We start from the raw sequence: 228,887 nt of genomic DNA on the forward strand, positions 1-228,887 counted from the left end.
CCCGGAGCGCATGGGGGTGCGCTCCGGGGCCGGAAGTGTTTCGGCGGGGACCGGGTGACACGGCGGCGGGGGCGTGGCGGGGCTCACCGCGCGAGGCAGCGGGGGACTCAACGCGGGAGGTACGGCGCCAGGCACCGCGGGAGACACGAAAAGGGCCCCGCGAGCTGCCGCCCGCGAAGGCCCTCCGCACCGTCGGGACGACAGGATTTGAACCTGCGACCCCTTGACCCCCAGTCAAGTGCGCTACCAAGCTGCGCCACGTCCCGGTGCGCCGTCACCCGGCGAGCCGGGTGAACGCGCAGGTTAACCCTACCTCATGCCTGGGTGTCGCCCTCTTCGCCCGCCCCCGTGTAGAACGCGGTGGTGCGGTCCGCCGCGGCGCGTGCCGCGGTCTCGTCCTCACCGCCCGCGACGCTCGCCGCGCCCCACTGCTCGCTGCTGGCCGTGATGAAGCGGCGGCCCTCCTCGGACTCCGACCACGCCATGGCCTCGGCGGGGTCGACGGGCGCCCCGGACGACAGATGCCGGGCGAGCCCCATCACCGCGAGGTCCCAGCCCACGCCGACGGCGCCGGGCCCGAACTGCGCCCACCGTTCGTCGTCGACGTGGGCGATGTGCTCCAGCTCGAAGCGTGTGCGCTCCTCGGTCTCGGCGGTCAGCCGGAGCTCGATCCAGCTGACCTCGCCGCCGTACTCCCAGGTCGCGAAGAAGCCCTTCGGCGGGTCGCAGCGCTCGATGGTGCCGGAGGCGTTGCCCTCCAGCCGGTAGTGGCCGCCCGGGCGCAGCTCGCCGGTCACCGGCAGGAACCAGCGGGGCAGCCGCTCGGGGTTGGTGCAGGCGTCCCAGACGTCGTCGAGCGGGGCAGCGTAGGACTGGCTCACGGTCACCACGCGAGCCTCGCCGGCTTTGAAGACGCGCTTGCCGACCTGCCGGCTCACGGAGTTGATCTGGTGGGTGACGTCGATCACGGGTTGCTCCTCGGTGGGTCTTCGGCGCCGCGAAGCCGGCGCTCGCGTCTGCCGCGGGCCAACTCCGTGGCCAGGGCGTCCAGATGGGGGGTCCAGAACCGGCGGAACCGGTCGAGCCAGACGTCGACGTCCCGCAGCGGTTCGGAGTTCACCGCGTACAGGCGGCGGGTGCCCTCGGGGCGCACCGTCGCGAAGCCGTTCTCCCGCAGCACCGCCAGATGCTGCGAGACCGCCGGCTGCGATATCCCGAACTCCGCCCTGATGACCTCACTGACCGCGCCGGCCGCCATCTCCCCGTCGGCCAGGAGTTCAAGGATGCGGCGCCGCACGGGGTCGCCGAGTACGTCGAAGGCGTGCACATCCGCAATGTATCAGCACACGCTTATATAAGCGAGCGCTGATACTTCGGGTGCCGGCGGGTGGGCGTGCCTAGTGCGCGCGGTACAGGGCGGTGACGTGTTCGATGACGGCCTGCGTCGCGGGGTGCGGCTCGTCGCGCCACCAGATCAGCCGCACGGCGACCGGCTCGGCGTCGCGCACCGGGCGGTAGACGACGCCGGGGCGCCGGTACTGGTTGGCGGTGGACTCCGCGGTCAGGCCGACGCACCGGCCGGTGGCGATCACGGTGAGCCAGTCGTCCACGTCGTGGGTCTCCTCGGTGACCGGGCGGGAACCGGCCGGCCACAGGTCCACCGTGGTGGTGCCGGTGCGGCGGTCGACCAGGAGGACGCGCCCGCCGAGGTCGGCGAGCCGGACCGTCCGGCGGCGGGCCAGCGGGTCGTCGGCGGCCAGGGCGCACAGCCGCCGTTCCAGGCCGACGACGGCGGAGTCCAGACGCCGGTCGTCGGGGCTCCTGCGGACCACCGCGAGGTCGCACATCCCCTCCAGCAGACCCGCCGTCGGCGAGTTGACCCGCACCAGGGACAGCTCGACGCCCGGGTGCGCGGCGCTCCACCGGCGCTGGAAGGGGAGTGTGTGCCGGCCGAGCGCCGCCCAGGCGTAGCCCATCCGCACCCGGGCGTGCCCGGAGGTGGCTTCCCGGACCAGATGGTCCGCCTCCGCGAGCACCCGCCGGGCGTGCGCCACGACCCGCAGTCCGGTGGCCGTCGGGGTCACCTGACGGGAGGTGCGTCGGAGCAGCCGGACACCCAGGGAGCGTTCGAGGGAGGCCAGGGTGCGGGACACGGCGGCCTGGGAGACGCCGAGCGCCGCGGCCGCGTCGGTGAAGGTGCCCTCGTCCACGATCGCGACGAGGCAGCGCAGTTGGCGTAGCTCCACATCCATGACTCAAGCGTATGGATGACTCGACGGTTGCATTTTGCGCAAGGGGCGGAAGCCCGCACCATCACCTGCATGCCAGCAGCCTCCGCACGCCGTGTCTCGCCCGACCGGTGCCCGCAGCCGTCCGGCCGGCGCCGGTCCGGTGTGGTCACCATGGTCGCCAGCGGCCTGTCCAACCAGACCGGTGCCGCCGTCGGCGCCCTGGCGTTCCCCGTGATCGGCCCGGTCGGTGTGGTGGCGGTCCGGCAGTACGTCGCCGCGGCGGTCCTGCTGGCCGTGGGCCGGCCGCGACTGCGGCACCTCACCTGGGCGCAGTGGTGGCCGGTGCTGCTGCTGGCCGTGGTGTTCGGGACGATGAACCTGAGCCTGTACAGCGCCGTCGACCGCATCGGTCTCGGGCTGGCGGTGACGCTGGAGTTCCTCGGCCCGCTGGGCATCGCCCTGGCCGCGGCCCGGCGCCGACTGGACGCCTGCTGCGCGGTGATCGCCGCGGCGGGCGTGGTCACGCTCATGCGTCCGCGGCCGTCCGCCGACTACGCGGGGATGGGCCTCGCCCTGCTGGCGGCCGCGTGCTGGGCGGCGTACATCCTGCTCAACCGCACCGTCGGCCGGCGCGTTGCCGGAGCGCAGGGCGCGGCGGCAGCGGCGGGCGTCTCCGCCGTGCTGTTCCTGCCCGTCGGCGTCCTGGTCGCCCTGCGGCACCCGCCGGACGCCGCGTCGATCGCCTGGGCCGTGACGGCGGGCGTCCTGTCCTCGGCGGTGCCCTACCTCGCGGACCTGCTGACCCTGCGTCATGTCCCGGCCCAGACGTTCGGACTGTTCATGAGCGTCAATCCGGTCCTCGCCGCGGTGGTCGGACTGCTCGTCCTCGGGCAGGACCTCGGGGGCTGGGAATGGGCCGGTGTCGCGGCGGTCGTCGCGGCGAACACGCTCAGCCTCGCCACACGGCGCGTGTGAGGCCGGGCGGGCGGGAGTCGGCGGACGGCCGTCAGGTGCGCGGCATCCGGCGGATCACGCCGGGGGTGTGACCGGCACCGAGGCCGACGAGTCGTTCGTGGTGATCAGCGGCTCGGCGACGATCGGGGTGGCGGGCGGTCCGACGCTGACGTGGGGGCGGGCGACACGGCGGTGCTGCGAGCCGGCGACCGTACGGCCTGGACGGTGCACGAGACGCCGCGCGGGGCGTATGCGATCAGCCTCCGACGGCGGCCGTGGTGCCGCGGATCTCCAGCGTCGGCGCGGTGAGCCGGACACCTCCCGGTCCGCCGCGTCCCTCGATCCGGTCGAGCAGAGCGCGGGCCGCGCGGCGGCCGACCTCGTGGCCGGCGTTGTCGACGGTGGTGAGCCACACGTGCCGCAGCCGGGAGATGCTCGTGTTGTCGTAGCCCACCACGGACAGGTCGCGCGGGACGCGCAGGCCGAGTTCGTCGGCCGCCGACAGGACACCGACCGAGGTGATGTCGTTGACGGCGAAGACGGCGGTCGGCCGGTCGGGGCGGCTGAGCAGCCGGACGGTGGCGCGGTAGCCGCCCTCCTCCGTCAGGTCGCCGCTCTCCACCACCGCGCCGTGCGCGAGCCCGTGCGCCCGCATGGTGGCCTCGAAGCTGTCGCGGCGCAGGTCGCCGACGGCGCCGTAGCCCGCGATGTGGGCGATGCGGCGGTGACCGAGCCCGACGAGGTGCTCGGTGGCCAGCCGGGCGCCGTCGGTGTCGTCGCCCGCGACCACGTCGACACCGGGCGGCACCGGCTCGCGGGCCCCGGCGACGACGACCGGTATCCGCTCGGCGACCGGTTCGAGCGCCGCGCGGTCCGGCAGGGTGCCGACCACGACGAGCCCGTCGGCCTGGAGGTCGAGGAAGGAGCGGGCGAGGTCCCGGCCCGTCCGGTGGTTGAGGCGGGCGTCGGCCAGGAGCATGTGCAGGCCGTTGTCGTGCAGCAGCGAGTTCAGGCCGTCCAGCAGGTCGACGAACCAGGGGTTGCGCAGATCGTTCAGGAGGACGCCGACCGTGCGGGAGCGCTGCTCGCTGAGGGTGCGGGCGGCGGCGTTCGGGCGGTAGCCCAGCTCGCGCACCGCCCGCAGCACCGCGTCCCGCTTCTCCGGGCGGACCTGCGGGGAGCCGCGCAGTACGAGTGAGACGAGCGACTTGGAGACACCGGCCCGTTCGGCCACGTCGCGGATCGTCGGCGCTCTCATGGCATGGACCGTTCCACGCACCGGTCCGCTTGTCAAAGCCCCTTGACACGTGCGGAAACGACGCGGAATGTGACGTGGGACGAAAATGGACCGGTCCAAATGGGAGATGTCATGGTGGATGCACTCGGCGTCGCCGTCGTCGGATTCGGCTGGATGGGCCGCGTCCACACCCAGGCGTACGCCCGCGTCGCGCACCACTACCCCCGGCTGCCTCTGCGTCCGCGGCTCGTGACGGTGGCCGAGGAGGTGCCGGGCCGGGCCGAGGAGGCCGCCGCGCAGTTCGGGTTCGAGTCGGCGACCCGCGACTGGCGTGAGGTGGCCGCGGACCCGCGCGTGGGAGCCGTCAGCATCACCGCCCCGAACTTCCTGCACCGGGAGATCGGCGTCGCGATGGCCGCCGCCGGCAAGCACATCTGGATCGAGAAGCCGGTGGGTCTGACGGCCGAGGACGCCCGCGCGGTGGCCGACGCGGTCGCCGGCGCCGGGGTCCGGGGCGCGGTCGGCTTCAACTACCGCAACGCGCCCGCCGTGGAGGCCGCCCGGGACCTGATCGCGAGCGGGGAGCTGGGCGATGTCACCCATGTGCGGATCCGGCTGTTCAGCGACTACGCGGCCCATCCCGAGGGTGCCCTGACCTGGCGGTACGAGCGGGAGCGCGGCGGCAGCGGGGTGCTCGGCGACCTCGCCTCGCACGGCGTGGACCTGGCCCGGTTCCTGCTCGGGGACATCACTTCGCTGACCGCCGACACGGCCGTGTTCGTACCCCGGCGGGCCCGCCCCACCGGCGCCACCGCGGGGCACTCCCGCGCCACGGGCGGCGAGCTGGGCGAGGTGGAGAACGAGGACTACGTCAGCTGTTTGCTGCGCTTCGCCTCCGGTGCCCGCGGGGTGCTGGAGGCCTGCCGCGTCTCGGTCGGCGAGCAGAACAACTACGGCTTCGAGGTGCACGGCACCAAGGGCGCCGTGTTCTGGGACTTCCGCCGGATGAACGAGCTGGGGGTCAGCCGTGGCACCACCTATCAGGACCAGCCCGTCAGCACGGTGTACGTCGGCCCCGGCGACGGCGAGTTCGCCGCGTTCCAGCCCGGCGCCGCGAACGCCATGGGCTACGACGACCTGAAGGTCGTCGAGGCCTACCGCTTCCTGCGTTCGATCGCCGAGGACACCGCGTACGGCGCCACGCTGGCGGACGCCGTGCACAGCGCGGCGGCGCTGGACGCGATGACGCGGTCCGCGCGGACCGGCAGCTGGGTCAGCGTGGACGCCGGGGCGTGACGTCCGGCGGCCGGGGTGCGCGTGCGGCCCGGCGGCCGATCGCGTACTTGGCCGGGACGAGGACCAGCCACCACCACATGGCCGCCGGCCCCAGCACCGCGGCCAGCGGGACGGTCAGGACGAACACCGCGACGGTCACGGCGTGGTCGAGGGCGTAGAGGACGGAGCCGGCCTCGGACTCGTTGTCGTCGCGCAGCCAGGGACGCCGGCGCAGGACGACGACGAGCGCGAGGTGGGCGGCGCCGAGCGAGGCGACCGCCCCGGCGTAGACGGCGACCGAGACGGGTTCGCCGCCGTAGTCGGAGATGAGGCGGGTGGGGAAGGGCACCAGGGCCGCGACGCCCAGGCCGATCAGGGCCAGCAGGACCACCTGCCCGTCGACCTGCCGGACGGTGCTGAAGATCTTGCGGTGGTCGCGCCAGTAGCCGCCCAGCACCGCCACGCTGAGCGCGTACGCCCCCAGGTCCGGGAGGAGGTCGAGCAGTTCCTCGTGAAACTGCGCCGACTCCAGTCCGCGGGGCACGGAGAGATCCAGGACGAGCAGGGTGATGGCGATGGCGAACACGCCGTCGGCGAGGGCCGTCAGCCGCTCGGGGCCGCCGTCCGGGATCGATTTCCACATGCCCACGACGGTAGGAAGCCGGAGCCCCCCGACCGGGGATCCACGCCCCCGGCGCGGCGGTGTGTCACACGCCCGTGGCCGGCGGCAGGTTGTAGGGCGTGACGACCTGGATCGCCGAGGGCAGGGTCGGCCCGGCGGGCGGCAGCGCGCCCTGGGCCCGCATCACGAGGTGGCAGGCCTCGCGCATGTCCTGGCGCAGGTCGTGGTGGAGCACGGCGGACAGCCGGTGCTCGCGCAGCAGTCGGGTGTTGTCCTGGTCCAGATCGTGCGCGACGAACACGGCGCACGCGCGGCCGAGGTCCTCGAAGGCGCGCAGGGTCGCGATGTTCCCGCCGCCGATCGAGTAGACCGCGCGGATCTCCGGGTCGCGTTCGAGGGTGGCGCGGACCAGGTCGTACTGGTTGGCGTCCAGGCCCTGGCCCTCGGCGATCTCGACGAGGGCCCGGTGGGGGTGGCGGGCCCGCATGGCGCCGCGGAAGCCCATCTCGCGCTCCTCCTCGTTGCGGAAGAAGCCGCTGCTGAGGCTGGTCAGGACATGGCCCGGGCGGTCGCCGAGCCACTGGCCCATGAGGTAGGCGGCGGTGGCGCCGGCGGCGCGGTTGTCGATGCCTACGTAGCCGAGGCGGGAGCTGGCGGGCAGGTCGGTGACGAGGGTGACGACCGGGATCCCGGCGGCGGTCAGCCGGCCCACCGCGGCGGTGATCTCGGGGACGTCCGGTGCCTTGAGGATCACTCCCTGGGAGCCGCGCCGGGCGATCCGGTCCAGGGTGGCCGTCAGTTCCCGGACCGTGCCGGTCTCACGCAGATGGAAGCGGGAGCGCAGCACGGCCGGGTGCAGGGACGGCAGCTCGGCCTCCAGGGCGGCGCGGACGGCCGTGGTGAAGCGCTCCGGGGCCTGCATCACGATGTCGATCATGAAGGTGCGGCCGACCAGCCGGACCTGGGTGCGCTGCCGGTCGAGGTCGGCGATGGCCCGCCGCACCTCCTGCGCGGTCGACTCGCGGACCCCTCCCCTGCCGTTGAGGACCCGGTCGACGGTGGCCTCGCTCAGGCCCGCCTGACGTGCGATCTCACGGATGGGGAAGGGGTGTCCCACAGAAGGCTCCTGAATGTCGGGCGGCGGTCCGCCGGGGCTCCGCCGACGGATCCGTTTGACGGGTTTTTGATGGCTGCCTGCTGGTTGTTCGAAGGGTTTGTCATGTCAAGAATGGCAGTGCCGAGCCGCCCCTGTCATCGAGGACCCGGGACGGAGGCCCCGGCGACCCCGGCGGCATCGTCCCGTGCGCCGCGGCGCACCGGCTGAAAGGACCTTCCGCAGATGGGACTTCTCGACGACAAGGTCGTCCTGGTCAACGGCGGCAGTCAGGGGGTCGGCGCGGCCGTCGCCCGGGCCGCGGTCCGCGAGGGCGCGGCGGTGGCCGTCACCGGGCGCCGCCCGGCGCCCGGCGAGGCGCTGGTGGCGGAGCTGACCGAGGCGGGCGGCAAGGCCCTGTTCCTCCGGGCGGACCTGGCCGACGCCGAGCAGGCGAAGGCCTCGGTCACCCGGACGGTGGCGGCGTACGGCCGGATCGACTGCCTGGTGAACTCGGCCGGGCTCACCTCGCGCGGCACGCTCCTGGACACCTCGCCCGAGCTGTTCGACCAGCACGTCGCGATCAACCTCAGGGCGCCGTTCTTCGCGATGCAGGCGGCGGTGGCGGATCTGCTGGCCCGCGGGGCGCCCGGGACGATCGTCAACATCATCACGTCCTCGGCGCACGGCGGGCAGCCCTTCCTCGCGCCGTACGTGGCGGCCAAGGCCGGGCTGATCGGTCTGACCCGCAACGCGGCGCACGCCCATCGCTTCGACCGGGTGCGGATCAACGGTGTGAACATCGGCTGGACCGCGACGGAGGGCGAGGACGCGACTCAGAAGGCGTTCCACGGCGCCGGCGACGACTGGCGCGAGCAGGCGGCCGCGCGACTGCCGATGGGCACGCTGGGCCGGCCGGACGAGATCGCCGACTTCGTGGTGTTCCTGCTGTCCGAGCGGTCCGGTGTGGTCACCGGTTCGGTGATCGACTGGGACCAGAACGTGCTCGGCGGTCTGGACTGACCCGGCCTCCCCTGCGCCCCCCGTGGGGCTCCCCCCTGGTGCTCGTCCCCGCAAGACCTCAAGGAGCTGCTCCCCCATGCGTATCGGAATCCTCGGCCTCGGCCGCATCGGCGCCTTCCACGCCGAGACCCTGCACGGACTCGACGCCGTCGAGTCGCTCGTGGTGACCGACCCGTTCACCGACGCCGCCAAGGCCGCCGCCGAGCGCTTCGGCGCCGAAGTCGCGGACTCGCCGGAGGCCCTGCTGGCGGCCGGTGTGGACGGCATCGTCGTCGCCGCCGCGACCGACGCCCACCCCGCCCTGATCCTGGCCGGGGTGGAGGCCGGCATCCCGGTCTTCTGCGAGAAGCCGGTCGCCGGGACGACGGCCGAGGGCGTCAAGGTGCTCAAGGCGGTCGAGGGCGGCGCCGTGCCCGTGCAGATCGGCTACAACCGGCGCTTCGACGCCGGCTTCGTCGCCGCGCGCGCCGCGGTGCTGTCCGGGGAGCTGGGCACACTGCACACGGTGCGCTCGACGACGCTGGACCCGGCGCCGCCGCCGGCCGCGTACATCGCCGCCTCCGGCGGGATCTTCCGCGACTGCTCGGTGCACGACTTCGACATCATCCGCTGGGTGACGGGCCGTGAGGTCACCGAGGTGTACGCCGTCGGGGGCAACCGCGGTGCCGACTACATCGCGGCGGCGGGCGACGCCGACACCACGGGAGCGGTGCTCACCCTGGACGACGGCACGATCGCCGTGGTCTCCAACAGCCGGCACAACGGGCGCGGGTACGACGTGCGGATGGAGCTGCACGGCTTCGAGGACTCCATCGCCGTCGGGCTGGAGGACAAGCTGCCGCTGCGGTCGGTCGAGCCGGGCGCGACGTTCCCGGCGGGTACCCCGCACGACTTCTTCATGGACCGCTTCACCGAGGCCTACCGGGCCGAACTCGCCGCGTTCACCGAGGTGGTCGCCGGCCGGCGGCCGTCGCCGTGCACGGTCGCGGACGCGCTGGAGGCCGGGTGGATCGCGGAGGCGTGCACGCTGTCCCTGCGCGAGCACCGGCCGGTGCGGATCGATGAGGTGCGCACCGCCTGAGCCCACGCCCTCAGTGGTGGAACCCCGGCTGCTCGGCCACGTGTCCGGTCTGTCCTCGCGACAGCAGGCCGACGGCGGTGCGCAGGTCGGAGGCGAGGAGGGCGATCTTGTCGTAGGAGGTGCCGTGCCGGACCAGGACCCGCTGGACGACGGTGTCCTCGCGGCCGAGCGCCAGCGGGTACGCGGGGACCTGCCAGCCCCGGCGGCGCAGCTGGTCGGAGACGTCGTACAGGGTGAAGGGTGACGCGGCGTCGTCGGTGAGGGTCCAGGTGACGGCGGGCAGCGCGGTCTGTCCGTCGTACAGGACGGTGAAGGGGCCCATGCCGGCGACCTCCCCGGCCAGCATCCGGGCGGTGCCGGCGCAGGCGCCGTGCACCTTCGTGTAGCCCTCCCGTCCGAGCCGCAACAGGTTGTAGTACTGGGCGACGACCTCGCCGCCGGGGCGGGAGAAGTTGAGGGCGAAGGTCGGCATGTCGCCACCGAGGTAGGAGACGCGGAACACCAGGTCCTCGGGGAGCAGGTCGGCGGACCGCCACACCACCCAGCCGACGCCGAGCGGGGCCATGCCGTACTTGTGCCCGGAGGCGTTGATGGAGGCGACCCGCGGCAGCCGGAAGTCCCAGACGAGCTCGGGATGGAGGAAGGGCGCGACGAATCCGCCGCTGGCCGCGTCCACGTGCACCGGGATGTCGAGGCCGGTGTCCGCCTGGATGCGGTCGAGTTCGGCGGCGATCCCGGCGACGGGTTCGTAGACGCAGGTGTAGGTCACGCCGAGGATCGCCACCACGCCGATGGTGTTCTCGTCGACGTACTCGCGCAGCTGGTGCGGGCGCAGTCCCACCGCGTCCTTCTCCAGCGGGACCTGGCGCAGCTCGACGTCGAAGTAGCGGGCGAACTTCTCCCAGCACACCTGGACCGGTCCGACGACCAGGTTGGGCCGGTCGGTGGGTTTCCCCTCGGCCCGGCGGCGTGCGCGCCAGCGCCACTTCAGGGCCAGCCCGCCCAGCATGGACGCCTCGCTGGAGCCGGTGGTGGAGCAGCCGAGGGTGGTGGCCCCGTCCGGGGAGTTCCACAGGTCGGCGAGCATGTGGACGCAGCGGGACTCGATCTCGGCGGTCTGCGGGTACTCGTCCTTGTCGATCATGTTCTTGCCGAGGCACTCGTCCATCAGCGAGTGCACCTCGGGCTCCGCCCAGGTGGTGCAGAAGGTCGCCAGGTTCTGCGAGGCGTTGCCGTCCAGGCCCAGTTCGTCGTGGATCAGGGCGCGTACCGCGCGGGCGTCGGACACCTTGTCGGGCATCCGGTACTTCGGCAGCGCCCGCGCGCTGATGGGCAGCGCGTACACGTCGTCGAAGGGCCCGGCCGTCGGGCGGTTGGTCTGGTGCAGGGCCATGGAGTCAACCCCCGGGTCGCCGGACATCGCGGAGGGAGGACCGGGGGCGACATACCCGAGCGGCACATGTGAGGGACTGCGACTCGCGTCCCGGCCTCCCTCTGTCCGCAATCTCGCACAGCGGGCGCGGCGGCGCCCGCCGAGCGCACCCGGACGACGGTGGCGCGCGGCCGTCCGGCCCGGCTCGGGCGGACCCGGGCCGGGCGGGGTCAGGGCGCGGAGAGGACGAGGCGGCGGGCGAAGTTGCGGTAGCCGAGCCGTTCGAAGGCGGCGGCCATGGGCCGGTTCGTCAGGTCGGTGTCGGCGCGGATCAGACCGGCGTCCGCCTCCTCGGCGAGCAGCCGGGTGATCTCGGCGAGGAGGTCGTCGACGTAGCCGTGCCCGCGGTGCTCGGGCAGCACGCCGAGGTAGCCGACGACGTGGGAGCCGGTGTTGCGGGAGGGCAGCGCGAAGCCGGCCGGTTCGCCGTCGGGGGTCTCGGCGACCCGCCACCAGGACCGTTCGCCCGGCATCGAGTCGCGGTAGAAGGCGACATCGGCGCGGGCCTGTCCGGCGGCGCCGAGCCGGTCGGCCTCGGCGCGGGTGGCGGCGTCGAGGGTGCCCTCCAGCACACGGCGGAAGAGGTCGGTGAAGACCTCGTCGTCGGGTTCGGGGCGGAAGGCCAGCCGGCCGGACGGCACGGGCACTCCGCTGTCGCGGGTCCACTCGTAGCGCAGCCGTTCCACGCCGGTGGTCAGACCGGTGCGCCGGGCCGCCTCCTGCCGCCAGTCGAGGTCGTCGACCGCGTCCGGCCGCTCACGCCAGTCCGGGGGCAGCAGGACGTGGTAGTCCGGCGGGGCCGTCCGCCCGGCCGCGGCGAAGGCCGCGTGCGCGGTGGTGAGCACATCGACGGCGAGCTCCGTGCGCGCCGGGGCGTCACCCGCCGGCTCGCGGACGGCGAGGGAGTTGAGCGCCCCGGGGTGGGTGTCGTCGGGGCCGCCCCACCAGACGGCCACGGCGTGCACCTGTCCGGCGTCCTCCGCGAGCCAGGTCCACTCCGGGCGGAACTCGCGCCGGGCGAGCCCCTCCCGGAACGCGTCGGCGTCGGTCCAGACGCCGACCCGGCCGGACGGCAGCAGGGCGAGAACGCGGTCGACGTCGGACTCGGTCATGGTGCGGATCGTCACAGGGCCTCCGGGCGGTGCACGACGATGTGCCGTCAGAAGTCCTACGCCGCGCCGTCGAGCCGCGTCAAACGGTTTTGACGCACCGGTACGGGCGCGCAGGGCCGGGCTTCCCGCCGCCGGACGTCACGGCGCCGCCGGGATCACCCCGGCGGCCTCCAGGCGGGAGGGGTCCGCGCCGAGGATCGCCTCCAGGGCGAGCCGCAGCGGCGGCCCCGGCTCGACGCCCAGCTCCTCCCTCATCACACGGCGGGCGTGGTGGTAGACACCGAGCGCGTCGCCCTGCCGGCCCGCGCGGTACAGGGCGGCCATCAACTGCCGGTAGAACGGCTCCCGGAGCGGGTGCTGCACGAGGAGGCCCTTGAGGTCCTCGATCACCTCGTGGTGCCGGCCCAGTGCCAGCGCGGCATCGACACCGAGTTCGGTGCAGTTGAGCCGTTTCTCCTCCTGGACGGCCGTGAACGACGCGATGGCCAGGGAGCCCGGAATGCCTTCGAGGACCGGTCCGCGCCACCGCGACAGCGCCCGGCCGAGCAGTTCGAAGGCGTGCTGGAAATCGGCGGCGGAGTACCGGTCGCGCCCCCGGTCGTAGAGCTCCTCGAATTCCTGGAAATCGGTCATGGCGCCGCTCAGGTCCAGAATGTATCCGGCTGACGTCGTCACGATCGGCGATGTTTCCCGCGGGCCGCTCAGGAATTTCCTCAACTGCGAGACGTACACACGCAGGCTGGCGAAGGCGCAGCGTGGCGGACCCTGCTCCCACAGCTCCGCCACGAGTTTCTCGCCGGGTACCGCCTCACCGACCCTGACCAGGAGCAGGGCGAGCAGTTTGGCAAGTTTGGGTGCTTCGGGTGTCAGTTGGACGCCGCCGCGGGTGACCCGCAGGCGGCCCAGCAGTTCGTAGCGCAGTGGTTGGTCGGGCTGTACAGCGGACAGGGACACGGCAACCCCCCGAATGCGTGGAACGCATTCAACTAAAAACGACTCCCCCGCCCGTCCCCAGGTTTCGGGACGCCAGTTACTCGACGGTATCCTGTTTCTCCGGAAGCCTATGGCAGGTCGTTCCCGGATGCCAGTCCCCCCTCGTTACACCGTCATTAAGGCGAGTGAAACTCGTTCCGTTCCGGGGCTGTACGCGCCGACCGGCAAGTCGCCGTTCAATTGAATATCCACCGTCCGGGGGCTGTTTTCGGACGGGCGGAACGGCCCGATCGCGGCGGACCGGGACGTTCGCGGGCCGGCGGCCGGAGCCGGGCCGTTCGCGGGCCGTCTCAGGCCGCCGCCCGCCCGCCGTGCCCGAGCGTCTCGCCGAGCCAGGCGAAGAGACGGTCGTGGAAGACCCGCATCGCACCCGAGTGGCAGTGCGCCCCGCCGCCCTCGTCCGCGGTGAAGACATGGAGCTGCTTGGGCGAGTTCAGGCCGGTGAACACCTTCTTCGCGTGTTCCAGTCCGGCGAAGAACATGTCCTCCTCGGCGTCGAGGACGAGCACCGGGCAGCGCACCCGGCCGATCACCTCGGACAGGCCGAACGCCGGAAGCGTGCGCAGCAGTCGGGCGGGCGTGCTCGCCCCGAAGGTCCACAGGGCCTGCCGCAGCAGCCAGCGGGTGAAGGTCTGCTGGGCGGCGATGCCCCACATGACGGGGTCGGCGAAGTCGTCACAGCCCTGTTCGACCCATTCGAGGACGAACGGCGGCAGCGCGACGACGTCGCCCAGTTGCCAGACCGCGTCATGGGCGACGCAGCCGGCCAGCCGGTGCTCGAACGCCGCGGCCCGCACGGCGAGCAGCCCGCCGAGGCTGGTGCCGACCAGCACCACCCGGCCGGCGTCGATCCCGGGCAGCGAGAGGGCGTGGTCCACGACCGGGGTGACGACCCGCTCCCAGTCGGGCCGGAAGACCAGCCCCTGTTCCCGCAGGACGGAGCCCTGGCCCGGCCCCTCGAAGCACAGACAGTGGTAGCCGCGGGCCAGGGCGGCCGCGGCGACGAAGAAGTAGCCCTCTTCCAGGGTGGAGTCGATACCGCCGTGGTGGACGACGAGCGGGCGCGGTTCGTCGGAGTCGTCCACCCGGTAGAGGTAGCCGGGCAGGGAGGTGCCCTCGTAGGGGATGCGTACGGGCCGCGGCGGCCGTGCCATGAGTGCGGCGGCGTCGGCGAAGGTCTCCCGGGACAGCCCCATCAACCGCAGGGCCTCGGCGTCCTGTTGGTCCTCACGCTGGAAGAACTCGGCGGTGCGGTAGTAGTTGTGGGCGCGCAGCAGCGCGGACCGGGCGTCGACGGGGCGTTGCTCCCGGCGGGCGGCGTCCCCCAGTCCGTGCGCGTGTGCGGCGAGCCGGGACCACTCCCGGCGCCACGCCTCGGTGTCGCCGTCGGGAATGCGGGAGGCGACCGCGACGACCTCGCCGAGCTGCGCGCCGCCGTAGTCGGCGTAACCGGCGGTGCGCAGGGCCTGGTAGTCGAAGGCGGGGTCGTCGAAGAGGAACTTCATGGCAGCGGCTCCTTACGGTGGCGGGCGGTGCTGCGGTGCCGGGCCGGGCCCCGGCCCGGCCCGGTTGGCGCGCGTTCCGTTGAGGAAGAAGTCGACGATCGTCTCGGCGAACGCCGCCGATTCCAATGGGCGTTGACGCAGGATCAGCCGGGCGGCCATCGGTCCGACGAGGATCTCGACCGCGTCGTCCAGGTCGAGGTCGGGGCGCAGTTCCCCGCTGTCGACGCCGTCCCGCAGCGCCCGGGTCAGCGCCTCGCGCCGCGCGGCGAGGACGGTGTCCTCGAAGCGTTCGACGAGCTGCGGGCGGCGTACCGCCTCCCCGAGCAGACCGCCGATCAGCCGGTGCAGCGGGGTGTCCTGGCCCCGGTGGCGCAGCTGGTCGACGAGGGTCACCAGCTTCTCCCGCAGGGGCAGTCCGTCCAGTGACGGCACCGGGAGGTCCAGGCTGCCCAGCGCGGCGAGCACCAGCTCCTCCTTGTTGCGCCAGCGCCGGTAGACGGTCGCCCGCGCGACACCGGCCCGCTGGGCGACCAGGTCCATGGACAGGTCGGCGAAGCTGCGCCCCTCGCCGAGCAGGGCCAGGGTGCTCTCCAGGATCGCCCGGTCGGCCGCCGGGTCACGCTGCCGGCCGCCCCGGGGAGAGCGCTCCCGGGCGGTCGCGGACGGATCGGCGTGGGGCGGCTTGCGCATCGGACCTCCGTGGGAACGGCCGCGAGCCGCGCCCGGCGCGCGGCGGCGCCGGGTGCTCCGGCCGGGAAACTGGGCGGCGAGGAGTGGTGCGGGGTGGGGTGCGCGGTGTGCGGGCGGACGGGCCGACTGCCGTACTCCTGCCGTGCGTTCGACGCTAGTCCTGACGACCAATCGAGTCAATAGTGTATCGAAACATCATTGACTCGAATGCGGTGGACCGGCGTACGGGGGGCTTGCGGGAGCCCACGGCCCCAGTGCGCGAGCGACGAGGAATCCACCGTCGACCTCGTCGCAGCGCAGCCGCCAGCCCGGCGCACCGGAACCCAACGTCCAGCCGTCGCCGTCCTGTTCGGGCCGGGGGCACAACCGGGTGAAGTCGTGAGCGAGTCCGACGCCGAGCGCCTTGGTGTAGGCCTCCTTGAGCGTCCACCGGCGCACGAGGGCCAGGTTCCGTTCCCCCGGCGGGAGTTGCCGCAGTCCGGCCAGCTCCCGGGGATGGCAGAACCTCCCCGCGAGGCCGGGCGCGAGCAGACAGCGGCTCGCGGCCTCCACGTCCACCCCGATGCGCCGGCCGGCGGCGGCCCCGGCGACCAGGACTCCCGCCGTGTGACTGAGACCGGCGTCCAGGCCGGGCGGGGCGAGCACGACGGGCCGCCCGTTGCCGTCGCGGCCCAGCCGCACCCGCTCCGGCTCGGTGCCGGCGACAGCCGCGACGACACCGCGCAGCAGCAGCCGGGAGCCCATCAGCCGGGCCCGTACGTCCGGTTCGCGGGCCGAGCGGTAGCGCGGCCAGTCCGCGCCGAGCAGTTCACACGGGGACGGGCCGTCCGCGGCGGCCCAGTCCGCGAGCCGGCCGTGGCAGACGACGTGCCGGTACCGCGCCGCGGCGGCCCGGGCCTGTGCCCACCCGGCGCCCCGCGGCGTCACCGCGACCGGAAGCCCCGCACCCGCCACAGACCCGTCCCCTCTCCGGCCGTTCGGCGACACCGCGTGCCGGCACGGATCGTGTCGCCGCGCGCACACACCGTTGTACCGGCTCGTCGGCCGCGCGTCCGCGGAACCCCGCAGCCATGACGTGCGCCCCAATTTTCGCTTTAGGTCTCCTTTTCACGGCGTCCCGAGGCTGACGCACCGGATTGGCACGCGGTGCCGCAAGCAAGGCAGGCACCGGTCGACGGACCGCGGAAAGGACAGCCCGTGCCGCATCAGCCCCAGCACCGAACGCTGACGGACGCCGTACGCTCCGGGGTGGAACAGCACCCCGATCGGGCCGCGTTCGTGTACCTGCACGAGGACGGACCGGGCCTGCGCCCGGAGAAACTGAGCTACGCGGAACTCGACCGGCGGGCCCGCGTCGTGGCCACCCGGCTCCGGCAGGCCGCGAAGGGAGACATCGGACGCCCGGTCCTGCTGCTCCACCCGCCGACCCTGGACTTCGTCACGGCCTTCCTCGGCTGCTTCTACGCCGGGCGCACCGCGATCCCGGCCCCGCTGCCCGACGAACCCGGTGAGCGGCTCGCCCGGGTCGGCACCATCCTGCGCGACGCGAACGTCGGAGCGGTCCTGACCCTCCCCGGCTACCGGCAGGCCGTCGGCGCCTGGCTGACCGCCGCGGGGGCACCGGACGTGGTCTGCCTCGCGACCGGCGCGGACACCGAGGGCGCCACGGACGCCGACCCCGACCTGTGGGTGCCGCCCGCCGTCCGCGACACCGACGTGGCCTTCCTCCAGTACAGCTCGGGCTCCACCAGCGAGCCCAAGGGCGTCATGGTCACGCACGCCAATCTCGCGGCCAACGAGGAGGCCATCCGCGCCGCCATGCGCACCCCGCCGGGCGTGGTGGCCGGCAGCTGGCTGCCGCTGTACCACGACATGGGGCTGATCGGCATGACGCTGCAACCGCTGTGGGTCGGCGGCACCAGCGTGCAGATGTCGCCGATCTCCTTCATCAAACAACCGCACCGCTGGCTGCGGATGATCCACGACTACCGCGTGGAGGGCACGGCCTCCCCCGACTTCGGCTACGAACTGTGCGTGCGGCGCGTCACCGAGGAGCAGACGGCCGGCCTCGACCTGTCCTGCCTGCGGGTCGCGCTGAACGGGGCGGAGCCGGTGCGCGCCGGGACACTGCGCGCCTTCGTGCGGCGGTTCGCCGGACAGGGGCTGCGCCCCGAGGTGCTGCTGCCCTCCTACGGACTGGCCGAGAACACCCTGCTGGTCTCCTCCGGCGACACCGAGTCGCCGCACCTCGAACTCCAGGTGGACGCGCACTCCTTGGAGCGCGACGAGCTGCGTCCCGCCCGCAGCGACCGGGCGAGCCGGACCCTGGTCAGCTGCGGCCGGCCGGCGGACACGGAGGTGCTGATCGTCGACCCGGTGAGCCTGCGGGAGCTGACGGCCGGGCGGGTCGGTGAGATCTGGCTGCGCGGGCCGTCGGTCGCCGCCGGCTACTGGAACCGTCCCGGCCCGACCGCCGAGGCATTCGCGGCCACGACCGCCGAGGGCCGCGGCGGCTGCTTCCGCACCGGCGACCTGGGCGCCCTGCTCGACGGGGAGCTCTACGTCACCGGCCGGATCAAGGAGATGCTCATCCAGCACGGGCGCAACCTCTACCCGCAGGACATCGAGCAGGCGGTGCAGGACTCGGCGGAGGCGTTCCGGCGCGGCGGCGGCGCGGTGTTCGCCGTCAGCGACCCGGCCGAGGACCGCTCCCATGTCGTCGTGGTGCAGGAGCTGCGGGCCGGGGCCGGGGCCGGGGCCGGGGCCGTCGACGGCGACCTGCCGCGCCTGGCCGCGTCCGTCCAGGCGCTGCTCAGCCGGACGTTCCAGCTGGCCGCGGTGAGCGTGGTGCTGGTGCGTCCGGGGGTGATCCGCAAGACCACCAGCGGCAAGACGCAGCGCACGCTGATGCGGCAGCTGTTCCTCGACGGCGCCCTGCCGGTGCTGCACCGGCGTCTCCAGCGACCGGTGGCCGACCTGCTGCCGGGCACAGACCCGGCCGCAGACCCGGCCGCCGCGCCGGCGCGCGACACCGTGGCACCTCGCGGCTGAGACCCAGCGGGACGCCGCCGCATCCTGCCGCCGAGACCCCCGCCCGACACCGCAGCACCGCCGAGACCCCGCCCGACACCGCGCCACCCGGCCGCCGAAACCCCCACCCGACGCCCCAGCACCCCGCCGCCGAAACCCCACCCGACACCGTGGCGCCCTGCGTCCGAGACCCCCGCCCGACGCCGCGCCACCCGGCCGCCGAAACCGCCGCCCAACGCCCCAGCACGGCACCGCCGAAACCCACCCGACAGCCGCCGGAACCTCGCCGAACGCCGTGCCACTCCGAGACCGGCACCCCCGCCCGGCACCGCAGCACCCCGAACCTGAGCCCCGCGCCCGAGCCCCCGCCCGACACCCACAGGGAGACCACCACCATGAGCATCGCGCACGACGCCCCTACCGCCGAGGTGCAGCACCCGCCGCCCGGCAGGACCCCGGACCTCGAAGGGTGGCTGACCGAGCGCGTGGCCTTCCATCTGCACAGGTCCCCGCGGGAGATCGACCCGGACACCCCGCTCGCCGACTACGGCATCGACTCGGTCGCGGCGATCAGCATCTGCGGTGAGATCGAGGAGCACTTCCGGCTCGCGGTCGCCCTCACCGTCGCGTACGACTACCCGACGGTCCACGCGATCGGCGGCCACCTCGCCGAGCTGCTCCGCCTGCGGGACGCGTCATGACGGAACGCGAACCGATCGCGGTCGTGGGCCTCGACTGCCGGTTCCCCGGCGCCCGCGACCCCCAGGAGTACTGGTCCCTGCTCATGGACGGCCGGGACGGCACCGGCCGGGTGCCCGAGGAACGCTGGGACGCCGACCGCTACCACGCCCCCGGCCCCGCCTCCCCCGTCGGAACCGCCTCCCCCGGCTCCCCCGTCGGAACCGCCTCCCCCGCCGGAACCTCCGAGCGGCGGGTGCCCGGCCGGACCAACACCCGGCGCGGCGGCTTCATCCGGGACCCGGACGCCTTCGACCCCGCCTTCTTCGGGATCGCTCCCCGGGAAGCCGCGGCGATGGACCCCCAGCAGCGGCTGCTGCTCCAGAGCTCGTGGCGGGCCGTCGAGGACGCCGCGCTCGCGCCGCAGGACCTCGCGGGCAGCGACACGGGCGTCTTCGTCGGCGTGATGGCCAACGAGTGGGCCCATCTGCAACTGGCCGACTACGACCGCATCACCGCCCGCCACGGCTCCGGCAACGGCTACTTCATGGGCGCGAACCGCGTCTCGTACCACCTCGACCTCAGAGGCCCGAGCCTGGCCGTGGACACCGCCTGCTCGTCCTCCCTGGTCGCGGTGCACCTCGCGGTGAACGCGCTGCGCTCCGGCGAGTGCGACCACGCCCTGGCGGCCGGCACCAACCTGATCATGACGCCGGTCCTCAACATCTTCTACGCCCAGGCCGGGCTGTCGGCGCCCGACGGCCGCTGCAAGCCGTTCAGCGCGCTGGCCGACGGCATCGGCCGCGCCGAGGGCGTCGCCGTGCTGGTGCTGCGCCGGCTCGGCGACGCCCTGGCGGACCGTCAGCCGGTCTACGCGGTCCTGAAGGAGACCGGCACCAACCAGGACGGGCGCAGCAACGGCATCACCGCGCCCAGCCGGTGGGCCCAGCAGCAGCTGATCTCCTCGGTGTGGGAGCGGGCCGGGGTCACCGCCGACGACATCCGCTTCGTCGAGGCCCACGGCACCGGAACCCTGCTCGGCGACTTCATCGAGGCACAGGCGCTGGGCGAACTGACCGCCGGCCGCGACGGGGGCAGCGTCGCGCTCGGCTCGGTCAAGAGCAACTTCGGGCACGCCGAGGGCGCGGCCGGGATCGCCGGGCTGATCAAGGCGGTGCTCGCGCTGCACCACCGTACGGTGCCGCCGAGCCGGTTCGCGCACGAGGAGAACCCGAAGCTGGACCTGGCCGAACGGCGTCTGACGCTCCTGAGGGCGCCGCTCAGGCTTCCGCCGGGGACGGTGCACGCCGCGGTCAGCAGCTTCGGCATGGGCGGCAGCAACGCCCACACGGTGCTGGCGTCCGCGCCCCGGACCGTGCACCGGGGCCGCCCCGGAGCGGCGGGGGTGTTCACCGTCTCGGCCCGGTCGCCGGAGCGGCTGCGAGCCAATCTGCTCGCCCAGGCCGACGCCCTGGCCCGCCGCCCCGAGCACCAGCTGGCGCAGTTGTGCTGGACCAGCAACCGCGTCAAGTCCCGGCTGTCGCACCGGGCGGCGGTGGCGGCCGGCGATCTGCCCGCGCTGGTGGCGGGGTTGCGGTCGGCCGCCGAGCAGGCGGAGGAGACCGGGCCGACGGACACCGGGCGGCGGGCGGCGCCCTCGGTGGCCTTCGCGTTCACCGGGCAGGGCAGCCAGCACCCCCGGATGGCCGACTCCTGGTACCGGTCCTGCCCCGCCTACGCACGCCACCTCGACACGGTCGACGAACTCCTCGCCCCGCACACCGGACGGTCCGTGCGCGATCTGGTGCTCGAGGGCGATCCCCGGGCGCAACGGGCCCGGTTCGCCCAGCCCGCCCTGTTCGCGGTGGAGTACGCGCTCGCGGCGACCCTCACCGAGGCCGGGATCGGACCGTCGTACGTGATCGGGCACAGCATCGGCGAGTTCGCGGCCGCCTGCGCCGCCGGAGTGCTGGACGAGGCGGACGCGGCCCGGCTGGTGGCGCGGCGCGGGGCGCTCATGGAGTCGCTGCCCCGGGTCGGCGGGATGCTCGCGGTGGAGCTGGGCGCCGCGCGGGCCGAGGCGCTGCTGGCGGGGCGGGAGCGCCTCGGCCTGGCCGCCGTCAACGGCCCCGAGGCCACGGTGATCTCCGGGGACCTGGACGAACTCGCTGAGGTCGAGGCGGAGTTACGGGCCCGGAACACCGTCGTGCGGCGGCTGACGGTGTCGCACGCCTTCCACTCCCCGCTGATGGGCCCGGTGGCCGAGCGCTTCGCCGCCGAGTGCGCCGCCTTGGCCGCCCGGCGGCCGGTCCTGCCCGTCTTCTCGACGGTCCACGGCCGGGAACTCGCGAACGGCGAGACGATGGACGCCGAGTACTGGGCCCGGCAGATCACCGCGCCGGTCCGGTTCGCGGAGGCGGCCGGAGCGCTGCTGGCCGGCGGCGTCACCCACGTCGTGGAGATCGGCCCGCGCGCCGTGCTCACACCGCTCCTCGCGCGCCTCGCGGCGGACGCCGGGCATCCGGTGGGCCTGCACGCCGCGCACCCCGGTGAACACGCCCGCGGCCACCGCGCCCAGGAGCTGTTCGGCGAGCTGTGGTGCGCCGGGCTGACCCCGCGGTGGCAGGTCCTGTACGACGAGTCGGACCTGGTGCCCCGGCGGCTGCCGCCCTACGTCTTCGACGACTTGTTCCGGTCGTGGTGCTCGGGTGCCGCACCCGGTGCCCCGGAACGGTCCGCGCCGCGCCTCCCCCCGGGCGCGGACGCCCCCGCGGTCCGGCACGGCGCCGACCGCGGGCAGGCCTGCCCGCCGGCCCCGGCCGGGGAACGGCCGGACGCCCTGGCCGAACTGACGCACCGTCTGGTGTGCCGGGTCGGCGGGCACGCCCCCGAGCGGGTGCACGCCCGCTCCCGGCTGCACGAGGACCTGGGCTTCGACTCGATCCAGGTCATGGAACTCAAGGCCCGCATCGAGCAGGCGCTGCCACGGCTCGGCACGCTCCCGGTGGAGGACCTGCTCGCCGGTCTGCGCACCGTGGGGGACCTCGTCCGGTACCTGCGGGCCCTTCCCCACACCGGCGCCCCCGTGACCGCGACCCCGGAAGGAACCCGCTCATGACCGCCCCCAGCACCTATCTCGCCTCGGTCGGCACCTGCCTGCCGGGGGATCCGGTGGACAACGCGACGCTCGCCGAGCTCGTCGGGGTGGACGAGTCCTGGGCCGATGTGTTCATCGGCAACACCAGCAGGTATCTGTCCCTCGACCTGGCCACCGGGCAGGTGCGGCACACCCTGGCCGACCTCGCGGCGACCGCCGCCGACCGGGCCCTGGTGGAGGCCGGGCTGGAGCCGTACGAGATCGACTGCGTGGTGATGGGGACCGCCACTCCCGACCAGCTGATGCCGGCCACCGTGAACCTGGTGGCGGACCGGCTCGGCATCGACAACGTGCCCACGTACCAGCTCCAGTCCGGCTGCGCCGGCGCCGTACAGGCCATGGACGTGGCGCGGACCCTGCTGCTGGCGGAGCGCTGCCGCACGGTGCTGGTGATCGGCGGCGACGTGTGCGCCAAGCATCTGGAGACCGACTTCGAGCCGGGCGCCCGCACCTCGGCGGAACTCGTCAACTACGTCCTGTTCGGCGACGGCGCCGGCGCGGCCGTGCTCAGCGGCGAGGCCGTCGGACAGGGCATCGAGATCCGCCAGGTGTTCAACCGGCTGGTGGGTCTGGGCCGCGAGCCCGGACAGGTCGTGGACTGGTTCGGGCTCGGCGACCGGCACAGCGACCGCATCGCCGTCCACGAGGACTACAAGGCGATCGAGGAGACCGTGCCCGCCCTGGCGCAGCAGATGTTCTGGGAGCTCCTGGAAGACCTCGGCTGGGGCGCGGACGAGGTGGACTTCCTGCTGCCCCCGCAGTTGTCGGGCCGGATGAGCGACCGCATCTCGGTGGGCCTGCCCGCACCGGACGCCCGCCGGATCAACGTGGTGCGCCACGTCGGCAACAACGGCAACGCCCTGCCGTTCCTGCAGCTCGCCGAGTTGCTGCGGCAGTGGCAGGGCCCCGGCCGGGCCGTCGCGATCGCCGTGGAGTCCAGCAAGTGGATCAAGTCGGGCATCGCGCTGGAGCGGTCATGACCCGCACCGGCGGAGCCCTCGGCCCGACGGCCCCGGCCGGCACCTGGCACGACCCCGGGGCGCTGCGCGCCCTGCGCACCCTGCACCGGTCCGGGAAGCTCGCCGCCGAGTACGGGGCCGTGCGCGGCCTGCTGGCCCGGATGCCGCCGGCCGATCTGCCGGCCGCCGGACAGCTGCTGTCCCGGGTCGATCCGCGGACGGTGCGGCGGCACGCACCGGACGTCGCGGTGGTGGCGGTCGCCGTCACCGGCCATTCCACGGTGGCACCGGTGGTGGCGCCGCTCACCGCCGAACTGGCCCGGCACGGGCTGCTGCTGGAGGCGAGGGTCGCGCCGTACGGGGCGTACCTCCAGGATCTGATGCGGCCCCCCGCCGAAGGGCTGCCGCAGGTCACGCTCTGCCTCCTGGACGCGCACACCGTCTTCGACGACGTCACGGTGCCGTGGCGGGTGGAGGACGTCGAGTCGGCGGCGCGCGCCCGGCTCGCCCTGCTCGGCGGCGCGGTGCGCGCCCATCAGGAGGCGGGGCGCGGACTGCTCGTCCTCAACACCGTGCCGCTGCTGCGGCGGTTCACGCACCAGCTGATCGATCTGCGTTCCCGGGCCCGGCTCGGCGCGGTGTGGCGAGAGTTCAACTGCGGCCTGCTGGCGCTCGCGGAACGGTATCCGGGCGTGGTCACCGTCGATCTCGATCCGCTGGTCGGCGAGGGCGTGCCCGCCTGCGAGCCGCGCACGGCGCAGTACGCCCGGGCCCGGCTGTCCGACGCCCTGCTGGCCGCCTGCGCCCGGGAGACCGCCCATGTCGTACGGGCGAGTCTCGGCCGCGGACGCAAGGTCCTGGTGCTGGATCTGGACGGGACCCTGTGGGGCGGGGTGCTCGGCGAGGCGGGGCCCGACGGCGTCGAGCTCGGCGCCGGACTGCGCGGCGAGGCCTTCCAGGAGTTCCAGCGCGTCGTCGCGCAGCTCGGCTCGCAGGGTGTGCTGCTCGCCGTCAGCAGCAAGAACGACGAGGCCCTGGTGCGCGAGGCGCTGCGCGGCCATCCGGCGATGCTGCTGCGGGAGGACTCCTTCGTCCGCGTGAACGCCAACTGGAAGGCCAAGCACGACAATCTGCGGGACATCGCCGACCGGCTCGGCCTCGGTCTGGACGGATTCGTCTTCGCCGACGACAGCCTCTTCGAGTGCGGGCTCGTCGCGGAGCGGCTGCCGGAGGTCGCCGTGGTCCGGGTCGACGACGAGCCGGCGCTGCACCCCTCGGCGCTGCTGGCGGACGGATGGTTCGACCTGTTCGAGCTGACCGAGGCCGATCTGGCGCGGGCGGCCCGCTATCGCACCGAGGCCCTGCGGGAGGAGTTCCGCGAGGACGTCGGCTCCTACGAGGAGTACCTCGAAGGGCTGGGCATCGAGGTGACGCTGCGGCCGCCCGGGGAGGCGGACCTCGCGCGGGTCTCCCAGCTGACGCTGCGCACGAACCAGTTCCACCTGGCCACCGAGCGCCTCGAGGTGCCGCGGGTCGCGGACTGGCTGGAGCGTCCCGGCCGGCATGTGATCGCGGTGCGGGCCCGGGACCGGTTCGGCGACCACGGCCTGGTCGGCGCGCTGTTCCTGCGGCGCGACGGCGGGCTGCTGCGCATCGACAACTTCGTGCTCAGCTGCCGGGTGTTCTCGCGTGGCATCGAGGGCGGCTGTGTGGCGGCGGTGCTGGACTTCGCCCGCTCCACCGGCGCGGACGCCGTGACGGGCCGGTACCTGCCGTCGCCGCGCAACGCCGCGTTCGCCTCCTTCTACAGCGACCACGGCTTCACCGTCCTCGACCGTGACCCGGACGCCGCGGACGGCAAGCACGGCAAGCACGCAGTTCATTTCCGGCACGACCTCGCCACGCGCGTCCCCGCGCCCGCGCATCTGCGGCTGGACGCGGCCTTCGGACCCTTCGACGCACCACGGAACGGACAGGGAGAGCAGTCATGACCACGGTCCTCGCGGACACCACGGACTTCCGCACCCTCCTGGGGGAGGAACTCGGCCTGCACATCGGCGCCGACGACCTCGACCGGCCCCTGGCCGACTTCCCCGACTGGGACTCGGTGCTGCTGCTGCGCATGGTGACCGTCGTGGAGGCCGCGACCGGCCGGCGGGTCGCGGTGGCGGACCTGCTGCAGGCCCGGACCTTCCGGCAGTTGTACGAGGCGGTGGCCGGCCGATGACGTCGACACCCCGCCAGGACACTGAGCCCCCTGTGCGCATCCACGCCCTGTTTCCCGACACCCCGCTGGACATCCTCTGCCCGCCCGCCCTCGCACGGCTCGTCACCGGCCGCGCGCCCGGGCGGGCGCCGGCCGCCGACGCCCCGCCCGCACCGGACGGGCGGCGGCGGGAGAAGGGAGCGGCCCGATGATCCCGGTGGCCGAACTGCGCAGGTTCGCCCTGCCGCACGCGTACGCCCTGGGCGTCCCCGCGGACGTACTGCACCGGGTGCTGCGCGCCGTGCACGACGACGCCGCGGACGACGCTCCCGGCGGCTGGGTCCACGCGTGGGCCTCGCTCGCGGCGGCGGCCGAGGCCCGCGGCCGCGACCTGGACGCCGTCCGGTACCACGCCCTGGCCCGCTTCCCGTACGTCGACGGGCCGCCGCGGCGGGCCGCGCAGGAGGCGTGCGTGGCGGCGTTCGACCGCTGGCGCAAGGAGGTGCCCGGCATCTCCCGGCTCGATCTGCCCTTCGACGGCTCGGGGTTCGCGTGCTGGGCGGCCGGACTGTCGCGGCGGCACCCGCTGCCGCTGATCCTGGTCGTCGGCGGCATCACCGGCACGAAGGAGCAGTGGGCGCCGGTGCTCGCGCGTGCCGAACGGCTGGACGCGGCCGTCGTGGTCACGGAACTGCCCGGCGTCGGTGAGAACGGACTCTCCTACGGAACGGACAGCACCCGCATGCTGATGTATCTCGTCGATGTGCTCGGCCGGGCCGCCGACGTCACCCGCACCTGTGTCGTGGGCCTCAGCTTCGGCGGCCATCTCGCCCTGCGGCAGGCCCTGGAGGACGACCGGGTGCGGGGGCTGGCGACCGTCGGCGCCCCGGTCCGCGACTTCTTCGCGCGGATCGCCCGGGGCACCCCGCTGCCCCGGCTGGTGAGCCTGACGCTCTCCCATGTGACGCGGACCCCGGTCGAGCGGCTGCCGGCCGAACTGGCCGGCTGGGGCGTGGACGAGGAGCGGCTGTCCCGGCTGAGCGCGCACGTGGCCTGCGCGGCCGGCCGCGGCGACGAGCTGGTGCCGTACTCCGACGCCGAGTTGCTCCGGCGGACCGTGCCGCGGTTGCGGCTGGTGGAGAACGACGTGCTCGGCGGCGCCCCGGAGCGGGCGGCCGAGACCCGTCTGTGGCTGCTCGCGCAGGCGCTGCGGACGGTGGGGACGGCGGGCGGCGTACGGCGGGCGGCGGCGGCCCGGGCCCGGGTGCTGCGGGCTCGCCACCGGCCGGCCCGGGCGTCGGCCGGGGCGCCCGCATGACCGCGGGTGCCCCGGTGTCCTGCCTCGGGCGGGCGCCTCGCGCGGATGCGCGGCTGCGGCTGTTCTGCTTCCATCACGCGGGCGGCGGGGCCTCGTTCTTCTCGTCCTGGCCCGCCCGCGTGCCGCCCGGGGTGGACGTGCTGCCGGTGCAGTTGCCCGGCCGTGAGGGCCGCTACCGGGAGCGCCGGTTCCAGGACGCCGGCGAGGCGGTCGAGGCCCTCGACCGGGACCTCGGCCCCCTGCTGGACGAGGGGCCCTGGGCGGCGTACGGGCACAGCATGGGCGCGTTGCTGGCCTGCGCGCTGGCGGCGGCCCGGCTGCGGGCCGGCGGCCGGGGTCCCGAGGCGCTGTTCCTCGGGGCGTACGCGGCTCCGCACCGTACGTCCGCGCTGCCGGCCCCGGACCGCTTCGACGACGGTGAACTCGCCCGGCTGCTGGTGGGTTTCGGCGGCCTGGACGCACGGTTCCTCGGGCGGGACGACTGGCTGCGGGCGCTGCTGCCCGTCGTCCGGGACGACCTGCGGATCTGCGCGAGCCACCACCGGGCCGGGCTGCCGGACCCGCACGACGCGCGGACCCGGCTGCCCCTCACCCTGGAGGCCTTCGCCGGCACCGACGATCCGCTCGTCGCCCCGGACGCGGTGCGGGACTGGGGGCGCTACGCGCGCGACGTCCGGCTCACCTCCCTGCCGGGCGGGCACTTCTTCCCGCGCGAGGCACCGGAGCCGTTCTTCGCCCGGTTCATCCCCGCGCTGGCCCGGCTCCTGGCAGGTCCGGGCGCAGCACGCGCGGCACCCGGCTGATCCGCCGGTCGATCTCGGCGGCGTTCTTCTCGTACAGCGCGCGCTGCTCCCGGACGCCGGGCATGGTCCACGTCGGGCGTGAGGTGCCGTCGGCGAACGAGAGGCCCGGGGTGTCGGGGCCCAGTCCGGTGAGGGTGAGCGCGAACCGCTCCAGGTAGTCGATGTCGCCGGCCTCGGTCATACGGAACGGCCGGTCGTGGCCGGGGTAGATGACATCGGACACGGCGAGCACCCGGTCGATGCTGCGGGTGGCGGCGTCCTCGTCCCAGAAGACGAGCGGGTTGCGCCGGGTCCGGGCCACGTACGCGAAGTGCAGGGCGTCGCCGGTGACGGTGGCGCGTCCCCGATCGGTGCGCACGACGACGCCGATGCTGCCGGGCGAGTGCCCGGGCAGGGCGAGCACCTCGACGCCGGGGATGATCTCCTCGCCGTCGGTGACCTCGCGGACCGGGAGCTGCTCCAGCAGCAGGCCGGTCCAGCCGGGGGTGGCCCAGTCGTCGGCGTGCGGGGTGTGGGCGTAGCGGCGCTCGTCGCGGTGGACGACGAGGGTGGCGTGCGGGAAGAGGTCGATGTTCTGGACGTGGTCCCAGTGCGCGTGGGTGAGGACGACGGTGTCGATGTCGCCGGCGGTCAGTCCGTGGGCGGCCAGCGCGTCCCGCAGGAAGGGGCGGCGGCCGACGTGGGCGGCGTCGACGAGGACGGTACGGGACCGTCCGGCGGTGTCCGGGCCGCGGACCAGGAACACCCCGCAGAAGGCGGGATGGCCCTGGTCGGTGTCGATGGCGAAGCCGGGCAGGAGGATGTCGATCGTCGGCATGGCGGTCCCTGGGTCGGAGGGGTGTCGCGGTGGTGGGTCACGGCCGGTGGCCGGCCGGGCCGTCGGCGGCCTCGCGGATCGCGTCGAGGCTCGCGGGGTCGACGAGGGCGGACAGGTCGCCGGGGTCCGCGCCGGTGGCGAGGGCGCGCACGAGCCGGCGCATGACCTTGCCGTTGCGGGTCTTCGGCAGACCGGGCACGGAAACGACGCGGCCGGGCCGGAACGCGGCCCCGAGCGCGTCGGCGACCCGGCGCCGGATGCGTTCGAGGTCCGCCGTGTCCAGGGTCCTGCCCGGCACGGGAACGGCGAACAGCCACAGGGACTCGCCCTTGACGGGGTCGGGGACGCCGACGGCGGCCGCCTCGGCGAGTGCCGGGTCGGTGAGGGCGGCGTCCTCCGCCTCCGCGGGGCCCAGGCGTTTGCCGGCGACCTTGATGACGTCGTCGAGGCGCCCGTGCACGAACCACTCCTGTCCCACCCGGGACACGAGGTCGCCGTGCGACCAGCGGCCGGGCCGCCGGCTGAAGTAGGCGTCGGCGAACCGCTTCCGGGCCCGCCACAGGCCCCGGGTCATACCGGGCCAGGAGCGCCGCACGACCAGTTCCCCGATCCGGCCCTCGGGCACCTCGGTGCCGGAGTCGTCCTCGACACGGGCGTCGATGCCCAGACACGGTCCGGCGAATCCGCGGGGCGACTGGGGCAGGGTCGGCGCGGAGGCGAGCAGGGAGCCGCCGACCTCCGTACCGCCGCAGATGTTGATGACGGGGCTGCGTCCGCCGCCGAACTCGGCGAAGTACCAGTGCCAGGCCTCCGCGGTCCACGGCTCCCCGGTGGAGCCGAGGACCCGCACCCGGGACGGCGCGGCGGGCCGCGGCGGGTCGGCGCGCAGCATCGTCCGCGACAGGCTCGGCGAACTGCCGAACACGGTGACCTCGTGCTCGTCGAGCAGCCGCCGCAGGCGGCCGGCGTCCGGATGGTCGATCGCGCCCTCGTAGGCCAGGACGCAGGCCCCGGCGAGGGCGGCGCCCACCGCGACGAGCGGGAACATGATCCAGCCGGGGTCGGTCACCCAGAACACCACGTCGTCGGGCCGGAGATCGAGGTTGAAGCGGGTCTCGCTGCCGACCTGCGCGGTGAAGCCCCCGTGGGTGTGGACCGCGCCCTTGGGGCGGCCGGTGGTGCCGGAGGTGTGCAGCAGGAGGAAGGGCGCTGCGGCGTCGAGCGAGACCGTCGCGGCGGGCTCGGCGGCGAGCACCTCGTCCCAGCCGGTCGCCGGCACCCGCTCCCCGGGACCGGCGGGCCGCTCGGGCACGACGACCAGCTGACGGACGTCGGGCGCCTCGGCGACCGCGCGGCGGGCCACCGCCGCCATGTCGTGCGGGCGTCCGTGCCGGCCGCTGGTCCGGGCGGTCACCAGGACCCGGGCGCCGGAGTCGACGAGCCGGACGGCGAGTGCCCGCGCGCCGAAGCCGGAGAACAGCGGCACGAGGATCGCCCCGATGCGGGCGCAGGCGAAGATCAGCAAGAACGCCTCGGGCCCGGGCGGCAGATGGCACGCCACCCGGTCTCCGGCGCCGACGCCGAGGCGGCGCAGTCCGCCGGCCGCCCGGGCGCTGAGCGCGGTGACCTCGTCGTAGGCGAGCACCCCGCGGGTGCCGTCCTCCCGTTCCCAGCGCAGGGCGGGCGCCCGGCCGCGGCCCTGCCGGACGTGGCGCTCCAGGCAGGAGTCGACGAGGTTGGTGCGCCCGCCGGGGAACCACCGGGTGAAGGCGATGCCGCCGGACTCGTCGCACATCCGCTCGGGGCGCAGGTGCCAGACGATGCCGATGTCCTCGACGGCCCGCTCCCAGAACCACTCGGGGTCGGCCACGGACCGGGCCTGGAGCGCGCGGTAACCGCCGTCGACGCCGTGCCGGCGGCAGAAGGCGGCGATGTTGCCGTGCTCGGTGAACTCCGCGGTCGGACGCCACGCGTACGCGTTCATGCCGCCCCGTTCTCGATCAGTGCGGCGATGCCCTGGCCGCCGCCGATGCACAGGGCGACCACCGCGTACCGGCCGCCGGTGCGGCGCAGTTCGTGGGCCGCCTTGAGGAGCAGCACGGTGCCGGTGGCGCCGATGGGGTGTCCGAGGGCGATGGCGCCGCCGTTGGGGTTGACCCGCTCGGGGTCGAGTCCGAGGGTGTCCAGGACCGCCAGTACCTGGGCCGCGAACGCCTCGTTGAGCTCGACCACGTCGATGTCGTCGAGGGTGAGGTCGTTGCGGCGCAGCAGGACGCGCACGGCGTCGGCGGGCGCGAGGCCCATGATCTCCGGTTCCAGCGCGGTGACGGCCGTGTCGCGCAGGCGGCACAGGGGCGTGGTGCCCGGGGCGAGGTCGGCGGTGCGCATCAGCAGGACGGCGGCGGCGCCGTCGTTGAGGCCGGCGGAGTTCCCGGCGGTGACCGTGCCGTCCGGCGCGAAGGCGGCGGGGAGGGCGGCGAGTTTCTCCACGGTCGTACCGGGCCGGGGGTGCTCGTCGCGTTCGACCATGCCGTCCGCGGTGGCGACGGGCACGATCTGCTCCTCGAACCGGCGGGAGGCGACGGCCGCGGCGGCGCGTCGCTGGCTCTCGGCGGCCCAACGGTCCTGCCGCTCGCGGGAGATGCCGTGGCGCCGCGCGACGAGTTCGCCGGTCACGCCCATCGGGTAGTTCCCGAACGGATCGGTGACCAGGGAGGTCGTGCCGTCGACGGAGGGCTGACCGGGGACTTCGCCGGGCGCGCGTTCGCCGTAGTCGAGCAGGGGCTGACGGGTCATCGACTCGTTGCCGCCGGCCACGACGACGTCGGCGGCACCGAGTGCGAGGCTCTGCGCGGCCGTCCACACCGCCTGGAGGCCGGAGCCGCACAGCCGGTTGACGTTGTGGGCGGTGACCCGCACCGGCAGGCCCGCGCTCAACGCGGCCCGCCGGGCGTTGAACGCCTCGGGGCCGACCTGGCCGACGCAGCCCAGCACCACCTCGTCCACGGCGCCGGGTTGCATCCCGGCGCGGACGACGGCCTCCCGGATCACCAGGGCGCCCAGCCGGTGGGTGCGAGCGGTGCTCAGGGCGCCTCGGCAGCGGCCGATCGGTGTGCGTGCGCCGTCGACGACGGCGATGTCCACGGGCATCGGGGTCACTCCTTCGCTGGGTTCGCCGGGTTCGCGCGGTCGGCCGCCGCGGATGCGGACAGCAGCAGGCGGGCGTCCCGGTCGGGTCGCACGAGCAGCGCCGCGAGCAGGGCCCCGCCGATCAGCAGGCAGGCGGCCAGGTCGAAGGCCCGGCCGTAGCCGACGCCCGGGTCCGGCGCGGCGTCGATGATCCGCCCCGTGACGTACGGGGCGAGCAGGCTGGACAGGGACGCGAGGGCGTACGACAGTCCGAGGGCGGCGCCGCGCCGGTCGGCCGGGCAGATGTCGGCGATCGCCGCGTTGGTGAGCGGTGTCTGCCCGTTGCCCGCGGAGAACGCGAGCACCAGCAGGGGCAGCAGCGCGACGGGACCGACCCGGGTGGTGAGCAGCATGCACACCCCGGCGAGCAGCGGCAGCAGGGCACCGAGGAGGCCCTGCGCGACGCGGGCGGTGCACCCCGCGCGCAGCAGCCGGTGCGCGACGACGCCCGCGGTGAGGACGAGTACGGCCATGGCGAGGGCGGGCAGGCCGACGGTCGCGCTGATCCGCGCGGCGCTGAAGCCGGCCCGTTCCTCCAGGAAGAGGGGCAGCCAGGCGAAGCCGAGGGCGAGGGTCCACAGGACGGCGAAGGTGGAGAGCGTGGCGCCCAGCCAGGTGCCGGTGGTGACGATGCGTCGCAGCGGTACGCGCACGCGTGCTGGGGGCCGGTCGGCCACGTCGGGTCCGAGCCGCACCGTGTACGGCCCGCCGCCGCCCAGCCGCAGCCACGCGGCGGCCCACAGCACTCCCGCCGCCCCGAGCAGTCCGAAGGCGGCGCGCCAGCCGAGGGTGTCGGTGACCAGGAGCACCAGCGGGGCGGCCAGGACGGTGCCGCCCGCGCCGCCGGCCACGACGACGGCCGAGGGCAGGGCGCGCCGCTTCTCGGGGTACCAGGTGAAGGCGGTGTGGTTGGCGAGCGGATAGCCCGGCCCCTCGCCCGCCCCGAGCACCACGCGGGTGGCGACGAGGGCGCCGAATCCGGCGGCCGGCAGCAGGATCGGCAGTTGCGCCGCCGCCCACACCAGGGCGAGCGCGGCGAGCAGGGGCCGGGGGCGGATGCGGTCGCCCAGGTGGCCGACGAGGCCGGCGGAGAGGCTGAACAGCAGGTAGAAGCTGCCGGCGACGGTGCCGAACTCGGTCGCGCTGAGCCCCAGTTCCTCCTTGACGGGGCCGGCGGTGAGCCCGAGGACGGCCTTGTCGGCGGCGTTGATGACGATGAACAGCGCCAGCAGGACCAGAACGGTGCGGGCCCGGGGGCCGGTTCCGTCGGAGGCGGGCGGCCCGGTGGGGGCCTGCACGGTCATGCGCGGGTCCGCCGCTCGGCGTACCGGCTGCCGCTGTCGACGACTTGCCTGGGCTTCATCCGGGCCCCCTTCGCCCCGAACCGGGCTCCGGGCCGTGTGTCCGGCGCGCAGCCACAGCGGAACGGAACAGGCCCGTTCCGTTCGCCGGGAACGTACACCCGCCCCGGACGGAACGCAACCGTTCCGTCCGGTGTTAGTCTCCGGCGGTGGACACGACCGGCCGAAACGCTCTCGATCCCCGTAGACCCACGGGCTCCGCGGTGTTGCGGGAGTCCGTGACCGAGACGATCCGGCGGGCGGTGTTCGAGGAACTGGCCGAGACCGGGTACGCCCGGATGTCGATGGAGGCCGTGACCCGCCGGGCCCGGGTCGGCAAGGCCGCGCTCTACCGCCGCTGGCCCGCCAAGGAGGCGATGGTGGTGGAGCTGGTCTCCGAGGCCGCCGCCGCCCATCTGCCGGCCGGCGCGGGCTCGGGTTCGCTGCGCGCCGACGTCGAACGGTTCGTCCGCGACACCATGGCCGATCTGCGCCATCCCCTGGTCGGCCGGATCGTTCCGGACCTGGTCGCCGAATCGGCCCGCAACCCCTCCCTGCGCGAGGCCCTCCACCGGGCGGTCCTCGCCCCGCGGCGCGCCGCGGTGGCGGAGCTGCTGCGGCAGGCGGTGGACCGCGGGGAACTGTCCGCCGACCTCGACATGGGCCTGGCCGTGGACCTGTTCGGCGCCCCGCTGTACTTCCGGATGCTCGCGGTCGGCGGCCCGACCGACGACGCCTACGTCACCCGTCTGACGCACGCGGTGCTGGCGGCGCTGGCTTCGAGCCGTTAGCCGCCGCCGCGGACGACGAACTGCCGTGTTTTGTCACGCGGATGCGTAGACGCGCCGTACGGGATGCACCTACGGTCTCCGGGCAGCCAAGCCCTGGAGTACCGGATGCGCCGTAGCTCCTCGCCCCTGTCCCTGGTCCTGCTGGGCCTCGGGGTCTTCCTGCTCGTCCTCGCGCCGATGCTCGCGTGGTACGTCAAACCACGCGCGGCGGTGAACCCGGTCGACATCGACGTGACCGCGGTCTACACCGGCACGGGCAGCTATTTCGACGTCGAAGAGACCGAGACGCTGCGCGACCGGCGGATCACGGTCACGCAGCGGGTGCGTGGCGACGTCGGCGACAGCGAGCGCAGTGGGAACGCGGTGTGGGACGTGGTCACCACGGTCGACACCGAGAAGTCCCTGCCCGCCGCCGATCCGCACGACGCGCTGGACTTCTCCACCGCCCGCTGGGTCACCGACCGCAGGAGCAACCGTCCGGCGCACTGCTGCCGGGAGCAGCCGTACCACGAGGGCGAGGCCTATCTGAAGTTCCCCTTCGACGTGCAGAAGCGCTCCTACCGCTGGTGGGACAGCCAGCTCGGCGCGACCGTCACCCTCGGCTACCGGGGCACCGAGAAGGTCCGCGGCTACCAGGGGTACGTCTTCACGGGCACCGTTCCGCCGACCAGGGTCGGCGTCCGGCAGGTGCCGGGAGCGCTGGTCGGGCGCCCGGAGGCGTCGCAGGTGTTCGCCGAGGAGTGGTACTCCAACCACGGCATCAAGCTGATCATCGACCAGGCCACCGGCCGCGTGCTGTACGCCCAGTTGGGCCCCCGCCAGACGCTGCGCGCGCCGGGCGCGAAGAAGGACGCGGTGGTGCTCCTCGACGTGCGGAAGCTGAGCCACACCGCGGCGACCCAGAAGTTCGCGGTCGGCAAGGCCGAGGAGGACAGCGCGCGGCTGCGGGCCGTCGGAACCACGGTGCCGATCACCGCGGCGGCCGCGGGCTTCGCCCTCGCGGTCGTGGGCGCCGTCCTGGTCGTGCGGGGGCGGACGCGTCCCGAGGAGGAGTGACGCGCCGGCGGCGGTGCGAACGGGCTGCTCGTCCCGCCCGCACCGTCGGCGTGCGGGCCGTCAGGCGCCGCAGGACCTCAGGAACTTCCGGGTGCGGACCGCGATCGGCAGCGGCTTGTCCGGCTCGCACGGGTACATGTCCTGCTCGACGATCGCGAACAGGTCGACGCCCAGGCCCTGGGCCGCCGCCAGCACCGGCTCCAGCGCGGGCACCCCGGTGGGGGGTTCGCACATCACGCCGCGCTGCACGGCCGGCCCGAACGGCACCTCGTTCGCGACGACGTCGGCGAGGATCGCCGGGTCGACCTGCTTGAGGTGCAGATAGCCGATGCGCTCGCCGTACGTCTCGATCAGCTTGACGCTGTCGCCGCCGCAGTAGGCGTAGTGCCCGGTGTCCAGGCAGAGGTTGACCAGCCCGGCGTCGGTGGAGTCGAGGAAGCGCTCGACATGGGTCTCGGTGTCGATGTGGGTGTCGGCGTGCGGGTGGACCACGATGTCCAGGCCGTACGTCTCCTTCACCTCGTGTCCGAGGCGTTCCATGCCCTTGGTCAGGTGGGACCACTGCTCGGTGGTGAGCTCCGGCGCCTCCAGGATCTCGGCGGTCTTGTCGTCGCGCCAGAAGGAGGGGATCACCACCAGGTGCTTCGCGCCCATCGCCTGGGTGAGGGCGGCGACCTGGCCGACGTGCTCCCAGGTGGCGTCCCAGACGGAGGGGCCGCGGTGCAGTCCCGTGAAGACCGTGCCCGCGGAGACCTTCAGGCCGCGCCGGCCGACCTCGTCGGTGAGCCGGGCCGGGTCGGTCGGCAGATATCCGTACGGGCCCAGCTCGATCCACGGGTAGCCGGCTTCGGCGACCTCGTCCAGGAAGCGTTCCCAGGGCACCTGCTGGGGGTCGTCGGGGAACCAGACGCCCCACGAGTCGGGCGCCGAGCCCACCCGGATGCGGTCGAGATGGGGGGCGGTTGCCATGATCAGGGGGTCCCTTCGGGAGGTGCGGTGGATGCCTTCACGGGCGCCTGGAGTTCGTCCGCCTCGGGAAGCTCCTCCACGTCGACGCCGCGTACCTGGGCCAGTTCGTGCTTGAGGGCGGCGAGTTCGGCGCCGCCTGCCATGTGGTTGGTGAGTTCCTCCAGGCTGATCTCGCTGCGCTCGGCGGACAGTTCGAGGGTGCCGAGGCGCAGGACGCTGAAGTGGTCGCCGACCATGTAGGCGTGGTGCGGGTTGTGGGTGATGAAGATGACGCCGAGGCCGCGGTCGCGGGCGGCGGCGATGTACTTCAGCACCACACCGGACTGCTTGACGCCGAGGGCGGCGGTGGGCTCGTCCAGGATGAGGACTCGGGCGCCGAAGTAGACGGCCCGGGCGATGGCCACGCACTGGCGCTGACCGCCGGAGAGGGTGCCGATGGGCTGTTCCAGATCGTCCAGGACGATGCCCATGTTGCGCAGTTCCTCGTCGGCGGTGCGCTTCATCCGGGGGATGTCGAGACGGCGCACGGGCCAAGGGCCCTTGGTCATCTCGGAGCCGAGGAAGAAGTTGCGCCAGACCGGCATGAGGGGGACGGTGGCGAGGTCCTGGTAGACGGTGGCGATACCGCGGTCCAGGGCCTCGCGCGGGGTGGTGAAGCGCACCGGCTCGCCGTCGACGAGGACCTCGCCCTCGGTGTGCTGGTGCAGCCCCGAGACGATCTTGATCAGGGTGGACTTGCCGGCGCCGTTGTCGCCGAGCACACAGGTGACCTTGCCGGGGTGGACGGCCAGGTCGACGCCGTGCAGGGCCCGGATGTTGCCGTACGACTTGCCGGCGCCGCGCAGTTCGACGACGGGCCGGTCCGGGCCGGGGGCGGCGTCCGCCGGGACGCTCTCGTCGGTGCCGTTGGCGGTTGTCATTGCGTCACCTCCGGGTCGCCGTGCGACTGACCCACAGATTGATGAGGACGGCCCCGAGCAGCATCACACCGAGGAAGGCCTTGAACCAGTCGGGGTTCCATCCGGCGTAGACGATGCCCTGGTTCACCATGCCGAACATGAAGGCGCCGAAGACCGGGCCGATGGCCGAGCCGTAGCCGCCGGTGAGCAGGCAGCCGCCGATCACGGCCGCGGCGATGAAGATCAGCTCCTGGCCGACGCCCTCGCCGGACTGCACGGTGTTGAAGGAGAACAACTGGTGCATGCCGACGAACCAGGCCCCGAAGCCGACCAGCATGAACAGGGTGATCTTGGTGAAGGTCACCGGGACGCCGACCGCGCGGGCGCTGTCCTGGTTGCCGCCGACCGCGAAGATCCAGTTGCCGTACTTGGTGCGCAGCAGCACCCAGGTCGCCAGCGCCGCGAACACCAGCCACCACACCACGGTGATCTTCACCTGGACGCCGCCGACGTCGAAGGACGAGGCGAAGATCGCCCTGGCCCCTTCGAAGCCGTCCATGTTGCTGATGTCGTCGGTCGCGACGTTGCCGGTGACCAGCTTGGTGATGGCGAGATTGACACCCTGGAGGATCAGGAAGGTCCCCAGGGTCACCAGGAAGCTCGGCAGTCCCGTTCTCACCAGCAGCCAGCCGTTGAACGCGCCGATGCCGAGCGACACCACGAGCGCGACGATCACGCCCATCCAGACGTTCAGGGTGAGCTGGTAGCTGAGCATGCTCGCGGTGAGCGCCGAGGTGATCACGGCGACGCCGGCCGACAGGTCGAACTCGCCGCCGATCATCAGCAGCGCGACCGGCAGAGCCATGATCCCGATGGTCGACGCCTGGTAGAGCACCGTGGCCATCGAGTTGCCCTGGCGGACCGTGGGCGCGGCGATCAGGAAGAAGACGAGCACGGCCGCGGCGCCGAGGAAGACGCCCACCTCGGGCCGGGCGAGCAGCCGCAGCGCCAGGGGGCGTTCCCGGGTGCGCCCGTCGGCCCGGGGGCCGGGCGCCGACGGCGGGGACACCGTCGGCGCAGCCTGTTGGGTCATACCCATCACCGGGTGCCCTTCGCGGCGAACCCGGCGACCGCCTCGACGTTGGCCTTGTCGACGAACGCCGGTCCGGTCAGCACCGGCTGCTCACCACCGCCGCTGTAGTTGCCGTTGTTCTTGTAGAGCCACAGGGAGTCGACGGCGAGGTAGCCCTGGAGGTAGGGCTGCTGGTCGACGGCGAACTGGATGTCGCCGCCCTGGATGGCGCTGGTCAGGTCCTTGTTGAGGTCGAAGGTGGCGACCTTGGCCTTGCTGCCCGCCTCGGACACCGACTGCACCGCGGTCAGCGCGAACGGGGCGCCGAGCGCGACGACGTAGTCGAGGGAGCTGTCCTGCCGCAGCTTGGCGGTGATCGTCGACTTCACCGAGGGCATGTCGGTGCCGTTGACGTTGAGGATCTGCGTGGTGCCGGAGAAGGTCTTCTTCACTCCGTCGCAGCGCTGTGTGAGGCCGATGTTGCCCTGTTCCTGGATCACGCAGACGGCGTTCTTCGCGCCCTCCTCGTTGAGCCGCTTGCCCAGCGCCTCGCCGGCCACGGTCTCGTCCTGCCCGAAGAACTCCAGCAGGCCGAGGTCCCGCCAGTCGCTGACCCCGGAGTTGAGGCCGACCACGGGTATGTTCGCCTGCGCCGCCTTGCCGATGACGTCCTTGAGGGCGTCCGGCTTGGCGAGGGTGACCGCGATGCCGTCGACCTTCTGGTCGATCGCGTTCTGCACCAGGTTGGCCTGGTTGCCGGCGACGGGGTCGGCGGAGTAGACGAGTTCGACGTTGTCCTTGGCCGCCGCGGCCTCGGCCCCCTTGCGCACGATGTCCCAGAAGGTGTCGCCGGGCGCCTGGTGGGTGACGAGCGCGACCGTCATACGGGGCGTGTCGGCCTTGCCCGCCGAGGCGCCGTCCGCTCCCTCCTCGGCCTTCTTGCCGCCGGAGCTGCTGGAGCAGCCGGCGAGGACCAGGGCAGCCGCCGCTGCCACGGCCAGGGCGGGGATCATTCTGCGAGAGCGGTCCATCTTTCCTGCACCTCACTGTGCGCCGGTGGAAAGCCTGTGTTTGGGACCGGATCCAATCCTTTGGCGCCGCCACTGTCAATACTTTGTTAAGACATCATTTCACAATCAGGTCAGAATGTAAGTACAAAGTGCTACGGTGAGCGGCGGGAGGGATGCCATGACCAGTACTGCCTCCGGGCTCGCCGCCATACACTTCGCGCTCGATCGCACCAGCCCCGTTCCGCTCTACCACCAGCTCGCACAGCAACTGGAGGCCGCGGTCGAACGCGGCGTCCTCGCCCCCGGCGACCGCCTCGGCAACGAGGTCGACCTGTCCGTGCGCCTCGGCCTGTCCCGCCCCACGGTCCGGCAGGCCATCCAATCACTGGTCGACAAGGGACTGCTGGTGCGCCGCCGGGGCGTCGGCACCCAGGTGGTCCACAGCCAGGTCAGGCGCCCGCTGAAACTCAGCAGCCTCCACGACGACCTGGAGGAGGCGGGCCAGCACCCCACCACGCGCGTGCTGCGGGGCGAGACGGTGCCGGCCCCGCCGGACGTCGCCGCCGCGCTCGGCGTCGGCGAGGGCAGCGAGGTCACCGTCCTGGAACGGCTGCGGTGCGCGCACGGCGTGCCGGTGGCCTTCCTCGTCAACCACCTGCCCGCCGACCTGATCCGGCTCGACACGGCCGCGCTCGAATCCACCGGCCTGTACCGGATGATGCGCTCCGCCGGCATCACCCTGCACAGCGCCCGCCAGTCCGTCGGCGCCCGCCGCGCCACCGCCGAGGAGGGGGACCTCCTCCAGGAGGCGGAGGGCGCCGCACTCCTGACGATGCGGCGCACCGCCTACGACGACACGGGCCGGGCCGTGGAGTACGGCACGCACATCTACCGCGCGTCCCGGTACGCCTTCGACTTCCAGCTCCTGGTCAGACCCTGACATCGACGGCCGGCGCCGGCCGTGCGCTTCGGGTCAGGGGGCCGCGTTCACTTGGCGAACGGCCCGTCGAGGGCAGCCCACTGCAACAGCATGATGGTCTTGGCGTCCGCGATCTCGCCCGTGCGGATCATCTCCAGGGCCCGGCGGAAGGGCAGTTCGAGGATCTCGATGTCCTCGCCCTCCTCGTCCAGTCCGCCGCCCTCGTGGGTGCGGGTCGAGGGGCCGTAGGCCGCGGCGTGGAAGCTGACGCGCTCGGTGACCGACCCCGGGCTCATGTAGACGTCGAAGACGTGCTCGACGGCGCCGATGGTGTGGCCGGTCTCCTCGACCACCTCGCGCCGCACCGCCTCCTCCGGGTGCTCGTCATCGTCGTCGAGCAGCCCGCCCGGCGTCTCGACCAGCATCCCGTCCGGATGGCCGTTGACGTACACCGGGAAGCGGAACTGGCGGGTCAGCAGCACGGTTTCGCGTTCCGCGTCGTACAGCAGCACGGTGGCCCCGTTGCCGCGGTCGTGCGTCTCGCGCTCCTGGGTGCTCCAGGTGCCGTCGGCGTGCCGGAAGTCGAAGGTCGTGGTGCGTTCGACGTACCAGTGGCTGGACAGGAGCCGGACGTCGCGGACCTTCACACGCGGGTTGCCGGTCAGGTCCCGTCCCGTGCGGTCCAGGCCGGTGCGGCCGCGGCGGTCGGGGGTGTCGATGCCTGCTGTGGTCATGCCCCGCTTCTACCATCCGGCCGTCCCCGGACAACGGAAGAGGGGCCATCGAAGATGACCCCTCGCCCTACCGTCGGGACGACAGGATTTGAACCTGCGACCCCTTGACCCCCAGTCAAGTGCGCTACCAAGCTGCGCCACGTCCCGGTGCGTGTCTTCGCGGTGAACCGCGTGACATGCGCAGAGAACTTTACCCCACACCTTCGGGTGCGCCGAAGCCGGGCCGGGGCGCGACAATCGTCGTATGGGCAGTGCATCGCGAGGACGGCCGGCCGGGGCACGGGACCGGGACGGCGAGGGCCGGGCGCGCAACGCCCGCCCGCGGGACGGGCTCGGGCGGCCGTTGCCGTACGGCGCGGACGGGGTGGCGCGGCAGCCCGAGGGGGTCGCGCGCACGCCGGGGGAGACGGTCGACGAGGCGCAGGCGCTGCTGGACGAGGGCAAGCCGTTCCACGCCCACGAGGTGTTCGAGGACGCCTGGAAGTCGGGGCCCGAGCAGGACCGCGAACTGTGGCGGGGCCTCGCCCAGCTCGCGGTGGGGCTCACCCACGCGGCCCGGGGCAACGCCACCGGCGGTGCGCGGCTGCTGCGGCGCGGTGCGGGCGCCGTCGAGGAGTGGGCGGCGCGGGCCGGGCGGCGGCAGCCGTACGAGCTGGATCTGGCGGGGCTCGTGGCCTGGGCGCGCGAACTGGCCGACGTGGTCGCGGGCGGCGGCACCGTGGTGGCGCGGGAGCGGGCGCCCCGGCTGCGCGGAGTGTGACCGCGGGCGACGGTCCGCCGACCGCGGCGCCGGTGCCGTGCGGCAGACTCGGGGCGTGCGAAAGATTCATGTCATCGGTATCGGAGCGGGCGACCCCGACCAGCTGACCCTCCAGGCGGTCCGGGCGCTGCGCGGCACGGACGTGTTCTTCCTGCTCGACAAGGGCGAGGTGAAGTCCGACCTCACGGGGCTGCGCCGGGACCTGCTGGAGGCGCACGTGCCGCGGGGGACCTACCGCGTGGTGGAGGCGCGCGACCCGGAGCGGGACCGCTCCGCGGGCGGCGCGGCGTACTCACCGGCCGTCGGCGACTGGCGCACCGCCCGCGCCGGCATCTACGAGCGGCTGATCGCCGAGGACCTGGGCGAGGACGAGACCGGCGCGTTCCTCGTGTGGGGGGACCCCGCGCTCTACGACAGCACGCTCGGCATCCTGGAGGAGGTCCTCGACCGGGGCACGGTGACCTTCGAGTACGACGTGGTGCCGGGCATCAGCAGTGTGTCGGCCCTCGTCGCGCGCCATCGCACGGGACTGAACCGGGTCGCCCGTCCGGTGCAGATCACCACCGGCCGGCGGCTCGCCGAGGGCTTTCCCGAGGGCGTGGACGACGTGGTGGTGATGCTGGACGCCGGGCAGGCCTTCCGGCAGTACGCCGACCAGGACATCGACATCTACTGGGGCGCCTACATCGGCACCCCCGACGAGATCCTCGCCCACGGGCCGATCGCCGAGACGGCGCCCCGCATCGAGCGGTTGCGGGCCGAGGCGCGCGAACGCAAGGGCTGGATCATGGACACGTACCTGCTGCGACGCCATCCGCGCCGGCCGTAGCGGCGGCGCGCCGCCGGGTCCGCGCGGCACCGGGGCGGTGACGCGGCGCCGGGTCCGCGCGGCGCCGGGGCGATGAGGCGGCGCCTTTCTTGCGCTGCTCGCCCGCGTCGCGTCGGCTGCCGGACACCGGAGCGTCACGCCGGGCGGGCACGTTTCGGCCGTCCCCACCTGCCTCGCCTTGCATCCGTCCGCCCCGCACCTCCCGGGCGCGATGCGGAAGGACGACGTACGCCGTGTCCCTGCTTCGCGCCTCCGCTCCCCCCGGGCCGCTCCCCGCCACCGTCCGCGCACCCTCCGCCGCCCGCCTGACCCGGCACGCGCTCGCCCTGCTCCCGCTGCTGGCCATCGGGGCGTGGGCCGCGGTGGACTGGCGCACCGTGCGCGACGGGGCGGCCCGTCTGGGATCCGCCGACCCGGGATGGCTGCTCGCCGCCCTCTTCTTCACCTGCCTGGGCTGGGTGGCCGCCGCGCTGGTACGGCAGGGCGCCCTGCCGGAACGCCTCCCGCCGGGGCTGCTGCTGGCCTCGCAGTTCGCCGCCGGCGCCGCCAACCACGTGCTGCCGGCCGGTCTCGGCGCGCACGCCGTGACACTGCGCTTCCTGCAGAGCCGGGGCATACCCCTGGCCCGGGGCACCACGTCGCTCGCCCTGTACTCGCTGGTCAAGCCGGTCGCCAAGAGCATCGTGCTGCTGGTGTTCCTGGTGGCCTTCCCCGGCATGCTGAACCTCGGTGAACTCGTCCCGGACGACGGCACGCTGCTCCTGGTCGCCGTGGGCGCGACGGTCGCCGTCGCCATGACCGCCGCGCTGCTCGCGATGATCCGTGCGGTGCGCACCCCGGCGCTCGGCTTCCTGCGCACCGCGCTGACCGACGCCCGGATCCTGCACACCCGGCCCAGCCGGGTGCTCGCCCTGTGGGGTGGGGCGGCCGCCACCCCGCTGCTTCAGGGAAGCGTGATCGCCACCGTGGGGTTCTCGCTGGGGCTGCCGCTGTCCTGGGCGCAGGTGGTGTTCGCGCTGCTGATCGCGAGCACCGCGGTGGGGGCCGTGCCCGCGCCCGGCGGGATCGGGCCGGTGGACGCGGCGATGGTGTTCACGATGGCCGCGTTCGGCGCCCCGGTGGGACTGGCCACGGCCACGATCATCGGCTACCGCGTGGTCACCGTGTGGATACCGCTGCTGCCGGGGGCGCTGGTGCTGTCGGCCCTGGTGCACCGCAAGGTGCTCTGATCCGTCGTCATGCCCTGAGCCGAAGTCATACCCTGAGCGGGCGTCATGCCCGGGGCCGGCATCATGCTCTGAACCGTCGTCAGCCGAGGCCCAGTACGGCGAGGGCGCCGGGTACGTCGGGCACGACGACCGCGCCCTCCGGCAGCGGGGGGCGTTCGACGATCACGACGGGCAGGGCGAGTTCGCGGGCCGCGGTGAGCTTGGCGGCGGTGGCGGCTCCCCCGCTGTCCTTGGTGACCAGCACGTCGATCCGGTGCTCGCGCAGCAGCGCCGACTCACCGGCCACGGTGAACGGGCCCCGGGCCAGCAGGACTTCGGTGTCCGGCGGCATCGGCGGGTCGGGCGGTTCCACCGAGCGGACGACGAAGTGGGGTCCGGTCAGATGGGCGAAGGCGGCGAGCCCCAGCCGGCCCGTGGTGAGCAGCACACGGCTGCCGAGCCGTGGCAGCAGTTCGGCCGCCCCGCGCAATGAGGCGACCGGGTGCCATTCGTCCCCGGGCACCGGCCGCCAGCCCGGCCGACGCAGCACCACGGCCGGGACCGCGGCCAGCGCGGCGGCCCGTGCCGCGTTCGCCGTGATCTTCTCGGCGAAGGGGTGGGTGGCGTCGACGACGGCTGTCACCCGGTGCGCGCGCAGCCACTCGGCCAGGCCCTCCGCGCCGCCGAAGCCCCCGATCCGTACCTCGCCGGCCACCGCGCCCGGCCGGCTCACCCGGCCCGCCAGCGACGTCGTGACCCGCAGACCCGGACGCACCGCCAGCTCGCCGGCCAGTTCGCGAGCCTCGGCGGTCCCACCGAGCACCAGGACGTGAGGAACCATGCGGTCGAGCGTACGGACCGGCGAACCGGGAGGGGGTGCCGGGTGTGTACGGCCGGACCGGCCGGGCCGGGCGTCTGCGGCGCCGACCTGGCTCGGCAGCCCCGGCGCCGGCAGGGCTCCGCGTCTCCGACCCCGGAACGGCGGGGCGCCAACGGCCCCGGCGGTGCGCGGCGCCCGGCGCCGACGGCCGGATCCGACGGGCCCTCGCCTCGCCGGCCCCGGCCGGGCTCGGCCTCGCCCGGCCCGCAGGCGGCGGGCCGCGCCATGCCACGGCTCCCGTCGCGGGAGGATCCGCCCGGGGTGCGGGATCCATGGCTATCGTCCTGACATGGACTCAGTGCGAGCCGTCCTCATCGACATCGACGGTGTCCTCACCGTCTCCTGGCAGCCGCTGCCGGGCACGGTCGAGGCCCTTCGCCGGATCCGGGACGCCGGGCTGCCCGTCGCCCTGGTGACCAACACGACGTCCCGTACGCGCGCCTCGATCGCCCGGACGCTCGCCGGGGCGGGCTTCCCGGTGGCCGCCGAGGACATCCTCACCGCGCCCGCCGTGACCGCCGCGCATCTGACGGCGCACCTGCCCCGCGCACGCTGCGCGCTGCTGAACCACGGTGACATCGCGGAGGACCTCGACGGCATCACCCTCGTCGGCCTCGACGCCCCGGACACGGCCTCGGACTCGGACACCGCCCCGGACACGGCCTCGGACGCCGCCGTGGACGCCGTCGTGGTCGGCGGCGCCGGACCCGAGTTCGGGTACGAGGCGATGAACGCCGCCTTCGGGCATCTGCAACGCGGGGCGCGGCTGGTGGCCATGCACCGCAACCTGTACTGGCGCACGGACCGAGGGCTGCAACTGGACTCCGGGGCGTTCCTCGCCGGGCTGGAGGCGGCGGCCGGCACCGAGGCCGAGGTCACCGGCAAGCCGTCTCCGGCCTTCTTCGAAGCGGCCCTGGGCCACCTCGGCGCCGCGGCGGGCGAGGCGGGCGAGGCGGTGATGGTGGGCGACGACATCGAGTCCGACGTCCTCGCGGCGCAGCGGACCGGGATCACCGGAGTGCTCGTCCGGACCGGCAAGTACCTGCCGCGAACCCACGAGGCCGCGAGCGGCACGCCCGACCACGTGATCGACTCCTTCGCGGACCTGCCGGCGCTGCTGGGGCTGAAACCCGTCTGACCGTTCCCGCCCGCCTCGCCGTCCCGGACCGCCGCCGGGGCCGCGGCAACTCGTGCGACGGGTTCAGCGCAGCAGCAGTTGGACGCCGCCCACCACGGTCGCCGCGATCACCAGTTGCTCGAACAGCCTCTGGTTGATCCGGTTCACGGCCCACTTGCCGATCAGCGCGCCGGGGACGACGAACACCACGAGCGCCGCGTCGAGCAGCAGCGAGCGGCTGTCGATCAGGCCGAGGCCGGCGCTGAAGGGCACCTTGGACACGTTGACGATCAGGAAGAAGAACGCCGACGTCCCCAGGAAGCCCAGCTTCCGGAAGCCCGCCGACAGCAGGTACATCGACATCACCGGCCCGCCGGCGTTGGCGACCATCGTGGTGAAGCCGCCCAGGACTCCGTACGAACGGGCCTTGATCCGGCCCGCGCGACTCGTCACCGGCTCCGGTTCCCGCCGCTCCGCGGCCGAGCGCCGGCGCCACATGGTGACGCCCGCCATCAGCAGCAGGATCGCGCCGATCGAGGTCCGTACGACCTCGTCGTCGGCCCACACCAGGAACAGCGTGCCGACCACCACCCCGGCGGCGACGGCCGGGAACAGTCGCCACAGGGTGGGCCAGTGGGCGTGCCGCCGATAGGTGAGCACCGCCAGTACGTCCCCGGCGATGAGGATCGGCAGCAGTACGCCGGTGGAGGCCCGGGCGGGCAGCACCGCCGCGAAGACGGCGAGACTGACCGTGTTCGCCCCGCTCACGGCGGTCTTGGAGAAGCCGACGAGAAGCGCCGCGAAAGCGAGCGCGACGAACTCCCAGCCGGTGATGTGCCACAACGTCATCGTGTCCATGCGGACACCGATGCTATGCGCATGCATGTGGTGGCCGTAAGGACCGTCTCGCAGAGTGGCCGTGGCACCCGCCGCGGCGGACCGGGGACGGCCCGGCGAACGCGATCCCCTGACCGGCGACGTTCGCCCGTCGGCGAACGTCGCCCCCCGCGGCCTTAGGGCCGTTCCACGAGCAGGGCGCTGCCCTGCCCGACGCCGACGCACATCGTCGCGAGCCCTCGGCTCGCGCCCGTGCGGCGCATGCGGTGCAGCAGCGTGGTGAGGATGCGCGCGCCCGAGCAGCCCAGCGGGTGGCCGAGGGCGATCGCTCCACCGCTCGGATTGACCAGGTCCGCGTCGATGCCGAGGCCGTCCACGCAGGCGAGGGCCTGCGCGGCGAACGCCTCGTTGAACTCGGCCTCCTCGATGTCGTCGACGCTCCAGCCGACCCGCGTCAGCGCCTTGCGGGTGGCGGGGACGGGCCCGATGCCCATGACGTCCGGATGGACACCGGCCGAGGCGCCGGCCACGTACCGGCCCAGCGACTCCAGTCCCAGCTCCTCCAGGACGTCCTCGGCGACCAGCAGCAGGCCGGCGGCGCCGTCGTTCATCGGCGAGGCGTTGCCCGCGGTGACGGTGCCGCCCTCTCGGAAGACCGGCCTCAGGCGGGCGAGCTTCTCGTAGGAGGTGTCCTCGCGGACGCACTCGTCGCTGTCGACGACCACACCGTCCGGCCGCTCCACGGGCAGGATCTCGTCGTCGAAGTGGCCGTTCTTGCGGGCCAGGGCGGCGCGTCGGTGGCTGCGCAGCGCGAACTCGTCCTGGCGTTCGCGTGTGATCCCGTACCGCTCGGCGACCTCCTCCGCGGTCTCGCCCATGGAGAGCAGACCGTGCAGGTCCTTCATCGCCGGGTTGACCAGCCGCCAGCCGAGCCGGGTGTCGACGGTCTCCATGCGGTGCGGCAGGGCCTCGTCGGGGCGGGGCAGCACGAACGGTGCGCGGCTCATCGACTCGGAACCGCCGGCCAGCACGACGTCGGCATCACCGGCGGCGATGGTGCGGGCGGCGGTGGTCACGGCCTCCAGACCGGAGGCGCACAGGCGGTTGACCGTGGCGCCGGGGACGGTCTCGGGGAGTCCGGCGAGCAGGGCGGCCATCCGGGCCACGTTGCGGTTGTCCTCGCCCGCCTGGTTGGCGGCGCCCCAGTAGACGTCGTCGATGCGGTCCGGGGCGAGGGCCGGGACGTCGGCGACCAGTCGGCGGATCACGTGCGCCGCGAGGTCGTCGGGCCGCACGCCGGCGAGGGCACCGCGCAGCTTGCCGATGGGGGTGCGGCGGGCGGCCGCGAAGTGGACGGGACGCACGACAGGACTCCTGACCGACTGACCGACTCACCGGCGTGGCTCGATGAGCTGCGCCGGGACGGCCGGCGCGGCAGCGTTAATTAGCGCTGCTAGTTTTGGACTATAGTCTGCCCACCGCCCCCTGGGAAGATCCCCGGGCGGCTTCACCCATGCGGCGCGGGTGTCGCCCACCGGGGCGGCAGGGGGGCCGGCCCGCCACCCCGACGAGACGTCCGGCGTCGACAACCGCCGCGCCGGTCACCGTGTTTGCACCGGTTCGCCCCGGGCACCCGCGCCGCCATGAAGTGGTTGCGGCAAGCGGCCTGCACGGGTGAGGACCCCGAACTGTTCTTCCCCGTGGGCACGACGGGACCCGCGCTCCGGGACATCGCGGCCGCCAAACGCGTCTGCGCCGGCTGCCCGGTGGTCACCGAGTGTCTGCACTACGCGCTGCGCAGCGGGCAGACGTCGGGTGTGTGGGGCGGGACCGACGAGCACGAACGCGCCGGGCTGCTCCGGGCAGCCGGGACGTCCGGGTACGACACGAGAAGGAGAAGCACGCCATGACCGTGATGAGGAACACCCTGTCCGACGACGCGCGCCGCGTTGCCTGCGACGCGCTCCAGGAGACCTGGTGGACCTCCTCGGGCTGTCGCTGACCGGGAAGCAGGCGCACCGGAACGTCCTGGGTCCGCGGTTCCGCTCGGTCCACCTCCAGCTCGACGAGGTGGTCTCGGCCGCCCGCGGCTTCGCCGACACGGTGGCGGAGCGCTCCGCGGCACCGGGCGTCCCGCCGGACGGCCGTCCCGAGACCGTCGGTACCGCGTTCTCGCTGCCCGGACCGAAGAGCGGCCGGCTGCGCGACGCCGACGTCGTCCAGCTGATGGCTGAGGCCCTGGAGGAGGCCGTCGGGCGGCTGCGCACACGCGTCGAGGCGACCGGGACGCCCGATCCCGTGACCCAGGACCTGCTCATCGGTATCACCGCCGAGCTGGAGGAGCAGCGGTGGATGTTCGACGCGGAGAACTTCCCGCGCGGCACCTGACACCGCGCCCGGCCGGCACCCGCCCGCCTACGGGGTCCCCTGTTCTCGGCCCAGCCGGCTCAGCGCGGCCGACACCAGGGTCAGGACACCGGGGACGAGCACCGAGGGATCGGGGGCGAACAGCGGGCTGTGGTTGCCCGGCACGTTGCCGAGCCGTTCCAGCAGCCCGTCGCCCGGCGCGGCCTCCCAGACGCCCGGGGGCGTGGTGGTGACGTACCAGTAGTCGTACGGCACGCCCTTCGGCGCGAGCAGGGAGAAGTCCTCGCTGCCCGTCGCCGGACCGAAGTCGAACACCGTGTCCGTACCGAACAGTTCGCGGTGCACTGCGGCGACCTCCCGGTCGAGCGCGGCGTCGTTGACGGTGTTCGGACAGCTCGACACCACCGTGACCTCGGGCGGCTCCGGGCAGCCCGCGGCCCGGCACTCTCCCGTCACCACGCGGCGGACGGCGGCGAGGACGCGCTCGCGCACCTGCGGGTCCTGCGTACGCACGTTCAGCGCCAGGTGCGCCTCGGCGGGGATCACGTTGTGCCGCGTACCGGCGTGGAACTGCCCCACCGTCAGCACCGCCGACTGGGCCGCCGCGACCTCCCGGGAGACGACCGACTGGAGCCGGGTCACGATGTACGCGCCGGTCACCACCGGGTCGACCGTCGACTCCGGGCGCGATCCATGGCCGCCGCGGCCGTGCACGACGACGTCGATGTCGTCGGAGGCGGACATCATCAGGCCGGGGGTGTGCGGGTAGAAGCCGGCCGGACCCGGCGCGGCGTGCTGGCCGAACAGCACGTCGGGCCGCGGGAAACGCTCGTGCGCCCCGTCCGCCACCATGGCCGCCGCTCCCCCGCCGGACTCCTCGGCCGGCTGCCCGACCACCACGAGCGTGCCCGACCAGGTCCCACGGCCGGCGGCGAGAGCCTCCGCGGCGCCGATCAGCCAGGTGACGTGCAGGTCGTGCCCGCAGGCGTGCATCACCCCGTCCACCACGGAGGCGTACTCGAGGCCGGTGGCCTCCCGCACGGGCAGGGCGTCCATGTCGCCGCGCAGCCAGACGACCGGCCCGTCCCCGTTGGCGAGCACACCCACCACACCGGTGCGGCCGACGCCCTCGGTCACCTCGAAGCCGCCCGCGCGCAGCCGTGCGGCGAGCCGGGCGGCCGTGCGGTGCTCCTGGAAGGCGAGCTCGGGATGGCGGTGCAGGTCCCGGTAGAGGTCCGACAGGTGGTCCGCCTTCAGCCCGGCGGTGATGTCCCGGGTCAGGCGCGCCGTGGCGGCGGGCTCGCTCATGCTGCGTCTCCTGCGTCGTCGGCACGCTCGCGGTCGGGCGCCGCGTGCGGGAGCGTGAGGGTCTCGCGGTACCCATCCTGCCCCGCGACGGCCCCGCCCCGCCCGGTCCTGCCCCATGACCGGCTCGCCCCGCCCTGCCGGTGACGGCCCCGCCCCCGCCCCGTCCGGCCCGCGCGGGGGCGCCACCGGCCCGAGGCCACGCGCCGGTTCACCCGGTGGGGTGACCGGCGCGGTGCGATGACCGGCACGACGGGCGAGGTCCCCGAAGGGACCTCTCGCACGGCGTCACCTCGGCCCGAACGGCGCCCCGCGCGGCCCGTCGGCGGCCGTCCCGGCGCACCCGGTGATCATGACCATGGGTCCACGGCCGGTACGCTGTGGCAGCTGCGGCATCCCCCCACCATCACCCGCGAACTCGCGGTGAGTTGCGGCCGGCGGCGTCGAGACGTCACACAGCATGAGGATGTAACACAGGTGCTCATAGCGGGCCGGTACCGGCTGCACGATCGGATCGGGCAAGGCGCGATGGGAGAGGTGTGGCGGGCGTACGACGAAACGCTCGGCAGACCGGTCGCCGTCAAGCTGCTGCTCCCCCAGGATTCCGACCCCACGGCCGTCTCCCGGTTCCGTCTGGAGGCGCAGACGGCCGGGCGGCTGCACCACCCTTGCGTGGTGGGCGTCCTGGACTTCGGTGACCACGAGAGCCGGCTGTTCCTGGTGATGGAGCTGGTCGACGGCGACAGCCTGGCCGGCCTGCTCGCCGGGTCCGGGCCGCAGCCCGCCGACCGGGTGGCCCGCATCGCCGCGCACGCCGCCGCCGGCCTCTTCGCCGCCCATCAGCAGGGCATCGTCCACCGCGACATCAAACCGGCCAATCTGCTCCTGGACGCGGACGGCACCCTGAAGATCGGCGACTTCGGCATCGCCCGTTTCCTGGACGATCCGGCCGCCGCGCTCACCGCCACCGGCCAGATCGTCGGCACCAGCCTCTACCTCGCGCCGGAGCGCGCGCTCGGGCAGCCCGCGGGCCCGGCGAGCGACGTCTACTCGCTGGGCTGCGTGCTCTACCAACTGCTCACCGGACGTCCGCCGTTCCAGGCCGACACCGCGATCGCCATCCTGCACCAGCACCTGGACGCCGTCCCCGTACCGCCCCGGCAGCTCGGCGCGGACGTCCCGCCCGCCTTCGAGAGCTATCTGCTCGGCCTGCTGGCCAAGCAGCCCGAGCACCGTCCGGGCGCGGACCGGGTCGCCGACTGGTTCGCCTCCGGCGCATGGCAGGGCCGCCCCGAGCCGCTGCCCCCCGCCGCGCCGACTCCGGCGCCCGCGCCCGCTCCGGTGGCGCCGCGCACCGACGCCGGGACCGGCCCGGCGACCACCTATGTGCTGCCGTCCTCGTCCCGGCGCGCACGCCGCGCCGTCCCGGCCGCGCGGCGGGGCCGGCCCGGCGCCCGCGAACTGGTCGGACACCGGCCCCGGGTGGTCGCCGCGGCCGGCGGGGTGGTGCTGTTCGTGACGGCGATGCTCATCGGCATGGCGTGGTTCTCACCCGACAACACCTCGACGGAGAAGTCCCAGCACGACCCGCCCGGCACCTCCGGCCCCGTCGCGACGCCGGGCACCGGCGAGGCGGACACGAGTCGGACGCCCGCCGTCGTCGCGGAGCCCTCGGCACCGGCCCCGTCCACCGGCGAAGAGCGGCCCGGCGACCGGCGGGATCCCCGCGGGAACGACAAGGAGCGGGGGTCGCGCGGCGACGACGACAACGAGGACGACGACGACTGAGTCCCGGACGGCCGGCGGGATCAGGCGTCGGGGGCGGTCAGCCCCAGCAGACGGGTGATCGTGCGCAGCACGCCGTCGTCGTTGTTGGACGGGGCCAGGTGCCGGGCCCGGCGTACGACCTCGGGGTGGGCGTTGGCCATGGCGAAGGACCACTCGGCGGTGTCGAGCATCTCCAGGTCGTTGAGGTAGTCGCCGAAGACCAGGGTCTGCGCGGGCGTGACGCCGAGCTCTCGCTGGAGGCGGCGGACGGCCGCGCCCTTGTTGGCGGTGCGGTTCATGACGTCGACCCAGTGCTCACCGGAGACGACGACCTGGTGCGTGCCGGAGAAGCGCTCCATGGCCGGTGCCGTGGCCCGTTCGACGGGACCGAAGTCGTGGAGGGCGACCTTCAGGACGTCGTCGCCGACGGCGGTGACGTCGTCGACGGTCCGGTGTTCGACGTAGTACCTGCGCACTTCGGCGAGGAAGGCCTCGTCGGTCCGCTCCACGTACGCGGCGCGCTTGCCGCAGACGACGGCCCCCACGTCCACGCCGCCGGCCGCGAGCCGCCGCACCTCGTCGACGATCTCGGTGACGACGGCGCGGTCCAGTGTGTCCGAGCTCAGCTCCACACCGTCGCGCACGACATAGGTGCCGTTCTCCGCTATGAACGCCATCCCCTGTGCCGCCGGGGCGAACTCGCGGGCCAGCGTGGCGTACTGGCGGCCGCTCGCGGGACTGAAGTGCACCCCGCGCTCACGCAGCCGGTCCAGGACCTCCCACAGTCCGTCCGGTGCCCGTTTGTCGTCGTCCAGCAGGGTGCCGTCCATGTCCGTGACCACGAGCCTGATGTCGACGGGGGCGGTGGCCGCGGGCCCGGACGCGGTGGGCAGGGGCGAGTGGGAGTAGGGCATGTCCTGTTTCCTGTGGCCGGCGGACGGGGAGTTCCGTCGCGGCGCGACGTGACGTTTCCGTGAACGGCTGTCCACCCTACCGGGGCGGTCGGGAGCCTCCACGGGGTCGGCCGCTCCGATTCCCGGGACGCCGTGTTCATGATCACGGCACAATGACGACGACGAAGGCGGTCCGGTCGAGGAGAGGACGAGACGTGAGCGAGGCCCCCACCCCCGCGGAGGGAACGTCACGGCTGAACACGGGTGTGGCGCACAACGCACGGGTCTGGAACTACTGGATCGGCGGCAAGGACAACTACGAGGTCGACCACCGGGTCGGCGACCATGTCGCCTCGATGTTCCCGCTGATCCGGGACATCGCCCGCGCGGACCGCGAGTTCCTGCGCCGGGCGGTGCGGTTCCTGGCCGAGGAGCGCGGGGTGCGGCAGTTCCTGGACATCGGCACCGGGCTGCCCACGGCGGACAACACCCATGAGATCGCCCAGCGGATCGCGCCCGATTCGCGGATCGTCTACGTCGACAACGACCCCATCGTGCTGATGCACGCCCGTACGCTGCTGACCGGCACGGCGCAGGGTGTCACCGACTACGTCGACGCGGACGTGCACGACCCCGACACCATCCTCGAACGCGCCGCGGGCACCCTGGACCTGACCCGTCCGGTCGCGGTCATGATGCTCGGCATCCTGAACTTCGTACTGGACACCGACAAGGCGCGGGACATCGCGCGCCGGGTGATGGCCGCGGTCCCCTCCGGCAGTTTCCTGGTCCTGACGCACCCCACCGACGACGCCGAGCTGGGCGGCGAGGGGCAGATCCCGGCCATGAAGTTCTGGAACGAGAACGCCACTCCGCCCATCACGGCCCGCCGCCGCGACGAGGTCGCCTCCTTCTTCGACGGGCTGGAGCTGATCGAGCCGGGGCTCGTCGCGTGCTCCGCCTGGCGTGCCGATCTCCACGCTCCCGTCGTGGTACCGCAGTTCGGCGCGGTGGCCGTGAAACCCTGACACCGGCCCGCATCCGGCGAAGCCCGCTCCAGGAGGACGTATGACCATCGCTGCCGACCCCGTCCCCGGCGGCCGTCCCGGCGATGTCGAGCGGGCCGCCGCGCTCAGCGGCGAACTGTCCGGCCGGGGCGTGCACGGGATCGTCCTGAGCTACGTCGACACCGCGGGCGTCACCCGGGTCAAGACCGTCCCCACCGCCGGACTGCCCACCGCGACGGCCTGGGGCGTCGGCATGTCACCGGTGTTCGACACGTTCCTGGCCGACGACTCCGTCGTCACCACCGATGTGCTCGGCTCGCCCGACGGCGATCTGCGCCTCTACCCCGATCTGAACCGGATCACCGTGCTCGCCGCGCAGCCCGGCTGGGCGTGGGCCCCGGTGGACCGCGTCACCCAGGAGGGGGAGCCGCACCCGGCCTGCTCCCGTACGTTCCTGCGCCGGATCGTCGCCGAGGCGGCCCGGCGGCACGGCGTCACCTTCCGGGCCGCCGTCGAGATCGAGTGGTCGCTGGGCACGGGATCCGCGCCCGACGGAGGGTTCGTACCGGCGGCGACGGGACCCGCGTACGGCGCCACCCGGCAGGTCGAGGCGAGCGACTGCCTGGCCGACCTGCTGGCGTCCTGTGCGGCGCAGGGCGTGGAGGTCGACCAGGTCCACCCCGAGTACGCGGCGGGGCAGTTCGAGATCTCGGTGGGCGCGCTGGATCCGGTGGCGGCGGCCGACCGCAGCGTGCTGGTGCGGCAGACCGTGCGCGCGGTGGCCGCACGGCACGGAATGCGGGCCTCCTTCGCCCCGGCCGTGTCCGCCGAGGGCGTCGGCAACGGCGGCCACCTCCACCTGTCCGCCTGGCGCTCCGGGGTGAACCTGCACGCCGGGGGTGTGCGCCGGTACGGCATGACTGCGGAGGCCGAGTCCTTCGCGGCCGGCATCCTCGCCCATCTGCCGGGCCTGACGGCCGTGACCGCGCCGAGCCCGGCGAGCTATCTGCGGCTCAAACCGTCGCAGTGGGCGGGGGTGTTCGCGGCCTGGGGCCGGGAGACCCGGGAGACCGCGGTCCGGATCGTCACCGGCACGGCCGGCCTGCACGATCGGGCGGCGAACCTGGAGGTCAAGCCGGTCGACCTGGCCGCGAACCCGTACCTGGCGCTCGGCTGCGTCATCGCCGCCGGTCTGGACGGCCTGGCGACGGCGGCGCCGCTGCCCGAGGAGATCACCGGCGACCCGGCGCGGCTGGACCCGGCGGAGGCCGCGGCCCGGGGCGTGCGCAGACTGCCGGTGTCGCTGGACGAGGCGGTCACGGAATTCGCCGGCGACGAACGGCTGCGGGAGGCGCTGGGACCGGTGCTGGCCGACGCCGTGGTCGCGGTGCGGCGCGGGGAGTGCGCGGCCGTCGCCGGTCTCGACGACGCCCAGGTGGCCGCGGCGTACCGCTGGGTGTACTGACATGGGCGGCACCGGCCCCGTCGAGGAGGCGCTCGCCGCGCTGCCGCTCGTGGACCACCACTGCCACGGCGTGGTCACCTCGGATCCGACGGTGCGGCGGTTCGAGTCGCTGCTCACCGAGGGCGAGGCGTGGCCGGGCTTCTCCGCCTTCGACAGCCCCGTCGGTGTCGCCGTCCGCCGGCACTGCGCCCCGCTGCTGGACCTGCCGCGGCACGCTCCCCCCGAGGAGTACCTGGCCCGCCGGGCCGAGCTGGGCGCGGCGGAGGTGAACCGGCGCATGCTGTCCGCGGCGGGCACGGAGGTGTTCTGCGTCGACACGGGGTACGCGCCCGACCGGCTCACCACACCGGCGGAACTGGCCCGGGCCGCCGGTGGCGGCGCCGTCGCGCACGAGGTCGTACGGCTGGAGGGCGTCGCCGAGGCGGTCGCGGCGGCGGGCGTCGAACCGGACGAGTACGCCGGGACGTTCCTCGCGGCGGCCCGGGAGGCGGTGGCGGCGCCCGGCGTCGTGGCGGTGAAGTCGGTGGCCGCGTACCGGACCGGATTCGATCTGGACCCGGCCCGTCCGTCGCCCGCCGAGGTCGCCGCGGCGGCCCGGCGGTGGCTGGCGCGGGGCGGCCGGCTGACGGATCCCGTCCTCGTACGGCATGTGCTGTGGACGGCCGTCGACCTCGGGCTCCCCCTCCAACTGCACACCGGGTTCGGGGACAACGACATCCGGCTGCACCGCGCGGACCCGGCCCGTCTGACCGACTGGCTGCATCTGACCGCGGGCACGATCCCGGTCCTGCTGCTGCACTGCTGGCCGTACCAGCGCCAGGCCGCGTATCTGGCGGCGGTGTTCGAGCAGGTGTACCTCGACGTCGGCCTCACCCTGCACCACGTCGGCCCGGGCCGGGCCGGGGCGGTCCTCGCCGAGGCGATGGAGATCACCCCGTTCCGCAAACTGCTGTACAGCTCCGACGCCTATGGTGTCGCCGAGTTCTTCCGACTGGGCGCGCTGGCCTTCCGGCAGGGTCTGGCCGCACTGCTGCGGGAGCGGGTCGACGCCGACGAACTGAGCCTGCCGGACGCCCTGCGCATCGCGCGGTGGGCCGGGCGGGACAACGCATGCCGGGTCTACCGGTTTTCCGACACGACCTGAAAGTATGATCAAGCAATGTCTGACATGACCGAGACCACGCCCGGTTGGCTGACGACCGACGACCTCGAGATGGCACGCGCCCGCATGCCGATCCTGTACGTCGAGGCGGTGCCCGTGCGCGTCGACGACAGCGGCGAAGTCACCAGCATCGGACTGCTGCTGCGCATCGGACCGGACGGAACGGTCAGCCGCACCCTGGTCTCCGGCCGCGTGCTGCACCACGAGCGCGTCCGTGACGCCCTGTTGCGCCATCTGGAGAAGGACCTCGGGCCCGTGGCGCTGCCCCGCGTCCCGGCCTCCCTCCAGCCGTTCACGGTCGCGGAGTACTTCCCGACGCACGGCGTCACTCCGTACCACGACCCGCGTCAGCACGCCGTGTCCCTGGCCTATGTGGTCCCGGTGACCGGCGACTGCCGTCCCCGGCAGGACGCGCTCGACCTGGTGTGGTTCAGCCCGGAGGAGGCGGCGTCGCCGGGTGTCCAGAGCGAGATGCCGGGCGGTCACGGCGTGCTGCTGAAGCAGGCCCTCGCCCACGTGGGTCTCGCGCTCTGACGGACCGCGGCGCGCACCGGGCGGCTGCGCCGCCCGGCACCGTCGTGCCCGGGGGCCGGCGCAGGGGCACCCACGGCCGCCTGCACGGCGGACGCTCGCACGACGGACGCCTGCACCGCCCGCGTCGGCCGCGGCCGGCTTCGGCAGACCGGGCGGTCGAGCTGTCGACGAATCGATCCGTCGACAGCTCGACTCGACCGGCCGGCCTGTCGATCGGCCCGCTCAGGCGGCCATCATGGCCGGCTCGTCCGCCGCGTCCAGCAGCTCGATGAGCGCGGCACGGGCCCGGTTTACCCGGGACCGCACCGTCCCGACCGGGCAGTCGCTCAGCTCGGCGACCTCGGCGTACGGCAGCCCGAGCATCTGGGTGAGGACGAACGCCTCCCGGCGCTCCTCGGGCAGCGCCGCCAACAGGTCCAGCAGGGCGATGCCGTCGTCGAAGCCGGGCAGGTCACGCGGCTGGGCCAGTTCCACGGCCAGCCGCCAGTCCGCCACGTCGCTCAGCCGCGGGCGGGCCGAGGCGTACCGGTAACTGTCGATCACCGCGCGGCGGGCGATGGACAGCAGCCAGGCACGGGCGGAGGAGCGGCCCTCGAACCGGTGCAGGCTGCCGAGCGCGCGCAGGAACGTGTCCTGCGCCAGGTCGTCCACGGCCTGGGGGTCGGCGCACAGATGGGCGACGTAGCGCAGCACGTCGCGGTGCAGGGCGCGCACGAAGTGCTCGACGGCGTCGGGGTCGCCGCTCCGGGCGGCCAGCGCCCAGGCGGTGATCGATTCGTCGGCGGTCCGGGTCCCGTGGTCCTCGGTTCCGGTGCGCGACGTCTCACGTCGCTTCTCGTGCGAGGCGGGCAGGGCAGGAGTGATCACCTGATGTCCTTCTCGGTCTTCCGGGAGCCCGGCACGGCGCACACGAGAGCGCGCGGCGACGCGGGTTCCGGCGAGTGGGGATACGGGCCGTACCGGACCCGGCGGGCGTCTCCGAGCCCGCGCGGGCGTACGACCACGGCCCGAGGCGCATCGGGGCTGCCTCGGGAAACCGGCTGTCGTCAGGCGACAGCGGTCCCCAGGGGCGGGCCCCGCGAGGTGATCGCGTGAACGAGAAGGAGCAGGCGCGGAACGCGCGTCGGGCCGCGTCGCCGCGGCCGAGGACGCGGACGGTGCGGTGGCGCGGGCACCACCAGCGGCAGCCGCAGCGGCGCCGCGAGCCATCCGGCCACGGCGCGCAGAATGCGGAACACGGCCCGCTCGCCGTGCGCGAGCCACAGGCCGGCCAGCAGAGCCGCCAGCAGGTGGGCGGCGAACATCCCGGACGAGGACGAGCCGTCCATGACATGGCCGGCGCTGTGGCCCAGGTCCACGGCGTCCATCGAGTGCATGGGCATCGCGCCCGCGCCCGGCGACCCCATGTGCATGCCGGACATGTGGGTGGACATGTCGTGCTGCGCCGCCCCCGTCTCCGAAGGTGCGGGGTGCTGTCCGCCGGTCATCGACTGCGCGACGGAGAACGCCGAGTGCAGTGCCGTCTGGGCGGCGACCACGACGGCCACGATCAGCGGCAGCCCGCGTTCCCGGCCCGCCAGACACCATCCGGCGGCGGCCGTCGCGACCGCGCCGCCGGCCAGCGCCCACCAGGGGACGTGGCGGCCGGACATCAGCACGTGGCCCAGGGCGGCGAGCAGCACGCACACGGCCGCGAACACCGCGGCCCGTACCGTGCGAGAACACCACCCAGCAGTCATGACCGCCTCATCCTTGCATCCGGCGTCCGTTCGTCACCCGTCGGTACGAAAATCCGCGGTGCCCGCGACTCAATCCGGTCCCTGTGACAAGGGCCATACGGATGTGCCGGAACCGGGCTCCTGTTCCGCCCGACTCCTGCGACGGGGCTGGAGACGACGGCGTCGGCGCGATGCCGGTCGGTCGCCGACGCGGTGACCTCCGCGGCGATCACCTTCACAGGATGGCCGAAACCGGACGTATGCAGCTCGCGCCGCGCGGCAGCCGTGAGCGGTGCACCCGCGCGGACGTACGGCACAGGGGTGCCGCGCGGCACGGCCGGCGGGCGGTCGCGGCCCCGCAGCCACGCCGAGGGACCGGAACAGCCCTTCTGGCATGCTCGTACCGTGTCACTCACGCCGCCCGCCCCCGCGCCGGAGCCGGTGACCGCGGATCCGCCCGGCTCGACTCACCGCCCGCTGCTCACGCAGTCCTGGCTCGACCTGGCGTTCCTGCACTGGGCCGCCGATCCCGCGGACGTCGCGCCGCTGCTGCCCGCCGGATGCGTGCCTGACACCCTGGACGGTGTGACCTACGTCGGTCTGGTGGCCTTCCGGATGCACCGGGTCGGCTGGCTGCGGCTGCCCGGTGTGCCGTACCTGGGGAGCTTCCCGGAGACCAACGTGCGGCTCTACTCGGTGGACAGCCACGGACGCCGCGGCGTGGTCTTCCGCTCGCTGGACGCCTCCCGGCTGATCCCGGTGGCGATCGGCCGGGTCGGCTTCCGGCTCCCCTACGTCTGGTCCAGGATGGCCGTCCGCCGCGACGGCACGGTCCTGACGTACTCCAGTGCCCGGCGGCTGCCCGGGCAGCGGGGCGCCGGCAGCAGGATCGCCCTGCGGGTCGGTGAACCCATCGCGCGGCCGACGGAGTTGGAGCACTTCCTGACCGCCCGCTGGGGCATGCACACCCGTGTCCTCGGCCGGCCCGTGCACGTCCCGAACACCCACCCGCGCTGGCCCCTGCACCGCGCCGAACTCCTCACCTGCGAGGAGGACCTGGTGACCGCGGCGGGACTGCCCCGGCCGGTCGGCGCACCGGTGAGCGTGCTGTACTCGCCCGGAGTGAGCGTGCGGTTCGGCCGCCCGGCCGCGCGGCGGGGGTAGACGGCCCGCGGAGCGCGCGGGCGTCCCCGGTGGCGGACCGGAACGCGCCCGGACGGCAACAGCGCCGAAGCGGTCGTCCTACCCGTCCGGCGGGGCCGGGCGGAGCTACGGTAGGGCCGCAGCATGTCACCGATCCGCGAAGTACATCCCTTTCGAGGTGTTCCGTCGTGAGCATGAGCATCCGCAACCAACTGCCCGGCACCGTCACCGCCGTCGTCCCCGGCGAGGCCATGGCGACCGTCACCGTCCGGCTCGCCGGTGGACCGGACGTCACCGCGGCGATCACTCTGGAAGCGGTGCGGGACCTCGGTCTCGCCGAGGGGTCCGCGGTGCGCGCCCTGGTCAAGTCCACGGAGGTCTCCCTGGCCACCGGCCGCGTCAACGGCCTGTCGATCCGCAACCGGCTGCCGGGCACCGTGCGGGAGATCACCACGGGCGGTGTCATGGCCTCCGTGAAGGTCGTGACGGAAGGCGGCGTGCTGACCTCCGCGGTCACCAAGGAGGCCGTCGACGACCTCGGCCTGGCGGCGGGCTCCTCCGTCACCGCGCTGATCAAGGCGACCGAGGTCGCCCTCGCGGTCGGCTGACCGGGCGCCGGCCGGCCGCCGCGGCACATGACGGGCCGTCACGCGTCGCTCCGGGCCATCGCGGGGCACGCAGCGGGGCCTGCCGGTGCCGGTCGCCGCGACGAGGCGCCCGGCGGAACCGGTCGGTCGCCGGCCGCCGCGCGCCGGGCACGCGGACCGTGGGCCGGACGCCACGCCGGTGCGGAACCCCCCGGCTCCGGGCGCCGTTGGAGAAGTGCCGCGCCCCGGCTGCCGCCGCCCGCCGCGACGGACCTGCCCGCGCGCGCCTCGGCGCCTTCGCCTCGGCCGGCGGCCCGGTGCCGGCGGCCGGTCGCGCCACGCGCGGCACCGCGACACGGCGCGCCACCGCCGGTTACCCGAAACGGCACAAGATTAGAACCATTCCTTTTCTTGAATCGTTCGTCTTCTTGAGGGTAGGTTCGGCGCCATGACCTCATCCCGGCCTCCGAGCACCGCCGCCGAGGAGCTGCGCGGTGCGGGCCTGCGGGTGACGGCCGCCCGTGTGGCCCTGCTGGAGACCGTCCGGGCCGGTGACCACCTCGACGCCGAGGCCATCGCCTCCGGGGTGCGCGATCGCGTCGGCCACGTCTCCCTCCAGGCCGTCTACGAGGCCCTCCACGCGCTCACCGCGGCGGGACTCGTCCGCCGTATCGAACCGGCCGGCAGCCCGGCCCGGTTCGAGGGACGCGTCGGGGACAACCACCACCACCTCATCTGCCGTACGTGCGGTGTCGTCGCCGATGTCGACTGCGCGCGCGGCGATGCCCCCTGTCTGTCGGCTTCCGACGACCGCGGCTTCTCGATCGACGAGGCCGAGGTCATCTACTGGGGCCTGTGCCCCGACTGTTCCACCCGCCGCAGTTCCTGAGCACCGAGATCCACCAAGTCCGGAAGGATTCCCATGGCTGAGAACCCCGACGCAATCGTCACCGACCCCAAGACGGAGGGGGCCGGAGGCTGCCCGGTCGCGCACGGGCGGGCCGCGCACCCGACGCAGGGCGGCGGCAACCGCCAGTGGTGGCCGGAGCGGCTCAACCTGAAGATCCTGGCCAAGAACCCCGCCGTGGCGAACCCGCTCGACGAGGGCTTCGACTACGCCGAGGCGTTCAAGAACCTCGACCTCGCGGCCGTCAAGGCGGACATCGCCGAGGTACTGACCACCTCCCAGGACTGGTGGCCGGCGGACTTCGGCAACTACGGCCCGCTGATGATCCGTATGGCCTGGCACAGCGCCGGCACCTACCGCATCAGCGACGGCCGCGGCGGCGCCGGCGCCGGTCAGCAGCGCTTCGCCCCGCTGAACAGCTGGCCGGACAACGGCAACCTGGACAAGGCCCGCCGTCTGCTGTGGCCGGTCAAGAAGAAGTACGGCCAGAGCATCTCCTGGGCCGACCTCATGATCCTCACCGGCAACGTCGCCCTGGAGCAGATGGGCTTCGAGACCTTCGGCTTCGCCGGCGGCCGTGCGGACGTCTGGGAGGCCGAGGAGGACGTGTACTGGGGTCCCGAGACCACCTGGCTGGACGACCGGCGCTACAGCGGCGACCGCGAGCTGGAGAACCCGCTCGGCGCCGTCCAGATGGGCCTGATCTACGTCAACCCCGAGGGCCCGAACGGCAACCCGGACCCGATCGCCGCCGCCCGCGACATCCGTGAGACGTTCCGCCGCATGGCGATGAACGACGAGGAGACCGTCGCCCTGATCGCCGGTGGCCACACCTTCGGCAAGACCCACGGCGCGGGCCCGGCCGACCGGGTCGGCGCCGACCCCGAGGCCGCCACCATGGAGGAGCAGGGCCTCGGCTGGCGCAGCACCCACGGCACCGGCAAGGGCGGCGACGCCATCACGTCCGGCCTGGAGGTCACCTGGACCACCACGCCGACCCGGTGGAGCAACAACTTCTTCGAGAACCTCTTCGGCCACGAGTGGGAGCTGAGCGAGTCCCCGGCCGGCGCCAAGCAGTGGGTGGCCAAGGACGCCGAGGCCGTCATCCCCGACGCGCACGACGCGTCGAAGAAGCACCTCCCGACGATGCTCACCACCGACCTGTCGCTGCGCCTCGACCCGATCTACGGGCCGATCTCCCGCCGGTTCTACGAGAACCCGGAGGAGTTCGCGGACGCGTTCGCCCGCGCCTGGTACAAGCTGACGCACCGTGACATGGGCCCGAAGTCGCTGTACCTCGGCCCGGAGGTGCCGCAGGAGACCCTGATCTGGCAGGACCCGCTGCCGGAGGCGCAGGGCGAGCCCGTCGACGCCGCCGACGTCGCGGCGCTCAAGACCAAGCTGCTCGCCTCGGGGCTGACCGTCTCCCAGCTGGTCTCCACCGCCTGGGCCTCGGCGTCCACGTTCCGCGGCAGCGACAAGCGCGGCGGTGCCAACGGCGCCCGTATCCGCCTCGAGCCGCAGCGCGGCTGGGAGGTCAACGACCCGGAGCAGCTCGCCCAGGTCCTGCGCGTCCTGGAAGGCATCCAGCAGGAGTTCAACACCGGCGCGAAGAAGATCTCCCTGGCCGACCTGATCGTCCTCGGCGGCGCCGCCGCGATCGAGCAGGCGGCGGCGGACGGCGGCTTCGACGTGGAGGTCCCGTTCGCGCCGGGCCGTGTCGACGCCACCGAGGAGCACACGGACGCCGAGTCGTTCGCCGCGCTGGAGCCGGCCTGGGACGGCTTCCGCAACCACGTCGGCAAGGGCACCCGCCTCCCGGCCGAGTACCTGCTGCTGGACAAGGCGAACCTGCTCACCCTGAGCGCCCCCGAGATGACCGTGCTCGTCGGCGGTCTGCGCGTCCTGGGCGCCAACGCCGGTCAGTCCGCCCACGGTGTCCTCACCGAGAAGCCGGGCACGCTGACCAACGACTTCTTCGTCAACCTGCTCGACATGGGGACGACCTGGAAGGCGACCTCCGAGGACCAGCACACCTTCGAGGGCCGCGACGCCGCCACCGGCGCGCAGAAGTGGACCGGCACCCGTGCCGACCTGGTCTTCGGCTCCAACTCCGAGCTGCGTGCGCTCGCCGAGGTCTACGCGAGCGACGACGCGAAGGAGAAGTTCGTGACGGACTTCGTCGCGGCGTGGGCCAAGGTCATGGACCTCGACCGGTTCGACCTCGTCTGACCGTTTCCCGGTAGCCGGCCGTGACGGCCGGGCGACCTCCGCGGGGGCGGGCACCGACGGTGCCCGCCCCCGCTGCGTGCATGCGCGCGCCACCGGGCGGCGGCATGAAAAAAGGGCCCTCGCAGGCTCTCGCCTGCGAAGACCCTTCGCACCGTCGGGACGACAGGATTTGAACCTGCGACCCCTTGACCCCCAGTCAAGTGCGCTACCAAGCTGCGCCACGTCCCGGTGCCGTCTGACCTGGGCTTTCCCCGGGCCGAACGTGCAGGGAAACAATACCGCACTCGGGTCGGTGGTCGCGCACCCGTTATCGCGCTGCGGACGCCGGCCGCGGACACCCCGCGGACACCGGGACGGCGGCCCACGACCTGGAGTACGGTCGAGGTCGGCCGACGGGGCACATCGCCGGGATCCGGGCCGCCGACCACCGGCGGCGCCGTGCGCGCCCGCGTCACCCCTGCTCCGCGCACACCTCGCGCGCCGGCTCCTTCCTCCTCGAGCGGGCCTTGGGCGCGTCGGCACGCACCAGACCGCGTATCGCCGGGACCGACAGCAGGGCGATCACCACGACCAGGCTCATCGCGCCGGAGACCTGGAGCACCCGGTCGGCGCCCAGTGCGGCGGCGGCCGGACCCGCGAGGGCCTGGCCGACCGGCAGCATCGCCAGGGAGCCGGCCACGTCGTAGGCGTGGATGCGGTTGAGGACGTCGGGGGGCACCTGCGTCTGGACGCTGGTGGCCCACATGACGCCCCAGAACGAGATCCCGGCCCCGGCGACGGCCGCGCCGGCCGCCATGGCCGGCAGATCGAGTCCGAGACCCACGGTCGTGGGGAACGCCGCGAAGCCGATCAGGGCGACCGACCCGGCGCGCAGCATCCGGCGCGGGCGCAGCCGCAGGGCGAGGAGGCCGCCCACCACGGTGCCGGCGCCCAGCGCGGAGTTGACCAGACCGTAGGCGCGCGGGCCGTGTTCCCGGACCACTTCCGTGGCCACCAGCGGGACGGTCGGGCCGTAGACGGCGATCATGTGGACGCACCAGACGACGATCACGCCCCAGAGCCAGGGGCGCGCCCGGAACTCGTGCCAGCCCTCGACGAGGTCGGCCTTGAAGGCGCTCGTACCGCGCCCCGGGAGGCGGCTGCCCGGCGCGAGCGGCGGAAGCCGGAGCAGCAGGAGGCAGAGCGCGCTGATCGCGTAGGTGGCGGCGTGCGCCGCGAACACACCGCCCGGGGACGCGAAGCCGACCAGGACGCCCGCGACGGCGGGGCCGGCGAGCTGGGCCGAGGACTCGGCGATGCGTATGGCGCCGTTGGCGGCCTGGATGTCGGAGGCCAGCCGGGGGATCATGCCGGCCACCCCGGGCTGGAACACGGCGCCCGCGACACCGTTCACGACGCCGATGGCGCAGATCTCCCAGAGGACCACGTGATCCGCGAGGAAGAGCACGGCGGCCAGGGACTGGGTGCCGAGCCGCACCAGGTCGGCGCCGATCATCAGCTTGCGGGTGCTGAACCGGTCGGCGAGGACCCCGCCGGGGACGACGAGGCCGGCGAAGGCCGCGGCCGTGGCCGCCATGGCGAGGCCGACCGCGCCCACGCCGTATCCGTGCAGGAGGAGTCCCGCCGCGAGCGCGACGGGGAGCATGGTGTCGCCGAGCCGGGCAAAGGCGCGGGCGACGAAGAACAGCGTGAAGTCCCGCGACCGGAGCGGCCGGTCGGGCCCGCCGCCGGGCCCACCCGTCCCGGCAACGTTGTCACGCGCCCCGTCGCCCGGCCCGCCGCCGATGTCCGCGTCGCGCTCCGTGTCCGCCCCGGCCCCCTCGTGCGGCGGCCGCGACGACTGCGGCGGCTGTGCCGAAGCCCCGCTCATCCCCTTGTGCTCCCCTCCCCGGCCCACCCCGGCCCGGACCCCGCCCGTGCCGCGCCTGCCGAAGCCCCCTCACCGGCCCGGCTGCCGCGCCGGTCGGATCATGCCATGTCCCGCCGACGGTGCCGGAGGGTTTTCACTCCCCGGGCAGCCCCAGGGCGGGGTGGGCGTCGAGCAGCCCGGTGGGGGCGGCCTGGCGCCAGGAGTCGGCGAGGATGTCCCGCAGCTCGCCCTCGTCCTCCAGCGCGGCCAGCCGTGCCCGCACCCAGGCGAACTGCGCCTCGTGGTCGGCGATCCAGAACTTGTCCGGCTCGGCCAGGACCAGTTCGTCCCGCTCCTCCTTCGGACAGCGCACGGCGATGGACGTCTCGTCCTCCGGCAGCGTGGCGAACATCTTGCCCGCGACCCGGAACGTGGGCATGCTCCAGGCGATCTTCTCCGTGGTGTCCGGCAGGGACAGGGCGATTCGGCGTACGTCTTCGGCATCCGGCATGAGAGGCACCGTAGCGGCTGCCACCGACAGTCAGGCGGCCGGAGGCGCCGCACCCAGGTGCTTGTAGTAGAGGCTGGTCGGACGCGGTGTGCCGTCGGGGCTCGCCGCGTAGTCGGGGATCACTCCGGCCCGGGTCCAGCCGGCCGATCGGTACAGGCGCTCGGCCGGGCTGCCGGTCTCGGTGTCCAGGTGCAGCAGGGCGACGCCGTCGGCCGCGGCGGCCGCTTCGGCGGCGGCCAGCAGGGCACGGCCCAGGCCTCGCCCGCGGGCGCCCCGGTGGACCATGAGCTTGACGAGCTCGGCGCGGTGGCGGCTGTTGGGTTTGTCGGGAAAGGACAGCCCGACCGTGCCGACCACGCGCCGTCCGTCGTGCGCCACCCACACGGCGAGCCGGCCCGCGGCGACGGCCGCGGCGCGCTCCGTCCACCAGGCGGCGGCAGCGGCGTCGTCCAGCGGGGCCAGGAAGCCGACCGAGGCGCCGCCGCGCACGGCGTCGGTCAGCAGGTGCGCCAGGTCGCCCGCGCGGGCGAGGACCTCGGCGTCGTCCAGCCGGGTCACCGTCACGGCCGCACCACCGTTCACCGTCACGGCCGCACCACCGCCAGCACGTACCGCACGTCGTGCCGGCCGACGCACCGGAACCGCGTCGGCCCCCACACGCGCAGCCGCAGGCAGTCGCCCGTGTCCACGTGGTGCTCGATGTCCCCCACGGTGACGGCGAGGGCTCCGTCCAGCACCCAGACGTGCTGTTCCAGGCCGGGCACGGGCGGCCGGTCGTAGGCGATGTCGGCGCCCGCGGCGAGGCGTGCCTCGACGAGTTCGCCGCGCAGTCCGTCGTGGGGCGGCGACACGGAGCGCCGTACGAATCCCGAGGCCCGGTCCTCCCACACCGGCTGGTCGGCCGCGCGCAACAGCGCCGCGGGCTCCGCCTCCACTTCGCTGAGCAGTTGGGACATGGTCCGCCCGTACACGGCGCACAGCCGGTTCAGTACGGACGCCGTGGGGCTGATCTCGGCCCGCTCGGCGCGGGACAGGGTCGAGCGGCTGACACCGCTGCGCTCCGCCAGCTCCCCCAGGGACCAGCCGCGTTCGGCCCGCAGCCCGGCCAGTCGCGCGCCCAGCCGGACGTCCATGTCGTCGGGCCCGGAACCGGCCCCGGCCACGGCCGCGTCGCCGCCGTCGACCGCTTCATGTTTCACATTCGGGATCCTATCCCGAATATGGGATTCCGTCGGCCGACGTACGCCGCCGAGGTGGACCGGAGGGGGAAGTACGGCACCGCTGAGGGCCGCGGCTCGGGCGCTACTCCGCGCCTGCGGCTTCCAGTGCCTCCAGCACCGGGCGGATCAGCGGATGTCCCTCGGCCCCGCGCCGTACCGCCGCGAAGACCCGGCGGGTCGGCGCGTCACCGTCCACGGGGCGGACGACGACTCCGGTGAGATCCATGCCGCGCAACGCCGAGCGCGGCACCAGGGCGACCCCCGCGTCGGCGGAGGCGAGCGCCACGACCGCCCGGAAGTCGTCCGAGGAGTGCTCCAGGCGCGGCTGGAACCCGGCGCTCTCGCACGCCAGCACCACCACGTCGTGACAGGGGTTGCCGGGGTACGGGCCGATCCACGGGTCCTTGGCCAGCTCCGCCAGCGGCACCTCGCCGAGGTCGGCCAGACGGTGGCTGACCGGCACCACCGCGTCGAAGGGCTCCGCGTACAGCGGGACGTGGGCGAGCCGCGGGTCGTCGGCGGGCGGGGCCCCGCGGTACTCCACGGCCACCGCGACGTCCACCTGCCGGTCCAGCACCATCGGCAGACTCGCGTCGCCCTCGGCGTCCCTGACCCGGATGCTGATGCCGGGCGCGCTGCGCGCGAGGCGGGCCACGGCGGGCGCGACGACCAGCGCGATGCCGGTCGCGAAGGAGGCGACGGTGACCGTGCCGGCCTCCCCGGAACCGTAGGCGGCCAGCTCCGCCTCGGCGCGCTCCAGTTGGGCGAGCACGGCGTTGGTGTGGCTGAGCAGGATCTCGCCGGCCGGAGTCAGGCGTACGCCCTTCGCGCTCCGTTCGACGAGCCGGTGTCCGGTCTCCTGCTCCAGCGCCGTCAACTGCTGGGAGACGGCGGAGGGCGTGAGGTACAGCGCGGCGGCAGCCGCCGTCACCGTGCGGTGGTCGGCCACCGCACGGAGGATGTGCAGCCGCCGCGCTTCGATCATGCGACCGATTCTCTCAGACGCCCCCAGCCGGCGGACGCGCCCTTCGCCCCGGTCAGGCGTCCAGCTCGGCCCGCGCGGCGATGAACGCGTCCACCGCGCGGTCGACGTCGGCGGTGGAGTGCGCGGCCGACAGCTGGACGCGGATACGGGCCTGGCCCTGCGGGACCACCGGGTAGGAGAACCCGATCACGTACACGCCGCGCTCCAGCAGCAGCTCCGCCATCCGGCTCGCCCGGGCGGCGTCGCCGATCATCACGGGCGCGATGGCGTGGTCGCCGGGGAGGACGTCGAACCCTTCCTCCGTCATACGGCGGCGGAACAGGGCGGTGTTCTCGGCGAGCCGCTCGCGCAGGTCGCCCGCCGACTCCAGCAGGTCGAGCACCTTGAGCGAGGCCGCGGCGATCACCGGCGCGAGGGTGTTCGAGAACAGGTACGGGCGGGAGCGCTGGCGCAGCAGGGCGACGATCTCGGCGCGGGCGGCGACATAACCGCCGGAGGCTCCGCCCAGCGCCTTGCCGAGGGTGCCGGTGATGATGTCCACGCGGTCCATCACGCCGTGCAGCTCGGGGGTGCCGCGTCCGCCGGGGCCGACGAAGCCGACGGCGTGCGAGTCGTCGACCATGACCATGGCGTCGTAGCGGTCGGCGAGGTCGCAGATCTCCCGCAGGGGGGCGACGTAGCCGTCCATCGAGAAGACGCCGTCCGTGACGATCAGCCGGCGCCGGGCCGACTGCGCCTCCTTCAGCTGCTGTTCCAGGTCGGCCATGTCGCGGTTCGCGTAGCGGAAGCGGCGGGCCTTGGACAGCCGGATGCCGTCGATGATCGACGCGTGGTTCAGGGCGTCGGAGATCACCGCGTCCTCCGGGCCGAGCAGCGTCTCGAACACACCGCCGTTGGCGTCGAAGCAGGAGGAGTAGAGGATCGTGTCCTCCTGGCCGAGGAAGGCGGACAGCCGGGCCTCCAGTTCCTTGTGCACCTCCTGCGTGCCGCAGATGAAGCGCACCGACGCCATCCCGTAGCCCCAGCGGTCCAGCGCCGCGTGGGCCGCCGCGATCACCTCGGGGTGGTCGGCGAGTCCGAGGTAGTTGTTGGCGCAGAAGTTGAGGACCTCGCCGGGGCGGCCGCCGGCGGAGACGTTCACGGTCGCCGACTGCGGGGTGTCGATGACCCGCTCGGGCTTGTGCAGTCCGGCCGCGCGGATCTCGTCGAGGGTGGCGCGCAGGTCGTCGCGGACAGAGTCGAACATGAGGGGGCTCCAAAGAGTGCGGTGAGCGGAGGCGGACCGGGGCGGGTCAGGAGGTCCAGTCGAGGATCACCTTGCCGCCGCGGCCGCTCGCCGCGTCGGCGAACGCCGCCTCGAAGTCGCGGTGGCCGTAGCGTCCGGTGATCACGGGGGCGAGGTCGAGGCCGCCCTCCAGGAGTACCGACATCGCGTACCAGGTCTCGAACATCTCCCGGCCGTAGATGCCCTTGATGGTGATCATCGAGGTGACGATCCGGGCCCAGTCGACGGGGAACTCCTGCGCGGGCAGGCCGAGCATGGCGATCCGTCCGCCGTGCGTCATGTTGGCGATCATGTCGCGCAGTGCGTCGCCGTGGCCGGACATCTCCAGGCCGACGTCGAAGCCCTCGCGCAGCCCGAGGATGCGCTGTCCGTCCGCGACCGTGGCGTTCGTGACGTCGAGCGCCAGGCTGACACCGATCTTGCGGGCCAGCTCCAGCCGTTCCTCGCTGACGTCGGTGATGACGACGTTGCGCGCGCCGGCGTGCCGGGCCACGGCCGCGGCCATCAGACCGATCGGCCCGGCACCGGTGATCAGCACGTCCTCGCCGACCAGCGGGAACGACAGCGCGGTGTGCACGGCGTTGCCGAACGGGTCGAAGATCGCCGCCACGTCGAGGTCGACCGGCACGCGATGCACCCACACATTGGTGGCGGGCAGCGCGACGTACTCGGCGAAGGCGCCGTCACGTCCGACACCGAGACCCACGGTGGCGCGGCACAGATGGCGCCGGCCGGCCAGGCAGTTGCGGCACTTGCCGCACACCAGGTGGCCCTCGCCGCTGACCCGGTCGCCCGACTTGATGTCGGTGACGTCCCGGCCGGTCTCGACGACCTCGCCGACGAACTCGTGCCCGAGCACGAGGGGCGTGCGGATCGCCTGCTGCGCCCAGCCGTCCCAGGCGTGGATGTGCAGGTCGGTGCCGCAGATACCGGTGCGCAGCACCTTGATGAGTACGTCGCCGGGCCCGATGGTGGGCTCGGGGACCTCCACGAGTCGAAGCCCGGGCTCCGCCTTCTCCTTGACCAGCGCCTTCAACGCTACGGCTCCTGTGCGTGAGGTCCCGTCCAGGGCACGCCGAAGCGGCCCGCGGACGGGGAGGGGGGTGGAATCGCACAGCAATCTGCCGTATCGCGGGGCGTCGGTCCATCGAGGATTTCTTAAGCGCCGCCGCAGCTTTCCTTCACGCCCTCGGCCGGCCGCTCCCCGGGCGGCTCACAGCGGGAGTCCGTCGTCCTCGCTCCGTTCGAGCCGGACGACGAGTTCGGCAGCGGTCGCCTTGATGGTCTCCAGACCGGTGCGTCCCCAGGGCCGCGGTGCGACATCGGCGACGCACACGGTGCCGAGCACCATGCCCGTGGTGTCGATGAGCGGCGCGCCGAGGTAGGAGTGGATTCCGTACTCGTCGACGACGGGATTGCCCGCGAACCGCGGATAGTCGCGCACGTCCTCCAGTGCGAGGGCCTTGCGCCGGACCACCACATGGGGGCAGTAGCCGTGGTCGCGGGGCATGGAGCGGCCGACCTCCGGCCGGGTCCCGTCCTCTTTCACGACGAGTCCGACGGCGGGGGCGTGCAGTCCGGCGAAGAACTGCCCGCTCTCGTCGGGGAAGTTGACCATCGCGTACGGCGATCCGGTGCTGGACGCCAGATGGCCCGCCAGGGCGTCGAGGGCGGGCTCGGGGCGCAGCCCGAGGCCGAGCCGCCGCAGTCGCCGGGTGCGGGCGGGTGCTTCCTTGTCGTCGGGGGTGAGCAGCAGACGACCGGCCGGGCGCGGCGGGTCGTAGCTCATGGCCGGGTTCCGTCGCTGTGGGCGTATGTCATGTGCGGCTCCGGTGCTGGGGGCGGTGGTCACATGTGGGCGCCGTGGCTCGGCGCGGGGGTGACGGGTGCGTGGGCGATGAGGTGGCGTACCAGGGTGAGCAGGGTCTGGACGCCGGAGGCGGAGATCCGGGCGTCGCAGCGCACGACGGGGATCGCGGGGTCGAGGTCGATGGCGGCACGCACCTCCTCGGGGTCGTAGCGGTGGGCGCCGTCGAACTCGTTGACGGCGACGATGAAGCCGAGGCCGCGTTCCTCGAAGAAGTCGACCGCGGCGAAGCACTCCTCCAGGCGCCTGGTGTCGGCCAGGATCACCGCGCCGAGCGCTCCCTCGCACAGTTCGTCCCACATGAACCAGAACCGCTCCTGTCCGGGCGTGCCGAACAGGTACAGCACATGCTGCGGGTCCAGGGTGATGCGGCCGAAGTCCATCGCGACGGTCGTCTCGACCTTGTTCTCGATGCCGTCGAGGTTGTCGGTCCCGGCGCTGACCGTGGTGAGCAACTCCTCCGTGCTGAGCGGGGCGATCTCGCTTACGGCTCCGACGAAGGTCGTCTTGCCGACCCCGAAGCCGCCCGCCACCAGGATCTTCAGCGCGGTGGGGAAGGGATCGGCACCGTCGTCGTAGTCGTAGTCAGAGCTGTCGTCGTAGTCCATCGAGCACTGCCTCCAGAAGGGCCCGGTCCGTGGGGTTGTGGTGGAACTCGGGGGGTTTGGTGGTGAGCGCCCCGCAGTCGACGAGATCCGACAGCAGCACCTTGGTGACCACCGCCGGGAGTCTGAGCTGGGCGGCGACCTCGGCGACCGAGACGGGGGCGCGGCACAGATCGAGGGCCTGTGCGTGCTCGGGGCCGAGGTAGCCGAACGGGGTGGCTCCGGTGGACCTCACCTGGGAGATCAGGTCGAGCGCGACGGTGGGACGGGTACGGCCGTTGCTGACCGTGAAAGGGCGCACCAGCCGTCCGGCCGCGTCGTCGAGCCAGGGCCCGTCGCCGGCCGTCGCCACGCTCAAGGCCTCATCGCCGTGGGTTCGACGGCGTGCTGTCGGGGCGCGGTCATCAGGTAGGGGCGGACACTCTTGACCAGCATGGCCATCTCGTAGCCGAGGACGGCCGCGTCGGCCTCGCGGCCGGCGAGCACGGCGAGACAGGTACCGGAGCCGGCCGTGGTGACGAACAGCAGGGTGGAGTCGAGTTCGACGACGACCTGCCGTACGTCGCCGCCGTCACCGAAGCGGACTCCGGCGCTGCGGCCGAGGGAGTACAGGCCGGAGGCCAGGGCGGCCATGTGGTCGGCGCTGTCGGCGTCGAGGCCGTGCACCGACTTCACGAGTCCGTCGCAGGACAGGAGCACCGCGCTGGTGGTGTGCGGCACCCGCTGCACGAGTCCGCTCATCAGCCAGTCGAGATCGGATACATGGCCGGTGGGGGCATCGGTCGCCATGGTGGATCGACTCCTTGGGATACGAAGGTCTGCGAGCGCGCTCGGGGTCGCGCCGGGGGTGGTTGCGGTGGGGGTGGCGACGGGGGCGGCGGCTGCGGTGGTCATCCGGCCGGTGTGCTCCCGTCGTGCCGGGCGTGGTGATCGGTTCGGGTCGCGGTGACACCGTGGTCCGGGGAGTGCGCGGGCCGCTGCTCGGTGGTGTGGGCCGCCGTCCCGTGCGGGGACAGGTCCACGTGCGCCGAGTCCGAGTGCCGTACGTCCTTGGGGTGTACGTCCCTCGGGTGGGCGTCCGTGGAGAGGGGTGCGGGCAGGACGGGCGCCTCGGCGGGGCGCCGGGGTGCGGGCGGGTTGTGCCGGGACTCCTCGTGGGAGGCCCCCCGGGTCACCGGCTCGGCGTTCTGCTGGGCCTCGGCGAGGCCGACACCGCGCTGGAAGGCCGCCATCAGGCCGGGATCGTGCCCCACCACGTGCTCGGTGTCCTGGCGTGGGGCCGGGCCGCCGCGCAGTTGGGGCGCGATGTGTTCCTGGGCTCGGCGCCGGGGCAGTTGGGGCTTGCCCATGGTGCCGCGTACCGCACCGCCCCTCGGCACCGGCGGTGCCGAGTCGTGCTCGCCGAGGTGGGCGCGTTCGTCGGGCCGGATGCCGGGCACCGCCGCCGCGGGGTTGGCGCGTTCCTCGGCACCGCGCACCGGCAGTGGCGCCGGGGGGCTGTCGCCGGCCGGGGACATGTCCGGCGGCCGGGTGTGCACCGTGACGGGGTGCGCGAGGGGAGCCGGGGGCACCGGCGGAGCCGCCGTGACGGGTCGCGCGACGGGTTGCGGGACGAGGGCGGGCGGAGCCGCCGGGGCCGCCGCGACGGGCGGTTGCCCCGGGTGCGCGGGCGGCGGCACGCGGGTCGGAACCGGGGCGGCCGGTACCGCGCCCGTGGTGTCGCGGTGTCCTCGTACGCCACCGGTCGGGTCCTGCGCCACCGGGGGTACGCCGCCGGTGGCGCCCGGCGGGGTGCCCAGCAGGGCCTGCGGCACCACGAGGACGGCCTGGACCCCGCCGTAGATGTTGGTCTGGAGCCGGACGGTGATGCCGTGCCGCCGGGCGAGCTGCGAGACGACGAACAGCCCGATGCGCCCGTCCGCCAGCAGCCGGCCCACGTTGACCTGGTCGGGGTCGGTGAGCAGGGCGTTCATCCTGCTCTGCTCGGCGACCGGCATGCCGAGACCGCGGTCCTCGACCTCGATGGCGAGCCCCGAGGTGACGAGGTTGGCGCGCAACAGCACTTGGGTGTGCGGGGCGGAGAACACGGTGGCGTTCTCCACGAGTTCGGCCAGCAGGTGGATGACGTCGGCGACGGCGTGGCCGCGCAGGGTGCCGTCGGTCGGCGGCACCAGTTTGACCCGCGAGTACTGCTCGACCTCGGCGATCGCCGACCGCAGCACCTCGGTCATGGTGACCGGATTGCTCCACTGCCGGCGGGAGACCGCGCCGCCGAGCACGGCGAGGTTCTCGGCGTGCCGGCGGATGCGGGTGGCGAGATGGTCGACGTGGAAGAGGCCCTTGAGCAGGTCGGGGTCCTCGATCTCGTTCTCCAGCTCGTCGAGGATCGCGATCTCCCGGTGCACCAGCGACTGGAGCCGCCGGGCGAGGTTGACGAAGACTTCGAGCTTCTGCTCGCTGCCGGCCTGGCTGGAGAGCTGGGCGGCCTGCACGACGGCGGTGACGGCGCCGTCGTGCGCGCGGGCCAGGTCGGCGGCGAGCAGTTCGAAGTCGTCGGCGTCCTCGGGGGGTGTGCCGCGCGACTTGCGCTGGGGCGGGATCTCGCCGCGCCGCAACGCCTCGACGAGGGTGCGCAGATCGGCCTCGCGGCGCGCGCTGCTGCGGCGCAGCGCTCCGATGCGCTCGTGGACGGACCGGGCGGTACGGGCGGCGGCGAAGGCGGCGATCCCGATGCCCGCGAACGTCACGCCGGTGGCTCCGGCGAGGACGCCCCACAGGGGGAGGCCGGTGCGGGCCCCGGTGGAGCGGACGGTGAACAGGACGGCCGCGCAGGCGCTGAGCGCGACGGCTACGGGTGGCAGCACGGCCAGGCGCAGGAGCTGAGGCCGTATGTGCGCCTCGGGCAGCGAGGGGACGGTACGGGCGACCGGCCGTCCGTGACGTCCGCCCTCGCGGCGGTCTGCGCGTGCGGCCGGTGCGCGGAGGTGTGACATCGGTGTCCTCGTACTGGTCCGTCGGTCGTGGCCTGGGGCCCGGTCTGCGCGACTCGGGCATACGGCATCGCGGTGCGGGTCGGCGGAGCCGTACGGATCTCGGCCCTGCGTTGCCCGACGGACACTCACCGTAGTTGCCGACACATCATGTGCGGTGGGCAGTTGACAAAGTCCTACGGCAAGCGTCCCGCTCTGGTATGAGGTCTCGTACGACAGACCGATAAGCCCGCCGAACGCCTGACCACTGATGACATCGGAACGATCGGAGTCCACCGGACTCGGTCGGAAGCGGTCGCGCCGTCCGGCGCCTCGGTGGGGCACGGTGCGGCCGACCGGCGGCCGCCCTCCCTCGCGCCGGGTGGGAGGTACACGCGCCGAGCGGAAGGCGGACGTACGCGGACGGAAGGCTGACGTACGCCGGAAGGAGGAAGGCGCACCGAGCGGCTCAAGGCACGCCGGAACAGCCGTCGGTACGCGCCGAATCGGCGGAGCCGCCCCGGTCCGCCCGGTGGAACGGGCTCACACGCGGCGGAAGTCGTGGTGAAAAACGGAATGCGGAACGGGATGCGGGGCGCAATGAAGGACGGGATGAGGGACGGAACGGGCGACGGGACGAGGGTGGCCGTCGCCCGGTCCGGACCCGGACGTCACCGCCCCACGCCCACCGGCGAGTTCACGAGTCGCCGACGCGGCGCTCCCCGGGGCGGCGCCGGTACCGCCGCGGGGCATCCGCCGGCCCCCTCGCGGTGACCGGCGGATGCCTCGGTGCGCCGTCAGCGACCGCCCGCGCGGTCGAGGTCGTCCTGGGCGGCGGTACCGGTCCGGGCCGTGCTCCCGGCGTCGCGCCACGGCCGGTCGAGCGGCGCCGACACGGCCTCCCACCACGGCTCCACCGGCAGCTTCCCGGCCGGCTCGAACGGTTCGCCCGGCCGAGGGAACGCCGCCGCCTGTCCGGCCTTCTCGGCCGCGTCCATCGTCCAGGCGCCGGGCTCGGCCCAGGCGTGCGGGGCGAGGTTGAAGGTGCCCCAGTGGATGGGGATCATCACGCCGCCCGGTTCCCCGCCCTGGAGGTCGAGGTGGGCGCGCATGCCCTCGTCCGGAGTCATGTGGATGTCGGGCCAGAAGTCGCTGTACGCGCCGATCTGGATCATCGTCGCGTCGAACGGGCCGTAGTCGGCGCCGATGTCCCGGAAGCCCTCGAAGTACCCCGTGTCGCCGCTGTGGAATATCCGGTGCCGCTCCCCCGCGACGACCCATGACGCCCAGAGCGTGTGCTGCGTGTTGCGCAGTCCCCGGCCGCAGAAGTGGCGGGCCGGGGTGGCGGTCAGAGTGAGACCGCCGACCTGCGTCGCCTCGTGCCAGTCCAGCTCGCGCACCCGCTCGGCCGGCACGCCCCAGTGCTCGAGGTGGGCGCCGACGCCTAGCGGGACGGCGAACAGTGTGTCCGTGCCGGCCAGCGCCTTGATCGTGGGGAGGTCCAGGTGGTCGTAGTGGTCGTGGGAGATGACGACGACGTCGACCGGGCCGAGCGCCGCCACCGGCAGCGGCACCGGGTGCAGGCGCTTCGGGCCGGCGAAGGCGAACGGCGAGCAGCGCTCACCCCAGACCGGGTCGAAGAGCACGCGCTGCCCGTCGATCTCCGCGAGGACGCTGGAGTGCCCCGTCCAGGTCAGCCGCAGGCCCGTGGCGGGCGGCTCGGCGAGGTCCGCGAGCGTGGTGGGGTGCACCGGGATCGTGCCCTTGGGGGCGCGGCGGCTGCGGGAGTCCTTGTCGAAGTACTTCTTGGCGAAGTCCAGCGGCGATCCCGACGGCCTGGTCCGGGAGGGGCCCCCGGGGTTCTGGAAGACCCCGTCCTTGAAATAGGGGGATCTGCGGATGCGCGCCATACGCTCACCGCTCGGGTCCGCGCCGAAGGCCTCGGGCTGCAGCGCGCGGAGCCCGGAGCTCAAGGAACGGGAACCGGACACGGTACCTCCAGGTGGAGTCGGTGAAGGCTCCATTATGGTCCGCCCCCGCGACAACGCCGGGTCGACCGTGTCACACGCGGCACCCGCGTCGCGCCGGTCCGGCGGCCGCCGGACCGCGCATCTCGTTGACAGCGCACGACATCCGTCCCGATACTGACTCACTGTTCAGTAACATCGATCCGGCCGCCCGGTGCCCCGCCGCCACGACCGGCCGGTTTTGAGGAGCCCCGCATGACCGCCCCCCTCCTGTCGCTCACCTGGACCGACCACGTCACCGGCCGCCGGGGCTTCCTGGTCGTCGACCGGCTCGTGCGCGGGGTGGCGAGCGGTGGTCTGCGCATGCGCGAGGGCTGCACCCTGGACGAGGTCACCGGGCTCGCGCGCGGCATGACCATGAAGGAGGCGCTGCACTTCGACCCCCGCAGCCGCTACGTCCCGCTCGGCGGCGCCAAGGGCGGCATCGACTGCGACCCGCGCGACCCGGGGGCGTACGACCTCCTGGTGCGGTACCTGCGGGCCATGCGGCCGTACATCGAGAGTTTCTGGACCACCGGCGAGGACCTGGGGCTCAGCCAGGACCTGGTGGACCGGGCGGCGGCGGAGGCGGGGCTCGTGTCGTCGATCCAGGCCGTGTACCCGCTGCTCGACGACGAGGCCGCGGCCCGCCGCCGGCTCGCCGACGCGTTCGCCGTGGAGGTGGACGGCATCGGACTGGACGAACTGGTGGGCGGCTGCGGGGTCGCCGAGTCGCTGCTCACGGCGCTGGACCGCGCCGGAGTGCCGTACGCGGGGACCCGGGTGGCGGTGCAGGGGCTGGGCACCATGGGCGGAGCCACGGCGCGCTTCCTCGCCCGCGCCGGTCTGACCGTCGTGGCGGTCGCCGACGTCAAGGGCACCATCGCCGACCCGGCGGGCCTCGACGTCGAGGCGCTGCTCGCCGCGCGGGACGCGTACGGCACGGTGGACCGCGCGACGCTGCGGCCCGGCGTCCGTGAACTGGGCGGCGACGAGTGGCTGTCCGCGGACGTGGACGTGCTGGTTCCCGCCGCGGTCTCCTACGCGATCGACACGGCGAACCAGGACCGCATCACCGCCCGCTGGATCGTCGAGGCGGCCAACATGCCGGTGCTGCCGAAGGCGGAGGAACTGCTTCGGGCGCGCGGCATCACGGTGCTGCCCGACGTGGTGGTCAACTCCGGGACGAACGCCTGGTGGTGGTGGACGCTGTTCGGCGACATCGGCGCGGACGCCGACGAGGCGTTCGCGCACACACGCCGCTCGATGCGGGCGCTGGTCGAGCACGTACTGGCCCGCGCCGAGGCCGACGGCACGACTCCGCGGGCCGCCGCGCACGCCGTCGGCGCGGACCGGATCGCGCGGCTCGCCGAGCGGTTCGACTGCCACCGGTGAGGCCCCTCACCCGCGCGGCGTCGAGCGGCGGGCCGATCGAGGGCTGGGCCGTTAGGGTGACCGCGTGGCGAGAGTGCGGTTGACAGTGGCGGAGAGGCGCGAGGAGTTGCTGCGCGCCGCGGTGGAGCAGATCGAGGCCCGGGGGGTCGCGGCGGTCCGGATCTCCGACGTGGCCTCCTCCCTCGGAGTGAGCAACGCCCTGGTGCTCTATCACTTCTCGACGAAGGAGAAGCTCGTCGCCGCCGCCTTCACGTACGCGGCCGAGGGCGATCTGACCCATCTGGGGCAGCTGCTCGGACGGCGCACGACCGCGCTGCGGCGGCTGCGTTCCGCCGTGCGCTGGTACGCGCCCACGGGCCAGGCCAAGGGCTGGCGGCTGTGGATCGAGGGCTGGGCGGCGGCGCTGCGCGATCCGGCCCTGCGGGAGGTCACCCGGGACCTCGACCGGCGCTGGAAGGCGGCGATCGCCGAAGTCATCGCCGAGGGCGTGGCAGCGGGCGAGTTCGAGTGCCCCGACCCGATGGAGACCGCGCTGCGGCTGACGGCGCTGCTCGACGGCATCGCCGTCCAGCAGACGTCGTACGGCGGCACCGTGTCCCGGGCCCGCGCCCAGGAGTGGGTGGACGGCGCACTCGCCCGCGAGCTCGGACTGGACGCGGTGTCGGCGGACCGACGCGCCTGACGCACCGGCCGCGCGGCCGACCCGGCATCGGCCGCCGGATCGGCCGGCGCCCCCGGCCGGCCGCGGTTCAGGCCACCGAGGCGATCCGTTCCTTGATGTCGCCGGGCGACAGCGTGCCCTTCGCGGTCACGTGGTCGCCGGAGGACTCACCGCGCAGCCGGCGGCCGATCCACGGCACCAGGTACTCGCGCGCCCACTGGACGTCGTCCCGGCGGATCTCCAGCGTGCCGCGCGGCGGAAGCTGCGGCCAGGGCTGTTCCGGATCGGCCGGGACGGCGACACCGAGGGCCTGTCCGGCGCGCAGCGCCACACGCGTGTGCCCCTCGGGCGAGAGGTGCAGCCGGTCGCTGTCCCAGGCCCTGCGGTCCTGGACGGACTTGAGGGACCACAGGTCGAGCACCGGACAGCCGTACCGGTCGGCGATGGCGCGCACATGCCCGTTGTACGTGGCGATCTTGCCGCGCAGGTGTTTCAGCAGGGGCACGCCCCGCGTGTCGAAGCCGGTGGTCACCAGCACGGTGCCCGCGGCGGCGGTGAGCGCCGCGACCGCCCGCTCGAAGCGCTCGGCGACGTCGTCCGGGTCGGTGCCGGGCCGCAGGATGTCGTTGCCGCCGGCGCAGAAGGAGACCAGGTCCGGCGCCAGTTCGACCGCGCGCGGAAGCTGGTCCGCCATGATCTGGTCGAGCAGCTTTCCGCGCACCGCGAGGTTCGTGTACTCGAAGTCGTCCTCGGCTCGGCGGTCCGCGAGGAGTACGGCGAACCGGTCGGCCCAGCCGACGAACGCTCCGTCGGGGCCCGGATCGCCGACGCCCTCGGTGAAGCTGTCCCCCACCGCCACGTACGACCCGATCACTGATCTGCTGTCATTCTTCGAATCGTCTGCCACATCGGTCCATGATTCACCTTTGAATATGACCTACGCGAACGTAGGAAGGGGTTGACGGGCGGTGAGATAAGCCACTGCCAAAGGATTGGTCAACTGCGGAATACGGCGCGGGTGTCGGCGGGCACGGGCCCAGGGACGGCGGCAGCGGACGACGGACGGCGCGACGACGGGGCGGCGTGAGGTCGGACGGCGTGACGGCCGGACGGCGTGACGGCCGGACGGGTACGCCGAAGGCCGGGCCCCGGGATCGGGGTCCGGCCTTCGGCGGCGTGCCGGGGCGGGCGTCAGCCGACGGAGACGCCGTGCGAGCCGAGGTAGGCGACGGGGTCCACGTCCGAGCCGTAGTCGGGCGTGGTGCGGATCTCGAAGTGCAGGTGAGGGCCGGTCACGTTACCGGTCGCACCGGAGTATCCGACCTGCTGGCCCGCGGTCACCGTCTGGCCGCTGGAGACGGACAGCGAGGACAGGTGAGCGTACTGGGCGTAGTAGCCGTCGGCGAGCCGGATGACGACCTGGTTGCCGTACGCGCCGGCCCAGCCGGCCGAGACGACCGTGCCCGCACCGACGGCCTTGAGCGGGGTGCCGGTCGGGGTGACGAAGTCGACGCCGGTGTGGTAGCCGCTGGACCACATGCTGCCCGCGACCTTGTACGCGGTGCCGACGCCGCCGTCCACGGGTGCGACGTAACCGCTGGAGGGGGTGGCGGTGCCGGCGGTCCGGTCGGCCGCGGAGACGTCGGACGACGACTCCCCGGACGATTCCGCCGCGTACCCGGCAGCGTCGGACCGGCCCGAGGACTCCGAGGCCGGAGCGGACTCAGCCGGAGCGGACGAACCCGATGCTTCGGACGAACCGGACGAAGTGGTCGAAGGCCGCTCCGTGTCGGCAGCGGCCTTGCCGCCTATCACGAGCTTCAGACCGGGGTGGATCAGCGAGGGATTCCCGCCGACGGCCTCACGGTTGTCCGCGTACAGCTCCTGCCAGCCACCACTGACATTCTGCTCCTCGGCGATCTTCGAAAGACAGTCGCCGACCTTCACCGAATAGGTCTGCACGGCCGCTCTCTTCGCGGCGGACTTTTTCTCGGCGGATTTCTGCTGAGGGGCGCTCTTTTGCGTCGCGGCGGACTGGAGCGCCTTTCCCGGAGCGGATTCCGGGGTGGCGGCGTGGGCGCCGGAGACCCCCATGAACGGGAGAGCGAGCGCGGCGCCACCGGTGCCGGCGACGGCGATGGAACGGGTGAAACGCTGAACCTTGGGACGGCGGTGTTTACCCTTCGCGGGCATGGCGAATTCCTCTCCGTCGCCTGCGAGGTGAGCTGTCGGGTGCGGGCTGGAGATGCCCGGCCGCGCCGTGGCGCGGCTGTACCCCAAGCCGTTCCAGAGACCGGAACAGGCAGTTGTACCTGTGGGTCCCCCGCTCCTGCCGTAACGGGTGGGTGTGCGCGGGCACCGGGCGGCGGCAGGATTCGGCGTCCGCCCGGATCGGTCTGGAACGTAAGCGACCGAGACGCAATGGGACAAGCAAGAGGTTCCGCGCGAACCTCATCTTCTTGATCGGTTCACCGAATCAACGGTCACCCTCCGTGAATTCCGGATCTTTCCGCACCGGCAAATGCCCTTGATAGGCGTATGAATTACGTGAACATGACGGGCGACTCACGGTCACGAATATGACGCTCCTCACGTGACATCGCTCCAGGTTCCTTTACTCCGGAGCGAGTTGGAATGAAAGCGTCAATTCGGACAGAACAGTCAGATGCGACGCAGACGAAGAACCGTCGCATCCAGGTCGCCACGCAGCCCTGTGCGCAATCCGTGGTGCAGCAGCACGGCACCTCTGTACGTTTCGCCCGTTTCGCGGCATTCATAGGAGGCCGCGGGATCGAGCCCCCGCAGCCGCAGCGCCGGAACTGGCTCCCCGTAGGACTGCGCCTGGAGCCAGGCGAGGACGACGCTCTCGTCCCCGCGCACGTACTGCACGGCGCTGAGCCCGCCCCGCGGCGGGCGCAGCCGGTGGAGCTCCCCGCGCTGCACCAGCGGCCGGATCTCCTTGTACAGGGCCACCCAGTCACGGGCTTCGGCCAGCTCCGCGTCGGTCCAGCGGGTGAGATCGCCGCCCACGCCGAGCACGCCGGCCATGGCGCTGACGAAGCGGAAGCGCAGCGAACTGGCGCGGCCGTTCAGCTGGGTGTTGGGACTGTCGGTGACCCACGCGGCCATGACGCGCGCGGGGTGGACCTGGCTGAAGCCGTCCTGGATGGCGAGACGGTCGAGCGGGTCGGTGTTGTCCGAGGTCCACACCTGGTCGGTGCGGCTCATGATCCCGAGGTCGATCCGGCCGCCGCCGCCCGAGCAGGACTCGAAGGCGACCCCGGGGTGCGCGGCCCGCAACCGGTCCAGCAGGTCGTACAGAGCGCGCACGTGGTCGACCCACAGCCGCTGCGGGTACGCCTCTCCGGGCCAGCCGGCGTCGGTGAAGCAGCGGTTGAAGTCCCACTTCACGTAGTCGACGGGGGCGCTGGAGAGCAGTTCGTCGAGCTGCTCGAAGAGATGCTCCCGCACGTCCTCCCGCGCCAGGTTCAGCACCAGCTGATTGCGGAGTTCTGTCCTGGTTCGCCCCACTTGGTGCTGGACCCAGTCCGGATGGGCGCGGTACAGCTCGCTGTCCGGGTTGACCATCTCGGGCTCGACCCAGATCCCGAACTGCATCCCGAGCGCGTGCACGTCGTCGGCGAGCGGCTTGAGTCCGGCCGGGAAGCGGTCGGGGTTGGGCGTCCAGTCGCCGAGCCCCGCGCGGTCGCTGGTGCGGGTCCCGAACCAGCCGTCGTCGACGACGAACAGCTCCACGCCGACCTCCGCGGCCCGCCGGGCCAGCTCCCGCTGCTGGTCCTCGGAGATGTCGAACTCCGTGGCCTCCCAGGAGTTGAACAGCACCGGCCGGTCCCGCTCCGCGTCCGGGACGACGTACGCCCGCTGGTACGCGTGCCAGGCACGGCTGGCACCGCCGAAGCCGGCGTCGGTCCACAGGCCGGCGAAGACCGGTGTGGTGAAGGTCTCCCCCGTCGCCAGCCGCAGCAGGCCCGAGTCGTCGTGTCCGGCGCCGCCGGTGATCTGCACCCGCGCGTCCGGCAGCTGGGCCACGGCGATCCGCCACGAGCCCGACCAGCCGAGGGCGCAGCCGTACACCTCGCCGCGCTCCTCGGTCGCGTCGGTGTCCAGCGCCACCCAGGGCAGGTGCTGGTGCCCGGTGTGGCCGCGCCGGCTGCCGATGACCTTCTCGCCGTAGGTGAGGGGGGAACGGACGAGGCGGGACTCCGACGCCCAGCGGCCGTGCAGCTGCGACAGTCGCCACTCGTCGCGGTCCGGCAGCGTCCAGGTGGCGGAGTCGGCCCGCAGCAGCTCGGCCGCGGGCCCCTCGTTGCGCAGGGTCACCCAGCGCTCGACGACGTCGTGGCGCATCCGGTAGTGCAGCGTGATCGCGAGCCCGTCGTCAGCGAAGCGCAGCCGCAGCTCGGCGTCCTCGACGTCGTACCCCTCGAAGGTCCACTGCGTGCCGCGCCGCTCCTCGGTGCGCACGGACAGGGCCGGGCGCGTGAAGCGCGGGCCGCCTTCGACCGGGTACTCCTCGCGCCCGTCGAGCGGGGACTCGAACGGCCAGTACTCCGGCAGGGGGCGGACGGCGAGCGCCTCGGCGTCGGCGAGGGCGATCGCGGGACCCCAGTGCAGATGCAGCAGCTCGTCCCGGTCCGTGACGTGCACGGCATAGCTGCTGGCGGGCCCCGACAGCAGCCACGTCCGCCCGTTCTCCGCGATCTCCAACATCAGGGCACCCCCACAGAATCCGACAAGGCCGATCAGGCACCAACATCATCCAGCGCCGCGAGCCCCGGGGGCAACGTCTGTGGACAACTCGCCCGACCCTCCATGACCCCCTGTGGACGAACTCATTGCCTCAGGAATCCATGTCGTATGGTCGACTGCGTGCCCGTCGACGAGCCGCGCCGACGGGGCGATGGGAGGGAGCCCCCGTGACGCAGCAGGTGCCGTCGACCGAGCCGGAGCTGGCCGCAGTGCGCAACTTCCGTGACGTGGGCGGCCTGCCGACGGTCGACGGCCGGCGCGTGCGGCACGGTGTGCTGTTCCGCAGCGGCCATCTCGCGCACGCCACCGCCGAGGACGCCGCCTTCCTCGCCTCCCTCGGACTGCACACGGTCTTCGACTTCCGCAATGCGGCGGACCAGAAGCTCGAAGGCCCCGACGTCGAACTGCCGGGCGTGCGCAATGTGAACCTGCCGCTGACCGACCCCGCCGACGGCGCCGAGTTCTGGAAGATGGTCCGCGACGGCGACCTCGACCAGTTGCGCTCCGTCCTCGCGGACGGCAAGGCCGCGAACCGGATGATCGCCTCGTACCGCACGATCATCAAGGAGCGCACCGGCATGCACTCCCAGGTGCTGCACGCGCTCGCCGAGGACAGCGTCCCGGCACTGATGCACTGCGCGGCCGGCAAGGACCGCGCCGGGCTGTCGGTCGCCGTCACCCTGCTCGCCGTCGGCGTGGAGCGCGACGCGATCCTCGCGGACTACCTGGAGTCCAACGCCAAGCACCGCCGGTACAAGGTGCACCGCAGCAGCAGCTCCGCCGCCGCGTACTCGCCGGAGGTCATGGAGCTGCTCGGCCCGCTGTTCGACGCGCGCGCCGAGTACCTCTCGGCCGCCATCGAGACCATCGAGGAGACCTGGGGCGGCGTGGACACCTATCTGGAGCAGGGACTGGGCCTCGCCCCGCAGACGCGTGAGCGGCTGCGCGAGCGGCTGCTCGACTGAGCCCGCCCGGCCCGCGGGCCGGGCCCGGCCCGCGGGCCTACTTCGCCCCGACCTCGAACAGGAGGTAGAGGAAGCCGGCGAAGACATGCCCCGCCGCGATGTAGATGAGCAGCCGGACCCAGATCCCGCGCGGCAGCTTCTCCTCGATGTCGCTCATGGTGTTTCTCCTGTGATGGGGCCCAGGCACAGTGCGGCCGTGGGGCTCTGCAAGAGGGTGTGGACGAACAGGAGCTCGACCCCGTCGGCGTCCTGTGCGGCGATGCGGTGCGGGGTCAGCGAGTCGAAGTGGGCGCTGTCCCCCGGGCCGAGCGCGTGCACGGCGTCCGCGAGACGCAGCCGCAGCCGCCCCTTCAGGACGTACAGCCACTCCTCACCGGGGTGCACGCGCACGATGTCGCCCTGTGAGCCGTGCGGCACATGGACGCGCAGCGCCTGCATGCCGCGGCCGGGCGACCCGGCCTGCCAGTACGTCCAGCCGCCCGCCGGGGTCGGCTCCATGTCGGTGGCACGCACGACGGCGTCCCGTTCGGCCACCGTCTCGCCGAGCAGCTCGGAGACCGTCGTACCGTAGATGCGGGCGAGCGCGAGCAGCATCGGCAGCGAGGGCTGGCGCTGTCCGGTCTCCAGACGGGAGAGATGGGCGGGCGACAGCCCGGCGGCGCGGGCCGCGGCCTCCAGGGTGAGCGCGGCCCGGCGGCGCAGCGCACGCAGCTGCGGCGCCACCGCGGGCAGGTCCGGGTCGGGACCGGCCGTCCGTCCGGGGCCGGGCTCGGAGCCGGGGTGAGGTGAGCTCATGCCCACCATTCAGCCGCATTCTTGCCTCTCTGGCAAATCTCTTGCCTCAGAGGCAAAGCGCTCCGGGACTTCCGGTCACCGCTGGGCGACCGCCTGCTTGACCAGGGTCTTCCCGAAGTCCCACATCAGTCCGCCGCCGCTGTGCGCGTCGTCCATCACCTCCGTGAAGGCGTCGACGAACCGGTCCACCTCGCGCTCGCCGATGATCAGCGGCGGGATCAGCTTGATCACCTCCATGTGGTCACCGGAGACCTGGGTGAGGATCCGGTGCCGCTGGAGCAGGGGCACGACCACCATCTGGGCGAACAGCCCCTTGCGCGCGGCCTGCAGCATGGCCCAGCGGCTGCGCAGCTTCAGCGACCGGGGGCGGCCGAACTCGATGCCGATCATCAGGCCCCGGCCGCGGACGTCGGCCAGCAGCTCGTACTTGTCGATCAGCGCCGCCAGCCGGGACCTGAGCAGCTCGCCCGTGGCGCGGGCGCCCGCGACGACCTGCTCGTTCTCCATCACCGACAGCACGGCCAGGCCCGCCGCCATCGCCTGCGCGTTGGATCCGAAGCTGGCCGAGTGCACCAGCACCCGGTCCATCGACGAGTAGACCTTCTTGAAGATCCAGTCCTTGCCCAGGGTCGCGCCGACGGGTACGTAACCGCCCGACAGGGCCTTGGCCACGCACACCAGGTCCGGCTCGACGCCCTCCTCGTGCTGATGGGCGTAGAAGTCCCCGGTCCGGCCCAGCCCCGTCTGCACCTCGTCGGCGATGAGCAGCGCCCGGTGCCGGTGGAGCAGTTCCTGGGCCGCGCGCAGATGGCCGGGCGGGGCCGCGTGCACACCCTTGCCCTGGATCGGCTCGACGATCAGGGCGGCGACGTCGCCCTTCTTCAGCTCCCGGGCCAGGGCGTCCAGGTCGCCGAGCGGGACGGCCGTGTCGGGCAGCAGCGGGGCGAAGCCGTCCCGGAAGCCGGACTCGCCGTTGACCGACAGCGAGCCCGTGGTCAGTCCGTGGAAGGCGTGCGCGCAGTACAGGATCCTCGGCCGGCCGGTGGCGAACCGGGCGAACTTCAGCGCGGTCTCCACGGCCTCCGTACCGCTGTTGCCGAAGAACACCCGGTCCAGGTGCGGGGTGTACGACAGCAGCTTCTCGGCCAGCAGTCCGGGCAGCGGCTGGCAGTCGAAGCGGGTGAGGTCGGCGAGCCGGGCGTCCAGGACGTCGTGCAGCGCCTTGCGGACGACAGGGTGGTGGCGGCCGAGGCCCATCACGCCGAAGCCGGCGAGCATGTCCAGGTAGTCGTTGCCCTCCGCGTCCCAGAAGTACGCGCCCTCGGCCCGTTCGTAGACCCTGTCGAAGCCGATGGTGTGCAGCATGCGCGGGAGCTGGTGGTTGAGGTGCCTGGTGTGCAGCTCGTAGCGCTCGGCCCCGCGCTCGGCCAGCAGCGCCCCGAGGTCGAAGTCCCGATCGGGCCGGGACTCCGGGGGCTGGGACGCGGATTCCGCGGTTGTCATGGCTGGGTCTCCTTGGACGGCTCTTCCGTGGCGGCTGACTTGCCGGACGGCACCTCCATGGGGGCGGTCTCCCGGGCCCGCTCCTCCTTGACGGCGAGGCTCGCGCTGATCCGTCCGGCGACCTCGACCGGTGTCAGTCCGATGTCGGCGAGCACCTCGCCGCGCTTGGCGTGCGCGAGGAACTGCTCCGGGATGCCGAACCGCCGTACGGGCACGTCCACTTCGGCGTCGCCGAGGGCCAGGGCGATCGCGGAGCCCACACCCGCGGCGCGGCTGTTGTCCTCGACGACGGCGACCAGGCGGTGCGCGGCGGCGAGAGCGGGCAGCGCCGGGTCGACGGGCTTGACCCAGCGGGGGTCCACGACCGTGCAGCCGATGCCGCGCGCTTCGAGCAGTTCGGCGGCCTGGAGGCAGACCGGCGCCATGACACCGACGGCGACCAGCAGGACGTCCGACGGCTCGCTCCGGTGCAGTACGTCGACGCCGCCCACCCGGTCGACCGCCGGGACGGCCGGGCCCACCGATTCCTTGGGGAAGCGCACCAGCGTCGGCGCGTCGTCGACGGCGACCGCCTCGCGCAACTGGGCCCGCAACTGGTCGGCGTCGCGCGGCGCGGCGATCCTCAGGCCGGGCACGACCTGGAGGACCGACATGTCCCACATGCCGTTGTGGGAGGCCCCGTCGGCGCCCGTCACGCCGGCCCGGTCCAGGACGAAGGTGACCCCGCAGCGGTGCAGCGCCACGTCCATCAGCAGCTGGTCGAAGGCGCGGTTGAGGAAGGTGGCGTAGACGGCGACGACCGGGTGCAGTCCCCCGGTCGCCAGTCCGGCCGCCGACACCGCCGCGTGCTGTTCGGCGATCCCGACGTCCCACACCCGGTCCGGGAACCGCTCCGCGAACCCCCCGAGGCCGACGGGGTGCAGCATGGCCGCCGTGATCGCCACGACGTCCTCCCGCTCCTCGCCGATCCGGACGATCTCGTCGCCGAAGACCGAGGTCCACGAGGGCGCCGCCGACGGATCCAGCGGCGCGCAGGTCAACGGGTCCATCACCCCGACCGTGTGGAAGTGGTCCTCCTCGTGCGCGAGGGCCGGTTCGTAGCCGCGGCCCTTCTCGGTGAGGCAGTGCACGAGCACCGGCCCGTGGAAGCGCTTCGCGCGCCGCAGCGCCGACTCGACGGCCTTGACGTCGTGTCCGTCGATCGGGCCGACGTACTTCAGCCCCAGATCCTCGAACATCCCCTGCGGCGCGAACGCGTCCTTGAATCCCTTCTTCGCGCCGTGCAGGGCCTCGTAGACCGTGCCGCCCACGATCGGCGTGCGCTGCAGCACGTCCTTGCCCCAGGCGAGGACCCTCTCGTACGAGTCGGTGGTGCGCAGTGTCGCGAGATGGTTGGCCAGACCGCCGATGGTCGGCGCGTAGGACCGCTCGTTGTCGTTGACGACGATGATCAGCGGCCGGTTCTTGGCGGCCGCGATGTTGTTCAGCGCCTCCCAGGCCATGCCGCCGGTCAGCGCGCCGTCGCCGATCACCGCGACGACATGGCCCTTCTCGCCCTGCACCTGACGGGCCTTGGCGAGTCCGTCGGCCCAGCCGAGCGCGGTGGAGGCGTGGCTGTTCTCGACGACGTCGTGCTCCGACTCCTCGCGCGAGGGGTAGCCGGACAGTCCGCCCTTGCCCCGCAGTTTCGAGAAGTCCTGACGCCCCGTCAGCAGCTTGTGCACATAGCTCTGGTGCCCGGTGTCCCACAGGATGCGGTCGACGGGCGACTCGAAGACCCGGTGGAGCGCCACGGACAGCTCCACCACCCCCAGATTGGGTCCCAGGTGGCCGCCGGTCCGCGCGACCGCGTGCACCAGGAACTCCCTGATCTCTTCGGACAGTCGGCCTAGCTGCGCCTCGGACAGCGCCTTCAGGTCGCGTGGTCCCCGGATGCTCTCCAGAATCGCCACTCTCGGGCCCCCTCTCGGTCCGTGCCTCGCCTCAACTCACAGTCACTGCCGGCTTCCCCGTGACGACGGGGGCGCCCGTCGCGTCCCCGTCCGTCTCCATCTGCTCGGCGAGCTTCATGGCCTCTTCGATCAGCGTCTCGACGATCTTGGACTCGGGAACGGTCTTGATCACCTCGCCCTTGACGAAGATCTGCCCCTTGCCATTACCCGAAGCCACACCCAGATCCGCCTCACGAGCCTCCCCCGGCCCGTTCACCACACAACCCATCACAGCCACCCGCAACGGGACCTCCATCCCCGTCAGCCCCGCCGTGACCTCCTCCGCCAGCTTGTACACATCCACCTGCGCACGACCGCACGACGGACACGACACGATCTCCAGACCACGCTGCCGCAGATTCAACGACTCCAGAATCTGGATACCGACCTTGATCTCCTCCACCGGCGGAGCCGACAACGACACCCGGATCGTGTCCCCGATCCCCTCACTGAGCAGCGCACCGAACGCCACCGCCGACTTGATCGTCCCCTGGAACGCCGGCCCCGCCTCCGTCACCCCCAGATGCAACGGATAGTCACACCGCGCCGCCAGCTGCCGGTACGCCTCGATCATCACCACAGGATCGTTGTGCTTCACCGAGATCTTGATGTCCCGGAAACCGTGCTCCTCGAACAGCGACGCCTCCCACAACGCCGACTCCACCAGCGCCTCCGGAGTCGCCTTGCCGTACTTCTGCAGCAGACGACGGTCCAACGACCCCGCGTTCACCCCGATCCGGATCGGCGTACCGTGCTCCTTCGCCGCCCCCGCGATCTCCCGCACCTTGTCGTCGAACTGCTTGATGTTCCCCGGATTCACCCGCACCGCGGCACAACCCGCCTCGATCGCCGCGAACACATACTTCGGCTGGAAATGAATATCCGCGATCACCGGAATCTGCGACTTCCGCGCGATCGTCGCCAGCGCATCCGCATCATCCTGCGTCGGACACGCCACCCGCACGATCTGACACCCCGACGCCGTCAACTCGGCGATCTGCTGCAACGTCGCACCGATGTCCGACGTACGCGTCGTCGTCATCGACTGCACCGACACCGGAGCATCCCCACCCACCGCCACCGACCCGACCTGGACCCGGCGGGACGCGCGCCGCGCCGCGACCGGCCGGGCCGGCACCTCGGGAAGGCCGAGGGAAATGGCCGTCATGACATCACTCCCGGTTTCCGGAGACGGTCTCGCGCATGGCGCGCAGCGACTCCTTCAGGGAGCCCATGGTGGCGAGGACGGCTGTGGGCTCGTAGCCGCAGTGGGCCATGCAGTTGGCGCAGCGGGGGTCCTTGCCGCGGCCGTACTTGTCCCAGTCGGTCTCCTCGATCAGCTCGCGGTACGTGGGCACGTATCCGTCGCTCATCAGGTAGCAGGGGCGCTGCCAGCCGAACAGCGAGTAGTTCGGGATGGCCCACGCCGTGCAGGGGAAGTCGACCCTGCCTTCGAGGAAGTCGAGGAACAGCGGCGAGTGGTTGAGCCGCCAGCGGCGCCGGTTGCCGCCCGCGAAGGCCTTCCTGAACAGTTCACGGGTCTGCTCGACACCGAGGAAGTGCTCCTGGTCGGGCGCCTTCTCGTAGGCGTACGCCGGCGAGATCATCATCTCGTCGACCTGGAGGTCGTCGTTGAGGAAGTTCAGCACCTCGACGACGGTCTGCGGGGTGTCGGTGTTGAAGAAGGTCGAGTTGGTGGTGACCCGGAAGCCGCGTCGCTTCGCCTCCTTGATGGCCGCCACGGCCTCGTCGAACACGCCCTCCTTCGCCACCGACTCGTCGTGCCGCTCGCGCAGGCCGTCGATGTGCACGGCGAAGGCGAAGTACGGCGACGGCTTGAACTTGTCCATCTTCTTGCGCAGCAGCATCGCGTTGGTGCAGAGGAAGACGTACTTCCGCTTGGCGGCCAGCTGGCGCACGATCTCGTCGATCTGGGGGTGCATCAGGGGCTCGCCACCGGCGATCGACACCATCGGCGCACCGGACTCCAGCACCGCTCCCACGGCCTGGGCGACGGGCATGCGCTGCTTGAGCACCCCGGCCGGGTGCTGGATCTTGCCGCAGCCCTCGCACTTCAGATTGCAGGCGAAGAGTGGCTCCAGTTCGACGATGAGCGGGAACTTGTCGCGCCTACGAAGCCTCTGTTCGGCCAAGTATGTAGCGACCTTGATGGACTGGCGCAGCGGCATGGCCATCGGGCTCACCTCCTGGGGAGCAGCACATTACGGTGCCATTCATAGAATGTCGGAAGAATGGATCGCAGGACGCGGAAAGCTGATATTCCACCGCGCACCGTGCCGATACGGACGAGTTCATGTTCTGGAGCGTCCACGACCACCCGGACGGCCGCAACCGGACGCGCACCCGTACGCCCGGCGCTCAGAAGCGTTGCGGCCGACTCCATGTCGGCCGCGATCGCGCCGGTGGCCAGCAGCTCGGACCGCTCCGGACCGCGTACGACGTGGTCGGCACCGGTGAGCGGCCCGGTGTGGACGGTGCGGCCGGGCACGGCGCGGGTGAGTTCCTTGACCAGCAGCTCGGTTCCGTCGCAGGGGGTGCTGCCGTCCGGGTGCCGGGTCTCCTCGGCGACGACCAGGTCGCCGGGGTGCATGCCCGGGGCGAGCCCCGCGCAGAAGCCGGTGGCGAGCACGGCCGCGTCGGTGAGGGCCGGGTCCGCGAGCGCCCGGGTGACGGCGCGCTCGGCCGCCCGGGGCCCCATACCGGTGCGCAGCACGACGACCGGCCCGCCGGCACCGCCGCGGTCGCCCAGGCGCAGGGCCAGGCGTTCGATGCCGAGCGCGCAGGCGATCAGCAGCGGTTCCGGTGCCGGCCGCGTGCTCATCCGCTCCCCCGGGCCTGCGCGAGGGGCTCGGCGTGGACGTACCGGCCGAGCGCGGTCAGCGGGAAGACCTGCCGGTAGAGGTGGTAGTTGATGGAGAAGTCCCACGGGAAGCCCGTGCCGGTGAAGTACGGCTCGTCCCAGGACCCGTCCTCCCGCTGGGTCGCCACCAGCCAGGCGACGCCGCGCTCCACGGCCTTGGAGTCCCGCTCCCCGGCCGCCAGCAGGGCCATCAGCGCCCAGGCGGTCTGCGAGGCGGTGGAGGCGCCCCGGCCGCTCCAGCTCCGGGCGTCGTCGTAGGAGCGCAGGTCCTCGCCCCAGCCGCCGTCGTCGTTCTGCACCTTCTCCAGCCAGGTCACCGCGCGGCGGACCGCCGGGTGCGAGCCGGGGATGCCGGCGGCGACGAGGGCGGGCACCACCGATCCGGTGCCGTAGACGTAGTTGACGCCCCATCGCCCGAACCAGGAACCGTCGGGCTCCTGCTCGGCCAGCAGCCACTGGATGCCGCGCCGGGTGCGCGGGTCGTGGGCGAGGCCCTCGAGGGCGAGCATCTCCACCACGTGCGCGGTGACATCGGCGGACGGTGGGTCGATGACCTCGCCGAAGTCGCAGAACGGCAGCCGGTTGGGGAAGGGGCTGGTGTTGTCGACGTCGAAGGCGCCCCAGGCGCCGTTCTTCGACTGCATGCCGAGGTTCCAGCGCACGCCGCGGCCGATCGCCCGGTCCACCCGTTCCTGGTCGTGGTGCCGGACCCGGCGCAGCGCGAGGACCACCTCGGCGGTGTCGTCGATGTCGGGGTAGTTGTCGTTGTGGAACTCGAAGGCCCAGCCGCCGGGCGGCAGACCCGGCCGGCGCACCGACCAGTCGCCGGGCCGGACGATCTGCTCGCCCAGCATCCAGTCCGCCGCCTTGACCAGCTGCGGGTGGTCGGCGGGCACACCGGCGTCGGCCAGCGCGATGGTCGCCAGACAGGTGTCCCACACCGGGGACTGGCAGGCCTCGATCATCCGGGCCCCGTCCTCGCGCCACACGGCGTACCGGTCCAGGGACTCGAGGCCGGCCCGCATCACGGGGTGCCGCAGGTCGTAGCCGAGCAGATGCAGCGCGATCAGCGAGTACACCGCGGGCGGCTGGATGCCGCCCCAGCAGCCGTCGTTCTCCTGCCGCTCGATGATCCAGCGTGCGGCCGCGCGCATCGCGGCCCTGCGCAGCCCTCGGGGGGCGACCTTCCGCAGGACGTGCAGTGCCCTGTCCAGACGCTGGAAGGCCCCGTCCCAGGTGGCCGCCGGGGCCAGCGGCCGGACCGGGTTCGGCACGGCGGGATCGGTGTGCAGCTCGTCCAGCGGGAAGGGGGCCGGCCGGACCGGCCGCTTCGCGGACACGACGGTCAGCGGGACGATGGTCTGCCGCGCCCAGCAGCCGAAGTCGTAGATGTTGAGCGGCACCCACTTGGGGAAGTAGATGATCTCCGGCGGGAGTTCGGGCAGGTCCTCCCACTTCCACCAGCCGAAGAGGGCCAGCCAGATCCTGGTGAAGACGCGGGCGGCCGCGATGCCGCCCCGGTCCCGGATCCACTGCGACGCTTCGGCCATGTGCGGCGCGTCGGGTTCGTCGCCGGCCAGTCGCAGGGCGACGTAGGCCTCGATGGTGGCGGAGAGTTCACCCGGTCCGCCGTGGAAGGTGGCCCAGGTGCCGTCCTCGCGCTGCTCCCCCCGGATGAACAGTGCGGCGGCCTGTGTGGTGGCCTCGTCGCGGACCCCCAGGAACTGGCGCAGGAGCAGGTCCTCGGCGTCCATGGTGACGTTCGTCTCCAGGTCGCCCTTCCACCAGCCCTCGGCGTCCTGCCGGGACAGCAGGTGGTCGGTGGCGCGCCGGGTGGCGTGCGCGGCGGCTTGTTCGACCCCGGCCGCCACGGGGGTGATGCTCTCGGTTTCGCTGGCCGCGGCTGCGCGGGGTGGCAGGGCCCCGGTGCTTCCGTCGGTCGTCGCTGTCATGGCTTCCCCTTCGTGCAGTCCTGCAATACGTGCATCTGCTGTGGGTCCGCCGTCGGCCGGTGCACACGAATCCGCGGCACCGGCCGGCGACTACGCGAGGCTTATTCGGCCGATAGTGATCATCTCTTTCGTACGACGACGAAGTCGGCGAGCGCCGTGAACTGCCTGCGCACCCGCTCGGGCATGTCGACGGCGTGGAGGGCTTCGACGGCGATCCGGTGCTGGCGGCGCGCTTCCTCCGCGGTCCAGTCCCGGCCGCCGGCCTCCTCGATGAGGGCGGCGCGGGCCGCGAACTCCGCCTCCGAGAAGGTCGCGAAGTCACTGCTCTTGGCGTCGGCGGAGAGCAGTTCGCCCAGTCGCTCGGAGGCAGCGCCGCCCGCCGCGAGCGCGGCGACGACCGGCAGGGACTTCTTGCGCTGGCGCAGATCGCTCCAGGTCTGCTTGCCGGTGGCCTCCGGGTCGCCCCAGATGCCGAGCAGGTCGTCCACGGCCTGGAAGGCGAGGCCGAGGTGGTAGCCGTACTTCTCCAGGGTGTCGGCGGTGCGGTCGTCCGCGCCGCCGAGCACGGCGCCGATGGAGCTGGCGGACGCCAGCAGGGCGCCGGTCTTGTTGCCCTCCATCTCCAGGCACTCCTCGACGCTGACGCGGTCGCGGTGCTCGTAGGAGATGTCCTGGGCCTGACCGTCGATCAGCGCGCGGGTCGCGGTGGTCAGCCGGCGGGTGGCGCGGCCGGCCTCGACGGTGCCGAGTTCCAGCAGCACCTCGTTGGCCAGGGCGAACAGGGCGTCGCCGACCAGGATCGCCTGGGCGGGACCGTGCACCTTCCAGACGGTGTCGCGGTGCCGGCGCTGTTCGTCGCCGTCCATCAGGTCGTCGTGCAGGAGGGAGAAGTTGTGGACCAGTTCGACGGCGACGGCGCCGGGCACACCGGTCTCCGGCGCGGCCCCGGTGACCTCTGCGGACAGCACCGCGAGGGCCGGACGCACGGCCTTGCCGCCGTCGCCCGCGGCGGGGTTGCCGGCGGCGTCGATCCAGCCGAAGTGGTAGGCGGCGACCGTGTCCATGGGGGGCGCCAGGCGTTCGACAGCCGCCCTCAGTACCGGTGTGGCAAGGGTCCGGCCGCGCTCCAGGAGCGCGATCACCTCCACCGCGTCGGCAGCCGTCTCGGCCGGGGGCACAGTGGGCACAGTCTCTCCTCTTGTCGCGGTACCGGGGGTGCGGGGGCCTGCCGCGCGCTGATCGAGCATCACGCCGCCTCCTCGACGTCGAAGAGGTGGCGGGGGCGGGGCCGGCCCAGGGCGCTCAGCGCGGCGTCTGCCGCACCGATGCCACTGCGGACCGCACTCTCCATGGTCGCGGGCCACCCGGTGGCGGTCCACGCTCCGGCCAGGTACAGGCCGGGTGCCTTGGTGCGGGCGCCGGGCCGCAGCCGTCCGACGCCCGGTGCGGGAGCGAACGTGGCGGTGCGCTCCCTGGTCACGAAGAAGTCCCGCACCTGGGCACCGCGGGCGTGGGGCAGCAGCCGCTCGAGCTCGGGCAGGTAGCGCTCCCGCAGCGCGGCGACGGTGGTGTCGATGTCGTCGTGCGCCGCGGACTGCGACAGCGCGAGGTACTGGCCCTCGCGGAGTCCGGACGCCTCGGTGCGGTCGAAGACCCACTGCACCGGGGTGCCGAGGGCGGTCACGAACGGCGTGCCGAGCACCTTGCGGTCGTAGACGACATGAATGTTGAGGATCGGCGCGGTGCCGATCCTCAACAGCTGCCCGGGAGCGTCGAGCGCGCCGTCCGGCAGCAGGTCGTGCGTCTCGCGCTGCGGTACGGCGAGCACCACCGCGTCCGCGTCGAGGCTCTCGCCGGGAACCTGGACGGTCCAACGCCCGTTGTCGTTGCGGGAGACGGAGGTGACGCGTGTCCGGATCAAGGTGCGTACGCCCGCGGAGTCGAGCGCCTTGCGAGCCAGCCGGTCGTGCAGTTCGCCCAGCGGGACGCGTGCCCAGCCGATGTCGGCCGCGCCCGGGTCGGACAGCAGACCGGTCTTGAACACCATCGCGGCGAGCCCCAGCGAACAGTCGCCCGCGACCGCGTTGAGGGTGGCGACCCCGACCAGGTCCCACAGGGCCTCGACGGCACGCGCCGACTGACCGTGCGCGGTCAGCCAGCTGCCGAAGTCCTGCGCGTCCAGGGACGGATCGGCGAGGTCGAGCCCCTTGAGCGCGAGCGCGGCCCGGCCGACGCCGGCGCGCTCGGCGAGTGAGAGGTGCGGATACGTCGCGAGGCTGCGCCCGAGGTGCAGGGGCACGGGCAGCGCGTCGCGCCGCAGCCTGCCGAGCCGTCGGCCCTCGGGCCGGGTGACATCGAGAACGGGCACGTCGAGACGATCCTGCAACGGAGCCAGCGCGGTGCCGTCGACGCGGTCGAGGAACCAGCGGTAGGCGGTGCAGCAGCGCAGATAGACGTGCTGCCCGTTGTCGACGGTGAGCCCGTCGCGCTGGAAGGAGAAGGCGAGTCCGCCCAGGCGGGGACGCCCTTCGAGCAAGGTGACGCGCACTCCGGCGTCGGCGAGCGCGAGCGCGGCCGTGATGCCGGCGAGTCCGCCGCCCACCACCACGGCGTCCCTCGCGGGCCCGGACCGTTTGCCGTCGGTCATCGTGCACCCTCCCCCACGAACCGGCCGTGGCGCGGGAACCGGCCACGGCAGGCCGTTGAAGTCTGGGACGCCACGCGCAGGCGGAGGGTTGCGTGCCGCATTTCGCCGGCGGCATCACCTTGGCCCAGGTTGTCCATCAGGCGCGCCTCCTGACGGTCCGGCGGGTCACGTGCCGGGTGTCGAGGCCGGACAGACCGCGCACGGCGACATAGGCCTTCTCACGTCCGGGCAGCGAGACCCTGCCCCGCAGCACCGCCTCCGGGTCGCGCTCGATGCGGTCGAGCAGGCGGCGGTAGATGCCGGCCATCGCGGCGACACAGGCACCGCTGCGCCGGTCGAGCATGGGCAGCAACTGGTAGCCCTCGGCGAAGAGGGCACGGGCCCGGCGCACCTCGAAGTGCACGAGGCCGGCGAAGTCGGAGCCCTCCGGTGCCGTCGGCCCGCTGAAACCGGCCGAGCAGCCGAACTTGGCGAGGTCGTCGGCGGGCAGATAGGTGCGGCCCCCCTCGGCGTCCTCACGGACGTCGCGCAGGATGTTGGTGAGCTGGAGCGCGAGCCCGAGCGTGTCGGCGTACTCGGACGCACGTTCGACGCCGCGCGCTCCCGGTTCCGTGCCGAAGACGCCGAGCGAGAGCCGCCCGATGGCGCCGGCCACACAGCGGCAGTAGGCCTTCAGGTCGTCCCAGGTCTCGTACGTCTCGCCGCGGACGTCCATGAGGACGCCGTCGATGAGCTCGTCCAGGCCGCCCAGCGGGATCGGGAAGTGCCGGGCGGCGTGCGCTAGGGCGACCGCGACCGGGTCGGTGTCGTCCTCGGCCACCGCGTCCTCGCGGATCCGGGTGAGCAGCGCCCGGGTGTCATTGAGCCTGACCCTCTTGACCTCGTCGACGAGGTCGCCGTCACCGATGTCGTCGACACGGCGGGAGAACGCGTACAGCGCCGACATCGCCCGCCGCTTGGGCGTCGGCAGCAGCCTGATGCCGTAGGCGAAGTTACGGGCCTGCTGTCCGGTGACGGCCTCGCAGTAGCTGTAGGCGGCGAGTACCGGTGCGGACACGTGCGGTTCCGACTCCACGGTCCGGATCACCCCTCTCCTCGCAGAGTCACGCCCACCTCGCGCAGCAGCCGGAGCTTGCCGGGCTTGGGCGGGCCGGGAAGTACGTCGTATTCGGCGGCGGCGATCGCTCGGACCGCCGCCCTTCCCCCTGCCACGAACCCCGCGAGCAGCAGCCTCAGTCTGCCGTGCACGCTACCCACGAGGGGGTCGCCCTCATTCAGCAGGACGCGGGCGCGTTGGGCCTCGTACGCGACCAGGGCGCGCACCGACGCGCCCGCGGTGGGCGCGGCGAGGTCCGCCTCCTGGACGTGGAAGCGCTTCATGTCCTCGGCGGGCAGGTAGACGCGGTCGCGGCCCAGGTCCTCGGCCACGTCCTGGAGGTGCTCGACGATCTGCAGGGCCGTGCAGACCGCGTCGGAGCGGCGGATCCGCTCGGGCGTCGCGGTGCCGGTGACCGCGAGCACGAGCCGGCCCACGGGGTTGGCGGACAGCTCGCAGTAGGCGAGCAGGTCGTCCCAGGTCTCGTACCGCTTGACGAGCTGGTCCTGACGGTTGGCGGCGATCAGACCGAGGAAGGGCTCGGGCGTCAGGGAGCAGCGGCGGACGGTCGGCTGCAGACGGCGCAGCAGGGGGTGGCGCGGGGTGCCGTCGAAGACCCGGCGCAGATCCGCCTCGAAGGCGTCCAGGAGCACCAGCCGGTCCCCGGCGTCCTCGGCGGACACGCCGAGCAGGCGCGCGTCGGCGCCGCCGGGGGCGAGGTCGCCGTCACCGATGTCGTCCACGAGGCGGGCGAAGCCGTACACCGCCATCAGGTCGTCGCGCCAGGCTCTGGGCAGGAAGAAAGGGGCCACGGGGAAGTTCTCGGCCGTGGCCTTGTCGAGCGTCGCGCGCTCCGCGTTCCGCGAGCGTGCCGTGTCGGTTCCCGTCACTGTTCGCTGCCCTGGGCGGGGACGGCACATGCCTCGCGGAGCTGGGGAGTTTCCGTAGCCATTGCCGTCACATCTCCCGTTCTACACTGCGGACCCAATACACACTATTTCGGACACGCCGCCCGTGGTTCCGTGCGGCTGCCCGGTGGAAGGTGTCGCGCATTATGGCCCTACTTGCCGTGATTCGGCACCGGTACAGCTTACGTTGTACAACGCGACGTGGACCGTGGGGGTGTCCCCCGCATCACAACAACACACCGATCGTTGTCAAGCATCCTGCGGGCGACCGGAGTTGACGCATCCTTTGCCGACGGCCGGACCCCTGACGGACGACGCGGGGCCCCGCCGGACCGGTTCCGGCGAAGCCCCGAATGCCGTGTTACTTGCCGGTGAACTTCTCGTACTCCTTCAGGACCTCGTCGGTCGGGCCGTCCATGCGCAGCTCACCGCGCTCCAGCCACAGCACGCGGTCGCAGGTGTCGCGGATCGACTTGTTGTTGTGGCTGACCAGAAACACCGTGCCGGCGTGCTTGCGCAGCTCCCGGATCCGCTCCTCGGAGCGCTTCTGGAACTTGCGGTCGCCGGTGGCCAGCGCCTCGTCGATCATCAGGACGTCGTGGTCCTTCGCCGCCGCGATGGAAAAGCGCAGGCGGGCCGCCATACCGGAGGAGTAGGTCCGCATCGGGAGCGTGATGAAGTCGCCCTTCTCGTTGATGCCCGAGAAGTCGACGATCTCCTGGTAGCGCTCCTTGATCTGCTCGCGCGACATGCCCATGGCGAGGCCGCCCAATATGACGTTCCGCTCACCGGTCAGGTCGTTCATCAGGGCCGCGTTCACACCGAGCAGGGACGGCTGGCCGTTGGTGTAGACCTTGCCGCTCTCGGCCGGCAGCAGACCGGCGATGGCGCGCAGCAGCGTCGACTTGCCGGAGCCGTTGGAGCCGATCAGACCGATCGCCTCGCCCCGGTGGGCGATGAAGGACACACCTCGTACGGCGTGCACCTTGCGCACCCCGCGCGCCGCGTCGTCGGACCCCCGCTTGAGCATGCGGCTCAGGGCGGCGGTGGCGCTGCCCTTGCCGGCCTTGGCGCCGTTGACGCGGTAGACGATGTGCAGCTCGTCCGCGATGACGGTGGGGATGCTCTGCTCGGGAGCGGACTCAGCCACGGCCGTACCTCTCCTCCGCCTTCCAGAAGTACACGAAGCCGCCGAGCGCGAAGAGCACGGCCCAGCCGCCGGCGACCGCCCAGATGTGGTCGGGCAGGTTCTCGGAGCCGTAGCCGTCGATGAGCGCGAAGCGCATCAGGTCCATGTAGACGGCCGCCGGGTTCCACTGCAGCACGGTGGCGATCCACTGCGGCTTGTCGGCGAGCATGATCGGGATGGAGTACATCACCCCGGACGCGTACATCCAGGTACGCATCACGAACGGCATCAGCTGCGCCAGGTCCGGGGTCTTGGCGCCGGCCCGGGCCATGACCAGGGCGAGCCCGGTGTTGAAGCAGAACTGGAGCGCCAGCACCGGGACGATCAGCAGCCAGGACAGGTCCGGGAAGCTGCCGAACGCACACGTCACCGTGAACAGCACGATCATGGAGAACAGCAGCTGCTGGAGCTGCTGGAGCGCGAAGGAGATCGGCAGCGAGGCGCGCGGGAAGTGCAGGGCGCGCACCAGGCCCAGGTTGCCGGAGATCGCGCGCACGCCCGCCATGACGGAGCTCTGCGTGAAGGTGAACACGAACACGCCCGTGACCAGGAACGGGATGTACACCTCGCGCGGCATGCCGCGGTCCGCTTCGAGGATCACGCCGAAGACGAAGAAGTACACGGCGGCGTTGAGCAGCGGCGTGACCACCTGCCACAGCTGGCCGAGCTTGGCCTGGCTGTACTGGGCGGTCAGTTTGGCGCGCGAGAAGGCGAGGATGAAGTGCCGCCGGTCCCAGAGCTGGCGGACGTACTCGACGAGGGAGGGCCGGGCGCCGCTGACGGACAGGCCGTACTTCTCGGCGAGCCGTGCCGGGGACAGTCCTTCGTCGGGTGACGGAGGCGCGGTCACCGCGACTCCGCCGTCGTGCGTTGTCTCACTCACTGGTGGAAACTTTCGTCTTCGAGATGCGCGGCCTGTACGGGCAGGGCATGGGCCGGGAGCCGAGCCATGCGCCCGAATGCTCTCAGGGACGAGCTTGTCAGATCACCGGTGGTCGGCCCAGCCGGGTCAGCCGCCACACCGTACGCCACTTCATGGGCCTGCGGGGGCCGCAAGGAGTGCGCCAGCCCTCCCGGAAGCCGCCGAACCAGGCCCGCAGGGCGGGCCGCGAAGGGCGGCGCAGCAAGGTGAGCAGCAGCCAGATGCCCAGGTAGACCGGCACCAGGGCGGCGGGCAGGTTGCGGCGGGCCAGCCAGACGCGGTTGCGGGCGACCATGCGGTGGTAGACCGCGTGCCGTGAGGGCGCGGTCGTCGGGTGGTACAGCACCATGTCGGACCGGTAGTCGATCATCCAGCCCGCGTCGAGGGCCCGCCACGCCAGATCGGTTTCCTCGTGCGCGTAGAAGAACGCGTCCGGCAGGCCGCCGACCTCGGCGAGGACCTGGGTGCGCACGGCGTTGGCGCCGCCGAGGAACGTGGTGACCCTGGAGGACCGCATCGGGTCGGAGGCGCGCAGCCGGGGCACGTGGCGGCGCTGGGTGACACCGGTGTCCGGATCGGCGATGCGGAAGCTGACGATGCCGAGCCGCGCGTCGGCCGCGAAGGCCTCGCGGCACAGCTCCGCGGTGTCGGTGCGGGCGAGCAGGCCGTCGTCGTCCAGGAAGAGCAGGACGTCGACCTCGCGGCCGCTCGGACCGAAGGCCTCGATACCGACGTTGCGGCCGCCCGGGATGCCGAGGTTCTCCGGCAGCTCGACCGTACGGACGCCGTCGGGGACCTCGGGCACGGGTGATCCGTTGCCGACCACGACCACGGATATCGGGTCGCCGTCCTGCTTGGCGACCGAGTCGACCAGGGCGCGCAGTTCCTCGGGGCGGTTGCCCATCGTGATGATGACCGCCCCGACCTTCAGCCCGGCGCTCACCGGAGCCTGCTGGAGGCCAGGACGGACACGAGGTGCAGCAGCGTCTGGAGAAGGGCGATACCGGCCAGGACGGCGACCCCGAGCCGGGTGAAGAACAGATCGCCGCGCACCGCGTCCAGCACCGCGAGGAGCAGGATCAGCAGCGACGCCTCGATGCCGAGCACCAGCCGGTGGAACTTCAGCGCCCCGGCCGCCCTGCGGGCCAGCGCCATGCCCGAGGAGCGCGGTTCGGACGCGGCCTCCTTGACCGGCGGCAGTCCGCCCTGGTGGCGGGCGACGCCCACGAGGTCCGTCTCGGCCTTGATCAGGATCGCGCCGAGCGCGGCCAGGGTGCCGAGGAAGGCCCAGAGCCAGTCGATCCGGCCGGATCCCCACAGGTCGGCGGCGCGCAGCCCGAAGCCGACCAGCACCGCGGCGTCGCACAGGTAGGCGCCGACCCGGTCCAGGTAGACCCCGCCGAGCGAGAACTGCTTCTTCCAGCGCGCGATCTCGCCGTCGACGCAGTCGAGCAGCAGGTAGAGCTGGACCATCAGCACGCCGAGCACGGCGCCAGCGATGCCCGGCACCAGCAGCGCCGGGGCGGCGAGGACGCCGAAGAGGGTCATCAGGTACGTGAGCTGGTTGGGCGTGATCCTGGTGTTCACCAGGTAGCGGTCGACCCGCAGCGACACCTCGCGCATGTAGAGGCGTCCCGCCCAGTGCTCACCGCTGCGCCGGTCCTTGACCCCCGCGGGGTGGACGACCGGCCGGAGTTCAGCTACCGATGGCCTTGACATAGTCCGCGTAGATGTCCTTGATCTGGTGGGTTTGCAGGTCGAGGTGCTCGAGGATCGTGTAGCGGCCGGGCCGGGTCCGCGGCGCGTACTCCACGACCCGGACGAACTCGTCGGGCGTGAAGCCGATCTCCTCCGGGAGCACCGGCAGCCCGTGCCGGCGCAGCACCCCCGCCATGTACACGGATTCCTCCTGCGCCCCGCGCAGATACATCGCGAAGGCCGCGCCGAGCCCGCACTGCTCGCCGTGGGCGGCGGCCCGCCGGGGGAAGAGCAGGTCGAAGGCGTGGTTGATCTCGTGGCAGGCACCGGAGGAGGGGCGGGAGTCGCCCGACACCGACATGGCGATGCCGCTGAGGACCAGCGCCTCGGCCAGTACCTGCAGGAAGTCGTTGTCGCCGATGCCGCCCGGGTGCCGGAGCACCGCCTCGCCCGCCTGACGGGCCATGGCCGCGGCGAGTCCGTCGATCTTCTCGCCCTTGACGCGGTGGGCGAGCTCCCAGTCGGCGATGGCGGAGATGTTGGAGACGGCGTCGCCGATGCCGGCCCGGACGAAGCGGACCGGTGCCTCGCGGATGACGTCCAGGTCGATCACGACGGCGATCGGGTTGGGCACGCCGTACGAGCCGCGTCCCGCGTCGTTGTCGAGGGTGGCCACCGGGGAGCACAGGCCGTCGTGCGCGAGGTTCGTGGGGACGGCGACCAGCGGCAGCCCGACACGGGCCGCGGCGAACTTGGCGCAGTCGATGATCTTGCCGCCGCCGAGGCCGACGAGCGCGTCGAAGTGGCCCGCCCTGATGTCGGCGGCCAGCCGGACGGCGTCGTCGAGGGTGCCGCCGCCCACCTCGTACCAGGTGGCGCCGGGCAATTGCGGGGCGACGCGGTCGCGCAGCCGGGCGCCGGAGCCGCCGCTGACGGCGACCGCGAGCTTGCCCGAGTGCGAGATGCGCTCGTCGGCGAGCACACCGGCCAGATCGTCGAGGGCACCCGGACGGATGTCCACGACGACCGGCGACGGTATGAGCCGGGTCAGTACTGGCACGCGATCTCCCGTCCCCGGGCGAGATCGTCGTGGTTGTCGATCTCGACCCACGGCACGTCGCCGATGGGTGCCACATCGATCCGGAAGCCGCGGTTCACGAGCTCCTGGTAGCCGTGCTCGTAGAACTGCTGGGGGTCGGTCTCCCACACGGTCCGCAGGGCGTCGGCCAGCTCGGGGGCGGCGTCGCCCTCGATGAGGGTGACGCCGATGTACTCGCCGGTGGCCTCGGCCGGGTCCATCAGCTTGGTGATCCGCCGGACGCCCCGGGCGGGGTCGACGACGACCTTCATCTCCTCGTCGGCCAGCGACTTCACGTCGTCGAGGGCGAGGATGATCCGCCTGCCGTCGCCACGGGCGGCGAGCAGTGTCCGCTCCACGGAGACCGGGTGCACGGTGTCGCCGTTGGCGAGGATCACGCCGTCCTTGAGGGCGTCACGGCCGCACCACAGGGAGTAGGCGTTGTTCCACTCCTCGGCCTTGTCGTTGTCGATCAGGGTGAGCCGCAGACCGTACGTGCGCTCCAGCTCCTCCTTGCGCGCGTACACGGCCTCCTTGCGGTAGCCGACGATGATCGCGGCCTCCGTCAGTCCGACCTCGGCGAAGTTGCCGAGCGTCAGGTCGAGAACCGTGGGGCCGTCCTCGCTGCCCGCGGGCCCCACCGGCACCAGTGCCTTGGGCAGGGTGTCGGTGTAGGGGCGCAGACGCCGGCCGGCGCCGGCCGCCAGCACGAGGCCGATCATGCGGGTTCTCCTTCGTCGTGTACGGCGGGCGCGCCGCCCCGGTGGGCGGACACCCAGAAGCGGATGCTCTCGACGAGCACCACCAGGGCGACGGCCACGGCGAGAACCGTGAGCGCGACCTTGAACTGCGCGGCGGTCAGCAGTACGGCCAGCAGGGCGACCAGCAACGTGCGTCCCTCGTGCCCCCCGATCGCCCGCGTGAGCCAGTGCGGGGGCGCCCCCGCGTCGCCGCGGATGCGGTAGACCGTGTCGTAGTGATGGTAGGCGACGGCGGCCACCAGCCCGAAAGCCGCGGGAAGCGTTCCGTTCACGTCCGATTCAGCCGCGAGGAGGAGGACGGTGCCGTACTCGGCGGCGCGGAAGAACGGCGGGACCAGCCAGTCCAGGGCGCCCTTGAGCGGACGGGCGACGGCCACGGCGGACAGTCCGGCGTAGCCGAGCGCGCCGAGCGCGGTCTGCCATGAGGCGCCCCAAAGTGCGGCGGGGATCACTACGAGCAGTCCGCCGGCCGCGGCGGCCGGCGGGGCGGGGATCCGCACCCGGTCGCGCACGAACCGGGCCGCCGCCAGCGCGAGAGGGCCGCTGTCCGCGAGGTCCGCGAGCGCCCGCGCAGCCCGGTCCGTGCGCCGGGCCCTGCGGGTCAGCGACCGCAGGACACGGCCCGCGGTGGTGTACGTCGCGGCGAAGGCGCAGCCGATCAGCAGGACGACGAAGGTGATGCGCGGAGTGGTGACCGCGGTCAGGACGGCGATCAGCGCCCAGCGCTCCCCGATCGGCAGAACGATCATCCGTCGCACCCACACCGTCCAGCCGACGCTGTCGAGCCGGTCGGAGAGGGCGGCGGTGGGACTGGTGTTGGCGGCGTCCCCGGCGTTGCCCTCGTTGAAGGCGAAGTCCACGACGTGCCGGCAGGTCTGCAGGACCATCGCGCCGAGAGCGAGGGCCCATACGTCGTCCCCGCCGCGGGCGGCGCCGAGCGCGAGGCCCGCGTAGTAGGCGTATTCCTTGGCCCGGTCGAAGGTGGCGTCCAGCCAGGCGCCGAGGGTGGAGTACTGCAGGGAGTAGCGGGCGAGCTGGCCGTCGGTGCAGTCCAGCACGAAGGAGGCGATCAGCAGCAGTCCGGCCGCGACGAACCCGGCGCGGGTGCCGGTGGCCGCGCAGCCCGCGGCGATCAGCGCGGTGACCAGGGACGCGGTGGTGACCTGGTTCGGGGTGAGGCCGCGGCGGGCGCACCAGCGGGCGAGATAGCGGGAGTAGGGGCTGACGCAGTAGGTGGTGAAGAAGCCGTCACGGGCCTTCACGGCCGACTTCAGGCGCACGGCCTCGTCGTCGACGGCGGCGACGGCCTGCCGTGCCTCGTTGCGGGCCTGCGGGTCGGCGGGGACCGCGGCGACCAGGCTGCCCAGCTCGGGACGGTGCACATCGGTGTCGAGGGCGGCGGCCACCCGGTCGGCGAGGCTGTCGACGAGGGTCGTCCCGCCGCCGACTGCGTTCTCCCGCGCCAGCGCCCGGGTCAGGGCGGGCCGGCCGGCCGCCTGCGCGGTCACGGCGCCGGGTATCGCGGCGAGCGGGAAGCGGGGGTCGGTGAGACCGAGCCGCAGCGCGTGCAGGTGCCCGACGAAACGCGGGTCGACGACGGCGACCCGCTCACCGGCCGGCACCTGGGCGAGCAGGTTCTCGGCGGCGGCGGAATCGGCGGCGGTGTGCACCTCGAAGCCGAGGGACCGCAGATCGTCCTCGATCGACGATCCGGGGACCGGCTGACCGGCGAGGATGGCGGTCGACAACCGAACTCACTCCCTGGGTTCCGACGCGTCCACGCCGGCCGTGTGCAAGGTGGGGGCGCACCGCCGGGCCGCGTGATGGGCTGCGCCAGGCGGGCGACATGTCGGCAGAGGCTATCGGATGATGAGAAGCCTGTGTTCACCGACCGTTCATGGCCCGGTCGACACAGTCTGCTGGGACCTCCGCGTAGATCATCATCAGGGATGCCCGGCCCGTCGTACAACATCGCGTGTACGGAAGCGGGCATTCACGGCATCCGGCACTCCACCGCGGACGGCCGGCGGTGCGGCCGGGCTTAGGGTGGGCTGCCATGACGTGGCTGATCACCGGCGGTGCCGGATACATCGGGGCACATGTGGCGCGGGCCATGACCGGGGCCGGGGAGCGTGTGATCGCGCTGGACGACCTCTCGGCCGGGGTGCCCTCGCGTCTCCCGGCGGACGTGCCGCTGGTCCGCGGCTCGTCACTGGACGGCGCGCTGCTCGAGCGTGTGCTGGCCGAGCACGCGGTGACGGGTGTGGTGCACCTGGCCGCCCGCAAGCAGGTCGCCGAGTCGGTGGCACAGCCCACCCGGTACTACCGGGAGAACGTGGGCGGACTCACGACGCTGCTCGACGCGGTCGCCGAGGCCGGGATCGAACGGTTCCTGTTCTCCTCGTCGGCGGCGGTGTACGGCGATCCGGACGTGGACCTCATCACGGAGGACACGCCGTGCGCCCCGGTGAACCCCTACGGCGAGACCAAGCTCGCCGGCGAGTGGCTGGTGCGCGCGGCGGGGCAGGCGCACGGCATCGCGACGGCGTGCCTGCGCTTCTTCAACGTGGCGGGGGCCGCCGCGCCGGAGCTGGCCGACACCGGCGTCTTCAACGTCGTCCCCATGGTCTTCGACCGGCTCACCCGCGACGAGGCCCCGAGGATCTTCGGGGACGACTACCCCACGCCGGACGGCACCTGCGTCCGCGACTACATCCATGTGGCCGATCTCGCCGACGCGCACCTCGCGGCGGCCCGGCGGCTGTCCGCGCCGGGCGCCTCCGGCGACCTGACGGTCAACATCGGCCGCGGCGAGGGGGTGTCCGTGCGGGAGCTGATCACGCTGATCGGCGAGGCGACCGGGGACACCCGCCCGCCGCTCGTCGAGGCACGCCGTCCGGGGGACGCGCCGCGGGCCGTCGCCTCGGCCGCGCGGGCCGCCGAGGAACTGGGCTGGACGGCCCGGCGCACCGTGCGCGAGATGGTCGACTCGGCCTGGCGGGGATGGCAGCTGCACCACGGCGGATGATCACCCAAGGCCCCTGACCTGCGGATCGTTTGCGCAGGTCAGGGCACATGACAACGGTGTTCAGTGCCGCGTTGCCGGATACCCCCCACCCGTAGTTCACTGTGATCCGGAACCGATCGCAGGAGGGCTGATCTCCCATGGGGGCAGGGCACGACCACGGGCACGGGCACGGCGCGCCGGTCACCGGTACGGCGGCCGCCGCCTACCGCGGCCGGCTGCGGGTGGCACTCGGCATCACACTGACCGTGACGGTGGTCGAGATCGTCGGTGGTGTCCTCGCGGACTCCCTCGCGCTGATCGCGGACGCCGCGCACATGGCGACCGACGCGCTCGGCCTGGGCATGGCGCTGCTCGCGATCCACTTCGCCAACCTCCCGGCGAGCCGGAACCGCACGTTCGGACTCGCCCGCGCGGAGATCCTCGCCGCGCTCGCCAACTGCCTGCTGCTGCTCGGCGTCGGCGGATACGTCCTGTACGAGGCGATCCAGCGGTTCATCACCCCGGCCGGCACCGAGGGCGGTCTGACCATCGTGTTCGGCCTGATCGGCCTGGTGGCGAACATGATCTCCCTCTCGCTGCTGATGCGCGGCCGGCGGGAGAGCCTGAACGTGCACGGCGCCTTCCTGGAGGTGGCGGCGGACGCGCTGGGCTCGGTGGCCGTGCTGATCTCCGCGACCGTGATCCTCACCACCGGCTGGCAGTACGCCGACCCGATCGCCTCGCTCGTGATCGGGCTGATGATCGTGCCGCGCACGCTGAAGCTGCTGCGCGAGACCCTCGACGTGCTGCTGGAGTCGGCCCCCAAGGGCGTCGACATGACGGAGGTGCGCTCGCACATGCTGGCGCTCGACGGCGTGGAGGAGGTGCACGACCTGCACGCCTGGACGATCACGTCGGGCATGCCGGTGCTGTCCGCGCACGTGGTGGTGCGCTCCGACGTCCTGAACGCGATAGGGCACGAGAAAATGCTCCACGAGCTCCAGGGCTGCCTGGGCGACCACTTCGACGTGGAGCACTGCACCTTCCAGCTGGAACCGGGCGGGCACGCGGAGCACGAGGCGCGGCTCTGCCACTGACCCGGCGGCTCCGGCGGGCCGGGCTGCCACGGATCACGGCGCGCCCGGCCGGCCGGGCGGCGACGGAGCGCAGCGGTCCGCCGACCGGCGGCGTCCTCACCGTCGTACGCCCCGCCGCGGACGGTTCCCGCGCCGCCGCGCCGGGCACGATCACCTACCGGGCCCCTCTTCCGGTGCCGACGCGCCGCGAAGTGCCGGGAGTGCCGGATTCGTACGGCAGACTGGGGCCCGAGGAACGAGGCGAAGGATGGGTATGCCGATCACACCTGCCACCGCGACGCACAGCTCGTCGAACGGCACCACTGAAGCGGTCCTGCTGGAACTGGTCGACGAGCACGGCGTGACGATCGGCACCGCGGAGAAGCTGGCCGCCCACCAGGCGCCGGGCCAGCTGCACCGGGCGTTCTCGGTCTTCCTGTTCGACGAGCACGGCCGGCTGCTGCTCCAGCAGCGGGCGCTCGGCAAGTACCACTCCCCCGGTGTGTGGTCCAACACCTGCTGCGGTCATCCGTACCCGGGCGAGGCGCCCTTCGCGGCGGCGGCCCGGCGGACGTACGAGGAGCTCGGCATCTCGCCGTCGCTGCTCGCCGAGGCCGGCACGGTGCGCTACAACCACCCGGACCCGGCCTCCGGCCTGGTGGAGCAGGAGTACAACCACCTCTTCGTCGGCATGGTGCAGTCGCCGCTGCGGCCGGACCCGGAGGAGGTGCACGCCACGGCCTTCGTCACCCCGGCCGAGCTGGCGGAGCGAGCAGCGAAGGACACCTTCTCGGCGTGGTTCATGACGGTCCTGGACGCGGCCCGCCCCGCGATCAAGGAGCTGACCGGCCCGTCCGCGGGCTGGTGAGCCTTACGGCAGCCGGGCCGGCCTGAACGGCAGGGCGGCCCAGATCACCTTGCCGCCGCTCGACGTGTGCTCGACGTCGCACACACCGCCCGCCTCGCGGGTGATCTCACGCACCAGCAGCAGACCACGGCCGCCCGTCCGGCCGTGGTCGGCCTCCAGCGCGGTGGGCCGGTAGGGGTGGTTGTCCTCCACGGAGACCCGCACCCACTCGGCACCCACGGCGACCTCCACGGCGAGCATCGGCGACAGCAGCGCCGCGTGCCGGACCGCGTTCGTGACCAGCTCCGAGACGATCAGCAGCAGGCCCTGGACCAGGTCGTCCGGGACCGGGACCCGCTGGCGGACCAGCAGGTCGCGCACCGCGTGCCGGGCCTGTGGGACCGAGGCGTCCACGGCCGGGGCGGTGAACCGCCACACCCCTTCGAACGGCAGCGGACCGCGCGTCCCCGGTTCCACGGGTGCGTCCGTGCCGCCTTCTGGGCGTGGGGCGGGCCCGCGCCCTGGATTGTCCATCGTCCGGTCGCCACCCTTGTGCTCGATTGTCACCACACGTCGAGTGTTGGTAACGGGGCACTGCGCGCCGGAGAACTGAACACAAGTCAGCTGTTATCGAGCGCTTCTGACCGTTGGCGTATGACACGGTCAGTTGTGGGACTGCTCCTGTCTGACTCGTGCGGACTTTGCGAACTCTTCGGGTTGTACGGGTTTGACGGCGCCCACTTCGGCGTCCCTGGTGGCGCCGTCTTCGGCGTCCCGGTGGCGCCCTCTGCCGCGTCCCCGACGGCATCCCGTGCCACGCACCCTCCCGGCGTCCCCGTCGGCGTCGCCGGGCCGTGCGTGGCGGCCGGGCGGCAGCACCCTCGTCGATCGCGGCGAGACACCGTGCGGCTAGCATCCCGCGCATGAACGCCCAGCTGTCGCACCATGTCGCCGACTCGGTGGCCACCGTCGTGATCGACCATCCGGCGAAGCGCAACGCGATGACCGCCGCGATGTGGCGGGCGCTGCCGGAGCTGCTGGGCACCCTGGCCGCCGATCCGCGGGTGCGGGCGCTGGTCCTGACGGGGGCGGGCGGCACGTTCTGCGCCGGGGCGGACATCTCGACGCTGCGGGAGTCACCCGAGGAGGCGCAGCGGCTCGCGGTCCGGGCCGAGGAGGAGCTCGCCGCGTTCCCCAAGCCGACGCTGGCGGCGATCCGCGGGCACTGCGTGGGCGGCGGGGCCCAGCTCGCGGCGGCCTGCGATCTGCGGTTCGCCGAGCAGGGTGCGCTGTTCGGGGTCACGCCGGCGAAGCTCGGGATCGTGTATCCGGCCTCCGCCACCCGGCGCCTGACGGCCCTGGTCGGTCCGGCGACCGCCAAGTACCTGCTGTTCTCCGGCGAGTTGATCGACAGCGAACGGGCGTTGCGCACGGGCCTGGTGGACGAGGTGCTTCCCGGGGCCGCGCTCGACGAGCGGGTCGCGGAGTTCACCCGGATCCTCGTGTCCCGCTCGCAGCTGACGCAGGCGGCGGCGAAGGAGTTCACCGCCGGACGCGCCGACCGGGACGCGTACTGGAGCGAGCAGGCGCGCACCGGTGACGACACCGCGGAGGGGGTCGCCGCGTTCCTGGAGCGCAGGGCGCCCCGCTTCACCTGGACGGCGCCGGCACCGCACTCCGAGCGCGACGACAGGCGGCCGGCCCTTCAGGAACCTTCCTGACCGTCCCCTGCCCTGCTCGCCCTGCTCCCGCCCGTCCTCCCCTCCTGATGTCGCCCGGTCCGCCCGGCACCGCGGAGCGGACTCCACGCGCGCGTGTCGTCCGTCCGTGCATGACGGGCGACCGGGTGAGGTACCCGGAGACCGCCCGGCCGCCGCAAGCGACCCGTCCGGCAGACGGAGCAATCCGACGGACCGGGTATCCGGGACCGAGGGCCGACGAAGACGGTCGACACAGACGAGAGGGGATTCGACGTGTTGCGAGCCGTCCTGGATGTGCTGCGCCGGATCGGCGGTGCCGTGGCCACCGTCGTGACGCTGCCCTTCCGTGCACTGGCCCGCCTGTTCGGCGGCGCCTCGGGGTCCGCACGGCGCGGAGCGCGACATGTGTGACCGAGGCGCGCCTCGCCGCAATCGTGCCCTGGTCCCCCACTGTCGGTGACACCTGCCACAATTGCCGCGCAACCCGAAGTTGAGAAGGCGGTACGGGATCGTGACGACACCCGGGTCCCTGGGAACAGGGTCCATCGAAGGCAGGATCGCCGAGGAACTCGGCGTGCGGGAACGGCAGGTCAGAGCCGCCGTGGAGCTGCTCGACGGCGGTTCGACGGTGCCCTTCGTCGCCCGCTACCGCAAGGAAGCGACCGAGATGCTCGACGACGCGCAGCTGCGCACGATCGAGGAGCGGCTGCGCTACCTGCGGGAGCTGGAGGATCGCCGGACGGCGATCCTGGAGTCGGTGCGCGAGCAGGGCAAGCTCACCGGTGAACTGGAGGCGCAGATCCGGGGTGCCGAGACCAAGGCACGCCTGGAGGACATCTACCTGCCGTACAAACCGAAGCGGCGGACCAAGGCGCAGATCGCGCGTGAGGCGGGGCTCGAACCCCTGGCCGACGGCCTGCTCGGCGATCCGACGGTCGAGCCGTCGGCCGCTGCCGCCGCGTTCGTGGACGCCGACAAGGGCGTGGCCGATCCGCAGGCCGCCCTCGACGGGGCGCGCGCCATCCTCACCGAACGCTTCTCGGAGGACGCCGACCTGATCGGCGAACTGCGCGAGCGCATGTGGGTGCGCGGACGGCTCGCCGCCAAGGTGCGGGAGGGCAAGGAGGAGGCGGGCGCCAAGTTCGCCGACTACTTCGACTTCACCGAGCCGTTCACCGAGCTGCCCTCGCACCGCGTCCTCGCGATGCTGCGCGGTGAGAAGGAGGATGTCCTGGACCTCGTCCTGGAGCCGGAGGAGCCGACGGACGGACCGTCCTCGTACGAGGGCATCGTGGCCGGCCGCTTCGGCATCGCCGAGCGCGGGCGGCCCGGCGACAAGTGGCTGACCGACACCGTCCGCTGGGCCTGGCGCACCCGCCTCCTGGTGCACCTCGGCATCGACCTGAGGCTGCGGTTGCGCACCGCCGCCGAGGACGAGGCGGTGGGTGTCTTCGCGGCGAACCTGCGCGACCTGCTCCTCGCCGCCCCGGCGGGCACCCGCGCGACGCTGGGCCTGGACCCCGGCTTCCGTACGGGCGTGAAGGTCGCCGTGGTGGACGCCACCGGCAAGGTCGTCGCGACGGACGTGATCTACCCGCACGTCCCGGCCAACAAGTGGGACGAGGCGATCGCCGAGCTCGCCCGGCTCGCCCGGGCGCACGCGGTCGAACTGGTCGCGATCGGCAACGGCACGGCGTCCCGCGAGACCGACAAGCTCGCCGGGGAACTCATCACGAAGCACCCCGAGTTGAAGCTCACCAAGGTGATGGTGTCCGAAGCGGGCGCCTCGGTGTACTCGGCGTCGGCGTTCGCCTCGCAGGAACTGCCCGAGATGGACGTGTCGCTGCGCGGCGCCGTGTCGATCGCGCGCCGGCTGCAGGACCCGCTGGCCGAACTGGTCAAGATCGACCCCAAGTCGATCGGTGTGGGCCAGTACCAGCACGACCTGTCCGAGGTGAAGCTGTCGCGTTCGCTGGACGCGGTGGTGGAGGACTGTGTGAACGGCGTCGGAGTCGACGTCAACACCGCCTCCGCGCCGCTGCTCGCCCGTGTCTCCGGCATCTCCTCCGGGCTCGCCGAGAACATCGTGGCGCACCGGGACGCGAACGGCCCGTTCAAGTCCCGCTCCCAGCTCAAGGGCGTGGCCCGGCTCGGCCCGAAGGCGTTCGAGCAGTGCGCGGGCTTCCTGCGCATCCGCGGCGGGGACGACCCGCTGGACGCGTCCAGCGTCCACCCGGAGGCGTACCCGGTCGTGCGGCGCATGGTGAAGACCTCCGGACAGGAGGTGGCCGCGCTGGTCGGCAACACGGGGATGCTGCGCTCGCTGAAGCCGCAGGACTTCGTGGACGAGACGTTCGGTCTGCCGACCGTGACGGACATCCTCAGGGAGCTGGAGAAGCCGGGGCGCGACCCTCGGCCCGCCTTCAAGACGGCCACCTTCAAGGAGGGCGTCGAGAAGATCGCCGACCTGGGCGCGGGCATGGTCCTGGAGGGCGTCGTCACCAATGTGGCCGCGTTCGGCGCGTTCGTCGACGTCGGTGTCCACCAGGACGGTCTGGTGCACGTCTCCGCGATGTCGAAGACGTTCGTCAAGGACCCGCGTGACGTCGTCAAGCCGGGCGACATCGTGAAGGTGAAAGTGCTCGACGTCGACATTCCGCGCAAGCGGATCTCGCTGACGCTGCGCCTGGACGACGAGGCCGCGCCGCAGGAGCGGTCCTCCGGCGAGCGCCGCCCGCAGCGTGGCGGACGTCCGCCGCAGCAGCGGCAGGGCCGCGGCGGCGCCGGTGGCGGGGGTGGCGGTGGCCGTCAGGCGCCCGCCCCGGCCAACAGCGCCATGGCCGACGCGCTGCGCCGGGCCGGTCTGCTCGACCCGAAGAAGGGCCGCGGCTGAGACCCACGGGCCCGGCCCCCGTCCGTTTGCGGGGGCCGGGCCGCCCTCACTCGTAGGCTGGCCGCATGACCACTTCGCGTGCGCTCACCTGGAACGTCACCGCCGCCCACGGCTACGAGACCGCCTGGGTCGACTGCGACGGCGGAACACTGCGGGCCCGGGGCCGGGCGGTCGGCACGACCCCGGCGCCCTACTGGATCTCCTACGAGCTCGAAACCGGCGAGGACCGTGTGACCCGGCGGCTTCGGGTGATCGCGGAGACCTCGGACCACACCCGCTCCCTCGATCTGCGGCACGACGGGCACGGCACCTGGACCGCGGACGGGGCGCCGGTGCCCCAGGTCGACGGGGCGCTCGACTGCGATCTGGCGTTGTGCCCTCTGACCAACACCATGCCGGTGCTCCGGCACGGTCTGCACCGGTCGGGCGGCACCCGCAGTTTCCTGATGGCCTGGGTGTCCGTGCCCGACCTGGCCGTGCGGCCGTCGCCGCAGACCTACACCTATCTCGCGCCGACCGACGGCGGCTCACGCGTGGGCTTCGCCTCGGGTGACTTCCGCAGCGAGCTGGAGTTCGACACGGAAGGGTTCGTCGTCGACTACCCGGGGCTGGCGACCCGGCTGACTCCTCGCTAACGCTCCGTCACCTTGCCGTCGGCGACCTCCAGGCGACGTGTCACCCGGACCGCGTCCAGCATCCGGCGGTCGTGGGTGACCAGCAGCAGCGTGCCGGTGTAGGCGTCGAGAGCCGACTCCAGCTGCTCGATCGCGGGCAGATCGAGGTGGTTGGTGGGCTCGTCGAGGACGAGGAGGTTGACGCCCCTGCCCTGGAGCAGGGCGAGGGCGGCACGGGTGCGTTCACCCGGCGACAGACCGGCCGCGGGCCGCAGCACATGGTCGGACTTCAGCCCGAACTTGGCCAGCAGCGTGCGGACCTCGACCGGTTCGGTGTCCGGAACCGCCGCGCCGAACACGTCCAGCAGCGGCTCGGAGCCGTGGAACAGCTTGCGGGCCTGGTCGACCTCGCCGACCTGGACTCCGGAGCCGAGGGCGGCGTGCCCGGCGTCCAGGGGAACCCGGCCGAGCAGGGCGCCCAGGAGGGTCGACTTGCCGGCCCCGTTGGCGCCGGTGACGGCGACCCGGTCCGCCCAGTCGATCTGGAGGCCGACGGGGCCGAGCACGAAGTCACCGCGCCGGACCTCGGCGTCACGCAGGGTGGCGACGACCGCCCCGGACCGGGGCGCGGTGGCGATCTCCATCCGCAGCTCCCACTCCTTGCGGGGCTCCTCGACCACCTCCAGCCGTTCGATCATGCGCTGGGTCTGGCGGGCCTTCGCGGCCTGCTTCTCACTGGCCTCGCTGCGGAACTTGCGGCCGATCTTGTCGTTGTCGTTGCCCGCCTTGCGCCGGGCGTTCTTCACGCCCTTGTCCATCCAGGAGCGCTGGGTCTGCGCCCGTTCCTGGAGAGCGGTCCGCTTGTCGGCGTACTCCTCGTAGTCCTCGCGGGCGTGCCGACGGGCCACCTCGCGCTCCTCCAGGTAGGCGGCGTAGCCGCCGCCGTAGAGGTTGATCCGGCCCTGGGCGAGGTCGAGTTCCAGGACCTTGGTGACCGTGCGGGTGAGGAACTCGCGGTCGTGGCTGACGACGACCGTCCCGGCGCGCAGGCCGCCGACGAAGCGTTCGAGCCGCTCCAGGCCGTCCAGGTCGAGGTCGTTGGTCGGCTCGTCGAGCAGGAAGACGTCGTAGCGGGAGAGCAGCAGGGAGGCGAGACCGGCGCGCGCGGCCTGGCCGCCGGACAGCGAGGTCATCGCCTGGTCGAGTCCGACGGCCAGGCCGAGCGAGTCGGCGACCTCCTCGGCCCGCTCGTCGAGATCGGCGCCGCCGAGGTCGAGCCAGCGCTCCAGGGCGGCGGCGTAGGCGTCGTCGGCGCCGGGTGCTGAGTCGACCAGCGCCTGGGTGGCCTCGTCCATGACCCGCTGGGCCTCGGCGACACCGGTACGGCGGGCCAGGAACTCCCGCACCGACTCCCCGGGCCTGCGCTCCGGCTCCTGCGGCAGGTGCCCGACCGTCGCGGTCGCCGGGGACAGCCGCAGCTCGCCGCCCTCCGGTGTGTCGAGCCCGGCGAGCAGGCGCAGCAGGGTGGACTTGCCCGCGCCGTTGGCGCCGACGAGCCCGATCACGTCGCCGGGCGCGACGACCAGGTCGAGGTCCGCGAACAGGACACGGTCGCCGTGGCCGGCGGACAGGTTCTTGGCGACGAGGGTGGCAGTCATCAGACCGTCGATCCTAACGGCCCGGCGGTGCCGCGGTCGCCCCGTGCCCTCACCGGGCCATCGCCTCCACCAGCACGCTTCCCGCCGTCCGCGCCACCACGAAGGACTCCCCCTTCACGGCCTTGGCGTCCAGGGCGATGCGGTGCCGGCCGGCTTCGAGCAGGCCGTCGAACACCTCGTGGGAGTGGGCGCGGGCGAGCCGGTCGAGGCGGTACGCGGTGAGGCGGACCCGGCAGGCGGAGGTGACCTCCACACCCGCCTCGCCGTCGGCGGCGACCAGGCGGGTGAGGCGGCGCTGCTCCACCGGGCTGCGGTCGAGGGCGTGTTCGATCTGGGCGACCAGGAGCGGGACGATCGGGGCCAGCCCCTCGACCTCGGGCACGTCGACCCCGGCACGCCGGAAGGCTTGCCGGACGGCGGCGCGCTGCTCCCGGCCGACGCCGCGGCCGAAGGCGACGGCGCCGTAGCCGCGCAGTTCGTCGGGCGGTACGCCGTCGGCGTCCTGGGCGATGTCGGCGCCGATGCCGATGGTGCGCAGGGCGGCGGCGAGCTTGGCGAGCAGGGCGACGCGGGCGCCGATCAGCAGGACCCGGCGTCGGCTGCCGGGGCCGTCACCGTTCAGCAGGGAGCTCAGCGCCGTGCGGTACTCCTCGCCGTGGAAGCGGAACGGGCCGATGCCGTGGTAGCCGTTGAGGTCCAGGTCGACGTGTTCGTCCGTCTGCCAGGCGAAGTCCCGCCACACGTAGTCGTCGTCGGCCCGGTCGATGACCGCGGTCACCGCTCCGCAGCCGAGGTCGGCGCAGTCGGGGCAGCCGTAGATGACGTACCGCCCCTGCGGCAACGGGGCGTCGGCCTCCAGCAGCAGGCTGCGCACCTGGGCGGTGAAGATGGCGGGCGGGATGTCGGAGGCGAGGGGTGAGACGGCGTCCAGGTCGGACAGCTGGAACAGCAGGGGGCGTCCGTCGACGACGAAGTCCACGAAGTCCCGGTGGACCTGGTAGCCACCGTCTGCGAGAACTTCACCGGCACGCATCGCCGGTGCCAGGCCGAAGGTCGCGTACGCGGCACACATGATGTGAGTATCCCCAGAGTGACGCCGCTGTGAGCACGGCATGACACATTCCGCTACGGTCCCGGCGTGAACAGTGACCTGAGGGGCGATGTGGTCGTCGTCGGCGGAGGCGTCGTCGGGCTGACCACGGCGGTGCTGCTGGCCGAGCGCGGCCTGCGGGTACGGGTGTGGACACGGGAGCCCGTCGAGCGGACCACCTCGGCGGTTGCGGGCGCGCTGTGGTGGCCGTACCGGATCGAGCCGGAGGCCTCGGCGCGCGCGTGGGCGCTGCGCTCGCTCGACGTGTACGGGGAGTTGGCCGGGCGGCCCGAGGTGACCGGCGTACGCATGGTCGAAGGAGTAATGGGCGGGACGGATCCGGACGCGGTGGGCAGCTGGACGGCGGGCCGCCTGCCGGGGATGCGGGCGGCCACCGCGGCGGAGTTCGCCGGTCCGGCGGGGCTGTGGGCCCGGCTGCCGCTGATCGACATGTCGGTCCATCTGCCCTGGCTGCGCGGGCGCCTCGAGGCGGCGGGCGGAACGGTGCAGGAGCGCGCGGTGTCGGCGCTCGCGCAGGCCGACGCGCCGGTCGTGGTCAACTGCACGGGGCTGGGGGCGCGCGAGCTGGTGCCGGACCCGGCGGTGCGGCCGGTGCGCGGGCAGTTGGTGGTGGTGGAGAACCCCGGAATCCGCACCTGGCTCGTCACCGAGGACCCGGCGGGTGAGATGGCGTACGTCTTCCCGCACCCGCGGCGGGTGGTACTGGGTGGCACGGCGGAGGAGGACGCGTGGTCGCCGCGGCCGGATCCGGCGGTGGCCGAGGCGATCGTACGGCGGTGCGCGGCGCTGCGGCCGGAGCTCGCCGGGGCGCGGATCCTGGAGCACCGCGTCGGGCTCCGCCCGGTGCGCGACACGGTGCGGCTGGAGCGGGATTCGCTGCCGGACGGCCGGGTGCTGGTGCACAACTACGGCCACGGGGGCGGCGGCGTGACCGTGGCGTGGGGGTGCGCGCGGGAGGCGGCCGGGCTGGTGGCCGCGGCCGCCTCCGGGTGAGTCAGCCGCCCGCGCCGGGGCCGGGTACGCGCCGGGCGGTGCGCGGTTCGCCCACTCCGTCGAGCGGCCCGGCGGCGGGCGCGGGCGGCGTGGCGCCCGAGGTCGCGCGGGCGAACGCCGCGGTGCCGCCGACCAGCGGTACGCGCGCCGAGGTGCGGGACAGGTCGAGCGTCAGCGTGGGTGTGTCGGCCGGCGGGTCGATCAGGTCGCGGTCGGTGCCCCCGACGATCAGCGCGAGTCGGTGTCCGGCCGGGACGACGTGGTCGGTCGCCGCCAGGTCCAGGGTGATCGTGTAGGACCTGCCCGGGGTGAGCGGGGCCCCCTCGGCGTCGGAGGCGTGGTTGCCGAGGTCGGCCCAGCCGCGGCTGACGACGGTGTGGCCGACGTGGGCGGTCTTCGCCCGGGTCTCGCGGTAGCAGGCGCTGTCGCCGGGCGTGCTCGCGCCCCAGCAGGTGCGGTCGGGGAGCGTGACGATCCCCTCGGCGGCGTCGGTGTGGTCGCGGACGGTGTCCGGGCCGAGGTCGACGAGGACGGCGGACAGGTGTGCCGTCGGGGTGGTCGGCCGGACGGTGACGGTGACCTCGGACGAGCCGGACAGGCGCAGCTCGCGGGTGAGCGGCCCGGTCGTGAAGCCGGCCTTGTCGGGTGTGGTGCGGTCGACGGCGGCGGCCCAGTCGGTCTCGCCGCGCCGCGGATCGTCCGTGAAGGTCTCGGTGCCGCTGCCGGTGCGCAGGCCGAGGGTGCCGACGCCCGGCCGGGTTCCCTTGCCGGGTCTCAGGCGGACGGTGCCGGTGCCGCGCGGCGGCCACACCGAGGAGGTGACCCACCGGTCCGGCGAGCGTTCGATGTCGGCCACGGGTTCGCGGTCGACGCCGTTGTCGTAGCCGAGGAGTTCGTGGTCGAACCAGCGGTGCAGGGTCTCCACCCAGGTGGCGCGGCGGAGGTCGAAGGGGTCGACGTGGCCGGCCCGGGACAGCCAGATCTTGCGTTCGACGCCGTTCCGGGCGAGGGCGTCCCACCACGGGCCGACGTGTTGCATCCGCACGTTGAGGTCCTGCATGCCGTGGATCAGGAAGACGCTCGCCTCGATCCTGCCGGCGGCCCTGACGGAGTCGCGCTCGGTCCACAGCCGGGTCCGGTCGCCGGTGCGCGGCGCGCCGGCGACGAGCTCGCGCTGGACCGCGGCGCACCGGGCGCGGGCGTCGGGGCTGTCGACGTGGTGCGACAGCCAGTCGGGGCCCGAGTCGTACAGCGGGGCGCCCTTGCTGAAGTAGTAGTCGTACCAGGAGGAGATCGCGCTGATCGGCACGATGGTCTCCAGGCCCTCGACGCCGGTGGCGGCGACAGCGTTGGCGATGGTGCCGTCCCAGCTCTTGCCGATCATTCCGGTTCTGCCGTCGGTCCAGTCGGCGCCGGCGCGGGTGGTGCCGGTACGGGTGGTGTACGCGGTGGCGCGGCCGTTGAGCCAGTCGACGACGGCCTTGGCGGACTGGACGTCAAAGCGGCCGCCGACGTCGACGCAGCCGTCGGAGCGGCTCGTACCGGCGAGGTCGACACCGACGAACGCGTAGCCGCGCGGCACGAAGTAGTTGTCGTAGAACAGCGGCATACGGACCACGTCGCCCTGGGCGTCGTAGGTCTTGCGCTGGCTCTCGTTGCCCCGGCCGCAGCAGGAGTAGTACGGGCCGGCCTCCATGATGACGGGCACCTTGCGGCCCTGCCGCGTGGGCTCACGCGGGCGGACGATGTCGACGGCGACCCGGTCGGTCCTGCCGTCGCCGTCGCCATCGAGCCGGGTGTCCACCCAGACCGCCTCTCGGACGGCGTCCTCGTACGAGTGGACGGGCAGGCTCTCGCGCGGGCCGGTCTGTGCCGCGGCGGGGGTGACGAGGGCGGCCAGCACGGCGGCGGCCGCCGCCGTCGCGAGCGGTCTCCAGCTCGTGAAGCGCGTGCGTGTCGGCATGCGCGGGACGGTACCCGCGTCAACTCCTGCGCCGAAGCGGGCGACCGCCCACCGGAGTGTCGGCCGACGGCCGGGAGCGACGGCTGATGCGGCCGAGCCGGTGACGGCCGGATGGCGATCGTGTGACAGCGGACGGTGCGGACAGGTCTGGGGACACAGCCACTCAATAGGCTCCGAACGGACTTTCCGCCCCTAGGACTTGGAGCTCTCGTGCACCGCAGAATCACCGCACCGGGCGCGCTGGCGGCCGTCACCCTGCTGCTGGCGATCCCGGCATCGGCCTCGAGCCGCTCCCCCGGCGCTCCGGGCATCGGCGACCCCTACTACCCGGCGTACGGCAACGGCGGCTACGACGTCTCCCACTACGACCTCAGACTGAAGTACCAGCCCGCCACGGACAGGTTGGACGGCACGGCGACCCTGCTGGCGCGCACCACCCAGGACCTGGTCCGCTTCAATCTGGACTTCCTGCTCGACGTCAGCGAGGTCCGGGTCGACGGCGCGAAGGCGGCGTTCAGGACCTCCGGTGAACACGAACTGGAGATCACCCCGGACAAGCCGCTGGCCAAGGGCACACCCGTGACGGTCGTCGTGCGCTACGGCGGAGTCCCGTCGAAGAAGCAGGCGTACGGGTTCACCAGCTGGCTGCGCACCCCGGACGGCGGTGTCGCGGCCGGTGAGCCGGAGGCCGCCTGGTGGTGGTTCCCCAGCAACGACCACCCGCTCGACAAGGCCACGTACGACGTGTCGGTGCAGGTCCCGGACGGCAGTCAGGCCATCTCCAACGGCACCTTGCAGTCGGCGTCCTCCCGGGCCGGCTGGACCCGCTACAGCTGGCGGTCCGACAAACCGCAGGCCACCTATCTGGCCACGCTCGCGGTCGGCAGGTTCGACATCACGACCGGCACCACGAAGGGCGGCATCCCGGTCCTCAGCGCGTACAGCAAGGATCTGGGCAATGTCTACGGCGCGGCGCGGTCCAGCGTCGAGCGGACCGGGGAGATCGCCGACTGGCTGACCGGCTACTTCGGGCCGTATCCGTACAACGCCCTCGGCGGGTACGTGCCGAACACCGGCACGGGGTACGCCCTGGAGACCCAGACGCGGCCCTACTACAGCCCGCGGCAGTTCGCCGCCGGGTCGAACACGTCGGTCGTCGTGCACGAGCTGGCCCACCAGTGGTACGGCGACCTGGTGTCGGTGGCCCGCTGGAAGGACATCTGGATCAACGAGGGCTTCGCGCGCTACGCGCAGTGGCTGTGGTCCGAGCACGAGGGCGAGGGCACGGCGCAGCAGCTCGCGGACCACGTGTACGCCTCCCGGCCGGCCGACGATCCCTTCTGGAAGGTCGCACCCGGCGACCCGGGGCCGGAGAACCAGTTCCACCTGGCCGTGTACGACCGGGGCGCCCTGGCGCTCCAGGCACTGCGGAACAGGATCGGCGACGCCGACTTCTTCGCCGTGCTGAAGGGCTGGCCGGCGAAGTACGCGCACGGCAACGCGTCGGTGGCGGACTTCCGGCGGTACGCCGAGCAGGTCTCCGGCAAGCCGCTCGGCGGGCTGTTCGACACCTGGCTGTACCGGCCGTCGAAGCCGGCGGCGGACGCGGCGCGGGACGCGTCGATCCCGGTCCGGGCGGCGGGGGCGAAGGGGACGCCGGTGCAGCCGAAGTCGTGGAAGAAGATCGCCGCGACCAACGGTGTCCACGAGCGGGGGCACAAGCGGTCAGGCGGGCGCGTTGCGGGAGGCGGGCACGTGGAGTAGGTGGTGTGCCGGGTGGTCCGGGGGCGCCGGGCCGCCCGGCGGCAGGCGTGGGCGGGCGGGCACGAGGAGCAGGCGGTGCGCCGGGGGTCCGGGCGCCCCTGGCCACCCGGCCGTGCGCGTGGGCGCATCACGCGTGACTCCGCCGGGGGCCGGGGACGCCCGGGAACTAGTAGACTGTCGCGACTAAGTGTCGTTGTGGCGTACGGAGTTGGGGTCGGGCAGGCTTCGCTTGATGCTTCCGTTCGGCCGGGCAGGGGTGCCGTGTCCTCGCAGAAGAAGTATCCGGTTGTCTTGAGTGCCGAAGACCGTCGGGCGTTGGAGCGTGTGACGACGACGGGGGTCCGCAGCGCGTCGATGATCAGGCGGGCGCGGGTGCTGCTCGCGTTGGACACCTCGGCCGGTGAGGTCGCTCCGCGGGCGGTGATCGCGGAGCGGGTCGGGGTCTCGTGCGATTCGGTCCGCCTGATCTCGAAGCGGTACGCGGAGACCGGGGGCGATGTGTGGGCCACGGTCGGCCGGAAGGAACGCGCACTGCCGCCGGTGCCCTCCTCGGTGACCGGCGAGGTCGAGGCAAGGCTGATTGCGCTGGCCTGCTCGAAGCCGCCCGAAGGACACGCCCGCTGGTCGCTGCGCCTGCTGGAGAAGCACGTCGCGCTGGCTGAGGACATCCCGGATCTGGACCACTCCACGATCGGGCGGGTCTTAAAAAAACGGAACTACGCCCTCACGTGAAGAAGTGCTGGACCATCCCGCCGGCCGCGAACGCGGCCTTCGCCGCGGCGATGGAGGACGTCCTGGCGGTCTACCGCCGACCCTTCGACCCGGCGCGCCCCGTGGTGTGCATGGACGAGAAGCCGTACCAGCTGCTCGGCCACGTCCGCGATCCGCTTCCCGCGAGGCCGGGCCGTGACCGGCGCGAGGACAACGAGTACGTCCGCTCGGGGACCTGCTCGATCTTCTGCTGGGTCGAGCCGCTGCGCGGATGGCGGCGCGTGGACGCGCAGTCCCGCCGGACCAGGGTCGACTGGGCGCACCAGGTCGAACACCTGCTGACCGTGGACTATCCCGACGCCGCCACGGTCGTGCTGGTGATGGACAACCTCAACACCCACACCACCGCCTCGCTCTACGAGGCGTTCGACCCGGCAAAGGCCTTCGCGCTGGCCCAGCGCCTGGAGATCCACCACACCCCCAAACACGGGTCCTGGCTCAACATCGCCGAGATCGAGCTTTCCGCGCTCACCCGCCAGTGCCTGGACCGCCGCATCAACGACCTCACCGTGCTCAACACCGAACTCGCCGCCTGGCAGCAGCACACCAACAGCAACCAGCGCCAAGTCGACTGGCACTTCACCACCGACGACGCACGCGTGAAACTACGCCACCTCTACCCAACCACACAGCGAAATTAAGCCGCGACAGTCCACTAGTGCCGTGGCAGGCAACGTTCGCCCGTCGAGGAGCGGCGTCCGGTGCGTGCTCTCGGCGTGCCGGCCGGAAGTCCTCGTACTGGACGTACTCGGACTTTCGGCCGGTGCGGCGAGGGGGGCACCTCCCACGCCTTTCAGGCAGTGGGGGAGCGTGCCGGGCGTCGCGACGGGGCGAACGTTGCCTGCCACGGCACTAGGCCGGTCGCGCCGCGGTCGGTGCTGACTCCTCCTCGGCGGCCCGGGCGAGCAGGTCCGCGCGGCCGATGGCCTCGGCCCGGGTCGACGGGACCGTGCAGGCGTGGGCTCCGGCCACCGCGCCGTACAGGGCGCACCGCGCGGGCGGTTCACCGCTGAGCCGGCCGAAGAGGAACGCGGCGGCGAAGGCGTCGCCCGCGCCGTTGGAGTCGACGACCGGGGCTCGGGGCACCACCGCCGGTATCCGGGTCAGTTCGCCGTCGGCGAGCAGGAACGCGCCTTCGGCACCGGCGGTGGCGACGACCACCTCGGCGCGGCCCCGCTCGACGATGCCGCGCATGGTCCGCTCGGGGTCCTTCAGGGCGGCGGCCGAGAGGAAGACGACGTCGGCGGTGTGCGCGAACGGCTCGTGGTACGGATTCTCGCCGTCCCAGTCGTGCAGATCCGTGGACAGGGGCACACCCGTCTCGCGCAGCACCGGCAACGCGTGGGCGCACGGCTGGGTGAGGGAGACGTGGACATGGCGGCTGCCCGCGGCCAGCGCCCGGACCACCGGCTCGGGCAGCCGGTCGTCGGTGTGCGAGCGGCTGGTGTCGTACAGGGAGAGCCGCCGGCCGTCGGGGGCGACGAGGTTCACCGCGCGCTTGGTGCCGGCCGGCTGCGGTACGGCGGTGAGCGGGATGTCCCGGTCGCGGTGGAGCGCGCGCACCAGTTCGCCCTCGGGGTCGTCGCCGATCATGTCGAGGTGGTGGGTGCGCAGGCCCAGGGCGCTCAGGCCGAGGGCGACGAAGTCACCGGTCTGCCCGGCCCGGGTGCGGATCCCGGAGTCGATCATGTAGCTGTCGGCGTACGGGAGGGGCAGCTCCGGTACGTACACGATCGTGTCGACGCCCGCGCCGCCCAGCACGAGCACGTCGGTGTCCCTGGTCAATTCCGGCCGCCCTCCCCGTGGTCGTAGACCGTGACGGCGACACCCCGGCGGGTCAGCCGCTCGGTGACGAGCGGTTCGACGAGGGGCCATCTGCCGCCGGCCAGGCCGCAGCCTATCCGGGGCATGTGGACCGAGGCGCCGAGTTCCACCGCCCGGTCGGCGAGGCGGCCCAGGGCGGTGTCGATCGCCTCGTACCGGACGGGGACGCCTTTGCTCCCGGTGCGGATACCGCGCTGGCCGATCATGTTGGCCACCCACACGTACCGCTCGACCTGGACGAACTGGACCGCGCCCAGTGCGAAGTCGTTCGACGCGCGGTCGCGGTGCCAGGCGCGGTAGGCCGCCTCCGGCTCCGGCCAGCGACGCGACACGGCCACGACGAAGCCCTTCCCCCAGCCCCCCATGTCGTTGCAGACATGGGCGATCAGCTTGACGCCCTTGACCGACGGCACGGTGGCATCACCCCGGACATATGCGATCTCCGACATGACGCCACCGTAGGCCCCGGCACTGACAGTGGCCCCGGACCGGCCTTCTCGCGGTCCGGCCGCCGCTCGGTCCGGTCCACCGGCTGAGCCGCGCCGGTTCCTGATCCGCGGCACGCCCGACCTTGCGGCGCACGGCATGATCGGCCGAGGTCCGCCGCAAGATCGCCGAAGGATGCTCACGAGGTTTCACAGCACTGGTGGGACAGCGATACTGCTGCGCATGACGACCGACACCGAGGAGCCGACCCTCACGATCGACAAACTGGCCGCCCGGGCCGGCATCACGGTGCGCACCGTCCGCTTCTACGGCACCAAGGGCCTGCTGCCGCCGCCCGCGATCGGTCCGCGCCGGGTGGGGCACTACGGGCGCGATCACCTGGCTCGGCTCGCACTGATCGAGGAACTGCAGCACCAGGGCATGACGCTCGCCGCCATCGAGCGCTACCTCCGGCAGCTGCCGCCCGACCTCACCCCGCAGGACCTCGCGATGCATCGGGCCGTGGTGGCGTCCTGGGCGCCGGACACGGTGGAGACGCTCACGCGGACACGGCTGGAGCGGCGCGCGGGGCGGGCACTGAGCGACGAGGACCTGCGGAGGCTCGCGGCGATGGGTGTGGTGGCACCGGCCGACGACGACTACCGGGTCGACTGCGGACTGCTCCGGCTCGGCGTGCAGTTGCTCGACGTGCCGCTGTCCCAGGAGTCGATCCTCGCGGCACGCACCGCGCTCGTCGAGCACGCGCGTGCCGCCGCGCACGAGCTGTCGCAGCTTCTGCGCGGCGAGGTGGCGGAGCGGGACGCCGGCGCGGTGCGGTCCCTGTCGGCGCACATGGAGCCCATCGTGGTGCAGGCGCTGCTGACGGCCTTTCAGCGGTCGTTGCGGGAGGAGCTGCGGGAGTGGGTCGGCGGGCCGCCGGCCGACGCCTCGGCCGAGGCTGGCGGGGGCGGACAGCGAGAGCAAGCCGGCGAACCGGGGTAGACGGGCCGGAGCGGAGCACAGGCCGGAGCACCGCCGAGGCGGGCCGGAGCACCGCCGGACGCGGGCCGGACGCGTCGCCGAGGCGGGCCGGGACACCGCCTGAGACTGAAGCGCCGCCGAAAGCCGGAACACCACCGGACGTCGGAGCACCGCCGGCGGGAAGCCGGAACACCACCGGACGCGATCCGGGGCGCGTCGCGCCCGGCCCGACGTGCGCCGCGTGAGGTGCCCGAAGCACGCGAACCGCCGCGCGCCCGCCCCCGGCGCCCCGGGCGGCGGCGAGGGGCGGTTCGTCGGCTGCGAACCGCCCCTGACAGCTCAGCGCGCGTCCGTGAAGGTCTCCCCCTTCTCCGCCATGTCCACCAGCATGGCCGGCGGGGTGAAGCGCTCCCCGTAGCGCTCGGCCAGCTCACGCGCGCGTGCGACGAAGGCGGGCACACCGGCGCCGTCGCGGTAGCCGTTGACGTACTGGAGGACGCCACCGGTCCAGCCCGGGAAGCCGATGCCGAAGACGGAGCCGATGTTGGCGTCGGCGACGGAGGTCAGCACCCCCTCCTCCAGGAGCCGGACGGTGTCCAGCGCCTCGGAGAACAGCATGCGCTCCTGCATGTCCTCGAACGGGATCCGGGCGTCCTCGCGCGTGAAGTGCTCGCGCAGCCCCGGCCACAGGCCCGTGCGGCTGCCGTCCGGCCCGTACTCGTAGAAGCCGGCACCGCCGCTGCGGCCGGTGCGTCCGAACTCGTCCACCATGCGGTCGATGACGGACTCCGCCGGATGCGCCTGCCAGGTGCCGCCGGCCTCCTCGACGGCCCGCCTGCTCTCGTTGCGGATCTTGCGCGGGAGCGTCAGCGTCAGCTCGTCCATGAGCGACAGCACCTTCGCCGGGTAGCCGGCCTGCGCCGCCGCCTGCTCCACGGACGCGGGTTCGATCCCCTCGCCGACCATGGCGACGCCCTCGTTGATGAAGTGGCCGATCACCCGGGAGGTGAAGAAGCCACGCGAGTCGTTGACGACGATCGGCGTCTTGTTGATCTGCCGGACCAGGTCGAAGGCGCGGGCCAGGGCCTCGTCGCCGGTGCGCTCGCCCTTGATGATCTCGACGAGCGGCATCTTGTCGACCGGCGAGAAGAAGTGCAGTCCGATGAAGTCCGTCTGGCGCTGCACTCCCTCGGCGAGCGCGGAGATCGGCAGCGTCGAGGTGTTGGAGCACAGCAGCGCGTCCGGGGCGACGACCTGCTCGATCTCCTGGAACACCTTGTGCTTGAGCGCGGTGTCCTCGAAGACCGCCTCGATGACCGCGTCGCAGCCCTCGAGGTCCTGGATCTCGGCCGTGGGCGTGATCCGTGCCAGCAGCGCGTCCGCCTTCTCCTGTGTCGTACGGCCCTTGGCGACGGACTTGGCGCACAGCTTCTCGGAGTACGCCTTGCCCTTGAGGGCCGCCTCCAGGGAGACGTCCTTGAGGACGACGTCGATGCCCGCGCGGGCGCAGGCGTAGGCGATGCCCGCGCCCATCATCCCGGCGCCGAGAACGGCCGCCTTGCGCACCTGGCGGGGCTCGACGCCCTTGGGGCGGTTGGCGCCGGAATTGACGGCCTGGAGGTCGAAGAAGAAGGCCTGGATCATGTTCTTCGCCGTCTGGCCGGCGGCCAGCTCCACGAAGTAGCGGGCCTCGATGACCTGGGCGGTCTCGAAGTCGACCTGGGAGCCCTCGACGGCGGCCGCGAGGATGGCGCGCGGCGCCGGATAGGGGGCGTTGTTCGTCTGCTTGCGCAGGCCGGCCGGGAAGGCGGGCAGGTTGGCGGCGAACTTGGGGTTGGCGGGGGTGCCGCCGGGGATGCGGTGGCCGGGCCTGTCCCAGGGCTGCTGCGACTCGGGGTTGGCGTCGATGAAGGCGCGTGCCTTGGCGAGCAGTTCCTCCCGGGTGTCCGCCACGTCGTCGATCAGGCCGTTCTCCAGGGCGCGGCGCGGGCTGTACTGGGTGCCCTGGAGGAGGACCTTGAGCAGGGCGTCGGCGATGCCCAGCAGCCGCACCGTGCGGACCACGCCGCCGCCTCCGGGCAGCAGGCCGAGGGTGACCTCGGGGCAGCCGATCTTCGAGCCGGGCGCGTCGAGGGCGACGCGGTGATGGCAGGCGAGGGCGATCTCGTAGCCGCCGCCGAGGGCCGCGCCGTTCAGCGCGGCGACGACCGGCTTGCCGAGCGTTTCGATACGGCGCAGGTGGCGCTTGATCGCGAGGCCGCCGTCGAACAGCTGCTGGGCCGTCTCGGGGGTCACCCGGATGAGGTCGCGCAGGTCGCCGCCGGCGAAGAAGGTCTTCTTCGCCGAGGTGAGGATGATGCCGCGGATCGAGTCCTGCTCGGCCTCCAGCCGGTCGGTGATCGCGGCGAGCGAGTCACGGAACGCCTGGTTCATGGTGTTGGCGGACTGGGCGGGGTCGTCGAGGACGAGGGTGACGACACCGGTGTCGTCCTGTTCCCAGCGGATGGTGGTGCTCTCGGTCATGACGGGTCTCCGTAGAAGTCTCTGGGTGCCGCTGGGGTCAGATGCGTTCGACGATCGTGGCGATGCCCATGCCGCCGCCCACGCAGAGCGTGGCGAGGCCGTAGCGCTTGTCCTGGCGCTCCAGTTCGTCGACGAGCGTGCCGAGGATCATCGCGCCGGTGGCGCCGAGCGGGTGGCCGAGTGCGATGGCGCCGCCGTTGACGTTGACCTTGTCCAGCGGCACGCCCATCTCGCGGACGAAGCGCAGGACGACCGCGGCGAACGCCTCGTTGATCTCGACGAGGTCGATGTCGTCGATGGTCAGACCGGCCTTGGCGAGGGCCTTGCGGCTGGCGGGCGCGGGACCGGTGAGCATGATGGTGGGCTCGGAGCCGGAGACCGCGGCGGAGACGATCCGCGCGCGCGGGGTCAGGCCGTACCGCTCGCCGACCTCCTTCGAGCCGATCGCGACCAGGGCGGCGCCGTCCACGATGCCGGAGGAGTTGCCCGCGTGGTGGACGTGGTCGATCTTCTCGACCCAGTGGTACTTCTGCAGCGCCACGGCGTCGAAGCCGCCGAGGTCGCCGATGTCCGCGAACGACGGCTTCAGCTTGGCGAGCGACTCGACGGTGGTGCCGGGGCGCGGGTGCTCGTCGTGGTCGAGGACGACCAGGCCGCCGCGGTCCTTGACGGGGACGACGGACCGCTGGAACCGGCCGTCCTTCCACGCCGTCGCGGCACGCTCCTGCGAGAGCGCCGCGTACTCGTCGACGTCGTGGCGGGACAGGCCCTCGATCGTGGCGATCAGGTCGGCGCTGATGCCCTGCGGTACGAAGTCGACGGCGAGGTTGGTCATGGGGTCGTTGAACCAGGCACCGCCGTCCGAGGCCATCGGCACCCGGGACATCGACTCGACCCCGCCCGCGAGGACGAGGTCCTCCCAGCCCGAACGCACCTTGGCCGCGGCGGTGTTGACGGCTTCCAGACCGGAGGCGCAGAAGCGGTTCTCCTGTACGCCGGCCACGGTGTCCGGCAGGCCCGCGGCGACGGCCGCGATGCGGGCGATGTCGGAGCCCTGGTCGCCGACCGGGCCGACGACGCCGAGCACGATGTCGTCGATGGCGGCCGGGTCGAGGCCGGGGAACCGGTCGCGGAGTTCGTGGATGAGCCCGACGACCAGGTCGATGGGCTTGGTGCCGTGCAGGGCGCCGTTCGCCTTGCCGCGTCCGCGCGGGGTGCGGATCGCGTCGTACACGTACGCTTCGGTGGTCACTGGGGGGCCTTTCGATGAGGGTTCTTCGAGGTGGCGGGGTCGGTGCGCCGGACGCCGGGTCAGGTGCCGGTCTGTGTCAGGCCTGGTACGTCCCAGTCGCGGGCGACGTCGGCGGTGCCGGCGCCCGGCTGCGCGGGTCCGCTGCGGACGGCGGTCGGGGTGGCGGAGAAGCGGGGGGCGGGGGCGGGCTGGGTGATGCCGCCGTGGTCGGTGAAGGTGCCGCGGGCGGCGAGGTGGGGATGGTGCGGTGCCTCGCGCAGCGACAGCACGGGAGCCACGCAGGCGTCGGAGCCTTCGAAGACGGCCGTCCACTCCTGCCTGGTGCGGGTCTTGAAGCGGGCGGCGACGGTCTCGCGCAGTTCGGCCCAGCGGGTGACGTCCTTGCGGGCCGGGGCCTGGTCCGCGATGCCGAGCAACCCGACGAACTCGTCGTAGAACTGCTGCTCCAGCGCGCCGACCGCCATGTACCGGCCGTCGGCGGTCTCGTAGGTGCCGTAGAAGGGGCAGCCGCCGTCGAGGAGGTTGGCGGAGCGGCGGTCCTGCCAGCCGCCGGCGGCGAGCATGCCGTGGATCATCGCGGCGAGGTGGGAGGCGCCGTCCACGATGGCGGCGTCGACGACCTGCCCGCTTCCGGTGGCGCGCGCGTGGTGCAGGGCGGCGAGGACGCCGACGACCAGGTAGAGGGAGCCGCCCGCGTAGTCGCCGACCAGGTTGGCGGGGACGGCCGGGGCCTCGTCGTCCCGGCCGATCATGCCGAGGGTGCCGGTGAGCGCGATGTAGGCGATGTCGTGCCCGGCGCGGTCGGCCAGCGGACCGTCCTGTCCCCAGCCGGTCATGCGGCCGTAGACGAGCGCGGGGTTGCGGGCGTGGCAGGCCCGCGGGCCGACGCCCAGGCGCTCCGCGACACCCGGCCGGTAGCCCTCGATCAGGATGTCGGCGCGCTCGGCCAGGTCCAGGACCCGGGACGGGCCGTCCGGCGACTTGAGGTCGACGACCACCGAGCGCTTGTTGCGGTTGGTGATGTCGAAGGCGGGGTTCACCGCGAGTCCGGAGCCACCCGGGCGGTCGACGCGTACGACGTCGGCGCCGAGGTCGGCCAGGAGCATGGCGGCGAAGGGGCCCGGTCCGATTCCTGCCAGCTCGACCACGCGTACGCCGGTGAGCGGGCCCTGCGGTGGCGTCTCTGCCGTGGTCATCCAGCCCCCTGTGCTGTGACACTACTGATGTAACACCGGTGATGGTAGGAACGCGTTTCAGTGGACACAAGGCTTTCACGAGCAAGCGCTTAGCCACTTTAGGATGCGGCGCGCGCGAGGGCACCCGGAGTACGCCCGGTGAGGGTCAGCGGACGTCCAGCTCCGCGGTCAGCCGCTTCGGGGCTATGGCGCGGTAGCTCTCCTCCACCCAGTCGCGGAGCAGCTCCACGGCCGGGGCGCCCTTCCGCTCCAGCGGGACGCTCACCCAGCCGGACCTGCCCAGGCCGTAGCCGGCGGGCTCGGCGCCCGGGGCGGTGAGGGCGTGGGCGCGCGTGGTGTCGTCCTTGAGCTTGACCGTGATCCGCAGCGGGTGGCTCCCGTCGTCCACGCCGAGGAAGACGAAGACCTTCTTGTTGACCTTGGCGACGCTCTCGCCCCAGGGGAACTCCTCCTGCGCGCCCGGCAGTCCGAGCGCGAACTCGCGTACTTTCTCCCACTTCCGCAGGGCGTTGCCGGGCACGGGCACCGTCCACCTCCGGGCTCGTCGTCGTGCTCCGTCCACCTCACGCTAGCCTCAGCCACCGACAGCGGCGCGGCTGCGGAAGCGAGAGGTGTCATGAGCAGGCTGAAAAGGACGGACCGTCCCTACGACATCGTGCTCTTCGGGGCCACCGGCTTCGTCGGGGAACTCACGGCGGAGTACCTCGCCGCCCACGCGCCCGAGGACCTGCGCTGGGCGATCGCCGGCCGCGGTGAACTGAAACTGGCCCGGCTGCGGGAGCGGTTGCGGGGCCTGGCGCCGGGCGGCGCGGAGATCGGGGTGCTGCGCGCCGACGTCGCCGATCCGGCGTCGCTGCGCCGCCTCGCCGAGCAGGCGCGCGTGGTGGCGTCCACGGTGGGCCCCTACGTGACGTACGGCGAGGAGCTGGTCGCGGCCTGCGCGGACACCGGCGCGGACTGTCTCGACCTGTCGGGTGAGCCGGAGTTCATCGACCGGATGTACGTACGGCACGACGCACGCGCGCGGGAGACCGGCGCCCGGCTGGTGCACGCCTGCGGTTTCGACTCGGTGCCGCACGACCTCGGGGTGTACTTCACGGTGCGGCAGCTGCCCGAGGGCGTACCGCTGACGGTCGACGCGTACGTGACCGTCGACGCCACCCTCTCGGGTGGCACGTTCGCCTCCGCGCTGAACCAGATGTCGCGGGGGCGCCGGCTGGCGGCCGCGGCCCGGGACCGCCGCCGGCACGAGCCGCGCCTGGTGGGACGGCGGGCGGTGGCGCCGACCGGGGCGCCGCGGTTCGCCCCGGAGGTCGGCGCCTGGGCACTGCCGCTGCCGACGGTCGACCCGCAGATCGTGCGCGGTTCGGCGAGGGCGCTGGACCGGTACGGCCCCGACTTCCGCTACCGGCAGTACGCGGCCGTACGGCACCTGCCCGTCGCGTTCGGCGCGGTGGCGGCCGTCGGCACGCTGGCGGTGGCCGCCCAACTGCCGTCCGCGCGGCGCTGGTTGTCCGGCCGGCTCCAGCCCGGGGAGGGTCCGAGCGCCGAGAAGCGGGCGCGGAGCTGGTTCTCCGTGCGGTTCGTCGGCGAGGGCGGCGGCCGGCGGGTCTTCACCGAGGTCGCCGGCGGCGACCCCGGGTACGGGGAGACGGCGAAGATGTTCGCCGAGGGAGCCCTGTCCCTGGCCTTCGACGACCTCCCGCCGACGGCCGGTCAGGTCACCACGGCCGCGGCGATGGGCGACGCGCTGACCGAGCGGCTGCGCGCGGCGGGCATGACGTTCCGGGTGGCGGCGGTCCGGTGAACCGGTGCGGCCGGGGGCCTCTGCACAGGGGCCCTCTTCGGCCGGCGGAACCCGCCTAGAAGGTCCACTCGGCCAGCGTGTAGATCATCCCGCCGATCCAGGCGAGACCGGCCGCCACGGCCAGGACCAGTCCGAGCGTCACGGCCCGCTCGACGGGCCGGCTGGGGTGGGCGAGGGGCTCGGGAGCGCGGTGCGTCGTCATGCGGATCAGCCTGCCGATCATGCCGCGCACCGGACATCCGTCGTCGTACTCAGCCGGGACCGCGCGGCGTTCGCCACGTACTCAGGTCGTACTCAGATGCCGCCCGGACGCGGCCGAGGCCGAGGAAGCGGCGACGGGGCGGCGCACAGGCCGCCCAGCCGTGTGACCGTACCGACGCGACCACCTGTCTGTGACGCGACGAGGCCGGGCCCCGACGCCGAGTCCCGGCCGTGCCCCGGTCAGCGGCCGACGGAGTCGCGCAGGGCCCGCCGGCACAGGGAGTCCGCGAGCCGGGTCGTCTCCGGCAGCCGGTAACGCGGCGTCAGCCGCAGTACATGGGCGCAGGCCGTGTCGAGGTCCACGCGGTGGCCGACCGACACGAACACCGGTTTGACCCCGTCCCGGGTGCGCAGGGCGCGCCCGACCTCCTCGGGCCCGTCCAGCAGCGGTGCGGCCGACCCGCGGGCGGGGGCCGGATCGTCATGGGTGAAGGCGAACGGGTTCTTGGCGACGCCGATCGTCGGCAGGCCGGTGAGGACGCCGAGATGGCTGGCGAGGCCGAAGCGGCGCGGGTGGGCCAGGCCGTAGCCGTCGCAGACGACGAGTCCCGGCGGACGGGACAGGGCGTCGAGGGCGGCCAGCACGGTCGGGATCTCGCGGAAGGCGAGCAGGCCGGGCACGTACGGGAAGGAGATCCGCCCGACGGCCGTCGCCTCGGCGACCACCGCGAGCGTGGCCGCGTCCAGCACGACGGCCGCTGCCGCCACCACGTCCCGCTCGTCGTCGTAGGCGACGTCGACGCCGGTCACGTGCCCCGTCCCGGGCGGTGGACCGGGCTCGTCCAGCACCACCCGCTCGCGCAGCCGGTCCTGGACCGCCCTGGCCTGTTCCTCGGTCGCGGGCCAGCCCGCGGGAATGCTCACGGTCGTCATGGTGGTGCCGAGCGTACGGGGCAGCGGCCGGCTCCCCGGTGGCCGGGCCGGTCACTTGCCGAGCGCGCGCCGCAGCTCCTGCTTGTTCATGTCCGAACGGCCGTGGATGTTGCGCCGCTTGGCCTCCTCGTACAGCTGGTCGTAGGTGGGTCCCTGGGCCCCGTGCCCCGAGCGCAGGCCGCCCCGCCGGCCGGACGACATGTCCTGCGTGGACGTCCGGCCGGCGGTCTTGGACTCCCCGGCCCGGGCGCGTTCCTTGTTCACCGTGCGCGCGGCGATCTCCTCGGCGCGCTCGGTGCTCTCACCCCGGTCGCGGGCGCTCTGCTTGATGTGCTCGTACTGGCGCTCCCGCTTGGGACTCGAACCGCGTGGCATGGCCGCTCACTTCCCCTGGTGTCCTGTCGGGTTCCCGGAGGCGGGTACCCACATCGGGAGCGAATACGGCATTCCCGGCGCGGTCAGTGCTCCAGCCGGGCGATGCGCCCCTGCTCTCCCGCGGCCCAGCAGCCCAGGTCGGGCGTGCAGTCGACGGTGTCGTACGACCCCGAGTCGACCGTCCGCCAGGTGCGGCCGCCGTCCGTGGTCAGATCGGTGCCCGTCGGGCCGACCGCGAGGGCGGCCGTGCGGCTGTGCGGGAGCCAGGTGACGCCGGAGCGGTAGGCGGGCGGCGCGGTGGCGGCGGAGCGCCAGGTACGGCCGCCGTCGGGGGTGTGCGCCGCGGCACGCGGTGACGTCTGGTCGGGTCGGTAGTCACCGCCCACCGCGAGACCGTGCGCACGGTCCCGGAAGGCCAGCGCGAACACACCGCGGGCCGGATCGCCCGCCGGGATCGGCGCCTCGGCGGCCCGCCAGGTCAACCCGCGGTCGGCCGAGTGCAGCACACGCGCGTGCGCACCGCCCCCGGTGGCCATCCAGACGTCCCGCGGACCGGCGGAGACCAGACATTGTCCGCTCGCCGCGAATCCCGCCTCACCCGCGAGAGCGGGCGGCATCCCCGTGTCGGGCAGCACCTTCCAGGACCGGCCGCCGTCACGGGTGGACAGGATCCGGAACCTGCCGTCGACGGGGTCGCTCATGGCCAGGCCGTGACGGCCGTCGAAAAAGGTCATGCAGTCGTAGAAGGCCCGCGCGTCGGTGTTGCGGAACGCTTCCGTCCAGGTCGCTCCGCCGTCCTCGGTGCGGTACACCCGGGACGCCTCGCCCTCGCCGATGGCCAGGACCACGGCCCGCCTCGCGTCGAACGCCTCGATGTCCCGGAACTGGAGCTCGGCCGTGCCCGGCGGCGAGACGTTCCGCCAGCTCGCCCCGCCGTCCACGGTGCGCAGGACGGTGCCCCCGGTTCCGGACACCCAGGCGACCTTGCGGCTGACGGCCGCCAGACCCCGGAAACGGACGTCGGGGGTGCCGCTGTCCCTGAGTTCCCAGTGCGGCACCCGGCGTTCCGGCGTGTGCGCCCCCGCCGGCACGGCCGTCGCCGCGGTCAGCGCCGCCGCGCAGAGCAGGCCCGTGATCACCGCCCGGCCCGTGCGCCTCGCCCGTGTCTCCCGTACCGTCCGCCGCGTGCTCCCCAAGCGCCTCATGGCGGGCGAAGCTAGCCCAGCGCTCCGACGCCGTCCAGAGGGCCCGGGACCGCCGAAGCCCGGATGCGGCGGACTGGCCGGATCACGTCCATCACGCGCGACGGTGACGGACGTCACGCCGAGCGTGTGCACGGATCGGCCGGTTCCGTCGTCTCTTCCAGTGCCCGGCGTCATTCCCGGAAGTCCGTCCGGCCGTCACAAGGGAGCAAGGCGTTGTCCACCGTCATCGAGCAGCCCGTCGAGGCCCGCCTCGTCGCCGCCGCGCCGCGGATGCCGAACATCCCCGCGACGCTCCGCTACGACCTGAACGACCCGTTCGCCGTCCGGATGACGTTCCCGGCACCGGCCACGCTGGGGGGCGAGGAGGTCTGCTGGACCTTCTCCCGCGAACTGCTGGCGACCGGCCTGCACAGCCCCCGCGGCGACGGCGACGTGCGCGTGCGGCCCTACGGCTACGACCGCACGGTGCTGGAGTTCCACGCCCCCGAGGGCACCGCCGTGGTGCACGTCCGCTCGGGTGAGCTGCGCCGGTTCCTGGAGGCGACCCGCGCCCTGGTGCCCGACGGTCTGGAGCACACGCACCTGGACCTCGACCACGATCTGGCGGAGCTGATGCGCGACGCCTGCTGACCCGGACATGACGTCGCCTGCCGGATCCGACGTGACGGCGGGGCAGGCACGAGTGCGCTTCCAAATTCCTTTGACAGTGCACACAGCCCTTCGTACGGTGTACAGCGGTCCTGTTGCCGCCGATTGGAGAAGGACGTTGCTCGTCTGAGGTCCTGAGACACCGCGTCACACCTGTCAGGTGTGTGCGCAGCGTGCGACCTCGGCGTTCCAGCCGTCCTTGCGGAACAGGGCTTCCTCCGTCCTTCTCACGCCCTGAGCTCCCCCGGCCCGCTCGGTGGTCGCCGCCCCCGGTGTCTCGATACGCGTTGCCCTGATCGCATCAAGCAACCGCGAGGCCCGTATGAATGCTTCCGTCACCTGTACGTCGCTCTCCTTCGCCTGGCCCGACGGCACCCCCGTCTTCGACGGCCTGGACGTCTCCTTCGGCCCCGGCCGGACCGGACTCGTCGGCGTCAACGGATCCGGGAAGTCGACCCTGCTCAAACTGATCGCCCGGGAACTGGCACCGCACGACGGCACCGTCCGCGTCGCGGGCGAACTCGGCCACCTTCCGCAGACCGTCACGCTCGACACCTCGCTGCGCGTCGACGAGGTGCTCGGCATCGCCGCCCGGCGGGCGGCCCTGCACGCCATCGAGGCCGGCGACGTGGCCGAGGAGCACTTCGAGACGGTCGGCGACGACTGGGACGTCGAGGAGCGCGCCCTCGCCACCCTCGGGGAACTCGGCCTCGGCCACGTCGAGTTGGGGCGCACGATCGGCGAGATCTCCGGCGGCGAGTCCGTTCTGCTCCGGTTGGCGGCACTGCTGCTGCGCCGGCCGGACGTCCTCCTGCTCGACGAGCCCACGAACAACCTCGACCTGTACGCGCGCAAACGGCTCCACGCGGCCGTCGCGGCCTGGCCGGGCGTCCTGATCGTGGTCAGCCACGACCGTGAGCTCCTCGACCTGGTCGACCAGATCGCCGATCTGCGCGGCGGGGAGATCACCTGGTACGGGGGCAACTTCTCGGCCTACGAGGAGGCCCTCGCAGCCGAGCAGGAGGCGGCCGAACGCATGGTGCGGTCCGCCGAGGCCGACTTCCGCAAGCAGAAGCGCGAACTGGTCGACGCCCAGGTCAAGTTGGCCCGCCGCAAGCGGTACGGGCAGAAGATGTGGGACCAGAAGCGCGAACCGAAGATCGTGATGGGGGCGCGCAAGCGCGCGGCGCAGGAGTCCGCGGGCAAGCACCGCATCATGCACGAGGAGAAGCTCGCCGAAGCCAGGGAGCGCCTCGACGAGGCGGTGGAGGCCGTGCGGGACGACGACGAGATCCGCGTCGACCTCCCGTACACGGCGGTGCCGCCGGGCCGGTCCGTGCTCACCCTGCGGGACCTCGAACTCGCCCACGGCGCGTGTGCCGCGGGCGGTCTCGATCTGCACGGTCCGGAGCGGATCGCGCTGATCGGGCGCAACGGCGCGGGCAAGACGACGCTGCTGCGGACGATCGCCGGGGAGCTGGAACCGGTGTCGGGCGAGGCGACGGCACACGTGCCGCTGCGGTTCCTGCCGCAGCGCCTCGACGTCCTCGACGGCGAACTCACCGTCGCCGAGAACGTGGCCCGGTTCGCGCCGGGCGCCACCGACAACCGGATCCGGGCGCGGCTGGCCCGCTTCCTGTTCCGGGGCGCCCGCGCCGACCAGAGGGCGCAGACACTGTCCGGCGGCGAACGCTTCCGCGCGTCGCTGGCGGCGCTGATGCTGTCCGAGCCGGCCCCGCAGCTGCTCATGCTGGACGAGCCGACGAACAACCTGGACATGGCGAGCGTGCGGCAGCTCACCACCGCACTGGAGTCGTACGAGGGCGCGCTGGTCGTGGCCAGTCACGATCTGCCGTTCCTGGAGTCGATCGGCATCACGCGCTGGCTGCTGATGGACCAGGGACTCACCGAAATCACGCCAGATGCTGTCGGGTTTCCCACCTGGCGTCGGCGGCATGCCTGACAGCACACACGCGTACATCACGATCACCGGGACCAGGGATGACAAGGTCACCGTCACCGGCTCGGGCGGCGCCTGGACGACGGAGTACGAGGGGCCGGCCGACCGTTTCGAGCGGCTGTACCTGAAGCGCGACCTGTCCGCCCTGAGCGGCAGGACCCGCGATCTGGTCCGGGAGTGTCCGCCGACCACGTCGTCGACATGGGACCGGGCGCGGCGGGCGGCCGGGTGATCTTCGAGGGGACACCGGCGCGGCTCCTGGAGTCGACCGTGTCGGTCACCGGGGAGCATCTGCGGCGCGCGGTGGGGTAGACGCTCCCGGCAGAAGGTGTACGCCGGTCCGGCCCCGGGCCGGCGTACACCCGGTCCCTCCCCGGCGGGGGGACTGTCGTCACCCGGAACGGGCCTGCATGATGGGCGCCGGCATCCCGGCCGGTTCCGCCCGCGCACGTCCGCACGTTCACCCGATACGGAGACCTCCCCGTGCCCAGCAAGAAGGCTCTCGTCCGCCGCCCCGGCCCGCGCCTGGCCGAAGGGCTGGTCACCCATGTCGAGCGCACCGAGGTGGACCTCGCGCGCGCGACGGAGCAGTGGGAGGCGTACGTGGAGGCCCTGCGCACGCACGGCTGGGAGACGATCGAGGTGGACCCGGCCGACGACTGCCCCGACGCCGTGTTCGTCGAGGACGCGGTGGTGATGTACAAGAACGTCGCCCTGATCGCGCGTCCCGGCGCCGAATCGCGCCGGGCCGAGACGGCGGGTGTCGAGGAGGTCGTGGCGAGCCTGGGCTGTTCGGTGAACTGGGTCTGGGAGCCGGGCACTCTGGAGGGCGGCGACGTACTGAAGATCGGCGACACGATCTACGTCGGCCGCGGGGGACGCACCAACGCCGCCGGGCTCCAACAGCTGCGCGCCGCCTTCGAACCGCTCGGCGCCCGGGTCGTCGCCGTGCCGGTGAGCAAGGTGCTGCACCTGAAGTCGGCGGTGACGGCGCTGCCCGACGGCACGGTCGTCGGGCACATCCCGCTGATGGACACGCCGTCGCTGTTCGGGCGCTTCCTGCACGTGCCGGAGGAGTCCGGCTCGCACGTGGTGCTGCTCGGCGGCGACAAACTCCTCATGGCGGCCGGCGCCCCGAAGACGGCCGAGCTGTTCAAGGAGCTCGGGTACACCCCGGTCGTCGTGGACATCAGCGAGTTCGAGAGACTTGAGGGCTGTGTGACCTGCCTGTCGGTACGGCTGCGCGATCTGTACGCCTGATCGGACGACACCACGTCGGACGACGCACCGGAATCCACCCGATTCCGGAGGATCGGAATGCCTCGCGGACCTGGGGACGGCGCCTGAACAGCGATCTTTACAGCGCACTTAACCTACGGCTTCGTAACCTACGGATTCGTAGCCTACGATTCCGTAGGTTGCGGCATCCGCTCGCCGATTCCATCGGTTTGTCCCACGTCCCCCTGGAGTACCCGTGTCGATCACCTCTCCTCACCTCGGCAGCTCTTCCGCCTGGACTGACGCCCGGCTGCTGTACGCACTGGAGGAAGTGGTCGAAAAGGAACTCAACCGGCATCTGAAGGTCGCCAAGGACTGGATGCCCCACGAGTACGTTCCGTGGAGCGACGGCCGCAACTTCCCCGGCCTGTTCGAGGACGGCGATGCCTGGGACAAGGAGCAGTCCAAGGTCACCGAGATCGGCCGTATCGCCCTCGTGGTCAACCTGCTGACCGAGGACAACCTGCCCAGCTACCACCACGAGATCGCCACCCTGTTCGGCCGGGACGGAGCCTGGGGTACCTGGGTGCACCGCTGGACGGCGGAGGAGGGCCGGCACGGCATCGTGATGCGGGACTACCTGCTCACCTCGCGCGCGGTGGACCCGGACAAGCTGGAGGAGTTCCGCATGGCGCACATGGCGGAGGGCTTCGAGTCGGACAACCGGCACTCGATGCTGCACTCGGTGGCGTACGTCGCCTTCCAGGAACTCGCCACGCGCATCTCGCACCGCAACACCGGCCACCAGTCCGGTGACCCCGTCTGCGACCGCATGCTGGCCCGCATCGCGACCGACGAGAACCTGCACATGGTCTTCTACCGCAACCTCCTGAAGGCGGCGTTCGAGCTCGCGCCCGACCTGACCATGCAGGCCGTGCGGGACGTAGTGGTGAACTTCCGTATGCCCGGCCACGGCATGCCGGGCTTCGAGCGGGCCGCCGCGCAGATGGCCATCGGCGAGGTCTACAACCTCCGCATCCACCACGACGACGTGCTCCAGCCCGTCCTGCGCCACCTCAAGGTCATGGACATCGCCGACCTCGGCCCCGAGGGCATGAAGGCCCAGGAGGAACTCGGCCTGTACATGCACGGGCTGGACACGGAGGCCGCGAAGTTCGACGAGAAGCTGGCGGCCCGCAAGGCCCGTATGGCGGCGCGCGCCGCCGCCTCGGTCTGACGGGTGCGGGGCCGGACGCGCGTCGGGGGGCGCGCGTACGGTGCCCGGGCCGTGCTTGTACGCGCGGGTGCGCACGTACGTCCGTGAGGGGCGGCCGGTCCTGGCGCGCCCGGCGCCACCGATGCCGGTTCCGGCGAACAGAACCGGCCGGATCGGTCACATCGGCCCACGACGGCGGATCCCCCGGTGCGGGTCAGTGCGAGGAACGCCGGAGCTGAAGCCGTTCCTTCTCGGACAGTCCGCCCCAGACGCCGAAGCGTTCGTCGTTGGCCAGGGCGTACTCCAGGCAGGCGGAGCGCATCTCGCACATACCGCAGATGCGCTTCGCCTCGCGCACCGAGCTGCCCGGCTCGGGAAAGAAGAACTCGGCCCCGGTCTGCGCGCACAGGGCCTGGCTCCGCCAGGCGGGATCGGCGGGGCTGATCGTTTCGGAGTGCATGCCCCGAGCGTGCCGGACGGCGAAAAACGTTCGATCAACGTCGGATCAACGCCGCCCGCAGACCTCCGGCCGTCCCGATGATGACCGCGCCGACGCCCGGGCGCACGGCGGCGCGCGGAAGCCGCGGCACCGGGAAAGCACCCGGTCGCGCGAAGGCCGCGGCACCGGCGGCACCCGGCACGGCGGTCGGTGCCACCGGCACGCGGCCACGGCGTGGTCGCGCCAGCGATTGCCGGCAGGCGGTGCGAGACTCGGCAGTGCAGGCAACGGGCCCCCTTTCGCAAGGAGTGCGAGGATGCTCACCACCCGTTTCGTCAACGGCGCTCCCAACTGGGTCGACCTCGGCACCACCGACCTCGACGGCGCCGCCTCCTTCTACGGCGCCCTCTTCGGCTGGCGGTTCGAGTCGGCGGGACCCGAAGCTGGCGGCTACGGCTTCTTCGAGCTGAACGGCCGGAAGGTCGCCGGTGGCATGCAGAACCCCGCCGAGCAGGGCCCGCCGTCCTGGACCGTGTACTTCCGCAGCGCGGACGCCCGGGCCACGGCCGAGGCGGTCGAGCAGGCGCACGGCACGGTGCGCATGCGGCCCATGCAGGTGATGGACCAGGGCCACATGGCGATCGTGGCCGACAGCGCCGGGGTGCCGTTCGGCATCTGGCAGCCGGCCGCGCTCGAGGGTGTGGACGTGCTCAACGAGCCCGGCGCGCTGTGCTGGCTGGAACTGTACGTTCCGGACGTCCCCGCGGCCGCGGGGTTCTACCACTCGGTGCTGGGCTGGGAGACCTCGTCCGTCCTGTTCCCCGGCGGCGCCTACACGTGCGTCAACCCGGCCGGTCAGGAGGAGGACACGGTGTTCGGCGGCTTCGTCGCGCTGTCCGACGATCCCGCGGAGGCCGCGACGGGCGCCTACTGGCTGCCGTACTTCGAGGTCACCGACACGGACGCCGTGGTCGCCGAGGCAGAGGAGCTGGGCGGCAGGGTCCGGATGCCGGCCACGGATGTGCCGGACGTCGGCCGCGTCGCCAAACTGGCCGATCCGTACGGCGCCCGCTTCGCCGTGATCAGGACCGCACCGCCGCAGGACGCCTGACGGACCGCCCGGCCCGGGAAGACCCCACGACGGCCCCGGGCGCCCCCGCTACGCCGACGCGCGCCGCACCAGCGTGGTCGGCAGGACCACACCCGCGGTGTCGTCCCCGGCGTCCGGGGCCTGCTCCCCCTCCCCGTCGGCGTTGCGGCGGTCCAGGCGGCGCAGCAGGAGGCGGGCCATCAGCCGGCCCATCTCCTCGATGTCCTGACGGATCGTGGTGAGCGGCGGGTCGGTCTGCTCGGCGACCGGCAGCATGTCGTCGAAACCGATCACGGCCACGTCGTCGGGCACACGCCGCCCCCGTTCGCGCAGCACCCGCAGGGCGCCCGCGGCGGTGATGTCGTTCGCGGCGAACACGCCGTCCAGGTCGGGGCAGCGGTCGAGGAGTTCGCGCATGGCCCGCTCTCCCCCGGCCGGGCTGAAGTCGCCCTCGACGATCAGCCGCGGGTCGGCGTCGGCCATGACGTCGCGGAAGCCGTCGAGCCGGTCCACCGCGGAGGTCTGGTCGAGGGCGCCGGTGATGTGCGCGATGCGCGTACGGCCCAGGCCGACCAGATGACGGACGGCGGTTCGGGCGCCGCCCCGGTTGTCGCTGTCCACGTACACCGCCCGGTGCGTGCCGTCGCTCCAGCCGGGACGTCCGCCGAAGACGGTCGGGACGCCGGCGTGCCGGATCAGGCCGGGCAGCGCGTCGTCGAGGTGCAGCGAGAAGACCAGCGCCCCGTCGACATGCCCGCCGGCCAGATAGCGGCCCACCCGGGCGTGGTCGTCGCGGCCCTCGGTGAGCAGCAGCACGAGTTGGCTGTCGTGGGCGGTCAACTCCTTGCTGATGCCGCGCAGTTGCAGCGCGAAGAAGGGGTCGGCGAAGACCCGGGTCTCGGGTTCCGCGATGACGACGGCGACGGCGTCGTGACGTCTGGTCACCAGGCTGCGGGCGGCCTGGTTGGGGACGTAGCCGAGTTCGTCGACCGCCTGGCGGACGCGTTCGACGAGACGTTCGCGGACACCGTCCCCGCCGTTGACCACCCGGGACACGGTGGCACGGGACACCCCCGCGCGTGCGGCCACGGCCTCCAGCGTGGGGCGGGTCACTGCCTCGGTCACTTCGGCACTCCTCACCGGCGATTGCCGATCAGGATAGTCCGCGGGCCGCCGAGGGCGTGAGAGCGCTCTCCCTCGGCGGGCCGCCGCCACGGACCCGTGCTCCGGCCGTGCCGTCGGGTCGCTCCGGGCGGTGGATCCGCCGCCCGGAGCGACCCCTCGGCCGGAGCGGCCCTCAGTGCGCGTGCGAGCCCCCGGAGCGGTGGGCCCCGCCGTCGTGGCCCGGGATCGTGCCGTCCGGCTTCTTCACCAGGAACAGCCCCACCATCCCCATGTCGGAGTGGCTCTGCACATGGCAGTGGTACATCCACGCGCCGGCGCCCACCCCCTCGCCCGCGATCACCTGGAAGCCGAAGGAGTCGGCGGGCCCGACGATCTTGTTGTCGATCACCTGGCTCGGGTCGTCGGGGCCTGTCAGCATGCCGGTGCGGTTGTCCGCCCAGCGGTGACCGTGCATGTGGAAGGTGTGGTAGTACTCGCCGTGCGTGATCATCACGAACTCGACCCGGTCGCCCACCGTGGCCTCGAAGTCGGGGCCTGCGGGCAGGTTGTTGATGGTCATGTCGTTGAAGACGATCGTGTGCGTGCTGTCCGGGAGGATGTCGCCCTTCCGGCGCACGATCACCGGCCCGTACAGCCCCTTGCGGATGCCGCCCGTGCCGTGGTCCGTGCCCACCACATGGTCGTGGTAGTGCCAGTAGCCCGCGCTGCCCGCCCGCCAGGTGCCGTCCGAACGGCGGCCCGGCGCGTGCGTGCGCCAGGTGTAGGTGCGGGATTCGCCCGGTGCGACGGCGCTGCCGCTCATCCTCGTGCCGTCGCTGGAGATCTCGTAGTCCAGCCCGTGCACATGCAGACTCGCCGTCACGTCCGTCGTGTTCTCGAACTCGATGTGCACGGTGTCGCCCTCGTTGAGTTCGATCAAGGGACCCGGGACGGTCGCCTTGCCTTTCTCGAACCCGTAACCCAACTGTCCGTCGGCGAGCTTCTCGGCATAGATCTTCAGATGCCTCACCTCGCCGCCCGCCGGGGCCTTCCTGACCGTCTCGGCGGCCGGTATCGCCTCCGACGCCACCGACAACGATGTCGCCGCGACGGCCGCGCCACCCAGGAGGACCCGTCGGTTGAACCCACGTCTGTCCACGCCGAACTCCCCACTCCGGTACGGAGTTCGAGACGGTAGCGGGACGCGCGGCGTTTATCCACACTCAGGACAAAGTTTGTTCCATCCCGGTCATACCTATTGGCGAGTCAGGCAAAGAGGTCTAGCTTCCTAGGCGCTGTTGCTGTGACCGACGAGGGGTGAGTGACCACATGCGGTCCACTTCGCACCACAGACCCATGGAATCCAGGGAGTTGCGCAGGAAGAGGAGGTCGAGGCGGGCCTGGACGGCCGCCCTGACCGCCGGGTTAGTCACCGCGGGCCTGCTGTCAGGCTCGAGCGCCGGTGCGCTTCCGGCGCCGGATCCGTCCCTGACAACGATGTCCGTCAAGTCGCCGCCCGGCGGCGCCAACGTACGTGTGCTGATCTTCCACGGGTCCGCGGCACCCGGCGACGAGTCTCCCGTCGTGAACGCCGGTATCGAGGCGATCGAGCGGATCGGGCTGACCGGTCCCACCGACCAGCGCTTCAAGGTCGAGGCCACGGACGACGCCTCGGTGTTCACCAACGGCACGCGGCTGGGCCGGTTCAACGCGGTCGTGTTCCTGACCGGCGGCGGGGACGTCCTGGACGCGGAGCAGGAGGCCGGACTCGAGGCCTACATGGAGGCCGGCGGCGGATTCGTCGGCATCCACGACGCCGCCCGCGCCGAACCGTACTCGAGCTGGTTCACCGGTCTGGTCGGGGCCCGCCCGGCGGCCTCCAGCCCGACCTCCGCGCAGCGTGCCACCGTCGAGGTCGGCGACCGCCTGCATCCCGCCACCAAGGACCTGCCGGTGACGTGGAAGCGTCCCGACAAGTGGCCGAACTGGGTGAAGAACCCCTCGGGCGACGTGCACACGGTGGCGCGGGTGCGCGAGTCGACGTACCAGCCCGGCACCGGCGCCAACGGCTGGGACCATCCGATCAGCTGGTGCCGTGACTACGACGGCGGCCGTTCCTTCTACACCGGCATGGGCGGCACGGTGTCGTCCTACGACGAGACCGATTTCCGGACGCATCTGCGCGGCGCCCTGCTGTGGACCACGCGTCTGGTGCAGGCCGACTGCAAGGCGACCGTCAACGGCAACTACAAGGCGGAGCGGCTGACCCGGCCCAATCAGGCCGGCCAGAACGACCAGATCGGCGAACCGCACGGACTGGTCGCCGCTCCCGACGGCCGCGTCCTGTACATCGGCCGCGGCGGCGCCGACAGCTCGCAGCCGGTGGTCACCGACTGGAACAACCCCGACATCGGCAAGGGCAAGGGCGAGGTCCACGTCTACGACCCGAGAACCGGGCAGGTCACCCTGGCGGGCGCCCTGTCGGTGTTCGGCAACAAGGGCGGCGGCGACGAGTTCGTCAAGGTCGAGGAGGGCCTGCTCGGCATCGAGCTCGATCCGCGCTTCGATCAGAACGGCTGGGTGTACCTCCACTACACCCCGCACGCGCAGATCAACCGGGACACCCGGATGGCCGAGCGGCGCGTCTCCCGCTTCACGCTCGACCTCGCCACCAACAAGCTCGACCTGGGCAGCGAGAAGGTGCTGCTCAAGTGGCCGGTGCAGATCCACAGCTGCTGCCACTCGGGCGGCGGTATGACGTGGGACTCCAAGGGCAACCTGTACATCGCGACCGGCGACAACAACTCCAGCCGGTTCAGCGACGGCTACTCGGGCAACAACCCCGAGCCGAACTACAAGGGCGTGTCCTACGCCGACGCGCGCCGCACCGCCGGCAACACCAACAACCTCAACGGCAAGATCCTGCGCATCCACCCGGAACCCGACGGGACGTACACCCTCCCCGACGGCAACCTGTTCACCGGGCGGGAGACCGCCGAGGGCGGCGGCAAGACGCGCGGTGAGATCTATGTGATGGGCGTCCGCAACCCTGCGCGCATCTTCGTCGACAAGGCGACCGACGTCCTGTACGCCGGCTGGGTCGGCCCGGACGCCTCGACTCCCTCGACGGTGTGGGGTCCCGCCAAGTACGACACCTTCGCCGCCATCACCGAGGCGAGCAACCGGGGCTGGCCGTACTGCATGGGCAACAAGCAGCCCTACCGAGACCGGAACCTGCCGGACCCGACCAAGCCGCTCGGCTGGTACGACTGCGACCACCCGAAGAACGAGTCCCCGAACAACGACGGCCTGGTCAACCTCCCGCCGGTCACCGGCAACAACATCTGGTACTCACCGCAGGGCGGCGCGCCCGACTTCCCGCGCGACGCGAACGGCGTGCCCTCCTACAAGCAGGAGGAGGCCACCTACGGGCTGCCCTGGCTCAAGGGCGGCGGGCAGGCCGCGATGAACGGTCCGGTCTACCGGATCGGCGACGTCTCGGCCGGCAGCACCGTCAAATGGCCCGCCTACTGGGACGGCAAGTGGTTCGTCGGCGACTTCTACGACGCCGATCAGCCGCGCAACGCGGTGCTGATGGATCCGAAGACACAGGCCGACGGCGGTCTGCCGGTGCACTCGGAGTCCCTGAAGAAGATCGTGCCGATCGGCAACGACGGGATCAAGAACCTGATGGACTGGAAGTTCGGTCCGGACGGCGCGCTGTACGTCCTGGACTACGGGCGCGGCTTCTTCACCTCGGACGCCAAGTCGGCACTGTGGCGCGTGACCTACACCGGCGGCGGGCCGACCCCGGCCGCCGACCAGCTGGCGAGGGGGTCGAAGTGATACGCCGACGAAGAGTCTGGACGGCCGTGTTCGCCGCCGTGCTCATGTTGCTCGGCCTGCAGTCGATCGTCGCGGTGGGGCAGACCGACCCACCGGGCCGGGCGGCCGAGCAGGTGCTCAACTGGACCGCCGGCAACGACATCACCAAGTACGCGTCGGCGCCCGCCACGGCGGTCGCCGGTCCGGCGACGATCGTGTTCGAGAACAGCGCGGCGACCGGCAACACCACCGGGATGCCGCACACGCTGACGTTCATCACGTCCGACCCCGAGTTCAACAACGACGTCCAGCTGAACATCCTGGCCAATCCGAACGACGGCCAGGGCGGGCGGCACACGGCTCAGGTCACCCTGACCCCGGGCCGCTACTTCTACTACTGCACCATCCCCGGCCACGGGCAGATGCAGGGCATCCTGGTGGTGACCGAGGGCAGCGGCGAGGACACCACGGCGCCGACGACCTCGGCCGAGGTGCTCGGCACGCAGAACTCCCAGGGCGAGTACGTCGGTTCCGCGAGCGTCCAGGTCACGGCCGACGACGCGGACGGATCCGGGGTCGAGCGGATCGAGTACGCGATCGGCGACGCCGGCGCCTGGCAGCCGTACACCGCGCCGGTCGTCGTCGACCAGGTGGGCGATCACGAGGTCCGCTACCGGGCGGTCGACAAGGCGGGCAACGTGTCCGCGGAGAAGAGCGCCCAGTTCACGGTGGTGCCGGTGCCGACGGACGACACCGCGCCGCCGGAGACCTCGGCCACCGTCACCGGTGAGCGGAACCCCGACGGCACCTACGTCGACATGGCGACGGTCACCGTCACCGCGTCCGACACGGGCTCCGGGGTCAACACCATCGAGTACGCGATCGGTGCCTCCGGCGGCTGGCAGCCGTACACCGCGCCGGTGATGGTGCACGAGGCCGGCGCACACACCGTCCGCTACCGCGCCACCGACAAGGCGGGCAACGTGGCGGCCGAGAAGAGCGTCGAGTTCACGGTGGTCGCCGCGCCGCCGCAGGACACCACTCCGCCGGTGACCGGTGTGACCGTGGACGGCACCCGGAACTCCGACGGGGCGTACGTGGGCAACGCCAAGGTCACCGTCAGCGCGACCGACACGGGCGGTTCGGGCGTCGCGAGCGTCGAGTACTCGCTCGACGGCGGCCCCTACCTCACGTACGCCGGACCCCTGGTCGTCGACCGGGTGGGCCCGCACACCATGGCGTACCGGGCGAGCGACGAGGCGGGCAACACCTCCGAGGCGCGCAGCGTCAGCTTCACGGTGGTGGCGGGCGGCGGGGTGCCGGCGCCCGACTGCCCCGAGTACGACGAGCGGCGGACGGTCATCGTCGGCACCGTCGACTCCGGCGTGCCCAACCGGCTCACCGAGAACCGGTGCCGGATCAACGAGCTGATCGAGGACGAGAAGGAGTGGACGTCCCACGCGCTGTTCCTCAAGCACGTGCAGACGGTCCTCGACCAGCTGAAGAAGGACGGTGTCGTCGACCAGCGGGAGTACCGGGCGATCAACAAGGCCGCCCGCCAGTCCGGCATCGGCAAGCCGGGCCAGACCGAGGGCTACCGCTCGATCCTCGACAGCAGCGCGGACTCCTTCGCCAAGTGGCAGCACGTCGGCGGCGGTTCCTTCGCGCAGAACACCGACGGATCGATCACCAGCGGCACCACCAAGGCCGGCCTGGGCATGCTGTGGTTCCCGCAGCGCAAGTACGGTGACTTCTCGCTCAGGCTCCAGTGGCGGGACGACGCTCCCGGCACGGGCAACGCCAACTCCGGTGTGTTCGTGCGCTTCCCCTACGTCCACGAGCATCCGGAGGAGTCCCGGCCGGAGTGGGTCGCCATCAAGTACGGGCACGAGGTGCAGGTGCTGGACCGGCCCGACGGCGACATGTACAAGACGGGGTCCGTCTACGGCTTCGACCGCGTGGGCCTGGCCGGCGCGGGCGTGACGCAGAAGGGCACCTGGAACGACTACGAGATCCGGGTGGTCGACCAGCACTACTCGGTCTACCGCAACGGTGTGCTGATCAACGAGTTCGACAACACCGGCGGCCAGGAGTTCACTCCGCCGCGCTCCGACGACCCCGGCACGGACGGGCGGCGGTTCGCCTCCGGCTACATCGGGCTCCAGGTGCACGGCACGACGGACGTGGTCTCGTTCCGCGACATCAGGATCAAGGAGTTGTAGGTCCCTGCTTGCGCGCCCTGCTCGGCTGGACCCGCTTCGGCTCGCCCGGCATCTTCGGATACTCGGGCGGGTAGGGCAGGTCGCCCAGCCCGTGATCGTGCTCGTCACGGCGGGCCAGTTCGAGCAGGGCCTCCAGGGAGTGACGCCGGTCGTCCATGCCCGCGTGCACGTCGCCGAGTTCGGCGAAGCGCGCGGGCATGGTCGCGAGGTCGAAGTCCCGCGGATGCGCGACGCCGACCTCGTCCCAGCGCAGCGGCGCGGAGACCGGGGCGTGCGGGCGCGGCCGTACGGAGTAGGCGGAGGCGATCGTGCGGTCCCGCGCGGTCTGGTTGTAGTCGACGAAGATCCGCTCGCCGCGCTCCTCCTTCCACCACTTGATCGTCACCTGGTCCGGCATCCGGCGCTCCAGCTCCCGGCCGACCGCGATGGCCGCTCGGCGGACCTGGGTGAAGGTCCAGCGCGGCTCGATGGGCACGAAGACGTGCAGCCCGCGTCCGCCCGAGGTCTTGGGCCAGCCGCGCAGACCGCCGAACTCTTCGAGGACAGCGCGTAGTTCGTGGGCGGCGCGGACGGCGTCGTCGAAGTCGGTGCCCGGCTGCGGATCGAGGTCGATACGGAGTTCGTCGGGGCTGTCCACGTCGTCGCGGCGCACCGGCCAGGGGTGGAAGGTCAGCGTGCCGAACTGGGCGGCCCACAGGACGGCGGCCTCCTCGGTGGGGCACATCTCGTCGGCGGCGCGTCCGCTCGGGAAGGTGATGTGGGCGGTGGGGATCCAGTCGGGCATGTTCTTCGGGGCCCGCTTCTGGAAGAACGACTCGCCGGTGACGCCGTCCGGGTAGCGCTCCAGGGTGGTGGGCCGGTTGCGCAGGGCGCGCAGGATGCCGGGGCCGACCGCCTGGTAGTACCGGGCGAGGTCCAGCTTGGTGTAGCCGCGCTCGGGGAAGAACACCTTGTCCGGGCTGGACAGCCGTACGGTCCGGCCGCCCGCCTGAAGTTCCACCGCTTCGCCCATGCGAGCCACCGTAGGCCCGCGCCGGTCCGTGCGCACACCGGGCGGACGGGGGCCGCCGGGCGCAGAATCGGAGCATGGATCTGCCGGTGATGCCTCCCGTCAAGCCGATGCTCGCCAAGTCCGCGGCGAAGATTCCACCGGACATGCACTACGAGGCCAAGTGGGACGGCTTCCGCGCGATCGTGTTCCGCGACGGGGACGAGGTGGAGCTCGGCAGCCGCACCACCAAGCCGCTGACCAGGTACTTCCCCGAGCTGGTGGCGGCGCTGAAGGAGCGCTTGCCGCAGCGCTGCGTGCTCGACGGGGAGATCGTCGTCGCCCGCGAGGGGCGGCTGGACTTCGACGCGCTCAGCGAGCGCATCCATCCCGCCGAGTCCCGGGTGCGGACGCTCGCGGAGCGCACTCCGGCCTCGTTCGTCGCCTTCGACCTGCTGGCGCTGGCCGACGAGTCGCTGCTGGACGTACCCCTCGGTGACCGGCGTGCCCTGCTGGTGATGGCGCTGTCCGGGGTGCGGGCGCCGGTGCACGTGGCGCCGGCGACCACCGACATCGACACGGCCCGGCGATGGTTCGAGCAGTACGAGGGGGCGGGTCTGGACGGGGTGATCGCCAAGCCGCTCGACCTGCGGTACCTCCCCGACCAGCGGGCCATGTTCAAGGTCAAGCACGAGCGGACGGCGGACGTCGTCGTCGCGGGCTACCGGCTGCACAAGAGCGGCCCGGTCGTCGGCTCGCTGCTGCTGGGCCTCTACGACGACCGGGGTGCCCTCCAGCACGTGGGCGTGTCCGCCGCGTTCGCCATGAAGCGGCGGGCGGAACTGATCGAGGAGCTGGAGCCGCTGCGCATGGCGGACGTCACGGGGCATCCGTGGGCGGCCTGGGCGCAGGAGTCGGCGCACGAGTCGGCCCGGCTGCCGGGCGCGCCGAGCCGCTGGTCGGGCAAGAAGGACCTGTCATGGGTGCCGCTGCGGCCGGAGCGCGTGGCGGAGGTGGCCTACGACCACATGGAGAACGGGGCGCGCTTTCGGCACACGGCCCGCTTCCGCCGGTGGCGGCCGGACCGGACGCCGGAGAGCTGCACGTACGCCCAGCTGGAGGAGCCGGTGCGCTACGACCTGGCGGAGATCTTCGCCCCGCAGACCTGAGGCGCCCCGGGCGGGTGACCGGTCCCCCGAGGGCGTGGATCAGGGCTCCATGAGGATCTTCACGGCGCCGTCCTGCTTGTGCTGGAACATCTCGTAGGCGAGCGGCGCCTCGTCGAGCCTCAGCCGGTGGGTGGCGAAGCCGTCGACGCCCAGCGGGTCCTCGTCGGTGAGGTACGGCAGGATCTCGTCGGTCCAGCGGCGCACATTGGCCTGGCCCATCCGGATCTGGAGCTGCTTGTCGAACATGGTCAGCATCGGCAGCGGGTCGGCCGTGCCGCCGTAGACGCCGGCCAGGGACAGCGTGCCGCCGCGCCGCACCAGGTCGATGGCGGTGTGCAGGGCGGCGAGCCGGTCGACGGAGAAGCGTTCGGCGAGCGGGCCGCTCAGTTTCCGGGGCAGCAGCGCGGAGGCCTGCTGGGCCAGCCGGGCCGCCGCGCTGCCGTGCGCCTCGGTGCCGACCGCGTCGATCACGGCGTCGGGGCCGCGGCCGTCCGTCCGGTCGCGGATCGCGGCCACGAGTTCCTTCTCGTCGTCGAAGACCCTGAGGTCGAACGTCTCCACCCCCAGCTCCCGGGCCCGCCGCAGCCGGTCGCCGACCAGATCGACCCCGAACACCCGCCCGGCGCCCAGGGCCTGGGCGATGCGGCAGGCCATGTCGCCGACCGGTCCGAGTCCGAGGACCGCGATGCTGCCGCCGCGCGGGACGTCGGCGTAGGCGACGGCCTGCCAGGCGGTGGGCAGCACGTCGGACAGATAGACGAAGCGGTCGTCGGGCGGCCCGTGCGGGACCTTGATCGGGCCGAACTGCGCCTGCGGGACGCGCAGGTACTCGGCCTGGCCGCCCGGCACCGAGCCGTACAGGCGGGTGTAGCCGAACATGGCGGCGCCCATGCCCTCGCCGGTCACCTGGGTGGTCTCGCACTGGGTGGGCAGCGAGTCGAGGCACATCCAGCAGTTGCCGCACGCGATCTGGAACGGCACGACGATGCGGTCGCCGGCCGCCAGGTCCGGCACTCCGGGCCCGACCTCCTCGACGATGCCCATCGGTTCGTGTCCGAGGATGTCGCCCGGCGTCATGAACGGGGTGAGGACCTCGTACAGATGCAGATCGGAGCCGCACAGCCCGGTCGAGGTGACGCGGATGACGGCGTCGGTCGGTTCCTCGATGCGTGGATCGGGCACGTTCTCCACCCGGACGTCCCGTCTGCCCTGCCACGTCACAGCCCTCATCGTGCCGCGCTCCCTCCGCCTGCCCGAGTTCCCGGTCGCCGGTTCTGCGGCTCGGCCCGGGTACCCGGGCTGACCGGGGCGAACCGTCTACCGGACCCGTGGGCCGATCGGCGTATTCACCGCGAGCCGTCGACGCATTCGGCGGTCAGAAGTCGACGTATCTGCTCAGGTATGGCAAGCGATGAACGGATAAGCGCACAATCAACGACACGGGACTGGGTGGGTGGCGACGGTGGGCATGGGACGAACGGCGCGGGCGCGGCGCGCCGCCGCGGCGGTGGTACTGCTGGCGGCGGCGATGACGGCCTCCCTGACGACGGGCTGCACGAACGGCCGCGGCCCGGCCGACGACGGGCGCGGGCCCGCGACGACGCCCACACCGAGCCCGCGGCCCAGTGACTCCGGCGACGACGAGGCCGTCGCCGACGCCGGTCCGGTACTCGCCGTGAAGATCGACAACGTCCGCGGGGCCCGGCCGCAGACCGGCCTGACCGAGGCGGACGTCGTCTACGTCGAGCAGGTCGAGGGCGGGCTGAGCCGGCTGATGGCGGTGTACGCGAGCCGGCTGCCGAAGGTGGTCGGGCCGGTGCGCAGCGCCCGGGAGACCGACCTCGAACTGCTGCGCCAGTTCGACCGGCCGACGCTCGCCTTCTCCGGCGCCCAGCGCAAGCTGACCCCGCTGATCGACGGGGCCCCGCTGCGGGCCGAGCCGCCCGGCCGGACGTCGGGCGCGTACTTCCGGGCCGCGGACGAGGCCGCCCCGCACAATCTGTACCTCCGCCCCGGGCGCGTGCTGCCGGAGGCCCCGGGCGCCGAGGCCCTGACCACCGGTTTCACCTTCGGCGCGGCCCCGGCCGGCGGAACCGCGCAGCGGACCCGCACGGTGCGCTTCCCGGCGGCCCGCTTCACCTTCACCTGGTCCGCGGAACGAGGCCGCTATCTCGTCACGATGGACGGGACGCCCGCGACGACGGCCGACGGCACCCGGCTGGCTCCCGCGACCGTGGTGGTGCAGTACGTGCGCGTGCGCAGGTCGGAGTACTTCGACGCGCGCGGCAACAACACCCCGTTCAGCGAGACGGTGGGCACCGGGAAGGCACTGGTGCTGCGGGACGGCACGACGCACTCCGTGAACTGGCGGCGCGCGACGGCCGGCGACGGCACCCGGTTCACGACCGGCGACGGCACGCCGGTGAACCTCGCCCCGGGCCAGGTGTGGGTCGTCCTGGTGAAGGCCTGATCACGGATGCGCGGCATGGGACTCCGCGGGGTTGCGGAGTCCTTCCGCCGCGTCGGACACCCTGCGGATGAGTTCGAGGAACTGGGTCTGCTCGGCCGCGGACAGCGGCGCCAGGAGGACCTGGTTCATCCGGGCGGTGCGCACCGCGAGCTTGCGGTGGGCGCGCACGCCCTCGTCGGTCGCGCGCAGCAGGAAGCGGCGGCCGTCGCGGGGGTCGCGGGCCTTGTCCAGCAGTCCGCGACGGCCGAGGCGGCCGATCACCTCGGCGACGGTGGACCGGTCCAGGCCGACCCGCTCCCCCACCGAACGCTGATCGAGGCCCGGCTCGTCGACGAGCACGTCGAGGACGGCGAACTGCGGTGAGGTGATCTGCTCCGAGACCATCGTGTTCCACAGCAGGTGGTGCGCCTGCTGGAGCCGCCGGGCCAGATGCCCCGGGTGGTTGGCGAGGTCCGTCGCCGCCATGTCGGCTCCCCGTGGTCGATTCCGTCAGTGCACTGACCATAGCGCGGTGGTGGCGTCGTGTCGCCGGGGCGGCGAGGGGCATGGCGATCACCCCGCCCGGGAATCCCGAGGTCTTGACGGCGCCACCGACCGATGGGAGCGTGAAGAAAACTTCACTGATTTACTCAGTGCCCTGAGCGATCGGGGTGCCGAAGCTCGGAAGAGATGGGGCCTGTCGAATGGACAAGGTGGTGGCCACCGCCGCGGAGGCGGTGGCCGACGTACCGGACGGCGCGAGTCTGGCGGTCGGCGGCTTCGGGCTGAGCGGTGTGCCGGACGTGCTGATCCAGGCGCTCCACGAGCGTGCGGTGACCGGCCTGTCGGTGGTCTCCAACAACTGCGGGGCACTGGAGTCCGGCCTCGCGGTGCTGCTCGCCGCCGGGCGGATCGCGCGGGTGACCGGCTCCTACATCGGCGCGAACAAGGAGTTCGCCCGCCAGTACCTGGCCGGGGAACTGGAGGTGGAGCTGATCCCGCAGGGCACGCTGGCCGAGCGGCTGCGGGCCGGCGGCGCCGGGATCCCCGCCTTCTACACCCCGGCGGGCGTCGGCACCCAGGTCGCCGACGGCGGACTGCCCTGGCGCTACGACGGCTCCGGCGGCGTCGCGGTGACCTCACCGCCCAAGGAGGTGCGCGCGTTCGACGGCGTGGAGCACGTCCTGGAGCACGGCATCCGCACCGACTTCGCGCTCGTGCGCGCCGCCCGGGGCGACCGGCACGGCAATCTCGTCTTCAACAAGTCCGCCCGCAACTTCAACCCGCTCGCGGCGATGGCCGGGCGAATCACCGTCGCCGAGGTGGAGCGACTGGTCGAACCCGGCGAACTGGACCCGGACGCGGTGCACCTGCCCGGCGTCTTCGTCCAGCGCGTGGTGGCCCTCACACCCGAGCAGGCGGCCGACAAGCAGATCGAACGGCGCACCGTCTCGGCGCCCGCGGCACGGGGGACGGTGAGCGGCTGATGGCCTGGACACGTGAACAGATGGCGGCGCGGGCGGCGCGCGAACTCTCCGACGGCCAGTACGTCAACCTGGGCATCGGCCTGCCCACCCTGATCCCCAATCACCTCCCGCCCGGCGTCGAGGTCGTCCTGGAGTCGGAGAACGGCATCCTGGGCACCGGCCCCTACCCCGCCGACGACGAGGTCGACCCCGATCTGATCAACGCGGGCAAGGAGACCGTCACGGTCCTGCCCGGCGCGTCCTTCTTCGACTCGGCGCTGTCGTTCTCGATGATCCGGGGCGGCCACATCGACGCGGCCGTGCTCGGCGCGATGCAGGTCTCCGCCCGCGGCGACCTCGCGAACTGGGCCGTCCCCGGCAGGATGATCACCGGAATCGGCGGAGCGATGGACCTGGTGCACGGTGCCCGGACCGTCATCGTGGTGATGGCCCACACCGCCAAGGACGGCAGCCCGAAGCTGGTCGAGGAGTGCACGCTGCCGCTCACCGGGAAGGCGTGCGTGGACCGGATCGTCACCGACCTCGGCGTGCTCGACGTCAGCGACGGCGGGCTGGTGCTCGTCGAGTGCGCGCCGGGCGTCACCGTCGAGGAGATCACCGCCCGGACCGGCGCCGAGGTCCTCGTGCAGCAGGAGCCGCCGTCATGAAGGACGTCTACGTCGTCGACTCGGCACGCACGCCGGTCGGCCGGTACGACGGCGCGCTCGCCGCGGTCCGCCCCGACGACCTGGCCGCCCGGGTCCTCGGCTGCCCGGCCGAACGGCCCGAGTTCGCCCCGGCGGTCCTCGATCCGCGCGGCGGCGCCATCGCCCTCGGCCATCCGCTCGGCGCCTCCGGCACCCGCCTCGCCGGCACGGTCGCCCATCAGCCCGCCCGGCGCGGCACCGGAGTCGCCGCCCTCCGCATCGGCGTGGGCCAGGGCCTCGCCCTCGTCCTGGAACGGTAGGAACCGCCATGGCTCTCACCCAGCACGACATCGACCGGGAGATCGCGGCCGAGCACGCCGCCTACGAGAAGCGGGTCGCGGACGGCGCGCCGGTCGAGCACCATCCGCGCCGCGACTACGCGCCGTACCGCTCCTCCCTGCTGCGCCACCCCGAGCAGCCCTTGGTCGCCATAGACGTGGCCCGGGACCCGGAGCTGGTCGAGCTGGCCTCCCCGGCGTTCGGTGAGCGGGACCTCACGGAGGTCGACGACGATCTGACGCGGCACCACACCGGTGAGCCGATCGGCGAGCGGATCTCCGTCTCCGGCCGGCTGCTGGACCGCTCGGGACGCCCGGTGCGCGGTCAGCTCGTCGAGATCTGGCAGGCCAACTCGGCCGGCCGGTACGCCCACCGGGGCGAGCAGCACGACGCCCCGCTGGACCCCAACTTCACCGGCGTCGGCCGCACCCTGACCGACGGCCACGGCTTCTACCGCTTCACCACCGTGCGGCCCGGCCCCTACCCGTGGCGCAACCACGTGGGCGCCTGGCGACCGGCGCACATCCACTTCTCGGTGTTCGGTTCGGCGTTCACCCAGCGGCTGGTCACGCAGATGTACTTCCCGAACGACCCCCTCTTCGCCCACGACCCGATCCTCCAGTCCGTCACGGACGACGCCGCACGGCGGCGGCTGGTCGCCACCTACGACCACGACCTGTCGGTGCCGGAGTTCTCGCTGGGCTACCACTGGGACATCGTGCTCGACGGCCCGGACGCCACCTGGACGGAAGAAGGACGCTGACCGCCATGACCAGGATCGACACCAGCACCCCGGCGGACGTGCCGCCCACGCCGTCGCACACGGTCGGCCCCTTCTACGGGTACGCGCTGCCCTTCCCAGGCGGCGGCGACATCGCGCCCGCCGGCCACCCCGACACGATCACCGTGCACGGCCGGGTGACCGACGGCGCGGGCGCGCCGCTGCCGGACGCGATCGTGGAGCTGTGGGGGCCGGATCCGGACGGCGCCCTGCCGACCACGGACGGCTCGATGCGCCGCGACCCGGCCTCAGGCGGCTTCCTCGGCCGCAACGGCGTGGAGTTCACCGGCTGGGGCCGTGTGCAGACGGACGCGGACGGCCACTGGGTCGCGCGTACGCTGCGGCCCGGGGCGCGCGGGCGCAGCGCGCCCTACCTCAGCGTGTGCCTCTTCGCACGCGGCCTGCTGGTGCACCTGTTCACCCGGATCTACCTGCCGGGCGACGAGGCCGCGCTCGCCGCGGACCCGCTGCTGTCCCGGCTGGACGGAGCGCGCCGCGACACCCTGATCGCCCGCGCCGAGCGCGACGGCGCCCACCGGTTCGACATCCGCCTCCAGGGTGAGGGCGAGACGGTCTTCCTGGAGTTCCGGTGACCGCCGAGCCGTCGGGGCCCGCGGCGTCCCCGGCCGGCCCCGACGCCGGTCTGCTCGGCCCGGGATGGGCCGGGTCGCCCGCCGCGACCGCGACGGGCGACCGCGCCTGGCTCCAGGCGCTGCTCGACGCGGAGGCCGCGCTGACCCGGGCGCAGGCCGCGCTCGATCTGGCGCCCGCTCGCGCGGCCGCGGCGGTCACCGCGGCGGCGGACGCCGACCGGTTCGACGTACGGTCCCTGGCGGAGCGGGCCCGCGGCGGCGGCAACCCGGTGATCCCGCTGATCGCCGACCTGACGGCGGCGGTGGGCGAGGAGCACGGGCCGTATGTGCACCGCGGCGCCACCAGCCAGGACATCATGGACACGGCGGCGATGCTGGTCGCCGCGCGCACCCTGGACCTCGTCCTGGCCGATCTCGCGCGCGTGGCGGCGGCACTGGCCCGGCTGGCCGCCGCCCACCGGGACAGCGCGATGCCCGGCCGCACCCTCACCCAGCACGCCGTCCCGACCACCTTCGGCCTGAAGGCGGCGGGCTGGCGCTCGCTGGTGCTCGACGCCCGCGACCGTCTGACCGCGGTACGGAACGCGCTCCCCGCCCAACTGGGCGGTGCGGCGGGCACCCTGGCCGCCTTCTCGGCGTACGGCGCGAGTGATCCGACCGCGCTGCCGGCGGCGTACGCCCGCGAACTCGGCCTGCGGGCGCCCGCCCTGCCCTGGCACACCCTGCGGACCCCGCTCGCCGACCTGGCCGGCGCCCTGGCCCTGACCGCCGGGGCACTCGGCAAGATCGCGGCGGATGTGCTGACCCTGTCCCGCACCGAGATCGCCGAGGTGGCGGAGGGCGGCGGCGGAGGCTCGTCGGCCATGCCGCACAAGGCCAATCCCGTACGGTCCACGCTGATCGCCGCCGCCGCGCGGCGCGCACCGCTGCTGGCCGCCACGTTGTTCGGGACGCTGACCGCTCAGGACGAACGCCCGGCCGGGGCCTGGCACGCCGAGTGGGAGCCGCTGCGCGACCTGCTGCGGCTGACCGGCGGGGCGGCCCGGGACGCCGTGGAACTCACCGAGGGCCTGCGGGTCCGCCCCGATCTGATGCGGGAACACCTCGGGTTCACCCACGGCTCGATCGTCTCGGAACGGCTGTCGGCCGAACTGACCCCGCTCCTCGGGCGGGCCCGCGCCGATGAACTGCTCTCCCGGCTCGCCGGGCGGGCGCGGGCCGAGCACCGGCCGCTGAGCGAACTCCTCGCGGAGGAGCCGGCGTTGAAGGAACTCGACCTGGCCGAGCTGACCGATCCCAGCCGCTACACCGGCTCCGCCGGGGCCCTCACCGACCGAGCGCTGGAGCGCCGATGACCGGGAAACTCCTCGACCACCGCGTCGAAGGGCCCGCTTCGGCTCCCCCGCTGCTGCTCGGACCGTCGCTCGGCACCTCGCTCGCCCTGTGGGACCGGGTGGCGCCCGAACTGTCCGCCACCCACCGGGTGATCCGCTGGGACCTGCCGGGGCACGGCGGCTCCGCGCCGGAGCTGATCGGGCCCGGCGCCACCGTCGCCGACCTCGCCGGCCTGGTGCTCGCGCTCGCCGACTTGCTCGGCGTGGAGCGGTTCGCCCACGCCGGAGTGTCGCTGGGCGGTGCGGTCGGCCTGCATCTGGCGGTGCACCACCCCCAGCGGGTGTCGTCGCTGGCCGTGATCTGCTCGTCGGCCCACTTCGGCGGCGCGCAGCCGTGGCGGGAGCGGGCCGCCCGGGTGCGGCACGAAGGGCTCGCCCCGCTCGCCGCAAGCGCGGACGCCCGCTGGTTCACCGCCGGATTCACCGTGCCCCGGCTGGTCCAGGACCACCGGGAGGCCGACCCGGCGGCGTACGCGGCCTGCTGCGACGCGCTCGCCGCGTTCGACCTGCGGGACGAGCTGGCACGGATCTCCGCGCCCACGCTGCTGGTCGCCGGGCGTGAGGACCCGGCGACCCCGCCCGCGCACCTGCGGGAGATCGCGGACGCCGTGCCGGGAGCCGCGCTGGTGGAGATCCCCGGCGCCTCCCATCTGGCGCCCGCGCAATGCCCCGAGGCGGTACTGGCCGCGCTGCGGGCGCACTTCGACGGCACCGCCCGGCACGGTACGAGCGTACGGCGCGAGGTGCTCGGCGACGCCCACGTCGACCGGGCCCAGGCGGCGCAGACCCCGTTCACCGCCCGCTTCCAGGACTTCATCTCGCGCTACGCCTGGGGCGAGATCTGGACCGACCCGACACTCACCCGGCGCGAACGGAGCATGATCACGCTGACCGCGCTGGTCGCGCACGGCCACCACGACGAGCTGGCCCTGCATGTGCGGGCGGCGCGGCGCGGCGGTCTCACCCCCGAGGAGATCGGTGCGGTGCTGCTCCAGACGGCCGTGTACTGCGGGGTCCCGGCCGCCAACGCGGCGTTCGCGACGGCCCAGCGGGTGCTGGCGGAGGAGGAAGCCGAGAAAACCAGGGAAGCCGAGGATGCCGAGGGAGCGGCAGGAGGCACCGGCGACGACGCGAGGTGACCCCGCCGGCCGTGGCCCCGGCGCTGTCCGCCGGCCCGGTGTGCGTGCCTCCCGCGGGCTAGCCCTCCAGCTCCGCCAGCCCCTGCCGGGCCCGCGTCGCGAGCCCGTCCGCGCCGCACGAGCGGGCCAGGGTCAGTCCCCGGTTCAGCTCGGCGGCGGAGCGGGCGACCAGTCCGTACTCGATACGGGCCGCGGCGTGCTCGTACTGGCAGGGCGAGGCCTCCAGATAGGTGGCCGCCTGGGCGGCCAGCCGCACCTTGCGCTGCCCGGTCTCCAGTGCGGCGGCGCAGCGCAGGGCCTCCCCGATGGCGGTGTCGGTGCCGAACCGCTCGGCCTGGCGGCGGGCGTCGGTGGCCAGGCGACCGGCCCGGACCGGGTCCTCGCCGGCGAGCGCGACCGCGAGGTCGACACTCCACGGAGCCAGTACCGGGTTGTGCCCGCCGCGGGCCGCCGCCGCCTTCTCCGCCGCCTCCAGCTCGTTGATGCCTTCCTCGGTGCGGCCCGCGGCGAGCAGCAGCCGGCCGCGCACGGAGCGGGTGTCGGGCAGCACGATGGTGGACGGGTACGGCGGGGTGAAGCCGTAGTTCTCGGCCGTGGCCCAGGCCTCCTCGACATGGCCGCGGGCCAGCAGGGTGTCGATCAGACCGCAGGTCGCCGACCAGTACAGGGGCAGTCCCCGGCCCACGCGCTCGGCGAGCCGCAGCGACTCGCGCAGCACCGTCTCGGCGTCCTTGAGGCGCCCCTGCCGGCGGAAGGCGAGGCCGAGGAAGGCGTTGGCCAGGGCCAGATGGCCGCCGCTCCAGCCGGCTGTGGTGTAGGTGCGCAGGGCCTCGGCGAAGAGGTTCTCGGCGCGGTCGAGCCGGTCGGCGTAGGCGTAGGAACTGCCGAGCATCATCAGCAGTTCGACGCCCCACTCGGTGTCGGTCCAGCCCAGGCCCGGGGCGAGGCGGCCGTTGACGAGGGCGCGGTCGCACAGCTCGACGACCTCCTCGGCGTTCTCGCCGTGGGTCATGGCGTCGAAGCCGCGCAGGATGAGCAGGGCGCGTTCGGAGTTGTCCCGGCCGGTGCAGGTGCGCGCGAGGTCGGCGAGGCGTTCGGAGCGGCCGGGGGTCGCGGCCTCTCCGGCGTGGATGCCCTCCCACATGTACTGCACGGCGCGCAGCCGCATCCGGGCCGGCCCCTCCTCGTGCCGGGCGGCCTCCGCCTCGACCGTGCGGACGGCCTGTTCCAGCTGGTCGTTGTGGAGCAGGGCCTGGGAGAGCCGGAAGACGGCGTCGACGCGGGCGGGCCCGTCGAGGCCGGGCATGGCGAGCGCGGTCTGGAGGTGCCCGATGGTGGTGGCGGGCGCGGTCAGCAGGGTGGCGCAGCCCAGTTCGTAGAGCACGCGCGCGTGGGCGTCGGGCCGGGGCGGCTCCTCGAGGGCTCGTTCCAGGCAGCGGCGGGCCGCGTCGGGGGCGCCGACCGCCAGGTGTTCGCGGGCGGCGTCACGCAGTTGGTCGACGAGTTCGGCGTCGTCGTCCGGGTGGACCTGGAGGAGGTGGCGGGAGGCGGCCGCGGCGCCGAGCCCGGAGTCGGTGACGATCCGGGCGGCGATGCCGTGCATGGCGGTGCGCAGGGCGTCGGGGATCGAGTTGTAGACGGCGGTGGCGATCAGCGGGTGGACGAACTCCAGATCGCCGCCGTCGGGCCGGCCGTGCGCCTGGGCGGGGGCGGTGAGGATACGGGCGCTGCGCAGCAGGGCGGCGCAGCGCGCGGCGTCGTCGTGGCCCATGGTGGCGAGCTGGGCCACCAGGTCGACGGAGATTGCGGTGCCGAGGATGGCGGCCGCCCAGGCGAACCGGGTGGCGTCGATGCCGAGCCCCTCCAGCCGGGCGACCAGGCCGCCGCCGCGGGCCGAGCGGTTCAGGGCGCGCAGTTCCCCGGCCGAGTTCTCGGTCGGCTCCAGCTCGCTGTCGCGCACCTTGGCGAGGAGTTCGACGGTCTCGTACGGGTTGCCGCCGGTGACGGCCCACACCTCGCGGCAGAACGGGGCATCGGCGTGGGCGCCGATGGTGGCGCGGGTGATGCCGGCGGTGGCGCCCGGGGTCAGGGCGCTCAGCGTGTTCTCGGGCCGTCCCGCGGCGGCGGACACCGTGTCCAGATGGCGGGCGCTCTCTCCGGTGGCCTCGCCCGGCCGGCGGGCGACCACGACCAGCACGGACAGATCGTCCAGGCGCTCGGCGAACGCGGCGAGCCAGTGCAGGGTCTCCTGGTCGGCCCAGTGGGCGTCGTCGATCAGCAGGACCAGCGGCCAGTCCCGCTTGGCCAGCCGGCGCACCGCGGCGACCAGGCCGTCGCACACGCCCTGCGGGTCCGGCTGCCGCCCGCCGGGGTCGGCTATCCCGAGGGCGGGGCCGGCGACGTCGTACCAGTCGCCGAGGTACTCGCGGGCCTCCTCCGGCAGCAGCGACACGAGGGCGGGCTGGAGCAGTTGCCGTACCACGTTGAAGGGGACGGACCTGAGGGTCTCGCCGCCGCGGGCCGACCACACGGTGCAGCCGCGGTCCTCGGCGATGCGGCGGGTCTCGGCGAGCAGCGCGGTCTTGCCGAGCCCGGCCTCGCCCCGGAACACCAGCAGGCCGCCCGAGGACGAGCCGTCGGCGCACAGGGCGTCGACCGCCCGGACGACGACGGCGACCTCCTCGTCGCGCTCCCACAGGGAATCCGAGGTGGCCGCGGCCGGCCCTGCCTCCGTCATCCCGCTACCTCCCGAAGTCGCCCGAACGACGTACAGGGCGAGAGTAGTCCTCCGGGCGCCGCCGCGGTGACCGTACCGGCAGGCCGTTGCCGTGTCGCGTGAAGTGGGTGTACGAGGGCGACACCGTGGTGTCCTTCGGCAGGCCTCGTGAAAGTAATTGACAGTCACCTGCCGTGAAATGACGCTGATTTTCCGAACCCGCGGTATCCCGGTACCGCCCAGTGAACGAGGTGGATCATGAGCGCTCCCGCGCAGCGTCCGGCCACGGCCGGCGCCCGGCCCGAGCGGTCCCGCCGGGCACTGGTGGCGGGGTCGGTGGGCAACTTCATCGAGTGGTACGAGTTCGGCGTCTACGGCTACTTCGCCACGATCATCGCGGCGCGCTTCTTCACCCCCGAGGGGGGCAGTGAGGTCGAGGCGCTGGTGAAGACGTACGCGTCGTTCGCCCTGGCGTTCTTCTTCCGGCCCGTCGGCGCGGCGCTGTTCGGGCGGCTCGGCGACCGGATCGGCAGACGACCGGTGCTGATCCTGGTGATCGGTCTGATGACCGGCGCGACCACGCTGATCGGCGCACTGCCGACGTACGACACGGTCGGCGCCCTCGCCCCCTGGCTGCTGACCTTCCTGAGGATCCTCCAGGGCCTGTCCGCGGGCGGCGAGTTCGGCGGGGCGGTGGCGGTGATGACGGAGTTCGCCCCGCCGGGGCGGCGCGGACTGTACGGGTCCTGGCAGTCGTTCACGGTGGCGCTCGGACTGCTGGGCGGTGCGGGCGCGGCGGCACTGCTGGCCACGGTGCTGACGGAGGCCCAGCTGGCCGACTGGGGATGGCGGCTGCCGTTCCTGCTGACGCTGCCGATGGGACTGGGCGCGCTGTGGCTCAGGCTGAGGCTGGAGGAGACGCCCGCCTTCAGCCGGGAGCGGGCGCTGGAGCGGCACAGCCCGCCGACGGGCGAGGTGGTGCGGGCCGTCGCGCTGGGCGCGGGGCGCATCATGGGCTGGGCGGCGGCCGGGTACACCTTCCTGGTCGTGCTGCCGTCCTATCTCCAGAGCACGCTCGACGCCACCTTCCAGCAGGCGCTGATCGCCACGGTGCTGGCCAATCTGGGCTTCGCGGCCACCATCGTCCCGGCCGGACTGCTCAGCGACCGGGTGGGGCGGCGGCCCGTGATGCTGTCGGGTGCGCTGCTCGTGGTGGTCCTCGCCGTCCCGCTGCTGAACCTCCTTCAGGATCCCGGGGTGTCGAACGCGGTCAAGGGGGCGGCGGTGTTCGCCGCGGGCGCGGTCGTCGGACTCATGGCGGGCCCCGGACCGGCGATGCTGTCGGAGATGTTCCCGACGACCGTGCGCTACACCGGGCTGGGACTCGCCTACGCCCTGTCCAATGCCGTGTTCTCGGGCTGTGCCGGGCTCATCATCACCGAGACCGTCGAACGGACCGGGAACGTGGACATCCCCGCGTACTACGCGGCGGCGACCTGCGCGGTGAGCGTGCTGGCCCTCGCGGCGGCACCCGCGAGAGGCGGCAAGAGGAAGGCGGGTTGAACGGATGCGGGTGATCGGGCTGATGTCCGGTACGTCGTACGACGCCATCGACGCCGCGGCGGCCGATCTCGGCCTCGTCGGCGACGGCCTCGTGCTGAGGCCGCTCGGCATGGTCAGCGAGCGGTACGACGACGAGCTGCGGGCCTCGCTCGCGGTGGCGCTGCCGCCGGGGACCGTCCCGATGGCCGAGGTGTGCCGGCTGGACACCCGGATCGGACGGGCCTTCGCCGCGGCGGCCGTCCGGGCCGACCGCGAACTGTGCTCCGGGCAGGCGGAGTTGGTGGCCTCGCACGGGCAGACCGTGTACCACTGGGTCGATCGGGGGAAGGTGCACGGCACGCTGCAGCTCGGTCAGCCCGCGTGGATCGCCGAGGCGACCGGGCTGCCCGTGGTCGCCGACTTCCGGCCCCGGGACATCGCCGCCGGGGGGCAGGGGGCACCCCTGGTGAGCCTGGTCGACCTGCTGTGGCTGCGCGGACGGCCGGGCACACCGGTCGCCCTCAACCTCGGCGGGATCGCCAACCTCACCGCGCCCGACGGGACCGCCTTCGACACGGGCCCGGCGTGCGCGCTGATCGACGCGGCGGCGCACGGGTTCAGCGGCGGCCGGCTGGCGTACGACCTGGACGGCGCCCTGGCCGCGCGCGGTCACGTCCATCAGGAACTGCTGGACCGGCTGCTGGCCGATCCGTACTACGCGCTGCCCGCGCCGAAGACGACCGGCAAGGAGCTGTTCCACATCGGGTACCTGCACCAGGCGCTGGCGGGCCTCGGCACCCTGCCGGCCGAGGACGTGATCGCGACACTGACCGGGCTGACCGCCCGCACGGTGGCCGACGCGGTACGGGCGACGGGCGGCACGGAGGTGATCGCGTCCGGCGGGGGCATCCGCAACCCGGTGCTGATGCGGATGCTCGGTGACGCGCTGCCGGGGGTGGCCGTGCGTACCTCCGACGAGCTGGGGCTGCCCGCCCAGGCGAAGGAGGCGTACGCCTTCGCGGTACTGGGGTTCCTGACGGCGCACGGCCTTCCCGGTACGGTGCCGGCGAGCACGGGGGCCCGGCATCCGAGCGTGCTGGGGTCGGTGACACCGGGGCGGGGCGGGCTGCGGCTGCCCCCGCCGGCCGAACGGGCGCCGGTGCGGCTGGTGCTGGAGTGACCGGGGCACCGGACCGGACGGCGACGGAACACGGCCCTCTCATCCCGCTTTCACCGACGCCTCTTACGGTGGGGGCATGACGCAGGAGACTCCTCCCGGGTGGTACCCCGACCCGGGGCAGACAAGTGACGGTCCCGCCAGCGAGCGCTGGTGGGACGGCAGGGCATGGACGGACCGGACCCGTCCCGTGGGGCCGGCCGCCGCCTGGGGTCCCCCGGTGGGGCCGCCCACCGTCGACGCGGCGCAGCAGCAGACGGTGTTCCCGGGGCACATCGGCTATCCGGGACAACCGCCCCAGCCCCCTGCCGCCCCGCGGCGGGGTCTGCGCGCGGGCATCGCGGTCACGGCGGCCGCCGTGGTCCTCGCCTGCATCGGTGTCGGCGTCTACGCGCTGACCGACGACGAAGGCGGCACGGACCGGGCCGGTACGCAGCAGGGCCAGGACCGCAGCGGTCCGCCCGAGGGTCCCTTCGGCGACTCGGGCGGCTCCGGCGGCGGCCGGTCGCCCGGGCCGGAGGAGTCCGGGCCGCCCAAGGTCGAGGGCGGCGGGACCGTGTCCGACGTGGTCAACGGGATCAGCCTGCCGGTGCCGGAGGGCTGGACCGGTGAGGCCTTCAGCGTGGGCGCGCAGCTCAGCTCGCAGGACACCTACGACTGCCCCGGCGACACCGCCAAGTCCTGCGCCAAGGGCGGGGCCTACTCGGCGCCCGCCCAGGTGCTGCGCACCAAGGGCAGCACGCCGGAGCAGGTCGCCAAGGCCGACATCGCCGCGAACGCCGAGGAGTCCTACGGCGGCACGTCCTACGGCGGGATCACCTCGCACGAGGTGCTGGAGTCCAAGGCGGTGACGGTGGCCGGGCAGAAGGGCTACCTGGTCCGCTGGAAGGCGGTCACCAGCAAGGGCGCCGACGGCTATGTCCAGTCGCTCGCGTTTCCCTCGCCCGCCGACCCGGACCATCTGGTCCTGGTCCGCTTCGGGGTGGACGCCGACCAGAAGGTGAGCGTCATCGACGACATCACCGAGGGCATCGAGGTGTCGTCCGGCGGCGGGAACGGACGCAGCGTCTGACACCGCCGCGCGGAGCGCCGGGCCGCGGCCCGGCGCCCGCCGGACACCGGTCGGCCGGGTGGGCCCCTCCTGAACGGAGGGGCCCACCCGGCCGAGGGGGCGCGCCGCCCCCGTCCCCACGGTGCGGCGCCGGCAGGCCGGCCGTCCAGTCATCCCGTGGACGGCGGCCTGGTCTCAGGTGAGGCCGAGTGCCGGCAGCACGGCGGCCTCCAGGAAGCAGAGCAGGTAGTCCTCGTCGGCTTCCTTGCCCTCCAGGACCGGCCGGATGCGCAGGACGCCGAGGATCTGCGCCGGTACGCACTCCAGCGCCGGGTGGTCGGCACGGACCTCCCCGCGCTCCACCCCGCGCTGCAGGATGTTCCTGATCGCGGCGACGTCCGGTTCCACCAGCGCCTCACGCAGTGCCTGGGCGAGTTCCCGGTCCTCGACCACGGCGTGGCCGAGCGCCTGGAGCAGCGGGCTGTCGCGGCGCGACCAGTCCCCCGCGGCCCGCGCGACCTGGCGCAGGTCCTCGGCCAGCGAGCCGGTGTCGATGTCGGCGAACCGCACCCGGCGGTTGGAGCGCAGTGCCGCCGCCACGAACTGGGGCTTGGTCTTCCACTGCCGGTACAGAGTGGACTTGCTGCACCGCGTGCTGGCGGCGACGGCGTCCATGGTCACGGCGTCGTACCCGCACTGGCGGATCTGGTCCAGCACGGCGTCGAAGAACTCCTGCTCACGCTCCGGCGTCAGCTTGGAGCGGCGCGAGGCGCCGACCGTCTCCGGTCGGTCCGCGGCCTGCGACGTCATGGGCTTCGTCTCCTCGCTCCCGTCCGGCGGCCAAAGGGCCCGTCCTCCAGTGTGATCCACCTTATCGGTACTCCAGTGTACCGGTACTCGTACGTATCGGTACACTCCCGTATCGGTACACACTCGTATCGGTACACTCCCGTATCGGTACAGACGCGTTTCGGTACAGCGCCGTGTCGATGACTTCGTCGTACCCACGACACGTAACACCGTCAGCGAAAGGGCCGGGGGATGAATGCCCGCACCGAGCCTGCCGATCCGAAGACCGACGCGATAGCGCGGCCGCCGATCATCCGTGAGCTGCTGCTCGTCGCAGGGCTCTTCCTCGTCTACAAGGCAGGCCGGCTGCTGGCGACCGGCCACACCGCCGAGGCCTTCCGCAACGCGCACCATGTCTGGGACCTGGAGCGAGCCCTGCGGCTGCCGAGCGAGGGCGGGGTGCAGTCCGTGCTGCTGCACGGCGAGTTCGCGGTGCACCTCGCGAACACCTATTACGTCAGTGTCCACTTCCCGGCCACCGCGGCCTTCCTGGTCTGGCTCTACCTGAGGCGCCCGCGGCACTACGTCTGGGCGCGCCGGGCACTCGCGGCGCTCACCGCCGCCGCGCTGGTGCTGCACCTGGCGTTCCCGCTCGCTCCCCCGCGGATGCTCGCGGCGACGGGACTGGTGGACACGGGGCGGCTGTACGGCCCGTCGGTGTACGGGTCCCCGGAGACCGACCAGATGTCCAACCAGTTCGCCGCGATGCCCTCCCTGCACTTCGGCTGGGCACTGATGCTGGCGATCGGGCTGATCGTGCTCGGGCGGTCGCGGTGGCGATGGCTGTGGCTGCTGCACCCCCTGGTGACGCTGCTGGTGATCGTCGGCACGGCGAACCACTTCTGGCTGGACGCGCTCGTGGCGTCCGCACTGCTCGGCGGGGCGCTCGCGCTGATCCGCCCGCCGCGCGGGGCGGCTCGCGCCGTGCCCCGGGCGGCCGGCAACGCGGTGCCCGCCGAACAGCCGGTGCTCGTGGCGGCCGCCCGATGAACGCCACCCTCGTCGCCGTCGTCCTGTCACTGGTCTCCGCCGTCGCCTACGCGGCCGCCGCCGTCGCCCAGGAACGCCTGGCCGCCCGCAGCTCCGGCCGGGGGGTGCTGCGGCTGCTCGGCCGCGCGGCGTGGTGGCTGTCCGTGGCGCTGAACGCCTCCGGCGCCGTCCTCCATGTCATCGCCCTCGCCTACGGACCGCTGACCCTGGTGCAGCCGCTGGGGGCGCTGACGCTGGTCGCGGCCGTGCCGATGGGGGCGTGGCTCGCGGGCCGGCGGGTCAGCGCCGTCGAGTGGCGGGGCACGGCCTTCACCCTGCTGGGGCTGGCCGCGCTGCTGATCACGGCGTCCGGGCCCGCGCCCGACGACGTGCTCAGCGGCTCGGAGGCCCTGCTGGTCGCGGGCACCGCGGCCCTGCTGATCGGCACCCTGGCCTGGCCGGGCTCCCGGCCGGGGCTGCGGCACGCGACCGCGTCCGGGATCGCCTCCGGGGTCGGATCGGCCCTCACCCAGACCGTGACGGTGGCCGCGACGGACCGGTCCGGTCCGCCGATCGGCATCGAGGTGATCGGTGTGGCGCTGCTCGTCGCGGCGTTCGCGACCGGTGGCCTGCTGCTGTCCCAGAGCGCCTACCGGGGCGGACTGGGCGCCCCCCTCGCACTGGTGACGGTGGCGAACCCGGCGGCGGCCGCGGTGATCGGGCTGTCCCTGCTCGGTGAACGGCTGCGGGGCGGCGGCGCGGGCACCGTGCCGGCGCTCGCCGGTGCCGCGCTGGCGTCCTGGGGAGTGGTCCTGCTGTCACGGGCGGCACGACCGGGCCCGTCGCCCGCTCCGTTCCCGGCGGAGCCCGAGCCCGAGCCCGAGCCCGAACCGGCGTCGGTGCCCCGGCAGCCGCATCCGGGACCGGGGCACCTCACACCGTGGTGAACGGACTGGTCAGTCCGTGGCGATCGCCGGATCGCTCACGCCGGGACGCCCGTTCTCGACGTGCCCGGCGCAGCGCCGCAGGAACGCCGGGTCGTCCTCGGAGGTGACCGTGAGGTCGTACCAGCGGCGGCTCGCCGCCAGGTCGACGGTGTGCCGCACGGTCGCGCCGGGGCGCACCCGGAAGGTGTGGGTCCGGTCGCGGTAGCCGTCGGCCAGCTTCAGCCGGGCCGTGCCGGACCCCTTGTTGGTGAGGGTCAGCTCGACGTCGTCACCCCGGTACCGGACCGTGACCTCGGGTCCGGCCACCTTGTTGCGGCCCTTGAACACACGCAGGAAGCCGTTGGGGCCGTGCACCGTCAGGTCGTAGGAACCGCCGGAGTACGCCGAGTTCCAGGTGTCGGACAGGTGCTTGCCGGCCTCGGTGGTGTAGGTCCAGGGTCCGTCGGTGCGGTTGCCGGAGGTGACCAGGAAGGCGGCGCCGGCCTTCGCGCCGGAGGCGAAGTTCAGCGTGAACCTCCCGGTCGCCACGTCCGCGGCACCGTCCACCTGCGGGGCGTACCGCAGCGGACGGGCCGGGCGCAGCCCCCGCTCCTGCCTCGGCATGTCCGGGTCGGCCGGCGGGGTGGGCCGGTAGTCGGGGTGCCGCTCGCGATCCGGCGGCTCGTAGCCGTCGGTGTCCGGCAGGTGGGTGGGCCGGCTGTCCTTGCGGGAGAAGTCGAACGCGGACGTCAGGTCGCCGCAGATCGCGCGCCGCCAGGGCGAGATCTGCGGCTCGTGGACGCCGAAGCGGCGCTCCATGAAGCGCACGATCGAGGTGTGGTCGAACGTCTCGGAGCAGACGTAGCCGCCCTTGCTCCAGGGCGAGACGACCAGCATCGGCACGCGCGGACCGAGGCCGTAGGGACCGGCCTGACGGCCGGCGTCGCCCGGGTACAGGTCGAGGGAGACATCGACGGTGGACCTGCCCCTGGAGGCGTCCTTCGGCGGCAGCGGCGGCACCAGGTGGTCGAAGAAGCCGTCGTTCTCGTCGTAGGTGATGAACAGGGCCGTCTTCGCCCACACCGCCGGGTTGGAGGTGAGGGCGTCCAGGACCTGCGCGATGTACCAGGCACCGTAGTTCGACGGCCAGTTGGAGTGCTCGGAGAAGGCCTCGGGGGCCGCTATCCACGAGATCTGCGGCAGCTTGTCCGCCTTGACGTCGGCCCTGAGCCGGTCGAAGTAGCCGTCGCCGTTCTTGACGTCGGTACCGGTGCGGGCCTTGTCGTACCAGGGGTCGCCGGGCCGGGCGTTGCGGTACTTGTTGAAGTACAGCAGCGAGTTGTCGCCGTAGTTGCCGCGGTAGGCGTCCGCGATCCAGCCCCAGGAGCCGGCCGCGTCCAGGCCGTCGCCGATGTCCTGGTAGACCTTCCAGGAGACGCCCGCCTTCTCCAGGCGCTCGGGGTAGGTCGTCCAGTCGTAGCCCAGCTCGTCGTTGCCGAGGACCGGGCCGCCGCCCTTGCCGTCGTTGCCGGTGTGCCCGGACCACATGTAGTAGCGGTTCGGGTCGGTCGAGCCGATGAACGAGCAGTGGTAGGCGTCGCAGACCGTGAAGGTGTCGGCGAGGGCGTAGTGGAAGGGGATGTCCTCGCGGGTCAGGTACGCCATGGTCGTGGTGCCCTTGGCGGGCAGCCACTTGTCGTACTTGCCGTCGTGGTAGGCCTCCTGCCCGTCGGGCCAGCTGTGCGGGAGCCCTTCGAGGAACTGCATGCCGAGGTCGTCGGCGTCGGGGTGGAAGGGCAGCACCTCCTCGCCGTTCTCGGCCTGGTGCCACACCGACTTGCCGTTGTCCAGGGACACGGGGTGCGGGTCGCCGAACCCGCGGACACCGCGCAGCTTGCCGAAGTAGTGATCGAAGGAACGGTTCTCCTGCATCAGGACGACGATGTGCTCGACATCCTCGATCGTTCCCGAGCGGTGGTTGGCCGGCAGCGCGGCGGCCCGCTCGATGCTGCTCGACAGCGCGGTGAAGGCTGTGGTGGCGCCCGCGATCTGGAGGAATGTGCGCCGGTTGACTTCGGGCATGGGTGAAGGACCTCTCGTCCTGAAGTGGTTCGACCGGCCGGGTGATGACGGAATGCGCGCGAAAGGAGTGTTCCAAGAGCACCGAACGTCAGGGAAGGGTGCGGTGGCGCTGCTGTGAAAGTCGCGGGTACGTGGACTGCGTCTCGCCCAATCGGGACGGTTTCCGGACGATTCGGTGCGTACCGAGGGAGCGATGGTGCACACGGGTGTGCCCGAAAGTCCCGCCGGCCCGGACCTCGCGTACGAGGAGGTCCGGGCCGGCGAGGCTTCGGGGAAGCCGGTCATGAGGTCAGGTACGCCTCCACCTCACTGAACTGGGCGGCAGGCCAGCCGGTGTTGGCCGTCACGTGCAGCCGCAGGTAGCGCAGGTTCGTACCGCCCGGCAGGGGGACGGTGACCGTGTTGCCGGTCGCCGGGTCGAAGCGGTGCCCCTGCGCGGCGACGACCGTCGAGTACGTCGAGCCGTCGGTGCTGCCCTGCACCGAGAACGTCTGGGTGCGGGCCTGCCAGGCGGAGGACGGCGGCAGCTTGAGCACCAGCCGGCGCACCGCCTCGGCCGAGCCGAGGTCCACGGTCAGGGACTGCGGGAAGGCGTTGTTGGCCGACTCCCAGTAGCTGCTCGCGTCCCCGTCGACCGCCCTGCCGGGCGTGTAGACGTCCTGGGAGCCGGTCGCGGTGGCCGGGCGGCCCTTGGCGAGGTTGCGGCCGGGGTCGGGGTCCGGGTTGCCCTGACCGGGCCGGGGCCAGGTCGAGCAGTCGGACCATGTGCTGCTCCAGCCGGAGTTGCCGCCGCCGTCGGTGACGGTGAAGGTGCCCGAACCCGACGGGTAGGGGCAGTTGTAGATCCCGGCGGCGCCGACGCCGGTGGCCGTGACGTTGCGGAAGGTGGCGGCGCCCTGCGTCTCGGCCTGGACGACGACCGTGCCGGTGTTGCGTACGGTGGCGCCGTCGACCGTGACGTTCCGCGCCGCCAGGCCGCGCCCGCTGCCGGAGACGAACTCGAACGCGCTGTACGGGCTGTCGGTGATCGTGGTGTTCGTGATGCGGACCTGCGCGTCGATGGCGCTGTCGTAGGAGTCGACGCGCAGGGCGCCCATCGGATGGTTCCAGTTGGGGTTCATCGCTCCGGTGCGGACGAGCGTGTTGCCGTCGACGGTGATGGTGCCGGCCAGCGGGTGGAACGGGTCGAGGAACTTCTGGTTCGAGATCGCGATACCGCTGCCGAGGGCGTTGGTGTCGGAGACCAGGTTGTCCCGGACGGTGATGTCGGTGCCGCCGTAGATCGCGATGCCGTTGGCGAGGTTCGGCTGGGTGATGGTGTTGTTCTCGAAACTGCTGCTCGTGTTCGGCGCGTACAGCGACCACATGGCGAGCGCGTCGTCGCCCTGGTTGCGCAGGAAGTTGTTGCGGACGCGGACGCCGCGCGCGGTGCCGTTGAGGTTGAGGCCGTCGGCCGTCATGTCGAGGAAACGGCTGTTCTCGACGACGAGGTTGTCGTTGTTGCCGGTCAGCCACAGGCCGACCTTGAGGTGCTGGAGCCACATGCCCGAGACGCTGGAGTTCGGGCCTAGCGAGCCGTTGACGAAGTTGTCCGGGCTGGAGTCGACGCGTTCGGTTACCTCTCCGACGACCGCGAAGTCCTTGATGTGGACCCGTCCCGAGGAGCCCGACTGGTCGATGAAACGGGAGGTGCGCACCACGGAGTGCCAGTGCCCGGCGCCCTGGAGGGTCACGTTCTGCACCCCGTTGAGGGACGACGTCAGCCGGTACTCGCCCGGCGGGATCCACACCACCCCGCCCTGCGCCGCGGCGATGGCGTCGCGGAAGGCCTGCGTCGAGTCGCCCTGGCCGCTCGGGTCGGCGCCCCGGGAGACGACGGAGACCGATCCGGCGGGCTGGCCGGCCGGCCCGGCGACCTGCTCGAAGTCGGCGACGTCCACGGTGACCTGGGTGTTCGTCGCCTGGAGGGCGACCTTGTCACCGGCCTGCACGTTCTGGCCGAGCAGCAGCCGGGCGTTGTCGTAGAAGTGGTGGGTCCGCGCGCCGGGGATCCAGCCGGTGTCGACGTACGAGTACTTGGAGGTGACGGCGAGGGTCTTCGCGATCCTGGTCCCGTTGACGTACACGTCGAGCGTGCCGGACTGGCCGTCGGGGACGCTGTAGGCGACGTTCACGGCGTTGGCCGCACGGGGCACGGTGAACTCGACGCGCTGACCGGCCGAGAGCCGGACGGCCTGCCGGCCGGACGCCTCGGAGGCGAGGGTGCCCTGGGTGAGATCGGGGCCGATCCTGCTGCCCGTCGTGGTCGCGGACTCGGCCTCGACCGAGGTGAAGGGCAGGGTGGCACCGGCCGCGGCGTACGCGGCCGGCGTACCGAGGGTGGCGAGCGTGCCGGCGGTCAGGGCGACGGTCACCCCGACGGACGCCATGCACCTGACATATCTGCGGGTGGTCGACTGCATGTGCCGATCCCTTCGTGGTGGGGGTTGCGGGGCCAGCGGGCACGATGTCGGAAACGCCGCACACTCAAGCACCGCCGACATCGCCACGCAAGATGTCACGCAGTCATTGCAATTATCGAATTGCAGGTCGGATATCTGCATCAGAACGGCAGTACGGCCCCTGACGCTCGGACATGGGCGCTCGACACAGCGACGCAACCCTTGTGAACACCGCGGAAGTTGCGTGACTTTCAGAGGACGTCGGGACCGCCACAGCCCCGCTGACCACGAAACTCGTCAGCGGGGCGAGTACGCCTGACGCAGGGGGCGCAAAATCCACGCACGCGGTGCAAGTATTTGCGTGACGGATGACGGGTGACGGACCGCCCGCTGACGGACGGCCGCGCAGGACGGAGGCGGGCTTCCCGGAGCATCACGGGGGCGGCCCGACCGTGGCGCCGTCGGCGACCTGAACGCCGACGGTGCCCGGTCAGACCTCGGGGGCGGGCACCACGCTGAGGTGGCTCGCCGTGCGGCGTTCGCGCGTCCGGCGCCGCGGAGCGGACGGCCGACGCGCCTCGCGCAGGATCATGGTCAGCCGCGTACAGCCCATGTCCCGCAGCCTCGTGGGGGTCTCACCGACGATGCGGCACTCCGTGGCGCCCCACCGCGGGTCCGGGTGCAGCAGCGGTCGGACCGCCCCGTCGTGCTCGACGGCGGCCTCGCCGACGGCGCGGATCCAGTGCGGCAGGCCCTGCCGGAAGGCGGCTTCCATGATCGGGTCCTGCGCGATCTCCCGGCGGACCGCCTGGAGGACATGGTCCTGTCCGTGCTGTTCGACGGCGGCCGAGAAGTGGGCCAGCATCGGCAGGAACCAGCTCGACTCGTGCTCACCGAGGACGGTGGGCGCGTCGGGGTGGAACAGCACGAACCGCAGGAAGTTGTCGCCCGGCATGGCCGTGGGATGCGGGCCGATCCCCCGGAACAGCCCCTGGAACGCGCCGTTGGCGAGGACGACGTCCCAGCGCCGGTCCACGACGAAGGAGGGGAAGGGGACCGCGTCGAGCAGCGTGGCGTAGTCCTGGAGATACGACTGGACCTCGGAACCTTCGGTAACGGACCGCAGCGCGGAGCGCTGTCCTCCTGCCTGATGTGCCATCGGGAGGTCACCCCTCTTGCCTCTGCGGCCTTCACGCGGCGCCCCGATCCTGATGCCCCGAGGCAAGGCGTGTCAACTATCGTGGCATTTCATGTCTGTTGACGGCTGAAATTGGCCACAGTTGTGGCGAGACCTGGATGTGAGTTCGAACCACCCGCTACTCTCCGGGAAGTTCACGGCAATCACACATCGGAAGCTCGTGAGAGACGTAGGAGACCTGTCGGTGACGGATGGCTACGAGGTTCCGGGCGCCACGGCGACGGCCACCCTGCCGGCCGTGATCGCCCGTGTCGCCGCGCTCGCCGACCGGATCGGCGTATCGCACGCGGAGGTCTTCGACACCGCCCGGCTGTCCGTCGCCAGCGGTGTCCCCGAGCCGGTTGTGAAGGAATTGCTGAGCGGCCGTCCGGCGGGTGAGCCGGATGTGCAGTCGCGATTCCTGCAACGCCTGGATCTGCTGCGCCGCACACGGCTGAAACCGAACGGTCGCAGGTACACCCAGCAGGAGATCGCCGACGGCGCGGGCATGTCGCGGCAGCAGGCCGGCGCGCTGATCAACGGCGACCGGCGGCCCACCATGGAGCACTGCGACGCCATTCAGCGCTTCTTCCGGGTGCACGCCGGATTCCTCACGGCCGAGGACCCCGAGGCACTCGCGGGCGCCTTGCAGCGCACCGAGCAGGAACTGCTCCAGAAACTCGCCGACCGGGAGCGGGAGGCGGCCTCGACCGCCGAGGACCCGCTGGAGCGGCTGTTGCAGGACCACGGGGTGCGGGGCATCGCCTGGCGTGCCGCCCAACTGCCCACCGACCAGCACCGTGACAAGGTAGCCGAGTGGCTGGACATGCTCCTGGAGAGCGTCAAGCGGCCCGAGTCGTGATCCGGGGGGTTACCTGTGGGCATCGGTAGGGAAATGCGCCGGCTGTGCGGCGAGCTGGTCGCGGAGCTCAGCCTGCCCGCGCCGGCCCTGCCCGCCGACCTGTACGCGGCGCTGTGCGACTCGATGAGCCGGCGCCGCGGTCGGCCCGTGCACTGCCGCACCGCCCCCTTCCCGCCCGGCACGGCCAGCGGCCTGTGGCTCGACATGGCCGACCAGGACCTCGTCGTCATCGAGGAACGCACCGCCCCCGACCACCAGTTGGTGATCCTCGGCCACGAGCTGTGGCACATGAAGGCCGGGCACTGCAGCCATCACGTCGAGGGCGCCGCGGTCGCGGCCCGTTTACTCGACGACAACGCCGACCTCCGGGCGACGGTCCTGAAGGTCGCCGCCCGCACCCGGTTCGACCTCGCCGACGAGAAGGAGGCGGAGAGCTTCGGGCTGCTGCTCGCCAGCAAGTGCCGTACCTGGCTGGCGGGTTCGGCGCACCGCCAGCCGGTGCAGCGGGACCGCCTGGCGGGACGCATCGAGGTGTCCCTCGGTTATCCGGGAGCGCAGGGCTAGGGCCTGTCGTCACCTTGCTGTCGTCGCCCGAAGGGCGGCCCCCGCGGCGAGAGTGCGTGCCGGGCATCGCGGGGCAGGCGGGAATTCGACGACAGGCCCTGGGCCCGTCGGAGCGGGCGGACGGGCGCGCGGTGGGCCGCCGGTCGGGGGAAGCCGCGCTGGGTCGGGGCCGGATTGTCAGTGGTGGGCGGCAAGCTGGAGGTGCGCCACCCGGTGTGCGGTGGCGTACGTGCCGCAGGGCGCGTCATGCCACGACGAGGCGGGGAGAGCCGACCGATGCCCACTGCCGTACTGACCGACCGCGAGCGCACCGCCGTGCAGGCCTACCTGCGCCTGCTGCACACGGTACGAGCGGCGTTCGACACCGCGGCCGGACCACCGGACACCCGCACGCCGCCCATGGTCCCGCCCGCCGTGCTGGCGGAGGCGGAACAGGCGCTGGCCGCCGCGGGACTGGCCGGCAACGAGGAGGAGTTCTTCCGTCTGCTGCACAGCTGGTGCCCGCGGGCCTGACGGATCCGCCCGGTGGTGCTGCCACCGGGGCTCAGGCGTGCGGCACCGTCACCGCCGTGGCCAGCAGGCCGTGTTGGACGGTCCAGCGGCCCTCGAAGGCGTCGAGCCGCGTGCCGTCGACGACGGGGCCCGGTACCAGCAGCGCCGCACGGAACCGTCCGTGCGGCGGCCCGTCCCCGGTCTCCGCGGTGAGGTCGATGTCGGCCTCCGAGAAGTCCAGCCACTTCCGGGTGAGCGGGAACCACGCCTTGTAGACCGACTCCTTGGCGCTGAACAGCAGGCGGTCCCAGCGGACGTCGGGCCGCTCGGCGTCCAGGCGCCGCAGCCGGTCCTGCTCGCCGGGCAGGGCCACGGCCTCCAGAACACCCTCCGGGAGCGCCGCGTGCGGTTCCGCGTCGATGCCGAGCGAGGCCAGGTCGGCGGCGCGGGCCAGCGCGGCGGCACCGTAGCCGTCGCAGTGGGTCATGCTGCCCACCAGACCGGCCGGCCAGTGCGGGGCTCCGCGCTCACCGGGCAGCACCGGCTGCGCCGGCACGGCGAGCTTCTCCATGGCGCGGCGGGCGCAGCCGCGCACCAGCGCGAACTCGCGCCGGCGCTTGTCGACCGCCCGCGCGACCAGCGCCTCCTCCTCCGGGTACAGCGGCACCGGCTCGGTCCCGTCGTCGCCGAGCGCCTCGACGCAGACCACCGTGTCCGGCAGCAGCTCCTCGATCACCGGGACTCCTCCTCCCTCGGCAGAATGCGGCGCAGCCGTCCGGGCGGTCCGGGTCGCTTGCGCCATTCGCGGGGGTAGCCCACCGACACCTCCTCGAAGCGGACGCCCTCGTGCCAGGTGGTGCGCGGGATGTGCAGATGCCCGTACACCATGGTCTCCACCCGGAACCGGCGGTGCCAGTCCGCGGTCAGCCGGGTGCCGCACCACATCGCGAACTCCGGGTACCACAGGACGTCCGTCGGGTGCCGGTCCAGCGGGTAGTGGTTGACCAGGACGGTCGGCAGACCGTCGGGGAGCTCGGCGAGCCGGCGCTCGGTCTGCGCGACCCGGGCCCGGCACCAGTCCTCGCGCGTCGGATAGGGGTCGGGGTGCAGCAGGTACTCGTCGCTGCACACGACCCCGGTGGAGTGGGCGTACGCCAGACCCTCCTCCTTGGTCGCGCAGCCGGCCGGCAGGAAGCTGTAGTCGTACAGCAGGAACAGCGGCGCCACGGCCACCGGCCCACCCGGGCCCTCCCAGACGGGGTAGGGGTCCTCGGGGGTGACCACGCCCAGTTCGCGGCAGACCTCCACGAGGTGGTCGTAGCGGGCGACACCGCGCAGGGTCACCTCGTCCGACGGATGGGTCCACAGCTCGTGGTTGCCCGGGACCCAGACGACCTTCCGGAAGCGGTCCGCGAGGGTCTGCAGGGCCCAGCGGATCGCGGACACGGTCTCCGCGACGTCACCGGCCACCAGCAGCCAGTCGTCGTCGGACTCGGGGCGCATCTTCTCGACCAGGTCGCGGTTCTCCGCGTATCCGATGTGCAGGTCGCTGATCGCCAGCAGCTGCCCGGCACCGCCGGCCCTCGACGTCACCCGTGCCCCCCTTGATCACCCGAACGAGACCACGAGAACACATGCGCGCCCGCCTCGGCAAGGGCGATTGGGACGTATGGGTGAGGTAGCAGGAACACGGGCTGCGCATGTGGATGATCGGATAATCCGTAACACGCACGTTGCACGCGGCGGGCTCGCGAAGCCGTATGATCGCCCCAACACCACCGCCACGAAACTCCCTTCACGCAGGGGCGGTTCGGTGTCCCTCCCATCACCCCCTGGCCGGGCCGGCCCCGCTCCGCCGTGCCCGCGAACTGTGGAAGGCGGCCTGCATGGTCTCTCGCGTACGCGTCTGGCTCAACCGCACGTACGCGGAGAACGTGTTCTTCATCGATCAGCTGCGGAGAAATCCGGGCGATCGGGCGGTCGAGATCCACGCCACCCACGGCGACCCCGACTCCCCGGTGCTGGCCGCCGCCGACACCGCCGACCTCGAACCCGAGGGGCTGTCCCCCGCCGCCTACGTCGAGTTCGCGCTGAACCAGTGCGTCCGGCGCGGCATCGACGTGTTCGTGCCGCGGCTGCACCAGGCGGCGATCGTGGCGCACCGGGCCGAGTTCGAGGCGATCGGCACCGCCCTGCTGGCACCTCCGCCGGAGGCCGTGGCCGTCTTCCACGACAAGGTGATCGCCTACGAGGCGGTCCAGGCGATCGGTGTCCCGGTGCCGCCGTGGTGGCGGGTGCGCGGCGCCGACGAACTGGTCGCGGCCGTCGAGGAGTTGGAGGCCGGCGGCCACAAGGCGTGCTTCAAGCCGGCCTCGGGGGCCGGCGGGGTGGGCTTCCGTGTGATCACGCGCACCCCCTTCTCGCTCGTGCACCTCAGCGGGTTCCCCGGCCCGTACGTGCCGCTCGACGTGGTCGTGGAGGCGGTCCGGCAGGCCGAGGAGCCGGTCGACTGGCTCGTGATGCCCAGGCTGGAGCAGCCGGAGGTGTCGGTGGACTGCCTCACCGGCCGGGACAACCGGGTGCGGATGGCGGTCGGGCGGACGAAGAACGGACGACGGCGCGGGTTCACCCTGCACGAGCAGTGGCTGGAGCCGGCCCGGCGGATCGCCGAGGGCTTCGGGCTGCACCACCTGTCCAACATCCAGTTCCGGATGTTCGGCGACCGACCGGTGCTGATGGATGTCAACACGCGTCCGGCCGGCGGGCTGCACCAGCTGTCGCTGTGCGGGATCAACGCTCCCTGGGCCGCGGTGCGTCTGGCGCTCGGTGACGACCCGGGGGAGATCGCGCCGCCGTTCCTCGGCCAGGACTACTCCGTGGTGTCGGGGCCGCGGCCGCTGCGCCCGGTGTCGATCCCGCAGCAGCGGACGGAGGAGCCCGGGCCGCTGCTGCCGGCGGTTCCCTCCCCGGCGCCGGTCGGCGCCGTCGAGACCGGCGCGGCCCGGGTGCTGCCTCTCTAGTACGTCTCCGGGGTGCCCGGCCGGCTCGGACCGGGCACCCCACCCGGCTGTCTCAGAAGCGGCCCGCGCCGCGGTACAGCTCCAGCTCACCGTCCAGTTCCACGGCGAGCACGGTGGCGTGCGGGTCGAGGTCCGCCGCCGCGGGCGGTTCGATCCACAGCACGCCCGGCGCCTCGTGCAGTCCGCCGACGACGCGGTGGCCCAGCTCGGTGCCGGTGCCGAGCACGGTGACCCGGCGCACCGCGCTGCGCAGCCCGCGCACCGCCCACTCGGCGCGCGGGGCGTCGAACAGCATCAGGTACAGGGTGCGCCGGTCCTTGGACAGGGTGCTGGGTCCGTGGTGGTGGCCGGCGGGCAGGCCGCGCTCGGTGCCGTACACGGCCGGTGCGTGCCGTGCGATCCAGTCACCGAGACCCTCCAGGCGCCGGACGTGCTCGGCGGGGACGGTGCCGTCCTCCCGCGGGCCGATGCCGAGCAGCAGATTGCCGCCTCCCGCGATGGTCTCGGTGAAGTAGCGGATCAGCTGGTCGACCGACTTGTGGTTGTGGTCGTGGTGCTGGTGGCCCCAGGAGTCGTTGACGGTCAGGCACAGCTCCCACGGGCCCTCGGGCGGGACGACGGGCGCACCCTGCTCGGGGGTCGCGTAGTCGCCCTCGCCGAGCATGCGGGCGTTGAGGACGACGTCCGGCACCTCGGAGCGGATGAGCGCGGCGAGTTCGGGGATGCGCCACTGCTCCTCGCTGCGCTCCCACTCGCCGTCGAACCACATCAGGTCGGGCCGGTAGCGGCCGGTGAGTTCGCGGATCTGCCCGTCGCGGTAGGCGATGTACCGCTCCCAGGCCGCCAGGTCCTCGAACTCGGCGGCGACCTCGGAGTACCGGTTGTCCTCCTGCTCCGGCGGGCGGCCGGGCTTGCGGGTGGAGGCGTAGTCGGGGTGGTTCCAGTCGGAGTGCGAGTAGTACAGGCCGACCTTCAGTCCCCGCTCGCGCAGGGCGTCGGCGTAGCCGGATATCAGGTCGCGGCCCACGTTCAGCTCGCCGTACGCGGTGTCCCACATTGCGACGCCGTCGTGGTGGCGGCTGGTGAGCACCGCGTACCGGGCGCCGGCCCGTGCGAACAGCGCGGCCCACTCGCGCGGGTCGTACTCGGCGGCGGTGAAGCGCTCCAGCTGGGACATGTACCGGTCGTGCGGGACGATGTCGTCGTAGAACGACCAGGACTCCTGGACGCCGTCGACGGCGTAGACGCCCCAGTGGACGAAGATCCCCAGCTTGGCGTCGGTGAACCACTGCTGCATGGTCATGGCGGGCTCCCTACCGGCCCGCGTCGGCGCGCCGCAGCCGAAGGGTCAGGATCTGGAAGGGCCGCAGGGTCACCGGGACGGCGCCGTCGTCGTACGGCGCGTCGGCCAGCGGTCGTTCGAGCAGGTCGGTGACGTGGGCGCCGGCGAGCGGGAAGCCGGTGCGCAGCACCCCTTCGGCGCGGCCGCCGCGGCACTCGTAGAGGCGGACGACCACGTCGCCGGACCGGTCGTCCGCGAGCTTGACCGTCTCGACGGTGACACCCTCGCCGGTCGCGGACACGACCGGTTCCGGCGCGCCCGCCGCGTCCGCGACGCGCAGCGGCAGGTTGAGGGCGTAGCCCTCCCGGACCGCGTCCTCGATCGTGGCGCCCGGCAGGAGGGAGTAGGTGAAGCGGTGCCGCCCCTGGTCGGCCTCGGGGTCCGGGACGCGCGGGGCGCGCACCAGGCTGAGCCGGACGGTGGTGGTGGTGCCGCCGTCCTCGCGGACCGTGCGGGAGACGTCGTGGCCGTAGGTGGAGTCGTTGAGGACCGCGACCCCGTAGCCGGGTTCGCCGATGTGCACCCAGCGGTGTCCGGAGACCTCGAAGCGGGCCGCCTCCCAGCTGGTGTTGGTGTGCGTGGGCCGCTGGACGTGGCCGAACTGGATCTCCGCGGAGGAGTGCGGGGCCCGGATGTCGACCGGGAAGCCCGCCTTGAGGATCTTCTCGGCCTCGTGCCAGTCGATCTCGGTCTCGAAGTCGATCCGGGGGCTGCCCGAGCGCAGGCTGATCGTCTGGGTGACGGTCGAGCCGTTGCCGAAGGCGCGGGTCACCCGGATCGACCCGACGAGGCCGTCCGGCTCGACGACCGTCACGGACTCGGTGTCCAGGAGGTCGGTGTAGCGGTTCTGGTAGTGCTTGTCGATGTCCCAGGCGTCCCAGTAGTTGGGCAGGTCGCTGTGCAGCCGGAGCAGGTTGCCGGGGCCGGCGAGCACCTCGCGGCCGGCGCGCAGGTCGCGCACGGAGGCGAGGGTGCCGTCGTCGGCCAGTTCGACGCGGACCAGTCCGTTGTCCAGGACGCGGTCGGATACCTCCACGGTGCGCTCGGGACGGGCGTTGCCGAGCGGGGCGCTGCCGCTCCCCGGCACCGCCACGTACGCGGCTCCGCCCCCGTCGGTGCGCACCACCTCGGCGCGGTCGAACGGACCGGTGTTGAAGGCCCGTGCGCCGCCCGCGCCCAGCGCGGCCACGGCCTCGGCGGTGATCACCTCCAGCTCGCGCGCCACCCGCGCGTACTCCGCCTCCGCCTCGCGGTGCACCCAGGCGATCGACGACCCCGGCAGGATGTCGTGGAACTGGTGGAGCAGGACGGTCTTCCACAGGCGGTCGAGGTGCTCGTACGGGTAGGAGTAGCCCGGTGCGTGCAGCGCCGCGGTCGTCGCCCACAGCTCGGCCTCGCGCAGCCGGTGTTCGCTGCGGCGGTTGCCCTGCTTGGTGCGGGCCTGGGTGGTGTAGGTGGCGCGGTGCAGCTCCAGGTAGAGCTCTCCGGCCCAGACCGGCGCGTCGGGGTACTCCTCCCGCGCGGCGGCGAAGAAGGCGTCGGGGTGCTCGATGCGGACCTTGGCCGAGCCCTCCAGGTCGGCCAGGCGCCGGGCGCGTTCGAGCATCTCGCGGGTGGGGCCGCCACCGCCGTCGCCGTGCCCGAAGGGGGCCAGGGACGTCGTACCGCGTCCCTTGTCCTGGTAGTTGCGGACGGCGTGGGCCATCTCCTGGCCGGAGAACTCGGCGTTGTAGGTGTCGACCGGCGGGAAGTGGGTGAAGACGCGGGTGCCGTCGATGCCCTCCCACCAGAAGGTGTGGTGGGGGAACTTGTTGGTCTGGTTCCAGGAGATCTTCTGGGTGAGGAACCAGTCGTTGCCGGCGAGCTTGGCGAGCTGCGGGTAGGCGGCGGTGTAGCCGAAGGAGTCGGGCAGCCAGACGCCTGTGGTCTCGATGCCGAACTGCTCCATGAAGAAACGCTTGCCGTGGATGAGCTGGCGGGCCATCGCCTCGCCGCCGGGCAGGTTGCCGTCGGCCTCCACCCACATGCCGCCGACCGGCGCCCAGCTGCCGTCGGCCACGGCCTTCTTGATCCGCTCCCAGACCTTCGGGTAGTTGTCGCGCACCCACTCGTACTGCTGGGCCTGCGAGCAGGCGAAGACGAACTCCTCGTACTCCTCGGCGAGCGCGGTGACGTTGGAGAAGGTGCGGGAGGTCTTGCGCTTGGTCTCGCGGATCGGCCACAGCCACGCGGAGTCGATGTGCGCGTGGCCGACGGCGGACAGGGTGTGGGCGCTGGCGTGCGCGGGCCGGGCGAGCACCGGCCCGAGGACTGCGCGGGCGGCGGCCGCGGTGCCGGGGACGTCGTCCAAGTCGAGGGCGTCGAGCGCCGCGTCCAGCGCGTGCATGATCTCGTGGCGGCGCGGCTCGTGCTCGCCGAGCTCCAGCATCAGCTCGCGCAGCACCTGGACGTCCAGCGAGAGGTGCCAGACCTCCTCGTCGAGGACGGCGAGGTCGGCGCGGCGGAAGGTGTAGAGAGGCTTGTCACCGGCGGTCAGGACGTCGCCGAGCGGGGTGGGGGCCGCGAAGTCACCGGCGAGGATGTCGGGGTTGGAGGCCGCCTCCACCAGGTAGTGGATCTCCTCGCCGCCCTGCGCCGGCCGTGCCACGGGCACGTACTGGTTCTGCGGGTTGACCGCCTTCAGCGGTGTCCCGTCGGGGAGGTGGACGAGCGCCTCGGCCTGGTTGCCGGGCCAGTCGCCGACGAAGCCGAGGTCGATGACCGTCTCGACGCGCCGGCCGGCCCACTCTGCGGGCACCCGGCCGCGCATGCGGAACCAGGTGGTGCCCCAGGGCGGGCCCCAGGGGGTGTCCATGGCGAACGGCTCGTAGGCGGCCGCGGCGGCCTCGGTGAAGGGGACGGGTTCGCCGGGTGCCTGCCAGGCCTCGACCGTCAGCGGGACGGCGGCGGCGTACACCGCGGGCTTGATGCGCTGGTTGTGGACGCGCTGCACGCGCTCCTCGATCCGGCGGCGTTCATCGTGCATGAGCGGGGTCTCCTGACAGGACTACTTGAGGTACGAGAGGCCGGGGTGGACGGCGGTGTAGCCGTCGACCAGCCGGCGGGCCACGTTCACGGAGTCGACGAGCGGGTGCAGCGCGAAGGCCTTCACGGCCGCGCCGCGCGAGCCGGACGCGGCGGCGGCCAGCACCTCGCGCTCGACCGCCTTCACAGCGCAGACCAGGCCGGTGGCGTGGGCGGGCAGCGGGGCGACGGCGACCGGGTGGGCGCCGTTGGCGTCGACCAGGCAGGGCACCTCGATGACCGCCTCGGAGTCGAGCACCGAGAGCGTGCTCCGGTTGCGGACGTTGAGGATCAGGGTGGTGCGCTCGTCCCGGGCGATGGCCCGCATGAGTGCCAGCGCCACCTTCTCGTAGCCGCCGGAGAGGTCGTCGGCGTCGCGTTCGCCGGCGCCGGCGGTCTCGCGGTTCTCCGCCATGTAGGTGGCCTCGCGCTCGGCGCGGGTGGCGTCCCACACGTCCAGGGCGGCGGCGTCCGGGTCGGCCATCCGCTCGTAGAAGCGGGCCTGCTGGTCGTGCAGGAAGGCGCCGCGGGTCCGCTCGGCCTCCTGGTAGGCGCGCACCGCTTCCCGGTTGAAGTAGTAGTAGTGCAGGTACTCGTTGGGGATCGCGCCCAGCGACTGGAGCCAGTCGGCGCCGAACAGCTTGCCCTCCTCGAAGGAGGACAGCAGGTCGCGGTCGGCGAGCAGGCGCGGGAGTTCGTCGCGGCCCTCGACCCGCAGTCCGCGCACCCAGCCGAGGTGGTTGAGGCCGACGTAGTCGATCCAGGCCTCCGCCGGGTTGCGCACGCCGAGCACGCGGGCGATCCGGCGGCCGAGTCCCACGGGTGAGTCGCAGATGCCGATGACGCGGTCGCCCAGGTGGTGCGACATCGCCTCGGTGACCAGGCCGGCCGGGTTGGTGAAGTTGATCACCCAGGCGTCGGGTGCCAGACGGGCGACGCGTCGTGCGATGTCGACGGCGACGGGCACCGTGCGCAGGCCGTAGGCGATACCGCCGGCGCCGACCGTCTCCTGGCCGAGGACGTCCTGCCCGAGCGCCACCCGCTCGTCGTCGGCGCGGCCCTGGAGGCCGCCGACGCGGATCGCGGAGAAGACGAAGTCGGCGCCGCGCAGCGCCTCGTCCAGATCGGTCGTGGCCGTCACCTCGGGGGCGTCGGGCACCCCGGCGGCCTGCTCGGCGAGCACGCGGGTGACCGCGGACAGTCTGCGCGCGTCCAGGTCGTGCAGCACGACCCGCGTCACCCGGCCCTCGGCGTGGTCCCCGAGGAGCGCCCCGTACACGAGCGGCACCCGGAATCCGCCACCGCCCAGAATCGTCAGCTTCACGCCTGCACCCTTCCCGCCACGACCACCTCGACGCCGGCTTCCCGCAGCGCGGTGCCGGTCGCCGGTTCGACGGCCGTGTCCGTCACGACCACGTCCAGTTCCTCGGGGCCACAGACCTTCGCCATTCCCGTGCCCGGGAACTTCGCCGAATCGGCGAGCAGCACGACCCGGTCTCCGGCGTTGATCATGGCCCGTTTCACCGGCACCTCGACGACCGTGGTGTCCATCACCTGTCCGCCCGGCCGCACCCCGCTCGTGCCGAGGAACACCCAGTCCGCGTGCAGCTGACGCAGATTGTCCTCGGTGAGGAAGCCGACCAGGGAGCGGTACTCACGGCGGACCATGCCGCCGAGCAGCACCAGCTCGATGCCCTCGTCGTCGGCCAGTTCCTCGTAGACCACCAGGTTGCTGGTGATCACGGTGAGGCGGCGGCCGTGCAGCTGGCGGGCCAGCCGGTAGGCGGTGGTGCCGATGTCGAGCAGCACCGACTGACCGTCCTGGACCAGGGCCGCCGCGCGCGCGGCGATGGCGTCCTTCTCGGACACGCGCACCTCGGCGACCTCGGCGAAGGGCTGGTCGCCCTCCTCCACGACAGCGCCGCCGTGCACCCGCGTGAGCAGGCCTTCCTCCTCCAGTCTGAGCAGATCGCGCCGGATGGTGGCGGGGCTCACACCCAGTTGCCCGGAGAGATCGGTCACGGCTGCGGGACCGCCGGAGCGCAAGGCCCGCAGGATGAGTTGGTGTCGTCGTTCTGCCAGCACGACACGAACACTACTCGTCATCTTCAATCATTTCTATGCTCAGTTCTGCTCGGGTATTGACCAATCTCCCGAAGCGACGCACGATTCCGGTCACCGAAATGAAGACTTTTGACGAAGGGGATGTCGCGTGGACGACGACCGGCCCGATGTGCTGCTGACCGGGCTCCTCTTCTACGACCTCGTCCTGACAGGGCTCGGCGGGCCGCCGACGCCGGGCGAGGAGATCTGGACCGCGGGCATGGGCAGCAGCCCCGGCGGCATCGCCAACCTCGCGGTCGCCGCCTCGCGCCTCGGCCTGCGGACCTCCCTGGCCACCGTCTTCGGCGACGACTTCTACGGCACGTACTGCCGCGGCGTCCTGGCCGGCCAGGAGGGGATCGACCTCTCCCTGTCCCGCACCGCCGAGGGCTGGCCCACCCCGGTCTCCGTCTCGCTCGCGCTCCCCGGCGCCCCGCGCCGGCCCGGCGGCGCCCCCGTGCACGACCGGGCCCTGGTGACCCACGGCAGCACACCCCCCTGCTCCCAGGACGACCTCATGGGCGACCCGCCCGAGGCACGCACCGCCCTGGTGCACATCGAGGCCGAACCCCACGCCTGGCTGGCCAAGGCGGCCGCCAACGGCACCCGGATCTACGCCGACGTCGGCTGGGACCCCAGCCGGCAGTGGTCCACCGACGTCCTCGACCAGCTCGCCCTGTGCCACGCCTTCCTGCCCAACGAGGTCGAGGCGATGGCCTACACCCGCACCGACAGCGCGGTGGCGGCCCTCGGCACGCTGTCCGACCTGGTGCCCGTGGCCGTGGTGACACGGGGCGGCGACGGCGCGGTCGCCGTCGACCAGACCACCGGCGAATACGCCGACGTACCGGCGCTTGACATCGATGTCCTGGACGCCACGGGCGCCGGGGACGTCTTCGGCGCAAGCTTCGTCGCCGCCTCCCTGGGCGGCTGGCCCCTCGACGAGCGGCTGAGGTTCGCGACGCTCGCCGCCGGGCTGTCCGTCCGGCGGCACGGCGGGGCGCTGGCCGCCCCCGGCTGGTACGGCGTCGACCGCTGGTGGCGCACGGTCACCGACCCCGATCTGCGGCGGGCGTACGGCTTCCTCGACGACCGCATCCCCGCCGACCCGGGGCCGCCCGTGCACCACGCCCCCGTCACCCCTCCGAACCCTCGGGCGACCCCGAACGGCGACCCCCACTGACAGCCCCCCACTGACCCCCTGGCACACGTCACACATCCGAAAGGCGGTGAGAGCAGTGCTGCTCTCACGAAGAGGCCTGCTGCGCGCGGGCCTGGCCGGTTCGGCCGCCATGGCGCTCGGCGGCCTGACCTCCGGCTGCGCCGTACCGACCGGTTCGACCGGACGCAACATGGTCCTGTGGTACTGGAGCGGCGGCCTCAGCGACACCGTCGTCGAGAAGGCCAAGGCCCGTTACGACGACACCGTCACGCTCGAGGCGCAGCAGATCGGCGGCTACTACCGGTCCAAGCTGATCACCACCCTGGCGGGCCGCGCCCACATCCCCGACATCGCGGGGCTCAAGGGCGAGGACATGGCCTCCTACCTGCCGAACGCCGACCAGTTCGTGGACCTGCGCACGCTCGGCGCCGACCGGCTCAAGAGCCGGTACCTGGACTGGAAGTGGCAGCAGGCCGTCGCACCGGACGGCAGCCTCATCGGCCTGCCGATCGACGTGGGGCCGGTCGTGCACTACTACCAGAGCGCCGTCTTCGAGAAGGCCGGACTGCCCTCCGAGCCGGACGACGTCTCCGCCGAGCTGGGCACCTGGGAGAGCTTCTTCGCGGCGGGTGAGCAGCTGAAGAAGCGGATACCGGGGACGTTCATCCTGACCGACGTCGGCAGTGTCTTCGAGATGTCGATCGGCCAGGGAACCGATCGCTTCGTCGACGAGGACCGCAACTTCATCGGCGACCAGGAGCACGTCCGCGCCTGCTGGGACCGTGCCGTGGAGGCCAAGCGGCGCGGGATCGTGTCGGACATCGTGACCGGCACCCCCGACTCGATCGCCGCCACCGTGAAGGGCCGGCTGCCCAGCCAGCTGAACGCCTCGTGGGCGGCCGGCGACCTCAAGCTCCAGTTCCCGAAGACCGAGGGCAGATGGCGGGTGGCGAACTGCCCGGGCGGCCCCTCGAACGTCGGCGGCTCGTTCCTCGCGATCACCAAGGCGTGCCGGGAGCCCGAGCGGGCCTTCGAGATCATCACCTGGATGCTCAGTCCGGAGAACCAGGCGCACGGCTTCGTCGAGGCCGGTCTCTTCCCCTCGACCCCCGCCTCCTACGCGATGAGCAAGCTGCGCGAGCCGGACCCGTTCTTCGGCGACCAGATCACGATGGACGTCTACGGTCCGGCCGCCGAGCAGATCCCGGTCGCCCACAACAGCCCGTACGACATCGCCCTCGGGCAGCCGATCCGGGACGAGATCAAGAACGTCGGCGTCCTCGGCAAGGACCCGGAGAAGGCCTGGAGGGACGCCATGAGCAAGTGCCGGCGCATCGCCGACCACCTGGGGGTGAACCTCTGATGGCCACCGTGCCCGTCGTCGACCGGCCCCCGGCGCCCGTGGCCGAGGCCCCGGTCGTCCACCCGAAGAAGGGGATCCTGAGCCACTGGCGGCTGTACGCCGCGATCTCGCCCTTCTACCTGCTCTTCCTCGCCTTCGGCCTGGTACCGGTCGGCTTCTCGCTGTTCCTGTCCTTCCACCGCTGGGACGGCCTCGGCTCGATGGAGTGGGCGGGCCTGTCGCAGTACAAGTACCTGCTGGCCGACGCCGACTTCTGGAGCTCGATCGGCAACACGCTCATCATCTGGGCGCTGGCCACCTTCCCCATGATCTTCCTGGCGATGGTGACGGCGGTGATGCTCAACTCGGCGGTGCGGTTCAAGAACGTCTACCGCTTCGCGTACTTCCTGCCGAACGTGACCTCGATCGTCGCGGTCGCCATCATCTTCGGCTCGGTCTTCTCCACCAACTTCGGCCTGATGAACGCCCTGTTGCAGGCGGTCGGGCTGGACCAGGTGGCGTGGCTGAACACGCCGTGGGGCATCAAGGTCGCCGTCGCGACGCTGATGACCTGGCAGTGGACCGGCTACAACGCGATCATCTTCCTCGCCGGGCTCCAGACCGTCCCGGGCGAACTGTACGAGGCGGCCCGGATGGACGGCGCCGGTCCCGTGCAGACGTTCTTCCGGATCACGCTGCCGCTGATGCGGCCGGTGCTGCTGTTCGTGCTCGTCGTCTCGACGATCACCGGTCTGCAGAGCTTCGCCGAACCGCAGGTGCTGCTCCAGACCAACACCAACGAGTCGGCCTTCGCGGGCGGCCCGGACCACGCGGGCCGGACGATGGTCCTCTACTTCTTCCAGCAGACCTTCGACAACAACGACTTCGGCTACGGCGCCGCCGTGGCGTGGGGGATCTTCCTCGTCGTCGTCCTCTTCTCGATCATCAACTGGCGCCTGGTGCAGCGCCGGGGCGAAGAATAGGGAGGCCGGTCACCATGGCAACCATCAAGGGTTCCCGACGCCGGGGACTGGCCCTGCACGCGGTCCTCGTCATCGGCCTGTTGATCTCGGCCTTCCCGTTCTACTGGGCCGTGATCATGTCGACGCACACGTCGACGGAGATCTTCTCCTACCCGCCGAAGCTGCTGCCCGGCCCGCATTTCCTGGAGAACGTCCGCAACCTCTTCGACAACATCGACTTCTTCGGGTCGATGTTCAACTCGCTGCTGGTCGCGACCTGCGTGACCGTGCTGGTGCTGTTCTTCGACTCGCTGGCGGCGTTCGTCTTCGCCAAGTTCGAGTTCCCTGGCCGCAATGCGCTGTTCGGGCTGCTCATGGTCATCTTCATGGTGCCGGCGCAGCTGGCGGCCATCCCGCAGTTCGTGATCATGGCGAAGATCGGCTGGATCGGCTCGATGACCTCGCTGATCGTCCCGGCCGCGGCCAACGCGTTCGGCATCTTCTGGATGCGCCAGTACATGAAGGGCGCCATCCACGACGAACTGCTCGACGCCTCCCGGCTCGACGGAGCCGGATTCCTGCGCCAGTACTGGCACGTGGCGCTGCCGGTGGTCCGCCCGGGTCTGGCCTTCCTCGGCATCTTCACCTTCATGGGCCAGTGGAACGACTACGCCTGGCCCCTGATCGCGCTGACCGACCCGGACAACGTGACCCTCCAGGTGGCCCTGTCCCAGCTCAACGGCAGCCACGGCACGACCGACTACGGAATGGTGATGACCGGCGCGCTGCTGGCCCTCGTCCCGCTGCTGATCGTCTTCGCGATCGGCGCCCGCCAGATCATCGGCGACCTCGGCAAGGGAGCCATCCGCTGATGGACCCGCTACGGGCGCTGCGTCCCTGGGAGGCACCCGAGGTGACCTCCTGGGGGCGGCTGGCGATGTCCGGTGTCGACCGGCGCCACCCCTCCCTCTCCCTGGACGGCGACTGGCACTTCCAGCTGCTGCCGTCGCCCGACGCGCCGGTGGGCGAGACGTGGTCGACGGCCCACGTCCCCGGAGCCTGGACCCTCCAGGACACCGACGACCTGCCGCACTACACCAATGTGCGGATGCCGTTCGCGGAGTTCCCGCCCCACTCCCCCGCCGCCAACCCGACCGGGGTGTACGAGCGGACGGTGGACGTGCCCGCCGAGTGGGCCGGGCGGCGGATCGTGCTCCAGGTGGGCGCGGCCGAGAGCGTGCTGCTGGTGCAGGTGGACGGCCGGCCCGTCGGAGTCTCCAAGGACTCGCACCTGGCCGCCGAGTTCGACCTGACGGCCGTGGTGCGCGCCGGTGACCGGGCGGTGCTGCGTCTGACCGTCGTGAAGTGGTCGGACGCCTCCCACCTGGAGGACCAGGACCAGTGGTGGCACGGCGGCATCACCCGCCCGGTGCTGCTGTACGCGACGGACCCGCTGCACCTGGCGGACGTGACCGTGCTGGCCCGGGCCGACGGTGAGCTGCGGGTGGACTGCCGGGTGCGTGACGCGGCCGGCGCGCTGCCCGAGGGCTGGCACGTCAGCGGCGACCTGGACGGCCTGGCGGTCGCCCAGGACACCACGTTCGACCGGGCCAACGCCGAGGACGAGCGGGTCTCCGCCTTCCTCGGCGAGGCCCGGCTGCGGGCGACCGTGCCCGACGTGCGCACCTGGACGGCCGAGACGCCCGAGCTGTACGGGCTGACCGTCCGGCTGCACCGCCCGGACGGGACGGTCGCCGACACCTCGTACCACCGCGTCGGATTCCGCGACGTCGAGATCGCCGGACGGGATCTGCTGATCAACGGCGAGCGGGTGTTCATCCGGGGCGTCAACCGGCACGACTTCCACCCGCTGACCGGCCGGACCGTGTCGCACGACGACATGCGGGCCGACCTCGCGCTGCTCAAGCGCTTCGGCTTCAACGCCGTGCGCACCGCGCACTACCCGAACGACCCCGCCCTGTACGACATCGCCGACGAGTTCGGCCTCTACGTGGTCGACGAGGCGGACATCGAGAGCCACGACCACGCGCACGAGATCGCCGACGACCCGCGCTATCTGAACGCCTTCGTCGACCGGGTCTCCCGGATGGTGCTGCGGGACAAGAACCACCCCTCGGTCATCATCTGGTCGCTGGGCAACGAGTCCGACTACGGCGCGAACCACGACGCGGCGGCCGGCTGGGTGCGCCGGCACGACCCGACCCGGCCGGTGCAGTACGAGGGCGCGGCCAAGCGGGGCTGGGCGGATCCGGACGTCGCCTCGGACATCGCCTGCCCGATGTACGCGCCGCTCGAGGACTGCGTGGCGCACGCGCTCTCCGGCAAGCAGACCAAGCCGCTCATCCAGTGCGAGTACTCCCACGCGATGGGCAACAGCAACGGCACGCTCGCCGACCACTGGGCCGCCATCGAGGCCACACCCGGTCTTCAGGGCGGCTTCATCTGGGAGTTCTGGGACCACGGCATTCTGCAGCGCGTGAGCGACGGAAGACCGGCCGGGCGCGCGGGCGCCGGGCGCTACAGCGACGGCGTCGCCGCGCCCGGCCACCGCTGGGCGTACGGCGGCGACTTCGGCGACACGCCGCACGACGGCGCGTTCATCGCCGACGGCGTGGTGTTCCCGGACCGCACGCCCAAGCCGGTGCTGTACGAGCACCGCGAGATCGCGGCGCCGGTCCGGCTGGAGAGCTTCCGGCACGAGGGGCCGGTCATCGGCAACCACCAGCACTTCCGCGGCCTGGACTGGCTGAGCGGCGAGTGGCTGCTGTCGCTCGCCGACGGACGCACGCTGACGGCGCCGGCCGAACTGCCCGACCTGCGTCCGGGGGAGACGGCCGCCGTACCGCTGCCGCTGGACCTGCCGGACGACGGGGGCGAGGCCTGGCTGACGCTGAGGGTGACCACCGCGCGGGACGAAGCGTGGGCGCCGCGCGGCACGGTGGTGTGTCTGCCCCAGGTGCGGCTCAGGCCGCGGCCCGTGCGCGAGGCCGTCGCCGTGCCCGAGCGGACCGTGGAGGTCGACGCGGACGGACTGCTCGTGCACCCGCTGCTGCGGTCCGCGCCCACCCTGTCCCTGTGGCGGGCCCCCACCGACAACGACGAGCTGGGCGGTATGGCGGACCGCTGGCGGGAGTGGGGCCTTGACGCGCCGGTCCGCCGGCTGGTCGCGGTGCGCCGGGACGGCGCGAGCGTGGGTGTCCTCGCCGAGTACGCCTTCGGGACCGCGGTGGTCCGGCACGAGCAGGTCCTCACCGCGGTCGAGGGCGGCATCCGGGTCGAGGAGACCGCCGAACTGCCCGAGGCGCTGTACGACGTGGCCCGGGTCGGGTCGGTGTTCGAGACGGTGGCCGGGCCGGAGCTGCTGGACTGGTTCGGGCCGGGGCCCTGGGAGTCGTATCCGGACCGCGCCACCGCGCCGGTCGGCCATCACTCGCTCCCCGTGGACGACCTGTTCACCCCCTATCTGCGTCCGCAGGAGAGCGGCGGCCGGCACGGCGTGCGGCACTTCACGCTGTCCGCGCCGGACGCGACGGGGCTGGCCGTCCGACTGGACCGGCCCAGCCAGGTGTCCGTCACCCGGTACCGTGCCGCGGACCTCGCCGCCGCCGCGCACCACGACGAACTCGTCCCGCGCGAGGGCTGCGTCGTGCACATCGACGCCGCCCACCGGGGCCTGGGCACCGCCTCGTGCGGGCCCGACACCTTCGCGTCGTACCTCGTCCCGACCGGCACGCACCGCTGGGGCTGGATCCTGCGGGCTCTGTGACGGCCCGCCCCCGGCGAGCCGGCCCGCCTCACGGCGACGCGGGCCGGCTCGCCGCCGGCGGGCCGAGGGACGGGTTGTTCGCCGAGGTCCGGCCGTTCCGGATCACCCTCGGCTCGGACCCCCGTCGGATCGCCTTCGACACCTGGAAGAACGGTGACCGGCCGTCAGCCGGAACCCGCACGACACGGCCATGCCGGGGCCCCGGTCACCCGGGATCCCGGGCCCGGCACCGGCGCTGCTGCCGCCCCGGCTTCGCCGACGTGGTCCGAGCCGGACGGCGCGGCACATTTCCCCCTTCAGCACTTGAACTCTCGTACCCCGTAAGGACTTTCTCGGCTGCACCTCTTGACGGCGGCAGTACCCGGGAGCACATTGGCCGCGCAGCCATCGTTTGAGAGCGCTCTCAAGACCGTACGGCGCTCCCGGACCGGTATCCGTGCACCCACACCCGTACCGAGAGGCAATCCGATGAGTGAACCCTCCGGCACTCCCGGCAGACGAGGGTCCGTCAGACGGGCCCTGGTCGCCGTGCTCAGCACGCTGGGCCTCGCGGCGGTCGCCGCCACGGCCGTGACGCCGTCGGCGACCGCCGCCGCGCCGACTCCCCCGTCCGGCTGGACCCAGGTCTTCGTCGACGACTTCAACGGCTCCGCGGGCAGCGGCGTCAACACCTCCGACTGGCAGTACGCGACCGGGACCTCTTACCCGGGCGGCCCCGCCAACTGGGGCACCGGCGAGATCGAGACGATGACGTCGAGCACGAACAACGTGGCGCTCGACGGCAGCGGCAACCTGCGCATCACGCCGCGGCGCGACTCGGCCGGCAACTGGACCTCCGGCCGCATCGAGACCAGGCGCACCGACTTCGAGCCCCCGGCGGGCGGCCGGCTCCGGGTCGAGGCCCGTATCCAGATGCCGAACGTCACCGGCACCGCCGCCCGCGGCTACTGGCCCGCCTTCTGGATGCTCGGTGCCCCTTACCGCGGCAACTACTGGAACTGGCCGGCCGTCGGCGAACTGGACATCCTGGAGAACGTCCAGGGCCTGAACACCGTCTGGGCGACGATGCACTGCGGCACCTCACCCGGCGGTCCCTGCAACGAGACCACCGGCCTGGGCGGTTCCACGGCCTGTCCCGGCAGCACGTGCCAGTCCGGCTTCCACACCTACCGGATGGAGTGGGACCGCTCGACGAGCGTGGAGGAGATCCGCTTCTACGTCGACGACGTCAACTACCACACCGTGCGCGAGAACCAGGTCGACGCCACGACCTGGTCGAACGCCACCGACCACGGCTTCTACATCATCCTGAACGTCGCGATGGGCGGCGGATTCGTCAACGCCTTCGGCGGCGGCCCGGACGGCGCCACGGTGCCGGGAATCCCCATGGTCGTCGACTACGTGCAGGTGCTGTCGGCCGGTGGGGGCGGTACCACGCCGCCCCCCACCGGCAGCCGTGACGCCTACGGCGCCATCCAGGCGGAGTCGTTCGACGGCCAGTCCGGCACGCTGACCGAGGGCACCTCCGACTCGGGCGGCGGCCAGAACATCGGCGCGCTGGCCAACGGCGACTGGGCCCTGTACCGGGGTGTCGACTTCGGCTCCGGGTCCGCCACCCAGTTCAACGCCCGGGTGGCCAGCGGTGCGGGCGCGGGCGTGAGCGGTCTGGTCGAGGTACGCCTGGACAGCCGTTCCAACGCGCCGGTCGGAAGCTTCTCCGTCGGCAACACGGGCGGCTGGCAGTCCTGGCGGACCGTCCCGGCGAACATCAGCTCCGTCACGGGCAAGCACGATGTGTACCTGACCTTCACCAGTGGTCAGCCGGCCGACTTCGTGAACGTGAACTGGTTCAGCTTCGGCCGCTGACCCGCACCTTCCCCACCGTGGAACAGTGCGCCCCGGCCGGTCCGGGGCGCACGCGGTTCTCCGGCCCGGCGGGGGCGCCGGCCGCCTGCCGGTCCAGCCCCGGCCGCGCTCCGCCGACCGGCCCCGGACCTCAGACCTCGGGCCCGCCGAGGTCCTGGCGCAGTTCCGCCCGGAAGGCGGCCGGTGTCGTGTCCGCGTGCTGGTGGAAGAACTTGGAGAAGTTCGCCGCGTCCGGGAAGCCGACTGCGGCGCCGACCCGTCCGATGGTCCGGTCGCTGTGGGCAAGGAGGCGTTTGGCCTCCAGGACCACCCGCTTGTCGATGAAGGCCTTCGGCGTGTCACCGGTCGCGGCGCGCACCGCGCGGACCAGGGTGCGCCGGGAGTAGCCGAGGGCTTCGGCGTAGGCGCTGACGCTGTGGTTGGTGGCGAAACCCCGCTCCACCGCGTCGCGGAACAGGGTGAACGTGGTGTCCGCCTGCCGCCCGGCCTCCTCGGCCGAGCTCGCCGCGAGATGGGCGAGGCGCAGCAGGAACGCGGACAGGGAGTGGCGCAGGACGGCCGTGTGCAGGCTGAGCGGGAGGGTCGCCGTGTCCTCGTACTCGTCCTGGAGGTGCGCGAGGGCGGCACGCAGGGCGGTGAGCCGGGGTTCGTCGGGGCGCAGCAGCGGCGGCAGGTCGTAGCGGTACAGGCCGGTCGCCTCGACCGTGGCACGGGGCAGGAATCCGGGCTGCATGCTCAGGACGGTTCCGCGGTACTCGCTGCTCGCCGTGAAGCGGTGCACCTGGCCCGGGCGGATCCACAGCACGTCGCCGGCGCTCGCCTCGTACTCGGTGAAGTCGATCATGTGGCGGACCGGACCGCCGCTGAAGAACATCACGATGTGGAAGTCGATGCGGTGGATGCGGTCCGGTGGAGCCTCGGCGCACCAGGCGTCGCGGTCGCCCATCGGGCCTATCTGCATGCCGACGCCGCTGAGGCCGCGGTCGGCCGGAAAGGCGAACGTCCGGATGCCGTCGCCGTCGTCGCCGTCTTCGTCGAACCTGTCCGCCATCTCCGCCACACCCATGTCTGTCACACCTGTCACGCCTGTCAGGTCACAGTTGCGCCGGACCGGCCCCAGCGGGCCGGTCCTCGTCGGTCTGTGTCCCACTTTCACCACAGGCTGACACACCTCGACCTTCCCGCAAAAAAGTCAGACTTTTAAGGTCGAACACGTCCGACCAGCGGAAACGCCGGTTCAGTTGACCTTTTGAAGAGGACTGCCTACAGATGAGCACGCAGACACCCGACCGTCCGGAGTGGACCGACCTCGACCGGCGTGCCGTCGACACCGCCCGGCTGCTGGCGGCCGACGCCGTGCAGAAGGTCGGGAACGGGCACCCCGGCACCGCGATGAGCCTCGCCCCGGCGGCGTACACGATCTTTCAGAAGGTGATGAGGCACGACCCCGCCGATCCGGAGTGGGCGGGCCGTGACCGCTTCGTCCTCTCCCCCGGGCACACCTCGCTGACCCTGTACACACAGCTCTACCTCGCCGGGTACGAGCTGGGGCTGGACGACCTCAAGGCGTTCCGCACCCACGGTTCGAGGACGCCGGGCCACCCGGAGTACGGGCACACCGCGGGCGTCGAGACCACCACCGGCCCGCTCGGCCAGGGCGTCGCCAACGCGGTCGGCATGGCGATGGCCGCCCGCTACGAACGCGGCCTGTTCGACCCGGACGCGCCGGCCGGCGCATCGCCCTTCGACCACACCGTCTGGGCGATCGTCTCCGACGGCGACCTGGAGGAGGGCGTCTCCGCCGAGGCCTCCTCCCTGGCCGGCCACCAGAAGCTCGGCAACCTCGTCTTCCTCTACGACGACAACCACATCTCCATCGAGGGCGACACCGCGACCGCGTTCTCCGAGGACGTCCTCAAGCGGTACGAGGCGTACGGCTGGCACACGCAGCGCGTCGAGCCCGCCGAGAGCGGCGACATCGACGTGCCCGCGCTGTACGAGGCGCTCCGGGCGGCGCAGGCCGAGACCGGCCGCCCCTCCATCGTCGCGCTGCGCACGATCATCGCCTGGCCCGCGCCGAACGCCCAGAACACCGAGGCCTCGCACGGCTCCGCCCTCGGCGACGAGGAGATCGCGGCCACCAAGCGCGTCCTCGGCTTCGACCCGGAGCGGACCTTCGAGGTCTCCGGCGAGGTCCTCGCCCACACCCGCCGGGCACTGGACCGGGGCGCCGAGGCGCACGCCGCCTGGGACCGCCGGATCGCCGAGTGGCGCCTCGCCCGGCCGGAGCGCGCCGCCGAGTTCGACCGCATCAGCAGGGGCGAGCTGCCCACCGGGTGGGAGGAGAAGCTCCCCGTCTTCGAGCCCGGCAAGGCGGTCGCCACCCGCGCCGCCTCCGGCAAGGTGCTCCAGGCGCTCGGCCCGGTCGTCCCGGAGCTGTGGGGCGGATCGGCCGACCTGGCCGGCTCCAACAACACGACCATCGACAAGTCCTCGTCCTTCCTGCCCGAGGGCAATCCGCTGCCCGAGGCCGACCCGTACGGCCGCACGGTGCACTTCGGCATCCGCGAGTTCTCGATGGCGGCCGAGATGAACGGCATCGCGCTGCACGGCAACACCCGCATCTACGGCGGCACCTTCCTGGTGTTCTCCGACTACATGCGCAACGCCGTCCGGATGTCCGCGCTGATGCAGCTTCCGGTGACCTACGTCTGGACGCACGACTCCATCGGTCTCGGCGAGGACGGCCCGACCCACCAGCCGGTCGAGCACCTGGCCTCGCTGCGCGCCATCCCGGGCCTGAACATCGTCCGTCCGGCCGACGCCAACGAGACCGCGATCGCCTGGGCCGAGATCCTCAAGCGGCACTCCACCCACCCCGCGCCGCACGGCCTCGCCCTCACCCGACAGGGCGTACCGACGTACGAGCCCAACGCGGACGCGGCCCGCGGCGGTTACGTCCTGTTCGACTCCTCCACGCCGGTCCCGGACGTGGTCCTCATCGCCACCGGCTCCGAGGTGCAGCTCGCCGTGGCCGCCCGTGAGCGGCTGGAGGCCGAGGGAATCGGCGCCCGGGTGGTGTCGATGCCGTCCGTGGAGTGGTTCGAGGAGCAGTCCCCGGAGTACCGCGACAGTGTCCTTCCGCCGTCCGTGAAGGCGCGTGTGGCTGTCGAGGCGGGAGTGGGCCTGACGTGGTACCGGTTCGTAGGTGACGCAGGACGCATCGTCTCCCTCGAACACTTCGGCGCCTCCGCCGATGCGAAGACCCTGTTCGCCGAGTTCGGCTTCACCGCCGAGAACGTCACCGCCGCAGCCCGGGAATCGCTCGCTGCCGCGCGTGGTTGATCCGATCGCCAGAAAGAAGATGATCACTGTGACCGAAGCATCCGCCACCGCGGGAGCCCTCAAGCGCCTCTCCGACGAAGGCGTGTCGATCTGGCTGGACGACCTGTCGCGCAGCCGGATCGCCTCCGGCAACCTGGCCGAGCTCGTCGAGACCCGGCACGTCGTCGGCGTCACCACCAACCCGTCCATCTTCCAGGCCGCCATCGGGTCCGGTGAGGGCTACCAGGAGCAGCTCGCCGACCTCGCCGTCCGGGGCGTCACGGTCGACGAGGCCGTCCGGATGATGACGACCGCCGACGTCCGCGCCGCCGCCGACGTCCTGCGCCCGGTGTACGACGCCACCGGCGGCCGGGACGGCCGGGTCTCCATCGAGGTCGACCCCCGCCTGGCCCACGACACCACGGCCACCGTCGCCGAGGCCAGGCAGCTCGCCTGGCTGGTCGACCGGCCCAACGTGATGATCAAGATCCCGGCGACCGAGGCCGGTCTGCCGGCGATCACCGAGGTCATCGGTGCCGGCATCAGCGTCAACGTCACGCTGATCTTCTCGCTGGAGCGCTACCGGGAGGTGATGGACGCCTACCTGGCCGGCCTGGAGAAGGCGCAGGCGGCGGGCCTGGACCTGTCGGCCGTCCACTCCGTGGCGTCCTTCTTCGTCTCCCGCGTCGACAGCGAGATCGACAAGCGCCTGACGCTGCTGGGCACCGACGAGGCCCTGGCGCTCAAGGGCCGGGCGGCGCTCGCCAACGCGCGGCTCGCCTACGAGGCGTACGAGCAGGTGTTCTCCGGTGAGCGCTGGCTGGCCCTGTCCGGCTCGCGGGCCAACAAGCAGCGCCCGCTGTGGGCGTCCACCGGGGTGAAGGACCCGGCGTACAAGGACACGCTGTACGTCGAGGACCTGGTCGCTCCCGGCACGGTCAACACGATGCCCGAGGGCACGCTGAACGCGACGGCCGACCACGGCCGCATCCACGGCGACACCGTGACCGGCGGCTACGCGCAGGCCCGTGCCGATCTCGCGGCCGTCGAGCGGCTCGGCATCTCCTACGACGAGGTGGTGCAGCAGTTGGAGGACGAGGGCGTGGCCAAGTTCGAGACGGCCTGGCAGGACCTGCTGGACGCCGTGACGAAGTCGTTGAACGGGAAGGGGGTCGACGGGGAATGAGCAGGAAGCGTTCCACGGCGGCTCAGGCCGAGGGAACCGGGGCCCGGGAGGCCGGCGCCCCCGAGGGATCCGCGGACGCGGCGCCGACGCCGCACGAGGACCGGCACGCGGCGACCGCCGAGCGCGGGACGGACAGCGGGTCCGGTGCGGCCGCGCGGGCCGCCTCACCCGACTGGGCCAATCCGCTGCGCGATCCTCGCGACCGCCGTCTGCCGCGCATCGCCGGGCCGTCCGGGCTGGTCATCTTCGGCGTCACCGGTGACCTGTCCCGCAAGAAGCTGATGCCGGCCGTCTACGACCTGGCGAACCGCGGGCTGCTGCCGCCGGGCTTCTCGCTGGTCGGCTTCGCCCGGCGCGACTGGGCGGACCAGGACTTCGCGGAGGTGGTGCACGACGCGGTGCGCGAGCACGCCCGCACGGAGTTCCGCGAGGAGGTCTGGCAGCAGCTCTCCGAGGGCATGCGGTTCATCCCCGGCGACTTCGACGACGACGAGGCGTTCAAGCAACTGCACACCACGGTCGAGGAGTTGGATGCCGCCCGCGGCACCAGCGGCAACTACGCCTTCTACCTCTCCGTACCGCCGAAGTTCTTCCCGAAGGTCGTCCAGCAGCTGAAGCGGCACGGGCTGGCCGACGCGCCCGAGGGCTCCTGGCGGCGGGCCGTGATCGAGAAGCCCTTCGGTCACGACCTGCGGTCGGCCCAGGAGCTCAACAAGGTCGTGCACGACGTGTTCGAACCGGACCAGGTGTTCCGTATCGACCACTACCTCGGCAAGGAGACCGTCCAGAACATCCTGGCGCTGCGCTTCGCCAATCAGATGTTCGAGCCGATCTGGAACCGCAGCTACGTCGACCACGTGCAGATCACCATGGCCGAGGACATCGGCATCGGCGGACGCGCGGGCTACTACGACGGCATCGGCTCGGCCCGCGACGTCATCCAGAACCACCTGCTCCAGCTGATGGCGCTCACCGCGATGGAGGAACCCGCGTCCTTCGACGCCGCGTCCCTGCTGGCGGAGAAGCTGAAGGTGCTGAAGGCGGTCAAGCTGCCCGAGAACCTCGGCGAGCACACCGTGCGCGGCCAGTACGCGGCCGGCTGGCAGGGCGGCGAGCAGGTGCGCGGCTACCTGGAGGAGGACGGCATCGACCCGGCCTCCACGACCGACACCTTCGCCGCGGTCAGGCTGAACGTCGACAACCGGCGCTGGGCGGGCGTCCCCTTCTACCTGCGCACCGGCAAGCGGCTCGGCCGGCGGGTGACGGAGATCGCGGTGGTCTTCCAGCGCGCCCCGCACTCCCCGTTCGACTCCACGGCCACGGAGGAGCTGGGCGAGAACGCGGTCGTCATCCGCGTCCAGCCGGACGAGGGCATGACGGTGCGGTTCGGCTCCAAGGTGCCGGGCACGTCGATGGAGATCCGGGACGTGACGATGGACTTCGCGTACGGCGAGTCCTTCACCGAGTCCAGCCCCGAGGCCTACGAGCGGCTCATTCTGGACGTCCTCCTGGGTGACGCCAATCTGTTCCCCCGTCACCAGGAAGTGGAAGAGTCCTGGAAGATCCTCGACCCGATCGAGGACCACTGGGCGCAGGACGGCAGGCCGGCGCAGTACGCGTCGGGCAGCTGGGGCCCCCGGGAAGCCGACGAAATGCTCGCACGAGACGGACGGAGCTGGCGCAGGCCATGAAGATCGACCTGACCGACACCACGGCAAGCAAGATCAACAAGGCGCTGGTACAGGGCCGCCGCGCCATCGGCACGCCGGCCGTGGGCATGGTCCTGACGATGGTCGTCGTCACGGACGAGGAGAACGCCTACGACTCGATCAGGGCGGCCGAGGAGGCCTCGCACGAGCACCCCTCGCGCACCCTGGTCGTCATCAAGCGGCACGCCCGCTCCCCCCGGGACCGCACCCAGTCCCGCCTCGACGCCGAGGTACGGGTGGGCGCCGACGCCGGCACCGGCGAGACGGTCATCCTGCGGACCTACGGCGAGGTGTCCGACCACGCCGACTCCGTCGTCCTGCCGCTGCTGCTGCCGGACGCGCCGGTCGTCGTGTGGTGGCCGGTGGACGCGCCCGAGGTGCCCGCCAAGGACCCGCTCGGGGCGCTCGCCCAGCGCCGGATCACCGACATGTACGCCGTCGAGCAGCCGCTGGCCGCGCTGGAGGCCCGCCTGCGCTCCTACGCGCCGGGCGACACCGACCTCGCCTGGACCCGCCTCACCCCCTGGCGCTCGATGCTGGCCGCGGCCCTCGACCAGGCGAGGCAGACGATCACCTCGGCGGCCGTGGAGAGCGAGGCCGACAACCCCAGCGCCGAACTGCTCGCCCGCTGGCTGGAGGCCCGCCTGAACGTCACGGTGGACCGGGTGGAGACCGCCGGACCCGTCGTCACCGGAGTCCGGCTGGGCACCGACAACGGCGAGATCAGGATCGACCGGCCCGAGGGCCCGCTGGCCACCCTGTCCCTGCCGGGCCAGCCGCCGCGCACCCTCGCGCTGAAGGTGCGCCCCACCTCCGAACTCATCGCCGAGGAGCTGCGCCGCCTCGACGCCGACGAGATGTACGCCATCGCCCTGCGCGGCGGCACCAAGGAGAACGCTTCTCATGTCTGACGCCCCCGTGCTGACGCGGCGGCCCGAGTGGACCGCCCTGGAGGACCACCGCACCGAGACGCTCCAGCGCCCCCGGCTGCGTGAGCTGTTCGCCGCGGATCCCGGCCGCGCCGAGCGGTACGTCGTGCGGGTCGGCGACCTGCGCATCGACTACTCCAAGAACCTCGTCACCGACGAGACCCTCGCACTGCTCCAGGAACTGGCCACCGCCACCGACGTGTTCGGGCAGCGGGACGCCATGTTCCGCGGCGAGAAGATCAACATCACCGAGGACCGCGCCGTGCTGCACACCGCGCTGCGCGCCCCGCGCGACGCGGTCGTCGAGGCCGACGGCGTGAACGTGGTCCCCGAGGTCCACGCGGTGCTCGACCGGATGAGCGCCTTCGCCGACCGGGTCCGCTCCGGGCAGTGGACCGGCCACACCGGCAGGCGGATCAGGAACGTCGTCAACATCGGCATCGGCGGCTCCGACCTGGGCCCGGCGATGGCGTACGAGGCGCTGCGCGCCTACACCGACCGTTCGCTGACCCTGCGGTTCGTGTCCAACGTGGACGGCGCCGACCTGCACGAGGCGGTGCGGGACCTGGACCCGGCCGAGACGCTGTTCATCGTGGCGTCGAAGACCTTCACCACGATCGAGACGATCACCAACGCCACCTCGGCGCGCTCCTGGCTCCTTCAGGCGCTCGGCGAGGAGAAGGCGGTGGCCCGGCACTTCGTCGCGCTGTCCACGAACGCCGAGAAGGTCACCGGGTTCGGCATCGACCCGGACAACATGTTCGAGTTCTGGGACTGGGTCGGCGGCCGCTACTCCTACGACTCGGCGATCGGCCTGTCCCTGATGATCGCCATCGGCCCGGAGCGCTTCCGGGAGATGCTCGACGGCTTCCACCTGGTCGACGAGCACTTCCGCACCGCCCCCGCCGAGTCCAACGCCCCGCTGCTGCTGGGCCTGCTGGGCGTCTGGTACGGCAACTTCTTCGACGCGCAGACGCACGCGGTGCTGCCGTACAGCCACTACCTGTCCAAGTTCACCGCCTATCTGCAGCAGCTGGACATGGAGTCCAACGGCAAGTCGGTGGACCGGGACGGGCGCCCGGTGGGCTGGGAGACCGGTCCCGTGGTCTGGGGCACGCCCGGCACCAACGGGCAGCACGCCTACTACCAGTTGATCCACCAGGGCACCAAGCTGATCCCGGCCGACCTGATCGGCTTCGCCCGTCCCGTCGACGAGCTCGGCGACGAGCTCAAGGCCCAGCACGACCTGCTGATGGCCAACCTGTTCGCCCAGGGGCAGGCCCTCGCCTTCGGCAAGACGGCGGACGAGGTGCGGGCCGAGGGCGTGCCCGAGGAGCAGGTGGCGCACCGCACCTTCCAGGGCAACCACCCGACCACCACGATCCTGGCCACCGAGCTGACCCCGTCGGTACTGGGCCAGCTGGTCGCGCTGTACGAGCACAAGGTCTTCGTCCAGGGCGCGATCTGGAACATCGACTCCTTCGACCAGTGGGGCGTCGAGCTCGGCAAGGTGCTCGCCAAGCGGGTGGAGCCCGCCCTCACCGAGGGTGCCGAGGTCCCCGGTCTCGACCCGTCCACGGCCGCGCTGGTGGCCGCCTACCGCGAACTCAGGAAGTGAGCTGACATGCAGATCGGTCTTGTGGGTCTGGGCAAGATGGGCGGCAACATGCGCGAGCGTCTGCGCAACGCCGGCCACGAGGTCTTCGGCTACGACACCAATCCCGACGTCTCCGACGTCGACAACCTGGTCGAGCTCGCCGACCGGCTCCGGGCGCCGCGCGCGATCTGGGTCATGGTCCCGGCCGGCGCCGCCACCCAGGGCGTCATCGACCAGCTGGCGAGCGTGCTCAAGCCGGGCGACACCGTGATCGACGGCGGCAACTCCCGCTGGACGGACGACGAGAAGCACGCCGAGGAACTCGCCAAGCACGGCATCGGCTTCGTCGACGCGGGCGTCTCCGGCGGCGTGTGGGGCCTGGAGAACGGCTACGCGCTGATGGTCGGCGGGGACAAGGAGCACGTCGACCGCCTGAAGCCGATCTTCGACGCGCTCAAGCCGGAGGGCCCCTACGGCTACGTCCACGCGGGCAAGGTCGGCGCGGGCCACTTCGCGAAGATGGTCCACAACGGCATCGAGTACGCCATGATGCAGGCCTACGCCGAGGGCTGGGAGCTGCTGGAGAAGGTCGACTCGGTGACCGACGTCCGGGAGGTCTTCCGCTCCTGGCAGGAGGGCACCGTCATCCGCTCCTGGCTCCTCGACCTCGCGGTCAACGCCCTCGACGAGGACGAGCACCTGGAGAAGCTGCGCGGCTACGCGGAGGACTCCGGCGAGGGCCGGTGGACGGTGGAGGCGGGCATCGACAACGCGGTGCCGCTGCCCGCGATCACGGCCTCCCTCTTCGCGCGGTTCGCCTCCCGGCAGCCCGACTCCCCGCAGATGAAGCTGATCGCCGCCCTGCGCAACCAGTTCGGCGGGCACGCCGTCGAGTCGACGAAGTAGGCCTGCCGTGGGGGATCTCCTGCTGGTCCGCCACGGCGAGACGGAGTGGAGCGTCACGGGACAGCACACCGGCCTCACCGACCTGCCCCTGACGGGGCACGGCGAGGCGCAGGCCAAGTCCCTCGCTCCGCTCCTGTCCGGGCGGACCTTCGCCGTCGCGCTGACCAGTCCGCTGCGCCGCGCGGCACGCACCGCCGAACTGGCGGGCCTGACCGGGGCCGTACCGGACCCCGACCTGCACGAATGGGACTACGGCGGTTACGAGGGCGTCACCACCCAGGAGATCCGCCGCACCCGTCCCGACTGGCAGCTGTGGACGGACGGCGTGCCGCCGGGCACGCACGAGCGGCCGGGCGAGTCCCCGGCCGGGGTCGGCGCCCGCGCCGACCGGGTGCTGTCCCGGATCGGCGGCGCCCTCGCCGGCGGTGACGTGGTCCTGGTCGCGCACGGCCACTTCCTGCGCGTCCTGACGGCCCGCCGGCTCGGGCTGCCGCCGGCGGACGGGCGCCTGTTCCAGCTCGCCACGGGGGCGGTGGGCCGGCTGTCGACGGAGCACGGCCGGCCGGTGGTCGCCGAGTGGAACCTGCGCCCCTGAGCGCCGTGTTGACACCCGCCGTCCGGGCGCGTCAGAGTCCCCGGCGATGGAGACCGACGATCTGACCGCGGCCGAACTGCGGGTGTACCGGGCCTTCGCCCGCGGGGCGACCGTGGACTTCCGGGATCCGCCCGGCGAGGACACCGCCCGCGGAGCGGAGTGGGGGCCGGAGCGCACCGTACGGGCGGCCGTGCTGCGCGATCTGCTGCTCGACCCTCCGCGGCAGGACGGCGAGGTCGCCTCGCTCCGGCTGAAGGGCGCCCGGGTCACCGGCGCCCTGGACCTGCAGTACGCGAGCTGCGAGCACGCCGTCCAGCTGAGCGACTGCTTCTTCGAGCGTGTGCCGCTGCTGTACGGCGCCCGGCTGCGCCAGCTCGATCTGCGCGGCTCGGTGCTGCCCGGACTGGACTCCGCCACCCTCCGGGTGGAGGGCGTACTGCGGCTGACGGGCTGCCGGTTCGCCGGCCCGGTCCGGCTCGGCGGGGCGGAGGTCGCCGGGGCGCTGTTCCTCGACCGGGCACGGATAGCCGCGCCGGACGAGGACCGACCGGCGCTCCAGCTCAACCACGTCACCGTCGGCGACGGCCTCTCGGCCCCCGGCCTGAACGTCCTGGGCGAGATACGCCTCACCGGCGCCGCGGTCGCGGGATCGGTCGACCTCAGCGAGGCCCGCCTCGACCACCCCGGCGGCTCCGCGCTGGACGGGCAGACGCTCGGCGTGGAGGGCGACCTCCTGCTGCGGCGGGCACAGGTGTCCGGCCGGCTGGGGCTGCGGGGATCGCGGATAGCGGGCCGTCTGGACCTGTCCTACGCCCGGCTGTCCAACCCGCTCGGTCCCGCGCTGCGGGCGAGCAGCTGCACCATCGGCGAGATCTGGCTGCGCAAGGGCCCGCCGCCGACGGGCGGTCTGAACCTGCGCCGGACCCAGGTGGACGTGCTGTTCCTGGAACCGGAGATGGTGCCGGACGAGGTCCACCTCGGCAATCTCGTCTACACCTCCCTCGACCCGCACGAACCCGCCGAACGCCGGCTGCCCATGCTGGAACGCGACCGCGACGGCTACGTCCCGCACGCCTACGAACAGCTCACCGCCGCCTACCGGCGCATCGGCGACGACCGTGCGGCCCGGCTGGTGCAGCTGGCCAAGCAGCGCCGGCACCGCGGCACGCTGCCCTGGTACGGCCGGCTGTGGGGGCACGTCCAGGACGCCGCCGTCGGCTACGGCTTCCGGCCGCTGCGGGCGGCCGGCTGGCTGTTGTCGCTGCTCGCGCTCGGTTCGGTCGCGTACACCGTGCACCGGCCGCGCGCCCTGAAGCCCGCCGAGGCACCCGAGTTCGACCCGGTGTTCTACACACTGGACCTGCTGCTGCCGGTGATCTCCTTCGGCCAGGAGTCCGCCTTCGCGCCGGCCGGCTGGTACCGGACGCTGGCCCACGTCCTGGTCCTGACCGGCTGGATCCTGGCGACGACGGTCGTCGCGGGCATCACCCGCACGGTCAGCCGCCAGTGACGGCCCGCACCGCGTGCTGGGCGGCCAGCCGCACCGGCGCGTTCACGGCGCCGTAGCCGCGGTAGCCGCCGTCGCGCTGCACCAGTTCGAAGAAGACACGGCCCACGGTGCGGGTGTAGCAGTGCCGGAACACCCCGTGCGGATCGCGGTCGTAGAGGATGCCGAGTTCGCGGTAGGTACGCAGTTCCTCCTCGGTCAGGTCGTGGCGGGCCGCGAGGTCGTCGTAGTAGTTGGCGGGCACCGGCAGCAGCCGGCCGCCGGCCGCGCGGAAACGGCGGGCCGCGGCGATCACGTCGTCGGTGGCCAGCGCGATGTGCTGGGCGCGGCCGGTGTCGTCGCCCGGTGCGGCGCCGACCGCGAGGGCGATGCGGACGCTGCCGTCGGAGTTGGTGACGGCGCGGCTGCGCAGCAGGCCGTAGGGGTCGGCGACGTCGACGCTCTCCTGCGCGTGCAGGCCGAGCACGCCGCGGTGGAAGAGGGCGGCCTCGTCGAAGTGGTGCCAGGGCTGGGTCAGGGCGAGGTGGTCGATGCGCCGTACGGCGGTGGCGGCGGGACCGTGCGCGACCGGCTCGAAGTCGGCCCGCCAGTCCGGGCGCGGGGGTTCGGCGGGGCCGCCCGGCTGCTCGCCGGGGGCCGGGCGGGCGGGCTCGGGGCAGAAGAACAGTTCCGTGCCGTCGGGTGCGGCGACCGCGTCGAGCGGCGCGTCCTCGGGGGCGCGGCGGCGCGGCAGGACCGGCGCGAGCAGCGCCTCGGCGCGGCGGGCCGCCGCCGACGGCCGCGGCGACCGGAGGCCGACGGCGGCGAGGCCGGTCGCTCCGCGGGGCACCGCGGGCCCGGTGTTGACCAGGACCCGCGCCTCGCCCTGCTGCCACAGGTCGACCGGTTTGGTGCGGTGCCGTGCGGTGCGGGCGAAGCCCAGCGCGCCGAGCAGCGCGGAGACCGGTTCGGTGTCATGGGTGACCAGTTCGGCGAAGGCGATGCCGGTGGGGACGACCGGCGCGGGCAGGTCCGCCGTGCCCACCGCCTCCTGGAGCACCAGCAGGGAGCGGCGGGCGTCGACGGCGGTCGGGCCGGCCTCGGCCTGCCGGAAGACGTCGTTGAAGACCTCCAGCGACAGCGGTCCGGTGTATCCGGTGCGCAGCACGTGGCGGACCAGGCCGGCGACGTCGAAGCCGCCCTGGCCGGGGAAGCAGCGGTGGTGGCGGCTCCACTGCAGGACGTCCATGGCGGGCAGCGGGGCGTCGGCCAGCTGGAGGAAGAAGATCTTCTCGCCGGGGATGTCCTCGATGCCCTTGGGGTCCGAGCCGCGCGAGAGGATGTGGAAGCTGTCCAGGCAGGTGCCGAGCGCCGGGTGCCCGGCCGCCTCGACGATGCGCCAGGCGTGGTCGTAGGTGTCGACGTGCCGGCCCCAGGCGAGCGCCTCGTAGGCGACGCGGATCCCGAACTCCTCGGCGAGGCCCGCGAGGCGCGCCAGGTGCTCCGCGGCCAGCGCGTCGTCGTCGGCGGCGAGCGGGGAGACGCTGGAGCAGACGAGGACGGTGTCGGCGCCCAGCCGGCGCATCAGCTCGAACTTGTGCCGGGCCCGGCGCAGGTTGCGGGCGAACTCCTCGGCGGGTACGGCCTCGATGTCGCGCATCGGCTGGTAGAGGTCGACGCGCAGGCCGAGGTCGGCGCACCGGGCGCGGATCTCCTCGGGGGTGAGGGGGGCGGCGAGCAGGTCGTTCTCGAAGATCTCGACGCCGTCGAAGCCGGCCCGGGACGCGGCCGTGAGCTTCTCGGTGAGGGATCCGCTCAGGGAGACGGTGGCGATGGAGGTGCGCACGGCGGTACCTCTTCCTACCTCGGGGTGCCCACGGCACCGGCCAGCTCGGCGATGTCGGCGAGCATCCGCGCGCTGTCCGGTTCCCGCCCGGTGACCAGCCGGAACGCGTCCGCCGCCTGGAAGACCGCCATACCGCCGCCGTCGAGGGTGGCGCAGCCCAGCGCGCGGGCGGTGCGCAGCAGTTCGGTCTCCAGCGGGCGGTAGACCACCTCGGCGATCCACAGCCCGGAGTGCAGCAGGTCCGCCGGGAAGGGCAGTCCGGGGTGGGCGGCCATGCCGGTGGGGGTGGCGTGGACGACGCCGTCGGCGTGGCGGAGCAGTGCGGCGAGTTCGCGGAGGGCCGCCGGGACCGCCCGGCCGCCGCCGAAGTGCCGGTTCAGCGAGTCGGCGAGGGCTGCGGCGCGCGGCGCCACCGGGTCGACGACGGTGACCTGCCCGGCGCCGAGGGTGAGCACGGCGTGTGCGACGGCCGCGCCCGCGCCGCCCGCGCCGAGCTGCACCACCCGCTCCAGCGGGACGTCGGGCAGTCCCCGCGCGAAGGAGGTGGCGAAGCCGGTGATGTCGGTGTTGTGCCCGACGGCGCGGCCGTCGTCGAGGACGACGGTGTTGACCGCGCCGAGCGCCTCGGCCCGCGGGTCGAGCGCGTCCAGGTGCTCGATGACGAGCTGCTTGCAGGGGTGTGTGATGTTCAGGCCGTCGAAGCCGAGGTCGCGTGCGGCGCGCAGCAGGTCGCCGACCGCCTCGGGGGCGCGCCCGAGGCGGTCGATGTCGATCAGGCGGTACAGGTAGCGCAGGCCCTGCCGGTCGGCCTCCCGCTCGTGCAGTGCCGGGCTGAGCGACGGTCCGATGCCGGATCCGATCAGTCCGACGAGATACGAGTCCTTGGCCACCATCGATCTCCTGACCACTTAATGTACGAACCAGTACGTTAGTCATAGCAGCCGTCCACCGCCAGGGGAAGACCGTGGCCGCCTGCTCTTAGAATCTCGACAGCTGCCCCTCGCCCGAAGGAACCAGATGACCAGCGTCGACGAACCGGTACGGCCAGGCGGACGCATCCGTGACGCCGCCCGCACCCAGGCCGAGATCCTCGACGTCGCCACCCAGGAGTTCGCCCGGGCCGGCTACGACGGCGCCCGGGTCGACGAGATCGCCGCCCGCACCCGCACCACCAAGCGGATGATCTACTACTACTTCGGCGGCAAGGAGCAGCTGTTCACGGCCGTCCTGGAGCGGGCCTACGGGGTGATCCGCGAGGCCGAGCAGCAGCTGGACGTCGAGCACCTGGACCCGGTCGCCGCGATCCGGCGCCTGGCGGAGGTGACCTTCGACCACCACGAGGCGCACCCGGACTTCATCCGCCTGGTCAGCATCGAGAACATCCACGGCGCCGAGCACATCGCCGCCTCCCGGAAGCTGGGCCGGATCGGCTCACCGGCGCTCGACGTGATCCGCCGCATCCTGACCGCGGGACAGGAGTCCGGCCTGTTCACGGCCGACGTCGACGCCGTCGACCTGCACGCGATGATCAGTTCCTTCTGCTTCTTCCGGGTGTCCAACCGGGCCACCTTCGGCGCCCTGTTCGGCCGGGACCTGGTCGACCCGGCGCAGCGCGAGCACTACCGGACCATGCTCGGCGACATGGTGATCGCCTATCTCACCGCGGAGCGCTCGAAGGCCTGAACACGGCGCGGCACACCCCCTTGACAGAGCGGAACGGCGGGCGCACCATCCCTTGCCACTGGGACTAACTATCCAGTGGGTTAATTAGCCGAAGATCCGGCCTTCTCCCCTCCGCTCACTCCGCCCGTGCGGAGTTCCCTCGAAGGAGCCGCCGTGTCCGTCCCCGCCCCCGCCCCGCCCGGACAGCCGAAGAAGGCCGCGACAGCGGCCTGGATCGGCAGCGCCCTGGAGTACTACGACTTCTTCATCTACGGCAGCGCGGCCGCCCTGATCTTCCCCGAGGTGTTCTTCGACGAGTCCGACCCGGCGACGGCCACCCTGCTGTCGCTGGCGACGTTCGGGGTGGCGTACGCCGCCCGGCCGGTCGGGGCGCTGTTCCTCGGCCACTTCGGCGACCGGGTGGGCCGCAAGAAGATCATGGTCTTCACGCTGATGCTGATGGGCGTGTCCACCTTCCTCATCGGCTGTCTGCCCACCCGCGACCAGGTGGGCACCCTCGCGCCGGTGCTGCTGGTGCTGTGCCGTGTGCTCCAGGGCATCTCGGCCGCCGGTGAGCAGGCCAGCGCCAACTCCATGACGCTCGAACACGCGCCGCCCGGCCGGCGCGGGTTCTTCACCAGCTTCACCCTCAGCGGTACACAGGGCGGCCAGTTGCTGGCCACGCTCGTCTTCCTGCCGGTCGCCGCGCTCCCCGAGGAGCATCTGATGTCCTGGGGCTGGCGTGTGCCGTTCTGGCTGAGCGTCGCGGTCGCCGTGGTGGGCTGGATCATCCGCCGCAAGCTGGAGGAGACCCCGGCGTTCGAGCAGCAGACCACCACCGAGGGTGTCGTGAAGCTGCCGCTGGCGGTGCTCCTGCGCGAGCACTGGGCGGATGTGCTGCGGGTGGTCGCGGGCGCCCTGATCGCCTCGGTCAGCACGATCTTCACGGTCTGGGCGCTGTCGTACGCGACCAGCGACTCCGTCGGCATGAGCCGCTCCTCCATGCTGTGGGTCGGCGCGCTCGCCAATGTCGTCGCGCTCGCCGCGATCCCGCTGTGGGCCGCCCTGTCGGACCGCGTCGGCCGCCGCCCGGTGTATCTGGCCGGCGCCGTCGGCAGCGCGATCACGATGTTCCTCTACCTCTGGGCGATCTCCACCGGCTCCTACCCGCTGATCCTGCTGCTGGGCATCGTCGCCTTCGGTGTCGTCTACAGCGCCGCGAACGGCGTGTGGCCCTCCTTCTACGGCGAGATGTTCCCGACCCGGGTGCGCCTGTCCGGGGTGGCGATCGGTACGCAGATCGGTTTCGCGGTCGCCGGGTTCGCGGTCACCTTCGCCGCGCAGATCGCCGGCCCCGACGGCGACGACTGGTTCGCGGTGGCGCTGTTCACCGCGGCGCTGTGCGTCCCGCCGGTGTTCGCCGCCCTCTCGGCCCGCGAGACGCACCGGGTGCCGAGCGAGCACCTCGGCGGGCGGGCGCCGCAGGCCGCCCGGTCCGAGAAGGTGACGGCCTGACCCGTGCGCTCCGGGTCCCCGGTGGCCGGTCGGCCGCCGGGGACCCGCGGTGTCACCGGGCCACCAGCAGCTCCGTCCAGTCGCGGGCCACCCGCTCCAGCGAGAAGTTCTCCCGTGCCTGCGTACGGGCCAGTCGGCCGGCGGAGAGCCAGTCCTCCTCCCCCAGCCCGGCGATGGCCTCCGCCATCGCCTCCGGGTGCCGGTGGATCCACCGCGCGTCGTAGATCTCGTCCGCCCCCGGCCACGGGAGCAGCGAGGGCACGGCGCAGGAGGCCATGCCCTCCGCCGGGGCGAGGTGGAAGCTCTCGTCGTCGCTGGTGGACAGCACATGCCCGACGCGCCGCAGCCAGCTCGCCACGTCCGCCCCGAACCCGTCGAAGACCACGGCTCCTTCGAGCAGCGGCGAGGTCTGCATACGGCGCAGGACGGAGTCGTAGTGGGCGCGTTCGTCAGGCTTGTTCCAGATCCACCAGTACTCCCACGGCGGCTTGGACTTGACCCTCAGGTGCCAGCGGCGGTCCCGGGCCCGCAGGGCCTCCAGCACGTCCAGGCCGAGGTCGAGGCGTTTGCGGCTCGGCGCGATGCCGATCATGCCGAGCCGGAACCGGGCGCCGGGGGCCTTGGTCCGGTCGAGCTGGTCGGTGTCCACCCAGTTGGGTACCACGGTGACCTTCTCCCGCGGCCAACCGGTGACCTCACGGGTGCGGCGGGCGTAGTACGGGCTGACGCACACCACCGTGTCGACGGCGTCGATGTCGACGTCGTGCGGCCACGGGGCGTCCAGCTCGAAGCGGTGCAGGCGGATCACCAGCCGGCTGCCCGGCCGCTTGTGGCGGCTGTACCAGACGGCCGCCGGACCGCACCATTCGACGATCACCACATCGGCCCAGGCGGCGAGTTCGCGGCTCTCGGCCGGATCGTGCCGGGCCAGCGCCGGCCAGGCGTCGACCCGTACGTCGAGACCGGGCAGCGCGCGGAAGTGGTCGAGGAGCCGGGTGAGGAACTTCAGGTCGTGGCCCGCGACGCCGACGCGCAGCGGTCGCGGCCGGGCCGTCACGGCGGCCGGGGCCTGCGGGAAGGCCTGTTCGAGCTGCGTCCGCCACCGCTGTGTCGCCTGTCCCAGCGTGTAGCGCGCCGCGGCCCGGCGGCAGCGGTCGGCCGCCAGCCGCCGCGCCCCGGGCTCACGCACGGCCAGCGCCACGGTGTCCACCGCGTCGTCGAGCCCGGCCCGCCCGGGGACGTACAGCGGGTAGTCGGCACCGAGCAGGGCCTCGTGGACGGGCGTGCGGTTGAGCACGACGGGCAGGCCCAGCGCGCCGAACTCCAGGACCTTGGTGGACAGTTCGAGGCTGGCGTCGAGGACGGGGTCGCGCCAGCCGAGGCCCAGGTCGCAGCCGGCGGCGATCCGCATGGCCTCCTCGCGCGGCTGCCCGCCGTGGTGCTCGACGCCCGGCGCGCCGCCGTCCAGCGCGCGGGCCATGGCCGGCCGGAACTCCGGCCGGGAGCGGTCCTCGTGGATCTTGTCGCCGACGGTGTGCAGCTCGGCGCGGATGCCCCGCTCGGCCAGCAGCGACGGCAGCCGTGTCATGGGCAGGGTGTTCCAGCGGGGCGCGAACTTCCCGGTGTAGACGAGCCGGAACGGATCGTGCGGCCGGTCGCCCTCCGGCACCGGGAAGCCGGGCTCGGGCACGGCGGGCGGGCTGAGCACGCACCGGCCGCAGGCCTCGGGCACCCAGGCCTCCAGGAAGCAGCGCAGCTCCTCGGTCTGGCACAGCAGTCGCCGGGCGGCCCGCGCGATGCGTTCGAGTTCCTCCCCGGCCTCCTCGGTCATCTCGGCCGGGGACTGCGGGATGTCGGTGAGGTAGGCCCAGATCCGCCCGTCGAAGTGCCCGTCGGCGACCACATGGGTGACCAGCCGCCGCCCGCGCAGCACCAGCAGGTCGCAGGGCGTCTCCTCGTCGAGCCGGACGAGCGCCTGCGCGGCCTGCACCGGCGACAGCGGCCGGTCGCCCGGCCCGGACAGCAGCCCGTCCTCGTGCGGGCGCACCACCGTGACACCGGGCAGCCCGGACAGCGGGTCGATCAACCGCCCGGTGCGCACCGGGGCCTTGAGGACGAGCCGGGTCTCGCAGCCCGCGCCGGCCAGCGCCTGGACGGTCGACTGCGCCCAGACGGCGGAGCCGTCGATGATGTTGAGGTCCACGTCGCCGTAGACGAGCGCCCTCAGCGTGCGGCTCATGCCGGCTCCTTCCCGTACACGGCGAACAGGCGGTACCCGTGGCGTGCCCACATCCCGGGCGGCACCGCGCAGGTGTGCAGCGCGCGCCGCACGAGCAGCGGCCGCAGTTCGGGGACGAAGGTGTAGTCGTCGTCGGCCGCGGAGGGGGTGCCCACCACGTCGGCGCCGGAGTACTCCTGGGCGCACATCAGATCCAGCAGCAGCGTCCTCGGGCGGTCCTCGGCCGGATCGGTCCAGTCCGCGACCCAGGGCGCGAGCGGCTCACCGGTGCGCACCGTGATCCCGGCGGCGGTGAGTTCGTCGAGGCCGGTGGGGTCGGGCACGACGACCTCGTCGGGCCGGTGGATCTGGCCGAGCACCTGGGCGACGAGCCGGGCGACGTCGGCCGGTCCCCGGGGCGCGGCCAGCACCGCGATCCGCCGCAGGTCCAGCGGATCGGGCGCGCCGACCCGGCGGGCCAGCTCCGACAGCCGCACCCGTGTGCTGCCGGTGCGGAACACCTCCCGCAGCCGTTCCCTGCCGTCCGCCGCCGGGTCGAGCGCGGCCGGCCGGACACCCGTGTCGGCGTCCAGGACGGCGTCCCAGGCGAAGTGGGCCAGTCCGGGGGCGGCCGAGAGCGGTCCGTCCCGCCACAGCACGGCCGCGCGCCCCGACGCGCGTGTCTCGGTGAGCAGTTCGGCGAGCGCGCGGTCGAGGTCGGGGGCGAAACCGGTGCCGGTCAGCGACCAGGGGCCGTCACCGGTGCAGGCGCTGAGCTGGACGACCAGCGCGTCCGGGTCGGTGCGCCGCACCATCTGGCGGCCGTCGTGCGGCAGCACCCGGCCGACCACGGCGTCCGCCGCGAAGTCCGCCGCGGTGGCGTCGGTGAGCACGCCGGCGATCACCAGGCGGTCGCGGGGCGCGGGGGCGAAGGCGCGGTGCGCGAGATGCAGGCGGTCGTCCGCGACCGCAGGCGGTTCGGGTGCCCGCGCCGGGCCGGCCGGGGCGGTGGGCCGCGACCGCACCCGTCCGCGCCACAGTCCGTACAGTTCGCGCGGCAGCCGGGTGGCCCCGCGCCGCGGTGACCGGGCGGCCCCGACGAGCGCCCGTCCGACGCGCAGCGAGGTGGAGCCCTCCAGCATGGCGACCCTGGCCTGGAGCAGACCGGTCCGCTCGCGGGCGGCGCGCAGCGCCGAGGCCAGTTGTTCCTTCTCCCGTACGGCGGCGGCCAGGCGGTCGGCGAGGCCCTCGCCCCGGTCGGCGCCCCGGGACTGCTCCGCGTCCTCGGCCGCGCGTTCCAGGTCCAGGACGTGGGCGCGCAGCGACCGGGAGACCAGGTCGGCCAGGACGTACTCGTCGGCGATCCGCAGCGCGGTGGCGAAGCCGTCGGAGTCGACGGGGCGGCCGAACCAGTCGTGGGGCGGCAGGAGTTCCTCGGTGCGGACGAACACCGCGCCGGCGTGCAGATGCTGATAGTCGAGCGGAACGGCCCGCACCACCTGGCAGCGGTGGGTGACCAGGCCGTCCAGGAGCCGGTGATAGGGCAGTTCGGGCCCGGGGTGGCCGAAGGCGACCAGGCCCCGGGCGCCGGGGCGCATCCGTTCCGGCACGGCGAGGCAGTCCGCCTCGGTGCCGTGCAGGGCGGGGTCCGGGCCGTACGACAGGAGCACCAGCTCGCCGGCCTCGACGGGACCTCCGTCGTACTGGCGCAGCGTGACGCCGCCGGGCAGGTGCAGATAGGGCTCCAGGTTCAGGCCGCCCTGAGTGGCGTCCACCACGGTGGTGACGCCGTCCAGATGGGGGTGGAGCAGATCGGTCAGGCGCATCAGCGGCTCCTTGTGAAGACGTGGAAGCCGACCTCGTTCTCGCGGAAGCCGTAGGGGCGGAATGCGGTGTGGCGCAGGCCCAGGGGTTCGAGGTGCGCGCGGTACTCGGCGAGGGGCCGGTGCACGATGTAGCCGCCGCGCGGTACGCGGTGGCGGGTGTTCTCGTCGGTGACGATCAGCTGTCCGGTGATCCGGACGAGGGAGGCGAGGTTGTGCAGGGCCCTCGCCCACTCGGCGTCGTCGAGGACGTGGAAGAGGACGTCGACGCACAGGACGACGTCGTAGGGCCAGGCGCTGCGCCACTGGTCGAGCGCGGCGACGGCGTAGCGCGGGCCGCCGCCCTCGGCACGCGCGTGCGCGACGGCTTCTTCGCTGGTGTCGAAGGCGTCGACGCGGTGGCCGCAGCGGGCCAGGCCCCGGGCGAAGTGCCCTTTCCCGCAGCCCGCGTCGAGCACGAACAGCGGGGCCTCGGGGCCGGACAGGTCGCCGGTCAGGTCGAGCAGCGCGCCGAGCCGCAGGGCGTAGAAGATCTCGTTGCCCGCCCGGTCCAGGCCGATGTGGCCGCCGGAGGCCAGGTCGTCGTGCTCGCGGTGCCGGGTGTCCCAGTAGGCGCGGGTCCGGTCGGTGTCCGTGGCGGCGTCAGGCATGGTGGTCCAGCCAGCGGGTGACGACGTCGGCGATCCTCGGGCCTGCGTGTCCGTCCCACAGCGGCGGGCCCTCGGCGGGCGGCGGCTGGCCGCCCGCCAGCACCTTGCCCAGCGCGGGCACCAACTCGGCGTGCGTCACCAGGCGGTTGGTGCCGTGGGTGACGGTCACCGGGCGCTCGGTGGTGGTGCGCAGCGTCAGACAGGGCACGCCCAGCACGGTGGTCTCCTCCTGCACACCGCCGGAGTCGGTGATCACGGCGGCGGCGCCGCGGACCAGGCTCATGAACTCGACGTAGCCGAGCGGGTCCAGCAGATGCACGCCCGGGGCGCCGGCCAGTCCGGCCTCGCTGAGGGCCTGCCGTCCGCGGGGGTGCAGCGGTACGGCGAGGTCCAGGTGGCGGGCCGCCTCGGTCAGGGCGCGCGCGGCGGCGCGCACCGCCTCGGGGTCGTCGACGTTGGCCGGCCGGTGCAGGGTGACCACGGCGTAGCGCTCGGGCAGGCCGTGGGCCGCGCGGGCGGCCGCGGGGTCGAAGTGGTCGAGGTGGCCGATCAGGGTGTCGATCATGGGGTTGCCGACCAGGTGGACGCGCCCGACGTCGACACCCTCGCGGGCGAGGTGGCCGACGGCGTCGGCGCTGGTGGCGAACAGCAGCTCGGCCAGCTGGTCGACCAGCCGCCGGTTGACCTCCTCCGGCATCGCCATGTCGAAGCTGCGCAGCCCCGCCTCCACATGGGCGAGCGGCATCTCCAGCTTGGCGGCGACGAGGGCGGCGGCGAGCGTGGAGTTCACGTCGCCGTAGACCACCACCAGGTCCGGTGCGCGGGCGGCGAGTTCGGTCTCCAGGGCGACCAGCAGGTCGGCCGTCTGCCGGGCGTGGCTGCCGGAGCCGACCCCGAGGTCGGTGTCCGGTTCGGGCAGGCCCAGCTGCCGGAAGAAGACGTCCGACATCCGTTCGTCGTAGTGCTGGCCGGTGTGCACCAGGACCTGGTCGCAGCCGGCCGTGCGCAGGGCGGCGACGACCGGGGCGGCCTTGACGAAGTTCGGCCTGGTGCCGACGACGTGGAGTACGCGGCCGTTCATCTCGTAACGTTCTCCGCTCCCGCCTACCGTGGGCGCTATGTTCAGAAATGCACCTCTTGCCCTGAGTCTGGCGGTATCCGTCGCATGGGGCGAGCTGCGTCATGACCCGCTCAGGGCCGTGGCGCTCGGGGTCCGGCTGCTGCCGCCGCCCGTCCGGCGCAGGCTGGAGCCGGTGGAGCGGCGGCTCACCGGACGGGCCGGGACTGCCGGGCCCGCCGCTGCTCCATCCGGGTCACGGGTGCGCGCCCCGGCCGGACGAAGGCTCCGGCCGGTGCCGGGCCGGGTGCTGCACCTGGTCACCAACGGCGTGCCGTACAAGCAGGCCGGCTACACCGTGCGCACCCGCAAGCTCACCGAGGCGCAGCGGGCGGCCGGACTCGACCCGCATGTCGTGACACGTATCGGATTCCCGGTGGCCCAGGGCGTGCTGGACGCGCGCCCGTCGCAGATCGTCGGCGGTGTGCCGCAGCACCGGCTGCTCCCGCCCTGGCTCCCGTACGGGCAGGCAGCGCTGCTCACCCGGAACGCCGAGCTGGCCGCGCGCCTGGTGGAGCGGCTGCGGCCGGCCGTGCTGCACGCGGCCACCGACCACGGGAACGGCCGTGTGGCGCTGGCCCTGCGGGAGGCCTACGGGCTGCCCGTGGTCTACGAGGTGCGGGGATTTCTGGAGGAGACCTGGCTGACGCAGGCGCCGGGCCGCTCGCGCGACGACGCCACCTACCGGGCGCGCCGGGAGCTGGAGACGCGGTGCATGCGGGAGGCGGACCTGGTGCTGACGCTGGGTGCGGCGATGCGGGCCGAGATCGTGGCGCGCGGGGTGCCCGCGGACCGGGTGCTGATCGCGCCGAACGCGGTGGACGAGGAGTTCCTGGCCCCGCCGCCGGACGGGACGCCGCTGCGGGCCCGACTCGGTATCGCGCCGGACGAGTTCGTGGTCGGCACCGTCAGCAGCCTTACTCCATACGAGGGAATCGACACCCTGCTTCTCGCGGGGGCCGAACTCAGGCGCCTGGGGGTTCCGCTGCGGCTGCTGATCGTGGGCGACGGCCCCGAGCGCGCGCACCTCGAACGACTGGCCGGCCGGCTGGGCCTGAGCGGCGGCGCGGCCCTGTTCACCGGCCGGGTGCCGCACGACCAAGTGCGCGGATTCCACGCGGTGTTGGACGTCTTCGCGGTGCCCCGCACCGATGAGCGGGTGTGCCGGCTGGTGACGCCGCTGAAGCCGGTCGAGGCGATGGCGAGCGGGCTGCCGGTGGCGGCCAGTGATCTCACCGCACTGGCGGAGCTGGTCGAACCCGGCGTGACCGGACAGCTCATTTCGCCCCAATCCCCACAAGCTTGGGCAGAAGCTTTGAAAACATTGCTTTACAGTCAAGAGCGGCGGATCGAATGGGGAGCGGCCGCCCGCGCGGTGGTCGCCCGTGAACGCACCTGGGCACGGGTCGCCGACACGACCCGTGAGGCGTACCGGCTGCTCGGCTGCGTCTGACGCCGTCCGACCGCGCGCCGCACGACCTTCGGATCCGGCAGTTCCTGCAACGAGGCGGTGAACCCTATGCGGGGCCAACAGACCGAACCGCTCGGGGAGACGAGCGAACCGCTCGGGGACAAGGACAGCACCGACGACGTCGAACTCGCGGTGATCGGCCTCGGCTACGTCGGACTGCCGCTGGCCCGGGAAGCGGCCGAGACGGGCCTGCGCGTGGTGGGCCTGGACCGCGACCCGCGCGTCGTGGAGGCGCTCAACTCCGGACGCTCGCACGTGGACGACGTGTCCGACGACGAGGTGCGCCGGATGCTCGCGGCACGCTTCCGGGCCCACACCGACGACGCCTGCCTGGCCCGCGCGCAGACCGTGGTGATCTGTGTGCCGACACCGCTCAGCCCGGACGGCGGCCCCGACCTGGACGCGGTCACCTCCGCCGTCCGCTCGGTGGCCGGCCGGCTGCGGCGCGGCCGGCTCGTCGTGCTGGAGTCGACCACGTATCCGGGCACCACCGACGAGGTCGTACGGCCACTGCTGGAGGAGATATCCGGCCTGCGGGCCGGCACGGACTTCGCGCTCGCCTTCTCACCGGAGCGCATCGACCCCGGCGCCACCACTCACGGGCTGCGCGAGACGCCCAAGGTGGTCGGCGGTGTCACCCCCGGCTGCGCCACCCGTGCCGCGACCTTCTACGGCAAGCTCGTCGACACGGTGGTGCAGGCCAAGGGCACCCGCGAGGCCGAGATGGCCAAGCTGCTGGAGAACACCTACCGGCACGTGAACATCGCCCTGGTCAACGAGATGGCGATGTTCTGCCGCGAGATCGGCGTAGACCTCTGGGACGCGATCCGCTGCGCCTCCACGAAGCCGTTCGGCTTCCAGGCCTTCCGGCCGGGCGCCGGAGTGGGCGGCCACTGCATCCCCATCGACCCGAACTACCTGTCGTTCAAGGTGCGTTCCTCGCTGGGCTACGACTTCCGGTTCGTCGGGCTCGCCCAGGAGATCAACCGGCGGATGCCGGAGTACGTCGTGCGCCGTGCCCAGGACCTGCTCAACGCCGCCGGCCGGCCGCTGCAGGGATCCCGGGTCCTGCTGCTCGGGGTCACCTACAAGCCCGACGTCGCCGACCAGCGCGAGACACCGGCCGTGCCGGTGGTCCGGCTGCTGCGGGCACGTCAGGCCGTGGTCCGCTTCCACGACCCGCACGTACCGGAGTGGTCCGTCGACGGTGCGCCCGTCACCCGGGTCGACGACCTCATGGCCGCCGTGCGCGAGCACGACCTCACGATCCTGCTCCAGGACCACTCCGCCTACGACCTGCCCGCCCTCGCGGACGCGGCCCGCCGTCTCTTCGACACCCGGGGGCGGATCTTCCGGCCCGGTGTCGAGGTGCTGTGACGGCCCGGGCGCCGCGCGGAGTTGAAAGGTGCACTGATGCGCATACTCGTCGTGACCGTCGTCCACCATCCCGAGGACGCGCGGATACTGCACCGGCAGATCGCCGCTCTGACCGGCCGCGGCCACCGGGTCGTGTACGCGGCGCCGTTCGCGGACCGCGGGGTGACACCGCGGTCCGACGTGGAGGGCGTGGACCTGCCGCGGGCCGTCGGCCGTGACCGCCGTACGGCGCTGCGGGCCGTCCGCGCGCTGCTGGCCGAGCGCGGGCCCGAGATGGACGTGGTGCTGCTGCACGACCCCGAGCTGCTGCTCGCCCTGCCGGGCACGCTGCGCGGCTGGCGGCGCGGCGGGCGGGGCCCGGTGACCGTGTGGGACGTGCACGAGGACACGGCCGCCGCGCTGGTGATGAAGCCCTGGCTGCCGCAGGTGCTGCGTCCCCCGCTGCGGCTCGCCGTACGGGCCGCGGAACACCTGGCCGAGCGGCATCTGCGGCTGCTGCTCGCCGAGGACGCCTACCAGTCCCGCTTCCGCCGCCCCCACCCGGTGGTGCCCAATCTGGTGTACGTGCCGGTGGAACAGCCCCGGCCGCCGGGCCCGGACGAGGTGGTCTACCTCGGCCATCTGTCGCGGGCGCGCGGCGCGCTCGACCTCGTCGAGACCGCCCGGCTGCTGCGCCCCGACATACGCGTCGTGGCCATCGGCGCGGCCGATCCCGACGTCCGCGACGCGCTGACCGAGGCCGACCGCCGGGGCGTCCTGCGCTGGTACGGCTACCTGCCCAACGACCTGGCGCTCGCGCGGCTCTCCGGGGCCCTGGCCGGTCTGTCCCTGCTGCACGACCAGCCCAACTACCGCCACTCACGGCCCACCAAGGTCGTCGAGTACATGGCGCACGGCGTCCCCGTCGTCACCACGCCGACCCCCCTGGCCGCCGACCTCGTGCGGCGGCACGGCTGCGGCCTCGTCGTCCCGTACGGGGACCCGGCGGCGGCCGCGGAAGCGGTACGGCGGCTGCGCGCCGACCGCGAGCTGCGGCGCGGCGCAGCCCGGCGCGGCCGGACCGCGGCCCTGGCCGAGCTCGACTGGTCGGACAAGGCGGGCGAGTTCGCTGCGTGGCTGGAGATCTGGACGAAGGAGGCAGCCGACGCCCGTGCCGAGCGCGGCCTCGGAACCCCCCTGCGCACACGCTGAGTCGGGCGGGCGGGCGCCCGGTCCGGCACGGCGACGGCAACGGCAACGGCGACGGCGACGGCGATGGTCCGGACGGAATCAGACGGGCCGTCAGCGGCAACAAGGTCATCCGGAGGGACGTTTGCGCATCACTGCGCGACGATGAGGTCTGAGGACGCGCGGGCGGGGTATGCCCGATCGCACCTCGACGGACCGGAACCGGAGGACACGGATGGCACAGTTGCGGCAAGAGGTCGACCCGGGCGAGGCCGGGCTGGATCCCAAGGCGCTCGACCGCCTCGACCAGCACTTCGCCCACCATGTCGACGAGGGCCGGCTGCCCGGCTTCCTCGTCCTGGTCGCCCGCAGCGGCCGGGTCGCCCATCTGACGACACACGGTCACCGCGACCTCGCCGCCGCGACTCCCGTCGAGCCCGACACGCTCTGGCGGATCTACTCCATGACCAAGCCGGTCACCTCGGTCGCCGCGCTGATGCTGATGGAGGAGGGGCGGCTGTCGCTCGACGACCCGGTCGCCCGCCACCTGCCCGCCTTCGCCGACGCGCGGGTCTACGACAGCGGTTCCGGCACCGGCACCGTGACCCGGCCGGCCGCCCGGCCGATGCTCGTCCGGCACCTGATGACCCACACCGCGGGCCTGACCTTCGCCTTCTACCACTCGCACCCCGTCGACGCCCTCTACCGCGAGGCCGGACTGGAGTCCTCGGTGCCGCCGGGCGCGGACCTCGCCGAGACGATCGACGTGTACGCGAGCCTGCCGCTTCAGTTCGAGCCGGGCACCCAGTGGAACTACTCCGTGGCCAGCAACGTCCTCGGCCGCATCATCGAGGTGGTGTCGGGCCGGCCGCTGGACGAGTTCTTCGCCGAGCGGATCTTCGGCCCGCTCGGGATGCCGGACGCCGGTTTCGAGGTCGACGGCGAACAGGCCCTCCGGCTGGCCGAGTTGTACGGGGAGAAGGAGGACGGCTCCGGAATCGAGCCGGTCCCCGGACTGCCGCTGCGCGGCCGCCCGCGCTTCCTGTCCGGCAGCGGCGGCATGGTGGCCGGCGCGTACGACGTGCACCGCTTCACGGAACTGCTGCGCCGCCGCGGGGAACTCGACGGCACCCGGCTGCTCACCCCCGAGACGGTCGGCCTGATGACCAGCAACCAGCTCCCCGGCGGCGCGGACCTGCGCTCCTTCGGCAGCCGCCCCGCCCACGACGAGCCCGGCAACGAGGGCGTCGGCTTCGGGCTCGGCGTCTCCGTGGTCGTCGACCCCGCCCGCACCGTCGCGCCCGCCGGCCTCGGCACGTACGGCTGGACCGGTGTGGCCACCACGACCTTCTGGGTCGACCCGGGCCGCGACCTCAGCGTGCAGTTCATGACGCAAGTGCGGCCGAGGGGCACCCACACGGTGTTCCGGGACCTCAAGCGGCTGGTCCACGAGGCGGTCACGGACTGACCCGCGCGCCACCGGGCGCCGCTGCCGTCGGGTCGCCCCGGCCCGGACGCCGGGGCGACCGCCCGCCAGTACACCGCCGTGACCGGCTCAGGACCAGTGGGCCACCGCGTCCAGGTGCGGCAGACGGTGGTCCAGCCGCTCCCGCTTCGTGCGCAGGTACGTGATGTTGTTCTCACTCGGCGCGATCAGCAGCGGGACCTCCTCGGCGACCTGGATGCCGTACCGCAGCAGCGCCTCGCGCTTGCGCGGGTTGTTCGACATCAGGCGCACCGAACGCACACCCAGGTCCCGCAGGATCTCGGCGGCGGCGCCGTAGTCGCGCGCGTCCACCGGCAGGCCGAGCGCGAGATTCGCCTCGACGGTGTCCAGGCCCTCCGCCTGGAGGGCCATCGCGCGCAGCTTGGCGAGCAGTCCTATCCCGCGGCCCTCGTGCCCTCTGAGATAGACGACGACACCGCGTCCCTCGGCGACGACGGCACGCAGCGCGGAAGCCAGTTGGTCGCCGCACTCGCAGTGCTGCGAGCCGAAGGCGTCCCCGGTCAGGCACTCCGAATGCAGCCGGGTGAGGACCTGCTCGGTGCCGATGTCGCCGTAGACCAGGGCCACTTGGTCGACACCACGGTCGTGGTCCACATAGCCGACCGCGTCGAATTTGCCGTACACGGTGGGCAAGGGAGCATTCACGACGCGTTCCACGCCCGTGCGCTGCGCTGACTTCTTGCCGATTATGCCAAGGTTTTCTGTCATGATCTGAGTTCCTCAACAGAGACGAAAGGCCGTGAAAAGATGAGTGGTTCGGGAACCCGGTCGGTGCCGCACGGTCTGCTGCCGTCCGACACCACGCTGGACGTTCGGGCGCGCGCGGCCGGTGTCCCGCGGCAGGTCGCCGTCCTGCCCGTCGGCAGTTTCGAGCAGCACGGTCCGTACCTGCCGCTCGCGACCGACACGCTCGTCGCCTGCGCCATCGCCCGGGAGATCGCCGACGCGTATCCGGTGCACCTCCTCCCTCCGGTGACGGTCTCCTGCTCGCACGAGCACGCGGGCTGGCCGGGGACCGTCAGCATCTCCTCAGTGACCCTTCACGCGGTGATACGGGACATGGCGGCGTCGTTGCGCCGTTCGGGTGTCGAGGCCCTGGTCCTCGTCAACGGGCACGGCGGCAACTACGTCCTGGGCAACGTCGTTCAGGAGTCCTCCGCGCGGGGCGAGTCGATGGCGCTGTTCCCGGCCGCGGAGGACTGGGAGGAGGCGCGGGAGCGGGCCGGGGTGCGGACCTCGCTGCTCACCGACATGCATGCGGGGGAAATCGAGACCTCCATCCTTCTGCACACTCATCCGGAAATGGTCAGGCCCGGTTATGAGAGCGCCGATTTCATCGCGGACGACCGGCGCCGGCTGCTCACCGTGGGCATGTCCGCCTATACCGATTCGGGCGTCATCGGCCGTCCTTCACTCGGCGCCGCGGAAAAGGGGAAGGAACTGCTCGCCGCTCTCACCGATTCCTTCGGAGCGTATTTCGAGTTGCTCACTTCGGCATCCGTGCCGGCGGACGGCGTGCGGCGGGCGGCCGGCAGCGACCCGGAGTAGTCGCCGTCCGGTGCGTGGCCCGGCGCCGCGTCCGGCGCCGCGGAGGCGGCCCGGGCGCGCAGGGCCGCGCACCAGCGGGCGACCAGCACCAGGGCGCCGGGCGCACTCGCCGCGAAGCTGAGCACGCCGTACACGACGGCGACGGCCAGGCCGTTGCCGGCCCCCAGTCCGGCGGCCCCGAACGCCCAGGCCGTGACGCCCTCCCTGGGCCCCCAGCCGCCGACGTTGAGCGGCACGCTCATGGCCAGCAGCGCGAGGACGGCGAGCGGCAGCAGCACGGTCACCGAGGCCGACGTTCCGGTGACCCGGGCGGCGAGCAGGAACGTCGCGACGTACCCCGCGAGGACGACGACGGACGCCCCGAGGACGCCCGGACCGTTGCGGCGGGACAGCAGGGCCTCGCGCGCCTCCGCCAGGAAAGCGCGGCCCTTGCCGCCGCCGGGCCCGCGGTTCATCCGCAGGGCGAGCACGATCGCGAGCGCGCCCAGCGCGGCGAACACCGACAGCACCACGGCGTGCCGGGTCCCGGCCATGACGGGCGACGGCACGGTCAGCAGGACCGCCACGCCCAGCACGGCCAGGACGCCCTGGCCGGCGGTCCGTTCGAGGACCACCGAGCGCACACCGCGGCCCAGGTCACCGGCGCTGCGCCCGTGGTGCACCGCGCGGTGCACATCACCGACGACGCCGCCGGGCAGGGCGGCGTTCAGGAACAGCGCACGGTAGTAGTCGGCCAGGGCGGACCCGAACGGCAGCCGGATGCCCAGTCCCCGTGCCACCAACTGCCAGCGCCAGGCACTGAACACGGTGGTGACCAGGCCGATGCCGACCGCCGCGGCCAGCGTGGGCGCGTCGATACGGCGCAGCCCGTCCAGGAAGACACCGGTGCCCAGGCGCCACAGCAGGACGCCGAGGATGGCGATGCCCGCGACGGTGCCGAGATGGGTGCGCAGGACACGTCCGAGGCCGCGGCGGGCGGCAGGCGCGGCGGTGCCGTCCGCACCGGGCGGCGGCGTGCCGGGCCGGGCCGGGGTCGGCGCGTGGGCCGCCGGGGACACCTCGACCGGTCCGTCGTGCAGAAGCCGTGCCGTAACCGTGCGCGGTGCCCGGGCCGTGGACGCCGGGCCCTGCGGCAGGACACGGCCGGCCGCGCCCGCCGTCGCGGGACGAGTCGCCGCCGCCGGACCGTCCGGCGGCACGTCCCGCCCTGTCGCAGCGGGCGGGTGCGGCTGCGACCGCGGTCGCGGGACCCTCGGCGCGGTGGCGACGGGGCGCGCGTTCGCCGCCGTCGGGCGGGGGCGGTCGTTCGTCCCGCCCGAGCGCAGCAGCCGCGTCGTGTCCGCGAGCGCGGTCCGCGCGCTCATGACGCCGAGCCCGTCGGCCCGGTGAGCGCCAGGAGGTCGCTGTGGTGCACGACGACCCGCAACTCCCCGGCCGCGCACGCGTCCAGACGGGCCGCGAGGTAACCCTCGGCGCGATCCGCCAGCTCCGGGCGCTGTTCCACCGCCGCGCCCACCCAGCCGCGCAGCCATTGCGCGGTCAGCGCGGACTCCGCCGGGCCGAGCCGCCAGGGGCTGGGCTGCACCCGGACGTCGGCCCCGTGGGCGGCGAACGCCTCGCACGCCGCCGTGACCGCGTCCGGGCCGAGCAGGCCGCCGCGCCGCTGGTGGGCGTTGAACGCCTCTGCGATCTCCGCGTCGAGGGGGTCGGCCGGGGTGAGCTCGACCCGGCCGACCACGGACAGCGTCAGCAGCGCCGGACAGCCCGCCCCGGCGCACGCGGCGGCGAGGGTGTCGAGTTCCTCGCGGGTGAGCACGTCGAGCAGCGCGGACGCCGTCACCAGGGAGGCGCCGCGCAGCGCGTCGGGGGTCAGCCGGGCGACGTCGCCGCGGCGGGTCTCCACCGTGACATGGCCGCCGTCGCCGGCGGCCCGCGGGGAGCCGGCGGCCGCGAAGTGCAGGAGGTAGGGGTCGCGGTCGTGCAGGATCCAGTGCTGGGCGCCGTCCAGCCGCGGGGCGAGCCAACGGCCCATCGATCCGGTGCCGCAGCCCAGGTCGTGCACGACGATCCCGCTCGGCCGTCCCGCGAGCCGGGCGCGCAAGGTGTCGAGCAGCTCCGGCGCCCGCGCGACCGCGTCGGCGCCCTCGCGCAGCTCCAGCCATTCCGGCGCGTACCGGGCGGGCTCCTCGGGATCGGCGTCACGCAGCCGGACCGTGGGCCGTTCCCCGGCCGCGACGACGGGTCCGGAACCGGCGCCCGCTCCGCCCGCGGGGGCGGCCGGCGGGGCGGTCCCGGCGGTCGTCCCCTCGTCCGTCGGCGGTGTGCGGCCGTCGGCCGGCTGTTCGCCCACCCCGTGCTCCTCACCCCGCGGTCCCGGTCCGGCCGGGACCTGCGCGGCCGTCGTCGTCCTCCTCATGCCGCCCTCCGGGGTTCGTTCGGAAGCCGGCTCAGGACGCCGGCCAGGCTTTTCGCCGTCGTCGCCCAGCCGTCGAGCGCGGCCCGGCGGCTGCGGGCCGCCGACTTCAGACGGCGCCGCACGTCGGCCTCACCGAACCAGCCACGCAGTTCGGCGGCGAGGGCGGCGGGGTCCTCCGGCGGGACGAGGATGCCGGGGACGCCGCCGTCGGGTGCGCGGCCCACCGCCTCGGGAACGCCGCCGACGTCCGTGGCCAGCACCGGAATTCCGCGGGCCAGCGCCTCCGTGACGGCCATGCCGTACGTCTCAGCGTACGAGGCGAGGACCATGAGGTCGGCGGTGGCGTAGGTGGCGTCGAGTTCGGCGCCGGCCCGGGGGCCGACGAGGTGGACGCGGTCCTCCAGACCGTGCTTCTCGATCAGGGCCCGCAGCCGGGCGACGTACTCCGGGTCCTGGCCGAGCCCGCCCACGCACACGCAGCTCCACGGCAGGTCGGTCACCTCGGCGAGCGCCTCGACCAGCCGGTGCTGCCCCTTGCGCGGGGTGACCGCGGCGACGCACAGCAGCCGCGAGACGCCGTCGGTGCCGGAGGCCAGGGGCGCGATGTCGGCACCCGGTGCGGCGGCGTGCACCCGTTCGGGTGGCAGTCCGTGGTGGGAGACGAGCCGGCGGACCGCCCAGTCGCTGGTGGCGATCACCGCGTCGACCGCGCGCAGCACGGTGCGTTCGCGGGTGTCCAGCTCCGCGGCCACGGTCGGCGCGAGGCCCGTCTCGTCGCCGAGCGGGAGGTGCACCAGAACGGCGAGCCGCAGCCGCTCGGCCTCGGGCACGACGATCTCGGGCACACCGCAGGCGACCAGCCCGTCGAGCAGGACGACCGCGCCGTCGGGCATCGCCCGCAGCCGGCGGGCGAGGTCGGCGCGGGCGTCCGCCGCCGGTCGCGGCCAGGCCCCGTCGACGATCTCCTTGCGGACCTGCCAGCCGAATCCGGGCAGGTCCAGGCAGACCCGGCGGTCATAGGCGTTGCCGCCGCTGGGAACGGCCGGGTCGTCCACACCGCCCGGCATGACGAAGTACACCGTTCGCAGGGACATCGGGATGATTCCGCCGTTCTGCCGGCCCGCGGGCTGCGCGGGGACGAGGGCGAGGGGCGCAAGCGTCTCCGTGGTCGTGTCGGTCACAGGCCACGCTCATAGGCGGCCCAGGCGACATGCGACTCGTGGAGGGTGACCGAGATGCCCGCGAGCCCCTTGGCGCCCTCGCCCAGCGCGCCCTTGTGGACCCGCTCGGCGAGGCGGTCGGCGATGACCTTCGCCAGGAACTCGGTGGAGGTGTTGATCCCGGCGAACTCCGGCTCGTTGTCGAGGTTGCGGTAGTTCAGGTCGCTGACGACGGAGCCGAGCTCCTGCGTGGCCAGTCCGATGTCGACGACGATGTTGTCGTCGTCCAGCTGCTCGCGCCGGAAGGTGGCGTCCACCAGGAACGTCGCCCCGTGCAGACGCTGCGCGGGCCCGAAGACCTCACCGCGGAAGCTGTGGGCGATCATGATGTGATCGCGGACGGTGACACTGAACAACGGACGACCCTCCAGGTGCGGGGCATGGACGCCGGTTAGTACGGCTGCTGTCATTCTTTCGTTCAGCCGGTCGTTCGTCTTTTCTGAGGTCAGGCGAGGTCCTCGTACCGGACCCGGTGACAGAGCGCGGGAATCTCGCCCGAGGCGAGCCCCGGCATCACCTCGGGCAGCTCACCGAACGCGCACTCACCGGTGACCAGGGCGTCCAGGGCCGGGTCGGCGAGCAGGTCGAGGGCGAGGGCCAGCCGGTCGCCGTAGCCGCGGGTGGCGCGCCGGGCCGGGGAGACGGTGCCGACCTGGCTGCTGCGCACGACCAGCCGACGGGAGTGGAAGGCCTCCCCGAGCGGCAGGGTGACCCTGCGGTCGCCGTACCAGCTCAGCTCGACGACGGTGCCCTCGGCGGTGAGGAGTTCCAGGGAGCGGGCGAGGCCCTGCTCGGTGGCGCTGGCGTGGACGACGAGGTCGCAATCGCCGAGCGCGTCCCCGGGCAGGGCGAAGTCGACGCCGAGCGCCTCGGCGATCCCGGCCCGCCCGGGGT

General features: G+C 72.8%; 200 protein-coding genes, 3 tRNA genes, 4 pseudogenes and 1 riboswitch (1 of these 208 only partly in view). Of the genes and pseudogenes, 95 read left to right on the forward strand and 112 right to left on the reverse strand.

The genetic code is table 11. The features are described from left to right. Positions 1–192 precede the first annotated feature (192 nt). The 4 genes from DN051_RS08070 to DN051_RS08085 all read right to left on the reverse strand — a co-directional run bounded on the left by DN051_RS08070 (position 193) and on the right by DN051_RS08085 (position 2,252). A tRNA-Pro gene (locus tag DN051_RS08070) sits at positions 193–266 on the reverse strand. A 48-nt stretch (positions 267–314) separates the two neighbouring features. Next, a complete protein-coding gene (locus DN051_RS08075; RefSeq protein ID WP_053762511.1) occupies positions 315–968 on the reverse strand; it encodes an SRPBCC family protein in 654 nt (217 codons plus the stop codon). Then, a complete protein-coding gene (locus tag DN051_RS08080) occupies positions 965–1,327 on the reverse strand; it encodes an ArsR/SmtB family transcription factor (RefSeq protein WP_053762510.1) in 363 nt (120 codons plus the stop codon). Before DN051_RS08080 ends, DN051_RS08075 begins: the two co-directional genes overlap by 4 nt. Positions 1,328–1,397: 70 nt before the next feature. Further along, positions 1,398–2,252, reverse strand: coding sequence for a LysR family transcriptional regulator (locus DN051_RS08085; RefSeq protein ID WP_112438385.1), 855 nt, complete (start codon positions 2,250–2,252; stop codon positions 1,398–1,400). 150 nt (positions 2,253–2,402) lie between these two features. Between DN051_RS08085 and DN051_RS08090 the strand changes: the two genes are divergently transcribed. Both DN051_RS08090 and DN051_RS46440 read left to right on the forward strand, forming a co-directional pair. Then, positions 2,403–3,206, forward strand: a complete 804-nt coding sequence (locus tag DN051_RS08090) for an EamA family transporter (RefSeq protein ID WP_246041199.1) — start codon at positions 2,403–2,405, stop codon at positions 3,204–3,206. A gap of 99 nt (positions 3,207–3,305) precedes the next feature. Continuing rightward, positions 3,306–3,494, forward strand: a pseudogene (locus tag DN051_RS46440) (hypothetical protein); the annotation flags it as partial. Here the strand turns inward: DN051_RS46440 and DN051_RS08100 are convergent. Continuing rightward, on the reverse strand, positions 3,442–4,443 hold the full coding sequence (locus DN051_RS08100) for a LacI family DNA-binding transcriptional regulator (protein WP_112438387.1): 1,002 nt from the start codon (positions 4,441–4,443) through the stop codon (positions 3,442–3,444). The pseudogene DN051_RS46440 and the gene DN051_RS08100 overlap by 53 nt on opposite strands. A 111-nt stretch (positions 4,444–4,554) precedes the next feature. Between DN051_RS08100 and DN051_RS08105 the strand changes: the two genes are divergently transcribed. Further along, entirely contained in the window at positions 4,555–5,718 is a 1,164-nt protein-coding gene (locus DN051_RS08105) for a Gfo/Idh/MocA family protein (protein WP_112438388.1), read from the forward strand. Here DN051_RS08105 and DN051_RS08110 read toward each other — a convergent pair. Both DN051_RS08110 and DN051_RS08115 read right to left on the reverse strand, forming a co-directional pair. Continuing rightward, positions 5,696–6,340, reverse strand: a complete 645-nt coding sequence (locus DN051_RS08110) for a TMEM175 family protein (RefSeq protein WP_053762605.1) — start codon at positions 6,338–6,340, stop codon at positions 5,696–5,698. The genes DN051_RS08105 and DN051_RS08110 overlap by 23 nt on opposite strands. A 64-nt stretch (positions 6,341–6,404) precedes the next feature. After that, positions 6,405–7,436, reverse strand: a complete 1,032-nt coding sequence (locus DN051_RS08115) for a LacI family DNA-binding transcriptional regulator (RefSeq protein WP_053762506.1) — start codon at positions 7,434–7,436, stop codon at positions 6,405–6,407. Positions 7,437–7,658: 222 nt separating this feature from the next. Between DN051_RS08115 and DN051_RS08120 the strand changes: the two genes are divergently transcribed. Both DN051_RS08120 and DN051_RS08125 read left to right on the forward strand, forming a co-directional pair. Then, positions 7,659–8,435 carry an SDR family oxidoreductase gene (locus tag DN051_RS08120; RefSeq protein ID WP_053762505.1) on the forward strand — a complete coding sequence of 259 codons (777 nt, stop codon included), beginning with the start codon at positions 7,659–7,661 and terminating at the stop codon, positions 8,433–8,435. 76 nt (positions 8,436–8,511) lie between these two features. Next, positions 8,512–9,516: a Gfo/Idh/MocA family protein gene (locus DN051_RS08125; RefSeq protein ID WP_112438389.1), complete on the forward strand. Its 1,005-nt coding sequence runs from the start codon at positions 8,512–8,514 to the stop codon at positions 9,514–9,516. 10 nt (positions 9,517–9,526) lie between these two features. On the opposite strand, the gene gad is transcribed toward DN051_RS08125, so the two are convergent. From gad to DN051_RS08155, 6 genes are all read right to left on the reverse strand, one after another. Then, a complete protein-coding gene (gad, locus tag DN051_RS08130) occupies positions 9,527–10,909 on the reverse strand; it encodes a glutamate decarboxylase (protein WP_053762503.1) in 1,383 nt (460 codons plus the stop codon). Between the two features lie 209 nt (positions 10,910–11,118). Continuing rightward, positions 11,119–12,060, reverse strand: coding sequence for a GNAT family N-acetyltransferase (locus DN051_RS08135; protein ID WP_199314906.1), 942 nt, complete (start codon positions 12,058–12,060; stop codon positions 11,119–11,121). Positions 12,061–12,198: 138 nt separating this feature from the next. Then, positions 12,199–13,014 (reverse strand): AfsR/SARP family transcriptional regulator, encoded by an 816-nt coding sequence (locus DN051_RS08140; protein ID WP_234389032.1) that lies wholly within the window; start codon positions 13,012–13,014, stop codon positions 12,199–12,201. A 329-nt stretch (positions 13,015–13,343) separates the two neighbouring features. Further along, the gene (locus DN051_RS08145) at positions 13,344–14,558 is read right to left on the reverse strand and encodes an alpha/beta hydrolase family protein (protein ID WP_053762502.1); all 1,215 of its coding nucleotides are present in this window, start codon (positions 14,556–14,558) and stop codon (positions 13,344–13,346) included. A gap of 12 nt (positions 14,559–14,570) precedes the next feature. After that, positions 14,571–15,248 (reverse strand): TetR/AcrR family transcriptional regulator, encoded by a 678-nt coding sequence (locus tag DN051_RS08150; protein ID WP_112438391.1) that lies wholly within the window; start codon positions 15,246–15,248, stop codon positions 14,571–14,573. 195 nt (positions 15,249–15,443) lie between these two features. Continuing rightward, positions 15,444–16,202, reverse strand: coding sequence for a 4'-phosphopantetheinyl transferase family protein (locus DN051_RS08155; RefSeq protein WP_053762500.1), 759 nt, complete (start codon positions 16,200–16,202; stop codon positions 15,444–15,446). A gap of 243 nt (positions 16,203–16,445) precedes the next feature. On the opposite strand from DN051_RS08155, the gene DN051_RS08160 reads away from it, so the two are divergent. The 9 genes from DN051_RS08160 (at position 16,446) to DN051_RS08195 (ending at position 27,399) form a co-directional block, all read left to right on the forward strand. Next, complete coding sequence (locus DN051_RS08160; RefSeq protein ID WP_162624893.1) at positions 16,446–18,299, forward strand: fatty acyl-AMP ligase; 1,854 nt, start codon at positions 16,446–16,448, stop codon at positions 18,297–18,299. Positions 18,300–18,673: 374 nt separating this feature from the next. After that, a complete protein-coding gene (locus tag DN051_RS08165; protein ID WP_079001678.1) occupies positions 18,674–18,979 on the forward strand; it encodes an acyl carrier protein in 306 nt (101 codons plus the stop codon). Beyond that, a complete protein-coding gene (locus DN051_RS08170) occupies positions 18,976–22,074 on the forward strand; it encodes a type I polyketide synthase (RefSeq protein WP_112438393.1) in 3,099 nt (1,032 codons plus the stop codon). The genes DN051_RS08165 and DN051_RS08170 overlap by 4 nt, the downstream gene beginning before the upstream one ends. Then, a complete protein-coding gene (locus tag DN051_RS08175; RefSeq protein WP_053762497.1) occupies positions 22,071–23,093 on the forward strand; it encodes a 3-oxoacyl-ACP synthase III family protein in 1,023 nt (340 codons plus the stop codon). The genes DN051_RS08170 and DN051_RS08175 overlap by 4 nt, the downstream gene beginning before the upstream one ends. After that, positions 23,090–25,063 carry an HAD-IIIC family phosphatase gene (locus tag DN051_RS08180; RefSeq protein ID WP_079001676.1) on the forward strand — a complete coding sequence of 658 codons (1,974 nt, stop codon included), beginning with the start codon at positions 23,090–23,092 and terminating at the stop codon, positions 25,061–25,063. Before DN051_RS08175 ends, DN051_RS08180 begins: the two co-directional genes overlap by 4 nt. Next, positions 25,060–25,299 carry an acyl carrier protein gene (locus DN051_RS08185; protein ID WP_112438394.1) on the forward strand — a complete coding sequence of 80 codons (240 nt, stop codon included), beginning with the start codon at positions 25,060–25,062 and terminating at the stop codon, positions 25,297–25,299. Before DN051_RS08180 ends, DN051_RS08185 begins: the two co-directional genes overlap by 4 nt. Next, positions 25,296–25,490, forward strand: coding sequence for a hypothetical protein (locus DN051_RS44980; protein WP_159054232.1), 195 nt, complete (start codon positions 25,296–25,298; stop codon positions 25,488–25,490). The genes DN051_RS08185 and DN051_RS44980 overlap by 4 nt, the downstream gene beginning before the upstream one ends. After that, positions 25,487–26,596 (forward strand): alpha/beta fold hydrolase, encoded by a 1,110-nt coding sequence (locus DN051_RS08190; protein WP_112438395.1) that lies wholly within the window; start codon positions 25,487–25,489, stop codon positions 26,594–26,596. Before DN051_RS44980 ends, DN051_RS08190 begins: the two co-directional genes overlap by 4 nt. Beyond that, entirely contained in the window at positions 26,593–27,399 is an 807-nt protein-coding gene (locus DN051_RS08195) for a thioesterase II family protein (protein ID WP_112438396.1), read from the forward strand. Before DN051_RS08190 ends, DN051_RS08195 begins: the two co-directional genes overlap by 4 nt. On the opposite strand, the gene DN051_RS08200 is transcribed toward DN051_RS08195, so the two are convergent. The 4 genes from DN051_RS08200 to DN051_RS08215 are packed head-to-tail and all read right to left on the reverse strand — an operon-like array spanning position 27,338 to position 32,709. After that, positions 27,338–28,216: an MBL fold metallo-hydrolase gene (locus DN051_RS08200; RefSeq protein ID WP_112438397.1), complete on the reverse strand. Its 879-nt coding sequence runs from the start codon at positions 28,214–28,216 to the stop codon at positions 27,338–27,340. The genes DN051_RS08195 and DN051_RS08200 overlap by 62 nt on opposite strands. A gap of 37 nt (positions 28,217–28,253) precedes the next feature. After that, a complete protein-coding gene (locus DN051_RS08205) occupies positions 28,254–30,200 on the reverse strand; it encodes an AMP-binding protein (protein ID WP_112438398.1) in 1,947 nt (648 codons plus the stop codon). Then, complete coding sequence (locus DN051_RS08210) at positions 30,197–31,366, reverse strand: thiolase family protein (protein ID WP_053762491.1); 1,170 nt, start codon at positions 31,364–31,366, stop codon at positions 30,197–30,199. Before DN051_RS08210 ends, DN051_RS08205 begins: the two co-directional genes overlap by 4 nt. Before the next feature lie 5 nt (positions 31,367–31,371). Next, on the reverse strand, positions 31,372–32,709 hold the full coding sequence (locus tag DN051_RS08215; RefSeq protein WP_112438399.1) for an MFS transporter: 1,338 nt from the start codon (positions 32,707–32,709) through the stop codon (positions 31,372–31,374). A 275-nt stretch (positions 32,710–32,984) separates the two neighbouring features. Here DN051_RS08215 and DN051_RS08220 point away from each other — a divergent pair, with 275 nt between their 5' ends. Further along, positions 32,985–33,536: a TetR/AcrR family transcriptional regulator gene (locus DN051_RS08220; RefSeq protein WP_234389031.1), complete on the forward strand. Its 552-nt coding sequence runs from the start codon at positions 32,985–32,987 to the stop codon at positions 33,534–33,536. Between the two features lie 105 nt (positions 33,537–33,641). Next, positions 33,642–34,592, forward strand: a complete 951-nt coding sequence (gene pgfA, locus DN051_RS08225) for a cell envelope lipid trafficking protein PgfA (protein ID WP_112438400.1) — start codon at positions 33,642–33,644, stop codon at positions 34,590–34,592. A gap of 60 nt (positions 34,593–34,652) precedes the next feature. Here the strand turns inward: pgfA and DN051_RS08230 are convergent, their stop codons facing one another. Genes DN051_RS08230 through DN051_RS08245 form a run of 4 tightly spaced genes read right to left on the reverse strand, consistent with a single transcriptional unit; the run spans position 34,653 to position 38,563 of the window. Beyond that, the gene (locus DN051_RS08230) at positions 34,653–35,561 is read right to left on the reverse strand and encodes a sugar phosphate isomerase/epimerase family protein (protein WP_053762488.1); all 909 of its coding nucleotides are present in this window, start codon (positions 35,559–35,561) and stop codon (positions 34,653–34,655) included. 2 nt (positions 35,562–35,563) lie between these two features. Continuing rightward, complete coding sequence (locus tag DN051_RS08235) at positions 35,564–36,481, reverse strand: ATP-binding cassette domain-containing protein (RefSeq protein ID WP_053762487.1); 918 nt, start codon at positions 36,479–36,481, stop codon at positions 35,564–35,566. A gap of 4 nt (positions 36,482–36,485) precedes the next feature. Next, on the reverse strand, positions 36,486–37,559 hold the full coding sequence (locus DN051_RS08240) for an ABC transporter permease (protein WP_112438401.1): 1,074 nt from the start codon (positions 37,557–37,559) through the stop codon (positions 36,486–36,488). Next, positions 37,559–38,563, reverse strand: coding sequence for a sugar ABC transporter substrate-binding protein (locus DN051_RS08245; protein ID WP_053762485.1), 1,005 nt, complete (start codon positions 38,561–38,563; stop codon positions 37,559–37,561). The genes DN051_RS08240 and DN051_RS08245 overlap by 1 nt, the downstream gene beginning before the upstream one ends. Positions 38,564–38,720: 157 nt before the next feature. Between DN051_RS08245 and DN051_RS08250 the strand changes: the two genes are divergently transcribed. After that, positions 38,721–39,482 carry a GntR family transcriptional regulator gene (locus DN051_RS08250; RefSeq protein WP_112438402.1) on the forward strand — a complete coding sequence of 254 codons (762 nt, stop codon included), beginning with the start codon at positions 38,721–38,723 and terminating at the stop codon, positions 39,480–39,482. Between the two features lie 47 nt (positions 39,483–39,529). Here the strand turns inward: DN051_RS08250 and DN051_RS08255 are convergent, their stop codons facing one another. Next, positions 39,530–40,195, reverse strand: coding sequence for an NUDIX domain-containing protein (locus DN051_RS08255; RefSeq protein ID WP_053762483.1), 666 nt, complete (start codon positions 40,193–40,195; stop codon positions 39,530–39,532). A 73-nt stretch (positions 40,196–40,268) separates the two neighbouring features. Further along, positions 40,269–40,342 (reverse strand) — tRNA-Pro (locus DN051_RS08260). 97 nt (positions 40,343–40,439) lie between these two features. On the opposite strand from DN051_RS08260, the gene DN051_RS08265 reads away from it, so the two are divergent. The 3 genes from DN051_RS08265 to DN051_RS08275 all read left to right on the forward strand — a co-directional run bounded on the left by DN051_RS08265 (position 40,440) and on the right by DN051_RS08275 (position 43,013). Then, positions 40,440–40,955, forward strand: coding sequence for a DUF309 domain-containing protein (locus tag DN051_RS08265; protein ID WP_112438403.1), 516 nt, complete (start codon positions 40,440–40,442; stop codon positions 40,953–40,955). 55 nt (positions 40,956–41,010) lie between these two features. Beyond that, positions 41,011–41,784, forward strand: a complete 774-nt coding sequence (cobF, locus tag DN051_RS08270) for a precorrin-6A synthase (deacetylating) (protein ID WP_053762481.1) — start codon at positions 41,011–41,013, stop codon at positions 41,782–41,784. 233 nt (positions 41,785–42,017) lie between these two features. Continuing rightward, entirely contained in the window at positions 42,018–43,013 is a 996-nt protein-coding gene (locus DN051_RS08275; protein WP_112438404.1) for a lysylphosphatidylglycerol synthase transmembrane domain-containing protein, read from the forward strand. A 79-nt stretch (positions 43,014–43,092) separates the two neighbouring features. On the opposite strand, the gene DN051_RS08280 is transcribed toward DN051_RS08275, so the two are convergent. Then, entirely contained in the window at positions 43,093–43,833 is a 741-nt protein-coding gene (locus DN051_RS08280; protein ID WP_053762479.1) for a cobalt-precorrin-6A reductase, read from the reverse strand. Positions 43,834–44,161: 328 nt separating this feature from the next. Here DN051_RS08280 and DN051_RS08285 point away from each other — a divergent pair, with 328 nt between their 5' ends. After that, complete coding sequence (locus DN051_RS08285) at positions 44,162–45,010, forward strand: HAD-IIA family hydrolase (protein WP_053762478.1); 849 nt, start codon at positions 44,162–44,164, stop codon at positions 45,008–45,010. A gap of 63 nt (positions 45,011–45,073) precedes the next feature. Here the strand turns inward: DN051_RS08285 and DN051_RS08290 are convergent, their stop codons facing one another. After that, complete coding sequence (locus tag DN051_RS08290; RefSeq protein ID WP_112438405.1) at positions 45,074–45,847, reverse strand: sulfite exporter TauE/SafE family protein; 774 nt, start codon at positions 45,845–45,847, stop codon at positions 45,074–45,076. Positions 45,848–46,002: 155 nt separating this feature from the next. Next, positions 46,003–47,190, reverse strand: a complete 1,188-nt coding sequence (locus DN051_RS08295; protein ID WP_053762476.1) for a thiolase family protein — start codon at positions 47,188–47,190, stop codon at positions 46,003–46,005. A 279-nt stretch (positions 47,191–47,469) separates the two neighbouring features. Between DN051_RS08295 and DN051_RS08300 the strand changes: the two genes are divergently transcribed. Both DN051_RS08300 and DN051_RS08305 read left to right on the forward strand, forming a co-directional pair. After that, positions 47,470–47,736, forward strand: coding sequence for a WhiB family transcriptional regulator (locus DN051_RS08300; RefSeq protein WP_053762599.1), 267 nt, complete (start codon positions 47,470–47,472; stop codon positions 47,734–47,736). Further along, positions 47,733–48,214, forward strand: a pseudogene (locus DN051_RS08305) (Dps family protein). The gene DN051_RS08300 and the pseudogene DN051_RS08305 overlap by 4 nt, the downstream one beginning before the upstream one ends. Positions 48,215–48,241: 27 nt before the next feature. On the opposite strand, the gene DN051_RS08310 reads toward DN051_RS08305, so the two are convergent. After that, complete coding sequence (locus DN051_RS08310) at positions 48,242–49,501, reverse strand: amidohydrolase (RefSeq protein WP_112438406.1); 1,260 nt, start codon at positions 49,499–49,501, stop codon at positions 48,242–48,244. 474 nt (positions 49,502–49,975) lie between these two features. On the opposite strand from DN051_RS08310, the gene DN051_RS08315 reads away from it, so the two are divergent. After that, on the forward strand, positions 49,976–51,286 hold the full coding sequence (locus tag DN051_RS08315; protein ID WP_053762474.1) for a serine/threonine-protein kinase: 1,311 nt from the start codon (positions 49,976–49,978) through the stop codon (positions 51,284–51,286). Between the two features lie 20 nt (positions 51,287–51,306). Here DN051_RS08315 and DN051_RS08320 read toward each other — a convergent pair whose 3' ends face one another. Continuing rightward, positions 51,307–52,179 (reverse strand): Cof-type HAD-IIB family hydrolase, encoded by an 873-nt coding sequence (locus DN051_RS08320; protein WP_053762473.1) that lies wholly within the window; start codon positions 52,177–52,179, stop codon positions 51,307–51,309. 194 nt (positions 52,180–52,373) lie between these two features. On the opposite strand from DN051_RS08320, the gene DN051_RS08325 reads away from it, so the two are divergent. From DN051_RS08325 to DN051_RS08340, 4 genes are read left to right on the forward strand one after another with little or no spacing between them, the layout of a single operon-like run. Further along, positions 52,374–53,186, forward strand: a complete 813-nt coding sequence (locus DN051_RS08325) for an SAM-dependent methyltransferase (protein ID WP_053762472.1) — start codon at positions 52,374–52,376, stop codon at positions 53,184–53,186. Between the two features lie 40 nt (positions 53,187–53,226). Continuing rightward, complete coding sequence (locus DN051_RS08330) at positions 53,227–54,630, forward strand: glutamine synthetase family protein (RefSeq protein WP_112438407.1); 1,404 nt, start codon at positions 53,227–53,229, stop codon at positions 54,628–54,630. 1 nt (position 54,631) lies between these two features. After that, entirely contained in the window at positions 54,632–55,774 is a 1,143-nt protein-coding gene (locus DN051_RS08335; protein WP_053762470.1) for an amidohydrolase family protein, read from the forward strand. 24 nt (positions 55,775–55,798) lie between these two features. Beyond that, positions 55,799–56,326 carry an NUDIX hydrolase family protein gene (locus DN051_RS08340; protein WP_053762469.1) on the forward strand — a complete coding sequence of 176 codons (528 nt, stop codon included), beginning with the start codon at positions 55,799–55,801 and terminating at the stop codon, positions 56,324–56,326. 222 nt (positions 56,327–56,548) lie between these two features. Here the strand turns inward: DN051_RS08340 and DN051_RS08345 are convergent, their stop codons facing one another. Both DN051_RS08345 and DN051_RS08350 read right to left on the reverse strand, forming a co-directional pair. Continuing rightward, complete coding sequence (locus tag DN051_RS08345) at positions 56,549–57,193, reverse strand: sigma-70 family RNA polymerase sigma factor (protein WP_053762468.1); 645 nt, start codon at positions 57,191–57,193, stop codon at positions 56,549–56,551. 179 nt (positions 57,194–57,372) lie between these two features. Next, positions 57,373–58,065, reverse strand: coding sequence for a hypothetical protein (locus DN051_RS08350; protein ID WP_079001669.1), 693 nt, complete (start codon positions 58,063–58,065; stop codon positions 57,373–57,375). Between the two features lie 384 nt (positions 58,066–58,449). Between DN051_RS08350 and DN051_RS08355 the strand changes: the two genes are divergently transcribed. From DN051_RS08355 to katG, 4 genes are all read left to right on the forward strand, one after another. Beyond that, entirely contained in the window at positions 58,450–59,208 is a 759-nt protein-coding gene (locus DN051_RS08355; RefSeq protein WP_053762466.1) for a YqjF family protein, read from the forward strand. Between the two features lie 167 nt (positions 59,209–59,375). Beyond that, positions 59,376–59,795, forward strand: coding sequence for a TOBE domain-containing protein (locus tag DN051_RS08360; protein ID WP_053762465.1), 420 nt, complete (start codon positions 59,376–59,378; stop codon positions 59,793–59,795). Between the two features lie 427 nt (positions 59,796–60,222). Continuing rightward, positions 60,223–60,663, forward strand: coding sequence for a Fur family transcriptional regulator (locus DN051_RS08365; protein ID WP_053762464.1), 441 nt, complete (start codon positions 60,223–60,225; stop codon positions 60,661–60,663). 33 nt (positions 60,664–60,696) lie between these two features. Beyond that, the gene (katG, locus tag DN051_RS08370; protein ID WP_112438408.1) at positions 60,697–62,913 is read left to right on the forward strand and encodes a catalase/peroxidase HPI; all 2,217 of its coding nucleotides are present in this window, start codon (positions 60,697–60,699) and stop codon (positions 62,911–62,913) included. A gap of 154 nt (positions 62,914–63,067) precedes the next feature. On the opposite strand, the gene DN051_RS08375 is transcribed toward katG, so the two are convergent. The 14 genes from DN051_RS08375 to DN051_RS08440 form a co-directional block, all read right to left on the reverse strand. Further along, positions 63,068–63,141 (reverse strand) — tRNA-Pro (locus DN051_RS08375). Between the two features lie 223 nt (positions 63,142–63,364). Beyond that, positions 63,365–64,783, reverse strand: coding sequence for an MFS transporter (locus DN051_RS08380; RefSeq protein WP_112438409.1), 1,419 nt, complete (start codon positions 64,781–64,783; stop codon positions 63,365–63,367). Positions 64,784–64,916: 133 nt separating this feature from the next. Continuing rightward, positions 64,917–65,273, reverse strand: coding sequence for an MmcQ/YjbR family DNA-binding protein (locus tag DN051_RS08385; protein WP_053762462.1), 357 nt, complete (start codon positions 65,271–65,273; stop codon positions 64,917–64,919). A 30-nt stretch (positions 65,274–65,303) separates the two neighbouring features. After that, positions 65,304–65,837: a GNAT family N-acetyltransferase gene (locus DN051_RS08390; RefSeq protein ID WP_112442162.1), complete on the reverse strand. Its 534-nt coding sequence runs from the start codon at positions 65,835–65,837 to the stop codon at positions 65,304–65,306. A gap of 20 nt (positions 65,838–65,857) precedes the next feature. Beyond that, positions 65,858–66,406 carry a helix-turn-helix domain-containing protein gene (locus tag DN051_RS08395; RefSeq protein WP_112442164.1) on the reverse strand — a complete coding sequence of 183 codons (549 nt, stop codon included), beginning with the start codon at positions 66,404–66,406 and terminating at the stop codon, positions 65,858–65,860. 169 nt (positions 66,407–66,575) lie between these two features. After that, positions 66,576–67,478 carry a LysR family transcriptional regulator gene (locus DN051_RS08400; protein ID WP_053762461.1) on the reverse strand — a complete coding sequence of 301 codons (903 nt, stop codon included), beginning with the start codon at positions 67,476–67,478 and terminating at the stop codon, positions 66,576–66,578. Between the two features lie 52 nt (positions 67,479–67,530). Then, positions 67,531–68,724, reverse strand: a complete 1,194-nt coding sequence (locus DN051_RS08405) for a glycine C-acetyltransferase (RefSeq protein WP_053762460.1) — start codon at positions 68,722–68,724, stop codon at positions 67,531–67,533. A 46-nt stretch (positions 68,725–68,770) separates the two neighbouring features. Then, positions 68,771–69,799 carry an L-threonine 3-dehydrogenase gene (gene tdh / locus DN051_RS08410; protein WP_053762459.1) on the reverse strand — a complete coding sequence of 343 codons (1,029 nt, stop codon included), beginning with the start codon at positions 69,797–69,799 and terminating at the stop codon, positions 68,771–68,773. A 177-nt stretch (positions 69,800–69,976) separates the two neighbouring features. Continuing rightward, entirely contained in the window at positions 69,977–70,552 is a 576-nt protein-coding gene (locus DN051_RS08415; protein ID WP_053762458.1) for a GAF domain-containing protein, read from the reverse strand. Between the two features lie 59 nt (positions 70,553–70,611). After that, on the reverse strand, positions 70,612–71,238 hold the full coding sequence (locus DN051_RS08420; RefSeq protein WP_053762457.1) for a GTP-binding protein: 627 nt from the start codon (positions 71,236–71,238) through the stop codon (positions 70,612–70,614). Further along, positions 71,216–71,587 carry a DUF742 domain-containing protein gene (locus tag DN051_RS08425; RefSeq protein WP_053762456.1) on the reverse strand — a complete coding sequence of 124 codons (372 nt, stop codon included), beginning with the start codon at positions 71,585–71,587 and terminating at the stop codon, positions 71,216–71,218. Before DN051_RS08425 ends, DN051_RS08420 begins: the two co-directional genes overlap by 23 nt. A gap of 2 nt (positions 71,588–71,589) precedes the next feature. Further along, complete coding sequence (locus DN051_RS08430) at positions 71,590–72,024, reverse strand: roadblock/LC7 domain-containing protein (protein WP_053762455.1); 435 nt, start codon at positions 72,022–72,024, stop codon at positions 71,590–71,592. Positions 72,025–72,125: 101 nt separating this feature from the next. After that, positions 72,126–74,228 (reverse strand): sensor histidine kinase, encoded by a 2,103-nt coding sequence (locus DN051_RS08435; RefSeq protein ID WP_112438410.1) that lies wholly within the window; start codon positions 74,226–74,228, stop codon positions 72,126–72,128. A 773-nt stretch (positions 74,229–75,001) separates the two neighbouring features. Next, positions 75,002–76,195 carry an MBL fold metallo-hydrolase gene (locus DN051_RS08440; protein WP_053762453.1) on the reverse strand — a complete coding sequence of 398 codons (1,194 nt, stop codon included), beginning with the start codon at positions 76,193–76,195 and terminating at the stop codon, positions 75,002–75,004. Positions 76,196–76,426: 231 nt separating this feature from the next. Between DN051_RS08440 and DN051_RS08445 the strand changes: the two genes are divergently transcribed. Together DN051_RS08445 and DN051_RS08450 are read left to right on the forward strand one after the other, a co-directional pair. Further along, positions 76,427–77,605 carry a glutamate dehydrogenase gene (locus DN051_RS08445; RefSeq protein ID WP_112438411.1) on the forward strand — a complete coding sequence of 393 codons (1,179 nt, stop codon included), beginning with the start codon at positions 76,427–76,429 and terminating at the stop codon, positions 77,603–77,605. A gap of 64 nt (positions 77,606–77,669) precedes the next feature. Beyond that, on the forward strand, positions 77,670–78,287 hold the full coding sequence (locus tag DN051_RS08450) for a TetR/AcrR family transcriptional regulator (RefSeq protein ID WP_079001665.1): 618 nt from the start codon (positions 77,670–77,672) through the stop codon (positions 78,285–78,287). 67 nt (positions 78,288–78,354) lie between these two features. Here DN051_RS08450 and DN051_RS08455 read toward each other — a convergent pair whose 3' ends face one another. The 3 genes from DN051_RS08455 to DN051_RS08465 all read right to left on the reverse strand — a co-directional run bounded on the left by DN051_RS08455 (position 78,355) and on the right by DN051_RS08465 (position 82,997). Then, on the reverse strand, positions 78,355–79,140 hold the full coding sequence (locus DN051_RS08455) for an SGNH/GDSL hydrolase family protein (RefSeq protein ID WP_112438412.1): 786 nt from the start codon (positions 79,138–79,140) through the stop codon (positions 78,355–78,357). A 317-nt stretch (positions 79,141–79,457) separates the two neighbouring features. Then, positions 79,458–80,459, reverse strand: coding sequence for a M23 family metallopeptidase (locus tag DN051_RS08460; RefSeq protein ID WP_112438413.1), 1,002 nt, complete (start codon positions 80,457–80,459; stop codon positions 79,458–79,460). Between the two features lie 4 nt (positions 80,460–80,463). Continuing rightward, positions 80,464–80,624, reverse strand: a riboswitch (cyclic di-AMP (ydaO/yuaA leader). A 303-nt stretch (positions 80,625–80,927) separates the two neighbouring features. Continuing rightward, positions 80,928–82,997 (reverse strand): alpha-galactosidase, encoded by a 2,070-nt coding sequence (locus DN051_RS08465; RefSeq protein ID WP_053762448.1) that lies wholly within the window; start codon positions 82,995–82,997, stop codon positions 80,928–80,930. A 206-nt stretch (positions 82,998–83,203) separates the two neighbouring features. Here DN051_RS08465 and DN051_RS08470 point away from each other — a divergent pair, with 206 nt between their 5' ends. Then, positions 83,204–84,001 carry a tyrosine-protein phosphatase gene (locus DN051_RS08470; RefSeq protein WP_053762447.1) on the forward strand — a complete coding sequence of 266 codons (798 nt, stop codon included), beginning with the start codon at positions 83,204–83,206 and terminating at the stop codon, positions 83,999–84,001. 37 nt (positions 84,002–84,038) lie between these two features. Here DN051_RS08470 and DN051_RS08475 read toward each other — a convergent pair whose 3' ends face one another. From DN051_RS08475 to DN051_RS08565, 20 genes are all read right to left on the reverse strand, one after another. Beyond that, positions 84,039–84,158, reverse strand: coding sequence for a DUF6126 family protein (locus DN051_RS08475; protein ID WP_053762446.1), 120 nt, complete (start codon positions 84,156–84,158; stop codon positions 84,039–84,041). Then, positions 84,155–84,796 carry a helix-turn-helix domain-containing protein gene (locus DN051_RS08480; protein WP_053762445.1) on the reverse strand — a complete coding sequence of 214 codons (642 nt, stop codon included), beginning with the start codon at positions 84,794–84,796 and terminating at the stop codon, positions 84,155–84,157. Before DN051_RS08480 ends, DN051_RS08475 begins: the two co-directional genes overlap by 4 nt. A gap of 75 nt (positions 84,797–84,871) precedes the next feature. Then, the gene (locus tag DN051_RS08485; RefSeq protein WP_053762444.1) at positions 84,872–86,299 is read right to left on the reverse strand and encodes an aspartate aminotransferase family protein; all 1,428 of its coding nucleotides are present in this window, start codon (positions 86,297–86,299) and stop codon (positions 84,872–84,874) included. After that, complete coding sequence (gene dxs / locus DN051_RS08490) at positions 86,296–88,251, reverse strand: 1-deoxy-D-xylulose-5-phosphate synthase (RefSeq protein WP_053762443.1); 1,956 nt, start codon at positions 88,249–88,251, stop codon at positions 86,296–86,298. Before dxs ends, DN051_RS08485 begins: the two co-directional genes overlap by 4 nt. A 31-nt stretch (positions 88,252–88,282) precedes the next feature. After that, positions 88,283–89,458 (reverse strand): flavodoxin-dependent (E)-4-hydroxy-3-methylbut-2-enyl-diphosphate synthase, encoded by a 1,176-nt coding sequence (ispG, locus tag DN051_RS08495; protein WP_112438414.1) that lies wholly within the window; start codon positions 89,456–89,458, stop codon positions 88,283–88,285. A 4-nt stretch (positions 89,459–89,462) separates the two neighbouring features. Further along, complete coding sequence (gene hpnH, locus DN051_RS08500; RefSeq protein WP_112438415.1) at positions 89,463–90,485, reverse strand: adenosyl-hopene transferase HpnH; 1,023 nt, start codon at positions 90,483–90,485, stop codon at positions 89,463–89,465. Between the two features lie 5 nt (positions 90,486–90,490). Further along, positions 90,491–91,132 carry a phosphorylase family protein gene (locus DN051_RS08505; protein ID WP_053758992.1) on the reverse strand — a complete coding sequence of 214 codons (642 nt, stop codon included), beginning with the start codon at positions 91,130–91,132 and terminating at the stop codon, positions 90,491–90,493. Continuing rightward, on the reverse strand, positions 91,129–93,123 hold the full coding sequence (gene shc / locus DN051_RS08510) for a squalene--hopene cyclase (RefSeq protein ID WP_053758993.1): 1,995 nt from the start codon (positions 93,121–93,123) through the stop codon (positions 91,129–91,131). The genes DN051_RS08505 and shc overlap by 4 nt, the downstream gene beginning before the upstream one ends. 119 nt (positions 93,124–93,242) lie before the next feature. After that, the gene (locus tag DN051_RS08515) at positions 93,243–94,370 is read right to left on the reverse strand and encodes a polyprenyl synthetase family protein (protein ID WP_079000897.1); all 1,128 of its coding nucleotides are present in this window, start codon (positions 94,368–94,370) and stop codon (positions 93,243–93,245) included. After that, a complete protein-coding gene (gene hpnE / locus DN051_RS08520) occupies positions 94,370–95,770 on the reverse strand; it encodes a hydroxysqualene dehydroxylase HpnE (RefSeq protein WP_112438416.1) in 1,401 nt (466 codons plus the stop codon). The genes DN051_RS08515 and hpnE overlap by 1 nt, the downstream gene beginning before the upstream one ends. Beyond that, a complete protein-coding gene (locus tag DN051_RS47780) occupies positions 95,767–95,907 on the reverse strand; it encodes a DUF6380 family protein (protein WP_220451583.1) in 141 nt (46 codons plus the stop codon). The genes hpnE and DN051_RS47780 overlap by 4 nt, the downstream gene beginning before the upstream one ends. Then, the gene (gene hpnD / locus DN051_RS08525) at positions 95,907–96,857 is read right to left on the reverse strand and encodes a presqualene diphosphate synthase HpnD (protein WP_112438417.1); all 951 of its coding nucleotides are present in this window, start codon (positions 96,855–96,857) and stop codon (positions 95,907–95,909) included. The genes DN051_RS47780 and hpnD overlap by 1 nt, the downstream gene beginning before the upstream one ends. Further along, a complete protein-coding gene (hpnC, locus tag DN051_RS08530; RefSeq protein ID WP_112438418.1) occupies positions 96,854–97,756 on the reverse strand; it encodes a squalene synthase HpnC in 903 nt (300 codons plus the stop codon). The genes hpnD and hpnC overlap by 4 nt, the downstream gene beginning before the upstream one ends. Positions 97,757–98,135: 379 nt before the next feature. Beyond that, the gene (locus DN051_RS08535; protein ID WP_053758998.1) at positions 98,136–98,924 is read right to left on the reverse strand and encodes an ABC transporter ATP-binding protein; all 789 of its coding nucleotides are present in this window, start codon (positions 98,922–98,924) and stop codon (positions 98,136–98,138) included. Then, positions 98,917–99,846 carry an ABC transporter permease gene (locus DN051_RS08540; RefSeq protein WP_112438419.1) on the reverse strand — a complete coding sequence of 310 codons (930 nt, stop codon included), beginning with the start codon at positions 99,844–99,846 and terminating at the stop codon, positions 98,917–98,919. The genes DN051_RS08535 and DN051_RS08540 overlap by 8 nt, the downstream gene beginning before the upstream one ends. A gap of 97 nt (positions 99,847–99,943) precedes the next feature. Beyond that, on the reverse strand, positions 99,944–100,816 hold the full coding sequence (locus DN051_RS08545) for a glycosyltransferase family 2 protein (RefSeq protein WP_053759184.1): 873 nt from the start codon (positions 100,814–100,816) through the stop codon (positions 99,944–99,946). An 8-nt stretch (positions 100,817–100,824) separates the two neighbouring features. After that, positions 100,825–101,604, reverse strand: a complete 780-nt coding sequence (locus tag DN051_RS08550; RefSeq protein WP_112438420.1) for a CDP-alcohol phosphatidyltransferase family protein — start codon at positions 101,602–101,604, stop codon at positions 100,825–100,827. Beyond that, positions 101,582–102,643 (reverse strand): iron-containing alcohol dehydrogenase family protein, encoded by a 1,062-nt coding sequence (locus DN051_RS08555; protein ID WP_053759001.1) that lies wholly within the window; start codon positions 102,641–102,643, stop codon positions 101,582–101,584. The genes DN051_RS08550 and DN051_RS08555 overlap by 23 nt, the downstream gene beginning before the upstream one ends. After that, on the reverse strand, positions 102,631–103,383 hold the full coding sequence (locus DN051_RS08560; RefSeq protein ID WP_053759002.1) for a phosphocholine cytidylyltransferase family protein: 753 nt from the start codon (positions 103,381–103,383) through the stop codon (positions 102,631–102,633). The genes DN051_RS08555 and DN051_RS08560 overlap by 13 nt, the downstream gene beginning before the upstream one ends. Beyond that, complete coding sequence (locus tag DN051_RS08565; protein WP_112438421.1) at positions 103,380–105,170, reverse strand: DUF5941 domain-containing protein; 1,791 nt, start codon at positions 105,168–105,170, stop codon at positions 103,380–103,382. The genes DN051_RS08560 and DN051_RS08565 overlap by 4 nt, the downstream gene beginning before the upstream one ends. A 308-nt stretch (positions 105,171–105,478) precedes the next feature. Here DN051_RS08565 and galE point away from each other — a divergent pair, with 308 nt between their 5' ends. From galE to idi, 3 genes are all read left to right on the forward strand, one after another. Continuing rightward, complete coding sequence (gene galE / locus DN051_RS08570) at positions 105,479–106,450, forward strand: UDP-glucose 4-epimerase GalE (RefSeq protein WP_112438422.1); 972 nt, start codon at positions 105,479–105,481, stop codon at positions 106,448–106,450. A gap of 137 nt (positions 106,451–106,587) precedes the next feature. Continuing rightward, on the forward strand, positions 106,588–107,526 hold the full coding sequence (locus tag DN051_RS08575; RefSeq protein WP_053759005.1) for a cation diffusion facilitator family transporter: 939 nt from the start codon (positions 106,588–106,590) through the stop codon (positions 107,524–107,526). A 253-nt stretch (positions 107,527–107,779) separates the two neighbouring features. Further along, on the forward strand, positions 107,780–108,373 hold the full coding sequence (idi, locus tag DN051_RS08580; RefSeq protein ID WP_053759006.1) for an isopentenyl-diphosphate Delta-isomerase: 594 nt from the start codon (positions 107,780–107,782) through the stop codon (positions 108,371–108,373). 3 nt (positions 108,374–108,376) lie between these two features. On the opposite strand, the gene DN051_RS08585 is transcribed toward idi, so the two are convergent. Next, the gene (locus DN051_RS08585; RefSeq protein WP_053759007.1) at positions 108,377–108,886 is read right to left on the reverse strand and encodes an ATP-binding protein; all 510 of its coding nucleotides are present in this window, start codon (positions 108,884–108,886) and stop codon (positions 108,377–108,379) included. 389 nt (positions 108,887–109,275) lie between these two features. On the opposite strand from DN051_RS08585, the gene DN051_RS08590 reads away from it, so the two are divergent. The 4 genes from DN051_RS08590 (at position 109,276) to DN051_RS08600 (ending at position 113,580) form a co-directional block, all read left to right on the forward strand. Next, positions 109,276–110,073 (forward strand): enoyl-CoA hydratase/isomerase family protein, encoded by a 798-nt coding sequence (locus DN051_RS08590; RefSeq protein WP_053759008.1) that lies wholly within the window; start codon positions 109,276–109,278, stop codon positions 110,071–110,073. A 252-nt stretch (positions 110,074–110,325) separates the two neighbouring features. Then, positions 110,326–110,463: an LPFR motif small protein gene (locus tag DN051_RS45755; RefSeq protein WP_199314907.1), complete on the forward strand. Its 138-nt coding sequence runs from the start codon at positions 110,326–110,328 to the stop codon at positions 110,461–110,463. Positions 110,464–110,563: 100 nt separating this feature from the next. Further along, positions 110,564–112,945 (forward strand): Tex family protein, encoded by a 2,382-nt coding sequence (locus tag DN051_RS08595; RefSeq protein ID WP_112438423.1) that lies wholly within the window; start codon positions 110,564–110,566, stop codon positions 112,943–112,945. Positions 112,946–113,010: 65 nt separating this feature from the next. Further along, on the forward strand, positions 113,011–113,580 hold the full coding sequence (locus DN051_RS08600) for a putative glycolipid-binding domain-containing protein (protein ID WP_053759010.1): 570 nt from the start codon (positions 113,011–113,013) through the stop codon (positions 113,578–113,580). Here the strand turns inward: DN051_RS08600 and DN051_RS08605 are convergent. Then, complete coding sequence (locus DN051_RS08605; RefSeq protein ID WP_112438424.1) at positions 113,577–115,217, reverse strand: ABC-F family ATP-binding cassette domain-containing protein; 1,641 nt, start codon at positions 115,215–115,217, stop codon at positions 113,577–113,579. The genes DN051_RS08600 and DN051_RS08605 overlap by 4 nt on opposite strands. Positions 115,218–115,266: 49 nt before the next feature. Then, positions 115,267–116,289, reverse strand: a complete 1,023-nt coding sequence (locus DN051_RS08610; protein WP_053759012.1) for a hypothetical protein — start codon at positions 116,287–116,289, stop codon at positions 115,267–115,269. Positions 116,290–116,355: 66 nt separating this feature from the next. On the opposite strand from DN051_RS08610, the gene DN051_RS08615 reads away from it, so the two are divergent. Then, positions 116,356–117,321: an FAD-dependent oxidoreductase gene (locus DN051_RS08615; protein ID WP_112438425.1), complete on the forward strand. Its 966-nt coding sequence runs from the start codon at positions 116,356–116,358 to the stop codon at positions 117,319–117,321. Between the two features lies 1 nt (position 117,322). Here DN051_RS08615 and DN051_RS08620 read toward each other — a convergent pair whose 3' ends face one another. Next, on the reverse strand, positions 117,323–119,284 hold the full coding sequence (locus tag DN051_RS08620; protein WP_112438426.1) for a Xaa-Pro dipeptidyl-peptidase: 1,962 nt from the start codon (positions 119,282–119,284) through the stop codon (positions 117,323–117,325). Positions 119,285–119,494: 210 nt separating this feature from the next. Between DN051_RS08620 and DN051_RS08625 the strand changes: the two genes are divergently transcribed. The 3 genes from DN051_RS08625 to DN051_RS45765 all read left to right on the forward strand — a co-directional run bounded on the left by DN051_RS08625 (position 119,495) and on the right by DN051_RS45765 (position 122,460). After that, positions 119,495–121,048, forward strand: coding sequence for a M1 family metallopeptidase (locus tag DN051_RS08625; protein ID WP_162624894.1), 1,554 nt, complete (start codon positions 119,495–119,497; stop codon positions 121,046–121,048). Between the two features lie 324 nt (positions 121,049–121,372). Next, positions 121,373–121,780, forward strand: a complete 408-nt coding sequence (locus DN051_RS45760) for a helix-turn-helix domain-containing protein (RefSeq protein ID WP_246040978.1) — start codon at positions 121,373–121,375, stop codon at positions 121,778–121,780. Beyond that, the gene (locus DN051_RS45765) at positions 121,777–122,460 is read left to right on the forward strand and encodes an IS630 family transposase (protein ID WP_199314655.1); all 684 of its coding nucleotides are present in this window, start codon (positions 121,777–121,779) and stop codon (positions 122,458–122,460) included. Before DN051_RS45760 ends, DN051_RS45765 begins: the two co-directional genes overlap by 4 nt. 211 nt (positions 122,461–122,671) lie before the next feature. Here the strand turns inward: DN051_RS45765 and DN051_RS08635 are convergent, their stop codons facing one another. Continuing rightward, entirely contained in the window at positions 122,672–123,604 is a 933-nt protein-coding gene (locus DN051_RS08635; protein WP_053759016.1) for a PfkB family carbohydrate kinase, read from the reverse strand. Continuing rightward, a complete protein-coding gene (locus DN051_RS08640) occupies positions 123,601–124,092 on the reverse strand; it encodes a macro domain-containing protein (RefSeq protein ID WP_112438427.1) in 492 nt (163 codons plus the stop codon). Before DN051_RS08640 ends, DN051_RS08635 begins: the two co-directional genes overlap by 4 nt. Positions 124,093–124,312: 220 nt before the next feature. Between DN051_RS08640 and DN051_RS08645 the strand changes: the two genes are divergently transcribed. Next, the gene (locus tag DN051_RS08645) at positions 124,313–125,071 is read left to right on the forward strand and encodes a MerR family transcriptional regulator (RefSeq protein WP_162624895.1); all 759 of its coding nucleotides are present in this window, start codon (positions 124,313–124,315) and stop codon (positions 125,069–125,071) included. Between the two features lie 318 nt (positions 125,072–125,389). On the opposite strand, the gene DN051_RS08650 is transcribed toward DN051_RS08645, so the two are convergent. From DN051_RS08650 to DN051_RS08665, 4 genes are all read right to left on the reverse strand, one after another. After that, entirely contained in the window at positions 125,390–127,573 is a 2,184-nt protein-coding gene (locus DN051_RS08650) for a 3-hydroxyacyl-CoA dehydrogenase NAD-binding domain-containing protein (RefSeq protein ID WP_112438429.1), read from the reverse strand. Positions 127,574–127,610: 37 nt separating this feature from the next. After that, a complete protein-coding gene (locus DN051_RS08655; protein ID WP_112438430.1) occupies positions 127,611–128,825 on the reverse strand; it encodes an acetyl-CoA C-acetyltransferase in 1,215 nt (404 codons plus the stop codon). A 59-nt stretch (positions 128,826–128,884) separates the two neighbouring features. After that, positions 128,885–130,021 (reverse strand): CaiB/BaiF CoA transferase family protein, encoded by a 1,137-nt coding sequence (locus tag DN051_RS08660; protein ID WP_112438431.1) that lies wholly within the window; start codon positions 130,019–130,021, stop codon positions 128,885–128,887. A 145-nt stretch (positions 130,022–130,166) separates the two neighbouring features. Then, positions 130,167–130,547: an MmcQ/YjbR family DNA-binding protein gene (locus tag DN051_RS08665; protein WP_053759022.1), complete on the reverse strand. Its 381-nt coding sequence runs from the start codon at positions 130,545–130,547 to the stop codon at positions 130,167–130,169. A 90-nt stretch (positions 130,548–130,637) separates the two neighbouring features. Between DN051_RS08665 and DN051_RS08670 the strand changes: the two genes are divergently transcribed. Continuing rightward, entirely contained in the window at positions 130,638–131,828 is a 1,191-nt protein-coding gene (locus tag DN051_RS08670; RefSeq protein WP_112438432.1) for a saccharopine dehydrogenase family protein, read from the forward strand. A 55-nt stretch (positions 131,829–131,883) separates the two neighbouring features. On the opposite strand, the gene mmpA is transcribed toward DN051_RS08670, so the two are convergent. From mmpA to DN051_RS08685, 4 genes are all read right to left on the reverse strand, one after another. After that, complete coding sequence (gene mmpA, locus DN051_RS44985; protein ID WP_162624711.1) at positions 131,884–132,030, reverse strand: morphogenic membrane protein MmpA; 147 nt, start codon at positions 132,028–132,030, stop codon at positions 131,884–131,886. 239 nt (positions 132,031–132,269) lie between these two features. Beyond that, positions 132,270–132,962, reverse strand: coding sequence for an endonuclease V (locus tag DN051_RS08675; RefSeq protein ID WP_053759024.1), 693 nt, complete (start codon positions 132,960–132,962; stop codon positions 132,270–132,272). 51 nt (positions 132,963–133,013) lie between these two features. Next, positions 133,014–133,337, reverse strand: coding sequence for a hypothetical protein (locus DN051_RS08680; RefSeq protein WP_053759025.1), 324 nt, complete (start codon positions 133,335–133,337; stop codon positions 133,014–133,016). Positions 133,338–133,420: 83 nt separating this feature from the next. Continuing rightward, entirely contained in the window at positions 133,421–134,542 is a 1,122-nt protein-coding gene (locus tag DN051_RS08685) for a WD40/YVTN/BNR-like repeat-containing protein (protein WP_246040980.1), read from the reverse strand. A 213-nt stretch (positions 134,543–134,755) separates the two neighbouring features. Between DN051_RS08685 and ssgD the strand changes: the two genes are divergently transcribed. Beyond that, a complete protein-coding gene (gene ssgD / locus DN051_RS08690; protein WP_053759027.1) occupies positions 134,756–135,172 on the forward strand; it encodes a spore wall synthesis regulator SsgD in 417 nt (138 codons plus the stop codon). Between the two features lie 174 nt (positions 135,173–135,346). Here the strand turns inward: ssgD and DN051_RS44990 are convergent, their stop codons facing one another. Then, the gene (locus DN051_RS44990; protein ID WP_159054054.1) at positions 135,347–135,529 is read right to left on the reverse strand and encodes a hypothetical protein; all 183 of its coding nucleotides are present in this window, start codon (positions 135,527–135,529) and stop codon (positions 135,347–135,349) included. On the opposite strand from DN051_RS44990, the gene DN051_RS08695 reads away from it, so the two are divergent. The 4 genes from DN051_RS08695 to DN051_RS08710 all read left to right on the forward strand — a co-directional run bounded on the left by DN051_RS08695 (position 135,513) and on the right by DN051_RS08710 (position 139,605). After that, positions 135,513–137,153, forward strand: a complete 1,641-nt coding sequence (locus tag DN051_RS08695; RefSeq protein ID WP_112438434.1) for an ABC-F family ATP-binding cassette domain-containing protein — start codon at positions 135,513–135,515, stop codon at positions 137,151–137,153. The genes DN051_RS44990 and DN051_RS08695 overlap by 17 nt on opposite strands. Further along, the gene (locus tag DN051_RS08700) at positions 137,146–137,382 is read left to right on the forward strand and encodes a hypothetical protein (protein WP_112438435.1); all 237 of its coding nucleotides are present in this window, start codon (positions 137,146–137,148) and stop codon (positions 137,380–137,382) included. The genes DN051_RS08695 and DN051_RS08700 overlap by 8 nt, the downstream gene beginning before the upstream one ends. Before the next feature lie 251 nt (positions 137,383–137,633). After that, the gene (gene ddaH, locus DN051_RS08705; protein ID WP_053759030.1) at positions 137,634–138,410 is read left to right on the forward strand and encodes a dimethylargininase; all 777 of its coding nucleotides are present in this window, start codon (positions 137,634–137,636) and stop codon (positions 138,408–138,410) included. Between the two features lie 214 nt (positions 138,411–138,624). Next, positions 138,625–139,605, forward strand: coding sequence for an acyl-ACP desaturase (locus DN051_RS08710; protein ID WP_112438436.1), 981 nt, complete (start codon positions 138,625–138,627; stop codon positions 139,603–139,605). A gap of 193 nt (positions 139,606–139,798) precedes the next feature. Here the strand turns inward: DN051_RS08710 and DN051_RS08715 are convergent, their stop codons facing one another. Continuing rightward, positions 139,799–140,044 (reverse strand): WhiB family transcriptional regulator, encoded by a 246-nt coding sequence (locus DN051_RS08715; RefSeq protein WP_053759032.1) that lies wholly within the window; start codon positions 140,042–140,044, stop codon positions 139,799–139,801. Positions 140,045–140,339: 295 nt separating this feature from the next. On the opposite strand from DN051_RS08715, the gene DN051_RS08720 reads away from it, so the two are divergent. Then, positions 140,340–141,134 (forward strand): VOC family protein, encoded by a 795-nt coding sequence (locus tag DN051_RS08720; RefSeq protein WP_053759033.1) that lies wholly within the window; start codon positions 140,340–140,342, stop codon positions 141,132–141,134. 48 nt (positions 141,135–141,182) lie between these two features. Here the strand turns inward: DN051_RS08720 and DN051_RS08725 are convergent, their stop codons facing one another. Beyond that, the gene (locus DN051_RS08725) at positions 141,183–142,238 is read right to left on the reverse strand and encodes a LacI family DNA-binding transcriptional regulator (RefSeq protein WP_112438437.1); all 1,056 of its coding nucleotides are present in this window, start codon (positions 142,236–142,238) and stop codon (positions 141,183–141,185) included. Between the two features lie 172 nt (positions 142,239–142,410). Next, on the reverse strand, positions 142,411–143,376 hold the full coding sequence (locus tag DN051_RS08730) for a multicopper oxidase domain-containing protein (RefSeq protein ID WP_053759035.1): 966 nt from the start codon (positions 143,374–143,376) through the stop codon (positions 142,411–142,413). 197 nt (positions 143,377–143,573) lie between these two features. Here DN051_RS08730 and DN051_RS08735 point away from each other — a divergent pair, with 197 nt between their 5' ends. Continuing rightward, the gene (locus DN051_RS08735) at positions 143,574–146,063 is read left to right on the forward strand and encodes a ThuA domain-containing protein (RefSeq protein WP_199314909.1); all 2,490 of its coding nucleotides are present in this window, start codon (positions 143,574–143,576) and stop codon (positions 146,061–146,063) included. 44 nt (positions 146,064–146,107) lie between these two features. Continuing rightward, positions 146,108–148,264, forward strand: coding sequence for an OmpL47-type beta-barrel domain-containing protein (locus DN051_RS08740; protein ID WP_112442168.1), 2,157 nt, complete (start codon positions 146,108–146,110; stop codon positions 148,262–148,264). On the opposite strand, the gene ligD is transcribed toward DN051_RS08740, so the two are convergent. After that, complete coding sequence (gene ligD / locus DN051_RS08745; protein WP_112438438.1) at positions 148,251–149,276, reverse strand: non-homologous end-joining DNA ligase; 1,026 nt, start codon at positions 149,274–149,276, stop codon at positions 148,251–148,253. The genes DN051_RS08740 and ligD overlap by 14 nt on opposite strands. A gap of 74 nt (positions 149,277–149,350) precedes the next feature. Here ligD and DN051_RS08750 point away from each other — a divergent pair, with 74 nt between their 5' ends. Next, positions 149,351–150,421, forward strand: coding sequence for an ATP-dependent DNA ligase (locus DN051_RS08750; protein WP_053759037.1), 1,071 nt, complete (start codon positions 149,351–149,353; stop codon positions 150,419–150,421). 39 nt (positions 150,422–150,460) lie between these two features. On the opposite strand, the gene DN051_RS08755 is transcribed toward DN051_RS08750, so the two are convergent. Then, the gene (locus DN051_RS08755) at positions 150,461–151,651 is read right to left on the reverse strand and encodes a zinc-dependent alcohol dehydrogenase (protein WP_053759038.1); all 1,191 of its coding nucleotides are present in this window, start codon (positions 151,649–151,651) and stop codon (positions 150,461–150,463) included. A gap of 238 nt (positions 151,652–151,889) precedes the next feature. Between DN051_RS08755 and DN051_RS08760 the strand changes: the two genes are divergently transcribed. After that, positions 151,890–152,891, forward strand: coding sequence for a DUF3048 domain-containing protein (locus tag DN051_RS08760; protein ID WP_112438439.1), 1,002 nt, complete (start codon positions 151,890–151,892; stop codon positions 152,889–152,891). Here DN051_RS08760 and DN051_RS08765 read toward each other — a convergent pair whose 3' ends face one another. Further along, complete coding sequence (locus DN051_RS08765; RefSeq protein WP_053759039.1) at positions 152,892–153,356, reverse strand: MarR family winged helix-turn-helix transcriptional regulator; 465 nt, start codon at positions 153,354–153,356, stop codon at positions 152,892–152,894. Positions 153,357–153,574: 218 nt separating this feature from the next. Here DN051_RS08765 and DN051_RS08770 point away from each other — a divergent pair, with 218 nt between their 5' ends. From DN051_RS08770 to pcaDC, 7 genes and pseudogenes are all read left to right on the forward strand, one after another. Continuing rightward, positions 153,575–154,357, forward strand: a complete 783-nt coding sequence (locus tag DN051_RS08770) for a CoA transferase subunit A (protein WP_053759040.1) — start codon at positions 153,575–153,577, stop codon at positions 154,355–154,357. Next, complete coding sequence (locus DN051_RS08775; RefSeq protein ID WP_112438440.1) at positions 154,357–155,004, forward strand: CoA transferase subunit B; 648 nt, start codon at positions 154,357–154,359, stop codon at positions 155,002–155,004. Before DN051_RS08770 ends, DN051_RS08775 begins: the two co-directional genes overlap by 1 nt. An 83-nt stretch (positions 155,005–155,087) precedes the next feature. Beyond that, positions 155,088–155,303 (forward strand): annotated as a pseudogene (locus tag DN051_RS08780) (3-oxoadipyl-CoA thiolase); the annotation flags it as partial. A gap of 8 nt (positions 155,304–155,311) precedes the next feature. Further along, a complete protein-coding gene (pcaH, locus tag DN051_RS08785; protein WP_112438441.1) occupies positions 155,312–156,085 on the forward strand; it encodes a protocatechuate 3,4-dioxygenase subunit beta in 774 nt (257 codons plus the stop codon). A gap of 5 nt (positions 156,086–156,090) precedes the next feature. Further along, complete coding sequence (gene pcaG, locus DN051_RS08790; RefSeq protein ID WP_053759044.1) at positions 156,091–156,696, forward strand: protocatechuate 3,4-dioxygenase subunit alpha; 606 nt, start codon at positions 156,091–156,093, stop codon at positions 156,694–156,696. Next, positions 156,693–158,051: a 3-carboxy-cis,cis-muconate cycloisomerase gene (gene pcaB, locus DN051_RS08795; protein WP_112438442.1), complete on the forward strand. Its 1,359-nt coding sequence runs from the start codon at positions 156,693–156,695 to the stop codon at positions 158,049–158,051. The genes pcaG and pcaB overlap by 4 nt, the downstream gene beginning before the upstream one ends. Continuing rightward, a complete protein-coding gene (gene pcaDC, locus DN051_RS08800; RefSeq protein WP_112438443.1) occupies positions 158,048–159,229 on the forward strand; it encodes a bifunctional 3-oxoadipate enol-lactonase/4-carboxymuconolactone decarboxylase PcaDC in 1,182 nt (393 codons plus the stop codon). The genes pcaB and pcaDC overlap by 4 nt, the downstream gene beginning before the upstream one ends. Positions 159,230–159,287: 58 nt before the next feature. On the opposite strand, the gene DN051_RS08805 is transcribed toward pcaDC, so the two are convergent. Beyond that, complete coding sequence (locus DN051_RS08805) at positions 159,288–161,966, reverse strand: ATP-binding protein (RefSeq protein WP_112438444.1); 2,679 nt, start codon at positions 161,964–161,966, stop codon at positions 159,288–159,290. Between the two features lie 237 nt (positions 161,967–162,203). Here DN051_RS08805 and DN051_RS08810 point away from each other — a divergent pair, with 237 nt between their 5' ends. From DN051_RS08810 to DN051_RS08820, 3 genes are all read left to right on the forward strand, one after another. Beyond that, positions 162,204–163,508: an MFS transporter gene (locus DN051_RS08810; RefSeq protein ID WP_053759048.1), complete on the forward strand. Its 1,305-nt coding sequence runs from the start codon at positions 162,204–162,206 to the stop codon at positions 163,506–163,508. Between the two features lie 4 nt (positions 163,509–163,512). Continuing rightward, complete coding sequence (locus DN051_RS08815; protein ID WP_053759049.1) at positions 163,513–164,667, forward strand: anhydro-N-acetylmuramic acid kinase; 1,155 nt, start codon at positions 163,513–163,515, stop codon at positions 164,665–164,667. A 76-nt stretch (positions 164,668–164,743) separates the two neighbouring features. Next, positions 164,744–165,736 (forward strand): DUF2510 domain-containing protein, encoded by a 993-nt coding sequence (locus tag DN051_RS08820; RefSeq protein ID WP_053759050.1) that lies wholly within the window; start codon positions 164,744–164,746, stop codon positions 165,734–165,736. Between the two features lie 174 nt (positions 165,737–165,910). Here DN051_RS08820 and DN051_RS08825 read toward each other — a convergent pair whose 3' ends face one another. Then, positions 165,911–166,525: a TetR/AcrR family transcriptional regulator gene (locus DN051_RS08825; RefSeq protein ID WP_053759051.1), complete on the reverse strand. Its 615-nt coding sequence runs from the start codon at positions 166,523–166,525 to the stop codon at positions 165,911–165,913. 231 nt (positions 166,526–166,756) lie between these two features. Between DN051_RS08825 and DN051_RS08830 the strand changes: the two genes are divergently transcribed. Further along, on the forward strand, positions 166,757–167,554 hold the full coding sequence (locus DN051_RS08830; RefSeq protein ID WP_053759052.1) for a phosphatase PAP2 family protein: 798 nt from the start codon (positions 166,757–166,759) through the stop codon (positions 167,552–167,554). Further along, complete coding sequence (locus tag DN051_RS08835; RefSeq protein WP_053759053.1) at positions 167,551–168,480, forward strand: DMT family transporter; 930 nt, start codon at positions 167,551–167,553, stop codon at positions 168,478–168,480. The genes DN051_RS08830 and DN051_RS08835 overlap by 4 nt, the downstream gene beginning before the upstream one ends. A 9-nt stretch (positions 168,481–168,489) precedes the next feature. Here the strand turns inward: DN051_RS08835 and DN051_RS08840 are convergent, their stop codons facing one another. From DN051_RS08840 to DN051_RS08850, 3 genes are all read right to left on the reverse strand, one after another. Next, positions 168,490–170,541 (reverse strand): phosphocholine-specific phospholipase C, encoded by a 2,052-nt coding sequence (locus tag DN051_RS08840; protein WP_112438445.1) that lies wholly within the window; start codon positions 170,539–170,541, stop codon positions 168,490–168,492. A 281-nt stretch (positions 170,542–170,822) separates the two neighbouring features. Then, on the reverse strand, positions 170,823–173,003 hold the full coding sequence (locus tag DN051_RS08845; RefSeq protein WP_053759068.1) for a discoidin domain-containing protein: 2,181 nt from the start codon (positions 173,001–173,003) through the stop codon (positions 170,823–170,825). Positions 173,004–173,472: 469 nt separating this feature from the next. Beyond that, complete coding sequence (locus DN051_RS08850) at positions 173,473–174,141, reverse strand: MmyB family transcriptional regulator (protein WP_053759069.1); 669 nt, start codon at positions 174,139–174,141, stop codon at positions 173,473–173,475. A gap of 223 nt (positions 174,142–174,364) precedes the next feature. On the opposite strand from DN051_RS08850, the gene DN051_RS08855 reads away from it, so the two are divergent. From DN051_RS08855 to DN051_RS08865, 3 genes are all read left to right on the forward strand, one after another. After that, on the forward strand, positions 174,365–175,021 hold the full coding sequence (locus tag DN051_RS08855; RefSeq protein ID WP_053759070.1) for a helix-turn-helix domain-containing protein: 657 nt from the start codon (positions 174,365–174,367) through the stop codon (positions 175,019–175,021). A 33-nt stretch (positions 175,022–175,054) separates the two neighbouring features. Next, positions 175,055–175,585, forward strand: a complete 531-nt coding sequence (locus DN051_RS08860) for a hypothetical protein (RefSeq protein ID WP_053759071.1) — start codon at positions 175,055–175,057, stop codon at positions 175,583–175,585. Positions 175,586–175,861: 276 nt separating this feature from the next. Further along, the gene (locus DN051_RS08865) at positions 175,862–176,098 is read left to right on the forward strand and encodes a hypothetical protein (protein ID WP_053759072.1); all 237 of its coding nucleotides are present in this window, start codon (positions 175,862–175,864) and stop codon (positions 176,096–176,098) included. A 31-nt stretch (positions 176,099–176,129) separates the two neighbouring features. Here DN051_RS08865 and DN051_RS08870 read toward each other — a convergent pair whose 3' ends face one another. Both DN051_RS08870 and DN051_RS08875 read right to left on the reverse strand, forming a co-directional pair. Further along, complete coding sequence (locus DN051_RS08870) at positions 176,130–176,813, reverse strand: 4'-phosphopantetheinyl transferase family protein (RefSeq protein ID WP_053759073.1); 684 nt, start codon at positions 176,811–176,813, stop codon at positions 176,130–176,132. Further along, complete coding sequence (locus tag DN051_RS08875) at positions 176,810–177,670, reverse strand: metallophosphoesterase family protein (RefSeq protein WP_053759074.1); 861 nt, start codon at positions 177,668–177,670, stop codon at positions 176,810–176,812. The genes DN051_RS08870 and DN051_RS08875 overlap by 4 nt, the downstream gene beginning before the upstream one ends. A gap of 293 nt (positions 177,671–177,963) precedes the next feature. Here DN051_RS08875 and DN051_RS08880 point away from each other — a divergent pair, with 293 nt between their 5' ends. Further along, positions 177,964–179,097 (forward strand): ATP-grasp domain-containing protein, encoded by a 1,134-nt coding sequence (locus DN051_RS08880; RefSeq protein ID WP_112438446.1) that lies wholly within the window; start codon positions 177,964–177,966, stop codon positions 179,095–179,097. Between the two features lie 52 nt (positions 179,098–179,149). Here the strand turns inward: DN051_RS08880 and DN051_RS08885 are convergent, their stop codons facing one another. From DN051_RS08885 to DN051_RS08900, 4 genes are read right to left on the reverse strand one after another with little or no spacing between them, the layout of a single operon-like run. Next, complete coding sequence (locus DN051_RS08885) at positions 179,150–180,400, reverse strand: alpha-L-fucosidase (RefSeq protein WP_112438447.1); 1,251 nt, start codon at positions 180,398–180,400, stop codon at positions 179,150–179,152. A gap of 10 nt (positions 180,401–180,410) precedes the next feature. Next, positions 180,411–183,464: an alpha-mannosidase gene (locus DN051_RS08890; RefSeq protein ID WP_112438448.1), complete on the reverse strand. Its 3,054-nt coding sequence runs from the start codon at positions 183,462–183,464 to the stop codon at positions 180,411–180,413. A 21-nt stretch (positions 183,465–183,485) separates the two neighbouring features. After that, on the reverse strand, positions 183,486–184,826 hold the full coding sequence (locus DN051_RS08895) for a 6-phospho-beta-glucosidase (RefSeq protein ID WP_053759078.1): 1,341 nt from the start codon (positions 184,824–184,826) through the stop codon (positions 183,486–183,488). After that, on the reverse strand, positions 184,823–185,587 hold the full coding sequence (locus DN051_RS08900) for a DeoR/GlpR family DNA-binding transcription regulator (RefSeq protein WP_053759079.1): 765 nt from the start codon (positions 185,585–185,587) through the stop codon (positions 184,823–184,825). Before DN051_RS08900 ends, DN051_RS08895 begins: the two co-directional genes overlap by 4 nt. Before the next feature lie 127 nt (positions 185,588–185,714). Between DN051_RS08900 and DN051_RS08905 the strand changes: the two genes are divergently transcribed. From DN051_RS08905 to DN051_RS08930, 6 genes are all read left to right on the forward strand, one after another. Further along, the gene (locus tag DN051_RS08905; RefSeq protein WP_053759080.1) at positions 185,715–186,788 is read left to right on the forward strand and encodes a carbohydrate kinase family protein; all 1,074 of its coding nucleotides are present in this window, start codon (positions 185,715–185,717) and stop codon (positions 186,786–186,788) included. A gap of 55 nt (positions 186,789–186,843) precedes the next feature. Further along, the gene (locus DN051_RS08910) at positions 186,844–188,130 is read left to right on the forward strand and encodes an ABC transporter substrate-binding protein (protein ID WP_053759081.1); all 1,287 of its coding nucleotides are present in this window, start codon (positions 186,844–186,846) and stop codon (positions 188,128–188,130) included. Then, positions 188,130–189,092: a carbohydrate ABC transporter permease gene (locus DN051_RS08915; RefSeq protein ID WP_053759082.1), complete on the forward strand. Its 963-nt coding sequence runs from the start codon at positions 188,130–188,132 to the stop codon at positions 189,090–189,092. Before DN051_RS08910 ends, DN051_RS08915 begins: the two co-directional genes overlap by 1 nt. A gap of 14 nt (positions 189,093–189,106) precedes the next feature. After that, the gene (locus DN051_RS08920; protein WP_112438449.1) at positions 189,107–189,943 is read left to right on the forward strand and encodes a carbohydrate ABC transporter permease; all 837 of its coding nucleotides are present in this window, start codon (positions 189,107–189,109) and stop codon (positions 189,941–189,943) included. Continuing rightward, positions 189,943–192,858, forward strand: a complete 2,916-nt coding sequence (locus DN051_RS08925) for a glycoside hydrolase family 2 TIM barrel-domain containing protein (RefSeq protein WP_053759084.1) — start codon at positions 189,943–189,945, stop codon at positions 192,856–192,858. Before DN051_RS08920 ends, DN051_RS08925 begins: the two co-directional genes overlap by 1 nt. Positions 192,859–193,326: 468 nt before the next feature. Beyond that, positions 193,327–194,724, forward strand: a complete 1,398-nt coding sequence (locus tag DN051_RS08930) for a glycoside hydrolase family 16 protein (protein ID WP_053759085.1) — start codon at positions 193,327–193,329, stop codon at positions 194,722–194,724. 130 nt (positions 194,725–194,854) lie between these two features. Here DN051_RS08930 and DN051_RS08935 read toward each other — a convergent pair whose 3' ends face one another. Beyond that, positions 194,855–195,775 carry a helix-turn-helix domain-containing protein gene (locus DN051_RS08935; protein ID WP_053759188.1) on the reverse strand — a complete coding sequence of 307 codons (921 nt, stop codon included), beginning with the start codon at positions 195,773–195,775 and terminating at the stop codon, positions 194,855–194,857. A 218-nt stretch (positions 195,776–195,993) separates the two neighbouring features. Here DN051_RS08935 and tkt point away from each other — a divergent pair, with 218 nt between their 5' ends. Genes tkt through DN051_RS08975 form a run of 8 tightly spaced genes read left to right on the forward strand, consistent with a single transcriptional unit; the run spans position 195,994 to position 206,480 of the window. Further along, positions 195,994–198,069, forward strand: coding sequence for a transketolase (gene tkt / locus DN051_RS08940; protein WP_112438450.1), 2,076 nt, complete (start codon positions 195,994–195,996; stop codon positions 198,067–198,069). A 19-nt stretch (positions 198,070–198,088) separates the two neighbouring features. Further along, positions 198,089–199,234, forward strand: a complete 1,146-nt coding sequence (gene tal, locus DN051_RS08945) for a transaldolase (RefSeq protein WP_112442170.1) — start codon at positions 198,089–198,091, stop codon at positions 199,232–199,234. Further along, complete coding sequence (gene zwf, locus DN051_RS08950; RefSeq protein ID WP_079000905.1) at positions 199,231–200,925, forward strand: glucose-6-phosphate dehydrogenase; 1,695 nt, start codon at positions 199,231–199,233, stop codon at positions 200,923–200,925. The genes tal and zwf overlap by 4 nt, the downstream gene beginning before the upstream one ends. Next, positions 200,922–201,854: a glucose-6-phosphate dehydrogenase assembly protein OpcA gene (gene opcA, locus DN051_RS08955; RefSeq protein WP_053759087.1), complete on the forward strand. Its 933-nt coding sequence runs from the start codon at positions 200,922–200,924 to the stop codon at positions 201,852–201,854. Before zwf ends, opcA begins: the two co-directional genes overlap by 4 nt. Further along, the gene (pgi, locus tag DN051_RS08960; protein WP_112438451.1) at positions 201,847–203,490 is read left to right on the forward strand and encodes a glucose-6-phosphate isomerase; all 1,644 of its coding nucleotides are present in this window, start codon (positions 201,847–201,849) and stop codon (positions 203,488–203,490) included. Before opcA ends, pgi begins: the two co-directional genes overlap by 8 nt. A 6-nt stretch (positions 203,491–203,496) precedes the next feature. Then, positions 203,497–204,375, forward strand: a complete 879-nt coding sequence (gene gnd / locus DN051_RS08965; protein WP_112438452.1) for a phosphogluconate dehydrogenase (NAD(+)-dependent, decarboxylating) — start codon at positions 203,497–203,499, stop codon at positions 204,373–204,375. A 7-nt stretch (positions 204,376–204,382) separates the two neighbouring features. Beyond that, complete coding sequence (locus tag DN051_RS08970; RefSeq protein ID WP_112438453.1) at positions 204,383–204,970, forward strand: histidine phosphatase family protein; 588 nt, start codon at positions 204,383–204,385, stop codon at positions 204,968–204,970. Positions 204,971–205,016: 46 nt separating this feature from the next. Beyond that, positions 205,017–206,480, forward strand: coding sequence for a hypothetical protein (locus DN051_RS08975; RefSeq protein WP_053759091.1), 1,464 nt, complete (start codon positions 205,017–205,019; stop codon positions 206,478–206,480). Here DN051_RS08975 and DN051_RS08980 read toward each other — a convergent pair. Both DN051_RS08980 and DN051_RS08985 read right to left on the reverse strand, forming a co-directional pair. Continuing rightward, the gene (locus tag DN051_RS08980) at positions 206,467–208,302 is read right to left on the reverse strand and encodes a sugar phosphate isomerase/epimerase and 4-hydroxyphenylpyruvate domain-containing protein (RefSeq protein ID WP_053759092.1); all 1,836 of its coding nucleotides are present in this window, start codon (positions 208,300–208,302) and stop codon (positions 206,467–206,469) included. The two genes, DN051_RS08975 and DN051_RS08980, sit on opposite strands and share 14 nt — an antisense overlap. Positions 208,303–208,316: 14 nt before the next feature. After that, a complete protein-coding gene (locus DN051_RS08985) occupies positions 208,317–209,192 on the reverse strand; it encodes a shikimate dehydrogenase (RefSeq protein WP_112442173.1) in 876 nt (291 codons plus the stop codon). Between the two features lie 127 nt (positions 209,193–209,319). On the opposite strand from DN051_RS08985, the gene DN051_RS08990 reads away from it, so the two are divergent. Together DN051_RS08990 and DN051_RS08995 are read left to right on the forward strand one after the other, a co-directional pair. Next, positions 209,320–209,985 (forward strand): TetR/AcrR family transcriptional regulator, encoded by a 666-nt coding sequence (locus tag DN051_RS08990; protein ID WP_053759093.1) that lies wholly within the window; start codon positions 209,320–209,322, stop codon positions 209,983–209,985. A gap of 153 nt (positions 209,986–210,138) precedes the next feature. Further along, positions 210,139–211,479, forward strand: coding sequence for an MFS transporter (locus DN051_RS08995; RefSeq protein WP_053759094.1), 1,341 nt, complete (start codon positions 210,139–210,141; stop codon positions 211,477–211,479). A gap of 52 nt (positions 211,480–211,531) precedes the next feature. Here the strand turns inward: DN051_RS08995 and DN051_RS09000 are convergent, their stop codons facing one another. From DN051_RS09000 to wecB, 4 genes are read right to left on the reverse strand one after another with little or no spacing between them, the layout of a single operon-like run. Next, positions 211,532–213,718 (reverse strand): glycosyltransferase, encoded by a 2,187-nt coding sequence (locus DN051_RS09000; RefSeq protein WP_053759095.1) that lies wholly within the window; start codon positions 213,716–213,718, stop codon positions 211,532–211,534. Then, complete coding sequence (locus DN051_RS09005) at positions 213,715–215,523, reverse strand: hypothetical protein (RefSeq protein WP_112438454.1); 1,809 nt, start codon at positions 215,521–215,523, stop codon at positions 213,715–213,717. Before DN051_RS09005 ends, DN051_RS09000 begins: the two co-directional genes overlap by 4 nt. Further along, the gene (locus DN051_RS09010; protein ID WP_053759097.1) at positions 215,523–216,170 is read right to left on the reverse strand and encodes a class I SAM-dependent methyltransferase; all 648 of its coding nucleotides are present in this window, start codon (positions 216,168–216,170) and stop codon (positions 215,523–215,525) included. The genes DN051_RS09005 and DN051_RS09010 overlap by 1 nt, the downstream gene beginning before the upstream one ends. Beyond that, positions 216,163–217,251, reverse strand: coding sequence for a non-hydrolyzing UDP-N-acetylglucosamine 2-epimerase (gene wecB / locus DN051_RS09015; protein ID WP_112438455.1), 1,089 nt, complete (start codon positions 217,249–217,251; stop codon positions 216,163–216,165). The genes DN051_RS09010 and wecB overlap by 8 nt, the downstream gene beginning before the upstream one ends. Before the next feature lie 37 nt (positions 217,252–217,288). On the opposite strand from wecB, the gene DN051_RS09020 reads away from it, so the two are divergent. From DN051_RS09020 to DN051_RS09035, 4 genes are all read left to right on the forward strand, one after another. Further along, positions 217,289–218,740 (forward strand): glycosyltransferase family 4 protein, encoded by a 1,452-nt coding sequence (locus DN051_RS09020; RefSeq protein WP_112438456.1) that lies wholly within the window; start codon positions 217,289–217,291, stop codon positions 218,738–218,740. Between the two features lie 66 nt (positions 218,741–218,806). Further along, the gene (locus DN051_RS09025) at positions 218,807–220,135 is read left to right on the forward strand and encodes a nucleotide sugar dehydrogenase (RefSeq protein ID WP_112438457.1); all 1,329 of its coding nucleotides are present in this window, start codon (positions 218,807–218,809) and stop codon (positions 220,133–220,135) included. 36 nt (positions 220,136–220,171) lie between these two features. Continuing rightward, positions 220,172–221,326 carry a glycosyltransferase gene (locus DN051_RS09030; protein WP_053759099.1) on the forward strand — a complete coding sequence of 385 codons (1,155 nt, stop codon included), beginning with the start codon at positions 220,172–220,174 and terminating at the stop codon, positions 221,324–221,326. A gap of 211 nt (positions 221,327–221,537) precedes the next feature. Continuing rightward, the gene (locus tag DN051_RS09035) at positions 221,538–222,770 is read left to right on the forward strand and encodes a serine hydrolase domain-containing protein (protein ID WP_112438458.1); all 1,233 of its coding nucleotides are present in this window, start codon (positions 221,538–221,540) and stop codon (positions 222,768–222,770) included. 87 nt (positions 222,771–222,857) lie between these two features. On the opposite strand, the gene ribA is transcribed toward DN051_RS09035, so the two are convergent. After that, on the reverse strand, positions 222,858–223,517 hold the full coding sequence (gene ribA, locus DN051_RS09040; protein WP_053759101.1) for a GTP cyclohydrolase II: 660 nt from the start codon (positions 223,515–223,517) through the stop codon (positions 222,858–222,860). A 39-nt stretch (positions 223,518–223,556) separates the two neighbouring features. On the opposite strand from ribA, the gene DN051_RS09045 reads away from it, so the two are divergent. Then, complete coding sequence (locus DN051_RS09045; protein ID WP_079000909.1) at positions 223,557–224,357, forward strand: creatininase family protein; 801 nt, start codon at positions 223,557–223,559, stop codon at positions 224,355–224,357. Between the two features lie 167 nt (positions 224,358–224,524). Here the strand turns inward: DN051_RS09045 and DN051_RS46445 are convergent. The 5 genes and pseudogenes from DN051_RS46445 to DN051_RS09070 all read right to left on the reverse strand — a co-directional run. Continuing rightward, positions 224,525–225,721: pseudogene (locus tag DN051_RS46445) on the reverse strand (lysylphosphatidylglycerol synthase transmembrane domain-containing protein); the annotation flags it as partial. Next, on the reverse strand, positions 225,718–226,773 hold the full coding sequence (locus tag DN051_RS09055) for a class I SAM-dependent methyltransferase (protein WP_053759102.1): 1,056 nt from the start codon (positions 226,771–226,773) through the stop codon (positions 225,718–225,720). The gene DN051_RS09055 and the pseudogene DN051_RS46445, both read right to left, overlap by 4 nt. Beyond that, positions 226,770–227,954, reverse strand: a complete 1,185-nt coding sequence (locus DN051_RS09060) for a glycosyltransferase family 4 protein (RefSeq protein WP_053759103.1) — start codon at positions 227,952–227,954, stop codon at positions 226,770–226,772. The genes DN051_RS09055 and DN051_RS09060 overlap by 4 nt, the downstream gene beginning before the upstream one ends. Next, positions 227,951–228,349, reverse strand: a complete 399-nt coding sequence (locus DN051_RS09065; RefSeq protein WP_053759104.1) for a 6-pyruvoyl trahydropterin synthase family protein — start codon at positions 228,347–228,349, stop codon at positions 227,951–227,953. Before DN051_RS09065 ends, DN051_RS09060 begins: the two co-directional genes overlap by 4 nt. 89 nt (positions 228,350–228,438) lie before the next feature. Next, on the reverse strand, positions 228,439–228,887 hold the final stretch of the coding sequence (locus DN051_RS09070; protein WP_112438460.1) for a zinc-dependent alcohol dehydrogenase. 535 nt of this gene lie beyond the right edge of the window; 449 of the gene's 984 nt are visible here — the last part of the coding sequence; its start codon lies off the right edge, out of view; the stop codon is at positions 228,439–228,441.

The organism is Streptomyces cadmiisoli, from assembly GCF_003261055.1.
Lineage (GTDB): Bacteria > Actinomycetota > Actinomycetes > Streptomycetales > Streptomycetaceae > Streptomyces > Streptomyces cadmiisoli.

Excerpts from the sequence above, each read along its gene's own strand:
- DN051_RS08820 (WP_053759050.1), top strand. The coding sequence starts at position 164,744 with ATGACGCAGGAGACTCCTCCCGGGTGGTACCCCGACCCGGGGCAGACA.
- DN051_RS08830 (WP_053759052.1), top strand. The coding sequence starts at position 166,757 with ATGAATGCCCGCACCGAGCCTGCCGATCCGAAGACCGACGCGATAGCG.
- DN051_RS08750 (WP_053759037.1), top strand. The coding sequence starts at position 149,351 with ATGGATCTGCCGGTGATGCCTCCCGTCAAGCCGATGCTCGCCAAGTCC.
- DN051_RS08135 (WP_199314906.1), bottom strand. The coding sequence starts at position 12,060 with ATGACCGAGTCCGACGTCGACCGCGTTCTCGCCCTGCTGCCGTCCGGC.
- DN051_RS08320 (WP_053762473.1), bottom strand. The coding sequence starts at position 52,179 with ATGCCCTACTCCCACTCGCCCCTGCCCACCGCGTCCGGGCCCGCGGCC.
- pgfA (WP_112438400.1), top strand. The coding sequence starts at position 33,642 with ATGCGCCGTAGCTCCTCGCCCCTGTCCCTGGTCCTGCTGGGCCTCGGG.
- shc (WP_053758993.1), bottom strand. The coding sequence starts at position 93,123 with ATGACAGCGACGACCGACGGAAGCACCGGGGCCCTGCCACCCCGCGCA.
- idi (WP_053759006.1), top strand. The coding sequence starts at position 107,780 with ATGCCGATCACACCTGCCACCGCGACGCACAGCTCGTCGAACGGCACC.
- pcaH (WP_112438441.1), top strand. The coding sequence starts at position 155,312 with ATGGCTCTCACCCAGCACGACATCGACCGGGAGATCGCGGCCGAGCAC.
- DN051_RS08885 (WP_112438447.1), bottom strand. The coding sequence starts at position 180,400 with ATGACCATGCAGCAGTGGTTCACCGACGCCAAGCTGGGGATCTTCGTC.
- DN051_RS08290 (WP_112438405.1), bottom strand. The coding sequence starts at position 45,847 with ATGGACACGATGACGTTGTGGCACATCACCGGCTGGGAGTTCGTCGCG.
- DN051_RS08720 (WP_053759033.1), top strand. The coding sequence starts at position 140,340 with ATGCTCACCACCCGTTTCGTCAACGGCGCTCCCAACTGGGTCGACCTC.
- DN051_RS08445 (WP_112438411.1), top strand. The coding sequence starts at position 76,427 with ATGACCGCCCCCCTCCTGTCGCTCACCTGGACCGACCACGTCACCGGC.
- DN051_RS09055 (WP_053759102.1), bottom strand. The coding sequence starts at position 226,773 with ATGAGGAGGACGACGACGGCCGCGCAGGTCCCGGCCGGACCGGGACCG.
- DN051_RS09020 (WP_112438456.1), top strand. The coding sequence starts at position 217,289 with ATGTTCAGAAATGCACCTCTTGCCCTGAGTCTGGCGGTATCCGTCGCA.
- DN051_RS08480 (WP_053762445.1), bottom strand. The coding sequence starts at position 84,796 with ATGAGCTCACCTCACCCCGGCTCCGAGCCCGGCCCCGGACGGACGGCC.
- gnd (WP_112438452.1), top strand. The coding sequence starts at position 203,497 with ATGCAGATCGGTCTTGTGGGTCTGGGCAAGATGGGCGGCAACATGCGC.
- DN051_RS08990 (WP_053759093.1), top strand. The coding sequence starts at position 209,320 with ATGACCAGCGTCGACGAACCGGTACGGCCAGGCGGACGCATCCGTGAC.
- DN051_RS08835 (WP_053759053.1), top strand. The coding sequence starts at position 167,551 with ATGAACGCCACCCTCGTCGCCGTCGTCCTGTCACTGGTCTCCGCCGTC.
- DN051_RS08175 (WP_053762497.1), top strand. The coding sequence starts at position 22,071 with ATGACCGCCCCCAGCACCTATCTCGCCTCGGTCGGCACCTGCCTGCCG.
- DN051_RS44980 (WP_159054232.1), top strand. The coding sequence starts at position 25,296 with ATGACGTCGACACCCCGCCAGGACACTGAGCCCCCTGTGCGCATCCAC.
- DN051_RS08920 (WP_112438449.1), top strand. The coding sequence starts at position 189,107 with ATGGCAACCATCAAGGGTTCCCGACGCCGGGGACTGGCCCTGCACGCG.
- DN051_RS08460 (WP_112438413.1), bottom strand. The coding sequence starts at position 80,459 with ATGCCCGCGAAGGGTAAACACCGCCGTCCCAAGGTTCAGCGTTTCACC.
- DN051_RS08810 (WP_053759048.1), top strand. The coding sequence starts at position 162,204 with ATGAGCGCTCCCGCGCAGCGTCCGGCCACGGCCGGCGCCCGGCCCGAG.
- DN051_RS08310 (WP_112438406.1), bottom strand. The coding sequence starts at position 49,501 with ATGAGCGAGCCCGCCGCCACGGCGCGCCTGACCCGGGACATCACCGCC.
- DN051_RS08610 (WP_053759012.1), bottom strand. The coding sequence starts at position 116,289 with ATGTGTGCCGCGTACGCGACCTTCGGCCTGGCACCGGCGATGCGTGCC.
- DN051_RS08400 (WP_053762461.1), bottom strand. The coding sequence starts at position 67,478 with ATGATCGAAGCGCGGCGGCTGCACATCCTCCGTGCGGTGGCCGACCAC.
- DN051_RS08380 (WP_112438409.1), bottom strand. The coding sequence starts at position 64,783 with ATGAGCGGGGCTTCGGCACAGCCGCCGCAGTCGTCGCGGCCGCCGCAC.
- DN051_RS09045 (WP_079000909.1), top strand. The coding sequence starts at position 223,557 with ATGAGTGGTTCGGGAACCCGGTCGGTGCCGCACGGTCTGCTGCCGTCC.
- DN051_RS08700 (WP_112438435.1), top strand. The coding sequence starts at position 137,146 with ATGCCTGACAGCACACACGCGTACATCACGATCACCGGGACCAGGGAT.
- DN051_RS08825 (WP_053759051.1), bottom strand. The coding sequence starts at position 166,525 with ATGACGTCGCAGGCCGCGGACCGACCGGAGACGGTCGGCGCCTCGCGC.
- DN051_RS08170 (WP_112438393.1), top strand. The coding sequence starts at position 18,976 with ATGACGGAACGCGAACCGATCGCGGTCGTGGGCCTCGACTGCCGGTTC.
- DN051_RS08250 (WP_112438402.1), top strand. The coding sequence starts at position 38,721 with ATGACCAGTACTGCCTCCGGGCTCGCCGCCATACACTTCGCGCTCGAT.
- DN051_RS08365 (WP_053762464.1), top strand. The coding sequence starts at position 60,223 with ATGACCTCATCCCGGCCTCCGAGCACCGCCGCCGAGGAGCTGCGCGGT.
- DN051_RS09010 (WP_053759097.1), bottom strand. The coding sequence starts at position 216,170 with ATGCCTGACGCCGCCACGGACACCGACCGGACCCGCGCCTACTGGGAC.
- gad (WP_053762503.1), bottom strand. The coding sequence starts at position 10,909 with ATGGCCCTGCACCAGACCAACCGCCCGACGGCCGGGCCCTTCGACGAC.
- zwf (WP_079000905.1), top strand. The coding sequence starts at position 199,231 with ATGAGCAGGAAGCGTTCCACGGCGGCTCAGGCCGAGGGAACCGGGGCC.
- DN051_RS09030 (WP_053759099.1), top strand. The coding sequence starts at position 220,172 with ATGCGCATACTCGTCGTGACCGTCGTCCACCATCCCGAGGACGCGCGG.
- DN051_RS08230 (WP_053762488.1), bottom strand. The coding sequence starts at position 35,561 with ATGGCAACCGCCCCCCATCTCGACCGCATCCGGGTGGGCTCGGCGCCC.
- DN051_RS08165 (WP_079001678.1), top strand. The coding sequence starts at position 18,674 with ATGAGCATCGCGCACGACGCCCCTACCGCCGAGGTGCAGCACCCGCCG.
- ispG (WP_112438414.1), bottom strand. The coding sequence starts at position 89,458 with ATGACGGCCATTTCCCTCGGCCTTCCCGAGGTGCCGGCCCGGCCGGTC.
- DN051_RS08815 (WP_053759049.1), top strand. The coding sequence starts at position 163,513 with ATGCGGGTGATCGGGCTGATGTCCGGTACGTCGTACGACGCCATCGAC.
- DN051_RS08105 (WP_112438388.1), top strand. The coding sequence starts at position 4,555 with ATGGTGGATGCACTCGGCGTCGCCGTCGTCGGATTCGGCTGGATGGGC.
- DN051_RS08695 (WP_112438434.1), top strand. The coding sequence starts at position 135,513 with ATGAATGCTTCCGTCACCTGTACGTCGCTCTCCTTCGCCTGGCCCGAC.
- DN051_RS08405 (WP_053762460.1), bottom strand. The coding sequence starts at position 68,724 with ATGTTCGACTCTGTCCGCGACGACCTGCGCGCCACCCTCGACGAGATC.
- DN051_RS08560 (WP_053759002.1), bottom strand. The coding sequence starts at position 103,383 with ATGATCGGCCTCGTGCTGGCGGCCGGCGCCGGCCGGCGTCTGCGCCCC.
- DN051_RS08190 (WP_112438395.1), top strand. The coding sequence starts at position 25,487 with ATGATCCCGGTGGCCGAACTGCGCAGGTTCGCCCTGCCGCACGCGTAC.
- DN051_RS08505 (WP_053758992.1), bottom strand. The coding sequence starts at position 91,132 with ATGAGCACGCGGCCGGCACCGGAACCGCTGCTGATCGCCTGCGCGCTC.
- DN051_RS08125 (WP_112438389.1), top strand. The coding sequence starts at position 8,512 with ATGCGTATCGGAATCCTCGGCCTCGGCCGCATCGGCGCCTTCCACGCC.
- DN051_RS08210 (WP_053762491.1), bottom strand. The coding sequence starts at position 31,366 with ATGCCCGTGGACATCGCCGTCGTCGACGGCGCACGCACACCGATCGGC.
- DN051_RS08640 (WP_112438427.1), bottom strand. The coding sequence starts at position 124,092 with ATGTCGGAGATCGCATATGTCCGGGGTGATGCCACCGTGCCGTCGGTC.
- DN051_RS08415 (WP_053762458.1), bottom strand. The coding sequence starts at position 70,552 with ATGAGCTACGACCCGCCGCGCCCGGCCGGTCGTCTGCTGCTCACCCCC.
- ribA (WP_053759101.1), bottom strand. The coding sequence starts at position 223,517 with ATGACAGAAAACCTTGGCATAATCGGCAAGAAGTCAGCGCAGCGCACG.
- wecB (WP_112438455.1), bottom strand. The coding sequence starts at position 217,251 with ATGAACGGCCGCGTACTCCACGTCGTCGGCACCAGGCCGAACTTCGTC.
- DN051_RS08550 (WP_112438420.1), bottom strand. The coding sequence starts at position 101,604 with ATGTCAAGGCCATCGGTAGCTGAACTCCGGCCGGTCGTCCACCCCGCG.
- DN051_RS08430 (WP_053762455.1), bottom strand. The coding sequence starts at position 72,024 with ATGGCGACCGATGCCCCCACCGGCCATGTATCCGATCTCGACTGGCTG.
- DN051_RS08575 (WP_053759005.1), top strand. The coding sequence starts at position 106,588 with ATGGGGGCAGGGCACGACCACGGGCACGGGCACGGCGCGCCGGTCACC.
- katG (WP_112438408.1), top strand. The coding sequence starts at position 60,697 with ATGGCTGAGAACCCCGACGCAATCGTCACCGACCCCAAGACGGAGGGG.
- DN051_RS08255 (WP_053762483.1), bottom strand. The coding sequence starts at position 40,195 with ATGACCACAGCAGGCATCGACACCCCCGACCGCCGCGGCCGCACCGGC.
- DN051_RS08600 (WP_053759010.1), top strand. The coding sequence starts at position 113,011 with ATGACCACTTCGCGTGCGCTCACCTGGAACGTCACCGCCGCCCACGGC.
- DN051_RS08385 (WP_053762462.1), bottom strand. The coding sequence starts at position 65,273 with ATGCCGGATGCCGAAGACGTACGCCGAATCGCCCTGTCCCTGCCGGAC.
- DN051_RS08860 (WP_053759071.1), top strand. The coding sequence starts at position 175,055 with ATGCGCCGGCTGTGCGGCGAGCTGGTCGCGGAGCTCAGCCTGCCCGCG.
- DN051_RS08090 (WP_246041199.1), top strand. The coding sequence starts at position 2,403 with ATGGTCGCCAGCGGCCTGTCCAACCAGACCGGTGCCGCCGTCGGCGCC.
- DN051_RS09025 (WP_112438457.1), top strand. The coding sequence starts at position 218,807 with ATGCGGGGCCAACAGACCGAACCGCTCGGGGAGACGAGCGAACCGCTC.
- DN051_RS08340 (WP_053762469.1), top strand. The coding sequence starts at position 55,799 with ATGACCGAGACCACGCCCGGTTGGCTGACGACCGACGACCTCGAGATG.
- DN051_RS08330 (WP_112438407.1), top strand. The coding sequence starts at position 53,227 with ATGACCATCGCTGCCGACCCCGTCCCCGGCGGCCGTCCCGGCGATGTC.
- DN051_RS08740 (WP_112442168.1), top strand. The coding sequence starts at position 146,108 with ATGTTGCTCGGCCTGCAGTCGATCGTCGCGGTGGGGCAGACCGACCCA.
- DN051_RS08680 (WP_053759025.1), bottom strand. The coding sequence starts at position 133,337 with ATGCCACGCGGTTCGAGTCCCAAGCGGGAGCGCCAGTACGAGCACATC.
- pgi (WP_112438451.1), top strand. The coding sequence starts at position 201,847 with ATGTCTGACGCCCCCGTGCTGACGCGGCGGCCCGAGTGGACCGCCCTG.
- DN051_RS08420 (WP_053762457.1), bottom strand. The coding sequence starts at position 71,238 with ATGGACTACGACGACAGCTCTGACTACGACTACGACGACGGTGCCGAT.
- pcaG (WP_053759044.1), top strand. The coding sequence starts at position 156,091 with ATGACCAGGATCGACACCAGCACCCCGGCGGACGTGCCGCCCACGCCG.
- DN051_RS09005 (WP_112438454.1), bottom strand. The coding sequence starts at position 215,523 with ATGCGCCTGACCGATCTGCTCCACCCCCATCTGGACGGCGTCACCACC.
- DN051_RS08150 (WP_112438391.1), bottom strand. The coding sequence starts at position 15,248 with ATGCGCAAGCCGCCCCACGCCGATCCGTCCGCGACCGCCCGGGAGCGC.
- DN051_RS08465 (WP_053762448.1), bottom strand. The coding sequence starts at position 82,997 with ATGTTGGAGATCGCGGAGAACGGGCGGACGTGGCTGCTGTCGGGGCCC.
- DN051_RS08890 (WP_112438448.1), bottom strand. The coding sequence starts at position 183,464 with ATGCACGATGAACGCCGCCGGATCGAGGAGCGCGTGCAGCGCGTCCAC.
- DN051_RS08180 (WP_079001676.1), top strand. The coding sequence starts at position 23,090 with ATGACCCGCACCGGCGGAGCCCTCGGCCCGACGGCCCCGGCCGGCACC.
- DN051_RS08770 (WP_053759040.1), top strand. The coding sequence starts at position 153,575 with ATGGACAAGGTGGTGGCCACCGCCGCGGAGGCGGTGGCCGACGTACCG.
- tkt (WP_112438450.1), top strand. The coding sequence starts at position 195,994 with ATGAGCACGCAGACACCCGACCGTCCGGAGTGGACCGACCTCGACCGG.
- DN051_RS08585 (WP_053759007.1), bottom strand. The coding sequence starts at position 108,886 with ATGGACAATCCAGGGCGCGGGCCCGCCCCACGCCCAGAAGGCGGCACG.
- DN051_RS08670 (WP_112438432.1), top strand. The coding sequence starts at position 130,638 with ATGAGCAGGCTGAAAAGGACGGACCGTCCCTACGACATCGTGCTCTTC.
- DN051_RS08935 (WP_053759188.1), bottom strand. The coding sequence starts at position 195,775 with ATGGCGGACAGGTTCGACGAAGACGGCGACGACGGCGACGGCATCCGG.
- DN051_RS08755 (WP_053759038.1), bottom strand. The coding sequence starts at position 151,651 with ATGAGGGCTGTGACGTGGCAGGGCAGACGGGACGTCCGGGTGGAGAAC.
- DN051_RS08120 (WP_053762505.1), top strand. The coding sequence starts at position 7,659 with ATGGGACTTCTCGACGACAAGGTCGTCCTGGTCAACGGCGGCAGTCAG.
- DN051_RS08435 (WP_112438410.1), bottom strand. The coding sequence starts at position 74,228 with ATGTCACACCTCCGCGCACCGGCCGCACGCGCAGACCGCCGCGAGGGC.
- DN051_RS08765 (WP_053759039.1), bottom strand. The coding sequence starts at position 153,356 with ATGGCGGCGACGGACCTCGCCAACCACCCGGGGCATCTGGCCCGGCGG.
- DN051_RS08925 (WP_053759084.1), top strand. The coding sequence starts at position 189,943 with ATGGACCCGCTACGGGCGCTGCGTCCCTGGGAGGCACCCGAGGTGACC.
- DN051_RS08515 (WP_079000897.1), bottom strand. The coding sequence starts at position 94,370 with ATGCTCGATCAGCGCGCGGCAGGCCCCCGCACCCCCGGTACCGCGACA.
- DN051_RS08605 (WP_112438424.1), bottom strand. The coding sequence starts at position 115,217 with ATGACTGCCACCCTCGTCGCCAAGAACCTGTCCGCCGGCCACGGCGAC.
- DN051_RS08975 (WP_053759091.1), top strand. The coding sequence starts at position 205,017 with ATGGAGACCGACGATCTGACCGCGGCCGAACTGCGGGTGTACCGGGCC.
- DN051_RS08645 (WP_162624895.1), top strand. The coding sequence starts at position 124,313 with ATGACGACCGACACCGAGGAGCCGACCCTCACGATCGACAAACTGGCC.
- DN051_RS08200 (WP_112438397.1), bottom strand. The coding sequence starts at position 28,216 with ATGCCGACGATCGACATCCTCCTGCCCGGCTTCGCCATCGACACCGAC.
- DN051_RS08865 (WP_053759072.1), top strand. The coding sequence starts at position 175,862 with ATGCCCACTGCCGTACTGACCGACCGCGAGCGCACCGCCGTGCAGGCC.
- DN051_RS08805 (WP_112438444.1), bottom strand. The coding sequence starts at position 161,966 with ATGACGGAGGCAGGGCCGGCCGCGGCCACCTCGGATTCCCTGTGGGAG.
- DN051_RS08660 (WP_112438431.1), bottom strand. The coding sequence starts at position 130,021 with ATGACCACGGCAGAGACGCCACCGCAGGGCCCGCTCACCGGCGTACGC.
- DN051_RS08110 (WP_053762605.1), bottom strand. The coding sequence starts at position 6,340 with ATGTGGAAATCGATCCCGGACGGCGGCCCCGAGCGGCTGACGGCCCTC.
- DN051_RS08620 (WP_112438426.1), bottom strand. The coding sequence starts at position 119,284 with ATGCCGACACGCACGCGCTTCACGAGCTGGAGACCGCTCGCGACGGCG.
- DN051_RS09035 (WP_112438458.1), top strand. The coding sequence starts at position 221,538 with ATGGCACAGTTGCGGCAAGAGGTCGACCCGGGCGAGGCCGGGCTGGAT.
- DN051_RS08880 (WP_112438446.1), top strand. The coding sequence starts at position 177,964 with ATGGTCTCTCGCGTACGCGTCTGGCTCAACCGCACGTACGCGGAGAAC.
- DN051_RS08215 (WP_112438399.1), bottom strand. The coding sequence starts at position 32,709 with ATGACCGTGCAGGCCCCCACCGGGCCGCCCGCCTCCGACGGAACCGGC.
- DN051_RS08735 (WP_199314909.1), top strand. The coding sequence starts at position 143,574 with ATGGAATCCAGGGAGTTGCGCAGGAAGAGGAGGTCGAGGCGGGCCTGG.
- galE (WP_112438422.1), top strand. The coding sequence starts at position 105,479 with ATGACGTGGCTGATCACCGGCGGTGCCGGATACATCGGGGCACATGTG.
- DN051_RS08285 (WP_053762478.1), top strand. The coding sequence starts at position 44,162 with ATGGACTCAGTGCGAGCCGTCCTCATCGACATCGACGGTGTCCTCACC.
- mmpA (WP_162624711.1), bottom strand. The coding sequence starts at position 132,030 with ATGACGACGCACCGCGCTCCCGAGCCCCTCGCCCACCCCAGCCGGCCC.
- DN051_RS08715 (WP_053759032.1), bottom strand. The coding sequence starts at position 140,044 with ATGCACTCCGAAACGATCAGCCCCGCCGATCCCGCCTGGCGGAGCCAG.
- pcaDC (WP_112438443.1), top strand. The coding sequence starts at position 158,048 with ATGACCGGGAAACTCCTCGACCACCGCGTCGAAGGGCCCGCTTCGGCT.
- DN051_RS08850 (WP_053759069.1), bottom strand. The coding sequence starts at position 174,141 with ATGGCACATCAGGCAGGAGGACAGCGCTCCGCGCTGCGGTCCGTTACC.
- hpnE (WP_112438416.1), bottom strand. The coding sequence starts at position 95,770 with ATGACCGACGGCAAACGGTCCGGGCCCGCGAGGGACGCCGTGGTGGTG.
- DN051_RS08240 (WP_112438401.1), bottom strand. The coding sequence starts at position 37,559 with ATGGGTATGACCCAACAGGCTGCGCCGACGGTGTCCCCGCCGTCGGCG.
- DN051_RS08775 (WP_112438440.1), top strand. The coding sequence starts at position 154,357 with ATGGCCTGGACACGTGAACAGATGGCGGCGCGGGCGGCGCGCGAACTC.
- DN051_RS08350 (WP_079001669.1), bottom strand. The coding sequence starts at position 58,065 with ATGACTGCTGGGTGGTGTTCTCGCACGGTACGGGCCGCGGTGTTCGCG.
- tal (WP_112442170.1), top strand. The coding sequence starts at position 198,089 with ATGATCACTGTGACCGAAGCATCCGCCACCGCGGGAGCCCTCAAGCGC.
- DN051_RS08300 (WP_053762599.1), top strand. The coding sequence starts at position 47,470 with ATGAAGTGGTTGCGGCAAGCGGCCTGCACGGGTGAGGACCCCGAACTG.
- DN051_RS08145 (WP_053762502.1), bottom strand. The coding sequence starts at position 14,558 with ATGAAGTTCCTCTTCGACGACCCCGCCTTCGACTACCAGGCCCTGCGC.
- DN051_RS08280 (WP_053762479.1), bottom strand. The coding sequence starts at position 43,833 with ATGGTTCCTCACGTCCTGGTGCTCGGTGGGACCGCCGAGGCTCGCGAA.
- hpnH (WP_112438415.1), bottom strand. The coding sequence starts at position 90,485 with ATGGCCATGCCGCTGCGCCAGTCCATCAAGGTCGCTACATACTTGGCC.
- DN051_RS09000 (WP_053759095.1), bottom strand. The coding sequence starts at position 213,718 with ATGAGCCGCACGCTGAGGGCGCTCGTCTACGGCGACGTGGACCTCAAC.
- DN051_RS08685 (WP_246040980.1), bottom strand. The coding sequence starts at position 134,542 with ATGAGGCGCTTGGGGAGCACGCGGCGGACGGTACGGGAGACACGGGCG.
- DN051_RS08085 (WP_112438385.1), bottom strand. The coding sequence starts at position 2,252 with ATGGATGTGGAGCTACGCCAACTGCGCTGCCTCGTCGCGATCGTGGAC.
- opcA (WP_053759087.1), top strand. The coding sequence starts at position 200,922 with ATGAAGATCGACCTGACCGACACCACGGCAAGCAAGATCAACAAGGCG.
- DN051_RS08265 (WP_112438403.1), top strand. The coding sequence starts at position 40,440 with ATGGGCAGTGCATCGCGAGGACGGCCGGCCGGGGCACGGGACCGGGAC.
- DN051_RS08650 (WP_112438429.1), bottom strand. The coding sequence starts at position 127,573 with ATGACCGAGAGCACCACCATCCGCTGGGAACAGGACGACACCGGTGTC.
- ligD (WP_112438438.1), bottom strand. The coding sequence starts at position 149,276 with ATGGGCGAAGCGGTGGAACTTCAGGCGGGCGGCCGGACCGTACGGCTG.
- DN051_RS08840 (WP_112438445.1), bottom strand. The coding sequence starts at position 170,541 with ATGCCCGAAGTCAACCGGCGCACATTCCTCCAGATCGCGGGCGCCACC.
- DN051_RS08100 (WP_112438387.1), bottom strand. The coding sequence starts at position 4,443 with ATGAGAGCGCCGACGATCCGCGACGTGGCCGAACGGGCCGGTGTCTCC.
- DN051_RS08195 (WP_112438396.1), top strand. The coding sequence starts at position 26,593 with ATGACCGCGGGTGCCCCGGTGTCCTGCCTCGGGCGGGCGCCTCGCGCG.
- DN051_RS08760 (WP_112438439.1), top strand. The coding sequence starts at position 151,890 with ATGGGACGAACGGCGCGGGCGCGGCGCGCCGCCGCGGCGGTGGTACTG.
- DN051_RS08485 (WP_053762444.1), bottom strand. The coding sequence starts at position 86,299 with ATGACAACCGCGGAATCCGCGTCCCAGCCCCCGGAGTCCCGGCCCGAT.
- DN051_RS08915 (WP_053759082.1), top strand. The coding sequence starts at position 188,130 with ATGGCCACCGTGCCCGTCGTCGACCGGCCCCCGGCGCCCGTGGCCGAG.
- DN051_RS08395 (WP_112442164.1), bottom strand. The coding sequence starts at position 66,406 with ATGGACGTCCGGCTGGGCGCGCGACTGGCCGGGCTGCGGGCCGAACGC.
- DN051_RS08590 (WP_053759008.1), top strand. The coding sequence starts at position 109,276 with ATGAACGCCCAGCTGTCGCACCATGTCGCCGACTCGGTGGCCACCGTC.
- DN051_RS08185 (WP_112438394.1), top strand. The coding sequence starts at position 25,060 with ATGACCACGGTCCTCGCGGACACCACGGACTTCCGCACCCTCCTGGGG.
- DN051_RS08245 (WP_053762485.1), bottom strand. The coding sequence starts at position 38,563 with ATGGACCGCTCTCGCAGAATGATCCCCGCCCTGGCCGTGGCAGCGGCG.
- DN051_RS47780 (WP_220451583.1), bottom strand. The coding sequence starts at position 95,907 with ATGGACAACCTGGGCCAAGGTGATGCCGCCGGCGAAATGCGGCACGCA.
- DN051_RS08675 (WP_053759024.1), bottom strand. The coding sequence starts at position 132,962 with ATGACGACCGTGAGCATTCCCGCGGGCTGGCCCGCGACCGAGGAACAG.
- DN051_RS08205 (WP_112438398.1), bottom strand. The coding sequence starts at position 30,200 with ATGAACGCGTACGCGTGGCGTCCGACCGCGGAGTTCACCGAGCACGGC.
- DN051_RS08930 (WP_053759085.1), top strand. The coding sequence starts at position 193,327 with ATGAGTGAACCCTCCGGCACTCCCGGCAGACGAGGGTCCGTCAGACGG.
- DN051_RS08335 (WP_053762470.1), top strand. The coding sequence starts at position 54,632 with ATGGGCGGCACCGGCCCCGTCGAGGAGGCGCTCGCCGCGCTGCCGCTC.
- DN051_RS08475 (WP_053762446.1), bottom strand. The coding sequence starts at position 84,158 with ATGAGCGACATCGAGGAGAAGCTGCCGCGCGGGATCTGGGTCCGGCTG.
- DN051_RS08845 (WP_053759068.1), bottom strand. The coding sequence starts at position 173,003 with ATGCAGTCGACCACCCGCAGATATGTCAGGTGCATGGCGTCCGTCGGG.
- DN051_RS08235 (WP_053762487.1), bottom strand. The coding sequence starts at position 36,481 with ATGACAACCGCCAACGGCACCGACGAGAGCGTCCCGGCGGACGCCGCC.